245 protein-coding genes, 2 tRNA genes, 1 other RNA gene, 2 riboswitches and 1 other annotated feature (1 of these 251 only partly in view) are annotated in these 230,686 nt (G+C 44.9%); of the genes, 206 read left to right on the top strand and 42 right to left on the bottom strand.

What is annotated here, in order from left to right:
- The 33 genes from nuoF to mrdA form a co-directional block, all read left to right on the top strand.
- Positions 1-1,138, top strand: partial view of an NADH-quinone oxidoreductase subunit NuoF gene (gene nuoF, locus SATMO3_RS20330; protein WP_371371561.1) — the 3' portion only. It extends 653 nt beyond the left edge of the window; 1,138 of the gene's 1,791 nt are visible here — the last part of the coding sequence; the start codon falls outside the window, past its left edge; the stop codon is at positions 1,136-1,138.
- 61 nt (positions 1,139-1,199) lie between these two features.
- On the top strand, positions 1,200-2,927 hold the full coding sequence (locus SATMO3_RS20325) for an NADH-dependent [FeFe] hydrogenase, group A6 (protein WP_371371560.1): 1,728 nt from the start codon (positions 1,200-1,202) through the stop codon (positions 2,925-2,927).
- A 204-nt stretch (positions 2,928-3,131) separates the two neighbouring features.
- A complete protein-coding gene (locus SATMO3_RS20320) occupies positions 3,132-3,776 on the top strand; it encodes a redox-sensing transcriptional repressor Rex (RefSeq protein WP_371371559.1) in 645 nt (214 codons plus the stop codon).
- 471 nt (positions 3,777-4,247) lie between these two features.
- Complete coding sequence (locus tag SATMO3_RS20315; protein WP_371371558.1) at positions 4,248-5,756, top strand: acetyl-CoA hydrolase/transferase family protein; 1,509 nt, start codon at positions 4,248-4,250, stop codon at positions 5,754-5,756.
- 104 nt (positions 5,757-5,860) lie between these two features.
- Positions 5,861-7,480, top strand: a complete 1,620-nt coding sequence (locus SATMO3_RS20310; protein WP_371381762.1) for a methylmalonyl-CoA mutase — start codon at positions 5,861-5,863, stop codon at positions 7,478-7,480.
- A gap of 20 nt (positions 7,481-7,500) precedes the next feature.
- Positions 7,501-7,893: a cobalamin B12-binding domain-containing protein gene (locus SATMO3_RS20305; protein ID WP_371371556.1), complete on the top strand. Its 393-nt coding sequence runs from the start codon at positions 7,501-7,503 to the stop codon at positions 7,891-7,893.
- Positions 7,894-7,930: 37 nt separating this feature from the next.
- Positions 7,931-8,869, top strand: coding sequence for a methylmalonyl Co-A mutase-associated GTPase MeaB (gene meaB / locus SATMO3_RS20300; RefSeq protein WP_371371555.1), 939 nt, complete (start codon positions 7,931-7,933; stop codon positions 8,867-8,869).
- Between the two features lie 112 nt (positions 8,870-8,981).
- On the top strand, positions 8,982-9,404 hold the full coding sequence (gene mce / locus SATMO3_RS20295; RefSeq protein WP_371371554.1) for a methylmalonyl-CoA epimerase: 423 nt from the start codon (positions 8,982-8,984) through the stop codon (positions 9,402-9,404).
- 27 nt (positions 9,405-9,431) lie between these two features.
- Positions 9,432-10,961 carry a carboxyl transferase domain-containing protein gene (locus SATMO3_RS20290; RefSeq protein ID WP_371371553.1) on the top strand — a complete coding sequence of 510 codons (1,530 nt, stop codon included), beginning with the start codon at positions 9,432-9,434 and terminating at the stop codon, positions 10,959-10,961.
- Between the two features lie 47 nt (positions 10,962-11,008).
- The gene (locus SATMO3_RS20285) at positions 11,009-11,275 is read left to right on the top strand and encodes an OadG family transporter subunit (protein ID WP_371371552.1); all 267 of its coding nucleotides are present in this window, start codon (positions 11,009-11,011) and stop codon (positions 11,273-11,275) included.
- A gap of 38 nt (positions 11,276-11,313) precedes the next feature.
- Positions 11,314-11,709: a biotin/lipoyl-containing protein gene (locus SATMO3_RS20280; protein ID WP_371371551.1), complete on the top strand. Its 396-nt coding sequence runs from the start codon at positions 11,314-11,316 to the stop codon at positions 11,707-11,709.
- A 130-nt stretch (positions 11,710-11,839) separates the two neighbouring features.
- On the top strand, positions 11,840-12,997 hold the full coding sequence (locus tag SATMO3_RS20275) for a sodium ion-translocating decarboxylase subunit beta (RefSeq protein WP_371371550.1): 1,158 nt from the start codon (positions 11,840-11,842) through the stop codon (positions 12,995-12,997).
- Positions 12,998-13,010: 13 nt separating this feature from the next.
- A complete protein-coding gene (locus tag SATMO3_RS20270; protein WP_371371549.1) occupies positions 13,011-13,166 on the top strand; it encodes a hypothetical protein in 156 nt (51 codons plus the stop codon).
- 120 nt (positions 13,167-13,286) lie between these two features.
- On the top strand, positions 13,287-14,588 hold the full coding sequence (locus tag SATMO3_RS20265) for an SLC13 family permease (RefSeq protein ID WP_371371548.1): 1,302 nt from the start codon (positions 13,287-13,289) through the stop codon (positions 14,586-14,588).
- A 322-nt stretch (positions 14,589-14,910) separates the two neighbouring features.
- Positions 14,911-16,266 (top strand): SLC13 family permease, encoded by a 1,356-nt coding sequence (locus SATMO3_RS20260; RefSeq protein WP_371371547.1) that lies wholly within the window; start codon positions 14,911-14,913, stop codon positions 16,264-16,266.
- A 180-nt stretch (positions 16,267-16,446) separates the two neighbouring features.
- Positions 16,447-17,631 carry a CaiB/BaiF CoA transferase family protein gene (locus SATMO3_RS20255; RefSeq protein WP_371371546.1) on the top strand — a complete coding sequence of 395 codons (1,185 nt, stop codon included), beginning with the start codon at positions 16,447-16,449 and terminating at the stop codon, positions 17,629-17,631.
- Positions 17,632-17,661: 30 nt separating this feature from the next.
- Entirely contained in the window at positions 17,662-18,210 is a 549-nt protein-coding gene (locus tag SATMO3_RS20250) for a hypothetical protein (RefSeq protein ID WP_371371545.1), read from the top strand.
- Between the two features lie 381 nt (positions 18,211-18,591).
- Complete coding sequence (locus SATMO3_RS20245; RefSeq protein WP_371371544.1) at positions 18,592-19,011, top strand: SoxR reducing system RseC family protein; 420 nt, start codon at positions 18,592-18,594, stop codon at positions 19,009-19,011.
- 52 nt (positions 19,012-19,063) lie between these two features.
- A complete protein-coding gene (gene rsxC / locus SATMO3_RS20240; protein WP_371371543.1) occupies positions 19,064-20,389 on the top strand; it encodes an electron transport complex subunit RsxC in 1,326 nt (441 codons plus the stop codon).
- Between the two features lie 12 nt (positions 20,390-20,401).
- Entirely contained in the window at positions 20,402-21,376 is a 975-nt protein-coding gene (locus SATMO3_RS20235; RefSeq protein ID WP_371371542.1) for an RnfABCDGE type electron transport complex subunit D, read from the top strand.
- A 6-nt stretch (positions 21,377-21,382) separates the two neighbouring features.
- A complete protein-coding gene (locus tag SATMO3_RS20230; RefSeq protein WP_371371541.1) occupies positions 21,383-21,958 on the top strand; it encodes an RnfABCDGE type electron transport complex subunit G in 576 nt (191 codons plus the stop codon).
- Between the two features lie 11 nt (positions 21,959-21,969).
- Positions 21,970-22,641 carry an electron transport complex subunit RsxE gene (gene rsxE, locus SATMO3_RS20225; protein WP_371371540.1) on the top strand — a complete coding sequence of 224 codons (672 nt, stop codon included), beginning with the start codon at positions 21,970-21,972 and terminating at the stop codon, positions 22,639-22,641.
- Positions 22,641-23,219 (top strand): electron transport complex protein RnfA, encoded by a 579-nt coding sequence (locus SATMO3_RS20220; RefSeq protein ID WP_371371539.1) that lies wholly within the window; start codon positions 22,641-22,643, stop codon positions 23,217-23,219. Before rsxE ends, SATMO3_RS20220 begins: the two co-directional genes overlap by 1 nt.
- A gap of 28 nt (positions 23,220-23,247) precedes the next feature.
- Complete coding sequence (rnfB, locus tag SATMO3_RS20215) at positions 23,248-24,105, top strand: RnfABCDGE type electron transport complex subunit B (RefSeq protein ID WP_371371538.1); 858 nt, start codon at positions 23,248-23,250, stop codon at positions 24,103-24,105.
- 105 nt (positions 24,106-24,210) lie between these two features.
- Positions 24,211-24,594 (top strand): NusG domain II-containing protein, encoded by a 384-nt coding sequence (locus tag SATMO3_RS20210; RefSeq protein WP_371371537.1) that lies wholly within the window; start codon positions 24,211-24,213, stop codon positions 24,592-24,594.
- A 2-nt stretch (positions 24,595-24,596) separates the two neighbouring features.
- Entirely contained in the window at positions 24,597-25,127 is a 531-nt protein-coding gene (locus tag SATMO3_RS20205; RefSeq protein WP_371371536.1) for a Gx transporter family protein, read from the top strand.
- Positions 25,128-25,273: 146 nt separating this feature from the next.
- Positions 25,274-25,564 carry a DUF4321 domain-containing protein gene (locus SATMO3_RS20200; protein WP_371371535.1) on the top strand — a complete coding sequence of 97 codons (291 nt, stop codon included), beginning with the start codon at positions 25,274-25,276 and terminating at the stop codon, positions 25,562-25,564.
- An 11-nt stretch (positions 25,565-25,575) separates the two neighbouring features.
- Complete coding sequence (locus SATMO3_RS20195; RefSeq protein WP_371371534.1) at positions 25,576-26,145, top strand: nucleoside triphosphate pyrophosphatase; 570 nt, start codon at positions 25,576-25,578, stop codon at positions 26,143-26,145.
- A complete protein-coding gene (gene radC / locus SATMO3_RS20190) occupies positions 26,142-26,831 on the top strand; it encodes a DNA repair protein RadC (RefSeq protein WP_371371533.1) in 690 nt (229 codons plus the stop codon). Before SATMO3_RS20195 ends, radC begins: the two co-directional genes overlap by 4 nt.
- A gap of 36 nt (positions 26,832-26,867) precedes the next feature.
- Entirely contained in the window at positions 26,868-27,902 is a 1,035-nt protein-coding gene (locus SATMO3_RS20185; protein ID WP_371371532.1) for a rod shape-determining protein, read from the top strand.
- A 71-nt stretch (positions 27,903-27,973) separates the two neighbouring features.
- Complete coding sequence (gene mreC, locus SATMO3_RS20180; RefSeq protein WP_371371531.1) at positions 27,974-28,885, top strand: rod shape-determining protein MreC; 912 nt, start codon at positions 27,974-27,976, stop codon at positions 28,883-28,885.
- Complete coding sequence (mreD, locus tag SATMO3_RS20175) at positions 28,882-29,376, top strand: rod shape-determining protein MreD (protein WP_371371530.1); 495 nt, start codon at positions 28,882-28,884, stop codon at positions 29,374-29,376. Before mreC ends, mreD begins: the two co-directional genes overlap by 4 nt.
- Positions 29,377-29,405: 29 nt before the next feature.
- On the top strand, positions 29,406-31,238 hold the full coding sequence (mrdA, locus tag SATMO3_RS20170; RefSeq protein ID WP_371371529.1) for a penicillin-binding protein 2: 1,833 nt from the start codon (positions 29,406-29,408) through the stop codon (positions 31,236-31,238).
- An 86-nt stretch (positions 31,239-31,324) separates the two neighbouring features.
- On the opposite strand, the gene SATMO3_RS20165 is transcribed toward mrdA, so the two are convergent.
- A complete protein-coding gene (locus SATMO3_RS20165; protein ID WP_371371528.1) occupies positions 31,325-32,284 on the bottom strand; it encodes a bile acid:sodium symporter family protein in 960 nt (319 codons plus the stop codon).
- Between the two features lie 177 nt (positions 32,285-32,461).
- On the opposite strand from SATMO3_RS20165, the gene minC reads away from it, so the two are divergent.
- The 24 genes from minC to SATMO3_RS20045 all read left to right on the top strand — a co-directional run bounded on the left by minC (position 32,462) and on the right by SATMO3_RS20045 (position 51,781).
- Positions 32,462-33,124 (top strand): septum site-determining protein MinC, encoded by a 663-nt coding sequence (minC, locus tag SATMO3_RS20160; protein WP_371371527.1) that lies wholly within the window; start codon positions 32,462-32,464, stop codon positions 33,122-33,124.
- 21 nt (positions 33,125-33,145) lie between these two features.
- A complete protein-coding gene (minD, locus tag SATMO3_RS20155; protein WP_371371526.1) occupies positions 33,146-33,937 on the top strand; it encodes a septum site-determining protein MinD in 792 nt (263 codons plus the stop codon).
- 25 nt (positions 33,938-33,962) lie between these two features.
- Entirely contained in the window at positions 33,963-34,241 is a 279-nt protein-coding gene (minE, locus tag SATMO3_RS20150) for a cell division topological specificity factor MinE (protein ID WP_371371525.1), read from the top strand.
- Between the two features lie 114 nt (positions 34,242-34,355).
- Entirely contained in the window at positions 34,356-35,462 is a 1,107-nt protein-coding gene (gene rodA / locus SATMO3_RS20145; protein WP_371371524.1) for a rod shape-determining protein RodA, read from the top strand.
- A gap of 249 nt (positions 35,463-35,711) precedes the next feature.
- Entirely contained in the window at positions 35,712-36,461 is a 750-nt protein-coding gene (locus tag SATMO3_RS20140) for a M23 family metallopeptidase (RefSeq protein ID WP_371371523.1), read from the top strand.
- 11 nt (positions 36,462-36,472) lie between these two features.
- The gene (locus SATMO3_RS20135; RefSeq protein WP_371371522.1) at positions 36,473-37,345 is read left to right on the top strand and encodes a site-2 protease family protein; all 873 of its coding nucleotides are present in this window, start codon (positions 36,473-36,475) and stop codon (positions 37,343-37,345) included.
- Positions 37,346-37,469: 124 nt separating this feature from the next.
- A complete protein-coding gene (locus SATMO3_RS20130; RefSeq protein ID WP_371371521.1) occupies positions 37,470-39,341 on the top strand; it encodes a TIGR03960 family B12-binding radical SAM protein in 1,872 nt (623 codons plus the stop codon).
- On the top strand, positions 39,334-40,041 hold the full coding sequence (locus SATMO3_RS20125; protein WP_371371520.1) for a TIGR03936 family radical SAM-associated protein: 708 nt from the start codon (positions 39,334-39,336) through the stop codon (positions 40,039-40,041). Before SATMO3_RS20130 ends, SATMO3_RS20125 begins: the two co-directional genes overlap by 8 nt.
- A gap of 35 nt (positions 40,042-40,076) precedes the next feature.
- Positions 40,077-41,513: an Rne/Rng family ribonuclease gene (locus SATMO3_RS20120; RefSeq protein WP_371371519.1), complete on the top strand. Its 1,437-nt coding sequence runs from the start codon at positions 40,077-40,079 to the stop codon at positions 41,511-41,513.
- Positions 41,514-41,653: 140 nt separating this feature from the next.
- Positions 41,654-41,965, top strand: coding sequence for a 50S ribosomal protein L21 (rplU, locus tag SATMO3_RS20115; protein ID WP_371371518.1), 312 nt, complete (start codon positions 41,654-41,656; stop codon positions 41,963-41,965).
- An 11-nt stretch (positions 41,966-41,976) separates the two neighbouring features.
- Positions 41,977-42,297 carry a ribosomal-processing cysteine protease Prp gene (locus SATMO3_RS20110; protein ID WP_371371517.1) on the top strand — a complete coding sequence of 107 codons (321 nt, stop codon included), beginning with the start codon at positions 41,977-41,979 and terminating at the stop codon, positions 42,295-42,297.
- 7 nt (positions 42,298-42,304) lie between these two features.
- A complete protein-coding gene (rpmA, locus tag SATMO3_RS20105; RefSeq protein ID WP_371381761.1) occupies positions 42,305-42,613 on the top strand; it encodes a 50S ribosomal protein L27 in 309 nt (102 codons plus the stop codon).
- A 308-nt stretch (positions 42,614-42,921) separates the two neighbouring features.
- Positions 42,922-43,137, top strand: a complete 216-nt coding sequence (locus tag SATMO3_RS20100) for a Spo0B domain-containing protein (protein ID WP_371371516.1) — start codon at positions 42,922-42,924, stop codon at positions 43,135-43,137.
- Between the two features lie 92 nt (positions 43,138-43,229).
- Positions 43,230-44,501, top strand: a complete 1,272-nt coding sequence (obgE, locus tag SATMO3_RS20095; protein WP_371371515.1) for a GTPase ObgE — start codon at positions 43,230-43,232, stop codon at positions 44,499-44,501.
- A gap of 11 nt (positions 44,502-44,512) precedes the next feature.
- Complete coding sequence (gene yhbY, locus SATMO3_RS20090; protein WP_371371514.1) at positions 44,513-44,821, top strand: ribosome assembly RNA-binding protein YhbY; 309 nt, start codon at positions 44,513-44,515, stop codon at positions 44,819-44,821.
- A 21-nt stretch (positions 44,822-44,842) separates the two neighbouring features.
- Complete coding sequence (gene proB / locus SATMO3_RS20085) at positions 44,843-45,970, top strand: glutamate 5-kinase (protein WP_371371513.1); 1,128 nt, start codon at positions 44,843-44,845, stop codon at positions 45,968-45,970.
- A gap of 16 nt (positions 45,971-45,986) precedes the next feature.
- A complete protein-coding gene (locus SATMO3_RS20080) occupies positions 45,987-47,240 on the top strand; it encodes a glutamate-5-semialdehyde dehydrogenase (RefSeq protein ID WP_371371512.1) in 1,254 nt (417 codons plus the stop codon).
- Between the two features lie 178 nt (positions 47,241-47,418).
- Positions 47,419-47,580, top strand: coding sequence for a hypothetical protein (locus SATMO3_RS20075; protein ID WP_371371511.1), 162 nt, complete (start codon positions 47,419-47,421; stop codon positions 47,578-47,580).
- Positions 47,581-47,660: 80 nt separating this feature from the next.
- The gene (nadD, locus tag SATMO3_RS20070; protein WP_371371510.1) at positions 47,661-48,275 is read left to right on the top strand and encodes a nicotinate-nucleotide adenylyltransferase; all 615 of its coding nucleotides are present in this window, start codon (positions 47,661-47,663) and stop codon (positions 48,273-48,275) included.
- A 126-nt stretch (positions 48,276-48,401) separates the two neighbouring features.
- Positions 48,402-48,653, top strand: a complete 252-nt coding sequence (locus SATMO3_RS20065; RefSeq protein ID WP_371371509.1) for an RNA recognition motif domain-containing protein — start codon at positions 48,402-48,404, stop codon at positions 48,651-48,653.
- A gap of 140 nt (positions 48,654-48,793) precedes the next feature.
- Positions 48,794-49,366 carry a bis(5'-nucleosyl)-tetraphosphatase (symmetrical) YqeK gene (gene yqeK, locus SATMO3_RS20060; protein ID WP_371371508.1) on the top strand — a complete coding sequence of 191 codons (573 nt, stop codon included), beginning with the start codon at positions 48,794-48,796 and terminating at the stop codon, positions 49,364-49,366.
- 40 nt (positions 49,367-49,406) lie between these two features.
- Entirely contained in the window at positions 49,407-50,411 is a 1,005-nt protein-coding gene (locus tag SATMO3_RS20055; protein WP_371371507.1) for an LCP family protein, read from the top strand.
- 129 nt (positions 50,412-50,540) lie between these two features.
- The gene (gene rsfS, locus SATMO3_RS20050) at positions 50,541-50,891 is read left to right on the top strand and encodes a ribosome silencing factor (RefSeq protein ID WP_371371506.1); all 351 of its coding nucleotides are present in this window, start codon (positions 50,541-50,543) and stop codon (positions 50,889-50,891) included.
- 8 nt (positions 50,892-50,899) lie between these two features.
- Positions 50,900-51,781: a S1 RNA-binding domain-containing protein gene (locus tag SATMO3_RS20045; protein WP_371371505.1), complete on the top strand. Its 882-nt coding sequence runs from the start codon at positions 50,900-50,902 to the stop codon at positions 51,779-51,781.
- Positions 51,782-51,841: 60 nt separating this feature from the next.
- On the opposite strand, the gene SATMO3_RS20040 is transcribed toward SATMO3_RS20045, so the two are convergent.
- Positions 51,842-51,976 (bottom strand): hypothetical protein, encoded by a 135-nt coding sequence (locus SATMO3_RS20040; protein ID WP_371371504.1) that lies wholly within the window; start codon positions 51,974-51,976, stop codon positions 51,842-51,844.
- A gap of 460 nt (positions 51,977-52,436) precedes the next feature.
- On the opposite strand from SATMO3_RS20040, the gene SATMO3_RS20035 reads away from it, so the two are divergent.
- Positions 52,437-52,625, top strand: a complete 189-nt coding sequence (locus tag SATMO3_RS20035; RefSeq protein ID WP_371371503.1) for a hypothetical protein — start codon at positions 52,437-52,439, stop codon at positions 52,623-52,625.
- A 324-nt stretch (positions 52,626-52,949) separates the two neighbouring features.
- Here SATMO3_RS20035 and SATMO3_RS20030 read toward each other — a convergent pair whose 3' ends face one another.
- The 4 genes from SATMO3_RS20030 to SATMO3_RS20015 all read right to left on the bottom strand — a co-directional run bounded on the left by SATMO3_RS20030 (position 52,950) and on the right by SATMO3_RS20015 (position 55,580).
- Complete coding sequence (locus SATMO3_RS20030) at positions 52,950-54,287, bottom strand: hemolysin family protein (protein ID WP_371371502.1); 1,338 nt, start codon at positions 54,285-54,287, stop codon at positions 52,950-52,952.
- Between the two features lie 127 nt (positions 54,288-54,414).
- Positions 54,415-54,549 carry a hypothetical protein gene (locus SATMO3_RS20025; protein WP_371371501.1) on the bottom strand — a complete coding sequence of 45 codons (135 nt, stop codon included), beginning with the start codon at positions 54,547-54,549 and terminating at the stop codon, positions 54,415-54,417.
- 66 nt (positions 54,550-54,615) lie between these two features.
- Complete coding sequence (locus SATMO3_RS20020) at positions 54,616-55,206, bottom strand: YqaA family protein (protein WP_371371500.1); 591 nt, start codon at positions 55,204-55,206, stop codon at positions 54,616-54,618.
- Between the two features lie 298 nt (positions 55,207-55,504).
- Positions 55,505-55,580, bottom strand: a tRNA-Ala gene (locus SATMO3_RS20015).
- A 191-nt stretch (positions 55,581-55,771) separates the two neighbouring features.
- Between SATMO3_RS20015 and SATMO3_RS20010 the strand changes: the two genes are divergently transcribed.
- From SATMO3_RS20010 to SATMO3_RS19990, 5 genes are all read left to right on the top strand, one after another.
- Entirely contained in the window at positions 55,772-56,968 is a 1,197-nt protein-coding gene (locus SATMO3_RS20010; RefSeq protein ID WP_371371499.1) for an amidohydrolase family protein, read from the top strand.
- Positions 56,961-57,230 carry a SemiSWEET family sugar transporter gene (locus SATMO3_RS20005; RefSeq protein ID WP_371371498.1) on the top strand — a complete coding sequence of 90 codons (270 nt, stop codon included), beginning with the start codon at positions 56,961-56,963 and terminating at the stop codon, positions 57,228-57,230. The genes SATMO3_RS20010 and SATMO3_RS20005 overlap by 8 nt, the downstream gene beginning before the upstream one ends.
- 21 nt (positions 57,231-57,251) lie before the next feature.
- Entirely contained in the window at positions 57,252-58,115 is an 864-nt protein-coding gene (locus SATMO3_RS20000; protein ID WP_371371497.1) for an AAA family ATPase, read from the top strand.
- The gene (locus SATMO3_RS19995) at positions 58,112-59,479 is read left to right on the top strand and encodes a VWA domain-containing protein (protein ID WP_371371496.1); all 1,368 of its coding nucleotides are present in this window, start codon (positions 58,112-58,114) and stop codon (positions 59,477-59,479) included. Before SATMO3_RS20000 ends, SATMO3_RS19995 begins: the two co-directional genes overlap by 4 nt.
- Positions 59,480-59,566: 87 nt before the next feature.
- On the top strand, positions 59,567-60,238 hold the full coding sequence (locus SATMO3_RS19990; RefSeq protein ID WP_371371495.1) for a TerC family protein: 672 nt from the start codon (positions 59,567-59,569) through the stop codon (positions 60,236-60,238).
- Here SATMO3_RS19990 and SATMO3_RS19985 read toward each other — a convergent pair.
- The 3 genes from SATMO3_RS19985 to SATMO3_RS19975 all read right to left on the bottom strand — a co-directional run bounded on the left by SATMO3_RS19985 (position 60,235) and on the right by SATMO3_RS19975 (position 63,753).
- On the bottom strand, positions 60,235-61,134 hold the full coding sequence (locus SATMO3_RS19985; protein WP_371371494.1) for a hypothetical protein: 900 nt from the start codon (positions 61,132-61,134) through the stop codon (positions 60,235-60,237). The genes SATMO3_RS19990 and SATMO3_RS19985 overlap by 4 nt on opposite strands.
- A 153-nt stretch (positions 61,135-61,287) precedes the next feature.
- A complete protein-coding gene (locus SATMO3_RS19980) occupies positions 61,288-62,235 on the bottom strand; it encodes a metal-dependent hydrolase (protein ID WP_371371493.1) in 948 nt (315 codons plus the stop codon).
- Positions 62,236-62,331: 96 nt separating this feature from the next.
- Entirely contained in the window at positions 62,332-63,753 is a 1,422-nt protein-coding gene (locus tag SATMO3_RS19975) for an amino acid permease (protein WP_371371492.1), read from the bottom strand.
- A 430-nt stretch (positions 63,754-64,183) separates the two neighbouring features.
- Here SATMO3_RS19975 and SATMO3_RS19970 point away from each other — a divergent pair, with 430 nt between their 5' ends.
- The gene (locus SATMO3_RS19970) at positions 64,184-64,855 is read left to right on the top strand and encodes a TerC family protein (protein WP_371371491.1); all 672 of its coding nucleotides are present in this window, start codon (positions 64,184-64,186) and stop codon (positions 64,853-64,855) included.
- The gene (locus SATMO3_RS19965; protein ID WP_371371490.1) at positions 64,845-65,933 is read left to right on the top strand and encodes a sugar diacid recognition domain-containing protein; all 1,089 of its coding nucleotides are present in this window, start codon (positions 64,845-64,847) and stop codon (positions 65,931-65,933) included. The genes SATMO3_RS19970 and SATMO3_RS19965 overlap by 11 nt, the downstream gene beginning before the upstream one ends.
- Before the next feature lie 101 nt (positions 65,934-66,034).
- Here the strand turns inward: SATMO3_RS19965 and SATMO3_RS19960 are convergent, their stop codons facing one another.
- From SATMO3_RS19960 to SATMO3_RS19950, 3 genes are all read right to left on the bottom strand, one after another.
- The gene (locus SATMO3_RS19960; RefSeq protein WP_371371489.1) at positions 66,035-67,363 is read right to left on the bottom strand and encodes a (Fe-S)-binding protein; all 1,329 of its coding nucleotides are present in this window, start codon (positions 67,361-67,363) and stop codon (positions 66,035-66,037) included.
- Between the two features lies 1 nt (position 67,364).
- Positions 67,365-68,747, bottom strand: a complete 1,383-nt coding sequence (locus tag SATMO3_RS19955; RefSeq protein WP_371371488.1) for an FAD-binding oxidoreductase — start codon at positions 68,745-68,747, stop codon at positions 67,365-67,367.
- Between the two features lie 168 nt (positions 68,748-68,915).
- Positions 68,916-69,575, bottom strand: coding sequence for a response regulator (locus tag SATMO3_RS19950; RefSeq protein ID WP_371371487.1), 660 nt, complete (start codon positions 69,573-69,575; stop codon positions 68,916-68,918).
- Positions 69,576-69,823: 248 nt separating this feature from the next.
- Here SATMO3_RS19950 and sdaAB point away from each other — a divergent pair, with 248 nt between their 5' ends.
- The 3 genes from sdaAB (at position 69,824) to SATMO3_RS19935 (ending at position 71,839) form a co-directional block, all read left to right on the top strand.
- On the top strand, positions 69,824-70,486 hold the full coding sequence (gene sdaAB, locus SATMO3_RS19945) for an L-serine ammonia-lyase, iron-sulfur-dependent subunit beta (RefSeq protein ID WP_371371486.1): 663 nt from the start codon (positions 69,824-69,826) through the stop codon (positions 70,484-70,486).
- A gap of 24 nt (positions 70,487-70,510) precedes the next feature.
- Complete coding sequence (gene sdaAA, locus SATMO3_RS19940) at positions 70,511-71,398, top strand: L-serine ammonia-lyase, iron-sulfur-dependent, subunit alpha (RefSeq protein WP_371371485.1); 888 nt, start codon at positions 70,511-70,513, stop codon at positions 71,396-71,398.
- A 63-nt stretch (positions 71,399-71,461) separates the two neighbouring features.
- Positions 71,462-71,839, top strand: a complete 378-nt coding sequence (locus SATMO3_RS19935; RefSeq protein ID WP_371371484.1) for a RidA family protein — start codon at positions 71,462-71,464, stop codon at positions 71,837-71,839.
- Positions 71,840-71,879: 40 nt separating this feature from the next.
- On the opposite strand, the gene lgt (SATMO3_RS19930) is transcribed toward SATMO3_RS19935, so the two are convergent.
- The gene (gene lgt, locus SATMO3_RS19930; protein ID WP_371371483.1) at positions 71,880-72,671 is read right to left on the bottom strand and encodes a prolipoprotein diacylglyceryl transferase; all 792 of its coding nucleotides are present in this window, start codon (positions 72,669-72,671) and stop codon (positions 71,880-71,882) included.
- 74 nt (positions 72,672-72,745) lie between these two features.
- Here lgt (SATMO3_RS19930) and SATMO3_RS19925 point away from each other — a divergent pair, with 74 nt between their 5' ends.
- Entirely contained in the window at positions 72,746-73,282 is a 537-nt protein-coding gene (locus SATMO3_RS19925; RefSeq protein ID WP_371371482.1) for a TlpA family protein disulfide reductase, read from the top strand.
- Positions 73,272-73,973, top strand: a complete 702-nt coding sequence (locus SATMO3_RS19920; protein WP_371371481.1) for a cytochrome c biogenesis CcdA family protein — start codon at positions 73,272-73,274, stop codon at positions 73,971-73,973. Before SATMO3_RS19925 ends, SATMO3_RS19920 begins: the two co-directional genes overlap by 11 nt.
- A 33-nt stretch (positions 73,974-74,006) precedes the next feature.
- Here SATMO3_RS19920 and SATMO3_RS19915 read toward each other — a convergent pair whose 3' ends face one another.
- Together SATMO3_RS19915 and SATMO3_RS19910 are read right to left on the bottom strand one after the other, a co-directional pair.
- Positions 74,007-74,699, bottom strand: coding sequence for a metallophosphoesterase (locus tag SATMO3_RS19915; RefSeq protein ID WP_371371480.1), 693 nt, complete (start codon positions 74,697-74,699; stop codon positions 74,007-74,009).
- 177 nt (positions 74,700-74,876) lie between these two features.
- Positions 74,877-78,134: an SNF2 helicase associated domain-containing protein gene (locus SATMO3_RS19910; protein WP_371371479.1), complete on the bottom strand. Its 3,258-nt coding sequence runs from the start codon at positions 78,132-78,134 to the stop codon at positions 74,877-74,879.
- Between the two features lie 154 nt (positions 78,135-78,288).
- Here SATMO3_RS19910 and SATMO3_RS19905 point away from each other — a divergent pair, with 154 nt between their 5' ends.
- A complete protein-coding gene (locus tag SATMO3_RS19905) occupies positions 78,289-79,668 on the top strand; it encodes an aminotransferase class V-fold PLP-dependent enzyme (RefSeq protein ID WP_371371478.1) in 1,380 nt (459 codons plus the stop codon).
- Positions 79,669-79,747: 79 nt separating this feature from the next.
- On the opposite strand, the gene SATMO3_RS19900 is transcribed toward SATMO3_RS19905, so the two are convergent.
- On the bottom strand, positions 79,748-80,152 hold the full coding sequence (locus SATMO3_RS19900; RefSeq protein ID WP_371371477.1) for a hypothetical protein: 405 nt from the start codon (positions 80,150-80,152) through the stop codon (positions 79,748-79,750).
- A 108-nt stretch (positions 80,153-80,260) separates the two neighbouring features.
- Positions 80,261-80,465: a binding site (T-box leader), on the top strand.
- Positions 80,466-80,608: 143 nt separating this feature from the next.
- On the opposite strand from SATMO3_RS19900, the gene leuS reads away from it, so the two are divergent.
- The 23 genes from leuS to SATMO3_RS19785 all read left to right on the top strand — a co-directional run bounded on the left by leuS (position 80,609) and on the right by SATMO3_RS19785 (position 104,517).
- Positions 80,609-83,089: a leucine--tRNA ligase gene (gene leuS, locus SATMO3_RS19895; RefSeq protein WP_371371476.1), complete on the top strand. Its 2,481-nt coding sequence runs from the start codon at positions 80,609-80,611 to the stop codon at positions 83,087-83,089.
- Between the two features lie 34 nt (positions 83,090-83,123).
- A complete protein-coding gene (gene trxA / locus SATMO3_RS19890) occupies positions 83,124-83,447 on the top strand; it encodes a thioredoxin (RefSeq protein ID WP_371371475.1) in 324 nt (107 codons plus the stop codon).
- A gap of 198 nt (positions 83,448-83,645) precedes the next feature.
- A complete protein-coding gene (locus SATMO3_RS19885) occupies positions 83,646-85,217 on the top strand; it encodes a bifunctional UDP-sugar hydrolase/5'-nucleotidase (RefSeq protein ID WP_371371474.1) in 1,572 nt (523 codons plus the stop codon).
- A 105-nt stretch (positions 85,218-85,322) separates the two neighbouring features.
- The gene (locus SATMO3_RS19880; protein WP_371371473.1) at positions 85,323-86,495 is read left to right on the top strand and encodes a radical SAM protein; all 1,173 of its coding nucleotides are present in this window, start codon (positions 85,323-85,325) and stop codon (positions 86,493-86,495) included.
- Between the two features lie 4 nt (positions 86,496-86,499).
- A complete protein-coding gene (gene nirJ2, locus SATMO3_RS19875; protein ID WP_371371472.1) occupies positions 86,500-87,486 on the top strand; it encodes a putative heme d1 biosynthesis radical SAM protein NirJ2 in 987 nt (328 codons plus the stop codon).
- 211 nt (positions 87,487-87,697) lie between these two features.
- The gene (locus SATMO3_RS19870) at positions 87,698-88,171 is read left to right on the top strand and encodes a cytochrome c3 family protein (protein ID WP_371371471.1); all 474 of its coding nucleotides are present in this window, start codon (positions 87,698-87,700) and stop codon (positions 88,169-88,171) included.
- Positions 88,164-89,447, top strand: coding sequence for an ammonia-forming cytochrome c nitrite reductase subunit c552 (locus SATMO3_RS19865; RefSeq protein ID WP_371371470.1), 1,284 nt, complete (start codon positions 88,164-88,166; stop codon positions 89,445-89,447). The genes SATMO3_RS19870 and SATMO3_RS19865 overlap by 8 nt, the downstream gene beginning before the upstream one ends.
- 272 nt (positions 89,448-89,719) lie before the next feature.
- Positions 89,720-90,850, top strand: a complete 1,131-nt coding sequence (locus SATMO3_RS19860; RefSeq protein ID WP_371371469.1) for a hydrogenase small subunit — start codon at positions 89,720-89,722, stop codon at positions 90,848-90,850.
- A 21-nt stretch (positions 90,851-90,871) separates the two neighbouring features.
- Positions 90,872-92,761 carry a nickel-dependent hydrogenase large subunit gene (locus tag SATMO3_RS19855; RefSeq protein WP_371371468.1) on the top strand — a complete coding sequence of 630 codons (1,890 nt, stop codon included), beginning with the start codon at positions 90,872-90,874 and terminating at the stop codon, positions 92,759-92,761.
- 19 nt (positions 92,762-92,780) lie between these two features.
- A complete protein-coding gene (cybH, locus tag SATMO3_RS19850; protein ID WP_371371467.1) occupies positions 92,781-93,500 on the top strand; it encodes a Ni/Fe-hydrogenase, b-type cytochrome subunit in 720 nt (239 codons plus the stop codon).
- Between the two features lie 254 nt (positions 93,501-93,754).
- Positions 93,755-94,237: a HyaD/HybD family hydrogenase maturation endopeptidase gene (locus SATMO3_RS19845; RefSeq protein WP_371371466.1), complete on the top strand. Its 483-nt coding sequence runs from the start codon at positions 93,755-93,757 to the stop codon at positions 94,235-94,237.
- A 25-nt stretch (positions 94,238-94,262) separates the two neighbouring features.
- Positions 94,263-94,574: a hypothetical protein gene (locus tag SATMO3_RS19840; protein ID WP_371371465.1), complete on the top strand. Its 312-nt coding sequence runs from the start codon at positions 94,263-94,265 to the stop codon at positions 94,572-94,574.
- A 200-nt stretch (positions 94,575-94,774) separates the two neighbouring features.
- A complete protein-coding gene (gene aroH / locus SATMO3_RS19835) occupies positions 94,775-95,128 on the top strand; it encodes a chorismate mutase (protein ID WP_371371464.1) in 354 nt (117 codons plus the stop codon).
- Between the two features lie 207 nt (positions 95,129-95,335).
- Entirely contained in the window at positions 95,336-96,295 is a 960-nt protein-coding gene (locus SATMO3_RS19830) for a glycosyltransferase family 2 protein (protein WP_371371463.1), read from the top strand.
- Between the two features lie 90 nt (positions 96,296-96,385).
- A riboswitch (cyclic di-AMP (ydaO/yuaA leader) is annotated at positions 96,386-96,522 on the top strand.
- A 3-nt stretch (positions 96,523-96,525) separates the two neighbouring features.
- A complete protein-coding gene (locus SATMO3_RS19825) occupies positions 96,526-97,194 on the top strand; it encodes an NlpC/P60 family protein (RefSeq protein WP_371371462.1) in 669 nt (222 codons plus the stop codon).
- A 148-nt stretch (positions 97,195-97,342) separates the two neighbouring features.
- Positions 97,343-99,073 (top strand): ABC transporter ATP-binding protein, encoded by a 1,731-nt coding sequence (locus SATMO3_RS19820; protein ID WP_371371461.1) that lies wholly within the window; start codon positions 97,343-97,345, stop codon positions 99,071-99,073.
- Positions 99,074-99,226: 153 nt separating this feature from the next.
- Positions 99,227-100,210, top strand: a complete 984-nt coding sequence (locus tag SATMO3_RS19815; protein ID WP_371371460.1) for a metal ABC transporter solute-binding protein, Zn/Mn family — start codon at positions 99,227-99,229, stop codon at positions 100,208-100,210.
- 27 nt (positions 100,211-100,237) lie between these two features.
- On the top strand, positions 100,238-100,684 hold the full coding sequence (locus SATMO3_RS19810) for a Fur family transcriptional regulator (RefSeq protein ID WP_371371459.1): 447 nt from the start codon (positions 100,238-100,240) through the stop codon (positions 100,682-100,684).
- Positions 100,685-100,693: 9 nt separating this feature from the next.
- The gene (locus SATMO3_RS19805; protein ID WP_371371458.1) at positions 100,694-101,410 is read left to right on the top strand and encodes a metal ABC transporter ATP-binding protein; all 717 of its coding nucleotides are present in this window, start codon (positions 100,694-100,696) and stop codon (positions 101,408-101,410) included.
- 22 nt (positions 101,411-101,432) lie between these two features.
- On the top strand, positions 101,433-102,278 hold the full coding sequence (locus tag SATMO3_RS19800) for a metal ABC transporter permease (protein WP_371371457.1): 846 nt from the start codon (positions 101,433-101,435) through the stop codon (positions 102,276-102,278).
- A 67-nt stretch (positions 102,279-102,345) separates the two neighbouring features.
- The gene (locus SATMO3_RS19795; RefSeq protein WP_371371456.1) at positions 102,346-102,915 is read left to right on the top strand and encodes an HD domain-containing protein; all 570 of its coding nucleotides are present in this window, start codon (positions 102,346-102,348) and stop codon (positions 102,913-102,915) included.
- A gap of 71 nt (positions 102,916-102,986) precedes the next feature.
- Complete coding sequence (gene yyaC / locus SATMO3_RS19790) at positions 102,987-103,580, top strand: spore protease YyaC (protein ID WP_371371455.1); 594 nt, start codon at positions 102,987-102,989, stop codon at positions 103,578-103,580.
- A gap of 427 nt (positions 103,581-104,007) precedes the next feature.
- Positions 104,008-104,517, top strand: coding sequence for a sigma-70 family RNA polymerase sigma factor (locus SATMO3_RS19785; RefSeq protein WP_371371454.1), 510 nt, complete (start codon positions 104,008-104,010; stop codon positions 104,515-104,517).
- Here SATMO3_RS19785 and SATMO3_RS19780 read toward each other — a convergent pair.
- Positions 104,483-106,060 (bottom strand): recombinase family protein, encoded by a 1,578-nt coding sequence (locus tag SATMO3_RS19780; protein WP_371371453.1) that lies wholly within the window; start codon positions 106,058-106,060, stop codon positions 104,483-104,485. The two genes, SATMO3_RS19785 and SATMO3_RS19780, sit on opposite strands and share 35 nt — an antisense overlap.
- Positions 106,061-106,595: 535 nt before the next feature.
- On the opposite strand from SATMO3_RS19780, the gene SATMO3_RS19775 reads away from it, so the two are divergent.
- Entirely contained in the window at positions 106,596-106,919 is a 324-nt protein-coding gene (locus SATMO3_RS19775; RefSeq protein WP_371371452.1) for a hypothetical protein, read from the top strand.
- 405 nt (positions 106,920-107,324) lie between these two features.
- Here SATMO3_RS19775 and SATMO3_RS19770 read toward each other — a convergent pair whose 3' ends face one another.
- From SATMO3_RS19770 to SATMO3_RS19760, 3 genes are all read right to left on the bottom strand, one after another.
- Entirely contained in the window at positions 107,325-107,507 is a 183-nt protein-coding gene (locus SATMO3_RS19770) for a hypothetical protein (protein WP_371371451.1), read from the bottom strand.
- Positions 107,508-107,913: 406 nt separating this feature from the next.
- Complete coding sequence (locus SATMO3_RS19765) at positions 107,914-108,549, bottom strand: LysR family transcriptional regulator substrate-binding protein (RefSeq protein WP_371371450.1); 636 nt, start codon at positions 108,547-108,549, stop codon at positions 107,914-107,916.
- Positions 108,550-108,600: 51 nt separating this feature from the next.
- Positions 108,601-108,786, bottom strand: a complete 186-nt coding sequence (locus SATMO3_RS19760) for a LysR family transcriptional regulator (RefSeq protein WP_371371449.1) — start codon at positions 108,784-108,786, stop codon at positions 108,601-108,603.
- Between the two features lie 333 nt (positions 108,787-109,119).
- On the opposite strand from SATMO3_RS19760, the gene SATMO3_RS19755 reads away from it, so the two are divergent.
- Positions 109,120-110,010, top strand: a complete 891-nt coding sequence (locus SATMO3_RS19755; RefSeq protein WP_371371448.1) for a DMT family transporter — start codon at positions 109,120-109,122, stop codon at positions 110,008-110,010.
- 229 nt (positions 110,011-110,239) lie between these two features.
- Here the strand turns inward: SATMO3_RS19755 and SATMO3_RS19750 are convergent, their stop codons facing one another.
- From SATMO3_RS19750 to SATMO3_RS19740, 3 genes are all read right to left on the bottom strand, one after another.
- Positions 110,240-110,788, bottom strand: a complete 549-nt coding sequence (locus tag SATMO3_RS19750) for a flavodoxin family protein (RefSeq protein ID WP_371371447.1) — start codon at positions 110,786-110,788, stop codon at positions 110,240-110,242.
- A 271-nt stretch (positions 110,789-111,059) separates the two neighbouring features.
- Entirely contained in the window at positions 111,060-111,554 is a 495-nt protein-coding gene (locus SATMO3_RS19745; RefSeq protein WP_371371446.1) for a hypothetical protein, read from the bottom strand.
- A gap of 353 nt (positions 111,555-111,907) precedes the next feature.
- Positions 111,908-112,081 (bottom strand): ImmA/IrrE family metallo-endopeptidase, encoded by a 174-nt coding sequence (locus SATMO3_RS19740; RefSeq protein ID WP_371371445.1) that lies wholly within the window; start codon positions 112,079-112,081, stop codon positions 111,908-111,910.
- A 63-nt stretch (positions 112,082-112,144) separates the two neighbouring features.
- On the opposite strand from SATMO3_RS19740, the gene SATMO3_RS19735 reads away from it, so the two are divergent.
- The 5 genes from SATMO3_RS19735 (at position 112,145) to SATMO3_RS19715 (ending at position 116,303) form a co-directional block, all read left to right on the top strand.
- Positions 112,145-112,360, top strand: a complete 216-nt coding sequence (locus tag SATMO3_RS19735) for a hypothetical protein (RefSeq protein WP_371371444.1) — start codon at positions 112,145-112,147, stop codon at positions 112,358-112,360.
- 412 nt (positions 112,361-112,772) lie between these two features.
- Complete coding sequence (locus tag SATMO3_RS19730; RefSeq protein WP_371371443.1) at positions 112,773-112,994, top strand: hypothetical protein; 222 nt, start codon at positions 112,773-112,775, stop codon at positions 112,992-112,994.
- 941 nt (positions 112,995-113,935) lie between these two features.
- Positions 113,936-114,796: a lysophospholipid acyltransferase family protein gene (locus SATMO3_RS19725; protein WP_371371442.1), complete on the top strand. Its 861-nt coding sequence runs from the start codon at positions 113,936-113,938 to the stop codon at positions 114,794-114,796.
- A 789-nt stretch (positions 114,797-115,585) separates the two neighbouring features.
- The gene (locus SATMO3_RS19720; protein WP_371371441.1) at positions 115,586-115,912 is read left to right on the top strand and encodes a hypothetical protein; all 327 of its coding nucleotides are present in this window, start codon (positions 115,586-115,588) and stop codon (positions 115,910-115,912) included.
- On the top strand, positions 115,887-116,303 hold the full coding sequence (locus SATMO3_RS19715; protein WP_371371440.1) for a histidine kinase dimerization/phospho-acceptor domain-containing protein: 417 nt from the start codon (positions 115,887-115,889) through the stop codon (positions 116,301-116,303). Before SATMO3_RS19720 ends, SATMO3_RS19715 begins: the two co-directional genes overlap by 26 nt.
- 481 nt (positions 116,304-116,784) lie before the next feature.
- Here SATMO3_RS19715 and SATMO3_RS19710 read toward each other — a convergent pair whose 3' ends face one another.
- On the bottom strand, positions 116,785-116,991 hold the full coding sequence (locus tag SATMO3_RS19710; protein WP_371371439.1) for an IS3 family transposase: 207 nt from the start codon (positions 116,989-116,991) through the stop codon (positions 116,785-116,787).
- On the opposite strand from SATMO3_RS19710, the gene SATMO3_RS19705 reads away from it, so the two are divergent.
- Positions 116,990-117,274, top strand: coding sequence for a hypothetical protein (locus tag SATMO3_RS19705; RefSeq protein ID WP_371371438.1), 285 nt, complete (start codon positions 116,990-116,992; stop codon positions 117,272-117,274). The genes SATMO3_RS19710 and SATMO3_RS19705 overlap by 2 nt on opposite strands.
- 77 nt (positions 117,275-117,351) lie before the next feature.
- Here SATMO3_RS19705 and SATMO3_RS19700 read toward each other — a convergent pair whose 3' ends face one another.
- Both SATMO3_RS19700 and SATMO3_RS19695 read right to left on the bottom strand, forming a co-directional pair.
- A complete protein-coding gene (locus SATMO3_RS19700) occupies positions 117,352-117,726 on the bottom strand; it encodes a hypothetical protein (RefSeq protein WP_371371437.1) in 375 nt (124 codons plus the stop codon).
- A gap of 162 nt (positions 117,727-117,888) precedes the next feature.
- Complete coding sequence (locus tag SATMO3_RS19695; protein WP_371371436.1) at positions 117,889-118,161, bottom strand: hypothetical protein; 273 nt, start codon at positions 118,159-118,161, stop codon at positions 117,889-117,891.
- 197 nt (positions 118,162-118,358) lie between these two features.
- Between SATMO3_RS19695 and SATMO3_RS19690 the strand changes: the two genes are divergently transcribed.
- Complete coding sequence (locus SATMO3_RS19690) at positions 118,359-118,502, top strand: hypothetical protein (RefSeq protein ID WP_371371435.1); 144 nt, start codon at positions 118,359-118,361, stop codon at positions 118,500-118,502.
- 15 nt (positions 118,503-118,517) lie between these two features.
- Here the strand turns inward: SATMO3_RS19690 and SATMO3_RS19685 are convergent, their stop codons facing one another.
- Both SATMO3_RS19685 and SATMO3_RS19680 read right to left on the bottom strand, forming a co-directional pair.
- Positions 118,518-119,084 carry a hypothetical protein gene (locus SATMO3_RS19685; protein ID WP_371371434.1) on the bottom strand — a complete coding sequence of 189 codons (567 nt, stop codon included), beginning with the start codon at positions 119,082-119,084 and terminating at the stop codon, positions 118,518-118,520.
- Between the two features lie 154 nt (positions 119,085-119,238).
- Positions 119,239-119,859 (bottom strand): CBO0543 family protein, encoded by a 621-nt coding sequence (locus SATMO3_RS19680; RefSeq protein WP_371371433.1) that lies wholly within the window; start codon positions 119,857-119,859, stop codon positions 119,239-119,241.
- 1,454 nt (positions 119,860-121,313) lie between these two features.
- Between SATMO3_RS19680 and SATMO3_RS19675 the strand changes: the two genes are divergently transcribed.
- The 5 genes from SATMO3_RS19675 to SATMO3_RS19655 all read left to right on the top strand — a co-directional run bounded on the left by SATMO3_RS19675 (position 121,314) and on the right by SATMO3_RS19655 (position 123,709).
- Entirely contained in the window at positions 121,314-121,448 is a 135-nt protein-coding gene (locus tag SATMO3_RS19675; RefSeq protein WP_371371432.1) for a hypothetical protein, read from the top strand.
- The gene (locus tag SATMO3_RS19670; RefSeq protein WP_371371431.1) at positions 121,432-121,698 is read left to right on the top strand and encodes a hypothetical protein; all 267 of its coding nucleotides are present in this window, start codon (positions 121,432-121,434) and stop codon (positions 121,696-121,698) included. The genes SATMO3_RS19675 and SATMO3_RS19670 overlap by 17 nt, the downstream gene beginning before the upstream one ends.
- 182 nt (positions 121,699-121,880) lie before the next feature.
- A complete protein-coding gene (rpoZ, locus tag SATMO3_RS19665) occupies positions 121,881-122,072 on the top strand; it encodes a DNA-directed RNA polymerase subunit omega (RefSeq protein ID WP_371371430.1) in 192 nt (63 codons plus the stop codon).
- Positions 122,073-122,085: 13 nt separating this feature from the next.
- A tRNA-Met gene (locus SATMO3_RS19660) sits at positions 122,086-122,161 on the top strand.
- A 723-nt stretch (positions 122,162-122,884) separates the two neighbouring features.
- The gene (locus SATMO3_RS19655) at positions 122,885-123,709 is read left to right on the top strand and encodes a DUF2935 domain-containing protein (RefSeq protein WP_371371429.1); all 825 of its coding nucleotides are present in this window, start codon (positions 122,885-122,887) and stop codon (positions 123,707-123,709) included.
- A 511-nt stretch (positions 123,710-124,220) separates the two neighbouring features.
- Here the strand turns inward: SATMO3_RS19655 and SATMO3_RS19650 are convergent.
- Entirely contained in the window at positions 124,221-124,391 is a 171-nt protein-coding gene (locus tag SATMO3_RS19650) for a hypothetical protein (RefSeq protein ID WP_371371428.1), read from the bottom strand.
- Positions 124,392-125,286: 895 nt separating this feature from the next.
- On the opposite strand from SATMO3_RS19650, the gene SATMO3_RS19645 reads away from it, so the two are divergent.
- From SATMO3_RS19645 to SATMO3_RS19620, 6 genes are all read left to right on the top strand, one after another.
- A complete protein-coding gene (locus tag SATMO3_RS19645) occupies positions 125,287-125,523 on the top strand; it encodes a hypothetical protein (protein ID WP_371371427.1) in 237 nt (78 codons plus the stop codon).
- Positions 125,524-126,484: 961 nt separating this feature from the next.
- The gene (locus tag SATMO3_RS19640; RefSeq protein ID WP_371371426.1) at positions 126,485-126,781 is read left to right on the top strand and encodes a hypothetical protein; all 297 of its coding nucleotides are present in this window, start codon (positions 126,485-126,487) and stop codon (positions 126,779-126,781) included.
- 758 nt (positions 126,782-127,539) lie between these two features.
- Positions 127,540-127,947 carry a YkvA family protein gene (locus SATMO3_RS19635; protein WP_371371425.1) on the top strand — a complete coding sequence of 136 codons (408 nt, stop codon included), beginning with the start codon at positions 127,540-127,542 and terminating at the stop codon, positions 127,945-127,947.
- Between the two features lie 685 nt (positions 127,948-128,632).
- Positions 128,633-128,878, top strand: a complete 246-nt coding sequence (locus tag SATMO3_RS19630; protein ID WP_371371424.1) for a hypothetical protein — start codon at positions 128,633-128,635, stop codon at positions 128,876-128,878.
- A 186-nt stretch (positions 128,879-129,064) separates the two neighbouring features.
- Positions 129,065-129,751 (top strand): flavodoxin family protein, encoded by a 687-nt coding sequence (locus SATMO3_RS19625; protein WP_371371423.1) that lies wholly within the window; start codon positions 129,065-129,067, stop codon positions 129,749-129,751.
- 371 nt (positions 129,752-130,122) lie between these two features.
- Entirely contained in the window at positions 130,123-130,398 is a 276-nt protein-coding gene (locus tag SATMO3_RS19620) for a sigma factor-like helix-turn-helix DNA-binding protein (RefSeq protein WP_371371422.1), read from the top strand.
- A 291-nt stretch (positions 130,399-130,689) separates the two neighbouring features.
- Here SATMO3_RS19620 and SATMO3_RS19615 read toward each other — a convergent pair whose 3' ends face one another.
- The 3 genes from SATMO3_RS19615 to SATMO3_RS19605 form a co-directional block, all read right to left on the bottom strand.
- The gene (locus SATMO3_RS19615; protein WP_371371421.1) at positions 130,690-131,769 is read right to left on the bottom strand and encodes a DUF6765 family protein; all 1,080 of its coding nucleotides are present in this window, start codon (positions 131,767-131,769) and stop codon (positions 130,690-130,692) included.
- A gap of 433 nt (positions 131,770-132,202) precedes the next feature.
- Entirely contained in the window at positions 132,203-132,727 is a 525-nt protein-coding gene (locus tag SATMO3_RS19610; protein WP_371371420.1) for a hypothetical protein, read from the bottom strand.
- Between the two features lie 297 nt (positions 132,728-133,024).
- A complete protein-coding gene (locus SATMO3_RS19605) occupies positions 133,025-133,261 on the bottom strand; it encodes a DUF2164 family protein (protein WP_371371419.1) in 237 nt (78 codons plus the stop codon).
- A gap of 552 nt (positions 133,262-133,813) precedes the next feature.
- Here SATMO3_RS19605 and SATMO3_RS19600 point away from each other — a divergent pair.
- Positions 133,814-133,957 carry a hypothetical protein gene (locus tag SATMO3_RS19600; RefSeq protein ID WP_371371418.1) on the top strand — a complete coding sequence of 48 codons (144 nt, stop codon included), beginning with the start codon at positions 133,814-133,816 and terminating at the stop codon, positions 133,955-133,957.
- Between the two features lie 62 nt (positions 133,958-134,019).
- Positions 134,020-135,075: a hypothetical protein gene (locus tag SATMO3_RS19595; RefSeq protein ID WP_371371417.1), complete on the top strand. Its 1,056-nt coding sequence runs from the start codon at positions 134,020-134,022 to the stop codon at positions 135,073-135,075.
- Between the two features lie 1,189 nt (positions 135,076-136,264).
- Here SATMO3_RS19595 and SATMO3_RS19590 read toward each other — a convergent pair.
- Positions 136,265-136,603, bottom strand: a complete 339-nt coding sequence (locus tag SATMO3_RS19590; RefSeq protein ID WP_371371416.1) for a tRNA-binding protein — start codon at positions 136,601-136,603, stop codon at positions 136,265-136,267.
- A 318-nt stretch (positions 136,604-136,921) separates the two neighbouring features.
- Between SATMO3_RS19590 and SATMO3_RS19585 the strand changes: the two genes are divergently transcribed.
- The 3 genes from SATMO3_RS19585 to SATMO3_RS19575 all read left to right on the top strand — a co-directional run bounded on the left by SATMO3_RS19585 (position 136,922) and on the right by SATMO3_RS19575 (position 137,873).
- The gene (locus SATMO3_RS19585) at positions 136,922-137,122 is read left to right on the top strand and encodes a hypothetical protein (RefSeq protein WP_371371415.1); all 201 of its coding nucleotides are present in this window, start codon (positions 136,922-136,924) and stop codon (positions 137,120-137,122) included.
- 69 nt (positions 137,123-137,191) lie between these two features.
- On the top strand, positions 137,192-137,350 hold the full coding sequence (locus tag SATMO3_RS19580) for a hypothetical protein (protein ID WP_371371414.1): 159 nt from the start codon (positions 137,192-137,194) through the stop codon (positions 137,348-137,350).
- Between the two features lie 178 nt (positions 137,351-137,528).
- Positions 137,529-137,873: a L,D-transpeptidase gene (locus tag SATMO3_RS19575; RefSeq protein WP_371371413.1), complete on the top strand. Its 345-nt coding sequence runs from the start codon at positions 137,529-137,531 to the stop codon at positions 137,871-137,873.
- Between the two features lie 932 nt (positions 137,874-138,805).
- Here the strand turns inward: SATMO3_RS19575 and SATMO3_RS19570 are convergent.
- A complete protein-coding gene (locus SATMO3_RS19570) occupies positions 138,806-139,534 on the bottom strand; it encodes a polysaccharide deacetylase family protein (RefSeq protein WP_371371412.1) in 729 nt (242 codons plus the stop codon).
- 701 nt (positions 139,535-140,235) lie between these two features.
- Between SATMO3_RS19570 and SATMO3_RS19565 the strand changes: the two genes are divergently transcribed.
- The 3 genes from SATMO3_RS19565 to SATMO3_RS19555 all read left to right on the top strand — a co-directional run bounded on the left by SATMO3_RS19565 (position 140,236) and on the right by SATMO3_RS19555 (position 142,428).
- Positions 140,236-140,625, top strand: a complete 390-nt coding sequence (locus SATMO3_RS19565) for a hypothetical protein (RefSeq protein ID WP_371371411.1) — start codon at positions 140,236-140,238, stop codon at positions 140,623-140,625.
- A 61-nt stretch (positions 140,626-140,686) separates the two neighbouring features.
- Entirely contained in the window at positions 140,687-141,040 is a 354-nt protein-coding gene (locus SATMO3_RS19560; protein WP_371371410.1) for a hypothetical protein, read from the top strand.
- A gap of 1,211 nt (positions 141,041-142,251) precedes the next feature.
- Positions 142,252-142,428 carry a hypothetical protein gene (locus SATMO3_RS19555; RefSeq protein WP_371371409.1) on the top strand — a complete coding sequence of 59 codons (177 nt, stop codon included), beginning with the start codon at positions 142,252-142,254 and terminating at the stop codon, positions 142,426-142,428.
- A gap of 134 nt (positions 142,429-142,562) precedes the next feature.
- Here SATMO3_RS19555 and SATMO3_RS19550 read toward each other — a convergent pair whose 3' ends face one another.
- Genes SATMO3_RS19550 through SATMO3_RS19540 form a run of 3 tightly spaced genes read right to left on the bottom strand, consistent with a single transcriptional unit; the run spans position 142,563 to position 144,460 of the window.
- Positions 142,563-143,300 carry a PDZ domain-containing protein gene (locus tag SATMO3_RS19550; protein ID WP_371371408.1) on the bottom strand — a complete coding sequence of 246 codons (738 nt, stop codon included), beginning with the start codon at positions 143,298-143,300 and terminating at the stop codon, positions 142,563-142,565.
- A gap of 49 nt (positions 143,301-143,349) precedes the next feature.
- The gene (locus tag SATMO3_RS19545) at positions 143,350-143,982 is read right to left on the bottom strand and encodes a hypothetical protein (RefSeq protein ID WP_371371407.1); all 633 of its coding nucleotides are present in this window, start codon (positions 143,980-143,982) and stop codon (positions 143,350-143,352) included.
- Between the two features lie 58 nt (positions 143,983-144,040).
- Positions 144,041-144,460 (bottom strand): zinc ribbon domain-containing protein, encoded by a 420-nt coding sequence (locus tag SATMO3_RS19540; RefSeq protein WP_371371406.1) that lies wholly within the window; start codon positions 144,458-144,460, stop codon positions 144,041-144,043.
- Between the two features lie 497 nt (positions 144,461-144,957).
- Here SATMO3_RS19540 and SATMO3_RS19535 point away from each other — a divergent pair, with 497 nt between their 5' ends.
- The 23 genes from SATMO3_RS19535 (at position 144,958) to SATMO3_RS19425 (ending at position 166,792) form a co-directional block, all read left to right on the top strand.
- Positions 144,958-145,461, top strand: coding sequence for a YqeG family HAD IIIA-type phosphatase (locus tag SATMO3_RS19535; protein WP_371371405.1), 504 nt, complete (start codon positions 144,958-144,960; stop codon positions 145,459-145,461).
- Between the two features lie 14 nt (positions 145,462-145,475).
- On the top strand, positions 145,476-146,264 hold the full coding sequence (locus SATMO3_RS19530) for a carbon-nitrogen family hydrolase (protein WP_371371404.1): 789 nt from the start codon (positions 145,476-145,478) through the stop codon (positions 146,262-146,264).
- Entirely contained in the window at positions 146,261-147,115 is an 855-nt protein-coding gene (locus SATMO3_RS19525; protein WP_371371403.1) for a shikimate dehydrogenase, read from the top strand. The genes SATMO3_RS19530 and SATMO3_RS19525 overlap by 4 nt, the downstream gene beginning before the upstream one ends.
- A 271-nt stretch (positions 147,116-147,386) precedes the next feature.
- Positions 147,387-149,069, top strand: coding sequence for a GspE/PulE family protein (locus tag SATMO3_RS19520; protein ID WP_371371402.1), 1,683 nt, complete (start codon positions 147,387-147,389; stop codon positions 149,067-149,069).
- 11 nt (positions 149,070-149,080) lie between these two features.
- A complete protein-coding gene (locus SATMO3_RS19515) occupies positions 149,081-150,139 on the top strand; it encodes a type IV pilus twitching motility protein PilT (protein WP_371371401.1) in 1,059 nt (352 codons plus the stop codon).
- Between the two features lie 90 nt (positions 150,140-150,229).
- A complete protein-coding gene (locus SATMO3_RS19510) occupies positions 150,230-151,447 on the top strand; it encodes a type II secretion system F family protein (RefSeq protein ID WP_371371400.1) in 1,218 nt (405 codons plus the stop codon).
- Positions 151,448-151,477: 30 nt separating this feature from the next.
- Positions 151,478-151,855 carry a type II secretion system protein gene (locus tag SATMO3_RS19505; RefSeq protein WP_371371399.1) on the top strand — a complete coding sequence of 126 codons (378 nt, stop codon included), beginning with the start codon at positions 151,478-151,480 and terminating at the stop codon, positions 151,853-151,855.
- A gap of 110 nt (positions 151,856-151,965) precedes the next feature.
- Positions 151,966-152,694 carry an A24 family peptidase gene (locus SATMO3_RS19500; RefSeq protein ID WP_371381760.1) on the top strand — a complete coding sequence of 243 codons (729 nt, stop codon included), beginning with the start codon at positions 151,966-151,968 and terminating at the stop codon, positions 152,692-152,694.
- Positions 152,670-153,155, top strand: a complete 486-nt coding sequence (locus SATMO3_RS19495; RefSeq protein ID WP_371371398.1) for a Tfp pilus assembly protein FimT/FimU — start codon at positions 152,670-152,672, stop codon at positions 153,153-153,155. The genes SATMO3_RS19500 and SATMO3_RS19495 overlap by 25 nt, the downstream gene beginning before the upstream one ends.
- A gap of 24 nt (positions 153,156-153,179) precedes the next feature.
- Positions 153,180-153,593 carry a hypothetical protein gene (locus SATMO3_RS19490; protein ID WP_371371397.1) on the top strand — a complete coding sequence of 138 codons (414 nt, stop codon included), beginning with the start codon at positions 153,180-153,182 and terminating at the stop codon, positions 153,591-153,593.
- Between the two features lie 27 nt (positions 153,594-153,620).
- Positions 153,621-154,160 (top strand): PilW family protein, encoded by a 540-nt coding sequence (locus SATMO3_RS19485; protein WP_371371396.1) that lies wholly within the window; start codon positions 153,621-153,623, stop codon positions 154,158-154,160.
- 18 nt (positions 154,161-154,178) lie between these two features.
- Positions 154,179-155,201: a hypothetical protein gene (locus tag SATMO3_RS19480; protein WP_371371395.1), complete on the top strand. Its 1,023-nt coding sequence runs from the start codon at positions 154,179-154,181 to the stop codon at positions 155,199-155,201.
- Positions 155,201-155,473 (top strand): late competence development ComFB family protein, encoded by a 273-nt coding sequence (locus tag SATMO3_RS19475; protein ID WP_371371394.1) that lies wholly within the window; start codon positions 155,201-155,203, stop codon positions 155,471-155,473. Before SATMO3_RS19480 ends, SATMO3_RS19475 begins: the two co-directional genes overlap by 1 nt.
- Positions 155,460-156,572, top strand: a complete 1,113-nt coding sequence (pilM, locus tag SATMO3_RS19470; RefSeq protein ID WP_371371393.1) for a type IV pilus assembly protein PilM — start codon at positions 155,460-155,462, stop codon at positions 156,570-156,572. Before SATMO3_RS19475 ends, pilM begins: the two co-directional genes overlap by 14 nt.
- Positions 156,559-157,089 carry a PilN domain-containing protein gene (locus tag SATMO3_RS19465; RefSeq protein WP_371371392.1) on the top strand — a complete coding sequence of 177 codons (531 nt, stop codon included), beginning with the start codon at positions 156,559-156,561 and terminating at the stop codon, positions 157,087-157,089. Before pilM ends, SATMO3_RS19465 begins: the two co-directional genes overlap by 14 nt.
- Positions 157,090-157,091: 2 nt before the next feature.
- Positions 157,092-157,700, top strand: a complete 609-nt coding sequence (locus tag SATMO3_RS19460) for a type 4a pilus biogenesis protein PilO (protein ID WP_371371391.1) — start codon at positions 157,092-157,094, stop codon at positions 157,698-157,700.
- Between the two features lie 12 nt (positions 157,701-157,712).
- A complete protein-coding gene (locus tag SATMO3_RS19455; RefSeq protein ID WP_371371390.1) occupies positions 157,713-158,786 on the top strand; it encodes a chorismate synthase in 1,074 nt (357 codons plus the stop codon).
- A gap of 182 nt (positions 158,787-158,968) precedes the next feature.
- On the top strand, positions 158,969-159,343 hold the full coding sequence (locus SATMO3_RS19450) for a hypothetical protein (protein ID WP_371371389.1): 375 nt from the start codon (positions 158,969-158,971) through the stop codon (positions 159,341-159,343).
- Between the two features lie 3 nt (positions 159,344-159,346).
- Positions 159,347-160,687: a type II secretion system protein GspD gene (locus tag SATMO3_RS19445; RefSeq protein WP_371371388.1), complete on the top strand. Its 1,341-nt coding sequence runs from the start codon at positions 159,347-159,349 to the stop codon at positions 160,685-160,687.
- A 29-nt stretch (positions 160,688-160,716) separates the two neighbouring features.
- Positions 160,717-161,250, top strand: a complete 534-nt coding sequence (locus SATMO3_RS19440; protein ID WP_371371387.1) for a shikimate kinase — start codon at positions 160,717-160,719, stop codon at positions 161,248-161,250.
- Entirely contained in the window at positions 161,231-162,313 is a 1,083-nt protein-coding gene (aroB, locus tag SATMO3_RS19435; protein WP_371371386.1) for a 3-dehydroquinate synthase, read from the top strand. Before SATMO3_RS19440 ends, aroB begins: the two co-directional genes overlap by 20 nt.
- Positions 162,314-162,565: 252 nt before the next feature.
- On the top strand, positions 162,566-163,699 hold the full coding sequence (locus tag SATMO3_RS19430) for an efflux RND transporter periplasmic adaptor subunit (protein WP_371371385.1): 1,134 nt from the start codon (positions 162,566-162,568) through the stop codon (positions 163,697-163,699).
- The gene (locus tag SATMO3_RS19425) at positions 163,700-166,792 is read left to right on the top strand and encodes an efflux RND transporter permease subunit (protein WP_371371384.1); all 3,093 of its coding nucleotides are present in this window, start codon (positions 163,700-163,702) and stop codon (positions 166,790-166,792) included.
- 69 nt (positions 166,793-166,861) lie between these two features.
- On the opposite strand, the gene SATMO3_RS19420 is transcribed toward SATMO3_RS19425, so the two are convergent.
- Complete coding sequence (locus SATMO3_RS19420; RefSeq protein ID WP_371371383.1) at positions 166,862-167,044, bottom strand: CC/Se motif family (seleno)protein; 183 nt, start codon at positions 167,042-167,044, stop codon at positions 166,862-166,864.
- A 253-nt stretch (positions 167,045-167,297) separates the two neighbouring features.
- Between SATMO3_RS19420 and SATMO3_RS19415 the strand changes: the two genes are divergently transcribed.
- The 8 genes from SATMO3_RS19415 (at position 167,298) to folE2 (ending at position 174,939) form a co-directional block, all read left to right on the top strand.
- Entirely contained in the window at positions 167,298-168,272 is a 975-nt protein-coding gene (locus SATMO3_RS19415) for a 2-hydroxyacid dehydrogenase family protein (RefSeq protein WP_371371382.1), read from the top strand.
- Positions 168,273-168,408: 136 nt separating this feature from the next.
- Positions 168,409-168,867 (top strand): hypothetical protein, encoded by a 459-nt coding sequence (locus SATMO3_RS19410; protein WP_371371381.1) that lies wholly within the window; start codon positions 168,409-168,411, stop codon positions 168,865-168,867.
- A gap of 416 nt (positions 168,868-169,283) precedes the next feature.
- Positions 169,284-170,036 (top strand): nickel pincer cofactor biosynthesis protein LarB, encoded by a 753-nt coding sequence (gene larB, locus SATMO3_RS19405; protein WP_371371380.1) that lies wholly within the window; start codon positions 169,284-169,286, stop codon positions 170,034-170,036.
- A gap of 5 nt (positions 170,037-170,041) precedes the next feature.
- The gene (gene larC, locus SATMO3_RS19400; protein ID WP_371371379.1) at positions 170,042-171,247 is read left to right on the top strand and encodes a nickel pincer cofactor biosynthesis protein LarC; all 1,206 of its coding nucleotides are present in this window, start codon (positions 170,042-170,044) and stop codon (positions 171,245-171,247) included.
- Positions 171,248-171,256: 9 nt separating this feature from the next.
- Positions 171,257-172,201, top strand: a complete 945-nt coding sequence (rnhC, locus tag SATMO3_RS19395; protein ID WP_371371378.1) for a ribonuclease HIII — start codon at positions 171,257-171,259, stop codon at positions 172,199-172,201.
- 120 nt (positions 172,202-172,321) lie between these two features.
- The gene (locus SATMO3_RS19390) at positions 172,322-173,404 is read left to right on the top strand and encodes an HD-GYP domain-containing protein (RefSeq protein ID WP_371371377.1); all 1,083 of its coding nucleotides are present in this window, start codon (positions 172,322-172,324) and stop codon (positions 173,402-173,404) included.
- A 28-nt stretch (positions 173,405-173,432) separates the two neighbouring features.
- Positions 173,433-174,119 carry a 7-cyano-7-deazaguanine synthase QueC gene (gene queC, locus SATMO3_RS19385; protein WP_371371376.1) on the top strand — a complete coding sequence of 229 codons (687 nt, stop codon included), beginning with the start codon at positions 173,433-173,435 and terminating at the stop codon, positions 174,117-174,119.
- A gap of 31 nt (positions 174,120-174,150) precedes the next feature.
- Positions 174,151-174,939 (top strand): GTP cyclohydrolase FolE2, encoded by a 789-nt coding sequence (gene folE2 / locus SATMO3_RS19380; protein WP_371381759.1) that lies wholly within the window; start codon positions 174,151-174,153, stop codon positions 174,937-174,939.
- Positions 174,940-175,175: 236 nt separating this feature from the next.
- Here the strand turns inward: folE2 and SATMO3_RS19375 are convergent, their stop codons facing one another.
- On the bottom strand, positions 175,176-175,511 hold the full coding sequence (locus tag SATMO3_RS19375) for a hypothetical protein (protein ID WP_371371375.1): 336 nt from the start codon (positions 175,509-175,511) through the stop codon (positions 175,176-175,178).
- 115 nt (positions 175,512-175,626) lie between these two features.
- Between SATMO3_RS19375 and SATMO3_RS19370 the strand changes: the two genes are divergently transcribed.
- Genes SATMO3_RS19370 through SATMO3_RS19360 form a run of 3 tightly spaced genes read left to right on the top strand, consistent with a single transcriptional unit; the run spans position 175,627 to position 178,967 of the window.
- Positions 175,627-176,481, top strand: a complete 855-nt coding sequence (locus SATMO3_RS19370; RefSeq protein WP_371371374.1) for a ChbG/HpnK family deacetylase — start codon at positions 175,627-175,629, stop codon at positions 176,479-176,481.
- 13 nt (positions 176,482-176,494) lie between these two features.
- Positions 176,495-177,418 carry an NAD-dependent epimerase/dehydratase family protein gene (locus tag SATMO3_RS19365; protein ID WP_371371373.1) on the top strand — a complete coding sequence of 308 codons (924 nt, stop codon included), beginning with the start codon at positions 176,495-176,497 and terminating at the stop codon, positions 177,416-177,418.
- Positions 177,419-177,431: 13 nt separating this feature from the next.
- Positions 177,432-178,967 carry an ArnT family glycosyltransferase gene (locus SATMO3_RS19360; protein ID WP_371371372.1) on the top strand — a complete coding sequence of 512 codons (1,536 nt, stop codon included), beginning with the start codon at positions 177,432-177,434 and terminating at the stop codon, positions 178,965-178,967.
- A 188-nt stretch (positions 178,968-179,155) separates the two neighbouring features.
- On the opposite strand, the gene ldhH is transcribed toward SATMO3_RS19360, so the two are convergent.
- Positions 179,156-181,324: an L-lactate dehydrogenase (quinone) large subunit LdhH gene (gene ldhH, locus SATMO3_RS19355; RefSeq protein ID WP_371371371.1), complete on the bottom strand. Its 2,169-nt coding sequence runs from the start codon at positions 181,322-181,324 to the stop codon at positions 179,156-179,158.
- Positions 181,324-181,941, bottom strand: coding sequence for a lactate utilization protein C (locus tag SATMO3_RS19350; RefSeq protein ID WP_371371370.1), 618 nt, complete (start codon positions 181,939-181,941; stop codon positions 181,324-181,326). Before SATMO3_RS19350 ends, ldhH begins: the two co-directional genes overlap by 1 nt.
- A gap of 206 nt (positions 181,942-182,147) precedes the next feature.
- Positions 182,148-182,321: riboswitch (cobalamin riboswitch) on the top strand.
- 111 nt (positions 182,322-182,432) lie between these two features.
- Here SATMO3_RS19350 and cbiD point away from each other — a divergent pair.
- The 22 genes from cbiD to SATMO3_RS19240 all read left to right on the top strand — a co-directional run bounded on the left by cbiD (position 182,433) and on the right by SATMO3_RS19240 (position 201,230).
- Complete coding sequence (cbiD, locus tag SATMO3_RS19345; RefSeq protein WP_371381758.1) at positions 182,433-183,533, top strand: cobalt-precorrin-5B (C(1))-methyltransferase CbiD; 1,101 nt, start codon at positions 182,433-182,435, stop codon at positions 183,531-183,533.
- A complete protein-coding gene (gene cbiE / locus SATMO3_RS19340; protein ID WP_371371369.1) occupies positions 183,506-184,138 on the top strand; it encodes a precorrin-6y C5,15-methyltransferase (decarboxylating) subunit CbiE in 633 nt (210 codons plus the stop codon). Before cbiD ends, cbiE begins: the two co-directional genes overlap by 28 nt.
- Entirely contained in the window at positions 184,135-184,713 is a 579-nt protein-coding gene (gene cbiT / locus SATMO3_RS19335; RefSeq protein ID WP_371371368.1) for a precorrin-6Y C5,15-methyltransferase (decarboxylating) subunit CbiT, read from the top strand. Before cbiE ends, cbiT begins: the two co-directional genes overlap by 4 nt.
- 51 nt (positions 184,714-184,764) lie before the next feature.
- Positions 184,765-185,529, top strand: a complete 765-nt coding sequence (cobM, locus tag SATMO3_RS19330) for a precorrin-4 C(11)-methyltransferase (protein WP_371371367.1) — start codon at positions 184,765-184,767, stop codon at positions 185,527-185,529.
- 3 nt (positions 185,530-185,532) lie between these two features.
- Positions 185,533-186,606, top strand: coding sequence for a cobalt-precorrin 5A hydrolase (locus SATMO3_RS19325; RefSeq protein WP_371371366.1), 1,074 nt, complete (start codon positions 185,533-185,535; stop codon positions 186,604-186,606).
- A gap of 20 nt (positions 186,607-186,626) precedes the next feature.
- Positions 186,627-187,316, top strand: coding sequence for a precorrin-3B C(17)-methyltransferase (cobJ, locus tag SATMO3_RS19320; protein ID WP_371381757.1), 690 nt, complete (start codon positions 186,627-186,629; stop codon positions 187,314-187,316).
- On the top strand, positions 187,313-188,062 hold the full coding sequence (gene cobK / locus SATMO3_RS19315) for a precorrin-6A reductase (RefSeq protein ID WP_371371365.1): 750 nt from the start codon (positions 187,313-187,315) through the stop codon (positions 188,060-188,062). The genes cobJ and cobK overlap by 4 nt, the downstream gene beginning before the upstream one ends.
- Positions 188,063-188,089: 27 nt before the next feature.
- A complete protein-coding gene (locus SATMO3_RS19310) occupies positions 188,090-188,716 on the top strand; it encodes a precorrin-8X methylmutase (RefSeq protein WP_371371364.1) in 627 nt (208 codons plus the stop codon).
- 55 nt (positions 188,717-188,771) lie between these two features.
- Entirely contained in the window at positions 188,772-190,169 is a 1,398-nt protein-coding gene (locus SATMO3_RS19305; RefSeq protein ID WP_371371363.1) for a cobyrinate a,c-diamide synthase, read from the top strand.
- 1 nt (position 190,170) lies between these two features.
- Positions 190,171-190,752, top strand: coding sequence for a bifunctional adenosylcobinamide kinase/adenosylcobinamide-phosphate guanylyltransferase (cobU, locus tag SATMO3_RS19300; RefSeq protein ID WP_371371362.1), 582 nt, complete (start codon positions 190,171-190,173; stop codon positions 190,750-190,752).
- A complete protein-coding gene (locus SATMO3_RS19295) occupies positions 190,745-192,277 on the top strand; it encodes a cobyric acid synthase (RefSeq protein ID WP_371371361.1) in 1,533 nt (510 codons plus the stop codon). Before cobU ends, SATMO3_RS19295 begins: the two co-directional genes overlap by 8 nt.
- A gap of 1 nt (position 192,278) precedes the next feature.
- Positions 192,279-193,229 carry an adenosylcobinamide-phosphate synthase CbiB gene (gene cbiB, locus SATMO3_RS19290; RefSeq protein ID WP_371371360.1) on the top strand — a complete coding sequence of 317 codons (951 nt, stop codon included), beginning with the start codon at positions 192,279-192,281 and terminating at the stop codon, positions 193,227-193,229.
- 110 nt (positions 193,230-193,339) lie between these two features.
- On the top strand, positions 193,340-194,065 hold the full coding sequence (gene cobS, locus SATMO3_RS19285) for an adenosylcobinamide-GDP ribazoletransferase (RefSeq protein ID WP_371371359.1): 726 nt from the start codon (positions 193,340-193,342) through the stop codon (positions 194,063-194,065).
- A gap of 157 nt (positions 194,066-194,222) precedes the next feature.
- The gene (locus tag SATMO3_RS19280) at positions 194,223-195,104 is read left to right on the top strand and encodes a GHMP kinase (protein WP_371371358.1); all 882 of its coding nucleotides are present in this window, start codon (positions 194,223-194,225) and stop codon (positions 195,102-195,104) included.
- Positions 195,094-196,194, top strand: a complete 1,101-nt coding sequence (gene cobD, locus SATMO3_RS19275) for a threonine-phosphate decarboxylase CobD (protein WP_371371357.1) — start codon at positions 195,094-195,096, stop codon at positions 196,192-196,194. The genes SATMO3_RS19280 and cobD overlap by 11 nt, the downstream gene beginning before the upstream one ends.
- Positions 196,195-196,200: 6 nt before the next feature.
- Entirely contained in the window at positions 196,201-196,809 is a 609-nt protein-coding gene (gene cobC / locus SATMO3_RS19270) for an alpha-ribazole phosphatase (RefSeq protein ID WP_371371356.1), read from the top strand.
- 177 nt (positions 196,810-196,986) lie between these two features.
- Positions 196,987-197,163, top strand: a non-coding RNA gene (gene ssrS, locus SATMO3_RS19265) — 6S RNA.
- Between the two features lie 345 nt (positions 197,164-197,508).
- On the top strand, positions 197,509-197,940 hold the full coding sequence (locus tag SATMO3_RS19260; RefSeq protein ID WP_371371355.1) for a peptidylprolyl isomerase: 432 nt from the start codon (positions 197,509-197,511) through the stop codon (positions 197,938-197,940).
- 42 nt (positions 197,941-197,982) lie between these two features.
- The gene (locus SATMO3_RS19255) at positions 197,983-198,372 is read left to right on the top strand and encodes a CoA-binding protein (protein ID WP_371371354.1); all 390 of its coding nucleotides are present in this window, start codon (positions 197,983-197,985) and stop codon (positions 198,370-198,372) included.
- Positions 198,373-198,414: 42 nt separating this feature from the next.
- A complete protein-coding gene (trxA, locus tag SATMO3_RS19250; RefSeq protein WP_371371353.1) occupies positions 198,415-198,738 on the top strand; it encodes a thioredoxin in 324 nt (107 codons plus the stop codon).
- A gap of 292 nt (positions 198,739-199,030) precedes the next feature.
- On the top strand, positions 199,031-200,971 hold the full coding sequence (gene feoB / locus SATMO3_RS19245) for a ferrous iron transport protein B (protein ID WP_371371352.1): 1,941 nt from the start codon (positions 199,031-199,033) through the stop codon (positions 200,969-200,971).
- 13 nt (positions 200,972-200,984) lie between these two features.
- Positions 200,985-201,230, top strand: coding sequence for a FeoA family protein (locus tag SATMO3_RS19240; RefSeq protein ID WP_371371351.1), 246 nt, complete (start codon positions 200,985-200,987; stop codon positions 201,228-201,230).
- A gap of 30 nt (positions 201,231-201,260) precedes the next feature.
- Here SATMO3_RS19240 and SATMO3_RS19235 read toward each other — a convergent pair whose 3' ends face one another.
- Positions 201,261-201,458, bottom strand: a complete 198-nt coding sequence (locus tag SATMO3_RS19235; RefSeq protein ID WP_371371350.1) for a DUF1858 domain-containing protein — start codon at positions 201,456-201,458, stop codon at positions 201,261-201,263.
- Positions 201,459-201,648: 190 nt separating this feature from the next.
- Between SATMO3_RS19235 and lgt (SATMO3_RS19230) the strand changes: the two genes are divergently transcribed.
- The 28 genes from lgt (SATMO3_RS19230) (at position 201,649) to nrdG (ending at position 230,658) form a co-directional block, all read left to right on the top strand.
- Positions 201,649-202,431 carry a prolipoprotein diacylglyceryl transferase gene (gene lgt / locus SATMO3_RS19230; RefSeq protein WP_371371349.1) on the top strand — a complete coding sequence of 261 codons (783 nt, stop codon included), beginning with the start codon at positions 201,649-201,651 and terminating at the stop codon, positions 202,429-202,431.
- 38 nt (positions 202,432-202,469) lie between these two features.
- On the top strand, positions 202,470-203,300 hold the full coding sequence (locus tag SATMO3_RS19225) for a polysaccharide deacetylase family protein (RefSeq protein ID WP_371371348.1): 831 nt from the start codon (positions 202,470-202,472) through the stop codon (positions 203,298-203,300).
- A 155-nt stretch (positions 203,301-203,455) separates the two neighbouring features.
- The gene (gene mraZ / locus SATMO3_RS19220; RefSeq protein WP_371381756.1) at positions 203,456-203,887 is read left to right on the top strand and encodes a division/cell wall cluster transcriptional repressor MraZ; all 432 of its coding nucleotides are present in this window, start codon (positions 203,456-203,458) and stop codon (positions 203,885-203,887) included.
- 25 nt (positions 203,888-203,912) lie between these two features.
- Positions 203,913-204,854 (top strand): 16S rRNA (cytosine(1402)-N(4))-methyltransferase RsmH, encoded by a 942-nt coding sequence (gene rsmH, locus SATMO3_RS19215; RefSeq protein WP_371371347.1) that lies wholly within the window; start codon positions 203,913-203,915, stop codon positions 204,852-204,854.
- Between the two features lie 39 nt (positions 204,855-204,893).
- Positions 204,894-205,349 (top strand): cell division protein FtsL, encoded by a 456-nt coding sequence (ftsL, locus tag SATMO3_RS19210; protein ID WP_371371346.1) that lies wholly within the window; start codon positions 204,894-204,896, stop codon positions 205,347-205,349.
- Positions 205,350-205,373: 24 nt separating this feature from the next.
- Positions 205,374-207,461: a stage V sporulation protein D gene (locus SATMO3_RS19205; protein WP_371371345.1), complete on the top strand. Its 2,088-nt coding sequence runs from the start codon at positions 205,374-205,376 to the stop codon at positions 207,459-207,461.
- Between the two features lie 84 nt (positions 207,462-207,545).
- Positions 207,546-209,060: a UDP-N-acetylmuramoyl-L-alanyl-D-glutamate--2,6-diaminopimelate ligase gene (locus SATMO3_RS19200; protein WP_371371344.1), complete on the top strand. Its 1,515-nt coding sequence runs from the start codon at positions 207,546-207,548 to the stop codon at positions 209,058-209,060.
- A complete protein-coding gene (gene murF, locus SATMO3_RS19195) occupies positions 209,053-210,432 on the top strand; it encodes a UDP-N-acetylmuramoyl-tripeptide--D-alanyl-D-alanine ligase (protein ID WP_371371343.1) in 1,380 nt (459 codons plus the stop codon). The genes SATMO3_RS19200 and murF overlap by 8 nt, the downstream gene beginning before the upstream one ends.
- A gap of 28 nt (positions 210,433-210,460) precedes the next feature.
- Positions 210,461-211,435, top strand: a complete 975-nt coding sequence (gene mraY / locus SATMO3_RS19190) for a phospho-N-acetylmuramoyl-pentapeptide-transferase (RefSeq protein WP_371371342.1) — start codon at positions 210,461-210,463, stop codon at positions 211,433-211,435.
- Positions 211,436-212,806, top strand: coding sequence for a UDP-N-acetylmuramoyl-L-alanine--D-glutamate ligase (gene murD / locus SATMO3_RS19185; protein WP_371371341.1), 1,371 nt, complete (start codon positions 211,436-211,438; stop codon positions 212,804-212,806).
- 77 nt (positions 212,807-212,883) lie between these two features.
- Positions 212,884-213,987: a stage V sporulation protein E gene (gene spoVE / locus SATMO3_RS19180; RefSeq protein WP_371371340.1), complete on the top strand. Its 1,104-nt coding sequence runs from the start codon at positions 212,884-212,886 to the stop codon at positions 213,985-213,987.
- Between the two features lie 17 nt (positions 213,988-214,004).
- Entirely contained in the window at positions 214,005-215,123 is a 1,119-nt protein-coding gene (murG, locus tag SATMO3_RS19175) for an undecaprenyldiphospho-muramoylpentapeptide beta-N-acetylglucosaminyltransferase (protein ID WP_371371339.1), read from the top strand.
- A 140-nt stretch (positions 215,124-215,263) separates the two neighbouring features.
- Positions 215,264-216,649 (top strand): UDP-N-acetylmuramate--L-alanine ligase, encoded by a 1,386-nt coding sequence (gene murC / locus SATMO3_RS19170; RefSeq protein ID WP_371371338.1) that lies wholly within the window; start codon positions 215,264-215,266, stop codon positions 216,647-216,649.
- A 63-nt stretch (positions 216,650-216,712) separates the two neighbouring features.
- Complete coding sequence (murA, locus tag SATMO3_RS19165) at positions 216,713-217,960, top strand: UDP-N-acetylglucosamine 1-carboxyvinyltransferase (protein ID WP_371371337.1); 1,248 nt, start codon at positions 216,713-216,715, stop codon at positions 217,958-217,960.
- Positions 217,961-217,979: 19 nt separating this feature from the next.
- Complete coding sequence (locus SATMO3_RS19160; protein ID WP_371371336.1) at positions 217,980-218,912, top strand: D-alanine--D-alanine ligase; 933 nt, start codon at positions 217,980-217,982, stop codon at positions 218,910-218,912.
- A 100-nt stretch (positions 218,913-219,012) separates the two neighbouring features.
- The gene (locus SATMO3_RS19155; protein ID WP_371371335.1) at positions 219,013-219,759 is read left to right on the top strand and encodes a cell division protein FtsQ/DivIB; all 747 of its coding nucleotides are present in this window, start codon (positions 219,013-219,015) and stop codon (positions 219,757-219,759) included.
- A 27-nt stretch (positions 219,760-219,786) separates the two neighbouring features.
- Positions 219,787-220,479, top strand: a complete 693-nt coding sequence (locus SATMO3_RS19150; protein WP_371371334.1) for a DUF881 domain-containing protein — start codon at positions 219,787-219,789, stop codon at positions 220,477-220,479.
- Between the two features lies 1 nt (position 220,480).
- The gene (locus SATMO3_RS19145) at positions 220,481-220,810 is read left to right on the top strand and encodes a small basic family protein (RefSeq protein WP_371371333.1); all 330 of its coding nucleotides are present in this window, start codon (positions 220,481-220,483) and stop codon (positions 220,808-220,810) included.
- A 298-nt stretch (positions 220,811-221,108) separates the two neighbouring features.
- Entirely contained in the window at positions 221,109-222,299 is a 1,191-nt protein-coding gene (ftsA, locus tag SATMO3_RS19140) for a cell division protein FtsA (protein ID WP_371371332.1), read from the top strand.
- Positions 222,300-222,326: 27 nt separating this feature from the next.
- Positions 222,327-223,379 (top strand): cell division protein FtsZ, encoded by a 1,053-nt coding sequence (gene ftsZ, locus SATMO3_RS19135; RefSeq protein ID WP_371371331.1) that lies wholly within the window; start codon positions 222,327-222,329, stop codon positions 223,377-223,379.
- Positions 223,380-223,623: 244 nt separating this feature from the next.
- On the top strand, positions 223,624-224,556 hold the full coding sequence (locus tag SATMO3_RS19130; protein WP_371371330.1) for a sigma-E processing peptidase SpoIIGA: 933 nt from the start codon (positions 223,624-223,626) through the stop codon (positions 224,554-224,556).
- Positions 224,535-225,272, top strand: a complete 738-nt coding sequence (gene sigE / locus SATMO3_RS19125; RefSeq protein WP_371371329.1) for an RNA polymerase sporulation sigma factor SigE — start codon at positions 224,535-224,537, stop codon at positions 225,270-225,272. The genes SATMO3_RS19130 and sigE overlap by 22 nt, the downstream gene beginning before the upstream one ends.
- Positions 225,273-225,473: 201 nt before the next feature.
- Positions 225,474-226,247, top strand: a complete 774-nt coding sequence (sigG, locus tag SATMO3_RS19120) for an RNA polymerase sporulation sigma factor SigG (RefSeq protein ID WP_371371328.1) — start codon at positions 225,474-225,476, stop codon at positions 226,245-226,247.
- A 26-nt stretch (positions 226,248-226,273) separates the two neighbouring features.
- Positions 226,274-226,879, top strand: a complete 606-nt coding sequence (gene spoIIR, locus SATMO3_RS19115; protein WP_371371327.1) for a stage II sporulation protein R — start codon at positions 226,274-226,276, stop codon at positions 226,877-226,879.
- Positions 226,880-227,167: 288 nt separating this feature from the next.
- Positions 227,168-227,425 carry a YlmC/YmxH family sporulation protein gene (locus tag SATMO3_RS19110; protein WP_371371326.1) on the top strand — a complete coding sequence of 86 codons (258 nt, stop codon included), beginning with the start codon at positions 227,168-227,170 and terminating at the stop codon, positions 227,423-227,425.
- Between the two features lie 183 nt (positions 227,426-227,608).
- Positions 227,609-228,073, top strand: a complete 465-nt coding sequence (gene nrdR / locus SATMO3_RS19105) for a transcriptional regulator NrdR (protein WP_371371325.1) — start codon at positions 227,609-227,611, stop codon at positions 228,071-228,073.
- A 21-nt stretch (positions 228,074-228,094) separates the two neighbouring features.
- The gene (gene nrdD / locus SATMO3_RS19100) at positions 228,095-230,107 is read left to right on the top strand and encodes an anaerobic ribonucleoside-triphosphate reductase (protein WP_371371324.1); all 2,013 of its coding nucleotides are present in this window, start codon (positions 228,095-228,097) and stop codon (positions 230,105-230,107) included.
- A gap of 14 nt (positions 230,108-230,121) precedes the next feature.
- A complete protein-coding gene (gene nrdG, locus SATMO3_RS19095) occupies positions 230,122-230,658 on the top strand; it encodes an anaerobic ribonucleoside-triphosphate reductase activating protein (RefSeq protein WP_371371323.1) in 537 nt (178 codons plus the stop codon).
- Positions 230,659-230,686: the final 28 nt, after the last annotated feature.

The following is a 230,686-nucleotide window of genomic DNA, read 5'->3' as shown; positions in this document are numbered from 1 at the left end:
AGGTATGGCTACCTGCGGCTATGCTATCGGCGCTGACGAAGGCTATGTATATGTGCGGGCTGAATACCCGCTGGCTATAAAACGTCTGAGAATTGCTATTCAGCAGGCTGAAGAACTGGGACTCCTGGGTGAAAACATCTTAGGGACAGGTTTCAAATTCAAACTGAAAATTAAAGAAGGAGCTGGCGCCTTTGTATGCGGCGAAGAAACTGCGCTCTTAGCCTCAATTGAGGGAAAACGCGGTATGCCGCGTCCGCGGCCGCCGTTCCCGGCTATCTCCGGTCTATGGGGTAAGCCTACCAATATTAACAATGTCGAGACGTTTGCCAACGTTCCGCAAATCATCACCAAAGGTTCTGAATGGTATGCCTCCATTGGTACCGAACGCAGTAAAGGCACCAAGGTATTCGCCCTTACCGGTCGTATTAATAATACCGGTTTGGCCGAAGTACCCATGGGTATCCCCATGCGGGAAATTATTTTTGAAATTGGCGGCGGTATTCAAGGCGGCAAAAAATTTAAAGCCGTACAGATCGGCGGGCCGTCCGGTGGCTGTCTGCCGGAGCACTTGCTGGATTTGCCAGTAGATTATGATTCGCTGATTCAAGCAGGCGCTATGATGGGCTCGGGTGGTCTGGTTGTTATGGACGAGACCACTTGCATGGTTGACGTTGCTAAATTCTTCCTCAACTTTACCCAAGCCGAATCCTGCGGTAAATGTACGCCCTGCCGCGAAGGCACTAAGCGTATGCTGGAAATTCTTACCCGGATTACCGAGGGGCAAGGCCGTGAAGGCGATATTGCACTCTTGGAATCCATGGCTAAAAATATTAAGACTACGGCTCTGTGCGGCTTAGGGCAAACTGCTCCGAATCCGGTATTGTCTACACTGCATTATTTCCGGTCCGAATATGAGGCCCATATTAAAGAAAAACGTTGTCCGGCCGGAGCTTGCACCAATCTCTTGCAGTACAGCATCACCGAAACCTGCAAAGGCTGCGGTCTGTGTAAAAAGGCATGCCCGGTTGAGGCAATCAGCGGCCAGGTTAAAGCAATACATGAAATTGACGTCAATAAGTGTATCAAATGCGGCGCCTGCTTCGACAAGTGTCCGTTCAAATCGATTATTAAAGCGTAAGCTTGCCGTTCAACTGTTAAAAGTACTGAGAATGATTGGGTAAAGAGAGGGTGACACAACGATGGAAATGGTTAATATAACAATCGATGGGCAAAAAATAGCTGTGCCGAAAACATCGACTGTTTTGGAAGCGGCAACTTCGCTCGGAATACAAATTCCGACTTTGTGCTATCATCCTGAACTGCGTGTGGAAGGGGCTTGCCGCGTTTGTATGGTTGAGGTGGAAGGCGCCCGCAGTTTGGTAGCATCCTGTGTTTTTCCTGTTAACGAAGGCATGGTAGTCCGTACGAATACAGCCGCTGTACGCGAAGCGCGCAAAACGGTAGTTGAGCTGTTGCTGGCCAACCACCCGACCGATTGTCTGTCCTGCCAACGTAATCAAAACTGCGAGCTGCAGGATATTGCCGCCGACCTCGGCATAAGAGAAATTCGCTTTGACGGCGAAAAGAAAAACTATCCTCTGGATAATAATAACCCGTCACTTGTCCGTGACCAAAGCAAATGCATCTTATGCGGACGCTGTATCCGTGCCTGCAGTGAGCGCCAGGGCGTACATGTGTACAGCTTCGCCAACAGGGGCTTTAACACTACCGTAGTCCCCGCGTTTAACCTGGGTCTGGACCAAGTAGCCTGCACGTATTGCGGTCAGTGTGCCGCAGTATGTCCGACTGGCGCTATTGTTGAAAAGGATGATACCCAGGCAGTATGGAATGCCATCAGTGACCCGACAAAACATGTAATTGTGCAGACGGCGCCTGCCGTACGTGTTGCGCTGGGGGAAGCGCTTGGTTTGCCGCACGGCTCCATTGTTACCGGTAAAATGGTAACAGCTTTAAAACGGCTGGGTTTTGATAAAGTGTTTGATACAAACTTTACCGCCGACCTTACCATCTGGGAAGAAGGCTCGGAATTTATCGACCGTCTAACTACAGGCGGCAAACTGCCGATGATTACCTCATGCAGCCCGGGATGGGTTAATTTCATCGAACTGAAATATCCTGATCTTTTAGATCACCTGTCAACCGCCAAATCGCCGCAGCAAATGTTTGGCGCTGTTGCTAAGACTTATTATGCTGAAAAGGCGGGAATTGAGCCTAAAGATATTGTTTCTGTATCTATTATGCCATGTACGGCTAAAAAGGCCGAGGCTAAGCGGCCGGAAATGAATTCCAGTGGTTATCAGGATGTGGATTATGTTCTGACAACACGGGAATTGAGCCGTATGATCCGTGAAGCCGGTCTAGCCTTCAATGGCCTGCAGGAATCTGAATTCGACGCACCGCTCGGTGTAGGCTCGGGCGCCGGTATGATTTTCGGCGCGACCGGCGGTGTAATGGAAGCTGCACTCCGGACGGTTGTCAAAATGGTAACCGGGAATGAACTCGAAAATATTGAGTTTCAGGCTGTGCGCGGCATGTCGGGTATTAAAGAAGCTTCAGTACCTGTGAAAGAGGGCTTAACGGCTAAAGTTGCCGTAGCTCATACTTTGGCCAATGCCCGTGTGCTGCTGGATAAAATCCGCGCCGGTGAAGCCGATTATCACTTTATTGAAATCATGGCCTGCCCGGGAGGGTGTTCAGGCGGTGGCGGACAGCCAATTATCACCTCGGCAGAACATCGTCAAAACCGTATTGATTCAATCTACGAATGCGATAGAACTTGTGAACTGCGAAAATCACATGACAATCCGGCTGTTAAAGAACTCTATGATACATGGTTAGGAAAACCGCTGGGTGAAAAATCCCATCACCTTCTTCATACCCATTATCATCCACAGAAAAAATGCTAATAAAAAGAGATGTCCCAAAGGGACATCTCTTTTTATTAGCATTTTGCATAATCAGCGGGTATTTGAGAAACGATATTACAAATATAGGGGTTTTTTACAGTTTGAAGAAGGAATTTGCAGTGTGAGTGAGAATACAGTACATGAATATGAGAATGTAGGCTGCTTAATTGCGCGCTAATTATTGCTAGGGAGAGTTGCATGTTTATGAGGGAAAGCAAAGAAAATGCGGTAATATCGAAAGCGACGATTGACCGGTTACCGCTCTATTACCGTACTCTTAAACTCAGCCAGGAAGAAGGTATAGAGATAATCTCTTCCGACGAATTGGGACGGAAGATCGGGGTTACCCCCGAACAAATACGGAAGGATTTATCAGCTTTCGGAGAATTCGGGAAAAAAGGCGTCGGTTATTATGTGCGTGAACTAATGCGTAACATTGGTGAAATCCTGGGACTTAACCGAAAATGGAATATTGCCATAGTAGGGGTAGGACATTTGGGCTGGGCCCTGGCTAATTATGCCAATTTTTCGCCGCAGGGGTTTCATCTGCAAGCTATTTTTGATGTAGATCCTGATAAAATTGGCCGGTATATTAATGAAGTGGAAATTTATCATATCGACAGAATGCCGGAAATTATCCAGGCCCGGGAAATTAAAATCGGTATAATAACAGTGCCGGCCGAGTATGCTCAAAATACTGCAGGGTTGCTTGTGGCCGCCGGCATTAAAGGCATATGGAACTTTGCTCCCATTAAGCTGGATGTTCCCGCCAATATTCACGTAGTCAGCGAAGATTTGTCAGTAGGCTTAAGCAGCATGTCGTATTATCTTTCGCGGCAAAATGGATAATATTAAAATAATTTCAAAAAAAATTTACAACTTGCTAAAAAGTAGCAGGAATTCGGTTTGCTTTGGAGAATATACATAGTACAATACAATATCATCATAGTCAGTATTTATAATATGGACAAACGGCAGTATGGCCGCGTTGGAAATATCGTAGATATTACGCTCTTATGGTCTGCTGCCTTAATCGGTTAGTGGATAACTAGTAAGTGCGCACCTAGGCTTGTTTTGTTAAGGCAAAATAATCCCAAGGTGCTTTTTTATTGTGTAATAATTTGTAAGATTTTGCAAGAATTTGTCATTAATATGTAAGATTTTTACCAATCGTTTTTTGGTATGATAACTATAGGTGAGGCACAACTAGCTGTATTGTATTGTGAATGCCGTAGGGAATAATTTTTGCCGTTTTCCTAACAATAACAACGATTATACCTAAAAACTATATAAATTAGTGATTCGAAGGGAGAGTGCGCAATGATTGACATTAAGGACCGCGTAAGAAACAAAGCCTTGCAAGCGAAAATTGTGAGCGCAGAAGAGGCGGCAGCCAGTATTAAGCCGGGAATGAACATTGGAACCAGCGGTTTTACGCCAGCCGGTTATCCAAAAGCAGTGCCGATGGCACTGGCTGAAAGAATGAAACAGGAAAATTTCCAAATTAACTTATGGACAGGCGCATCGGTAGGCAAAGAGCTTGATGGTGCGTTGGCGGGTGTTAACGGTATCGCCAAACGTCTGCCTTATCAAACAAACGATACTATGCGGAAAGCGATCAATAGTGGCGCTGTCCAGTACACTGACCTGCATTTAAGTCATGTGGCGCAAATGTCCCGGTATGGATTTCTCGGGGGCAAAGTGGATGTAGCCATTGTCGAAGCCTGCGCCATTACCGAAGAAGGTCATATTGTACCCACAACTTCACTGGGCAATGCCGCTTCTTTTGTGCAAAGCGCCGATTTTGTCATTGTTGAAATTAACACCGCCCAGCCGCTTGAACTGGAAGGTATGCATGACGTCTATATTCCGTTGGACCCCCCGCATCGTCAGCCAATTCCGCTGGTGAAAGCCGATGACCGTATTGGCACGCCTTATATTCCTTGCAGTCCTGATAAAATCGCTTACATAGTTCCTTGTGACATAAAGGACGATGTTCGTCCGCTGGCTGCGATTGACGATGATGCCCGGGCTATGACCGGACATTTAATTGATTTCTTAAAGGAAGAAATCAAAGCTGGCCGTATGCCTGCTAATCTTTTGCCGCTGCAATCCGGCGTAGGCTCAGTAGCCAATGCCGTAGTCGCCGGTCTGGCTGATTCTGAATTTGAAAACCTGACCGTATATACCGAAGTTATTCAAGACGGTATGTTTGATCTTATTGACGCCGGTAAACTTACATTCGCCTCGGGTACATCCATTACCCCGTCGCCGGATGGATTGAAACGCCTGTATGCAAATATCGGTGAATACCGGAAGAAAATCCTGCTCCGGCCGCAAGAGGTCGCCAACAGCCCGGAGATTGCCCGTCGCATTGGTGTTATCGCCATGAATACCGCCATTGAATTCGATATCTATGGTCATGTTAACTCAACCCATATCATGGGTACCAAGATGATGAACGGTATCGGCGGCTCAGGCGATTTTGCCCGTAATGCCTACCTGACCTTCTTCTTCTCAAATTCAATTGCCAAAAACGGCGATATTTCATCTGTTGTGCCTATGTGCTCGCATTTTGACCATACCGAACATGATATTGATGTCTTTATCACCGAACGCGGTGTTGCCGATGTTCGCGGCTTGAGCCCGAAAGAGCGCGCCAGAGTTATTATTAAAAACTGCGCACATCCTGACTATCAGCCGATGCTTATGGATTACCTGGAGCGGGCTGAAAAGGCTACTGGCAACGCACATACCCCGCATATTTTAACTGAAGCTTTATCCTGGCATACTCGCTTCCTGGAAACAGGCAGTATGAAAATAAAATAGAAGGGCTAACCTGTAATTGGCCTTTCGAAACGCACTAAGAACTACATACTAAAGGAGGAGTTTAGAACATGTGCACAGCTAACACTGATAGCTTAAAACAAAAGATGGCTGAGTACACCGGCAAGGTGGAAAAATCACTGGCCAAATTCCCTGAGCGTAAGAACCTGCCTCATAACAGGCTTTATACGCCGCTTGATATCGAGGGTACCGACTACGAAAAAGATCTCGGTTTCCCCGGACAATATCCATTCACTCGCGGTGTACAGCCTACTATGTACCGTGGTCGTTTCTGGACCATGCGTATGTATGCCGGTTTCTCAACTGCTGAAGAATCCAACAAACGGTATCGTTACCTGTTAGAGTCGGGCGGTACTGGTTTATCCTGCGCCTTTGACCTGCCGACTCAAATTGGTTATGACTCCGATGATTCTATTTCTGAGGGTGAAGTGGGTAAAGTAGGCGTTGCCATCGACTCACTGGCCGACATGGAAATCCTGTTCGACAGCATTGATCTTGGCAAAGTATCTACTTCCATGACCATCAACGCTCCTGCTTCCGTACTTCTGGCCATGTACATCGCTGTTGCCGAGAAACAAGGTGTAAGCCCTGACAAGCTTAACGGCACTATCCAAAACGATATCCTGAAAGAATATGCTGCCCGCGGCACATATATCTTCCCGCCGAAGCCTTCCATGCGTCTTATTACTAATATTTTTGAATACTGCTCCAAAAATGTTCCTAACTGGAACACCATCTCCATTTCCGGTTATCATATCCGTGAAGCCGGCTCCACCGCTTCGCAGGAAATTGCCTTCACAATTGCCGACGGTATCGCCTATGTTGACGCCGCTATCAAAGCCGGCTTAAACGTTGACGATTTTGCCGGACGCTTATCCTTCTTCTGGAATGCTCACAATAACGTTCTTGAAGAAGTAGCTAAATTCCGTGCTTCACGTCGTGTATGGGCCAAAGTTATGAAAGAGCGTTTTGGCGCAACCAACCCCAAATCCTGGATGCTGCGTGTGCATACCCAAACTGCAGGTTCCATGCTTACTGCCCAGCAGCCTGACAACAACATTATCCGTGTTGCCCTGCAAACAGCAGCAGCAGTACTTGGCGGCACTCAATCACTCCACACCAACTCCAAAGACGAGGCATTGGCTTTGCCGACCGAGGACTCCGTACGTATTGCCCTTCGTACCCAGCAAATCGTTGCTTACGAAAGCGGTTTAGCCGATGTCGTTGACCCGCTGGCCGGTTCTTACTACATCGAGGCTCTTACTAACCAAATTGAGAAAGAAGCCTGGGAATACATTGCTAAGATTGATGATCTTGGCGGCGCTGTTGTGGCTATTGAAAAAGGCTACATTCAGCGTGAGATTCAGGAAAGTGCTTACAAATGGCAAATGGAAGTGGAAAACAAACAACGGGTTATCGTTGGTGTTAACCAGTTTCAAGTTGAAGAAAAACCAGTGGAAGGCTTGCTGCGCGTTGACGCTTCTGTTGGCGAACTGCAAAAGAAAAAGCTGGCTGATCTTCGCGCCCGCCGCGACAATGCCGCTGTTACAGCTGCACTTGCAAAACTGGAAGAAGGCTGCAAAGATGAGAACACCAATCTTATGCCGCTCATTCTTGAAGCAGTTAAAGCCTATGCAACCCTTGGTGAAATTTGTGGCGTAATGCGTAAAGTATTCGGTGAATACGAAGCGCATGTAAGCCTATAAGCTGAGTAGGAGGGACAACGATGGAAAAACGTATTAGAGTATTGGTAGCAAAGCCTGGCCTGGACGGTCATGACCGCGGCGCCAAAGTCGTAGCCCGCGCTCTCCGCGATGCCGGTTTTGAAGTAATTTATACTGGCCTGCGCCAGACTCCGGAACAAATTGTGGAAGCAGCTCTGCAGGAAGACGTGAATGTTGTAGCTTTAAGCCTGTTATCCGGCGCTCACAATCACCTTTTCCCGCGCGTGGTAGAACTGTCCAAACAAAAAGGTATTGGTGATGTACTTATCGTTGGCGGCGGTGTAATTCCTGATGCTGACATTCCTGGCCTTAAAGCTGCCGGCGTGGCAGAAGTATTTACTCCGGGAACACCGACTGGCAGTATTGTTGAATTTATCAAAGCTAACGTAAAATAATACAGTTTCTAACTATAGAACTGTGCAGGTGATATAGATGAATATCATAGAAGAGGTGCTGGCAGGGTCCAAACGGGCCCTGGCCCGCGCCATCACCGCTGTGGAAAACGAATACGATGAAGCAGCCGAAATCATGCAAAAGCTCTATCCGCATACCGGCAGAGCCCATGTAATCGGAATTACCGGTCCTCCTGGCGCAGGTAAAAGTACGCTTACCGACAAACTCGCTAAGGAATACCGCAGTCAGGGAAAAACGGTGGGAATCATTGCCGTTGATCCAACAAGTCCTTTTTCCGGGGGAGCCATTTTAGGCGACCGTATCCGTATGAATGAACTGACTTTGGATGAAGGTGTTTTCATTCGCAGTATGGGTACACGCGGCAGCCTTGGCGGTCTGTCCCGCAAAACAGCCGAAGCAGTCAAAATAATGGATGCTGCCGGCAAGGATGTTATCTTTATCGAAACTGTCGGGGTCGGGCAATCGGAAGTTGATGTAATCAAAGCGGCAGATACTACCCTGGTAGTTCTGGTACCGGGACTTGGGGATGATATTCAGGCCATCAAGGCAGGAATATTGGAAATTGCCGATGTTTTTGCCATAAATAAAGCCGACCGTGATGGTGTCGACCGGTTAAACACGGAAATCGAAATGATGCTTGATTTAAATCAGACGATGGTCGATTGGCGACCGCCGGTAAAACGGACGGTGGCCAGTAAAGGCGAAGGCATTAATGAGTTAATTGAAGTAATTGAAGAACATATCAGCCATTTGAAAGTTTCAGGTCAGCTGGCGGTAAGGCGGACAGAACGAACTAAGAACGAACTGCTGGCCTTGCTTGACGAACAGATCGGCCGTTATGTACTTAAACATATTACAACAGGTACAAGCTTTGACGCTTTAGTGGCCTCTGTTGAAAAACGGGAAAAAGATCCCTATACGGTAGTAAATGACTTATTGCGTCAGGTTTTACGTTAGATGCGGAAAAGTTAGAGTATCGGGTGGGAACTTATAGTACCTGATCTTAAAATATGGTATTATATACTAAGATTGGAAACCCAATCAAATTTCTTAATAGGAGGTAAGAACTATGGTTGATGCACGCAAATTTAAAGTCCTCAGAGTCGATCATATCGGTATTGCAGTAAAGGATATGGAACAAGCTAAAAAGTTTTATACTGATGTGCTTGGCATGACTGCTATGGGCGAAGAAGTGGTTGAGCAGCAAAAGGTTAAAGTTTGCTTTATCCCTTGCGGTGACAGCGAAGTTGAGCTTTTGGAGTCGACCTCTCCCGATGGTCCGGTGGCAAAATTCATTGAAAAGAACGGGGAAGGCATCCAACACGTCGCACTGCGCGTGGACAACATTGAAAATGCACTTGCCGATCTTAAAGAGCAGGGTGTTCGCCTGATTGACGAGACACCGCGCTATGGTGCCGGCGGCGCCAGCATTGCTTTCGTACATCCGAAAGCCACTGGCGGTATTTTACTCGAGCTTTCTGAAAGAAAGTAGTTCCAAGTAATGGAGGTGTTTTTCTAAATGGCTACAATCCAGGAAAAAATTGATGACCTGAAAAAACGCCAGGAAAAGGTAAAACAGGGCGGCGGCCAAAAGCGTATTGACAAACAACATGCCACTGGCAAGCTTACTGCCCGTGAGCGTATTGAAAAACTATTAGATCCAGGTACTTTTGTAGAACTGGATCAATTTGTCCGTCATCGTTGCACTAACTTCGGTATGGAGAAAGAAGAAGCTCCGGGCGAAGGCGTAGTTACCGGTTACGGCACAGTAGACGGCCGTTTGATTTATGTTTTTGCCCAGGACTTTACAGTAATTGGCGGTTCGCTTGGTGAAATGCATGCTGCCAAAATCGTAAAGGTACAAAAACTGGCTTTGAAAATGGGTGCCCCGCTTATCGGCATTAATGATTCCGGCGGTGCGCGTATTCAGGAAGCTGTTGATGCTTTGTCCGGATACGGGAAAATCTTCTATGAGAATACCCTGGCTTCCGGTGTAATTCCGCAAATATCGGTAATTATGGGACCATGCGCCGGTGGCGCTGTTTATTCCCCGGCTCTGACAGATTTCATTTACATGGTTAAAAATACCAGCCAGATGTTTATTACCGGTCCGCAGGTTATCAAATCAGTCACTGCTGAAGAAGTAACCGCTGAACAATTAGGCGGCGCTATGACCCACAACTCTACTTCGGGCGTGGCTCATTTTGCAACCGAAAATGATGACGACTGCATGCAGCAAGTTCGTTATCTCTTGAGCTTCCTGCCGAGCAACAACCTCGACGATGCTCCTATTGCTGATACCGGCGATGATGCCAACCGTATGGACGATGGCCTGAACACCCTCTTGCCGGATAACCCCAATCAGCCTTACAACATGAAAGATGTAATCAAATCTGTTGTTGATAATGGCGAGTTTTATGAAGTTTGTGCACATTTCGCCCAAAACATTATTACCTGCTTTGCCCGTTTTGACGGTCAGCCTGTAGGTATCATCGCCAACCAGCCTAATGTAATGGCTGGCTGCCTGGACATTAATGCTTCGGACAAATCTGCGCGCTTTATCCGTTTCTGCGATGCCTTCAACCTGCCATTAGTTAACCTTGTCGACGTTCCTGGCTTCCTGCCGGGCACCGACCAAGAGTATGGCGGCATTATTCGTCATGGCGCTAAAATGTTGTATGCTTACTCGGAAGCAACTGTTCCTAAAGTTACAGTTATTACCCGTAAAGCTTACGGCGGTTCCTATCTGGCTATGTGCTCCCAGGATTTGGGCGCCGATCAGGTTTTGGCCTGGCCGAGTGCAGAGATTGCGGTTATGGGACCTGCCGGTGCTGCGAACATTATCTTCCGCGGCGATGCTGAAGCTGAAGCCAAAACAGCTAAATATGTGGAAGACTTCGCCACCCCGTATAAGGCGGCAGAACGTGGTTTCGTTGATCAGGTTATCGAGCCGAAAGAAACCCGTCCGCGTATTATTACGGCGCTCAATATGCTGGCTAGCAAGCGCGAACAGCGTCCAGCTAAAAAGCACGGCAATATTCCGCTGTAATCTCTCTCACCTAAACTTTCGAAGCGGAAAGAAAGGGGATAGTTAACGTGGGTTTTTTTGACTCCTTATTCGGCAAACCTGAGCCGCCGAAGCCCAAGAAAAAGAAAAAATCAATGGCTGCAGCAACTGAAGCTTCGGCTGAGCCTGTAGCTGTTGAGGCTGAAGGCATCAGCCCCGAAGTTATTGCCGTAATTACCGCCAGTATCTGCGCGATGATGGGGACAGGTAATTTGGCTGTAAGGATTACTCGCACTGGCAATCAATGGGCAAATGTCGGCCGACAGAAAGTTATGGATAGCCGTCAGTTTGCTTAAACGAATAGAACACCATCAATGAATGGAGGTCCGTTACAATGAAAAAATTTAATGTTACCGTTAATGGCAGTACCTATGAGGTTGAAGTAGAAGAGGTAGGCGGTGCCGTTTCGGCTCAACCGCGTCCGGCAGCACCTGCTGCTCCTGCCGCAGCACCTGCTGCAGCTCCTGCTCCTAAGGCCGCAGCTCCTGCCGCAGCTCCTGCCCAAGTTTCTGCCGGCGATACTCCTGTAGCCGCACCAATGCCTGGTAAAGTGAGCAAAGTTCTAGCAAAAGCAGGACAAAAGGTGAAAAAAGGTGATATAATCCTCATTCTTGAAGCTATGAAAATGCAAAACGAAATCGGCGCACCGGCCGATGGTACTGTTAAGTCCATCAACGTAAACGCCGGCCAGAATGTAAAACCTGGCGAAGTTATGGCTGTACTTGGCTAATAATTGAATGCAGGGAAATAGTGCGGTAACGATCGCCGCACTATTTCCTAAAAAACTGTTGATATTATGCAAACTTTATATTATTAACATGATGTTTCTATTAAAACATATTAGGAGGTACAAAACACACATGGAAGCATTGATTCACCAGTATCCTTGGCTCGACGAACTGCTCATGGGCTTCATTGGACTTTCCTGGAAGCACGTAGTTATGTGGGCAATCGGCGCTCTGCTGATTTACCTGGCCGTAAAACATGACTATGAACCCTCGCTCCTTCTCCCAATTGGTTTTGGCGCAGTTTTGGCCAATATTCCTCACTCTTCCGCAATATCTAACGTACCCGGTGAAGAGGGGTTTCTAGTTGTACTCTATAACGCAGGTATTGCTAATGAGTTGTTCCCTGTACTTATCTTTATTGCGATTGGTGCGATGTGCGACTTTGCACCGCTAATTCGCCGCCCGTCAGTAATGCTTTTCGCCGCTGCCGCTCAGTTTGGCATATTTGCCACTGCTATTGGCGCAACCTTTGTTGGTTTCTCTTTTGAGCATGCTGCCTCTATCGGCATCATCGGCGCAGCCGACGGCCCGACAACTATTTATGTAGCTAGCCGGTTTGCTCAAGAACTCTTAGGACCTCTTTCTGTTGCCGCTTACTGCTACATGTCACTGGTTCCTGTTATTCAACCGCCTGTTATTAAAGCCATCACTACTGAAAGTGAACGCAAAATTAAAATGGGCTTTGAAGGTGAAGAACCAGTTTCTCAAACCACAAAATTCCTGTTCCCGATTATGATTGTAATTATCGCCGGTATCGTTGCGCCGATCTCAGTTGCTCTTATTGGCAGCTTGATGTTTGGTAATCTCTTAAGAGAAAGCGGTGTTGTTGAGAACCTCTCGAACTGCGCCCAAAACGAACTGGCTAACCTTGTTACCCTTGTTCTTGGTATCACCATCGGCGGCACAATGTCTGCTGACCGCTTCCTGACTTTCGACGTTCTCCTGATCATGTGCCTTGGCGCTGTTGCCTTCGTATTTGATACCGTTGGCGGCGTGCTTTTTGCAAAACTTTTAAATATGTTCAGCCCGACAAAGATCAATCCGATGATTGGCGCTTGCGGTATTTCGGCTTTCCCGATGTCAGGCCGTGTAATTGCCAAAATGGCTCTTAAAGAAGATCCCACTAACTTCATTATCCAGCACGCGATTGGGGTAAACGTTGCCGGTCAGGTTGCATCTGTTGTAGCCGGCGGTTTGGTACTTGCCCTGATTCCGGCACTGGCGAAATAGGGGAGGTAAATAAATGGAAAGTGCAACTTCAAAAGCTATAACCCTGATGGCAGTAGCCCTGCCGACAATGTTCGCCGTTATCGCTGTTTTCATTGGAGCTACCAAAGCCTTGCATGCTGCGTTCCCGGCGCCGGTAGAAGATGAAGACGAAGAAGACGACGAAGAATAATTAAATTATAGGTCCTAGCAAACATGCCGAAATTGCACCTGAATACGTAAGCTGATTCTCTTGCTAAAATAAATGACATAGTTTAGCTGGACTAGTTAAAGTAGTAGGGAGAGAAAAATTATGGAAATCAGTACCGCTGCTCTGGCGTCCATTATAGCGCTGGCCATTGTAGTTCTCATTTCCTGCTTTAAGGAAATGAATGTCGGTATCCTGGGTATTGCTTCAGCATTACTTGTTGGAATTTTGTTCTCCGGCATGAAAGTTGCAGCCATCTTTAAGGGCTGGCCGGTTGGACTGTTTATGATTTTGATTGGTGTTACCTTCATGTTTGCCTGCGCACAGGTTAACGGCACTATGGAAAAATTCAGTGCCTATGCCGTCCGTTTAGCAAAAGGCAATACCTCGTTAATTCCCATTATCCTGTTTGTGCTTATTACCATTGTGACAACAATCGGCCCTGGCAATATCGCCGCTACTGCCCTTATGGCGCCTGTAGCTATGGCAATTGCCGGTCGTATTGGCCTGCCGGCATTTGCCATGACTCTTCTGGTAGTGGGCGCTGCAAATGGAGCTGCATTCTCGCCGTTTGCACCGACAGGCATTATTTCAAATGGCATCATTGCCAAAATGGCTCCTGGTCTTGGGATTCCTGCTGATCAACTTAGCAGCTTAGCATGGAAAGTTCATTTTAACTCGGAAGTTGTGCAAGGTATTGTCAACTTTGGCGGTTTCTTTCTACTCGGCGGTTTAGCCTGGATGCGTAAACAACGTGGTTCATCGGCTCTTAATATTGATGAAATTGCACCAAAGCCTGAACCTTTTGATACCAAGCAGATTGCTACCTTGGTTGGTATTGCTGCATTAGTCCTGTCCGTAATTGTTCTTAAATGGGATGTTGGTGCAGTAGCGTTCGGTATCGGATCTATCTTCATGCTGTTCGGTATTGCTGATGATGCCAAAGCCGTTAAGGCAATGCCCTGGGGTGTAATCCTCATGGTATGCGGTATGTCGGTTCTCATCGATATCATGGATCAGGCCGGCGGCTTAAACGCTCTCGTCCAAATGATTGCTGTTATTTCTAACCCTACCACTGTTAATGGTGTACTGGGCTTTATTACCGGACTTATCTCGGCCTATTCGAGTTCTTCCGGTGTGGTAATGCCTATGTTCCTGCCGATGGTGCCTGGCATCATTCAACAAATTGGCGGTGGTAACCCAGTAGCGCTTATTTCTTCCATCAATATTGGGTCACATATTGTTGATACTTCACCGCTGTCTACGCTTGGCGCGCTGTGCATTGCCTGCGCAGCTGACCATGAAGACAAGGCTAAACTGTTTAGAAACCTCATGCTCTGGGGTTTATCCATGGCAGTTGTGGGCGCGGTTGTGTGCTATGTAGCTTTCGGGCTTCTCGGGTTATAAAGTAGAATAAAATCAGGCGGGGGAGGGGATCCTCCCTCTTCCGTCTCATTGGTTTATGTAGAAAAAAGGAAAAATTTATCGTAATGTGTCAGAATAAGAAGGATTATATCTTTTATTATCGAATTATGTGATTATGAAGATATAATTTTTTTTTACTCTAAATTTTTCAGACTAGTATGTTTTACCTAACAATTATGAAATGAGAATTTATTGCGAAAGGGGGTATGGACGGCAGGAAATAGTGGAATAGTATATTAAGTAAATTCCGGTTGTTGTTTTAACTACTTAAAAAACCAACTTACAGCGTGGGGAGGAATTGTTCATGGAGATCTCAACGGCAGCAATAATGTCAATGGTTGCTCTGGCAATTGTTGTAATTATTAGTTGTGTAAATGAAGATTTGAACGTAGGATTTTTGAGCATTGGATTTGCCATTATTGTCGGCGGTATCTGGGGTGGTTTGACAGGCGCTAAAGTTATGGGATCATTCCCGCTAAGCCTGTTTATGATTCTGGTTGGCGTAACCTTCATGTTCGGTATGGCGCAAACCAACGGGACAATGGAGAAGTTGACCTCATATGCTGTTCGTCTCTGTAAAGGTAATACAGCTCTTATTCCACTGATTGTGTACGCATTGACAACTTTTGTAACAACCATTGGACCTGGCAATATTGCCGGTTGCGCTCTGATGGCGCCTGTAGCCATGGCAATTGCGGCCCGTGTAGGCATGCCTGCATTCTTAATGACTCTGATCGTTGTCGGCGCTGCTAACGGCGCAGCTTTTTCTCCTTTCGCACCAACAGGAATTATTTCTAACGGCATTATTGCAAAAATGGCTCCTGGATTGGGCATTCCTGCAGAGCAGCTAAACAGTTTAGCCTGGAAGATTCATTTTAACTCAGAATTGGCCCAAGGCCTTGTAAATATCGGCGGCTTCTTCGTTCTCGGCGGCTGGGCCTGGATTCAAAAGCAACGCGGCGCCAGTCTTAATATTGATGAGCTGGCTCCAAAACCTGAGCCCTTTAATAAGCATCAATGGTTGACCCTCGCTATGGTATTTGTTCTGATTTTAATGGTTGTTCTTCCCGGTCTGCCAGCGTTCAAGGATTTCTTTAAAGCCAATGCATGGCTGGCGAATATGCTCTCCAACGTAGGTTCTGTAGCTTTCGTTCTGTCAGGCGTCTTGATGCTTGCTGGCTCAGGCGACAGTAAAGCGTCTGTTAAAGTAATGCCCTGGGGCGTTATCATGATGGTTTGCGGTGTTTCTGTATTAATTGACGTAATGGATCAAGCCGGCGGCTTAAATGCTATGGTTAAAATGATTGGCGCTATCTCCAATCCTACCAGCATTAACTTCTGGCTGGGTCTGATACCGGGTATTATCTCGGCATATTCCAGTTCTTCCGGTGTTGTAATGCCGATGTTCCTGCCGATGGTTCCCGGTCTTGTTAAAGAAATTGGCGGCGGCAATCCTGTTGCCATGATCTCTTCAATAAACATTGGTGCACATCTGGTAGATACTTCACCGCTTTCCACTCTTGGCGCACTGTGCATTGCTTGCGCCGGTGAGCATGAAGACAAAGCTAAATTGTTCCGTAACCTTCTAATTTGGGGTTTGGCAATGTCAGTTGTTGGCGCTATCGTGTGCTATGTTTTCTTCGGGCTGCTTGGCTTCTAACAAAAAGTGATCAATGGGTCGGGGTTAAACCCGGCCCATTGTTTTTTATTGCCTGTTTCGTGTTTTTTGTTTCAGTACATACTAAAATAAATGGTTTCGTACTCATTTACGTTCCCGGACGCATAGGAAGCAGCTTGGCTTTAACGAGAGCAAATTTTTATCAACTGGGAGGATGGTTATATGAAGCCGCTTCAGGATTTGGTTGTTTTGGATTTGACCAGAGTGCTGGCCGGTCCGTATGCTGGCATGATGTTAGCGGATTTTGGCGCTGATGTAATCAAGATTGAAGCACCGGAAGTTGGTGACGATTCACGGGCCTTCGGCCCGTTTGTCGGCAAAGAAAGCGCATATTTTATGAGCCTTAACCGCAATAAGAGATCTATGACTCTTAATTTAAAAAATCCGGCTGCGCGCGCCTTATTCCGGGAGATGGTGAAAAAAGCGGATATTGTTGTTGAGAATTACCGTCCGGGAACCATGGAAAAATTTGAGCTCGGCTATGATAAACTTGCAGAAATAAATCCCCGTATAATTTATGCCGCCTGCTCGGGTTTTGGCCAGACAGGCCCTTACCGGGATAAACCGGCCTATGATGTTATTGTTCAGGCCATGGGCGGCATTATGAGTATCACCGGGCCGGCAGGCGGACCGCCGGTTCGTGTCGGCGCCTCGATTGGTGATATTATTGCCGGTTTATTTACTGTAATCGGTATTGAGATGGCGCTCTTTCACCGGGAAAAAAGCGGCAAAGGACAAATGATTGATGTTGGCATGTTAGATTGTCAACTGGCTGTTCTGGAAAATGCTATTGCCCGCTACCTGGTATCAGGTACGGTTCCCGAACCATTGGGCAACCGTCATCCCTCTATTACACCGTTTGAGGCGTTTACGGCTAAGGATGGCTCTGTCATTGTCGGGGCCGGGAATGAAAAATTATTTGAAAAACTATGCAGTCTGATTGGTAAATCCGAGTTAAGTCAGGATCCACGCTTTGCTACGAATGCTCTGCGGACGCAAAATGTCGCCTCTTTAAAAGAAATACTGGATTCTGTATTTATAAAGAAATCAATTGACGAGTGGCTGGAACAGCTGGAAGCGGCCGGAATTCCCTGTGGACCAATTAATACTATTGATAAAGTAGTGGTTAATCCTCAGATTATTGCCCGTGATATGATAGTAAATACCAACCACCCGGAGGCCGGTAATATAAAAATGGCTGGCATTCCGATAAAATTATCAGCAACACCAGGTTCGATCGACAGGGCGGCTCCATTGTTAGGTCAGCATACCGAGGAAATTTTACAAGAACTTTTAGGTTTGAGCATACAGGAGATTGGCAAGCTAAAAGAGAATAAAGTTATATAAACTAGTTTTTTACGGAGGATTGGAGTTACATTGGAAAAAGTAGTAGTAAAGTCAGAGGCCAGCAGAAAGAACCTTATTGTTATGACAATAGCCGCTGCTGTTTTTGCGGCTCTTGTCATTTTTTCGCTTTACAAGTGGATTGCGCATTCGCTATTCCAGCCGGTGGAGTTAATGTCTGAAGCTATGGTTTTATTTGTTCTCATTGAGCGTATGACTGCCAAATACACTTACGAGTTGGATAAAAAAGCTCTCAGACTAACCAAGCATAGCTTGTTGGGGCAAGTGGTTCATGAAGTTCCGTACCGCGATATATTTGGTGTGTATCGTTATAAACCGCAACTTATCGGCGTCATTAAATTTCGCCGGACCTATCGCTTTAACTCGGCACTGGATAGCCGGGATGTCTGGACTTTGGCATATACCGTATCCGGGGTTAAGGGAAAAATGGAGAACAGGCGCTTTTATTTTAAGCCGGGCCAAGCCTTATTAACAGCTTTGCAGGCAAAATTACCTGACAAGGTAGTTCCGGAGGAACAAGTCATTAGAGATGTAATAACCAAAGACCAGGAGGCGAAATAAACGGATAATGGTAAAAACTATAAATACAAGCAATTTTTAAATTTTGAACTTTTTTTAAAAATATGTATAATTAGGATTAGTAAAAAGCCTTTCGAACATTACAATATTGTCCGAAAGGCTTTCTTTATAAAGAGACAATGTAATTATTAAGATTTTGTACAAAATTTCACAAAAAAACTATAGTAATTTTTTTCAAAATCTGGTATTGTAAATACAGTTGGAATTTTTAAAATATACGGACACATATTCGCGAAAAAAGAAGTGAAAAAAGTAATTTGTTTGAATTGAAAGGAAATTTTCTATTTTTGCGCGAATATATAACATGTTTTACGCAAAACAGGGATAATTGACATCCCTTGTCCTACCAGGGAGGAATCATAAATGACAAAGGAGCAGGAAGGCATTGTGCTGGAGACCGCCGGCGGGATGGCTAAGGTAAAGGCCAGCCGTCATAGCGACTGTGAAAACTGCGGCAGTTGCCCGGGAAATACCGCCATCGTAGTGGATGCACTTAACCCGGTGGGAGCCCAAAGAGGGCAGCGGGTGGCTCTTGAAGTTAAAGAAGTTAATATGCTCAAAGCTGCCTTTATTGTTTATATTCTGCCGCTCGTTATGATTTTAGCCGGAGCTTTTGCCGGCAGTTTTCTAGCCAATGAGCAACAGGCCATCAACCCGGTGTGGTATCAAATTGGCGGGGGATTTTTGGCATTTGTTTTATCTATCGTTTATATTAAGTATTTTGATCGCAATGCCAGGGCTAATGACAAAATGAGGCCGGTAATTACCCGGATATTGTCATAAGTCGGGTTTATGATAGGCGATTAAACTTGTACCAAGCAAAAGGAGTGAAAGTATGGCAAAAAGCTTTCGCGGCGGGGTTCATCCCGACGACCGCAAACGGTATACGGCTGCAAAAGCCATAGAAGTGGCGCCAATACCGCAAAAAGTCATCATTCCTACCAGACAACATCTTGGAGCGCCCTGCGCACCGGTAGTCAAGGTGGGCGATTTGGTCAAAAAAGGCCAGGTTGTAGCTGAGGCACAGGCCTTTGTCGCCAGCCCCATCCATGCCTCAACATCAGGTAAAGTGGTGGAAATTGCTGAGTATCCTCATCCTGTTTTTGGCACCTGCCAAGCTATTGTCATTGAAAGCGATGGTCAGGATGAATGGGCCCCAGGCTTGCCCTTAAACCGCGATTGGCAGTCGCTTGATGTTAAAGAATTAAAAGAGATTGTTCGTCTTGCCGGTCTTGTCGGCATGGGGGGCGCGACATTTCCTACCCATGTAAAAATGTCGCCGCCGCCGGAAAAACCAATTGATTCTTTTATTTTAAACGGAGCAGAGTGCGAGCCGTACCTGACAGCCGACCACAGAGTTATGCTTGAGCAGACCGAGCGTATTGTTACCGGCATGAAGATTGCTATGAAGATTCTCAGCGTAAATAAAGGGTATATAGGAATTGAAGAAAATAAACCTGATGCCATAGATACTATGCGCAAAGCCTGTGCTGGTACCGGCATCGAAGTAATACCGCTTAAGACCAAATATCCGCAGGGTGCGGAAAAAACCCTCATTAAAGTTATTTTGGACCGTGAGGTCCCTTCCGGCGGCCTGCCCATGGACGTAGGCACTGTCGTGCAAAACGTAGGCACTATGGTGGCTTTGGCCGATGCCGTAGAAAAGGGTATTCCTTTGATTGAACGTGTAGCCACAGTAACTGGCGGCGCGATACAGGAACCCAAAAATATTTTATTGAGGATTGGCGCAACTTTTGCGCAGGCAGTCGCTATCTGTGGCGGTTTCACGGAGCAGCCGGTGAAAGTTATTATGGGTGGCCCGATGATGGGAATGGCCCAACGAACACTCGATGTTCCTGTAATTAAAGGCACTTCGGGTATTTTGGCTTTAAGTTCAGCCGACGTAAATGTTGGTCCTGAACAGCCCTGTATTCGCTGCGGGCGCTGTGTTGACGCCTGTCCGATGGGGCTTGTACCCAGTATGCTGAGCATTCTGGGGGAACGGGGCGTTTTTGCTACTGCCAAAGAGGAATATAACTTGCTGGATTGTGTAGAATGTGGTTCCTGTGTATATGTTTGTCCGGCAAAACGCAATATTGTTCATTATATTAAATTATCCAAAGCGCAAAACGCGGCAGCAGCTGCTGCGCAGAAGAAATAGGAGGTGGGCGGTATGAGTGCAGAAATAAAACTTGACGCTGGGACTTTAACAGTTTCGGCATCACCGCACATCCGGTGCGATGAGTCGATAGCCAAAATTATGTGGGCCGTTAATATGGCATTAGCGCCTGCTGCTCTATTCTCAATATATCGTTTTGGTATGCCGGCTTTAACTACTATGATTATCTGTATAGTGTTTGCCGTGGCGACAGAATACCTTATTCAAAAGTGGCAAAATAAACCGGTTACTGTTAATGATGGCAGTGCTTTTCTGACCGGTTTGCTCCTGGCTATGAATATCCCGGCAACTCTACCCTGGTATATGCCGGCTTTTGGCATTATTGCCGCAATTGCAGTGGCTAAACACACCATGGGCGGTCTCGGATACAATATATTTAATCCGGCTTTAGTCGGCCGTGCCATTTTGTTGGCTTCCTGGCCTGTAGCAATGACTACATGGCCGGAAATGAGCAGCAAAATAGACGGTGTGACTTCGGCTACTCCTCTTGGCATTCTCAAGCTGCAGGGGTATGAGAAGCTTGTTGCAATATTTGGTGACAAGGTTGAAATGTACAAAGCTTTATTTATTGGATCCCGTAGCGGCAGTATGGGAGAGACATCTGCTATACTCCTGATTCTTGGTGGTCTGTTTTTAATATACCGCGGATATATTAAGTGGCAAATTCCGGTATTTATGATTGGTACTGTCGGTATTTTAACCGCTGCCTTCGGGCATGATCCCATTTTGCATATGATGTCTGGCGGACTTATTCTGGGTGCGTTTTATATGGCTACTGATATGGTAACTATTCCTATTACCGTTAAGGGCCAGATTATCTTTGCGGTGGGGGCAGGCGCTCTGACTGTTCTAATCCGTTTGTTAGGCGGTTATCCGGAAGGTGTTTGCTACGCAATACTGCTTATGAACTGTGTAACGCCGCTTATCGACCTTTTGGTTAAGCCTGCGAAATTTGGGGCAAGGGGGTAAACGACTATGGCACATGATGCACACGCACACGATGACAAAAATAACAGTGTATTGAAAATTGCGCTGAATCTTGCCATAACCTGTTTTTTTTCCGGGGTTATCATCGCCGGGGCATATGCCATCACTGAGCCGGCTGCGGCCGCGCAACGCGTTAAGGCGAAAAACGATGCGATGAAGGAATTAGTTAAAGATGCTGAGACATTTAAAGCCATAGATGGCAAAGAGGGCTGGTATCAAGCCATAAAAGGCGGCAACGTTGTAGCCTATATAGTGCCGGCCAGCGGCAAGGGGTATGCCGGTAAAATTGAAATGCTTGCTGCTGTAACCACAGATGGCAAGGCCATGGATTTTAAGGTGCTGAAGCATGCCGAGACTCCGGGGCTAGGTGATAAAATGGTGGAGCCGAAATTCCGTAAGCAGTTTACTGATAAAGAGCCCAAGGATATGGTTGTTGTCAAAGTGCCTACCGATAAAAATATCCAAGCGCTCACTGGCGCAACGATTACATCCCGGGCTGTTACTAACGGCATAAAGGAAGCTGTGGAAGCTGTTGCCGCATATTCAGCCAGTCAGAAGAAGTGAGGTGAGTGAATATGAATTACTGGGAAATATTTAAAAAAGGTATTTTTGAAATGAACCCGATATTCCGCCTTGCGTTAAGTCTCTGTCCGGCGCTGGCGGTTACTTCCACTGTTTTTAACGCCTTTGGCATGGGCATTTGTGTCACGGCAGTTATTACCGCCAATAATATTGTTGTTTCGTTAATCAAAAATCTTGTTAACCCTAAAGTGCGTGTGCCGGTGTTTATCACCAGCATTGCTACCATCGTAACGCTAACAATTCTGGTTCTGGAAGCATATGCTCCTTCCATATACAAAGAGTTGGGTCTGTACCTCGAACTAGTGGTGGTTTTTGCTATCATCCTGGCCCGGGCAGAAGTGTTTGCCATGAAAAATGGCGTAATACCGTCTGCCATTGACGGTCTCGGGATGGGCGCCGGTTTTGCGCTGGCAATGGTATTTATCGGTGCAGTGCGCGAGCTGTTTGGTACCGGGATGCTTTTAAGCGGAACCTCGATGGCCTTGCAGGTATTTCCTGAGACATATAACGGACCGATGATTATGATTCTTGCACCCGGAGCATTTTTGGTAATTGGGTTAATGATAGGAATGTTTAATGTTATCGGTGAATATCAGGATAAGCAAGCCGCGCTGAAGGCAAAAGCGGCATCACAGCTTACTGGGCAAAGGAGTGAGGCTGTATAATGGAATATTTTACTTTGTTTATGGGCGCGGTAATTGTTAATAACTTCGTGCTTACTCGCTTTCTGGGTCTCTGTATTTTCTTCGGAGTATCCAAAAGCCTTAGCGCCTCTGTCGGCATGGGCATGGCTGTCGCTTCTATTCTTACAGTAACCTCGGCTCTTGCCTGGCTTGTTTATCACTTTATACTTGTCCCCTATGACTTAATGTTCCTCAAAATTGTTGTGATTGTTCTCCTGATGGCCGGATGCGTGCAGTTTTTGGAAATTGCCATCAAGAAATATGCACCTGCCCTGTATGAGATGTGGGGTATATACTTGCTGTTAATAGCGACCAACTGTGTAATTTTAGGTGTTCCGCTTATTAACGCCACTGAAAACTACGGATTTATAAAAAGCGTTGTCAACGCCTTTGGGTCAGGGGTAGGCTTTGCATTGGCAATCATACTCATGGCCAGCCTGCGGGAAAAGCTTCAGTATGCTGATGTTCCCAAGACGTTACAGGGCTTAGGAATTGCCTTTGTGCTGGCCGGTATGCTGGCGTTATCCTTCCTTGGTTTTTCAGGCATGATTCCGTTATAAGCCTAACTGAAAGGAGAGTGAGAAATAAATGGAACATGGAGTACTTCAACACTCATTAATGGTAGTCGCAGTTTTGACAGGCTTAGGGATTCTGTTTGGACTTATCCTGGCCTTTGCCAATAAAAAGATGGCTATTGAGATTAATCCGCTGATACATGTTGTGGAAGACGTATTACCAAAAGGACAATGTGGCGCTTGTGGTTATGCTGGTTGCATGAATTATGCCGAAGCCGTTGTTAATAACCCCGATGTTCCGCCTAACCTTTGTACGCCCGGTAAGGAACCGGTGGCCAAACTGGTAGCGGAATTAACCGGTAAGGCGGCGGCGGCCATTGAGCCGCGAATTGCCCAGGTTAAATGCGCCGGCACACATGCCAAGGCAGTTAAAGCCAATGAGTACGATGGCATACAGGACTGTATGGCTGCGAATTTGCTGTTCGGTGGCCCCAAAAGCTGCAAATATGGCTGTTTGGGACTGGGGACCTGTGTCAAAGCATGTCCGTTCGGAGCCATGACGATGAGTGAAGACGGCTTGCCGATAATTGATCCCGAGAAGTGTACCGGCTGCGCTAAGTGCGAAACAGTCTGCCCGAAAAAAGTTATTGCCATGATGCCGATTGGCGCCCATGTGCGTGTTAACTGCAATTCCCATGATAAAGGTGCTGTTGCCAAAAAAGCTTGCAGTGCGGCATGCATTGGCTGTACCTTATGTGTGAAGGAATGCCCGCATGGCGCTATTAAGATGGATAGTAATCTGGCTGTCGTGGATGCCAAGGTATGTATGGAAAAATGTGATAATCCTGCCTGCCTGGCTAAATGCCCGACAAAAGCTATTCGGCAGGCCGTGCTGGGAATAGTTCCCGGGACGGAGAACATTGTAGCTTAATACCGAAATATAACTGGAAAGGGAGGGCGTCTGCCCTCCTCTTTTATTTGCATAAACGGGTATTTTAATGTAAAATATAATAGAATATGAGCAAGGTGACAACTTATGCTTACATACGCTGACAAAAAAATGGTTATTGCCCTGCTGCTAGCAGCTTTATTAGGGGTTGGCCTTAATATGTATTATCTATCGGCTAACAGGCAGGGACAGAGTTCAGCAGTTATTTCGGTTGACGGTAAGGTTGTTAAAACTATCCGGTTACAGCCAGGGTATTCCGGCGAATTCAAAATTGGCGACAACAGCGGGTTTAATATCATCGAATATAAGGACGGGCGCGTGCGAATTCGGGAAGCTGACTGTCATGACCAAATCTGCGTGCAGACAGGATGGATAAGCACTCCGCCGCAGCAAATTGTTTGTCTGCCATATAAGGTTGTCGTTAAAGTGATATCTGATCGTCCTGCCGAAGTTGACGATATTGTGAGGTAACCATGATGAAGACTAAACGCATGGTACTGTTGGCTTTGTTGGTTGCTATGGCAGCGACGTTACACATTGTCGAAAGCTGGTTGCCGCTACCGGTTCCGGTTCCAGGGGCAAAACTGGGTTTGGCAAATATCATTTCACTGCTGGCGATCCTTATGTTCGGCTGTAAAGAAGCTGTTTATATCGCTGTGGCCCGTGTTTTAGTCGGCTCATTATTCGGCGGTTCCTTATTGGGGCCGGCGTTTATTATGAGTATGGGCGGAGCGATAAGTAGTATTTTTGTTATGGGTTATTTCCGGCAGAACTACAGTCAAGCGTTTTCGCTTGTCGGTGTTAGTGTAGCAGGAGCAGTCACCCACAATACAGCGCAAATACTTCTCGCCGCCGCGTTAGTCGACAGTGCGGGATTATTATGGTATTTGCCTTATTTACTGTTGTTTGCCATACCAACCGGCTTGTTTACCGGTTTGGCCGCCAATTATCTGGTTGCCAAATCTCCGGCTATGTTTGGTTTTAAAATCCGAAATACTGATTAGGCAAATTAATAAGGTCCTTGTATAGGCGCAAGGATTTTTTTTCCTGATAGAAAGTACGCCTGGATAAGGATAACATCGGCTTCCAGCTTTAACAAATGCTCGACTGAGGCCGTGTTTCCTTATTGGAACTTGAGGAGGTCTGTTTGGTGAAAACCGGCACGAAAAGAAGCAGTTCATCTGGAAAAAGCATGGGAATGATGGCCTTGTTTTTAATTACCGGGGCTGTTGTCGGTGGCATTTTAGGCGAACTTGCCGCTAGTTCCAGCCTGCTCTCCGGTGTTGCGCCCTATCTCATAAAACCATTTCCGGTATTTGATGTGCCACCGGTAGCTATTAATTTATATGTTATCAAACTGGTAATTGGCTTTGCCTTATACCCCAATTTGATGAGTATATTGGGAATTATAGCGGCTGTCCTGCTCTTTCGCCGTTTTTAGGAGGTTGCAGCATGGAAATTATTTTGGCATCATCATCACCCCGGCGTCAGCAATTGTTGTCACTAATTGGACTTGTTTTCGAAGTTGTTGTCAGTGATTTTGAAGAGGATAATACAAAGGACATGCCGCCATGTGATTTGGCAGTGGCTCATGCGCGTGATAAAGCAATTGACGTAAGTAAACGTTGCTCGAAAAATGCCATTGTTATAGGTGCAGACACTATTGTTGTTTTAGAGGATAAGGTTTTCGGCAAACCTGTAGATAGAGAAGATGCCATCCGAATGCTGACTACTCTTTCCGGTAAAGAGCACACAGTTATTTCCGGGGTAGCGGTAGTTAAGGGGCAGCAGATTGTTACCGGTTTTTGCACGACAACTGTTAAAATTCGCCAGTTGTCATGTAAACAAATTGAACGCTATGTAGCCACCGGTGAACCTATGGACAAGGCAGGAGCTTATGCCATTCAAGGCAAGGGAACATTGCTTGTGGAGGGGATTCACGGCTGCTATAACAATGTGGTAGGTCTGCCGCTTGGCACATTGGCAGAATTATTGAGTCAGGTAGGAGTAGAACTACTATGACGGTGGACAAGCTGCTGATGATGAAAGAATTGCCTGAGACAGAAAGGCCGAGGGAAAAACTTCTGGCCAAAGGTACTCAAAACCTTAGTAATGCCGAGTTGTTAGCCATTCTCCTGCGTACCGGCAAGCAAAATATGCCGGTAAGTCGCCTTGCCGAACAAATTTTATCTAAGTACGAACTCAAGGGGCTTGCCAGTATAACGCCGCAGGAATTAAGCAAGACAGCTGGTGTGGGCTTGGCAAAGGCCGTTTCCGTAGTAGCCGGTATTGAACTGGGACGCAGAGTATGTCATCAGGAACCAGGTGAGCGTCCTGTCATTAAAAGCCCGCAGGATGCAGCTAATTTAGTAATGAGCGAGCTTAGGTATCAAGCTAAAGAACACTTTATGGCTCTGCTGTTATCGACCAAGAATCATGTCATTGCCCGGGTAATTGTATCTGTTGGCAGTTTAAGCGCTTCCATCGTACATCCGCGGGAATTGTTCCGGGAAGCTATTAGTTATAGTGCAGCGGCTGTAATTTTAATACACAATCACCCGAGCGGTGACCCAACTCCTAGCCAGGAGGATATTTTATTAACAAGGCAACTGGTGGAGGCGGGAAATCTGCTCCATATTTCTGTACTTGACCATGTAATAATCGGGGATGGCAAGTATGTTAGTTTTAAGGAAAAGGGAATAATATAATAGGTTTTAATCGAACGAAGGGAGCTAATAAAGCTTATGTTTAATTTGTTTGGTTCACTGTCACGTGACATGGGTATAGATCTCGGTACTGCCAATACGTTGGTACATGTTAAAGGCCGAGGAATTGTTCTCAGGGAGCCGTCGGTAGTCGCTATTCAGCGTGACACTGGCGAGGTATTGGCCGTTGGCGAAGAAGCCAAGCAGATGATCGGCCGCACACCTGGGAATATTGTTGCCATTCGGCCGCTAAAAGACGGCGTCATTGCCGACTTCGATGTTACGCAGGCTATGCTCAAGTATTTTATCAGGAAGTCCATGGATTCCAAGTCCTTTATCAGGCCGCGGGTCATAGTTGGTGTGCCTTCCGGAGTTACTGAGGTCGAAAAACGGGCAGTCATTGATGCCACCATCCAGGCGGGAGCGCGGGAAGCCTATTTGATTGAAGAGCCGATGGCGGCAGCTATTGGCGCAGGCTTGCCTGTTCATGAACCAACAGGGAATATGGTTGTCGACATCGGTGGCGGTACCACGGAAGTAGCAGTAATTTCGCTGGGAGGGATTGTTACCAGCCGTTCGATCCGTATCGGCGGTGATGAAATGGATGAAGCCATTGTTCAATATATAAAACGCACTTATAACCTGATGATTGGTGAACGTACTGCCGAAGAAGTAAAAATCAAGATTGGTTCGGCTATTATGCCGAAGGACGACGTCCAGCTGGATGTGCGTGGCCGTGATTTGGTGACAGGATTGCCCAAAACCTTGATAATTAAAGCAAGTGAAGTGCAGTTAGCATTAAGCGAACCGGTAGCCGGCATTATCGAAGCAGTCAAGGTAACGCTGGAGAAGACTCCGCCCGAACTGGCATCTGATATCATGGATCGCGGTATCGTCATGACAGGTGGCGGTTCGCTCTTAAAAGGACTCGATATATTGCTCAACAAGGAAACAGGCATGCCTGTACATATTTCAGAAGATGCGCTCTCCTGTGTTGCAGCAGGTACTGGCGGTGCTTTGGAAAGCATAGATTTGTTGAAACGGGTATTAATGACTCCCAAAAAACTTAATTAGATTGATTAACCAGGAGGCAGTTGGCTAGGTGAGCCAACTGCCAGAATTTGTGTAAGGAAGGAGCCCGGAAAGTGCGATTCATTCACAAAAAGGCGGTTATTCTTGCAGTGGCGGTACTTACCGTCTTTTTGCTGGCCAGTACAATTGCCCAGGGTAAATACCAGTTTGCTTTTGTAGAACGGATAGTTGTGACATTGTTAACGCCGGTTGAATATGTGTTAAGCAAAGTAGGTTATGGTATACGTCAGACAGGAACATTTACCGGCGGGATTATGACAGTATACCGGGATAACCAGACCCTTAAAGCCGAGATTGCCCAACTGCGCCAAAACGATGTAAATGTAACAGAAATTTTGGCGGAGAATGCACGGTTGAAGACTATGCTTGAATATAAGAAAGCGGCGCCGCAGTTCGATTTTGTTTCTGCGCAAGTAATCGCCCGTGACCCAGGAACATGGACCAGCATAATTATTATTAACCGCGGTGCCGCTGACGGTATCGCTAAGGATATGCCCGTAGTAACAGCCCAGGGACTTGTCGGCAGTGTGACGAATGTCTATAATAATGCTGCCAAGGTACAACTTATTTTGGACCCGCGGAGTGCCGTTGGCTGTTTGGTACAGCGTCCGGAGTCGCGGGTTGCAGGCATTGTGGAAGGGAGCGGTTCGAATCCGCTGACACCGCACATGGTTAATATTGCTCGGGATGCCGATATTATTAAGAGTGATAGAATTATTACCTCTGGTTTCGGCGGCATATACCCCAAAGGACTTCTGGTAGGTGAAGTTGTTGATGTGGTTAACGAAGAAGGTGGATTGCTAAAATATGCCGTCTTGAAGCCAGCGGTGGATTTTGATAGACTAGAGGAAGTATTGGTTATTGTCCGTTCGCGTGAACCAATTCCTGTACCGCAGCAGCCCGCTGCCCAGACTGCACCTGGGCAAACCCAGCAGCCAGTACAGCCGAAAGGGGCAGGACGATGAGAATGTTACTCGTCTGGGCTGGGTTGCTTATTATCACTATCGCCGTCCAGGCTGTTTTACTGCCGCTGATTTTTACTGGTGGCGGCAAACCTGACATACTCCTGACTCTTGTTGTGGCTTGCGGATTATTAGCCGGACGTGAGCAGGCAACCGGTATTGGTTTTTTTGCCGGGATTATCCAGGATTTTGCATCAGGTAATATTTTCGGCTTAAATACTTTATCGAAAATGGCTATTGGTTATCTTGCCGGCTTAGCTGAACGAAAAGTATTCAAAGAAAGTGTTGTTTTGCCGGTTTTAGCCATTATTATAGCTACGTTTTTAAACAGCGCAGTTACGCAGGCGCTGCTTTTGCTGTTGGGCTATAAAATTGAGTTTATTTCCATGTTGAGAAATCAGATGCTGCCGACATTGGGCTACAATATTTTATTCTGTATCCCTATCCATAGGCTTATATACCGGATTACTTTCGGTAACCGCAGTCAGTTTTAAACAGGTTATTCTCGAAAGGAGGTTGTCGGATGCTCGCTAAGCGGTTCAATGGCAGACTTGAAATTTTAAGTCTGATCATTATTTTTATTTTTATTGCGTTAATAAGCCGTCTGGGTTACTTGCAAATGGCTCAAGGTCAATATTACGGGCGGCTGGCCGACGGCAACCGAATCAGACTTATTCCCATCATGGCTCCCAGGGGAATTTTCTATGACCGGAACGGGGTAGCCATGGTGTCCAGCCGGCCGGGCTTTACAGTCTCTTTACTGCCGATAAGCGGACCGGTTCCAGATGAAGTCATTAATAAGCTGGCCGGTATTCTTAATGTAAATGTCATGGAGATTAAAACAAAATTATCCCAGCATACAGGTTCGTTTGAGCCTATACGGGTGAAGACCGATGTTGGTCCCGATATTGTTACTAAAATTGAGGAACGGCGCTCCGAACTGCCAGGGGTTGTTATCGAAATCCAACCACTTAGAAACTATGTTAACAACGAGCTGGCCGCCCATATTTTTGGCTATGTGAGTGAAATCAATGATGTCGAACTTGAGAAGCGCAAAACAGATGGATATAAAGCTGGCGACATTGTTGGCAAATTTGGTTTGGAAAAAGTTTACGACAAGGAGATACGTGGCGTCGACGGCGGCAATCAGGTCGAAGTCGATGTCAGCGGCCGGCCAGTGCAGGTAATTGGCAAGAAAGACCCGGTACCAGGACACAATCTCATTTTAACTATTGACCAGAGGATACAAAAAGCGGCCGAGGCGGCTATTGACGAGCAGCTTGCTTACTTGCAGAGCAAAACTGAGTTTACCAAAGCCAAAGCGGCTGCCGCCGTTGTCTTAAACCCGAAAACCGGGGAAGTGCTGGCTATGGTAAGCCGGCCTACCTTTAACCCCAACTTGTTTAATGGCGGAATTTCTGCCAAGGACTGGCAGGCGCTTAACGAAAATCCATACCACCCAATGGATAACAAAGCTATTTCGGGCGAATACCCGCCGGGCTCGACTTTTAAAATTATTACCGGTGCGGCGGCGTTAGAACTGGGTAAGGTTACGCCAGCGGAGAAAATCTTAGATACCGGCACACACTGGATTATTCCCAAGAGGAATGCAGGCGGTGAGGCTTTGGGCTGGATTAACTTTCGCGAAGCGCTGGCCAAGTCTGATAACGTCTACTTCTATGAAATGGGCAACCGTCTGGGGATTGACAACTTAGAAAAGTATGCCCGCATGTTTGGCCTGGGAACCGTTACCGGCATCAATCTGCAAGGGGAATCGGAAGGTCTGGTGGCTAACCGGCGTTACAAAGCAAAGGTATACGAGGAAGAATGGTATTTGTCAGAAACCTTCGATGCAGCTATCGGACAAGGGTTTCAATTAGCCACTCCCCTGCAAATGGCCGTAATAATTAGTGAAATTGCCAACGGCGGTCACCGCTACAAACCGAATCTTGTCAGCAAAATTACTGACCCGCATGGCCAAGTTATTAAAACATTTGCACCTGAAGAGGTCGGTCAGGTAAGCATTTCAGACAGTACGCTGAATCTTATCCGCGAATCACTAAGAGATGTTGCCCAGGAAGGCGGCACCGCTACTGAGGCATTTGGTGATTTTCCCGTTGCCATCGCCGGCAAGACAGGAACCGCGGAAAATTCCCATGGGCATGATCATGGCTGGTTTGTGGGGTATGGTCCTTATGAGGATCCGCGTATTGCCGTGGCCATTGTCGTGGAGCAAGGCGGTTTTGGCGCATCTTCAGCAGTACCCATTGCTAAAAAGGTTATGGAAGCCGCTTTTAATATCAACCAGACTCCGGCCGACTCAGCCATTATCCGTCGGCCGCAGACAGCGCTATAAATAGTCAGCCATACATAAAGGAGTCAGGACAAATGCCTGACTCCTTTATGATTTACAAAATGCGGCACGCTTTTAAAAGGGATGAGCTACGGAGAAACTTTAGCCGCATTGCGGAAGAAATATGGAATGATTGCGGCAAAAGGCTGCTGATACAGGATGGTCATTGTCACCGGAATGGCCACCGCGTGAGGGAAAAAAGTCAGGGCAAGCACTACGCCAAAGCTGGCATTACGTAGCCCGACACAATAAATCATGGCTAAGGCAATCTCTTTAGAACGGCTTTTAAAGAAAAGCGAGCCAAGATAGCCTGTGAAATAACCGGCAGCCACTAAAAGCATGGTTACAATAACAATTTTAAGAGTAGACAAATCCCAGGTTATATCCGGGCCGACCAAGGCAGAGTTGATGAAAATTACAACGAAGAAAGCCACTTTGGAAAAAAAGTTGCCGATTGCCTTGAGTGAGTCAGGCAGCATGTCTTTGCGTCCATAATCGTGAATGATCATGCCGGCAAGGCTTGGGAGAGTAATCATAATCAGCAATTGAAGCATCATTTGCATATAATCGATCTGCAAAGCCTGACCGATGACCATTTTAAAGAAAAAGGGCAGCATTACAGGGACAATAAGAGTGTCAAGCGTGACCGCAACTAAGGCAACAGAAACGTTCCCGCCTGTTATTGCAGTCCAAATAACAGAAGTTACACCAATGGGGGTTGCTGCAGCAACTAAATAGCCTAACTGAATGTTGTGATCGCCGGTAAACAAAAGAATTCCCGTCAGCCAGGCTATAAGCGGCGATATAATATGAATCAGGACAAGTATCCAAAGAGGAATGACCGGCTTTTTAAGTACGCGGAGGAATTCTTTTAAACTTGTTCCCAAAGCAGTTACAAACGTCATATACCCAAAGGAGCCAAGTACGATAGCACGTAAGGCGGGGGAATCGGGAATGGGTATTAAAAAACCCAGTAATAGGGCCGACAGCACAATATAAAACATATGTTGTCCCAGCCAAGCAGTAACTCTTGTTAAATAGGTAATCATGTGTAAGCCTCCAATAATATATAGCTAGCTCACTATATTCCGCATTCTTTTGCCAATCACCTTTTAATTCTATTAAAATATAGTGTTGGTGTCAGTATTTCTGCAGGAAATCTTGTAATTAAGGCGAATTTTAGTTGACATATAGATATTATTCCATGGTAAAATTTAGGAGTAGATATGCGGGAGGATGTAGTATTTAAGGGAAGTAAAAGCGGTCTTGAATTGGTGATAAACCAGTCAGCCGATTTTTCTGCAATCTTAGAGCAACTAAAAGAAAAACTGGAATCTGCTGCTCACTTTTTTGCCGGCGGCAGCGGTGTTAAAGTACTATCCTGGACAAGTGCGCTGACGGGTGAGGAACGAGGACAGATTGTTGATCTACTGGCTGACTATGGATTGGCTTTGCGCGAGCAGCCTGACTCTGAATTTGTGCCGCCAGAACAATTCTCTGCCGGGGCGGATACTCCTCTTGCTGATATTCCGGTCGAATACCGTCAGGAACCGGAAGGCGGGCAGACGTTAATCGTATCCAGAATGCTGCGAAGCGGTCAAAAGATCATATTTAATGGTTCCGTTATTATTATGGGCGATGTTAACCCTGGAGCAGAGGTTATTGCCAGCGGTAATATTACCGTGCAGGGAACTTGCCGGGGGGTGGCTCATGCCGGGGTTAAAGGCGACAGAAATGCTACTATAACGGCTGACAGGCTGGTTGCCGGCCAATTGAGAATTGCCGGGCTTATTGCCAGAGCTCCTGACAACCAGGTTGAACCTACCTGCCGGGAAACAGCCCGCATTTCCGGTGGTACTGTTATTATTGGACCGACGGAAAGTTTGTAAGTTAAACTAGGAGGTACATAGATGGGGGAAGTAATCGTCATTACGTCAGGCAAAGGTGGTGTTGGCAAAACGACAACCACTGCTAATCTAGGAACTGGTTTTGCTTTGCAAGGCAAAAAAGTGGTTTTGGTCGACGCTGATATTGGCCTGCGCAATCTTGATGTTGTTATGGGACTGGAAAATAGAATTGTATATGACCTGGTGGATGTCACTGAGGGCAACTGCCGGTTAAAGCAAGCTCTAATCAGAGACAAGCGTTATGATACACTTTATCTGTTGCCTGCCGCCCAAACGCGGGATAAAAATGCGGTTACACCTGACCAGATGCAGCAATTATGCAAAGAACTGGCCCAGGAATTTGATTATGTTATTATTGACTGTCCGGCAGGTATTGAGCAAGGCTTCAAAAATGCCATTGCGGGGGCGGACCGCGCAATTATTGTCACAACGCCTGAAGTCTCGGCTGTCCGGGATGCAGATCGCATTATCGGCCTCTTAGAATCAGAGGGAAAACATAATCCCAAGCTAATTGTCAACCGTATTCGTCCGCTCATGGTCAAGAAGGGCGATATGATGGATATTGATGATATTATTGAAATTTTGGCTGTCGATCTTTTAGGGATTATTCCTGAGGATGAATATATAGTTATTTCCACTAATCGCGGCGAACCGGCTGTTGTTAACACATCGGCCCTGGCCAGTACGGCTTATCGAAACATTGTACGCCGGCTAATGGGGGAAAATGTGCCACTCATGACACTTGAAATTAATGATAGCCTATGGGGCAAGTTTAAAAAGGTGCTGGGATTTTAATTTGGGTATTTGGGGAGGGAACAAGGTGTTTGAACTTATACAAAAGCTTTTTGGCAAAGAGGCACAAGGCTCTAAAGACGTCGCCAAAGAACGCCTTAGGTTTGTCCTGGTCCATGACCGTGTCAATGTATCGCCACAGTTTATGGAAGTTATAAAAGACGATATGATTAAGGTAATATCAAATTATATGGACATCAATGAGACCGAGATGGAAATTAACTTGACTAGGACTAACACACAGGTTGCCTTAGTAGCCAATATTCCTGTAAACCGTATGAAGCGCAATTCAATGCCAGGAGAATAATTCTTTGCAGAGTCAAGGTTATCTTGCTCTGCTTTTTATTTTCTCTATACTGGACGAAGGCGGGAAATACTATTATAATATATAAGACATTGTTAGAGAGAAGGTTATCCGGCTATGCTCAACCAGCGCCTTTTGCGGAACCTGGATTTTATACTTATTGGTGTTACCGCTCTTCTTATTATTGTAAGCCTGCTTATTATTGGCAGCGCCACTCATATTAATAACCCGAGTGAAGACCGGTATTGGTATGTGCAGCGACAAGGCTTATTTGCATTAGCGAACGTTGCTCTTATCTTCCTGATGCTGAATTTTGACTATAAGTCTCTGGAGCGTTTTGGCGGCTTTCTATATTTTTCCAACCTGACTATGCTGCTGGCGGTAATGTTTATCGGCCAGTCAGCTTTGGGGGCTCAGCGGTGGATACAGATCGGGCCGATTAGCCTGCAGCCTTCGGAATTTTCCAAGATTATCATGATTATATCATTGGCGCAGATTCTTGATAAACGCACTGGAAAACTTAATTCATTTAAAGACATTATTCCCGTGTTTATTTATGTGGGCATACCATTTCTCCTGGTGTTAAAACAGCCGGATCTTGGGACATCACTGGTATTTATGGCTATACTATTTGGTATGATTTTTATTGCCGGAATTAGTAGTCGTCATCTAATGACCATATTCGGCGCCGGTATGGCTTTTCTGCCAATTTTTTGGCACTTTTTAAAGGATTATCAAAAAAAGCGGCTGACGGTATTTATTGATCCTAATGTTGATCCGTTAGGTTCAGGCTATCACATCATACAATCGAAAATTGCTATTGGCTCGGGGATGCTGTTTGGCAAAGGCTTGTTCAATGGTACCCAGAGTCAACTGAATTTTTTGCCTGAGAACCATACCGATTTTATTTTTGCCGTGATTGGCGAAGAACTTGGATTTGTCGGTGCAACATTTGTTTTATTGCTGTATCTTATATTACTGTATCGCGGTGTTAAAATCGCCGGCGCAGCGCGCGATAATTTTGGAACATTGCTGGCGACCGGAATTACCTCCATGCTCGCCTTCCATGTATTGGTCAATGTCGGCATGACCGCCGGTATTATGCCTGTAACAGGTATTCCTCTGCCGCTTATGAGTTATGGGGTCAGCGCACTAACCACCAACCTTGTGAGTATCGGTATACTACTCAATATTTATATGCGACGACAAAAAATTCTGTTTTAATTTTTAGTGACAGTCGTAGGCAGATTGCTCTTACACAAAGAGCAGTCTGTCTTTTTTCTGACATCAATATTGCTAGTTGCTGACTAGGAGCGATAAGAACTGTCTTTATTGGTTAAAAAGGACGGACATGCCGGTTTTCCATTTGTCCCATTTTATTTGGGCAAGCGCCTGGATCACTAGTTATAATTCTATAGATTTGTCATATATATTCCATAAGACTACTTGAGGCGGTGTTATGGAGGTCTTGCTATGACAAAGCTTTGGAATCGCTTAAAGAACCGCTGGCTGTTTACTGGCCGCAATAATGAAAAAAGCTGGCAATCTTATTATGAAGACCCACCTGATTATGCCGGGCTAAAAAAAACAGTAGCCGCGCTGGCTCTATTTGCCCTGGTCTATGGCGCCCACGTGTCAGACACTCGGGTTGGACAGGAAGTTACCGGCGCTGTAAGGCAGATGCTTACGACTCAAACTGATTTTGCTTATTATACGGCTAGAACTATTGAGTATGTGACTATATATTGGCCGAATGCCGCCAATATTTCAGGCATTCCTGTTTTAAAACAAGTCCAGACAACTATTTCGCGGCCTGCAGACCCGTTACTGTATATGACAAAGCCTGCCGAGGGCCAGGTAATTGCCCAATTTGGCTGGCGGTTTGATCCGGCTATTAAGCAGGAGCGAATGTTTGAAGGCATAGACATTGCAGCCTCAACCGGGGCGAGTGTGCGAGTGGCGGCGCCCGGAACTGTAAAAGTTGTTACTGACACTACTAAGTTCGGCAAAATGCTGATTGTAGACCACGGGCAAGGCATAGAAACCATTTACGGACACTTGACAGATGTACTGGTAAAAGAGACTGATGCGGTAAGCCAGGGGCAAGTTATCGCCAGGGTTGGTAAAGCAAGTACCGAAGTACCGGTGCTATATTTTGAAGTGCGCGAAAATGGCAAAGCCATCGATCCGCTAGCCAGAATTAAGAGTGATACGACTAAATAAGGATGTGAACTATGCGGGCCGGAAAAATTGCAGGTGTGGAACTTATCTTAAACAATTGGTTTCTGATCCTGATTGCTATTTTTATGGCTGCCGGATTAGTTAGTAAAGTGTTATTGATATTTTCTGCTGTTTTATGGCATGAATCAGCGCACATGCTAATGGCTGTCGGCTTGGGTTACAGGGTCAAGCAGGTAGAACTATTGCCTTTTGGCGCTATAGCGCGCATTGATCGCCTGGCTGACGCCGGAGCGGCAAGTGAAATAATGATAGCAGCCGCCGGACCGCTGGCAAGTATGGGTCTGGCGGTTTTGTGTTATGCTCTAGGGGAGGGGGCCGGTAACTGGCAGGAGGTGTTACGGTTTTTTACCGATATAAATCTGATGTTAGCCGGTTTTAACCTTCTGCCGGCTTTGCCGCTTGATGGCGGGAGAATTTTACGGGCCCTTCTTTCCCGCAGGCGTGATTATCGTGATGCGACTGCCATAGTTGTAACCATCAGCCATATTACCGGCGGGCTGCTGTTAGCGTTTGCCGGGGTAACCTTCTGGCTGTACAATACTCTGAATTTGACCATGCTGATTGCCGCCGTTTTTTTATTTCTTACTGCGCAAACGGAAAACCGTCTGGCCGGATTTCGGGTAATGCGGATTTTAGCCAACAAAAAGGCCGAGCTTACCGGCAGCGGAATTATGCCTGCAAGTCATCTTACCGCGATGAAAACCGCCACTATCCGTGAGATCATCCGCTTGTTTGGTTCAGAAGAGTATTATATTGTGCATGTGGTTGACAAGGACTTTAAACTGTGCGGGGCTTTAACGGAAACCGAAATATGGGAAGGTCTCATTAAAAAAGGTGTTAAAGCCAGGATCAGCGAGTTTTTATAATGCTATATGTTTAACTTTATTGGCTGCCAGGTTTCAAATAGAAACCTGATGGAAAAAATAAGTCTTGATATTTCCACCAGAAAAATACATAATAATTTTTATAGCTATATTTTGGAGGTACCTAATGCATCCTTATCCCGTAGACCCAGTTAGTCCTGCGACCTTAAGCCGGGTAATGAAACCGGCCCGTTACACTGGCCACGAGTGGAACAGTGTATGTAAAAATCCCGGAGACTTTATCGTAAATTTCGTTCTGGCCATGCCTGATGTATATGAAGTGGGCATGTCCAACCTTGGTCTCAAAATATTGTACCAGATATTAAACAGCCGTACTGATACCTATGCTCAGCGTGTCTATGCACCGTGGGTAGATATGGAACAAGAAATGCGGGCCGGCGGTGTCAGGCTTTATACACTGGAAAGCAAACAGCCGGTTGCAGAGTGTGATATTATCGGCTTTTCCCTACAGTATGAGTTAAGTTACAGTAACGTGTTAAATATGCTTGACTTAGCAGGCATTCCTGTACTCGCTGCCGAGAGGGATGACAGTTATCCGCTTGTGGTTTGCGGCGGACCGTGCGCCTTTAATGCCGAGCCGATGGCTGATTTTGTCGACTTTTTTATCCTGGGCGAAGCCGAAGAAGTTATCGATGAGGTGGCAGCCGTTATTGCGGCTTGGAAACATTCCGGTAAGCCGGAAGGCAAAGCCGGTATCCTAAAACAGCTGGCCAAACTGCAAGGCATATATGTCCCTGCTTTTTATGAAGCTGACTATTTTGGCGATGGCCGGGTACGCGGCTATAAGCCTACAGTGACAGAGGCTAAACCTATTATTGTTAAGCGCGTTATTCAGGATCTTGATCAGGTTACTTTTGCTACGAAACCCATAGTGCCTTTTATCGAAATTGTTCACGATCGCATTATGCTCGAATTATTCCGTGGCTGTACCCGCGGCTGCCGGTTCTGCCAGGCCGGGGTACTTTACCGACCTGTACGGGAACGAAATTTGGAGACCCTGGTGAATTATGTTCAGGAACTGGTTGATCATACCGGTTATAATGAAATTTCCCTGGTGTCACTCAGTTCGGCTGATTATTCTTGTCTTAGCCACTTAATATCTGAGCTTATGTCCCGCTTTAAACAGCAAGGGGTAAGTGTATCATTGCCCTCACTCAGGATTGACAGTTTCTCGATTGATCTTGCCAAGCAAGTACAGCAAGTACGCAAAAGCGGGCTGACTTTTGCCCCCGAGGCCGGAACCCAGCGGTTAAGGGATGTAATTAACAAAGGCGTTACCGAGGAAAACCTTACGGAAGCTGTAAGTTCTGCTTTCAAAGCCGGCTGGTCTACAATTAAACTGTATTTTATGATTGGCTTGCCGACCGAGACCGATGAGGATGTGGCAGGTATTGCCGTCTTGGCGCAACGGGTAGCCGACCTTTACAAACAGATAAAGGGGCGTAAAGGGGCAAAAGTGACTGTAAGTGTATCTTCTTTTGTGCCCAAGCCACATACCGCTTTTCAATGGTTTGGTCAGAATCCGGTTGAAGAGATTGAACGCAAACAAAAGCTTCTCAGGTCGCTGATTAAAGACCGCAGTATTTCCTTAAGCTGGCATGATGCACGTACCAGTTTCCTGGAAGGTGTATTTTCGCGGGGGGACCGCCGTTTGGGCAAGGTCATTTTCCGGGCATGGCAGAATGGAGCTAAGTTTGACGGGTGGTCTGAACACTTTAAGTTTGATGTCTGGATGAATGCTTTTGCCGCCGAGGGAATCGAGCCTTCCTGTTATGCCAATCGCGGGCGGGAACTGGATGAATATCTGCCCTGGGAACATTTATCCTCCGGTGTGGACAAGTCTTTCCTGGTCAGGGAATGGCAGGCTGCTCAAAATGCAACTTTCACGCCTGACTGCCGCCGTGAATTGTGCGGCGCCTGTGGCGTCTGCCAGGAGCTTGACGTCAAAGTAGTCGATTGGGGGCAGGCAAATGGCTAAATTACGGTTTAAGATAACGAAAGATGATCAAATTCGCTATGTTTCGCATTTGGATTATGCCGGCACTATTGAACGGGCAGTCCGGCGCGCCCAACTGCCGGCGGCTTATTCCGAGGGCTTTAATCCGCATATGAAGCTTTCTTTTGCTTCTGCTTTGGCGGTTGGCGTGACCAGTGACGCAGAATATCTTGATCTGGAATTAACAGAAGAGGCCGATATAGGCAGTGTAAAAGCGCGCCTTAAACCTGAACTTCCCAGTGGTGTACGACTCGAAGCCGCCCGGTACATGGGGCCTCGCAGCCAGGCGCTTATGGCTGTCGTTAACTTGGCGACCTATGAGGTTCTTGTCTCTCTTAAGACAGGGGTTGACTGGGAACAGGCCGCAGCAAGCATAGACAGATTCAATCAGGAAGTTGCCGTAATTTATATAAAACAATCTCCCAAGGGACGTCGTGAAATTGATATCAAGGAATATTTGGCTGCCCCGGTAGCGGCGAGTCCGGTTTCTGGCACTAAGAACACAATTGCTATAAGCCTGGCCATAAAAATCACCCCTGGCGGCAGTGTTAAGCCGGTTGAAGTGCTAAACTTGCTGGCAGACAGCTTTGACATACCTGTTGACAAAGAAAATGCGCTTATTCACCGGAACGGCCTGTTTGTGACCGACGGCCGGGTAACACGCACTCCTCTTGAACTATAGAGTAAACAAGTGTATAACAGAAAAAGGAACAAAGTATGAGCAAAAGTATTATTGCCAGCGTTATGCCTGAGGAAACCAGAGTCGCTCTCTTAGAAGACAACGAACTTATGGAAATATCGGTTGAACGCAGCGAAAGCGGACATTTGGTTGGCAACATTTATAAAGGAAGAGTCAAAAATATTCTCCCCGGTATGCAGGCAGCATTTGTGGATATCGGGCGAGATAAAAATGCCTTTTTGTATACGGGGGATGCCGGCCGGCAGGCAGCCTGTCAGCATCTGACTGTGGGACAGGATGTACTTGTCCAGATTGCCAAAGACGCCATGGGCGATAAAGGACCTAGGGCGACGATTAGTCTCACGCTGCCCGGAAGATATATTGTACTTATGCCCAATGTTGATTATATCGGTATTTCCCGGCGTATCGAGGAGGAAAGCGAACGGGAACGCCTGCGCGGCCTTGCCGAGACCATCCGGCCGGCAGGCATGGGCGTAATTGTGAGAACAGTTGCGGCCGGTAAAAGCCAGGAAGAACTAACAAAGGATATGGCATATCTTGCCAACATGTGGTCTAATCTAAGCGCCCGGGCCAAACGAGCTAATGCACCGGCGCTTATCTACCGCGACGCCGATCTTGTCGTCAGGATTGTGCGGGATTATCTGACAAGCGATGTTACCGAGTTTGTTATTGACAGCCAGGAAGCCTACAACCGGGTTATTGATTTGCTTAAATTCATTTCGCCTGAGCTTATTGGCTGTGTGCAATTATTTCAGGCCGGCGGCCAGGACTACGATCTGTTCAGCCGCTTTCACCTGGATACCCAACTGGAGGAATTACGCAACCGCAGGGTTGAACTGGCCTGTGGCGGCTATCTCGTTATCGACCACACCGAGGCTCTGACCGTCATTGATGTAAATACCGGCAAGTTTGTTGGTAATACCAACTTGTCTGAGACTGTATTTCAGACCAATCTTGAAGCAGCCGCGCAGATTGCCAGACAGCTTAGACTGCGCGATATTGGCGGAATTATCATCATTGACTTCATTGACATGGATAAGCCTGAGCAGCGGGCCGCCGTCCTGGCCGTACTGGAAACAGAACTAAAAAGGGATCGCACTAAGTTTAATGTTTTTGGGATTACCAGTCTAGGGCTGGTGGAAATGACAAGAAAAAAAGCCAGGCAAAATCTAAATGGCATGCTTTACAGTCCCTGCCCGTGCTGTTTGGGAAAAGGCCGGATCAAATCTCCGGAGACGGTAGCTATTGATATTAAACGGGAATTGAGAAAATTAAACAATCGCTCCCGGCCGGGCGGACGGCTTTTACTTCAGGTTCACCCCCAGGTAGCGGAATTTTTGACAAGGCAGGGAGAGTTTAAGCGGCTTGAACAGGAAACAGCCCGAACCCTGAGTGTGGAAGCCACCCCCGGTATTAACCCCGAAGTATTTTCTCTGCTATGGAAACCTGATTGACAAAGTATTACCATTATGGTAAAATTTCATGATGTAGGCCTTAGTCTACACCACCGCACGGAGAGGTTCCTAAATCTTGCCGTCATTTGTGCGGCAAGTACCGAATCTGGCGAGTCCTAACACAGGGGAGGTGCAAATTAATGTACGCAATTATTGAAACAGGCGGTAAGCAATATCGTGTTACCGAAGGTGATGTGCTTACTATCGAAAAAATCGAAGTGGCCGAAGGTCAGACTGTTGACTTTGACCGTGTTTTAACAGTAGTAAAAGATGGCGAGGTCGTTATCGGCAAACCATTGGTGGCTAATGCCAAAGTAACTGCTGAAGTAGTTACTCATGGTAAAGGCAAGAAGATTCTGGTCTTCAAGTACAAAGCCAAATCCAACTATCGCCGTCGTCAAGGCCATCGTCAACCGTTCACTAAAGTCCGTATTGAAAAAATTCATGCATAAAGGCTTAAAACATGATAACGGTTGCAATGATTCGTGACAACAACAGGGCAATTGCCGGTTTTCAAGTCAGTGGACATGCGCAAGCTGCACCACATGGTCAGGATATTATATGTGCGGGAGTTTCTTCTTTGGTTCAGTCAGCGATTATGGGGATTGAACGCCATCTTGGGCGGGATATTGACCTTATGCAAGATGCTGGCGGACTTACAATGAAACTTAACGGACAGCCTGACAGTCTTACTGGTGCAATTCTTGAAACCATGCTACTTGGTTTAACCGAGATTGCCAAACTATATCCTAAAAGTGTTCGCATTATTGAGCACAGGAGGTGAAAGCATGATGGAAAAATTCAAACTGAATTCTTTTGACTTACAATTATTTGCTCATAAAAAAGGTGTGGGCAGTTCCCGTAACGGTCGTGACAGCGAGGCAAAACGCCTGGGTGTAAAACGCCACAACGGTGAAGTTGTAACCGCAGGCAGCATTCTGGTGCGCCAGCGTGGTACCCATTTCCATCCCGGTAATAATGTCGGTATCGGCAAAGATGATACCTTATTTGCCAAAGTTCCCGGCAAAGTCGCTTTCGAGCGCAAAGGCCGTTATGACCGGCAAATTAGTGTGTATCCTGCAGCAGAAGAAGCTATGTAAGAAACGCCCTGCGGCCAACTCAGCCGCAGGTTTTTTTTTCCTGATAGAAAGTATAACTTTCGCCTGGATAAGGGCAACATCGGCTTCCGCTTTCCAAAGGCTCGGCGCAAGCCGTGTTTTCTTTACTAATAAAGTAACTTTCCTTTGTAAGCTGCGGCTTGTTTTATGAATAGGGAAAATTTAAAAATTGGCATAAGTCAAGCTTTTTCTAATAAATTCTTGCTGGCGATTAGCGAAATCCGACAGGTATTTTGCTTAACGGGAGCGAAAGATACATCATTCATGCAGTATTTTGGAAGGATGATTGTATGACAACCACACCTTGTTCTGACGTTGCGTCATGTACTGATATTATAAAACTTCTCCGTATTCAACGTCATGATTTCTTAAACCATCTGCAGGTTATTCATGCCATGATTCAATTAGGCAGGAATGAACGAGCGCTTAAGTATATTGAAAAATTGGCGCATGATCCGGAAATGATATCAAATGTGCTTAAAGCCTACCCAAAAGAACATGATTGATATCTTTCACGCTGAAGGCGAAGTTTTATCAGCCGTTGGATAAATTTGGGCACGAAGGTGCATATTACATATAAAAATACAAGGGGATTTCTATGTTTATTGACAGAGCCAAAATAACGGTTAAAGCCGGTAGCGGCGGAAATGGCATGTCCAGTTTCCGCCGGGAAAAATACGTTCCCAAAGGCGGCCCCAGCGGTGGCGACGGAGGACGCGGTGCCAATGTTGTTTTAATTGGCGATGCCAATTTGAACACTCTCGTGGATTTCCGCTATAAACGCCAGTTTAAGGCTGATAGTGGCGCTAACGGCCAATCAAGCAATATGCACGGCCGTGGCGCTGAAGACTTGCTTGTCAAAGTGCCGCCAGGTACGATTGTCAAAGATGAAGCTACCGGTCAAATTCTAGGTGATATTACTGAACCGGGACAAAAGGTGGTTGTAGCTAAAGGCGGCAGGGGCGGGCGCGGCAATGCCCGTTTTGTCAATAGTGTACACCGGGCTCCTACCTTTGCCGAATTAGGTGAACCAGGGGAAGAGCAAACCTTATTGCTGGAACTTAAACTATTGGCCGATGTTGGCCTGCTCGGTTATCCGAGCGTGGGTAAGTCCAGTATTTTATCTATGGTATCGGCGGCTAAGCCGGAAATTGCCGCCTACCACTTCACTACTCTGTCTCCGGTATTGGGAGTCGTAAGTATTGCTGAGGGCCAGAACTTTGTCCTGGCCGATATCCCGGGATTAATCGAGGGGGCACACGAGGGCGTCGGTTTAGGACATGACTTTTTGCGTCATATTGAGCGCACCAAGGTACTTATTCATGTTCTTGACGTTTCCGGCCTCGAGGGCCGTGATCCTATCGATGATTTTCACAAGATCAATAATGAACTTAAACTATATAACGAAAAGCTCTTTAAGCGTCCGCAGATTGTTGCCGCAAACAAAATGGATTTACCCGAGGCTCAGGACAACTATCAGCGGGTAGCCGCCGTTATGCGGGAAATGGGTCATGAGGTGTATCCGATTTCGGCCGCGACCGGTGAAGGCCTCCAGGCGCTGATGCAGCGGGCGGCGCGGCTTTTGTCCGAATATGTGGAGGAGCCTGTGGAAATTGAAGAAGCTAAAGTATACGAGGCCAGGCCTGAAGATCAGTTTACAATCAAGCGTGATGATGACGGAGCCTTTGTTGTCGAAGGCCAGGCCATTGAAAAACTTGTGGCTATGACCCGCTTTGGTGATGAGGAAGGCTTGCGCCGTTTCCAGGCAATATGGCGAAGATTAAGCATTGATGAAGAACTCCGGAACCGTGGTATTCAGGAAGGGGATACTGTCCGCATACGCGATATGGAATTTGAGTTTAGACCATAGGAGGAACTATTTTGCAAGATAACGAATCTACACTTACGGGAAAGCAAAAACGATTTTTGCGGGCGCTTGGCAGTACGCTGGATCCTGTGGTGCAAATTGGCAAAAGCGGTGTAATGGCAACTGTTATTGAAAGTGCTGAGCAGGCTTTGGCTGCCAGGGAAATTATTAAGGTCCGGGTGCTGCAGAACAGTCCGGAGGAGCCGAAGTCGGCTATCACTGCCCTGGCCGGTGCAACCGGCGCCGTACTGGTGCAGGTGATCGGCCGCAATGGTCTGTTATATAAGAAGAATGAAGAAAAGTCCAAAATAGAATTGCCGTAATGTATGGGGGAGTAGCAGTATATGCTTACCAGAGAAAATTTAAGCGATGCCCAACGCATTGTTGTGAAGGTTGGTACCAGTACACTAACTCACGCAACCGGAAAACTCAATCTCCTCAGGATTGAAAAGCTGGCGCGCGAACTGTCCGATCTTGCCAATCAGGGCAAACAAATTATCCTGGTCAGTTCAGGTGCGGTCAGCGCCGGTATGGAACGCCTGGGCCTCAAAACAAAACCCAAGACCATCCCCGAAAAACAAGCTGCCGCTGCTGTCGGACAAGGAATCTTACTTCATATATATGAAAAGATATTTGGCGAATATGGTCAAATTGTCGCTCAGGTTTTATTAACCCGCGCCGATTCAGTTAACCGCAAGCGTTATACCAACTCCCGCAATACACTGATGGCGCTCTTAAACCAGGGCGTCATTCCCATTATTAATGAGAATGACGCTGTTTCTATTGATGAACTAAAAATTGGTGACAATGATACGCTTTCGGCTATGGTTGCCAGTATTATTGATGCCGACCTGCTCATCATATTATCTGATGTTGAAGGTGTGTTTACCGCCAATCCCCAATCTGACCCGGATGCTACCTTGCTAAGCGAGATTACTGATATAACGCCGGCTGTTGAGGCATTGGCCGGCGGACCGGGAACATTACAGGGGACAGGCGGCATGTATACCAAAATTCAGGCGGCTAAGATTGCGGTTAATTCAGGCGTAACCATGGTTATCGCCTCCGGTGCCCAGGACGGCATTGTGCGGGATGTGCTGGCGGGAAATAAATTAGGCACAATTTTTATTTCAAAGGAAAACCGTCTCCAGATCCGAAAACGCTGGCTGGCTTTTGGGGTAAGAGTAAGTGGTAAAATCACCGTGGATACAGGCTGCGAACAAGCTCTGCTCAAAGGTGGTTCCAGTCTGTTGGCCGCAGGGGTAGCTGCCGTTGACGGAGATTTTGAGTTAGGTAATACGGTCAGTATTGTAAGTGGCGGTGGCCGGGAGCTGGCGCGCGGCATTGCAAATTACTGCGCTGACGATATAAGAAAGATTATGGGCGCACACACCCATGAGATTTGTGATTTGCTTGGTTCTAAGCCTTTTGACGAAATCGTGCATCGCGACAATATGGTACTATTGGTATGAGGGGAGATCTGCGAATATGGACTATGTAACCGAACTTACGGAAAAAGGCCGCATTGCTAAACAAGCGGCCCGCAAATTGGCTGTTATGTCAACCGCTGTTAAGAACAAGGTGCTTATGGCCATGGCCAGTGCGCTGGAAGAAAACCAAGCAGTTATCTGTAATGCCAATACTGAAGATGTTGACAGGGCGGAGAAAGCCGGTATGCCCAAGCCGCTCATTGACCGCTTGTTGCTTAACCAGGGCAGAATACATGCAATGGCTGACGGTCTCAGACAAATTGCTGCCTTGCCTGATCCAATCGGCGAGGTCTTAACAGGCTGGAAACGGCCTAATGGGCTTACTATGGCAAAAGAGCGGGTGCCGCTGGGAGTTATCGGCATTATTTACGAGGCTCGTCCCAATGTTACGGTAGATGCCGCCGGCCTGTGCCTAAAGGCCGGGAATGCCGTTATTCTAAGAGGGGGGTCTGAAGCAATCCATTCCAATACTGCCATAACTGCAGCGATTGCCGACGCTGCTCATAAAGCGGGTGCACCGGCTGGCGCAATTCAGCTGGTGGAAACTACTGACCGCCAGGCAGTAATAGCCATGCTCAAACTAAATCAATACCTGGATGTAATCATACCCCGGGGAGGAGCCGGGCTTATACGGACCGTTGTAGAAAACAGCACTGTTCCGGTTATTGAGACAGGTACCGGTGTTTGTCACACTTTTGTGGATGCTTCAGCTGATCCGGCTATGGCTCAGGAGATTGCCTTCAATGCAAAAGTTTCGCGTCCCGGTGTGTGTAATGCCATGGAAACTCTGTTGGTTCATCAGGCGGTGGCGGCTGAATTCCTACCAGCCATGTTAGCGCGCTATCATGCGGCTGGTGTTGAATTACGGGGATGTGAACAAACCAGGCAGTATCATCCGGCTGTTAAACCGGCAACAGCGGAAGACTGGGCCACTGAATTTCTGGATCTGATTTTGGCGGTGAAAATAGTGACCGGCTTGGACGAGGCCCTTGAACATATCGCTGCCTACAGTACACGTCACTCAGAGGCTATTGTGACCAGGGACTATGGAAACGCCAAGCGTTTTCAGCAGGAAGTGGATGCTGCCGCTGTGTATGTTAATGCATCAACCCGCTTTACCGACGGTTTCGAATTTGGTTTTGGCGCCGAAATTGGCATAAGTACCCAAAAGCTTCATGCCAGAGGACCTATGGGTTTGCCTGAGCTTACCAGCATTAAATATGTTATCAATGGTACCGGACAAATTCGGTAATTTGAAGTTTTCTTAAGTTTGGCCGACAACTTCAGCAGGATATTATACAAAATGTCTGGAAATAGTTTCATAGCTGCATAGTGCAAGTACAAACGAATCTGGAGGAAAACTACCACCAAGAGCCGTAATCTTTGGGATGCTCAAGGATTACGGTTTTTTAACCAGTGTTAGAGTGAATATGAATAGATATAGACGGCTGGCAGGTTATTACTATGCCATAAAAAACTATCTCCATACTCCTAAGGGACGCTTTGACATGCTGGATTATGTCCGGGCGGCCGCTGTTATTGCCGGTGTCATTATAGTGAGTGGCTTTATTATGGCAGTACTCAGAGTGTGAGCTACTTTTCACACCGCCCGGGTATTTGTTATAATGATGACAAGCTTGGATTTTTTTGAATATTTTGAGAGGCAGATATTATGGTACATGCAAAAGCTAAAGTGGGTATCATGGGCGGGACCTTTGACCCGATACATGTGGGACATCTAGTAACGGCTGAAGCCGTCCGTATTGAATACAACCTGGATAAGGTTTTGTTTATCCCTGCCAGTAATCCGCCGCATAAACAGGAATCGCTTGTTACCCCGGCTATCCATCGTTATATCATGACAGTTATGGCAACCTATTCGAATCCGCATTTTTTTGTTTCGGGTATTGAACTGGAACGTTCCGGTCCATCTTACACCATTGATACTGTCAGGACTTTAATTGACTGTTACGGCCTAAATACGGAGTTTTATTTTATAACCGGCGCAGACGCTGTTAAAGATTTACCCACATGGCGGGAAATTGACCGTCTCCTGGATTTGTGCTTTTTTGTGGCGGCAACCCGCCCTGGCTGTATCAGTTATATTGATCAGGTAATAAGACAATTTGGCGCAAAAGGCCGCCGGAGTATTCAACGGCTGGCCACTCCAGAACTCGAAATATCCTCGACTGATATTCGTGAACGGATAAAAAAAGGCCGTTCGATAAAGTATATAGTGCCGGAAAGTGTTGAAGATTATATTTATAAAGAAGGTTTATACCGGTAAACTTACTGTTATGACGTACCAAATAAAGGCAGGTAATTACAGGCATAAATCCTGATTTTCTGCAGATAATGTTAACGTAAAACTTGTTTTGCTTTACGTATCCTGATGCAACGGAGGTGATTTTCTTTGGCAAAAACACTCTATGTAGGCAATCTGCCATGGAGCACAAACGACGTAGCTCTTGCCGATGCTTTCCGTCCTCATGGTTCTGTTATTTCCAGCAGAATTATAACTGACAAAGAAACAGGACGTTCTCGCGGATTTGGCTTTGTAGAAGTAGAGGATGCCGACGCTGAAAAAATGGTTGAGGCTATGAACGGCTCGCAAGTCGGGGGACGCCAGATTGTTGTTAACGAAGCTAAACCACGGCAAGGTTAAGAGAATGGTAGCTTTGTTGCTTATAAATTGAATGGCGACTTGGTATTCACCTCCTATTTTTAGGAGGTTTTTTATTTTATAAAAAGGAAATTTGCATATACTGACGAATTTTAGTAAAGGAGAATAGGTGGTGTCATATTGTGGAATATCGTCATGCGGTTGACAAGCTGTCCAAGATTTTATCAGCTAAAAGATTTCAGCATTCGCTGGGGGTAAGTCAAACTGCGGCAGACCTAGCCGTAAGGTTTGACGAGGATGAAGAAAAAGCCAGGCTGGCCGGGCTGTTACATGATTGTGCCCGTAACATATCCAGCAATAACCTCTTGCAAATGGCTAAAGTCTTTGCTATAGTGGTGAATGATGTCGAAAGATGCCAACCTGTGTTGCTACATGCGCCACTTGGCGCATGCCTGGCGAAAACAGAATACGGAATAGATGATCCGCAAATTCTTAGAGCTATCTCGCTGCATACCACTGGCGGGAAAGGCATGTCGAAGCTGGAAAAAATTATTTATCTAGCAGATTGTATAGAACCTGGCCGGGATTATCCCGGTGTTCATGTACTGCGCAATATCGCTATGAACAATTTGAATGCGGCTGTGCTTGCCGCCTTTGATCAGTCCCTTCACTTGGTTATTGAGCAGGGGTTGCTTATCCATCCGGCTACAATTGAAGGCCGCAATGAGTTAATACAACAAAGACATAACATTTAATGATGTGAAGGGTGTTGTCTTTAGGAGAGGAGATGATACCATGAGCGAATTGCAGAATAGACGCAGACGGCGTAAAATACGATGGGACCGCATTCTAATCCTGTTAGTAATGCTATTAGCGGCAGTTGTGGCATTAGCCGGGGCTACTGTTTATGCATATCTCAGCATGGCGCGGGTTCCGGCGACGGCTCAGGCGGTCAAAGCTACTGACCGGCCTCCCGAAACACTGAAGAACAAAGTTAATATACTGTTATTGGGAGTTGACGACAAGGATCATGAAAACCCCCAAAATACGGCCAGACGCTCTGATACGATGATGATAGCCAGTATCAATCCTGATGACGGGACTGTTAACTTGTTATCGTTACCGCGTGATACTAAGGTTAACATTCCCGGACATAAGGGCTATGACAAACTCAATCATTCTTACGCTTACGGCGGCGCTGAACTGTCACGTAATACGGTTGAACAGTTTTTGCATATCCCCATTAATTACTATATCGCGATCGACTGGCAGGCATTTATCAAAGTCATTGATACTTTAGGCGGTGTGGATCTTTACGTCGAACATGATATGAATTATTCAGATCCATATGCGGATCTTGATATTCATATTAACAAAGGATATCAGCACTTAGATGGCGAAAAAGCCGGCGAATATGTTCGTTTCCGCAGTGATGAACTTGGTGATATCGGACGGGTTCAGCGCCAGCAACGATTTTTGAAAGCGTTGGCCAAGCAGACCATGCAGGTAGGCACCATCTTAAAGGTGCCATCCTTGGTCAATACTCTTAATCAGTATGTAGATACAGATATGTCGGTTATAACTATGGCTAAAGTTGCAAATAGTCTTAAGAGCTTCAATTCCAGTAATCTGACCACAGAAATGCTGCCCGGCGACTTTGCAACAATTGACGGTCTAAGTTACTGGGTGCCGGACAAGGATCAGACCAAACAGTTGGTGGAAAGAATGTTTTTCTCTGGTCCGAAAGTAAGTGAAGTTTCAAAAGAGAATGCCGCTACGGCTAATACAAGAACAAACTAGATTCATTAAGTAAAGCTTATTTTTAAGCTTTATTTTTTTTTGCAGGAAACTTGCCTCTATAGTCCGAATAAAATAATTTTGGAAAGAAAAAGCTATAACGAAGAGTATCCAGGAGGTAATGTTTAACTAATGATGGATAATGACAGCAATTTAGCTGAATTGGTAGCTAAGGCTGCCAGTGACAAAAAGGCTTATGACATTATGATTATGAATCTGACCGGTATATCCCCGGTAACTGATTATTTTATTGTCTGCAGTGCGCCTTCGACTACGCAGGTGCAAGCTATAGCCGATCATATTATTGAGCAGCTTGAAGAGCAGGGAATTAAACCACTGCATAGGGAAGGCTACCGAGAGGCCAGATGGGTACTCTTGGATTATGGCAATTGTGTAGCTCATATTTTTGTTGAAGAAGACCGGCAGTTTTATAAGCTTGAGCGGCTATGGGGCGATGCCAAACAAGTATCATACCAAGGTTAGGTGGAGGCATGGATAAACGTAAGCACAACTTTAAGCCTGGTGATGTAGTTGAGCTAAAGGCTGTTCGCAAAAGCGATATGGGGGTTTTTCTTGATGCCGGCACCGGGAATACCAGTGATGACATTTTGTTGCATAATGCCCAGCAGACCGAGGCTGTTGTTATTGGACAAGCCGTTAAGGTGTACCTCTATGCAGATCCTAAAGGGCGTCTGACAGCCAGTATGCGTCTGCCGCAGATGCGGGAAGGACAGGTAGCCAGGGTCGAAGTTATCAATACAACCCGCGATGGGACGTTTGTCGATATTGGCGCAGAACGTGGGGTTTTTATGCCGCACGCTGGCAGGCGGGGCATGCCGCGCCGCGGTGAAAAAGTATGGGTCAAACTATACCGGGACAAATCCGGCCGTCCGGCAGTTACTATGGAGGTTGAAGACGAACTCAGAAAGGCCTCGCGGCCGGCTGAAGGCGTTAAGGTTGGCGATATTGTTACCGGCTCTGTGTATAATTACAGCGATCAAGGCGCCTTTCTCTTTACAAAAGACCGGTTTATTGCTTTTCTGTATAACGATGAGATGACCGAGCGTCCGCGGGTTGGCGCTGAGCTGGATACCCGGATTACTTTTGTAAGAGAGGATGGCCGGCTTAATGTTTCCATGCGATCGGCAAAAGAAACGGCGATTTACGAGGATGGCGAGAAGATTCTTACCGTACTAAGAAGCCGGGGCGGGCAGATGCCCTACAGTGATGCTTCCCCGCCGGAAGTAATCAAGGAAAAGTTTAATATCAGCAAGGCTGCTTTTAAGCGAGCAATTGGCCGTCTGCTCAAAGATAAGCTGATAGAGCAGAAGGAAGGCTGGACATATTTAATAAATAAGGAAGGTGGCGAGTAGCCACCTTCCTTATTTATTGCCGCCTTCGCCAAAGTCTCGGCGCAAGCCATATTTATTAAATTATGTGGGGAGAGAGTTTTTGCAGGGTTTATTTGTTTTCTGATGATCTTTATTTACCTGTTCCCCTAAATTCATATTAGCAGACGGTTTGCTATTTTTGGCCTGGTTTGAGTTGAGCAAGTCTTTTGCGGCCATGCAGAATCCCTCCTTCACAGTTTGGTTCGGCTGCGGTAACTACCGCTTATCTTATGGGAGATCAGCCATTTTTGTTACTAAGCTCCTGGGAAGACTCTACGGAAGGCTGGAGGTCTGAAGCAGAAATAGTATCAGAGCTAACCTGGTATTTGGACTGGGTTGGACTTGTACGCGGCCCCGCGCTGATTAAACCTTCGGCGCCCGCATGGGATTTACCAGCCAAATTTTTGCCATTCTCAAAACTGGTCTTTTCCGTTGTCAGAATTATCACCTCCAATGCTGCTATTAGTTTTCCCACATAAAGAATAAGCATGAGCGACAATGATTTCTAGTTTTCGCTACATACTTACATTTTTTTTTTTATACCGGAAAAACTATAGATGACGCATAAAAGCCGTGTATACCAACGCCTTTTATGCGGAAAATATAATTTTATAGCAGCACAAGGGAGGTTTATAAAGTGGACCAGCAATTGCAAACTATTTCTTTACAGGTAAAAGCTCTTAAGCAGCAACTTACTGAACTAATGCAGAATTCAAATTCGGCAGATGCCGAGATTATTACAGCCAGCAGCATATTGGCCACTCAGCTTGAAGATTACAGCCATACCATCAATGAGAAAAGAATGCCCTCTATGAGGACCTTTTAGGTCAATAGGACTGTCATTTGCGGCCGAAACTAAGATAAACACCGGCAATGATCAGGGCGGTTCCGCAAAAAAAATGATGCCGTAAGCTGTTCGTTTAACAGCAGCCAGCCGAGCAGACTGCCAACGACTGGCTAAAAGAAGAAAAAGGGGCCTGCCTGGTGGGACGATAATAGTGTAACGTACTATATCTTTAGAATTTCACAATCCTTTAATAGTGTGTACAGTAGACAAAAACCCTGCGATTCTCTGCGCAGGGTTTTTTGGACTACTTAAAAGAAGTATGATTTTTTTAGTATTAAGGGCAGCCGTATGTTCCTCTCTTTGCTAATCGGTTGAAGGATCACTGCTTTCCGGTATTGGCAGGCGGCGAGTGATTAACACTTTGTCCACCCGAGCCTTATCCATATCGACAATCTCAAAGTGATACCCGTTCCAGTCGAAATTCTCAGCGGCATTGGGAATCCGTCCCAGATAAGAAACGATAAAGCCGCCAAGCGTCTGAAAGTAACCTCTTTCTTCACCGGGAAAATGGTCAACGTCCAGCAGTTCTTTAAGCTCTTCTGAAGACAGCATGCCATCCACCAGCCATGAACCGTCATCACGGGAAACAATATCCGGATCTTCCTCTTCACCCAGGTAAGGCATATCGCCCACAATATGCTCTGCAATATCATACAGGCTGACCAAGCCCGAAATACCGCCGTATTCATCCACTACCAGCGCCACATGAATGCTTGTTTCACGGAATTTTTCCAATACTTTCATCGCAGGCGTATTTCTGGGGATATAAAGCGGCTGGCGGGTTGCGTCTTCCAGGTTTAAAGGCCGGCCAGGAAGATAGTTAGCTAAGACTTCGTTAGAATATATTACTCCCACAATATCATCCAGGCTACCGCGCGCGACCGGAAAAAACAAGTGATTGCCGGTACGGATAATACGGAGATTGTACTGATCGTTATCTTCCAAATCAAGCCATTTGATCTGAGTCCGTGGTGTCATCAGCGCGCCAACGCGCATATCACCTAAAATGAAAATTTTCTCCAGCATCTCATGCTCCGCTTTCTCAAAAACGCCGAGCTGTGTCCCCTGGCCGATCAGTACCCTGACTTCTTCCTCGGTTACCGGCGGCTCTTCAGGCGGTTTGGCATGGAGCAGCTTCATTACTGCAGCAGTGGAAATGCTTAGTAAATGAACAAGCGGGCGATTTATCCGCACAAAAGCCGACATAGGTCTGGCAATAGCAGCGGCAATTGGTTCCGGATTATTCAGGGCCAGTTTTTTAGGTACTAATTCGCCGACAATGAGAGACAAATAAGTAATTATTCCGACTACAACGGCAAGACTGATTGCGTCGCTATAGCTGCGAAGAAAAGGGACGTTATTTAATATCGCCGCAAGATAACTGGATAACTTAGCGCCGCCAAAAGCGCCTGTGAGTATGCCAATAAGGGTGATACCGATTTGAACTGCAGATAACAAAGGGGTAGGTTCTTCCGCCAGCTTAATAGCAGCCTTAGCCCCTTTACTGCCATTTGCGGCCATGCTCTCTAAACGGCTCTTCCTGGATGATACAATTGACATCTCTGTCATGGCAAATATGCCATTTGCGAAAATAAGAATGAGAATAATTAAGATTTCGGTACCAATCGAAGTGTTGTCCAAGATTTCAATAACACTCTCCCTGAAAAAAGAATATATACTCTACCATTATAGCATAACCGATTGCAAGCGGTATCAAACGCGCGGCCAGTACATGATGATCATGACGCCAATCAGCGAATAATACCTCCTAGGATCCAAAGCGATCAGGCGGCATTTTGTCCTTCCAGCCCCAGAGAATAGACAGAGCAATAAAAATACCGCCATAAGCAGCGTAAACCCGGCCAAAGTTGGCAGGCTGGAAAGTGGGGATAACTCCGTACATAAATTAAAAATCCTCCTGTCATACATAAAAAACTACCCGACTGTCCTGACGCAGCGGGTAGCTTTTCTATAATTTATCCGGCGCGATTTCCTGCGCTTTTTTACATCTTTTAATAACATAAGCAATTACTGATGCTACAGCTATTACTATGAGCGAAATAATCAGCAAATCGTCAGAATGCTGCGTAAACATCTCTATGGCTTGTGGACCAAAATAATAGATCAGCGCGCCTTCCAGTAAAAAGCGTTTGCCCCGCCCCAGGAGTGAGATGCAGAGAAACACAGGCATGTTTATTCTGAGAGCTCCGGCCGTAATACTAACAAACTTATACGGGATGGGCGATAAAGAAGCTAGAAAGATTGCCCAGAGAGCATTCTTTTTCACGGTAAGGTGAATTTTATCCATCATCTTGGCTGGGATATACTTGCGGGCTGCCGGCAGACCGATCTTTAGCCCGATTAGATAACCGATCAGCCCGCCGCCAACCGATACAAGGGTAGCTGCCAGACCATAAAATATAGCATTCTGCGGATTAGCGATCGCTAAGGGGATAAGCAGGAGATCAGGTAAAACAGGCGATATAAAAGATTCTGTGAAAGCGGCAATTAAGAGACCGGTGAGGCCCCATTCTAAAAGTATTTCTACCAGTGTATCCATAGAACGCCCCCTCTTCTCGAGCAGTTTTTTTAGATAAGTGAAAAAGCGAAACGCATAGCATGGTGATAATTCCATGCCAAGGTTTCGCTGATTGGCAATCACCAAATGGCAGAGTCACCTACAACGGCTGTGGCTCTGTCTGGGTAAGTTGTATACTTGCGGGCTACAGTTTTTAAAAGTAAAATGTAAGCTAAGTCTAGTTTATCTTACCTACCCGGTTCAGTCAAGGTAAGACTTTTTATAGAACTTAGGACAAATAATAAGAAGAATTAACTAATAAGTTAATTCTTCTTATACATGGTGGAGATAAGCGGGATCGAACCGCTGGCCTCTTGAATGCCATTCAAGCGCTCTCCCAGCTGAGCTATACCCCCATATTATTTATAATTATAGCCAGGCTGTGACATAATGTCAAGAATTCCCGTTATTTTGTGAAAAATTGGCGATGCGGCAGGTACTGAGCAGGAGTGCGCAGAATACCTTTTGGGATAAAATGTTATTACTGTTTATATATTTTATTTTTGTATAATGATTGGCAAGGGGATAGGGAAAGAAGGACAGAACAATGAACTTGTACAAAATTGGCTTGCTTATTGACGGGACAGGCAATTATCCTAAAGAGGCCTGTTATCTGGCGGTGGAAAAAGGGCGGATTGCCGGCATTGGCCGGGCCGGTGATTTCTCTCAAGAGCAGGTGGCAGAGGCTGCTGACTATTCGCGGTATACTGTCATGCCGGGACTCATTGATCCTCATGTGCACTTATTTCTGGAAGGTATCCCAGATGCCAAAGCCCGTTCGTTGCGTTGGAAAGAGGACAAGGAGACAACGTTGATCCGGGCAGTTAACAACCTTACTAAAACCATCCGGCAGGGAGTAACTACAGTCCGCGATCTGGGTGGTCCGCATGGCATTAATGTACTATTAAAAAAAGTAGTCAGCCAGGGAGTAACTGCCGGCCCTAGGATAGTAACCGCAGGGCAGGCTATTTCCATTACTGGCGGACATTTTCATTATGCAGGCGGGCGGGAAGCTGACGGAACGGATGAAATGGTAAAGGCGGTTCGTGAGCAGGCAAAAGGCGGCGCCGATTGTATCAAATTAATGATGACAGGCAGTGTTAATTTTGTTCGTCAAGATGCCGGCGTTGTGGAATTGTCGCTGTTGGAGGCGCAAACAGCGGCAAATGAGGCAAGGAGGCTGAATAAAACAGTTGCCGTGCATGCCAACGGCAATGACGGCGTTCGTCAGGCGCTCGCAATTGGTATTACCACACTCGAACACGGTGCGCTTATTGATCAGGCTACTCTGGATTTAATAGTTGCGAGTGGCGTATACTGGATACCTACCATAGTACCCTTTGAACGTATGCTTGACTATGGACGCAATCATCAAACAAAAATGTTGCCGGCGCACGGTATTGAAACTGTTCTCACTAATCATCAGGCGATGATCAGGCGGGCTTATCAGGCAGGGGCCAGGATCGTGGCAGGAACCGATGCCGGTGCATTAGGGGTAGGGCACGGGGATATGTGGCGGGAAATATGCTTGTTGTCAGAATGCGGTTTACCGGCCGGCGCGGCACTTTACGCCGCTACCGGTCTGGCTGCGCAAGCAATTGATATGGCTGGTGAAATTGGCACGGTGGAAGCAGGCAAACGTGCTGATTTACTGGTGTTGGCAGATAATCCGCTAGCAGATATCACCAACATAAAGAAAGTAGTTAAAATATTTAAGGACGGAAAGGAGTATGGGCATGATTGAGCTCATTGGCAGTCTGGCCGGAGTTCTGACGACGGTTTCCTTTTTTCCTCAGGTATTTAAAACAATTAAAACCAAATCAGCCGGCGACTTCTCACCGGTCTGGATTGTCATGATGACAACCGGTGTTTTTTTCTGGATGGTCTACGGTTACTATATTAACAGTATGCCGGTATTTATCGCCAACGTAGTTACGTTAGTCTGTATGTGTATGCTTACCTGGATTAAATTTTTTAGCGGCAAGCAGAATACATCAGTCGAATAATAGATTGACGGAGATGGTAAAGTGATTGAAGCAATCAGAGATCTAAAAGACGGACTGGCAGCACACGGCTATTTAACAGACGATAATCTGGCAGCTGCTGTATTTTTAGCGGAAAATCTGGAAAAGCCTTTGCTGCTCGAAGGACCGGCCGGTGTTGGTAAAACGGAATTGGCCAAGGCCTGGTCACGTCTTCGCGACCGGCAGCTTATCCGGCTGCAGTGCTATGAGGGTTTGGATGAAAGCAAGGCTCTTTATGAATGGAATTATCAAAAGCAATTGTTATATATTCAAATTGAGGCCTTGTCAGGGCAAGGCTGGGCAACCGGGCGCCAGCAAATATTTGATCAGGAATTTCTGCTTAAGCGGCCGCTCTTGACGGCGCTTACCAGTTCTGAGCCGGCAGTGCTCCTGATTGATGAGATTGACAAGAGTGACCAGGAGTTTGAAAGCTTTCTGCTGGAAGCTCTATCCGACTGGCAGGTAACTATCCCGGAACTGGGCACAATCCGCGCTGTTACCAAGCCGCATGTTGTACTGACTTCGAATAGCACCCGGGAACTGGGCGACGCTTTACGCCGCCGGTGCTTGCATTTTTATATTGATTATCCTGATTTTGATAGGGAATTGGCCATTGTCGAGCTAAATGCGCCGGATATTGACCGTAAATTTGCCAGTCAGCTGGTTGAATTTGTCCAGGATATTCGCAAACAGCCGCTCAAAAAGCCGCCCAGTGTTACAGAAAGTATTGATTGGGTGCTGGCTATGAATATGCTTGGCGGTGAACTAACGCTTGATACTGCCCGGGCGACACTTACCGCTTTACTGAAGTATACCAAAGACCGGGATTTGGTTACTGACAAGTTGCCGTATCTGATAAAGCCATGAAACAGTTGATCGTTGATTTTGTCAGACTGCTTAGAGAAGCCGGTCTTAGCGTAACAACAATGGAAGCGGCCGATGCTCTGAAATCAGCGGAATTAACCGGTTTTGACCCGGTATTGCTGCAGGGCATACTAAAGACCACCCTGGTCAAAAGCGCCTGGGAACGGCCTGTATTTACGGCTCTATTTGAACTGTATTTTGACCTTGCACCGGCTCCGACCAGAGCGCCGGCCACGGAACAACTCATTATTAAAGGTGCAACAGCTGACGGCAGTGGCCGCAGCTCAGCCGGAGCCGGTGGTGATGCTGAGGGATTGCTGGAAACAATCGATAGTCAGCCAGCTGTTGTTCTGGAAGAACTGGCCAGAAACCTTACGACAGACATCGATTTTAGCAGTCCCAGCCCGGAAGAAATATCAAAGCAGCTGCGTAATATCCAGGTCAAACTGCGCTGGTTTGAGGCAGTCAACAAGATTGAACGCAAATATTTGGCCGGTCATATGAAGGAAGGGGCCTTTCAGAACTGGCAAAAAATTTTTGATCAACTGCAAGCTTTTATCCGGCGTGAGCTTGAACGCAAAGCTGTAAGGAAGTTTGGCCGTCAGCATATTCTTAAGCTGGTTGAGTATGCCAATATCCGCAGGCGTGATTTCGACTGTTTGGCTGCGGCAGAAGTCATGAATGTCGAGCAGGAAATTACCAAGCTGGCCAAACGCCTGGCTGAACGGCCGGGTATCCGTCTTAAGCGGGCTACGCGCGGCAAAATTGATATTCGCCGTACTTTTCAGGAAGTGGTACGTACCGGTGGATGCCCGGTACGGCTAAAATACCGGGATAAAATAAAGAGTAAGGTTGACTTGTGGCTGTTGTGCGATGTCTCTAACTCGGTCGAAAGGTTTAGCCGGTTTATGCTGCAGTTGGTGCAGGCGGCACATAGGCGTTACGCCAATATCCGTTCCTTCGTTTTTGTCGACGAGGCTGTGGAAGTGACTGAATGGTTTAAAACTCAGGATGTCAACGCCTTTTTGCAGGCTAGGCACCTGCGGGACAGGTTTAACCGGCGGGTCGGGTTGTCCCGCTATGATTTGGTGTTTGAGCAGCTGGCACGTTATGAACTTCAAGCCATTAATAGCCGCACAAAGTTAATTATTTTAGGTGACGGGCGTAACAACTGGCATCCGGGCGGCGCTGATGAACTGGCGAAAATTTCGGAACGGACTGAGGCAATTTACTGGCTGAATCCCCTGCCGGCAAGCGAGTGGTTTGAAGGGGATTGCCTTATGCGCGAATATCAGCCTTATTGCCGGCAAGTATTTGAATGTCATAACTTAGAACAATTAACAGAAGTAGCCAACCGTATTTTATAATGACGGTTGGCTATTTTTGTTAGGTACGATTTATTGATAGAAGGTAATACTAATAATGCTACTATGGGGTAAAAATGGGGTGAAGCTATGGAGTGGGCTGGTTCGCTGATAAGTATCATTACTGTCAATTTGCTTTTAAGCGGTGACAATGCCTTGGTGATTGCTTTAGCCAGCCGTCAGTTGCCGTCTGAGCAGCAAAGGCAAGCTGTATTCTGGGGCGGAACCGGGGCCATTGTTTTAAGAATTATCCTAACACTGGCGGCGATTGTACTCCTCAAAATACCATATTTACAGTTGATAGGCGGATTTGCGTTGTTATGGATTGCCATCAGGCTGCTTACGGGTGATGAGGACAAGCACCAAGACCTGGAAGCCAAAAGCTGCTTATGGGGTGCTATCAAAACAATAATTGCTGCAGATGTGGTAATGAGTATTGATAATGTAATTGCCATTGCCGCTGTGGCTAAAGGTGATATTGCCTTATTGGTGGTTGGTCTGGGCATCAGCATCCCGATTATCATATGGGGGAGTAAGCTAATTCATAGACTAATGGAACGCTGGCCCGTTATTATTACCATTGGTGCGGCGTTTCTAGGCTGGACAGCCGGTGACATGGCGATTGGTGATCAAAAAATTGCGCCGCTGCTGGAGCTGTACCCGTGGACTGATTGGGGCATACCGTTGGCTTTTGCAGCGTGTGTTATAGTAATAGGTTCAGTATTGAGCCGGCGAAAGCATCCAGATAAAAACCTGTCTTAATTAAAGGCAAAATTCCCGCCCATATACCAGCCCTGCTGCAGTTTAGTCGCCTCGGTCCAAGTTATATCAGGACTGCTGCTTTCAGAACCGGTATAGAGAGTATACCGCTGATAGCGATAACCCAGGGTGATAGAATTATTTTGCCGGCCTGCCACCGTATACCGCAGGCCAATTTTTCCGTCCAGCATTTGGCCTGTGCCCAAGTGCTCAAATTCAAGATTGCGTAAATTCCACCAGCCATGCCCCTGTGCCAGGCTAAGCGGTGCATAAGAAATACTGCCGACAAGTGCCAGGCGGGGTGACAATTGCCTGCTTGCCGCCAAACCGACATGAGGACCGTGATATACAAGTGAGTAAGTAGAATTAAGGGCGGGAAGAGATGTTGCCACAGGAGTATAATCCATCATGGAATAATAGCCTTGTGTCATGTTATACCGGCTGTTGGCATAGCCATATCCGTAAAAAAACTCAGTAGAGTTTTTCAGCCTGCGTTTTATATCCACGTTCAGAAAAGTACTGCTGCCCCGTGTCTTAAATGTTCCAAAATACCAGAGTCCCGGTGCTTGCGAGTAATCCCAGTCCGAATCATTGCCGGTTGCCGGCATTATGTTACCCAGTAGGCCTGCTTCCAAACTAAGCGTTTGGGTAGGGGACAGCTCCTTTTCATAGTTAAGTGTGGTATACTGGCCGGATTGCGGATAATACAGTTCAGACGCGCCGCCTGCGGTTGCCGGTGAGTTTGGCAGGCCGCTGGCATAACCGGGAAAAGTGATACGCCACATTTGCGAGCCGCGGGCCTGCCAGTTACTGATTGACAAATTCGGTGCCGCCGCAGCCACGCTCTGCAACAGTTGCAGAGTTGCCAGCATTAGGATAACTCCCGGCAATTTGCGCACAATCCCACTCCTTGCTTTTATTTATAAAGTAGACTTAGCTTCAGGTGGATTTTAACTCCAGCTGAAGCTAAGTCGCCCTTATCCAGGGGCTTAGCCACCCGTAACTCTTTAGAGCGGATCAGTCGAAGGATAAATTAACGCTGACAACTATGCCTAACAAGGGATTTTTATTGTATGCCCTTGTGTATTAATGTAGGATTCCCGTGGCTGCTGATCAGTGCCAAAGATAATTGTGGCGCTGTGCAAAAAACTTTGATTGAAAAAGTAGCGTAAGTCATAAATCCGTACAAATTTATCTTGCTGGTCGGCAGCCTGATACTCGACAAAATAACTAAACGGGGTAAAGGCGGTAAAGAATTCTCCTAAAACCGTTTTCTGAGCGCCCTGGGCTACGGTTGACAAAGGCTGTTTCGCCAGTTCGGTATGGACGGTCAGCGCTTGATTCAGTGCGCCGATGTGACCAACATGATACGTATCCATTGTCTCTATCACAAAGTCCCAGCAGAATAAACTCTTAAGGGATGGCATAACCAGTATTCGACGCAGCATACTGCCAGAAAAATATTGCTTAAGCCAACCTGTGGCTCGTATTTTAAGCCGATATCGCATAAATACATAGAGGCTGGTTAAACCGAAAAAAAGGAGTGATGTTTCCCGGGCGGGCAATCCCAGGACCAATACTATAATCATTATGGTTAATAAGAAGGGGTCGAACACATTTAACAGGCTGAAACTTCGTCGTTCACGGCAAAGCGGCCATAAGACAGCTGCGCCATGAGCATTGAAAAAGTCGACAATGATATGTGATAACCCGCCGAGAAAAGACCAAATAAAAATCTCTTTCAGCATCACAGCGGGAACTGCGAGGGAAAAAGCCGCAGTAATTAAACTTGACCACAGGACCAGCCCGGGTAATGAGTGGGAAAAGGACCGGTGCTGCCTAAGTAATGCAAATTTGCCGCGTACAGAGGCGATAATATCCAAATCAGGAGCCTGAGCACCGAGAATACTGGCTAAGTAAATAGGGTCGCTGACAGTAAGTGGGTGACCCGATAAACCGGCAATGGCGATACCCACCAGGGCATGGGATAAAGTATCCATGGAAATTAAAACCTCCCCAACTAGGTGACATAACATATCGGCACTCGATAATTATATCATAGCTAGTGGGGAGGCGGTCTATTGGTAATTGGTGGACTAACGAGCGCTTGGCGTTGAGTGCTGATCCTTCTTTTTAGCCAGGAACAGCTGATAATAACCATAGATGGCAAGCAAAATGGGTATTCCCGTATAAATGACAATGCGCTGGGCATCATCGAAATATAAGCTGACAATTACGCCTAGGTTGAGAACAAAAGCCAAAATAGGGACAGCTGGATAAAACGGGGTTTTAAAGCCGAGCTCGGAAATTTTTCCGCCCAACCTGACAAATTCCCGGCGGAAGTTGATTTGACACCAGGCTATAATCATCCAAATCAAACAGCCGGTTAAGCCGGTGCTGGACATCAGCCAGAGATACACCGTATCAGCGGCATAGGATTCGGTCATGAGGGACATACATGCTAATACCAGGGTTACCAGGACACCGTTATACGGTACGCCGTTGGCATTGAGATTACTTAGCCAGGCCGGCGCCTGCTTATCCTTAGCCATTGACCAGAGGAGCCGGGAACAAGCGTATAAAGCAGAATTTCCTGCTGACAGGGCTGAGGTCAGGACGACAAAACTCATAATATCTTTGGCGTAAGGAATACCGGTTTGTCCAAAAACGTAAGCAAAAGGGCTTTCAAGAACACTGGCCTCAGAAGGCGGGATTGTGCCGGTAAGGATAATCATAGCCAGTACGTAGAACATAATAATCCGAACAGAAATTCCTTTTATGACCCGGGGAACAGTTTTGCCGGGTTCTTTGCATTCACCTGCCGCAATGCCAACAAGTTCTGCGCCCTGGAAAGAGTAAATAACTGCAATCATTGTGAGGAACACGGCACTGAAGCCATTGGGAAACAGGCCGCCGCCTGAGGTGAAATTGGAAAAACCAAGACTGGCATGGCCGCTGTTGAAGCCGAACATAAGTGCTGAGCCGGCGATAATGAAAGCGATTATGGCGGCTACCTTAATACTGGCAAACCAAAATTCCGTCTCGCCGTACGCCTTAACCGAGATCAGATTGAGACCGGCTAAGGCTATGGCAAAAATCGCGCACCAAATCCAAACGGCAACATCGGGAAACCAATTATGCATAATTATGCCAGCGGCGGTAAAATCGGCCGCAATGCAAATTGCCCAGTTAAGCCAGTACAGCCAGCCTGTGGTAAAGCCGGCGGCAGGAGAGATAAATTTTGTGGCATAACTTTGGAAAGAGCCCGATACCGGCATTGCGACAGCCAGTTCAGCCAGACACAATAAGACCAGATACATAATAAATCCGCCGACCAGGTACGCTAAAATGGCTCCAAATGAGCCAGCCTGATGAATGGTTTGCCCGGAACCCATAAACAGTCCTGTGCCAATTGTTCCGCCTATCGAGATCATAAGCAGGTGACGGGATTTCATGTCGCGCTTGAGGCCTTCTTTTTCCGGGCATAACTCGGCCAAATTAATAGGTTGGCTAGACATTGAAAAGTTTCCTCCTTCAGATGACATTTATATATATTGTCCTTTTCCATAATACTTCATTGACTGTTGGTTGGCAATAATTATTAAATAAACAAGAGCCATTTGCTATAGGTTATATTGACGCAAAGTTAAGTTTGTAATATCATAAAAATAGTTAATGTAAAGTGAATACCCTAAGGGGGAGTAACTAACAGATACAGTCAACAATCCTGTACTTTGTACATGGCTGTATCGTTGGCTGAGCCAATAGTGAGACCTTTAGTATGACATACTAGCAGGTCTTATCATTGATTATTGTGAGGACCTTACCCGCTCTGGCGGATAGGTCCTTTATTGTTAGTTATTAGGGAGGCGATAGCAGGCGCAAAGGTCCAGGAAATCATGAAAATGTGTGTTTTTACAGTTAAATATATTATAAGGGGGTATTTCGATGGAACTATTGGTGGCGTTAGGCAGTATTACTCTAATCAATCTGATACTGAGCGGTGATAACGCTGTCGTCATAGCTCTGGCGAGTAGAAATCTGCCTCTTGAACAGCGCAAGAAAGCTGTGCTATGGGGAAGTGCCGGGGCTGTTATTCTAAGAATTCTGCTTACCTTGGTGGCTGCTCTTTTGCTACAAATTCCCTATGTGCAATTCCTCGGTGGCTTGGCTTTAGTGTATATTGCCATAAATTTGCTTGCTGACGAGCATAGGGAAGTTTCCTGTGCAGGAGCAAGCAGTTTTTGGGAAGCCATTAAGGTTATAATTTTCGCTGATTTGATTATGAGTTTGGACAATGTTCTGGCGATTGCCGGTGTGGCTAACGGTCATCTTGGTTTATTGATTTTTGGCCTGGCTTTGAGTGTACCATTAGTGGTGTTTGGCAGTCAGCTGTTAATGAGCCTTATGGACAGATATCCAATCCTTATATATTTAGGATCAGCTATCCTGGCCTGGACGGCGGCAAAGATGATGCTGGCCGATGCCGTGCTCGGCATATGGCTGCAACCTTACGCATTACTACTGGAAATTGGCGTTACGTTGCTTGTTTTAGCTGTCGGCTATTTGCGCAAGAAGCGGGTAAAGTCCGGTTCCAATGAGGAAAGTCATGGAGCTTGATCCCCGGTTTGCCCAGTCACTTGTTGATATTGTTGCTGCCGAACTCAATCAGAATGTTAATATTACCGATAATCACGGTGTGATTATCGCCTCATTCAGCAAGGAACGAATTTCGCATATTCATGAAGCGGCCGCCCGCATGCTCATGAGTGGCCCGATCCGGGAGTTTTCAGTTACTGATGAGGAAGAACGGCGTTTAAAGGGCGTCAGACAGGGCTTTAATGTTCCCATAATTTTTGGTGATTGCTGCGTCGGCGTGATCGGCGTTTCCGGGGAGCCTGCCATAGCGGCGCCTTATGCCCGTTTAGCCGCCAGATTCGTTGAAGCAGCCCTGGAATCAAACGCCAGGCAGGAAAAGCTGGTGCGGGCGCTGCGGGAGAAAGAAGAACTTCAATCCACTCTTTTAAACAAAGTAATTAGTGTGCAGGAAGAAGAACGAAAGAAAATTTCACGTGAGTTGCACGATGAGACAAGCCAGGCCCTGACATCTATCATTGTTGGTTTGAGAGTGCTATCCGAACATGTTCATAGTGACGGTGAGCGGCAAAAAATTCTGGATATGCGTGATTTGGCGGTAAGAACATTGGAAGCGGTTCACCACCTGGCTGTACAGCTCAGACCCGCTTTGCTGGATGATCTGGGGCTGGTAGCGGCCGCGCAAAAGTATGTGGAGAACTACTCGCGGCAATATAACATCCAGGTTGAACTGAGTGTCGTTAACATATCTCGAGAAAGGTTTTTACCGGAGATTGAAATCACCCTGTATCGTATTTTACAGGAAGCGTTAACCAACATTGCCAAACATGCCAAAGCTGCTCAGGTGCAGGTAACATTAAGAAAATACCGGGGCAAGCTTTTACTGACGATAAAAGATAATGGTATTGGTTTTAACGCAGATATATTAAGCGGTGCTGCCAGTGATACCTGTCTTGGCATTCACGGCATGCATGAACGGGTTGCATTGCTTTCCGGCAACTTTTATATTGATTCTACGGAAGGGGAAGGGACAGGCATTACTGTCGAAATCCCCTTAAGAAGGCGTAAAAAAACAGAAAGCGGTTTGGGCCAGGCCCATTGACCGCTTTCTGTTTTTTTTCATTTAAACACAGAACTGCTCGAGAGAATCGGGGGTGAGTCAGACCATCCTGTTTCATCTGCGAACAGGTGTGAGGAAATGGCCTATCTCTTTTGCTTGGCTTTATAAGCCTTATCTAATAATTGAATAACATGTACTACATCTTGATTCATGTTATTCTGAACAAGGCCGTCGGTAATATGCATACGGCAGGTGCCGCAACTGGTGGCTACCATATCGGCTTTGACGGCTGCGATATTGGCGATTTTGCGGTCATTTATCTTACGGGAGATTTCATAGTTAGCCAAACTGAATGAGCCGCCTGAGCCGCAACAGCGGTCTGCTTCCTTCATTTCGACAAATGTCAGACCCGGGATCGATTTTAATAATTCACGCGGCTCGGCTGTCACCTTGATACCGCGTGCCATGTGACAGGGATCATGCATAGTAACTGTGGTGTTGACCGGTCCCAGTTTGCTTTTGTCGATTTTAACCACTTTTACTAAAAACTCACTGATCTCATAGGTTTTTTTGGCAAGTTTCTCCGCCCGGGCCTTCATGGACGGGTCATCATGAAATAGCTCGACAAATTCTATTCTCCAGGCTTCTGTACAGGAACCGCAGGCGGCGATAATATAATCAACATCATATTGTTCAAAAACTTCGATGTTATGTTTGGCTAAAAGTTTAGCGGATTCAACATCGCCGGACATATATATCGGTGTTCCGCAGCAATGCTGCAAGGCGGGAATAGTAATTTCAATATTGTTGGCTTTGAGTACATCAATGACGGCCTGACCGACATCTGTATAGATATAGTTAATGGTACAGCCGGTAAAGAAACCAACCTTGAGTTTCGGTTTGTCAGCCTTAATCACTTCTGGGTGCTGGCTGCGCAAAGGAGAAGCTGCAAACGGTGCGGTTACGCGTCGCTTATCAAGACCCGGCATAGGGAACCGGGCTACTGCAGCCATAGGGCGAGGCAGTTTTTTGAAGCTCAAGGGACCGAAGAGGCCGGCCATTCTCAGCGCCAAATCAAACATTGTCCGGTTTTTTAACAATTTAAATACCTGTTTTTTTACCGGGTGTAAGCCGCGGGCTTTGACGGCGGCTTGGCGGCCGCGAACGATTAGTTCATCAGCAGGTACTCCACAAGGACATTTTACACTGCAGGCTTTACAGGAGACACATTTGGCCATCCATTTGTCAAAGTTTTGACTAATGGGGATTTTACCGCTTAATACGGCTTCCATAAGTGCAAGTTTACCTCTGGCCACTGCGGTCTCGGTGCCCAGTTCTTTATAGATAGGGCATACCTCCATACAGTTGCCGCATTTCATACAGTTGGCAAGCGCATCCTGCAGGTCGGCTAATAACTCCTTGTCCTGCGCGTTTATGGCTTGCGCGCTAATTGGTTTGTTGGCATCACTCATTTTAACACTCTCCTACCAGTTTGCCGGGATTCAAAATGAGGTTGGGATCAAGGGCCCGTTTGATGTTACGCATAGCCTCCATGGCCACAGGACCGAACTGATCTTCCATATACTTGAGCTTACCAAGACCGATACCATGCTCACCCGAAAGTGTCCCGCCCAATTTAATGGCCGTGCCAAAAATTTCATCCATAGCTTTATATACCCGGCTCATTTCTTCTTCGTCCCGGATGTCACAGACAATCGTGGGATGCATGTTGCCATCGCCGGCATGACCGAAAGTACCAATAGTAACATTATATTTCTTGGCAATTTCGTTGACTGCGCGAATCATATCAGGTACTTTGTTCCGGGGGACAGTGGCATCTTCCACATACGTTGTCGGTCTGAGTTTGGCGAGAGCCGGGAGGGCGGCGCGGCGGGCAGCCCAGATTTTATCCCGTTCAGCTGCGTCTTTGGCCATTTTGATTTCGTCTGCTTTATTTGTCTTCAGTACTTCCAATACTTTAGCCGCTTCTTTTTCTACAACTTCGGGAATGCCATCCACTTCAATGAGAAGTACTGCTTCCGCGTCAACAGGCAAGCCGACTTTCGCATAGTCTTCTACTGTACGAATAGTAGGATTATCCATAATTTCCAGTGTAGCCGGAATAATTTTGGCGGCAATGATGGCGGCAATGGAATTACCGGCGTTATCGAGGTTTTTAAAGATAGCCATCATGCTTTTCTTGGCTTCAGGAGCAGGCACTAATTTGACAATGATTTTGGTGATTACGCCTAAAGTGCCTTCTGAGCCGGTGAATAATTTGGTCATATCATAGCCGGCCACATCTTTTACGTTTTTGCCGCCGACATTCATAACTTGTCCATTGGCCAGAACAACTTCAAGGCCCATGACATAATGCTTGGAAACACCGTATTTAAGACCACGCAAGCCGCCGGCATTTTCGGATACTGTACCGCCAAGGGTGGCCGTTGTTACTGTGCCAGGATCAGGGGGGTAGATAAGGCCGTGAGTTTCTATTGCTTTATTAAGGTCAGCAACAACAAGACCAGGTTCAGCAACCGCCACTAAATTTTCCAGATCAATTTCGATAAGTTGATTCATACGGGTCATAAGGAGTACGATGCCACCCTTGGTGGGAACAGTGCCGGCGCTCAGATTGGTGCCGGAGCCACGGGTATATACCGGGATTTTTTCGGCATTTGCCAGCGCCAGTACTTTGGATACTTCTTCGGTAGTGGCAGGTTTAACAACCGCGTTTGGCATATGGGAAAACCCAGGAGTTGCGTCATAAGAATAGCAGTGCAAATCCTCTACACTTGTAAGCACATGCTCATCGCCTACTATTTTTTTGAGCGCCTCAATATGTTGATTTTGCATTTACTCATACCCCTTCATTTTTTAAATTTTCAAATATTATAGCACATATAACGTTAACAATATTGTCGCCAAATTGTGTATAAAAGTAAATCAGGCACTTACAGTAAAGTTATGTAGGATACTGCTGTAAATGCCTGTGGGGAAAAAACCGACAATAAGTAACAAAATTCACATATTAATTAATTTATATTGCAGGGCATAATTTACCAGCTCGGATTTTTTCTGGACATTTAGTTTGGCCATAATGCGTGAACGGTATGTATCCACTGTTTTTGCGCTTAAGGACAACTGTTTGGCGATTTCGCTGTTAGTATGGCCCTGCGCCAGTAAACGGAGTACTTGGCGTTCACGTGAACTTAGCAGGGTGTAGGGATCACGCTGATCACTTTTTTCTTCCTGCAGTCTGAGCAAACTGTCCAAAAGATTCTGGGACATGGTCTCATTAAGATATTTTTTTCCGGAATATATTTTTAGAATACCTTCCACTAATTCGGTATCAGCCGATTTTTTCAATACGTAACCGTCTGCGCCGGCTCGCATGACTTCTTTAACATACTCGTCATCATCATACATTGTCAGGATAAGTATCCGGCAAGAATGTCCCCGCGATTTTAGTTCTTTGACACATTCCACACCGCTCATTACAGGCATGGATATATCAAGCAGCAGCACATCGGGACGAAGTTCTTCGACCAGTTGGATTGCCTGTTGGCCATCACCGGCTTCACCAATCACTTCAAATAGAGGAGAACAGTTTAACAACGCCTTGAGCCCCGAACGTAAGACGGCGTGGTCATCGGCGATAACTATACGAATCTTCTTGCTCATAAGTTTTATCCCCCAGGCTTAGCCTATAGGCAATCTAAAATTACATTTTTATCCCATATAATCTTAGTATTATGTTATACTAAGATTATATTAAATATCAACAACTATTTACTGCAAAAAAGTATGTTTAGGGTTGTTATCTATTGTCGGATAATGCGGATTAATAGCTGGGCCGCACATGGAATGGCCTTGTTGGCATGTAGGCTGCACTGTGTGCAGTTTTTATTTTGGAGGTGCTCACAAGTATTATGAACATTTTTGACATTATCGGTCCTGTTATGGTGGGACCTTCCAGCTCTCATACTGCCGGAGCAGTTCGTTTGGGTAATGCGGCCAGGGCTATTCTGGGCCAGGATATTGCTGAGGCGATAATTGGCCTGCATGGTTCATTTTCTCAGACCGGCCGGGGACATGGCACCGATCTTGCACTGGTGGCCGGACTGATGGGTTGGGCAACTGATGACTTACGGATTCCGCAATCCTTTGAATACGCACAGGCGGCAGGTCTGCAATTTTCTTTCCGGCATATCAATGCGGGTGACGCAGCTCACCCTAACTTTGTGAAATTTTGGCTTACCGGACTGAACGGAGCCGAGGGGCAGGTTGCGGGGGCGTCGATTGGCGGCGGGCGGGTAGTAATCAGTGAGGTGGATGGGTTTCCGCTGGAATTCACGGGTGATTTCCCGACAATCCTGACATTGCACGAGGACCGTCCCGGGGCGGTCGCCGAGGTAACCGGGATATTGTCCAAGCGCGGTGTAAATATTGCTCAGATGAGGGTGTTCAGAAGAAACAAAGGCGGTTTGGCCAGCATGGTGCTGGAAACCGATCAGCCGGTTGATGCAGCCGATATTTCAGCTGTAGCCGGCTTGGGGATGATTAAAACAGTACGGTGTATAAATACAATCTAGACAGCGGAAGGGGGACAGAGTCAAATGTCTTTTGCCAAATTGTCACTTGCGGAATGGATTAAAGCAGCTCAGGAGCAAGACACTGATTTTACCGATTTTTGTTTGCGTTTTCAGGCGGCGCAACTGGCAATGCCTGCTGATGATGTGATTGCCAGAATGGAAGAGATGCTTAAGGTTATGAAACTGTCAATTGAAGAAGGTCTTAAAGGAATTCGTTCAAAAGGCGGTTTGGTGGGAGGCGATGCCTGTAAGCTTAGGCAGTATCTTCAGCGCGCTGACAAGACTTTAATGGGCAAGTTTACCGGCAAAGCTATTGTCTATTCACTGGCTGTCGGCGAAGCCAACGCAGCTATGGGCCGGATAGTGGCAGCCCCTACAGCGGGTTCAAGCGGTGTATTGCCGGGAATATTGTTTGCCCTTAAAGAGGAATATGGTTTTCCTGAGCGTGAGCTGGCCAAAGGGCTCATAGTCGCCGGGGCCATTGGCATGGTTATTGCTTCACGGGCATCGCTTGCGGGAGCCGCCGGCGGCTGTCAGGCCGAATGCGGTTCGGCAGGCGCCATGGCTGCCGGGGCAATGGTGTCTCTATTGGGCGGTGATTCTGAGCAGGCGGGAAATGCCGTAGCTATTACCATTAAGAATATGCTGGGCTTAGTATGTGATCCGGTAGCCGGATTAGTGGAAGTGCCCTGCGTTAAACGTAATGCCGGTGCGGTATCACAGGCTATTATTGCCGCCGAAATGGCTTTGGCCGGCATTCGCAGCGCCATCCCGGTAGATGAAGTAATTGATGCAATGGACTCGGTAGGTCAATCCATGCACTGCTCGCTTAAAGAAACCGCACAGGGCGGTCTGGCGGTTACCCCGACAGGGCTGGCGCTGACAGAAAAAATATTTGGTACTGATGAGTAGCAGGTATTTTTCGAAGAATGTGGAAACACACATATAAAAAATATAATTTTGGAGGTCCACAGCATGAAAACAGTTATTAGTTCTGATCGTGCCCCGCAGGCTATCGGGCCTTATTCTCAGGCGATTAAGGCCAATGGATTTTTGTTTGCGTCCGGACAAATTCCTCTTGACCCTATTACCGGTCAAATCGTTTATGGCGGTATTGAGAATCAAACGCATCAGGTCTTTGCCAATTTGCGAGCCATTTTAGAGAAAGAGAATCTTACCTTTGCCAATGTTGTCAAGACGACAGTATTCTTGAAAGATATGGACGATTTTACGGCGATGAACAAAGTGTATAGTCAGTATCTTACTGACGAACCGCCGGCTCGCGCCTGTGTACAAGTTGCCAAGCTGCCGCGGGATGTTAGTGTGGAGATTGAACTGATAGCAGCTTATTGAGAAAAAACCGAACCTTCCAGGTTCGGTTTTTTTAAACATATTATTTTTTGCTGCTTAAGCCGATGCGTTCTGCACAGTACCCTTGCCGGATAAATAGGACCAGCCCAATGAGTATGACTGCCAGGCTGGTGAACTGGGCTGATTTTAATCCAAACAGCAATGTCCCGTAGTCACCCCTTAAGAACTCGAGGAAAAAGCGGGCTGAGGAATACAAAATAGCATAGAGGATAAAGACTTGACCTTTAGCATGGTTGGTAGTTCTGAACAATAGCAGCAACACAAAAATGACAATATCGAGCTGGCCTTCCCATACCTCGGCCGGCCATAGCGGCTTATCGCCGTAAACCTGATAGGCTAATGTCGTAGGCGGATAGATAATTCCATAATTGCCGCCGGTAGGATGACCAAAGGCATCCCCATTCATCAAATTGGCCATGCGGCCCAGAGCTTGTCCCATGATGACTGCCGGTGCGGCGACAATATCAGCGAAGGCCCAGGTATCTATTTTATGGATCCTGGTGTAAATAATGCCGACAATAGCGCCTAATATGACACCGCCCTGAATGGCCATACCGCCCTGCCAGACAAACGGAATTTCCAGCAGATGATGCTGGTAGTAATCCCAGTCAAAGAAGAAAACATCCCACAGGCGGGCGCCAACAATACCGGCCAGGCCGCAATAAATGCCTAAATCCGGTACATGCTGGTGCCAGCGGCCGTCCTGTCTGGCAAAAAAATAGGCTGTGCCGGTAGCAAGAATAATACTTAGACTTAAAATAAGCCCGTAAGCCCTGATGGGAAAGTCGCCGATAAAAAATAAGTATTGATGCATGGTGTGGCCTCCAATGATAATATTAATTTGTGATAAGCCATATAGTGTTATATGGCTGTGAGAGGGGATTGGTTATGCCGAAAAGACTTATCGTATTAGCTATTACTGTCATTGCCATGGCTGCTGCAATCGGCTTTATTGCCATGCGGCCAGATCAAATGACGGCGGAAGAAAACAGCCGTAAGCCGGTTGCCGAGGCGGGTGTGACTGTGGGGAAAACACTGCCGGGCTTCTCCCTTGCCGGGCTGGATGGAAAGCAAGTTAAGGTAGCTCCCGGTGGTGCAGCTATTGTCCTTAACTTTTGGGCAAATTGGTGTCCGCCTTGTCGTGAAGAGATGCCGGAACTTGAAAAGTTTTTCAGAAAATATACTGGAAAAGTACAGTTTTATGCCATTAATATTCAAGAGCCCACAGATAAAATAACTGAATTTATGACCAAAAATCAATATACGTTAACCACTCTAACAGATAAAGACGGCGAGGTGGCTAAGAATTTTCGCATTAATGCCATTCCCACAAGTATTGTGGTAGATCAACAAGGCGTTATTAGATTTCGCAAGTCGGGACCAGTGACACTGGCCGAACTGGAAGGAGTGCTGCATGGATTATAGCCTTACCCTCTTAACTGTCTTTGGGGCCGGATTTACATCCTTTTTATCGCCCTGTGTCTTGCCGATGCTGCCGACTTACACAGCATTACTGGCCGGAAGCGGGGGACAGACTAAGGTAGGTAATCGCTGGACATTTTTCTTTAATGCCATTAGCTTTCTCAGCGGTTTTACGCTAATTTTTGTGGTTATGGGAGCAACTGCATCCTATATTGGTGAATTATTTCTGGATCATCAGGAAGCCGTCCGTAAGCTGGGGGCCGTCTTTATGCTGGTTATGGGGATGCAGGTTCTCGGCATAATAAAATTACCCGGTCTGGGACGGGAATATCGCCCTTTTCTCGGCAATGCATTTTCCGGTCCTTTTGGCGCATTTCTCATGGGTCTGGCTGTTACTGCCGGCTGGACACCCTGCACCGGGCCAATTTTAGCCACTGTACTTATGTATGCAGGGGCAACGGCAACAGTCAGCCAGGGCGCTTTTCTCCTGTTTGTTTATGCCATGGGTTTTTGTGTACCGTTTTTGGGATTGGCGCTACTCATTAACCGCTATATGCATAAATTTCAAAGTATATATAGCTGGCTCCCTGTCATACACAAGGCCGCCGGCGTTGTATTAATTACGGTCGGCATTTTTATTTACTTTGATTTGCTGCATAAAGGGCTGGGATTATTCTGGGGCTTTTTCAAATAAGAGTTGTAGGGAGCTTCAGACGAATGCCTGCGGCTACAAAAGCCGCTTTACCTGAAAGTTCAAGGCGTCACAGGCCACCAAATGGTAATCTGTGCCGTTAATCATACCTGTCGCCACGTTGTTTATAGACTCCCCGTGGAGATGGCCATAAATACAAAGCTCGACGTTATACTTAGCGATCAAACTTGCAAAGCCTGCTTCCGTATGCTGGGCATAGAAGGGCGGAAAATGCAGCATAAGGATTGTATGGCTGAAACCAGCAGCCTGAGCCGCGTTAAGCGAGGCTTCTACGCGCAGCAGTTCCCTGGAGAATATTGGTTTATCGGCGGCTTTAAATAACGGATCTTCAGGGCAAATCCAGCCGCGGCTGCCGCAGATAGCCCACTCGCCGGCGCTGGCAAAGGTATTATTTAAAAACTCAATCTTACCGTCTACGGCTTTTGTCATTTTGCTTATTGTCTGCCACCAATAGTCATGATTGCCGCGAATCATGATTTTTCGTCCGGGAAGGCCGGCAATAGCATTTAGATCCACAAGCGCATCTGCAAGTTTCATTGCCCATGAAATGTCTCCGGCGATAAGAACGATATCCTCTTCTGACACTTGTTCCTGCCAGCTTGTTCTGATTTTGTCCCAGTGTCCTTCCCAGTGAGGACCGAAAATACTCATTGGCTTTGCCGGCGGGCTGCCTGACAAATGTGTGTCGGCTATAGCAAATATCTTCATAAAAAACATCCTTGCGTTAATGTATGGTAATGCCTGGAATCTATTTTATCCAATATTGGCGTGATTAGCAATGGATAAAGTAGACTTAGCCGCTCGCCTGTGCCCGTAGGGGTATAACTCCTACTTGTAGAAGTGTGAGTCTTAGAGCGGGTTAGTCGTCGGACAAACAAAAGTGTGTTACACGGAAAACAACTCGCGGATTTCAGCTTCGCTCATTCTGGTCAGGAAGTTTTCGCCCGGCTTAATAAGTGTATCAATCATTTCCTTCTTTTTTTGCTGCAGCAGATAAATTTTTTCTTCGATGGTATCTTTGGCAATTAATTTATACACCTGGACGGAGTTTTTTTGACCAAGCCGGTGGGCTCGGTCGGTAGCCTGGTCTTCGACCGCCGGATTCCACCACGGGTCGTAATGAATCACCATATCGGCGCCGGTAAGATTGAGCCCTGTACCGCCTGCTTTCAGGGAAATAAGAAAAACGTCATTTTGGCCGGAATTAAACGCGTTTACCAGTCGTATACGCTCTTGGGCTGTAGTGGAGCCATCTAGGTAGAAGCTGTTAATTTGCATTGCCGTCAGTTCCTGTTTTAGTATAGCCAGCATACTGGTAAATTGTGAAAATAATAATATCCGGTGACCGCTGCCGGTAGCGTCCCGTACTAATTCCTGCAGCATTTCCAGTTTGCCGCTGCCGCCATGGTAATTCTCGATAAATAGCGACGGATGACAACAAAGTTGCCTAAGTCTGGTTAACAAGGACAATATCTTGATTTGACTTTTCTCAAAGCCATTGGTGCTGACCTCGGACTCAAATTCAGCTTTGGCCTTAAGCAGCCAGGCCGCATACAGCCTGGTTTGCTCGTCAGTCATCTCACTAATCATCTTACTTTCGACTTTTTCCGGCAGTTCTTTAAGAACTGCTTTTTTCATGCGGCGCAGAATGAAGGGTTTGATATGCCGTCCTAAGTCCGCTAACGCCTGCTGATCCCCGTTGCGGATGATGGGAATTTCGTAAGTACTGGCAAAGGCTTTATGGGAACGTAAATAGCCTGGCAAAAGAAAGTCAAAAATAGACCATAACTCGGTTAGTGTATTCTCTATCGGTGTGCCTGTCAGGGCGAAATAACAGTTGGCCTTGATTTGTTTTACTGATTTGGCGTTAAGGGTATTCGGATTCTTGATATGCTGGGCTTCATCCAGAAAACAGTACTTAAACGTGATTTGTGTATATAATTCAATATCCCGTCGTATCAGGCCATAAGAAGTGATCACCAAGTCAGCCATGGCAATGTTTTTGAGCTGCTCCAGCCGCTCCACGGGCTGACCGGAGATAACCACCGCTTGCAGGCCCGGTGCGAATTTATTTATTTCTTCCTGCCAATTGTAGACCAGTGAAGTAGGTACAATAACTAAAGAAGGCATCTGCGGAAGGTTTTTTTCGGAAAGAACAAAGGTAATTACCTGTAATGTTTTTCCCAGCCCCATATCATCTGCTAAGATGCCTCCCAGTCCGTAGCTGGCAAGAGACTTCAGCCATTTAAAGCCGATTTTCTGGTAGTCCCTTAGTTTGCCCTGGATACCTTCAGGAATGCTGTATTCAACATCCTGCGGCTCGCGGATGTCCTGGATCATACGTTTAAAATTACTGCTGCGCTCTATGGAAAAATCGGGATTATCCCGTGCCAGCGCGTCGAGATAGAGTGCGCGATATTTTGGTAATTCTACCTTCTGCCTCTCAATATCTGCGGGGCGCAGCCTAAGCTCCCTGAAGAGCTTGGCTGTGGTTTGAAATTCTACGGAATCAAGCGGGATAAATGCGCCGCCGGGCAGGCGATGATAGCGTTTTTTTAGCTTATAGGCTGACAATAAGTCAATTAATTCTTTCGGTGTCATATCTTCCAGTTGCAGCGAGAATTCCAGCATGTCAGTCTGGTCGTTAATCCTTACACCTGCAGAAATCTTGCCGGCCGGCTGGATCCTGACCGGATTAAAATCGTCTGCATAAAACAGTTCGGCTATGTTTTGCAGCCTTGGCAGTCCTTGCTGCAAAAAAGTATAGGTGGCATCCTCATCTGCCAGAACAAGTTTACCCGATAACCATACAAAACCATAGTGCTGAAAAATATTCAGCAGTTCACGTTCCTGGCGAACTGACCGCAGAAGCCAGTTTCCTGCTGCGTCAGTCTGATCTCCTGCTGACAGAGACCCGGGATCAACCGTTATAGGACCATAGCCAAATTCAATTTTCGCGCTGATACCTTCGCCGCATTTGTCAAAGTATATTCGTTGCTCCAATTGCTCTTTGCGGAATTTGCTCAAAACAGTTTTCTCAGCTTTAACTTCGGCAATGGTTTCCAGTGCGGGCAGCGCATTAGCGACAAATTCAGACACGTTTGCTGGTGGTATATGGATTTGTGCTTTCCTGGTTTCATTAAAACACAGTAAAAGTGGTTTAATATAACTGGCAAAAACAGGATCAGTATGATAAATGATATTTTGATGATAAATATAGCGAAAATCTGTGTCAAGTCCGTAGAAAACATTATCTGCCAAAGACAAGTATAAGCCGCTATCGACAGGCCGCAAATCAAGGTTCACCGGTGGCCGGCCATCTTGAATAATCAGACTGGCGGATATCTGGTCATTTATTGCTGCGGTAAACGGTTGGGTGCGCATAATTTCAAAAAAACGCAGCAGGTTGTCATTGGTAAGTTTGAAATATTTTCCTTCGCTAAAAGCCGAATTGGCTTGTGAGGAGAATGAATGATAACTCCAGAAAGAACGCTGGTTTTCTTCAATGCAGGCATTCTCCAGCAACTGGACTAACGCTTGGGAGGTATCGTCAAATACAGCTTCGGCAGGTTTAAAAGTGAAGCTTTTACCAAAAACAACCTCCTGTTTATTATGTATTGCCGTAATGAACTGCGGAATATTTTTTAAAACATACATTCTGTCAGTGCCAATGGTGAAGTCTAGCTGATTAATCGTTTGGGAATTAAATAAAGAGAATTTATAGTTTGGCAAAAGCCTTACCGGTGAAATTGCCGGCAGGGTGGCCGGTCTCGGGCCGGAATTAAGATTTTGAAAAAAATCCAGCATGGCCCTGGCTTCACGGGTCATGGGAATCTGGGGAGCGGTGGTAAAATACTCGTTCCAGTCGCTTTGAATGGCCTTCAATACGGCAATGATATGTTTGCAGGCCCCGTGATAGCGAAAAAAGGCCGGGCAATCACATTGATAATGCTCAATTTTGTGTGCCGGAGTAAATGTTACTGTTACGATATATAAATCATGACCAAGCACTCGTGCTTCAAACGTATAATCTTGTGATGAGAAGTGCAGGTTTTTGACGCACTGATTGCGATAGTAGTGCAACCCTTTGGTAAAAGAGGCATCAATATCTGCTTCGTGCCGAATCTGTTCATCTGTTAGCATATAGACTCCTTCTTGCCTGTGTTGCTGACTAATTAGTAAATAGTTTATGCCAACGCAGACGAAAATCCTGCATTATTATTCCCCGTGACGCCTAAACTGCATAAATTATATCAACGGCGTATTCGTTAAACTATGATAAAAGCGGGGTTAAAGAATGAACTACCGGAGTATGGGGAGTTATTTTCGGTCGCATGTGGTCGGCACTGAAACCAAAGTCTCCTTGGCAAACGGCAAGCATGTACTGTCGATTAATTTTGATAATGCGGCTACCACACCGCCGTTATATTCGGTATTAAAGGCAATACTCTGTTTTGCACCCTGGTATGCCTCCGTTCACCGCGGCAAGGGCCATAAATCAATCTTCACGTCAGAGCTTTATGAACAAGGACGGGAGATTGTTCGCCGTTTTGTCAACGCGGATAATGATGATGTTATAATTTTTACCAAAAGTACAACTGAAGCTATCAATATACTGGCGTACGCCCTAGCCAGCGGTGATAAAGAGCAGGTCGTTTTATCAACCGATATGGAACACTTAGCCAATGATATGCCCTGGCGCGACAAGTTCACTATTGACTACATTGCTTTAACCAAGGCGGGCGGTTTATCCTTAACCGACCTGGAAACAAAGTTAAAGCGGTATGAAGGAAAAGTAAGGCTGGTTGCCGTAACCGGTGCCTCGAATGTTACCGGGTACATAAATCCAGTTCATAAAATTGCACGGCTGAGTCATAAATACGGAGCCAGAATTTTTGTAGACGGTGCGCAATGGGTTCCGCATGCTTCTGTCGATATGAAGCCCGCTCTATCAGTGGAGCACATTGATTATCTTGCATTTTCAGCGCATAAAATGTATGCGCCTTTTGGCGCCGGTGTGCTGATCGGTCCAAAGGATACTTTCGCTAAGGCGGCTCCCGCATATCAGGGCGGAGGGGCAGTCGGGCTGGTGTCGCAGCAAGCTGTTACCTGGGATGACCCGCCGGCAAAATACGAAGCCGGTACACCCAATATGATGGGGGTGCTGGCAATGACTACCGCTATTGAAACTTTGGGCAGACTGGATATCGCTGATATCCATCATTATGAGCGGGAACTTATTGATTATGCCATTGATGCTCTAAAATCCGTTCCCGGGATTACGTTATATAGCATCCAGGATGGGAGCGAAGAGAGGGTAAGCCTGCTGTCTTTTTCTATGGAAGGATTGCATCACAGCCAGGTTGCGGAAATATTAGCCCAGGAAGCCGGCATTGCTGTTCGCAACGGTTTATTTTGCGCCCACCCCTATGTCGAAAAGTTGCTGGGATTAAGTGATGATACTATCAAATACTATCAAACCCATGACGATACGAGTATACCCGGGCTGGTACGCATAAGTTTTGGTATGTATAACACTTTCCAGGAAATTGATGTGTTTCATCGATTGCTGCTGCGTGTTGCCAAGCATCAGACCTACTATAAGCGTAAATATGAGTATGTCCTTGACCCTGGACGTTGTAATGCATGCAGTCAGAGGGAAGATCCGTATTGCTGACTTAACTATCAAAACCACTCAGACGCTGGCGTTGCCAGTTCCGAGTGGTTTTGATCTGATGGCTAATCCCGTTTTCATTTTAGTTATTAGAACTGACAGATTTAATCCATTCCTCCAACTTGGCCAAAACTTCCGCCCGGGCAGTGTCCACTTCGACGCCTCGCCATTCCTGGCCTGTTTCACCGTCAAACCAAAGATCTTTTTGCGAGAAAGTTCCGGTAGGATAGAGTTTTTCTTTGGCAGCATCTAAGATACCGTCAAGCATACTCTGCTTAATGGTTTTCCTGATCATGCGGCAACCGGCTTTTTCAGTGCTGGCGACCTCTATGCCATCGGGGCCGGCACTAAGCTCGACGTGGGAGAGCAGTTTGCCTTGATGGTTGGCGGCAGCTATAGCCTGCTTGGCGTAAGCGGCGGCCTGCTCCCGTTTAATACTGTCATCATTTACGGTAACTCTGACATTGCCGATAATAAGCTTATACATGACGCACCTCCTTATGAACTATTGTATGACTATTAGACTGAGATAGAACAGTTTTCGTGGTCAGACCATACGTTGACTTTTGTATTTTATTGCTATATAATGGAACATACAAATCTTATGAGGCAGATTAGTAAGTTGTATAATGCAGTTCAGAAAGTTGGCGGTTGTTGCGAGCCAATCTGTGATATAGCCGAACTCACTGCTGAAGAGCGCTGTGAAGGAAATAGCAGTCGACGCAAGCCGGCGTTATGGGCAAGAGTGGATGGCACCTGCCATCAAACAGGGTGGTACCGCGAGAAGTCTCGTCCCTGGCGTCAGCCACGGGACTTTTTTTATCCTGATAGAAAGTATAACTTTAAGTCAGGATAGAACCTATACCGGCATTTCGCTTTTGCCACAGGCTCGGCGGAAGCCGTGTGTTCTTTACTATCTGTCCGAGGGGGATTGAATTACTCGATGAATGAAAAATATACGCCGCACGAGATTGAGGCCAAATGGCAAAAACTCTGGGCGGAAAATGATGCCTTCAGCACGACGATTAACCGGCAGCGACCAGAATACTATGTCCTGGAAATGTTTCCTTATCCGTCAGGTAATCTGCACATGGGACATGTGCGCAATTACTCGATCGGTGACGTTGTAGCCAGATTTAAAGTCATGCAGGGATATAACGTTTTGCACCCGATGGGCTGGGATGCTTTTGGCATGCCTGCTGAAAACGCTGCTATCAAAAATGGCATTCATCCTTCTTCCTGGACTTGGGATAATATTGCTAACATGCGGCGGCAGCAGCAGGAACTGGGACTATCTTATGACTGGGACCGGGAAGTAGCCACATGCCACCCGGATTATTATCACTGGACACAATGGTTGTTTTTACTGTTCTATGAACGTAATTTAGCATATAAAAAGAAAGCGGCAGTTAACTGGTGTAACGATTGCAATACCGTACTGGCTAATGAACAGGTTGTTGACGGCCGCTGCTGGCGGTGCGACTCGGTTGTTGTCAAAAAGGATCTTGAGCAATGGTTCCTGAAAATAACCGATTACGCTGATCGCCTGTTAACCGATTTGAATGAGCTTAAAGGCTGGCCTGAACGTGTTAAAACGATGCAGGAAAACTGGATCGGACGCAGTGAAGGTGCTGAATTCAGTTTTGCCGTACCAGAAATAGATGATAGAATTGCCGTATATACCACTCGCCATGACACGGTTTTTGGTGTCAGTTATATTGTCTTGGCGCCGGAGCATGTTTTAGTAGACAAGCTTATCGCCGGCAAAGCCGAGGAAAGTGCTGTCCGGTCATTTATCGACCGGGTCAGAGGGCAAAGTGAAATTGCCCGTACTTCCAATGAAACCGAAAAAGAAGGTATTTTCACAGGTGCTTATGCGATTCATCCGTTTACCGGTGAACAGGTGCCTATTTGGATTGCGAATTATGTCTTAGTTGAATACGGTACCGGCGCAGTAATGGGAGTACCAGCCCACGACCAGCGCGACTGGGACTTTGCCGGCAAGTATGGTTTGCCGAAGAAGATTGTAATTCAGCAGGTGGGCAAGGAGCTTGCGCTGAGCGATATGAACGGGGCCTACGACGATCAGGGGGTTATGGTTAACTCCGGTGAATTTGACGGCCTGGATAACGAAGCGGGCAAGGTCAAAATTGCTCAGTGGTTTGAACAGCAAGGTATCGGCAAAAGACGAATTAATTACCGTCTGCGGGACTGGCTTATTTCCCGGCAGCGTTATTGGGGAGCGCCTATTCCGATTATTTACTGCGCGGAATGCGGTACCGTACCGGTTCCGAAAGAGCAATTACCTGTATTACTTCCGAATAATGTTGATTTTGCCAGCGGGTCAGTGTCGCCATTAGCCAAAGCGGAAGAATTCATTAACTGTACATGTCCAAGATGCGGCGGCAAAGCACGGCGGGAAACAGATACCATGGACACCTTTATTTGTTCTTCCTGGTATTATTTCCGCTATACCAGCCCGCATAGCGCCGACGAACCGTTTGATCCGGACAAAGCAAACTATTGGATGCCTGTCGATCAGTATATCGGTGGTATTGAGCATGCCATACTCCATCTCTTGTATTCACGCTTTTTTACCAAAGTTTTAAAAGATGCCGGTCTGGTTAACGTCAACGAACCGTTTAAAAATCTTCTTACCCAGGGAATGGTTATCAAAGACGGAGCCAAAATGTCCAAATCAAAAGGCAATGTCGTTTCACCAGAGGAGATTATTGGTAAATACGGCGCCGATACGGCAAGATTGTTTATCTTATTTGCTGCGCCGCCGGAACGGGATCTGGAGTGGAGTGACCAGGGGGTAGAAGGAGCTTACCGGTTCTTAGGCCGCTTATGGCGTATTGTTGGCTATTATGAACCGCTTTTCCAGGCAGAGACTGCCGAATATGATCCGAAACAACTGAGCAAAGCCGAAAAGGATCTTCGCCGTGTTCTGCATGTGACTATTAAGCGGGTAACGGAAGATATCGGTCAGCGTTTCAATTTCAACACAGCCATCAGTGCCATCATGGAATTGGTCAATGCCATGTATGCTCTCAAAGAGCAGGGGGTAACACCAAACGCAGGACTGGCGCAGGAGGTTGTTGCCGGTCTCCTGAAAATGCTTGCTCCCTTTGCTCCGCATGTTGCTGAAGAATTGTGGCAGGAAACAATTGCTGACGGCAGTGTTCATAAGCAAACCTGGCCTGTATTCGATGCTGCTGCCCTGGAAGTCGAAGAGGTTGAAATTGTTCTGCAGATCAATGGCAAAGTACGTGATAAAGTTGTCGTTCCGGTTGGCCTGACCGGCAAAGAATTGGAAAAGACGGCTCTTGAACAGGAAAAAGTCCGTGAGCTTATTGCCGGCAAAACAGTTGTCAAAGTTATTTCTGTGCCGCAGAAATTGGTTAACATTGTTATTAAGTAGAAATACTAAAATGAATAGCTTAGGAGGCGAAACAATGAGTATCCTAAACATTGCTAATGTGACAGAATTCTATAACAGTGTGGTTAAGTCAGAACAAGCTGTATTGGTTGATTTTTGGGCACCGTGGTGTGGTCCCTGCAAAATGGTGGGACCCGAAGTTGAGGCTGTAGCCAAGAATTTTGAAGGGCGTGCCGTTGTCGCCAAGGTTAATATTGACGAACAGCAGGATTTAGCCAGCCAGTATAATGTTATGAGTATTCCTACCTTGATCGTTTTTAAAGGTGGCGATGAAGTTGGCCGGATTACCGGCTACCGTCCGCAAAAAGACATCGCAGCTATGTTGGAAAAAGCTCTTTAGTAGCGCTAATCTCCCGGAATGGCTTCCGGGAGATTTTTTTATTCCGATAGAAAGTATAGCTTTCGCCTGCATAAGGTCGACATCGGTTTTCCACTTTTGTCAAAGGATCGGCGCAAGCCTGGTTTCTATATTGTCTATTAACTTGTATTTATTTGTAAATTTTGCAATAATTAAACTGCAATAGAAAGGAGATGTAAAATGCGGTTTCGTTTAACGTATGCTAGTGTTTTGCTCATGATAGCATGTTTGGGACTATTCTGTTTTTCCCCAATTGCAGCGGCAGCAACTGATTCTGCGGGCACGATTACCCTGGATATAATTTCGGTAAACGATTTTCATGGCGCGTTAGCGGAAGCCGGAAAAAATCCGGGTATCGCGAAACTGGCAACTTTAATAAAGGCTGAAATGGCTAAAAATCAGAGCGGCACAATTATAGTCAGTGCCGGCGATATGTTTCAGGGAAATCCGGATTCCAATATGCTCTATGGGCAACCGGTGGTTGCCGCGATGAATAAGATCGGATTTTCCGCAATGACCACCGGCAATCATGAGTTTGACTGGGGCCAGGATGTTCTCAAGAAACTTATTCGTCAGGCCGGGTTCCCGGTAATCGCCGCTAACATTCTGGACAAAACTACAGGCAAACCTGTTGCACTTGTAAAACCCTACATAATAATTGAGAGAAACGGGCTGAAAATTGCTCTCATTGGCCTGGCAACTCCCGAAACGGTTTTTAAGACCAATCCCAAACATATCGCAAACTGCACTTTTTCCGATCCTGTACAGACCGTCCGGCAGCTTGTGCCTGTTCTGAAACATAAGGGAGCGGATGTTATTATCGTGCTGTCGCATCTGGGCAGCAGCGTTGATAGCACCACCGCCCAAATCACAGGAGAAGCCGCAGAACTGGCTTTAGGAATAACGGGCGTCAACGCGATTATCTCAGGACATAGTCATTTGCAGGTTGCCGGAAGTGTCAACTCTATACCCATTGTTCAGGCAGGGTATAACGGCCGGGCAATAGGAAAAATCACCTTAACTGTTGCCAAGAAAGATAAACGGGTGATAAACGCTAAGGCTGCCGTAATAGCGGTGGACTCAGACCGATTAGCGGCCGAACCGGAAATTGCAGCCATTGTTAACAAAGTTCAGAGTCAAGTCGCGCCTGTCAAGGATATTGTGCTTGGCCGGTCAGTAAATGAACTAAGTCATGACAGGAAGACGTTCTCGCTGCTGGGGCAGTGGGTGACTGACATAATGCGCCGTACGGCAAACGCCGATATTGCCTTTCAAAACGGCGGCGGTATCAGGACCGGTATCCCGCCGGGCAGTGTTACCATGGGGAAATTGTATGAAGTATTGCCGTTTGACAATACGCTTGTCACACTGGATCTGACAGGCGAACAGATTTTGCGGGTACTTGAATATGGCATTTACAATCAGCAAATCGGCATGCTGCAGTATTCCGGCTTGACAGTAAAATTTGATGCATCGTTACCTGCCGGGCATAAAATTACCGATGTAACCTTAAGTACTGGCGAAAGGCTAAACCTGGCTAAATTATACAGGGTGGTCACCAATGATTTTATGGTCCAGGGCGGCGACGGGTTTACCGTGTTCAGCCAGGGGGTACATATCACAGATACCGGAATTCCCCTGCGTGATTGCCTGATTGATGCTATAAAGGCAACGGAAAATATCTATGTTACGCCTGATAATCGTTTTAGTGAAAGTAACGGTTTAGGAGCCCCTGAGAAACCAGCTGCGTAATTTTGGCTTTTTAGGGGTGGGAGGAAAGTTTGTTCACTAGCAGGGAACCTCTTGCCATATGTCGAAATGACTATAAACTTGAATTCGAAGGAGACATAATTAAAGATGATAGGTTGTACCAAACTGCTTTGCGGCACGGCAACAGTGTCGGACATAGTAAAATATGGCCGCAGTTCCCGTAACTTACCGCCACAGATGCTTCAATTTTCCTCAGATGCAACTCCTATTGTTGTATGGAATTCGACCAACCGCTGTAATCTTAATTGTCGCCACTGCTATATTTGTGCTGAAGACCGTGAATATGCCGGGGAATTTACCACTGCCGAAGCAAAGGCTTTTATCGATGACCTGGCCAGTATGAAAGTGCCAGTTCTCTTGTTTTCCGGCGGTGAACCGCTAGTGCGGCCTGATTTATTTGAATTGGGAGCTTATGCTGTTGAAAAGGGAATCCGTCCTGTCATATCGACAAATGGTACGCTGATTACACCGCAAATGGCCAAACGCATCAAAGATACCGGATTTCAATATGTTGGTGTCAGTGTCGACGGCAATGAAGAAGTTCACGACTATTTTCGGGGCAAAAAGGGCGCATTTCAGGAGACAATTGCCGGTATTCGCAACTCGATTGCCGCCGGTAATAAAACAGGTATCCGCTTTACCGTAAATAAACTGAACTATCATACGTTACCCGATATTTTAGATATTGTCGAACAGGAAAAAATACCCCGTTTCTGTATGTATCATCTGGTGTATGCCGGACGCGGGCGGGAGATGGCTGAACTTGACACCACGCCGGAGCAAAAACGCCAGACTATTGAGCTTTTAATTGAGCGCACACTGGATTTTAATAAGCGTGGTGTTGAAGTAGAAATTCTGACAACAGATAATCACGCTGATGGAATTTATATTTTGCAACATATTGAACGTACGCAGCCGGAGCGGGTCCCGGAAATTAAAGAACTGCTAGCCATGCACGGCGGTTGCTCAGCCGGTCAGAAGATGGCAAATGTGGATCCCCAGGGAGAAGTTCATGCCTGTCAATTTTGGGGACATAAATCGCTGGGGAATGTTCGCAAGCAGCCATTTAGTGAAATCTGGCAGAATGGACAAGATGAATTTCTGTGCAAGCTGCGGGATAAAGCAAGTTTCATCACCGGCCGCTGTGGTGAGTGCCGTTATAAAAAGTATTGCGGTGGTTGCCGGATAAGGGCGGAGGCTGTTACCGGTGATTTGTGGAGCGAAGATCCGGCTTGCTATCTAACTGATTACAAGGAGTAGCTGCATGATAATTTCATGGAATACCACACAACAATGCAATATCAACTGTGTCCATTGTTACCGGGATGCAGGTGCAAAACAGGCGGATGAGTTAAGTACGGCAGAAGGCAAGAAACTGCTGGGCGAGATAGCAAAAGCCGGCTTTAAGATTATGATTTTAAGCGGCGGCGAGCCCCTCCTGCGGCCTGATATTTATGACCTTATTTCCCATGCCGCGTCTGTTGGCCTCAGGCCGGTTCTCGGCACCAACGGCATTTTGCTGACCGGGGAAGTGCCTGCTAAACTTAAGGCCGCAGGCCTGATGTGTGCTGGTATTAGCGTTGATAGTTGTGAGCCTGAGCGTCATGACACTTTCCGGGGATTGCCGGGTGCCTGGCAGCAAACTATGCAGGGGATCAAACATTGCCGGGAAGCCGGTCTGCCATTTCAGATCCATACAACGGTAACTAACTGGAATGAAAATGAGATTACCAGGATCACTGATTTAGCAGTTGAACTGGGTGCCGTTGCCCATCATATTTTTTTCCTTGTACCTGCCGGCCGGGGAAAAGATATCGAAGAAACAACGTTAAAAACAGCCGAATACGAAGCGCTGTTAACACGAATACTTGACAAGCAATTAACAACTTCCATTGAAATAAAGCCGACGTGCGCTCCGCAGTTTATGCGTATCGCCAAAGAGCGTGGCGTGCCAATGCGATATACTCGCGGCTGCCTGGCAGGTACTTCTTATTGTGTTATACTACCTAACGGGGACATTCAGCCTTGTCCCTATTTACCACTTAAAGTGGGAAATGTCAGGGAGAAAGCTTTTGATATTATTTGGCAGGAAAGTCCGGTATTTAACCAATTGAGGCATAAGCCGCTCAAAGGCGGCTGCGGTACCTGTGGCTTTGACAATTTATGCGGCGGCTGCCGCGCGCGGGCCTATTATTATTCTGAAGGTGATTATTTGGCAGAAGAACCCTGGTGTGACCGGGGAATACGATAATTAACCCAATAGTAGAAGGAACTGTCTCGCTCTGAGACAGTTCCTTCTTTGCTTTAGCGAAAGAAGTCATAAGTTTTTTTAATATAAGGCAACATCGGTTTATGCTTACTTCGGCGTAAGGCGTGTTTTCATAGCGAATAAACACTTCAAATAATGGGAATCTAATAAGGCAGTAGTATGTGATTCTGGATATCCAGGAGGTGTCAGCAGCTTGGAATGGAAGAAATATCTGGCAAGCAATACTCTAAAACTCATCCTGTTAGGCGCACTGGCGGCCGTTGTCGGTTTGGCCATAGCCGGCGGCGGTATTGCTTATGCGGATAAAGCATCATTTTGCAGTAGTTGTCACTCTATGCAGCACGTGGCAGCCACCTGGCAAGTTTCTAATCACCGGCAATTTACCTGTGGAGACTGCCATTTGCCACAGGAAAATATAGTAAATAAGATGATGGTAAAGGGGCAGACCGGGATGCATGATACCTATCATGAATTCCTCCGCGACTATTCTGATACAATCCCAATTAGTGCAAAAGGCAAAAGTATAGTTAACGGCAATTGTTTACGCTGTCATGCTTACACAGTGGGTAATACCTTTATGTCAACAGGCGGACAAGATTGTTTAAAATGTCACCGGGGCATGATTCATAATCAAATTGTGATTAAGGAGGGAGTTCCTGTTGAATAAAACGCAAAAAATACTGACGGCATTTCTGGTTCTTGCAATTGTGTTTGCCGGCGTAGTAATTAGTCGTGTATGGCTGTTCAAGCCCCAGTCAACCGTCAAGCTTGTGAAAATTCCGGCAGGGGAGTATGATACGGAAGTATGGGGAAAAAACTATCCGCTGCAGTATGCCGGCTATCAGAAGAGTATGGAGATGACCCCTTCACCCACTGGTTATGGCGGCGGTATGAAAGTGCAAAAAGCCGAGATGCAGCCAGAGCTATACATAAACTTTAAAGGCAATCCGTTTAGCAAAGATTATACAGAAGACCGGGGACATCCCTATGCTATGGAAGATTTGCGGGAATCCAAGCGGATTGGCCCGGCTGCCAAGGCCGCCTGTATTACCTGCAAAACGCCATACATAGAACAGTTATACAAGGAACAGGGATGGGGCTACGCCAATCAGCCGCTCCTGGAAACTATGGAAAAGGCTAAACACCCCATTAATTGTGCCAACTGCCATGATCCGGAAACCATGGGACTTAGGGTGATTAACCCGGCGTTTATAGAAGGCATGCAAAGAAGAGGCATTGATATAACCAAAGCCAGTCGGGAAGAGATGCGCAGTTATGTTTGCGCCCAATGCCATTCGGAATATTATTTTGAACCTGGTACTTTTAAGGTTATTTTTCCCTGGGACAAAGGTTTAACACCGCAGCAGATGTATGAGTACTATGCCACAAAGCCAAATGGTTTTGCGCAGGACTTCGTGCATCCTGATTCCGGCGTGCCGGTGTTAAAAGCCCAACACCCGGATTATGAGGAATGGCAGAACGGCGTTCATGGCCAATTTGGGGTTTCCTGTGCTGACTGCCATATGCCCTATATGCGAAAAAGCGGGCAAAAGTATTCGTCACATTGGATAACAAGCCCGCTCAAAAACATTGAGGAATCCTGCTCACCCTGTCATACCCAGGGAAAAGAACTGTTGTTTAGTCAAGTGAAAGCCTTTCAGGATAATGTCTGGCAACTGCAGCATACAGCCGGTCAGCAGATTGCCAAAGCGCATACGGCTATTCAAAAGGCGAGTACTGCCAGTGCCGTTAGCCAGACAGAGCTGGCTAACGCCCGGGAGCTTTTACGCCGTGCTCAGTGGTATTGGGACTATGTGGCAGCTTCCAATAGTATGGGCTTTCATAATCCTGTACAGGAACTGAATACGTTAGGACAGGCCATTGATTTGTCCCATCAGTCTGTTAATGCCGCTAACAGGGCGGCAGGGACAAATACTTTATAGAAAATGCCAAGGAAAACTTCAGCGTAATGTTTTTGTAAAAACTTATGGCGGAGTGAGATTGCTAGCTGAGCGCTCATGATGACCGAAAGGTTTGTCAGTGTGAACATAGTGATGCAATCTCATTTTTTTGCAGTTTAATGTGCGGATAATAATTTGTTGTGAAATTTGTGAAAATAGGTAGTGGATATGAAAAATTTATACAGGAAACTTAAAGTATAAGCCGAATAATTTTAGATAAGAATTCTATTCCAATTTTTTTAAGGGGGGCGACTATGGAAAAGCGGCATTCCCTTTGGGGATTATTTCAAAAGAAGAATCTTAGCAGGCGAGATTTCCTTAAAACCTGTGTGGCCTTGACCGGCATGATGGGCCTATCTGTCGACTTGATACCCCAGGTTATTGAGGCTGCGGAGAAAAAAACGTTACCGCCGGTTATTTGGCTGCATGGCCATGAGTGCACCGGTTGTGACGAATCTTTCATTCGTTCTCAGTCACCGCTGGCTTCCGACCTTATCCTTAATTTGATTGCACTTGAGTACATGGATGTGCTGGCTTCTGCTGCCGGCGAGCCGCTGGAACATCATCTGGAAGAAATAATTAAGGAATACGCCGGTCAATACCTTTTGATTTTTGAAGGGGCTGTACCTGTCGCAGACGACGGCATATACTGTATGGTTGGCGGTAAGCCCATACTTGAAACCTTAAAGCATGTGGCGCAAAACGCTGCCGCCGTAATTGAGAATGGATCATGCGCCGCCTGGGGCGGGATCCAGGCGGCCAGGCCTAATCCCACCAAGTCGGTGGCTGTAAGTGAAATCGTCCGTGGGAAGCCAATTATCAAAGTGCCGGGCTGTCCGCCGATTCCCGAAGTATTGACGGGAACGATAATGCATTATGTTCTGTTTGGCCAGCTGCCGCCTGTCGATAATCAAGGCCGGCCAAAGCAGTTCTTTGGCAATCGGATTCATGATACCTGCTACCGGCGGCCGTTTTTTGATTCTGGAATGTTTGTCGAGAAATTTGACGATATGGCCAGTAAGGCCGGTTGGTGTTTGTATAAAGTAGGCTGCCGCGGACCGGAAGCTTATAACTCCTGCGGGAATATGCGTTGGTGGAACGGCATGAGCTATCCTATCCAGTCAGGCGCACCCTGTGTGGCCTGTGCGGCCAATGATTTCTGGGATAATGACCCTTTCTACGAACGGTTGCCGAATATTCCTGTACCTAATACAATTGTTAATGCAGATAAAGTCGGCGCCATCCTGGCCGGTGTAACTACTGCCGGTGTTGTTACTCATGGTATAGCCTCCTATGTCCAGCATAAAATGCATGAGGCCAAAGCGGGCAAAGAACCGGCAGGGAATGGCGGCCATAAGGTGGAACAAGACCAGGATCAAGAATAGGGAAGAGGAGGAGCGGTTTAGATGAAACGCATAGTTGTTGATCCAATCAACCGGATTGAAGGCCACCTGCGGGTTGAGATAAAAGTAGATGAAACTACCGGCAAAGTCGAAGATGCGCTTTCAAGCGGCACTGCCTGGCGGGGGATCGAACTCGTGTTAAAAGGACGTGATCCGCGCGATGCCTGGCTGTTTGCGCAGCGTATATGCGGTGTATGCACCACCGTGCATGCGTTAGGCAGCTTGCGGGCTGTCGAAGATGCGTTAGGGATTCAGATACCTAAAAATGCCAATTATATACGCAATATTATTGCGGCTTCCCAAACGGTGCATGACCATATTGTACATTTTTATCACCTGCATGCTTTAGACTGGGTCAGCCCGGTGGCGGCGCTAAAAGCCGACCCGGCAGCCACAGCTGCTCTGCAGAACTCCGTTTTGGAGAAATACAGCTTGAAAATTGAGGGACCTATTGGCTTTGCCACCAATGCTTATGCCAAAGATTTTCCCAAAGCAACCACAGCTTATTTTAGAGAAATACAAAATAAAATAAAAGCCATTGTCGAAAGCGGGCAATTAGGGATATTTGCGGCTCATTACTGGGATCATCCCGACTATAATGTTTTGCCGCCGGAAGCTCACCTCATGGCGGTATCGCACTATCTTAACATGCTTGACCGCCAACGTGAACTGGTGTATTCCCATCTGGTTTTTGGCGGGAAGAATCCGCATCCGCACTATATTGTAGGCGGCATGCCCTGCTCAATTTCCATGAATGACATGAATGCACCGGTAAATACCGAGCGGCTGGCGCTGGTGGATACATCGGTCAATCTGGGCATTGATCTTGTTAATAATTTTTATATACCAGATTTATTAGTTATTGGCGATCTGTTTATCAAAGCCGGCTATGTGGATGGCGGCGGTTTGGCCGGCCAGCGGGTACTTTCTTTTGGTGAATATCCCGATGAACGCTACAGCGGTATTTCTAACGGCGATTATTTCAAAAATCTGCTGGTTCGCTCAAATGGCGTTGTGGAGAATTTTGGCCAAGGTGTAAGCCAGGCTGTATTCCACCCACTGGAGGGTAAGGACCTAAGTGATCCGAATGTATTGGCCGAAGGGATTGAACATGCCTGGTACAGTTATCCCGAGGCCGGTAAGGATCTTCACCCCTGGAGCGGCGTTACCTCTCCACAGTATACAGGGCCGAAGGAAGGCACTAAGACCAACTGGAAGTATCTTGACGAAGCCGGCAAATACTCCTGGATTAAGACGCCAAAATGGAACGGCAAGATGGTGGAAGTCGGGCCGCTGGCTAAATATATTATTGTATATACTAAAGTTAAGCAGGGTATTATTCAGCCAACGTGGGCTGAAAAGCTTATGGTCGATCAAATTGATGCCGTTTCAAAAACACTTAATTTGCCGCCGGAAAAATGGCTGCCTACTACGGTGGGACGTACGGCTGCCCGTGGTTTGGATGGTCAGCTAAATGCTTACATCAATAAATATTTCTTAGATAAACTCATCAATAGTGTTAAGGCCGGTGACACAACTGTAGCCAATACGGCTACCTGGGACCCAGCCAGCTGGCCCAAAGAAGCGAAGGGTGTCGGGCTGCATGAAGCCCCGCGTGGAGGACTTAGTCACTGGGTAACAATTAAAAACGGCAAAATTGATAATTATCAGGCTGTCGTTCCTTCTACGTGGAATGCTTGTCCCCGGGATGGTAAAGCTGGTTATGGCGCTTATGAAAGCAGTATGATTGATACGAAAGTAAAAGTTGCCGAGAAACCGCTGGAAATACTGCGGGTTGTTCATTCGTTTGATCCTTGCCTGGCCTGTGCCACCCATCTTTATGACAAAGCAGGCCAGGAACTTGCAGTTGTCCGCACCGACCCGTATTTGTAAATAAAGGAGGAATACGGTCATGCGTCAGGGAGCTATGAAGCCTTATTATGTATTTAGCCCATGGACCCGGATTTTTCATTGGGTTATGGTGCTATGCACCTTTATACTTTTTCTTACCGGCTTGTATATTGGCAATCCTTTTTTTCTGGGAACACAGGGGTTGGAGCCGACTTTTGCCGTAAACAGTGTTTTGTCAATGGAAATGGTAAGATATATTCATTTTATTGCCGGCTATATCCTTGTTATTTCCTTTATTCCCCGTATCTATGGTTTTATTATCAATCCTGGCGACCGGTTGTTGCCTAAGCCATGGACTAGACTGTACTGGACAGGGATTATGGACACCCAGTTGCATTATATGTTCCTGCGTGACAAGCACCGTCCCTATTTGAGAAATTCGCTGGCAAGGTCAGGCTATTTAGCCGTGTATTTCATGTTTTTAATTGAAGCTATAACTGGTTTCGCCATGTATTACATGGTTGAGCCCAACCGGTTTCTGGCAAAAACATTTGGTCCGTTTAACAATTGGTTTGTCAATGAGTATACAGTTCATTTGATTCACCATTTTGTAGCCTGGTTTATCATCCTGTTTGTCATTGTCCATGTGTATATGGCGGTCAGGGCTGATTTTACCGAAAAGGGCGGTGAAATATCGGCTATGTTCTCCGGCATCAAGTACATGGAGGAAGAGCCTGACGACGTAGGCGAACTACAGGTTTCAAAAAGCAAAGCAAAATAGAGTAGACTTAGCTTGAGGTGGGGCCTTAACCCCATCTGAAGCTAAGTCGCCCTTATCCAGGGATTTAGCCGCTCGTCTGTGCCCGTAGAGGTATAACTTCCACTTGTGAAATTGGGAGTGTTAGAGCGGGGTTAGTCATTGGATAAATTGTTGCTGTATGGTTACCCTTGGTGTTGTGTCTGACGCACACAGCCTGTTGAACTTAATGTTAGAAGGTTGAACTTTTAGAAGATTTCTTAGGGATGGAGTTTACTATGACAAAGATTGTGATTTTAGGCATCGGTAATATACTTATGCAAGATGAGGGGTTTGGCGTCCGGGTAGTTGAAGAGCTTACCCGGCGCTACACTTTCCCCGATAATGTACAGATTCTGGATGGCGGAACATTGGGTATGGAGTTGATGCGGTTTATCAAGGGGGCAGACTGCCTGCTTATTCTTGACGCCGTCAACGGCGGGGGATCGCCAGGCGACGTTTATCAGTTTGTTAATGAAGAAGTCAAGGCTTATTTTAAACATAAAGTATCCATGCATGAATTGGGGATTCAGGACGTATTGGCGGCGCTGGAATTATTGGAGCAGCCGGTAAAAGAACTTGCGGTCTTAGGTGTACAGCCGGCAGTTATTGATGTCGGTTTGGAATTGAGCGAGACGATAGGGCCTTGTGTTGAGCATGTAATAAATAAGACGCTTGCGGTGCTGGATTCATGGGGTATAAAGAGCCTGACACCTTCATAGTTATTAGAAAGCGGGAGGTGGGGTTGTGAACTACCATGTTTTATATGTCATTCTGACTTTGAACGAAGAGCCTGAAGTCTTTCCGGCTGAAGACTACAGGTATGACCGGGAGAAAGCGCGCCACGAGCTTTTGATAACCGTATTTGAGCAAAAACTATGGGTAGATACCCGGGCTGTTAAACTGCGGAAGGTGGCAGGCGCTGTTTTTTGTTGGAATGAATATGAACAAGGGCAATATGTTGAGCTGAGCCAGTCGAATACGGTTTGTCCCGAGTGTGGGTGGTGGCGATGCCATTTATGTGACTCCTGCCACTGTAATAAACCAGTCAATCGATAAAAAGAACAAACTTACACTGCTTGCAGGAAAAAAGATTTTTTTCGCGTATACTGTATACTATGAGGGCTCCAGTAAAGATTTTTCTCTAATCAGGGTGTAAAAGCATTCTGTCACGGGCGTTTATGCTAACACCAGCCAATAAATCTTGCTTGGATATCTTAATAGCGACTTTGCAAATTTCTGTCTAGGAGTGGTTAATTATGCTGCGTGGTGTTCGTGGTGCGACAACTGTAACAGCAAACAATCGTGAGGAAATCTATGAACGCGTCGCGGAACTTCTTGCGGCAATTATTCAGGAAAACAAAATGTCTATAGAAGACATTGGCGCAGCAATATTTAGTTCTACCCCTGATCTTACCGCGGCTTTTCCGGCTGCCGGTGCCAGAAGACTTGGCTGGACGGAAGTGCCGCTATTCGGCACGCAGGAGATAGAATGCCCTGATGCGCTACCGCTATGCATTCGGGTACTGATTCTCTGGAATACAGAGATAAGTCAAAAAAATATACGGCATATATATCTGCATGATGCCGTATGCCTCCGCCAGGATATTTAAATTACTACGAAGCGTGAGAAGCCTGCTTCGCCTTTGTGCAAAGCAGGCTATTAATTTTGCCGGCGGATGCAAATGCTAGGATTACAAAGTTCGCCGCCGGGTAGTTAACTATGGCAGACAAGTTTTTGTTTATTTATGCCGAATTGGTAATTGCAATCATAAAACGGCGATGTATAATAGAGTGGTGACAGGGAGGCTGAAAATGGTATGCAGTTACATAAACCGTTGATTTCTATTGTTGTTCCTGTATTTAACGAGCAGGATAACATTGAAAATTTTTACCGGGAAGTCATTAAATATATGGAGCCGGAGCCCTACGACTTTGAAATAGTTTTTGTTGACGATGGTTCAAAAGACGCGACCCCGCTTATTTTGGAGCGTCTGGCGTATGCTGATCCGCGGGTACGGGCGCTGATTATGGCCCGAAATTTTGGACATCAGATAGCCTTGACATGCGGACTGGACTGTGCAAACGGAGATGCTGTAATTACCATGGATGGCGATATGCAGCATCCGCCTGAGATGTTGCCGCAGCTGCTTGCCAAATGGCAGGAAGGGTTCCAGGTTGTGCAAACGGTGAGGATCAATACAGAGGGAGTATCCTGGTTTAAAAGCTTTACATCAGGTATGTTCTATAAACTGATGAACGCCGTATCCAATGTTCGGATTACAGAGGGAGGGTCCGATTTCCGGTTAATGGATAAACAGGTAGTTGCCAGCTTCCGCCGTTTCCGGGAACGGGCCAGATTTATCAGAGGCATGATCAGCGCCATTGGTTACCGGCAGACCTATATTGAATTTGTAGCACCTAAACGTTTTGCCGGACAATCAAAGTTTTCACTGAAAAAGATGCTTCACTTTGCGCTGGATGGTATTACCGCGTATTCTAAAACTCCGCTCAGGTTTGCTTTTTATATCGGGATTGCTTTAGGTTTTAGCAGTATTATCCTGACACTGCATGTTGTATATATCAAAATTTTTACGGAAGAAGCAGTTCCCGGCTGGGCGACTATTACTGCCAGCATTCTTCTCCTGGGTGGAGTGCAATTAGCGGGAATAGGCATTATCGGCGAGTATGTCGGGCGGATATTTGAGGAGGTAAAACAGCGGCCGCTCTACTGGCTGCGGGCTGAACTCGGTCAGCGGCGGGAAAAGGAGCATGAGTGAACTTTTTCCAAGATATTGGCCTAATAATTGTAAAAAAAACGCGACTTTGGGCAGGAATTTTAAACTTTTGACCGAATAGAATATATTGAGCGCTGTAGAAAGCCGAATCCAGCTCAGGTACGGGGGAACCAATCTATGGGGTGAAACTTGATTAGCTGGACTAATCAAGTAGGGTGCCTGCAACCCTAACCCGTCAGCTAACCTCGGAGGCAGGTGAGAGGAGAGTCCTGTTGCAAAAGTTTTTTGGGCTTGTTGTTGCTTTTTGTCTCTTTTTTGGGACCACTACTCTTGTCCACGCAGCCGGTACATTTGAAGTCGGTGATCAAGGACCTGAAGTTGCTGCCATTCAAACTCAGCTAAACAATCTTGGTTTTAATGCTGGTTCTGCAGATGGTGACTTTGGTAACTTAACGGTGAATGCGGTCAAGGCTTTCCAAAAGTCTCGGGGTCTTGAAGCGGATGGCGTAATCGGAGCACAGACGTACCTTGCGCTCATGGGACGGGATATTCCCGCCAGCCGTGATTCCTCCACTGCTTCAGTGCGCAGGGTCATTCAGACTTCGCTTCGGTACACAGGTGTACCCTATGTATTTGGCGGGACAAGTCCAAGTGGGTTCGACTGTTCTGGCTTTACTCGCTATGTTTTTGCCCAAAGTGGCATTTATTTACCGCGAACGGCCGACGAACAGTTTGAAGTCGGGCGGCCTGTATCTTACAGCCGTCTTCAGCCTGGCGATTTAGTGTTTTTCAGCACATATGCGTCAGGAGCATCACATAGCGGCATCTACATTGGTGATGATAAGTTTATCAGCGCTACGTCCAGCAGCGGTGTTGCTATTACCAGTATGAACAGCAGTTACTGGGGTCCGCGCTACGTCGGCGCCCGCCGGGTGATGTAAACAAACAAACGGGAAGGCGTTGTCGGCCTTCCCATTTTTATTTACCGAGATTGCGCGGTTTTGGAGTTTTTTGTTATCACAGGTGTTGCATAGAGAAATTTGACACATAATAAGTAGTCAAGCAAAGCATGTTTAGTGGAGATAATTTATGTTTACTTTTTACTGGCGCAAATTTATAGTGCCATATTGGCTGCTTGCTTTAACCGCGGTAGTTTGCTTTATAATCGCCAGTGCAGCCGGTTTGGCGGCCCCTCTTGTGGTAAAATTGTTGATTGACGATGCTCTGGCCGGTGGTAATATTGTCTTTTTGCACTTTATTACTGCTGGGATAGTCGTACTGTATCTTATCCGGGGATTGTTTTCTTATTTCTATGGATATACAATGGCTAAATCCGGCAATAAAATGCTGGCTAAACTCCGGCAAGAGATGTTTGGTAAGCTGCAGTCGTTAGATTATGCATATTTTATGAGAACTCCTTCCGGTGACCTTATTTCACTGTTTACTAATGATCTCTTGTTTATTCAGCAGGCTGTTACTGTGGGTATACCGGATGTTATTGTCGAGTCACTTAACCTCCTGGCGATTATGGCTATTATGATATATTTTGACTGGGAGTTGGCTATGGTTACTTTTGCTACACTGCCTTTTATTATTGTTGCTATCAGCTATTTCAATAGTAGAATCGGCAGGCTGGGGGCTCTGGTTGAACATACTTTAGCCAAGGTGACTTCGATTATACAGCAATCATTGGTTTCAGTCATGATTGTCCAGAGTTACGTACGGGAAGATTATGAATACCAAAAATTCAGTGATAAGAATCAACAGGCTGCCGATGACTTGATTAAGGTACAGCGGCTTGGCGCCATTCTGGTACCTTTAGTTGAGTTTCTCGCAGCTATCGGCCTCACAATTATTGTGTGGTACGGGGGAAGGGAAGTAATCAACGGCGATTTGAGCATTGGCGGAATGTTTGCTTTTCTTGTTTACATTATCAATGTTCCCATGCCTATCCGCAAAATAAGTCAGGCTTTAACCTATCTTAAGCTGGGCGGGGTAGCCTGGGAACGTATAAACCGGTTGCTTAATGAACAAACACCCACAGTTGTTGATGGTTACAGGGAAATTCCTGTTGCCCGGGGATTAGTAGAGTTTCAGAAGGTGTCATTTGCTTACAGGCAGGATAAGCCTGTCTTGCACGATGTTAACATTCTGGCGCAACCGGGAGAAATTATTGCTATTGTCGGGCCAAGCGGAGCTGGCAAGTCCTCTTTCGCAAATCTGCTGCTACGGTTTTATGACCCGGATCAAGGCAGTGTCTGTTTAGACGGCGTTAATATAAAAGAACTTAAGATTAGCGAACTTCGTAAACACATTGGTTTTATCCAGCAGGAGCCTATTTTGTTTAATACCTCTATATTGGAAAATATTCGTTATGGACGGCCCGGTGCAACTGTGAGTCAGATTGAACAGGCAGCCCGTTTGGCAAATGCTCATGATTTTATTATGGAATTGCCGCAGGGCTACAACACAATGGTCGGGGAAATGGGTGGTAATTTGTCCGGCGGCCAGCGGCAGAGAATTGCAATTGCACGGGCCATTATAACAGAACCTGCTATTTTACTATTGGATGAGCCAACAGCAGCGCTGGATGCTCATACTGAAAAACAGGTAATGTCCGCCATCCGGCAAGCTGGGGTCGGACGTACGACATTTATTATTACTCATCGCATGTCAACAATCGTTGCCTCTGACCGAGTACTTTATTTGGCGGCAGGACGGGTTGTGGAAACCGGTACTCATTTGGAACTTATGGATAAGGGCGGGGCTTATGCCAAGGCAGTCCAGTTAGGTGAGGTAACGCTGCGTATACAGGAATAAAAATAGGGGAATAATTTTTAGCGGCAGAAGCTGTCGCTTTATTTTTTTTTGGTTGATAAGAATATTCTTGTTTAAATTGCTATATGTTGACAACAGTGACAGCACCTGTTACTATTTTAATAGGAATATTCCTATTAAGCAGGAGGATTGACTATGAAAACGAAATTAATTTGTGTTATAGTAGTAATAATTAGTATTATTTTTGCAGGTGGTTGCGGCAAGAAATCAGCAACCCCCAGCGATAGCTTGTCTCAGCCTAAACTCAAAGTATTGGCAAGTGTCTACCCTGTATACGATTTTGTTCGGCAGGTCGGTGGAGAAAAAGTGGATGTATCTTTGCTGGTTCCAGCCGGAGCCGAACCACATGAATGGGAGCCCTCGGCCAAGGACTTGATTCAGGTTAAAAACGCCAAACTATTTTTCTATCATGGCGCTAATTTCGAGCATTGGCTTGACAAAGTAACGGCAAAAGACGTGCTTGGCAGTACAACTGCCATAGAAGTGAGCAAGAATATTCAATTGATAGAAGGTTCAGCTCATGAGCATGAACATGATGGTGAAGAAGCAAAACATGGGCATGCGAACAAACATAAAGAACAGCCTGAGAAGCAGGAGCTAGATCCGCATGTTTGGCTGGATCCTGTGCTTGCACAAAAAGAAGTGTTAAATATTGCTGAGGCATTGGCGGCGGCTGATGCAGCTAATGCTGACTATTATCGTGCTAATGCTGCCAAATATAACGGGGAATTGCAAAAGCTTCACGAAGAATATCAAGCTGGTTTACAAAATGTAAAGCAGCGGACAATTATTACCAGCCATGCAGCCTTTGGCTATCTGGCCGCCCGTTATCATCTGGAACAGGTAGCGATAATGGGGTTATCGCCTGATGCCGAGCCAACGCCGGAGAAGATGGCTGACATCATTAATTTGTGCAGGGAAAAGCAAGTGGGTTACATATTTTCTGAAACTATTGTCAGCCCGAAAGTTGCCGAGACACTTGCCAGAGAAGCCGGTGCAAAAGTGCTTGTGTTACATCCGATAGACGCTTTAACACCAACTGAGATACAGCAAGGCAAAAACTATCTTCTGCTGATGCGTGATAATCTGGTCAATTTAAAGCTGGCTCTTGGACAATGAGTTAATATCCAAGGAGGGAGAAGAAACGTGGCGGCTGACACTACTGCTATAAATGCCGACGGCGTATTAAGCCGTCTGAAAGATAAGGGCTACCGGATAACTGCTCAACGGCAGGCTATGGTTGAAAACCTGGTCGAGGCGAGTAAAGCCTTAACTGCCTTCGAAATATGGGAGAAACTAAAAGTACAATATAAAGATATAAGCTTAGACACGGTGTATCGCAATCTGCATGTACTCGTTGATCTGGGAGCGCTCATTCCGATTAACGCCCTGGGGAAAGAGAGTGTTCGCTATGAACTGGTTTATACCAGCCATCACCACCATATCGTATGTGTTAAATGCGGTCAAACCCAGTGTATTGACTATTGTCCGATAGATCCAGAGCTTGTTATTATGTTAAAAAAACATGGCTATGAATTAGTGCGACATAACCTGGAGTTATTCGGATTATGTCGCTGCTGTAATGCCTCCTGAGGAGAAAAAATGACAGAGATTTTATTGAATAATATTACGTTTGGCTATAATTTGGATATTGTTTTGCGTAATATCTCCCTGATTGTTGATAAGGGAGAATTTCTGGTTGTTGTAGGGCCAAACGGCGCGGGCAAAAGCACCCTGATTAAGATAATGGCCGGACTTATCGAGCCAGTCTCCGGACAAGTGCTTATTGGCAATCAAAAAGTACATATGGCCGCCAAGCAGGGAATTATTGGTTATGTGCCGCAGTATTATGCCCAGAATACCGCAGCGTTTCCGGCGACCGTAGAAGAAATTGTTGCCATGGGCCTTGCCAACAGGCCAAAATTGCCTAGCGATAAAGGTGCACGACATATCGTCAAACATATGCTGGAATTGGTGGATGCCGAGAAACTAAGGCACCGGCGCATCGGCGAATTGTCAGGCGGTCAGCAACAGCGGGTAATGGTAGCGCGCGCTTTGGCGGCAAACCCGTCATTATTGCTGTTGGATGAGCCTACCAGCGGGATAGACTATGCTGCCAGTGAAAGAATATATAAGCTGTTGAGCCAACTTAATAAAACCCTGGGAATTACTATAGTTATGATATCTCACGATATCGAAACCGCAACACAATATGCTACAAAGGTAGCATGCATTAACCGCAGTCTCTGTTTTTATGGCGATAATGAACAGTTTCGTTCCAGCCATGCTACTATGCGGCATTTATGGTATTTTTCCTAGTATTCGGATAGGAGGATGGCACATGCCAATTATGGAAGTATTCCAATATGATTTCATGCAGCGGGCATTTTTGGCGGGATTTATAACCGCAGTTATTTGCCCGCTATTAGGTTTGTTTGTGGTAGTACGCCGGCAATCGCTAATCGGCGACGGCCTGGGACACATTGCTTTTGCCGGGGTGACAGGAGGTTATCTGTCTGGTATATATCCGGCAGCAGGCGCTTTTATTTTGACTATTGCCGGTGCTATTGGCATCGAACGTGTTCGCCGCCGGCGTGCCCAAATGGCTGATACGGCACTGGCGATATTTTTCTATTCCGGAATCTCACTGGCTATTATATTTAGCACGATCACCCGGATACCGAGTGCCAGCTTGCTTGGCTTTCTATTTGGCAGCATTCTTACGGTGACCTGGCAGGATGTGCTGGTGATTGCCGGATGCAGCGCTGTTGTATTGATCTTTGTGCTCGGTAATTTTAATAAACTCGCGTTGGTCGCCTTTGATGAAGACGTGGCCAAAGTAGCTGGTATTCGTACAGATACAGTAAACATGACATTAAGTATACTTACTGCTGTCACTGTTGTTACCGGCATGATGGTAGTCGGCATATTGATGGTGAGTGCGTTAATGATTGTGCCGGTAGCAGCTGCCGAACAATTAGGCAAAGGCTTTAAAGCTACGGCGGGGTGGGCCGTGATGCTGGCTCTTTTTTCAGTTATATGCGGTTTAACAGCGGCTTTTTATTTGGATATAGCTCCCGGTGGTTCTATTATTCTCACGGCTATACTTTTGTATGTTCTAGCTGCCGCTTTTCGCCAAAGCCAATTATTAAAACGGCATGTCGGTCAGGTGAAAAATTGTGCTTAACTTGTCATACAAAAGGCTGCTTTGATATAATGAAGGTTATATACTATACACACCTAGGAGGCTGACCATGAACTACAACAGACAACAAGCTTGGCAGCTTTTACGCCAGCATGTACAAAGTGAAGTTTTGCTAAAACACTGCCAAGCAGTGGAGATTGCTATGCGAGCTTATGCCGCCAAATTTGGCGAGGATATTGAGTACTGGGGCGCTGTAGGCTTGCTCCACGATGTTGACTTTGAAAAGTATCCCGATGATCATCCTAATCATGCCAGGGATATTCTTACCGCAGCAGGTTATGACAGCCAGTTTGCCACAGATGTGGAAGCGCATGCCCGGGATTGGTCAAAAGAACGGACATTACTTCAAAAAACACTGTTGGCTGTTGATGAACTGACAGGCTTTATTATTGCCTGTGCATTAGTGCGTCCTGACAAGAGTTTAAATAATTTAGAATTAAAGTCGATTATGAAAAAAATGAAAGATAAAGCGTTTGCCCGGGCGGTAAACCGTGAAACAATAACTACCAGCGCTGCAGCTATGAATGTGGATCTAAAAGAACATATTGAATTTGTTACGCAAGCTCTAGCCCAGGCTGCTGACCGGCCCGAATATCAGGAATTACCGTTAGTCGGTTAAAATAATATTGAACATAAACCTGATAGAAAGTGCATACAGATTAGGTGAGGACAGCTAAGAGGAGAGAGAGAATGGTAAAAGATGTTCTGAATAAGCTAACCGTTAATCTGCATGACACCGATATCCGGGAGAAAATGTACGACCATCTGATGATGCTCCTAAAGCGTCAGGAGGGGGTAACCTTAAGACCGATAGTGGCTTTGTGCATTGGTTCGGACCGCTATACCGGCGATTCATTGGGCCCGTTAATCGGGACATACCTGGAGGAAAACACAGAATGCCATATTTATGGCACACTTGAGCATCCGGTACATGCCGGTAATTTTGTAGAAACCTTAAACATTATCAATCATCGTTATCACCACCCGCTCATTATTGCCATCGATGCCTGTCTGGGCAAGACCCATGAAATTGGTAACATTGAAGTCTGGCAGGGGGGATTGGCTGCGGGTATAGCAGTAGGCAACAGGTTGCCTACTGTCGGCGACATTTCCATTATTGGCGTAGTAAATGCCCAGAGCCAGATAGGCTACCTTGATCTACAAAGCACCCCGCTATCCAAAGTGATGAAGTTGAGTAAAGCAATCAGTGAAGTGCTTGCCGAGGCTATTAATACGATAATTGTTAAAGCCATGCTCGCCTGCACACAGTCAGTCGCTAAGTAACCAAAATAAAGAAAATACGGCGTCAACCGAGCCATTAGCGAAGGTGGAAGCCGATGTTGCCTACCATCCAGGCGGAAAGTTATACTTTCTAACAGCAAAAAAGGCGATATTACTGAGGAGTAAAGCTTAGAAAGCCAGATCCACAGTAATATCGCCTTTGCTTTTCAACGATGCCTACTCTTCAGGGAAGAGTCTGTCCCACATCATATACAATATTACCAGCGCACTGGCAAAAAAGATGCCTATATCGGCGATATAATGTTCCATATCTTTATGCCCCCTGCATTACCTTCCGTCTCTAACTGGATTATATGCTACATGCCTTACCTGTGCAAGGCATAAAAAATAAATATTTTTCTGCCAGGCACATTCAGTTTGTCTCCTCCATACAATTTAACCGACAGATTTTTTGGGGGTGAATGACTGAATGGCTCTTTCGTTTCTTGCGGTATTGGCAGCTTCAGTAATAAAAGGCATCACCCTGCTTGTTTCTTACATTGCGAATAATACGTTTCCTTTGCCTCTCTCGGAAAAAGATGAACACATTTATTTAGAGCGGTTAAAGGGCGGCGATGAAAATGCGCGCAATGTATTAATTGAACGTAATCTAAGATTGGTAGCACACATTGTTAAAAAGTTTGACAACACCGGCGAAGATGTGGATGATTTGATTTCTATCGGCACAATCGGTCTGATTAAAGCCATCAACACCTTCGATACTGCCAAAAAGATCCGATTGGCCACTTACGCTGCCAGGTGCATTGAAAATGAGATACTTATGCACTTGAGAAGTACACGGCGTATTCGCAGCGAGGTTAGTTTGTACGATCCTATTGGCGTTGATAAGGAGGGGAATGAATTAACGCTAAGTGCTTATCTGTTTTTGGCCATGAGTCCGCGAATCATCTGGGGGAAATGGGGTGTAATACGATTGTAAAATTATCGCCCTTTTGATGCTTTTCTTTCCGGTAGGTGGCGTATTCCAATACCGATTTTAATAATTGATTCTTCACGGCAGGGTCCTTGGTCTTACTATAGACGGCAAGGACCTTTTCTACTTTAGGGATAATATCCTTCCTGGCCTTTTCCCGTTTGGTTTCTTGTTTTATAGCAGTTTCGGCTTCAGCAATTGCTTTTTCCGTGTCTGCTAGCCTTTCAGAAAGTTTCTGCGATCGTTCTAAATAAGTGGTTTCATCATAGATGCGCCTTTCCAGAAAATCATGGAGGCGTTCTTTTTGTTGCCCAAGTTCCTTCAGTTCCTTATTTAGGTTCTGCAGTATTTTTCTCTTTAAACTGACAACATTATCCTTCTCTTCAACGGGCTTTGTTTTTCCCCACTCTGCCCGGTACTCGTCCAGCCAATATTCCAGGCCGTCAATTATTCTGCTTTCCACGTATTCAAAGCGGCTGCTCTTATTTGAACATTGCGGATTGTAACATATGATATGAGGGTATTGCTGATGCTTATAAGGCCGGTATACCATGGAACCGCCACATATATCACACTTAACCAGGCCGGCCAGCGGGTTGGTGATACCATTTACAATTTGATAGGGGACATGATATTTCCCCTTTAATATGGATTGCGCCTTGGCAAAAACATCTTTCGATACAAGTGGCTCATGCTTGCCTTCAACATCAATCCATTCGTCGCGAGGGCGCATTTTTGTATCTCTTCTTTTATCGGGATCCGCTGATTTCTTTTGCTCTTTCTTTTTCCATTGAAGGCGGCCAATATATACCTCATTCTTAAGGATATTCAAAACGGTAGATGCTTCCCACGGCTTCCCGGTATATGTAGGTTTGCCAAGACAATTCAGCTCTGCAGCAATCTTACCGGAGCCCATTCTGACATTGAGATCGGTATGCGTGTATAGCTGGAAAATTAGCTTTACTGTAGGAGCTTGTTCGGGGTGGGGGACCAATAGCCTATAGCGGCCTGTTTTCTCAATCTGATATCCATATGGCGGTCTTGTGCCAATATAATTGCCGTCTTCAACAGAACGTATTCTGCCGCTTTGCAAACGCCGGGTAATAATCTTCAATTCTTTCCGCGCCATAAAGGCTTCAAACTCGGTGTATTCTTCGTCGAATTCATCATTCAAGTCGTATATTTTCCGAGGGGTTACGATTAAAGTCTTAGCATTCTTAAATGTCTTTAGTATTAAACCCTGATCTTCCATGTCGCCACGACCTAGCCGGTCAACCTCGATGCAGAATACAGAACGCCATTTTCCTTCGGCCACTTCTTTGAGGAGCTGCATCATTTCCGGTCGGTGAATTACGCTTTCACCAGAAACAACTTCTTCAAAGACATGGGGAATATTTACATTGTATTCTTTGGCTAGCCGGAATAAATCTCTTTTATGTTTGGCCAGTGTTTCACCTTCACCGCGGGCTTCCGCCTCCCGGTCCTCACGGGATTTGCGCAGGTAGAAAGTGGCTGGTTCTAAATCCTGTCGTGTATGTCTCTGCCTCAATGGAAATCACCTCTATAGGTGTAGTATATAACAAAGCCAAGAACTAAAAAAGGCAGTATTTGATACCGAATTGGATTTGAGCTTCTATGGCCCTTCTGCTTGGTCGTCGATACTGACTTGGGGATAGAGGAGGGCTGACATATACGAATATTTCCTGATATTAGACTAATGCCAAACAACATTCTGGTCAAAGGTACATTATTTAATTACCAGATAAAGGATTACTGAGGGGGCAATAGAAAGTAATAGTAGAATATATTTTATAAAGGTGATTTTCTAAATGATTGAGTGGCTTGAGCAACATCATGAGTGGGTAATAATACTTATATTTGCTTTGGGTTATTGCTAGTCTTTATCAAAATAAGAAATAAGCGTAATCGATCGAAGAAATCATCGTTATTGAATTTTTTGGCAATACAATAATCGTGGCAGAGTAAATGGTATTAGTGAGTTTGTAGATTTGAATGTGTTTAATGGTAATGAGCTGGAATTTGATAAAATGATCTAAGAAAATAGTAGTGAACAGGAGAAGTTTATGGAAGAGTATAAACTTCAACCGCTAAGAATAAATAGCGGTTGGACAGTTGAACATAATAACTTTTTTCAGTGTGAACCTGATAGTTGTGTTTCTTTTGTGAGTTATTTTATTGAGGATTTATTACAACTTACCAATAATAAATACAATCTCATCATTGATTTGGGATGGTACGGAGATGAAAAAGGTTCATTTCAATTATTACTAATAAAGAACTATAATTGGGAAAAACCACTGGAATATTTTAAGGATAGAAACACTAAAGTAATTGTAGAAAAAATTGAGTATTGGACAAACTATTGCTTTTTTCAGAAATACATATGAATATAGGCGGTATTGCCGCCTAAGCTAAATGGCGGCCGCTAAGGCCTATAGAATTAAAACTAAGGTAAAAATGATAGCGGTAAGACGCTTGGTCATACTGAACCTCCATTTATTTAATACCCTGTAAGTGTTTTCCGCAATTGGGGCAAAATGTAGGTATGCCTTTATAATATTTTCCGCAGTATGGACATAGCTTAACTACTCGGGACTTTTTACTTGGACGCATAATGAAATATAAAGGCAGAAATATAATTAACAGTCCGAAAACCCCGATTGCCCAGAGCTTTGGTGACGAGCTGCCGCAGGATTTCGCGTCACTATAAACCCAGGCTGCAGCTAATATCGGAATGCTTAATGCCAGCCACTCCATATAAGCCCCCCTTAATATTGCTATATGATCAAGTCTCAGTGTTTACCGGTATTAAGTCTCTTCTTGCCCTCATAAACAATTCCGTTATTAGCAAACCAGATAAGCTCCAGTTCGTCTCTATACCGAATCATAGCGACATTTTCATCTTTATACAAGATTTCAATTACCAAATCAAAATCATGCGTAGGGTCATTGCAATATTGTGTAGTCCAATCCATCTATTATCGCTCCTTATGGAATTAAAAAACACAGCCTGTCTATACAGTGCTGTGTTTTTTGCTGCAATAAAGGTATGAGTACGAAAAGTGAACTTCTTCTTTATTATAACAGATATTAACTGGCGGCGGTACCCGCAAAATCAAACTTCACGATATATGCGGCACATAAATTTTGCATTGTTACCTAAGTTGGCGCTGCATGCCACCATAGGCCGCTGAGGATATTAACCCCCGTCTGTGCGGGGTTACCTTCTTTACTTGACTTTTGTTGCAAAAGAGAAGCTATTTCTCTAATGTCAGCAGTATTTTTAATGAATTCAAGCTCAACAAGCCGTATGGATTATTTCGTCAAGCACTGATTCTGGTTTTGAGCCTTTCATAATCTTGTTCTTAGATAAATTTTTTCTCAAACGTTTCTGTATTGCAGATAATCTAAAAATCGCTTGACTGCGAGCGATGCGGATTCCGTATCTTTCATTGCAAGGCCTATCTTGCGGTAGGCAGGTACTTCTAGTTCTCTCACAATAATTCGGTAAGGAATACGCTTCAAAATAAGCTCCGGTAAAATGCTGATACCCAAACCACTTTCCACCATCGACATGATGGCATAATCATCCCATGTCGTAAACTGTACCTTTGGTGTAATATTATATCGCTCCAATATTTCCGATATTTCAGCCTTGGCGCCTTTTTCCAAGAGCATAAATGGGTCTTCGCCCAATGCTTCGACGGGAAACTGATTACAATCGGCCAGTGGGTGATTTTCCGGCAGGACCACAAGCAGCTTGTCTTGCTCCAAAAAGATTGTTTCCAGTTTAAGGTGTGTGGGAAGCCTAAGAAAACCGCAATCCACGCGCCCTTCCAAAATCCAGTTTTCAATTTCCGTATAGTCGCCAAGCAAAAGTTCATAGTCGATGTTCGGATATTTTTTTTTGAATGCTTTGATTATATTTGGAAGCCAATGGGTAGCTACGCTTGAAAATGTTCCAACCCGAATTAACCCTGATTGGAGTCCGTGTAATTCATCAATTTGTGTTTGCAATTTCTGATATTCATTACATACACTTTTTGCATATGGAAGCAGTTTAAGACCTTAGGAACTCAGACGTACGCCGGAGCGTCCACGCTCAAGGAGAGAAATCTTCCAGTCTGCTTCTAAATCGTTAATCATACGGCTGACGCCCGATTGTGAATAGTTCAATGCTTCAGCAGCTTTTGTAAAGCTTCCGTACTCTACTGTTTTAACTAATGCTAAATATTTCTGGATATTCATATCCATGCCAATGTTCATCTCCAACTATCTGGTTTTGTCATTATTTCCATGAAAAATATTCGCTTTTGTAATGATAAATAGAATGATACACTATAACGCAGTAAAACTAATAAATTCCTTTGACTGCTTGGCTTGTGCTGTCCAAAATGAATTTATTAGTCTATGAAGGAGGGAAACAGATGTATAATTTTATTTCACCGCCAGTAGTACCACAACAGTAGAATCTACTGTCAAGGTAACTACATGAATTTTGCTGGTCCTTCCATAGATTCTACTGTATGTAAGGGCAGACTATCTCCTTAGTCTCACCATCATATTAGTAGAAAGCGGGAATAACGAGTGAAGGAAAAAATTTATTTTATCTTGTCGATGATCATCTTCGGCGCAGTTGGCGTGTTTGCTAAATATATCAACTTGTCTTCCAGTGAAATTGCGCTGTTCTTGAGCTTGATTGGTGGCCTGTTGCTGCTTGGCGTCTTCGTGTGGAGGAAGCAGAAAGTATCGTGGCGGAAGGTGAAAAAGAACGCCGCTGCTCTGTTCATCGCGAGCGCGGCGTTGAGTGGCAACTGGATCTTTCTGTTTCAGGCGTACAAAGAAACAACGATTGCAAATGCGGCATTGAGCTATTATTTTGCGCCTGTTCTGGTTATTATGCTCTCACCCTTCGTTTTGAAAGAAAAGCTGTCGCTCAAAAAGGCGGTATGTGTCGGCATTGCTTTGCTCGGCCTGGTCTTCATTTTGCAAAACGGCAGGATGGAAACAAACGGTCATCATCTGCTAGGCATTGGCTACGGACTCGTCGCAGCGGGTTTCTATGCCGTTTTGACGCTGGTCAACAAGTTTATTCGGGACCTGGACGGGTTGACAAATACTCTTTTGCAGCTTGGCTTGTCGGTGGCGATGCTGCTCCCATTTGTGCTGTTCATGGGTGGCTTCAATTTCTTATCTATCACCGGCGACACGGTTGTATTGATGTTCGTGCTAGGTATCCTTCATGGCGGGATTGGATTTTATCTATTCTTTTCCGGAATGAAAGGACTACAAGGCCAAAGCATCGCCGTATTGAGTTATATCGATCCCCTAACCTCATTATTGATTTCAGCTCTGGTCGTAGGAGAGAGGATGACATTGCAGCAACTGATCGGCGCGGTCTTGCTATTGGGCTCCACGTGGATAGGTGAAGCTGGCGGAGAGAGGAAGGGGCTTGATGGGAGTAAAAATTCTACTTGAAGTTTAATTGAAGAATTCAATTGTAGCATATCTTCCAAGATAAACTGGCGCCTGAAACTCATGGTCAGTTGCTGTTAGTTCTCCTTTGTAATAAATTTGACGTATACAGCAAAACACAGCTTGTCCGACAGAACTGTGTTTTGCTGTTAATAGAAAAATCACGATTGAAGCCTGCAAGGTTTTCACATAAACACAATATGATTAAGGTTTGTTGCTTATTATATATCAACTAAACGGCTTTTCCGGCCTCATACGCTCTTAATAAAAGATCTTTATTATTTGCTGCGGCTCTGGGGTCGTTGCCGGCCGTTACTAAAATGGTCTCAACAACATTTAGGCCAAGCATTTTAAGCACTGCCTCATTGCTTTGAAAGGATGCCTTAAAAGCATCCTGATTTGGGTTTCCCTGGGAATATACCATGATTGCACTTTTAGAGGCATACCTAAGCTTGAAATTTTCATCAAACAATCCGCAGAGTCTATCCCATAGCAGTTTCATTTGACCGGTAATCTGCCAAACGTATATAGGTGAGCCGAAAACCACAACATCAGCTTCGATAATATGTTTAAAGAGGTTTTGGAAATCGTCTTGCATGATACAGTGACCAGTTTTACGACAGACAAGGCATCCCTGGCAGGGTTTAATATTCATATCATACAGATTAAAAAGAGTTGTTTGCGTACCAGCATCTAGAGCTCCCCGAGTGACTTCGTCAACTAGGGTCGCTGTGTTGCCATTTTTTCTTGGACTTCCAATAAAAGCGACTAATTTCTTCATGATCGCAATTTCCTCCTAAAAATCAAATGTAAACATGGCAGATAAATTCTCTTTAGTTATATATTAGACAGTCTGCTTAGAGTAGGTCAGCAAGGTTTTTTACACCATATTTCTTTTCTGCATTTTCGGCTAACTCGAAGAGCTTAAATATTGGGGTATTTGTTGATTCCGCATAGAATAACATCCTTTCATCGTAATCCTCCAATCTTTATCTAGATTTATTTCCCATATACTAGGCTTACAAACTTTCTTTATAAAACGTACTTGAAAATTAGCTTCTAGAAAAGATTGTAGTAAAATTATTTATTATAAAATTACTAACAGATCGGTCAATCTCTTCTCCCGCACTTCCAGGAGTTATATCAAACCATTCAGGTGACCAACTTTTACTAGAAAGGACTTTGCCCTTATTGTCGTAATCTATGTATGCTAAAAGAGCTAACTTTTTTGATTTAGCATTAAGTAAAGAATGATTTATTGTAAAGCCAAGATTTTCATAGCCGACAGTAGACAGATTGGAATTTTTTCGTGATTCAATTTTGGTATATAAACCATCATCGGTATAGGTGATTTTTATCCAAAAATCAGCAATGTCTTTATTCACGTTATTGTTGAGTGAATCCCTTGAAAATTTTATTGTTTCAGTATCTAGCCAAAAATTATTTTCATCAGTTGATAGTATCCACTGGTAACGGTCTGAAGCAATGCAATTAATCTGCAATGACAAAAGTAATATAACAGCTAAAATTAGTATTCTTATTTTCATAGTGAGGCACTCCTTAAATGTATGTTTGTCGAGCTTTGCCCAAAAGACATAATTAAATAGAATTATTAATAAATTATTTGTATATCGACAATTGTATATTAGCGTTACATAAAATAATGTCGATTTAACGTAATATATAATGTTGAATTTTTATAGAATACGCACAATAAAAACGCGTTATATTATGTCTCTACTTTCGAAGCTTGCCGTTGCTTCAAATCCTTAATCCTGTACCGCAACGCTTCCGCCGATACTCCCATACAACGAGCAGTGCTTCTTATACTAAAACCCATTTTGGCATACCATCTAATTTCATCAATTGGCATTATCAGTTCAGCGGCAAATACATTTGCTTAGCGTTCCTTCTGGTCAACTTGTCCTTTTAAGCGGGTACAAAAGAATGTGGGCTGATAAAACCTGTGCATTAAAAAGTGTCCCAACTCGTGAGCAACAGTAAACAACCTTCGGGCTTTCGGAAGATCAGGATTAACAACAATTATAAAACGGCCATCATCATTCCATAGCATGCCGGCAAAATTTCAAGGGCCGTCCACACCAAGCGCCGGCATATACATAACCGAGGTGATGGTGTGGAGATGGTGAAGCTCAATCTTCCGGGAAGAGAAGGGGAAACATACATAGCTTTTAGGACCGAAGAGCAAAAAGCTGAGATACATAAGAGACTAACCATTGCAGCTTGGGTCGCCTGGAATTTACTTTCGGTAGAAGAACGACAAAAAATGAATTTAGGTGTTGACCTTACTAAGATTCTACAAAAACGGTTGTTTGCTCTTAAAGCCGAGTAATCGGCTAGTGAGTAGATGGACAAGCGAGATGATAAGCTAAAAAGTACAGCACAACTGCGGCTTAGGAGATGCTATTTTGAGTTTTTTGAACGGAAACAGACGACAAATACTGAGGGGCAGCCGAAAGTCTTGATTACTTCGGCAAAGATGTGTTTCCTGATGAAGAGATACTGTTTTAGCCCATCAATCGTCGCGTGATAGTTGGTAAAGAAATATCATAGTGATTGCAATAAAAATAGACACAAGCAAAGTAAAAATTACATAGATATCCATGGGATAACCTCCTAATAGTTGTCTATTAGATTAGTTATCCCCAATAGTTTACTTGGATAGTCTTAAGTATAAAGAACCTGCGGATTAGAGGGGGCTGAAACGAGCTAAGGTTGAGTTAGCGATTTGGGAGGGGTAGAAAATGATTGAGTATGGTAGGGCCCCGGTTAACTGCATTAAAGCTGCTCACGACATGGAGCCGGAAGATAAATATAAGGCCCATAACAGCGACATTATTGCTTGGACGGCTCCAGATGAGGATAAAGCCAGGGGCGAGGCTGAGATAGCGGCCTGGTTCACTCGCGCGGTCGGAACAGGTATTTCGGTCTATGTACTGAACAAAATGACGAGTAGCAAAGAGTAACTGGCCTATGACAAAATCATCAGCTTTGAAGTGATTCCGTAGCATAATCAGCTACCATGACTGCAGCCACCTGCCGGGTTCGTCCTGGTGGGCGGCTTTTTTATTTTGGAAAATTATAGTTTATTCTAATAAACACTATGTATGATAGTTTAAAAAATAATTGTAATGAGAATCTGATGTTCTGGATTACTTTTGGTATTGGCTTTTTATTTGGCGTAGCTACTTCTGTAATAGTATATGGACTGATAGTTTATCTCGTAAACATAGAAGTAATTTAGACTCAGATGGAATAACATAACATTAGTATTGCTCAGAAGGTAATTCAAGTCCGTCTCTCAGCCACTTATGGCCGAGGGAGGGGCGGCTTTTTAATTTATTTTACTATATATAACAAAAGCTTATATTTGGCTATTGCTTTTAGTTCCCAATGACTTACGTTAGTCCAAGGGTCGAAATATGTTATGGGATTGTTCGTTTTCAGTCCGGAGGAATTCTCTATGATCAATTTCATATTTCTTCCCTTCAGGACTATCGTTATAGTGATCAATTTATTGTTGACCAGCTTGTCTGCAAGCTGTTACCGCGTGGCTTTCTATGATTACTTAATTTGTCTGGATAGTATTCTAGATGAATTAAGTAATTTTATTTTATATTTCTTATATTAGGCCGCATCCTCCGGGGGGGCAGTTTCCGTTTTTAAAGGTAATTCTAACATTAGTAAATTATAATAAAGAAGTTCGAGAATCATGCCCGGCTACACAGATCGAGTGTTTCTTACGCCATTATTAGCACTTAACTAAGAAATCTTTATGTCACTATACACGAGTTTATGTTTTATTTAATTAATTTATAAAAATTAGGATATAAACTAATAAAGTCAGAAGAGTTTTCTCTCCTTACAACTCTGTTTGATACTCTTGACTGGAATCGAAGGCTATATCATGACTTATAAATTAGTAAAGTGCATCGGCTGGATTTTTCGCCAACTCTCTTATTCAACTCAGCGCTATATTTCTCACGCATTGGGAAATCTGTTTTGGATTTTTCTTTCCCGAAAAAGAAAGAACATTGCCACGAAAAACATTAGTGTAACGTTAAACATGTCTGAACAAGAAGCAAGGAAAGTTGCCCAAAAAAGTGTCTCCCGGTTCGGTAAAATGTTTACTGACATGTTACGCTATCCTCTGCTTTCCAAGCATAACATCAACCAATTTATGAGAATTCATGGTGCCGAGAATATAGATAACGCTCTTACTCTTGGTAATGGCGTTGTTATGGCTACCGGACATTACGGCAATTGGGAGCTGCTTGGAACTGGCTTAGCATTTTACGGCTATCCAATGGTTGCCGTAGCAAGAAAGCAACAGCAAAACAGTGGTTTTGAGCGCTTCTTATGTGAGTATCGTACCATGGCTGGCGGCGAAATACTTTATACGACAGAAGTTCGTGCCATAGTGAGGGCTTTAGGTAAAAATCAGATTCCACTCATTCTATTTGATCATGATGTGTTACCAAACGGGGTTTGGGTAGATTTCCTAGGGCGTAAGACCTCAACCCCTCCTGGCGCAGCTGTTTTGGCAAGAATAAATAACTCCCCTATTGTCCCAGCTTTTATTACAGAAGCATCTGACGGAACCTATGATTTATACATTTATCCACCACTAACTGTAGATAGAACTAAGGATAACCATATATGCATAGAAGAAACCATGCAAGGTCTTTCTCGCATCCTTGAAGGCCATATCCGCAAACAACCCCACGAATGGTTCTGGATTCATGACCGCTGGAGATCCTTAATATAGAAATGAGGTATTATGACAGCACATGCAGAGAATTCAAAGCAAGAACCCCAGTAGCAACTGGGGTAGTACCGCATCCGCCGGGGTGCGGTTTTTCATTACATAAATAAAGGGGAATAGTGTATTAAACTTGAATATTAAACCTTAAGAAATATTCGGAGGTTAATGATGATATTTAGGCATGAATGCGGTGGCCACGCCCATACCACTGGTACTGGAGTCGTGGCGGGATGGAATATGTGTGTTTGTAGTAGATGTGGAGAAATATTTTATAAGTGGATTACTGTTAAAATGCTAGGCAAATAATGATGATCTAACCGCTTACCCGAGCGGTTTTATTTTTTAAGGTAATTCTAACATCAGGTAAATATAATCAAATTGTTCTTCAGAATAAGTACACACTCCTCTCTTATACCCGGCCAGCGTGCCGGGTCCTTTTTTAGTTTCCAGCCGTATCCACTTGCAAACCACGAATATATGTTCTGTGGTCTGATTGGGGTGGTAAACATGGCAAAAACATTTGTAGCAATCACGGCTGAGCATGACATTGACCGGCACAATTACGCCGCTCGTGATCCATTGGCCAGACGGCAGAAATTTTGCAGTAGACCGACTGCTGGACGTTAGACCGGCTTCTACCGTTGGTAGCGGTTTAGGAAAGCGGTATGTATGCCGGATATGCAATAAAGAGGTCAATTTGGTTCGCGATAATTTAGACGGTAAGTGGTACATTGAACATTAATTATCACCTGACCAGAATTGTAAAAAATAGAATTGATCGGTACGGCCGATTTGGAAGTCAATCCGGATATAGAACTATCTGAAAAAGAATTGGGCATGGCCAAACTGCTGGTTGAATCACAAATTAGCAGATTCGATCCTTATAAATATAAAAGCGAATATTACAATGCTGTCTATAATTTGATTAAAACTAAGGCTGAGAAAGAACAGATTTCTTGTGCTACGGAAAACGAGTATGCTTCTGCCGGCAATGTTATCGATATAATGGCCGCTCTGGAGGCAAGTATCAAGGCGATTGAGGAAAAAGAAAAGCCAAAGAGGAGAAAGAAAACAGGAAAAACAGATACTTTACGTGTTATTCGATATTACTCAAATTAAGCAATATGAACAAGAAATGGCTCGCCTCGACTGCATTAATCTTGTTGGTGAAATGGCTGCAAGTATTGGGCATGAAGTACGAAATCCCATGACTACAGTGCGAGAATATTTACAACTCTTTGATAAACGGCCCGAATTCGTGAATTCTCATACACAAATATTAACTATGATTGAGGAATTGGATCGGGCTAATTCTATTATCGCTGAATTTTTGTCTCTAGCCAAAAACCAGACTTTAGAACAAACTCTTGGTAACATTAACAATGTTTTAGAGGCGATGTTACCACTTTTGCAGGCAGAAGTACTCCGTAGCGGGCATAGTATTCAGACTAATATTAGGAATATACCTGACATTATCATGGATGCAAGGAAATTCGTCAACTTCTTTTAAATCTCACTCGCAACGCCTTCCGAAGCGATGGAACCCGGAGGAGAGCTAACCACTATAACTCGTTCCGAACATGACCATGTGATGCTGGATATTAGCGATACCGGCAAGGGAATACCGCAGGAAGTTTGGACAAGTTGGGAACCCCCTTTCTAACGACTAAAGATAACGGGACCGGTCTGGGGTTGGCGGTCTGCTACCGCATCGCCGAGCATCATGGTCGAAAATTAATGTTAGGACTTCGAATGGCGGGACAACTTTCACAGTTCTCTTCAAGATTTAACCTTGACTAGTCTCGCTTGTTAAACGCACTATGTGAAATATCCATAACATGTCATTTGGGTATGATTGGATATTCGCACCAGCAGAGTGTTATATTTAATAAGCAGAGAGAAAAAAAGAATATATTAAGCCCCTGTCGTGTGTGAACCGAACCCTATCCAATAGACACAGATAAAAAGCCCTATCGTAGGATATTATGAAATTACGCAAACTGGCGTCGTATTTCAAACGGCGTCAGCTTTGTTTTTAGCTGAATCCGCTGATGATTGTAGAAGAAAATGTAGTTGTCTATGAGCAGACGTACTCGCTCAACCGTTTTTGGCTTATGCCGACGAATGCACTCTGTCTTTAGGATACTGAAAAAGTTTTCTGCTGGTGCGTTATCATAGCAGTTACCACACCTTGACATGGACGGTGTAATACCGTACTACTGGTTTGTCTGGCAGAAGAGTGCGCCGAGATCCAGCAGGCGATTGGCAAAGCGCTTCGGTTTGGGCTTAATGATGATTATAAAAATACAACACCCGCGGAGGAACATTGCCCGTGAGTGTTGTGATTTGATCGCCGTTATTGAGTTGCGGGAAGAGGCGGGGGTAATCCAAAAGACCGGGTCAATTGAGACGATTGAGAAGAAAAAGTCCAGGGTTCGGCACTATATGGAGTATGCTCGAGAGCATGGAACACTGGGGTGACATAATGTTATTAAGGCATAGGGGTTTGAAGGGTAAGCCTCTCGCGCATACGGGAAACCAACTCAAATAAGGACAATCTAAGCTAAAATATCAAGCACACTTGAGGAGCTTGATGTAGAAGAGGAATTGCTGTTAGAGGAAACAACATAGTTTAATGCACTAACTGAAAGATTATTGTAGTAGTCGTATAAGACAAGACTAGTAGTTGTTGAGTCCTGATAACCCTCAAAAATCTGTGTAGTATAGGTGTTTTTAAGAGCTGCTTTTATTAACGTGGGGGTAATTTCTAAAGAGTAAGCTGCAGTATCGGATGTATCTGTTGACGAAGTATCAGTTGAAGTAGAAGTCGTGGCAGAAGCTGTTGTGCTATCACTGCTTTCAGTAGCAGTTTCTGAACTAGATGTTATAAGTGAGGATAGAGTAGAAGTTGAAATACTCGACACAGTCGACATTTAAGTCACACCCCTTCATGAATATGTCTCTAACCATTTATCTGATGTAAATATTAAAATAATGTTTTTATGATGGTAGTTAGGGATTATTAAAACAAATCATGAGGATGAGAGTGATAGATCACGGGAAAATATCAAGATAAAATAGCCGAATATCTAGCGTTACTTGGTCGTTTCATTGTCAGTAGAAGTTTGATGTGCTAATGCTTCTACCGTGTTTTCTCTAACTAATTGGTTACTCTTCTGAACTTGTATTGCAGCTTTACTAATAATCACAGAACACGCTGGACCAATACGGCGGATTAAATCCTCATATTTTTGTTGGACGGCCTTAGCGCGGGCTTTTTCTACAGCAACGTCATTTAAAGTTTCGGTGGATCCCCGCTTGAACGATAACTCGTTGTTAGAGGTGGCAGTTATAGAATTTGTGGACATGATATCACCTCGCAATGTTTGATATTTTGTAATTACTATGATTCTATAAGTACTGAGTATTGTAAATAGTATTATGTAAACAATCAGAGGAAAATTAGATAACAACCGGACTATGGCAAGATATCAATTGTTGGTGATAAAGTTTATACTGCCAACATTGCCAAGTGCCGAACGTCAATAAGGAGGTAGGTATCTGTATGAAATCCATAACTATCATAGAACCCTGGGCCAGTCTCATTGCGGACAGGAAAAAGCAAATCGAACACTTTGTGGACTTTGCCCGTGGTAATATGATATTGGGTGAAAGAAAATTTGATTTTGCAAGGAGTAAGGCCGTTTAAATTTTCATTATGCTATCAATCTCTTGACGTTTCGTCGATGTTCTCTTCATTCCGGCTAGGGAGTTGTTTTGCTACAGCATTATAGAGAAATCTGCGTTGTTCGTGTTCCATTGGGTTTACACTCTCAAAGGCATCATCAATTTTGGTTAATTTTAAATAACCCCAGGTGGCTATGATATACCATGGTACAAATGGAATAATCGAGTCAAGTATTCCGTGCGCAAGAGATAATACCCCTAGTTTCGTAATTATTTGACAGAATAGCATACTATAGAAAATCCCCATGGTCGTGTATATATAAATATACATTTTTTTCGTAGGTAAGTGATAAAAATATATTATAAAGAACAGAGTCCATGCAACAGGAGCTAAAAAATGTATTCCCATTAAACCAAACGGCTCATAGTTTATATATCTAAATTCTCCAAAAAGGTTCGCTATACTAACAACTATAGAATCAAAAAGCCCTCCAAATATAATCCCGTAAATTGACAACCGACGTATTTCCTGTCTAGGTACAAGCGCTAAAACAATCCCTGCAAAAATAGCGGTGTAAATGAAAGGAATTAAGTTAACTGCCATGGGTCAGCCCTCCATTGTCTTTTATTTTCCTAAGTCACTATGCCTTATATAATCGAGAAACTATTTGCTTTTTTGAGAAATGTGACTAGGCGTGATGCGAAAGGTTTAAAAGAAATGGGTATGTACTCAATGGTACCTGAATCGCGATAAATGATTAATCGCTATTATCGTTTTCTCTATCTAAATCTAGATGTTTCATCGCTGGTTGTAATATAGTCCTTGCTTGGGGTGGCATTGACCCGTGTTGTTCCACTTTTAAAACCGTCAGGAGAATTGCTCGCATTACAGTTACAACAACAATCATAATAAAGAATGTGTAGTAGTATTGCCAATCATACAGTCTCAGAATATCTAAGTGTACAAGTAAAGGAAGAAGAAAAAAAGAATAGCCTGTTTCAGCAATAATGCTCCAAAACAAAAATTTCTTCCATGTAGGGCAATATTGATAAACTAACATAAATCCTAATGGCACAATTGTTAGATCATTCAAAAACAGTGCATGTCCAAGTGGCACTGGTTTAACGCTATAAACCCAAAGTGCCAATGAAGCTCCGGTATCATCCATAATAACTCTGAAAACAGCTATAAAAGAGCCAAATAGAAGTATTTGAGTTAGGCGGCTTTTGTCTACAAACTTCCACCAAAGTGTATATGAAATAGTTATTAAGGCAATAACGAACCACCACCGTGTAGTAAAAATATGCATACGCCACTCGGTTATTTGATAGCCCCATAAATCAAGTCTTGTTTGATGAATCATGCCAATAATATCCATTGTTATCCTCCTATACTATGGTCCAGTTTCTCCCTATAAACATACATTTATGCAGACAGAAAAGGCATTCGATTTATCATTTCAGTGCTAAAGCGGAGGCGACAATATACCCCAATGCAACCCAATTGACTGTCGCTTTTGCGACAAAGCTAAGCTGCTCCAGACCAGCAGTATTTGATTGGACGCTTGTGTTTAATGGGGCCAATCGTATGGGACCGGTACTATAAGTAAACTATGAATATATCTGAGTGATGTCTTTTTTAATACACTGCGAAATGAGCGGCGAGAGCCGATTGTGCACTGTACCGGGGTTGACGCTCCAATAATCTGGCGAAAGGCCGGGTAAGTATGTGAAGCCGCTAGCGTCTGTTCCAAGCGTTGACGGCGAAGGAAAAATGTTGCGTCCTTCGGGGCGCTTTTCTTCTTTTTTTACTTCACCTATGAACATTTTTTATCAAGTAAACATATTATGTATCAAAGGAGGCTTGATAAAAATATGAATGATTGTCATTGCCATAAGCATCATAAAGAGTGTCCAAAGTGTTGGCATAAATTCCCTCATAAATGCCCGAAATGTCATTGCGAATGTGAATCTCACTGTCACAAGTGCTCTAAATGTGATCACTGGTTTGAAGACGACTGCGATTGTCCTAAGTGCCACCATAAATTCAAGCATGACTGGTGCAAGTAAAATTAACGTCCTTCGGGACGTTTTTCTTATATGGTAACTACCGGGCAAACTAAAAAGGACGTTTAATAACGTCCGTAGTAGATTTATCAAAACATATAGAACCTATTCCGCCGATGCCATCCATCAAGAAATGTATACCCAAACTTGAGCGCAGCCGTCCAGGGAAAATTCAAAATTGATAAAGTTAACGCCTGCTGTTAGCCACCGAATAACCAAGGATGGCAAATATTGGGTGTGTCTGTAGGCTATGACTTTGAGCATGGCAAAGCGAAAGCCGGGATCAGATATTCGTTTTAAAACAATGTTTACAAATCTATAACACAATGGTTGAAATTCTGATGTAACATTAAATTAGCCTTTTTACAAAATCTCTTCCTTTGCAGCCGCCTGCTGGGTTAGTCCTGGTGGGCGGCTTTTTTGTTATTTTATACCTAAACATCTGATCATGCTGGTTCGGGCACAGGTCACGCTAGTGATAAAGTATGTGATGGTGTCGCGGGGCAAGCAGGTGGGGATGCATGGTGTCCTTACAATTTTGCAGATAAATTAAGCCCTTCAACTGTTATGATATCGCTTGATAAAGCTTATGATATAACTGCTTTTGCTGCAATGCCTCTATATTTCAGCTGGAATGGTTGCGGTGACGTGCAAGTTCAGGAGTTCTATATTCAATTTTCCAACGATCCAACCTGTGTATTATATACTGACCCGGTAGATTCTAATAAATGGTTTGGTGTTGATTTAACGGATAGAGATTACGCGGGTGACCGTAAGTGGTCCATATACTATTATCGCCAGCAATGTGACCGGTACCACCTACGCTGATTCAGCCGTAACAAACGGTACTACCTACTATTATGTAGTAACGGCCATTACGGCGGATGGTGAAAAGCGGTAATTCCAATGAAGTAGCGGCAGTACCGGCTGAGGAAGGGCATGGAATTTTAAGAGTTACGATGACCGACTTCAGCGAGCGAGAATATCAGTTGCCAATTGCTGAAATCAATGGTTTTGTCAATTGGCATGTTGCGCATGTAAATATCGATACCGCAAGCTATGCTCTTAATAAAAAGATTGGTTCGCAAAGTAGTAAAGACTACTTTGCTTTTGATAAGATCATCAGCTTTGAAGTGATTCCGGTAGCGTAATAGTTCAAAGCCCATCTCTCAGCCATTGGCCTGGGGCTGGGTTTTTTATTTTATAATAATTGGATATTTATCAGTGATGTGTGTTATAATAAATATGTATTAGATGTTGAAATAAAAAGTTAACAATAATTAAAGAGGTGAAAACTGGTTATATAGGTAATAATGAAAAGAGGCAAAGAAAAATGATTAATCCACCATTAGAGGTTTTGCTAGACAAAGTGGATGATAAATATACTCTTTGTGTTGTAGCGGCTAAACGAGCTCGTGAAATCATAAAGCGTGGCGAAATATTGCCTCAAAAACCAGTTAGCGTTGCCTTAGAGGAAATTGCTTCAGGGAAAACAGCTTACCAACGAACTACAGTGAAAATTTAGTGTAAAATTATATCGCGGGGTGGAGCAGTTGGTAGCTCGTCGGGCTCATAACCCGAAGGTCACAGGTTCAAGTCCTGTCCCCGCAACCATGAAAATTAGCCGTCTACCGGGTTCGTCCTGGTGGGCGGCTTTTGTTTTTTGGAAACTAACAACTTACAGTGTAATCTTTAATAGTCCATAATAAATAAGTAAATAACAAAGAAGGGTGTAATTGAAAATCTTTTTTCTTACGATCTTTGCAACTCTTGTTGCAACATTCACAATCGCAATATCTCCAAAACGATGGATCTTTGTATTGCAAATAAGCCATAAAACCACATGACAGTATATAAGAAGAACATTGATATTTTTTCGTCGAGCTCTGGTGGAGCACCAAATACTGCAACAGCTATATTGTCCGCACTTAAGCAGATGAAAGACTAACCCAAGCAATAAAGCTGGTACGCAGCATTAGCTGTTGTACTTGTTTTGCCTGACATCTGTGGTAAGGCTGATAACCCGAAAGTCGGTTCCCGCATTCTCCAGGATGCGGTTTTCATTTCTAAAGTAATTCTAAAATTAGCCAAATATAATAAAAGTAATCCTCTAAACATACAATTCCTCAACACCCGGCCACAGTGCCGGGCCTTTTTTTTATTTCCTATTGTTGTCGTTTGTAATTTTAGAATGTGTGTTCCGTGCTGCGACCAAACAAAAGTTTTGTATTGAGGGCTACATTCTATGAATCGCCGACTAATTTTCACACAGTAACAATCTAAATTTACTTTACATATTATATAGCAAGAAGATTATCTTAATAGGAGGGATTTCTCTTGGATATATTTTGTCGAGACGTAAAACCATATGAGTGTTTAAATATGAGACGTGTGCAGTTCTGGCTTAGAATAATGAAAGAACATTCCTTATTCATGAAGCTAGGATTTGCGTGTTCAGACACTGAGCTTATTTGTAAGGCGGAAGAATTCTATAATGTTTTTGAAGACTTTGAAAAACAATCATGCAAGATACAATGTGATGAAGAATTTATGGCTTTCGTTAGTAGGATTATAGTTGCGGTAAAAAAGATATTTGCCTTTAAGCGCCATGTTTTACATTTAATCATTGAATGTCAAATTGGGGGTTATAATTATCCTTTATTAATAGACCATATTTCCCGTGAAGCTATGTATTTTCTGAAACTTCTACAGAAGATACAAGAGGGTGATATGGAATATCCTGTTGATTCAATTGTCAGTGATAATGTTTTTTGGCTCAGGCACATGGCAGACCATGCCAGATTTATTGTGGGTTTACTTGATCCCTCAGAAAGAGGTTTCGTCGAGAAAGCAAATGCTTTTGCAGTTCAATTTGAGCAATTACAACTTCAAGCTCGTGACCTTGACAGTATGCTATGGCATTTCTGTCCAAACAATAATCTTATGCGATTTGAAAAAGATGTAACTGATGCAACAGTCCAAATTCGAGATTTTAAAAAGGCCGCAAGAGATTTAATCGCATCTTGCAGAGTAATATCCTTGATACCACCGTTGCTTGCAGACCATGTACTTCGCGAAGCGGAATACTTCTTGGAGGTTCTTGAACAAATACAGCATGACATTCCGAACATGGATGGCAAGATAGTTATGTGTGAGTATTAGTTTTTTTTTTGATAACTGATAGTATACTTTTAGATTTGGTATACGGCATGATGGCCGCTGGGCAGAGAGATGGATCAAGTTATGCAAGGTCGTTGCTACTTTTCAAGATACCACTTGCCCTCTTCACAGGAAAGCATAGTTAGTTCTTAAATTAGGTAAAGAAAACCACTACTGACAGGGCATTATGGTGAGGGATAGGTAAGAAAAAATCTCGTTGTAGCGGCCTCCGGAGCCGGGAGCGCAGGTTTGATTCCCGGGCGTACCATAGAAAGCACAGGCCTTCTTAGGTTTTCTGAGAATGGTTTTTTCTTTGCTTCGGGGGTTATTTAGTGTAAAAAAAGATATCACCTATTCGGCGGTAGAGATTGTGATAGGTATTGAGTACTTAGAAGCATGTTTGCATGTACGGATAAGGAGTAGGGGGCTGGTGTTTAATACATAGAGATCAAAAGGCATCACTTATTAGCGATGCCTTTTGATGGTTAAAATTCTTCTTCCTCTTCTTCCTCTTCTACAAATTCCGGGAAGAATCCGAATGGGAAAAATCGGCGTCTGCCAAATCCGCCAAATCGTCCAAAGCCCCCAAAACCTCTGCCAAAACCGCCAAATCGAGGTGGGTCACCCATTTGTATGCCGCAATGTGGACAACAGTGATGCCGGCGATAATCAAATTCACAGCCACAACTGGAACAAACTTTCACCACATCATAACAGCAAGTTTCATACACCCTGTATTGGGTAGTAAAAGTTCCTACACACCTTCTATTACAACATTTAGGCATACAGGCCGAACGATATTCGTGGCCACAACATCCCATATTTATTCCCTCCAAGTCAGATTTATTATAGCTTATGTTTGACAAAAGTAGACTGTTATGTATTATAGAAAATAAAAGTAGCCTGCCGAGAGAGGCTTTTCCCATTTACCCTCTATTATTTACACCATCAAGTCTTTGCGGCATCCTCTGGGGCGGTTATTCTTTTATTATTGAGATGGAATCAGCATCTTCTTCATATATAGTTCTTCGTTCAGCCCGGCCATTGTGCCGGAATTGCTTTTTACCGTAACCGATTTTCCTTGTGGATCATAAGATACTATATACATCACGTCACAACACACAACAAAGGAGGGATTTCTATGGGATTTGGATGCTTCGGGGGTCGTGGTGGAGGTAGTTTTATTTTTATAATAATCATTATAATCATCTTATTATTTTTCTGCGGTTTTGAGGATGATTTTAGCTCGACCTGCTAACCTAATTCACCACCCCAGATCATTTACTTAATTGAAAGGTTATCTCTAGCTGTGCCCGGCCCGTGTGGCCGGGCGTTTTTATATTACGCTGTATGGCTTTTTGTCGTAAAGGAATTTCGGAAAACTTAGAGAATTTCAGATTTTATATGTGCCATTTTTTCCGCAATTGATAAACTTTTAACAAAAGTTGGATGGAGGGAAACCGATTGGCGGCGTAATGATACTATCACAACAATATTCCTCTTATTATTACATTTATTTGTAAAGGGATATACATTACCGAAATAAAACCCCAGCTGTAGCCGGGGAGAGGGAGGGGAGTATGATGGATAATAATATCTTCAACGAAATTCAAGCTCTCATATTTGAGGCACGAAGAAAGCATGGCAGGGAACCGGATTATATTATTTTGGGTCGTGAAAACCTGATTAAAATGAAATCTCATGATGACTGTATCCGTAACATATCAGTTCACCCAAAAGATGGGTTAAAAGTTTTTGGCATTGAAATAGCAGAGACAAGCAAAGAATATGAATTAGACGTAGCCTATAAGGCATAGTATCGCCGCATCCTCCGGGGTGCGGTTTTATTCTTATCTTCTATGATATATGAAGGAGTTTCCTTCTAGGTATAGAAATAGGACTTTAAACCTATAATCAGGGAATTAAGTCCTATGTAAGTAATAGCGCTATTTGAATTAATTTGGGGTGTGAATTGTGATATTTAGGCACGAATGCGGCGGGCGTGCTCATGCCGCTGGGTATAAAACGGTGTACGGATGGAATACATGTATTTGTCTACGCTGCGGAGAGGTATTTTACAAATGGTTTACAAAAAAAATGCTGGGACTTAGTCCGAAATAGATTAGCCGCTCACCCGAGCGGTTTTAACTTTTAAGGAATTTTTAAAGTTAGCCATTTATAATAAAAACACTCCTCTTATTACATAAAACCATCATGTAGCCCGGCCTGCGTGCCGGGTCCTTTTTTATGAGAGGTTTTATTTGTCACAAATTTGTAAGAATGCCGTCAGGATTTAGTAACACAATTGCTTTATTATTAGTAATACGAGACCTCACACTCCTTTACTACCCCGGCTACTGCGCCGGGTCCTTTTTTTATTTCCGATTGTTCCCGCTTGCAATTTTCAAACAGATGTTCTGTATTATAACCGAGCAAATGCCCCGTATTGGGGGCAATAAATTTAAATCATACTATCCTGCACGTTGATCTTAACAACTTCTACGCAAGCGTAGAATGCCTGTATAATCCCGAAAGTCGTGACAAAACTAAACCATTGACGGAGAGCTACAAAGATAAAGATTACCAATAAAAGGCTAGCTTTGAAGTGATTCTGGTAGCATAATGCTACCATGACTGCAGTCGCTTGCCGGGTTCATTCTGGAGCGGCTTTTATTGCTTGGTGTAATTTACCTACACAATTTTAAAAAAAATTTAAACAAAAGACTGTATTATGTAAATTGTGCATCCAACATATACATATTTAAAGGAGGTTTCCAGATGAAAGGTATGTTGAAAAAGCTTGTGATTTATTCCGCGTTAGGACTGATGCAGGTCGGCTTATTTGCAACTGTAGTATCAGCAGCTCCCAGAGTCGAAGAGCCGCCAGTAGTAGAAGAGTGTTGTGGAGATCCCGTTTGCATGAAGGAGTGCGCCAATGGCGTAACGCCTGAATGCAGGGAAAAAAATCAGCATAAAAAAACAATTTCCCAAGCTGTACCTGAAGAAGAAAATGGTGATAATATTATAAATAGTTTATTCCAGGGAGAGTTCAGTCAAAGTACGTGTAACCAATAAATAATCGCTCGGCAGCTTCAACTGCCGGGCCTTTTATATTTTAGGAATAGGATAACTTTGTTTTTCTCTAGTTTCTGGCTTCAATTTTAAAGGTAGTCCTAATATTAACCCCGTATAATAAAAGTATCAATAATAAAGCCATATATTGCCTGGCTTTTGCCCGGCTGCCTAGTGCTTTTATGATATGTGATGTTGCAAATAATACATTCTGCCTGCCGGGTGGTCACTTTCTTGAAGGAACTTGGCAATATTTGTAGAAACAGTATTTAAAATGGCGAAAGTTGCTATTATAGGAAGTTTAGTAAATTAGTATTTTGTCCATCATTGTTCATCATCCATCATAGATATGGATTCAATCAACATCATTTACAATGTTAGGAAGGGTAAGACATGATTGAAATATTTGAATTTCTCGATGATATTCCTCTTGATTGGATGATGATGTTTTGGTTGGCCATATTTATTATTAATGTTGTTATATTAAGGTTTAATAACAGATATGTTGGGCTATGAAATAGTCTGAAGAGAAAATCCCAGTAGTAGCCGAGGAGAGGGAGGATTATAAAGCACTTCCTATAATGTCTTTTAAGCAGTTGGTTCCTGTTTACAAAACGATTCTTCACTTTGCCGGCCGGTGTGCCGGATCTTTTTTATTTTGGCTCTGTTCGCATTTGGTGTTGCTAGGAACTCAAAGATATTGAAACCGTCCGTATCTCATGTAACAATTATACTATAAGGAAATACGGAGGTTTCGGTTTATGGAGGAAGAGAAAATCAAGGAATCTCAACTGACACTAAATCAACGACTAAAACAATGGGCGCGAAAGCTCAAGAACGAAATAGTAACCATGTACTTTGTAATAAAGCACCCTGAAACACCACTATACGCAAAGGTCCTCGCCGCCATCATTGTTGGATACGCACTAAGCCCGATAGATTTAATTCCGGACTTTGTGCCGATCCTGGGCTGGGTAGATGATGTAATTCTTCTACCATTAGGTATCGCCCTCGTAATCAAGATGATACTGGCAAAAATACTTGAAGCATGCCGAGAAGAAGCAACAACTAATCCACCGACTATAAAACCAAAGATTTGGGTCGCGGCATATGTCGTAGTTATGTTATGGTTTATGATCTTATACTCACTGTACGAGTGGTTTAAATAGCTTTCAGATATTCTGACGCGCATGACGCTAGAGGACGAAGGTGCGAGCTAGCATATTTTGTTTCTTTTATCTCACGCTTTTGCCTTGGATCGAACCTTCCGAGGTACGGTTTCCCATTTTTAAAGCAATTCTAAAATTAGCCAATTATAACAAAAACAACTCCTTTAAAACATACATAATCCTCTATTACCCGGCCTGTGCGCCGGTTCCTTTTTTATTATCACCGTAACAAATTTTTCTTGTGTTCATAAAATATAAGGTACATTGCACTTCACAACCCAAAATCTAAGGAGGTTTGTCCTATGAGATGGGGTGGTTGTAACAATTTGTTTGTTATCGTCATATTTATTGTTTTTACTTTGGCTTTTCGTCTTATGGATACCTGTAGCTCAACCTGCAGTTCAACCTGGTAAATATCTCCACAGATCCATTGATGATTTTGTTTACACCTAGCAATTATTATTTGCTGGGTGTTCTTATTTTCTGGTGCTTATCAATCCGTCTTCCATTCATTTCTATTGTAATTTTAGAGCCCATGTTCTGTATTGATGCAAACAAATGTTCTATAATTGTAATGAGTAAGATTTTCATAAAAATCACAGCGGATCATGAATTAATGGTGTTATCATGCCCAAAATTCTACACTAGGCCAGATGACCACCAATAGGAAGTAGATAACGTTCGCATGGCAGCTGCCCTCAGAGCCGGTGGCCAGGGCATGCGGTATACTTACCGTATAGCTAATAAGCAAGTGTATCTATTTTGTGATGGGGGTAAATGGTTTATTGAAAAATTAATGCAGGGCATTGGAATGATTAAATTTTATCTCTTAGTGGCGGGGATGAGATTTTTTAATTTTTTTCTTATATTTAATAATAAATTTGAGAAAAATATAAAGGCACTTAAAAAACATGTACAAAGCCTTGTATAAGTAAAAAGTATTTTTCTACTCGATTGCATTGTTTATAAGAAGCTTCTAGTATACTCTACGGTTCGTTTATTGATAATGCTTGAATTATAATCTAAACTTAATTCTGGGGATGGTGAAAAATTTAGTTAGAGACTATCAAAAACACATTTCTTTTATTATTAGAAATGGTCTGAAAGGTGGATAAGATTGAAAATAACAGCATTTAATGGAAGTCCCCGAGCAGCTCAAAGCAACACGCATATTATTGTGCAAAAGTTTTTGGATGGTGCGAAATCTACCGGGGCTGAGGTAGATAATGTTTTTCTTATTGATAAAAATATTAGCCATTGCAGCGGGTGTTTTTCATGTTGGTTCAAAACACCTGGACAATGTATCTTTACTGATGATATGAAAGAACTAATAGAGAAATATGTGACCTCAGATATAATTTGTTTAGCAACGCCGGTATACACTTGGAATATGACAGCTTCTTTGAAAAATTTTGTGGATCGTCTTGTACCTTTGAGAAGCCCTATCATGAATCAATCAAATGGCAATTATGATATGCAGGAAAGAATAAAATTCCCTGATGTAGTTGTTATTTCAAACTGTGGATTTCCTGGTGAGAATAACTTTGAAACCATTAAACAGGTTTTTAAGTCAGCAAATCCGGTGTTAGAGATATACAGAAATAGCGGTAATTTACTTAAAACCGCCGACTCCAAAATAAAAATTATGGTAGATGAATATTTGAAATATGTAACGGAAGCGGGTTTCGAGATTGTTAAAGATAGTAAAGTATCCAGCAGTATAAAAACTAAACTTCAAATGGAACTAATTAGCCCCGAAGAATATATAGAAAAGATAAATACGAGGACTGGTAATTCCGGTTAAGAGATTTAAAAAGCTAGTACAACCAAAAGAGTTAGCAATTAATGTTTTGCTTAGAAGTTAAATTAAGACCTGAGAAATAATACCACCTGCCCAGTAGTAGTGACCAGCATGCTATAATAAACTAAAATAGCTGCCAGCAATGGCAGCTTTGTTTATATATCTAGAATGGTTCTATATCCGGTCACGAAAAAGAAAACTAGTATCAAGAGCTGATAAGCCAGAATTATAAACAGATGACTAGACGGGATTTAGGTGAGCTGAGGTCACTGATTGGGATAGTAGTATTGGGTGATTGATTGACTGGGGATTATATAAATTTAAGCAGGGAATTGTATGAATACAGATAAGACCTTAAGGTTAATGAGATTACCTTGATAGACGTTTTAGGAACAGCCCCTGACGTTGTAGGCGAAGCTGTTGAAAGTTTGTGTGAGCAAGAACGTCTAACAAGAGAAATTCGCCGGCTGACAGCCCGTGAAAAATGGGTGCTGGAAATGCGTTTTGGGATACCTGACGGCAGTCGGAAAACACAGCGCGATATTGCAAAAATTTTAGGTATTTCCCGTAGCTATGTAAGCAGGATCGAAAAACATGCCATCAATAAATTAGGGAAGACATTATCTGTAGACAATAGCCCGCCTAAATAAGGGTATTTAGTTTCTTTTTACCGACGTTTTGAGAGATATTTCTGTTGTTGATAGCAGCGCCTGGCAGCGGATAAGACATCTTTCCTTCCGACCGGTTTAGCGCGCAAGGGTAGCCATTCTGCGACACATAAGCAAAGCTGGCTTTAAGCCAGCTTTCGTCAGTTTTTTAGATAATTACTGAGGCTTTGTACCTTGTAACTGGTAATCTGGTCAGCTTTTGTTTCTTAAACGGGCTTTGTGATTGGCGCGTTATGAGTGATTCTTATTTCTCACAAAAAACGCTTATTGTCGTTAAAATATTACTCCGTGATCGGGTAATAATTTAAAGATCACAAAAGACCAATGATCTTTAATTGCATCATGGAGCTTTTTCCAATCGCTTAGAGGGAAGGTGTCTTTATATATATATAGATCATCTGCCGAATCAAACTCATTTTCCGTTCCTAAAGCATGGAATTTCCATGAACCGATTCCTTTCGAAACATAGGATATATCCTCAGCCCCAAAACCAAAATGGTTCTCTCGGATTTTATCTAACCATAAAAGATTTCTGGTTTGTCCGTCAGGATCTGTGAATTTTTCAAATAGAGCCTGTATTTTGTTGCGAATAGAAGTATCTAATGGTTCAACTTGCGCGATTGGATCGCCAAGGTAATATCGTTTCAGCACCATGTAGATATGATCAACCGCCCGCATAAAACGTTCGGTATTATCTACATATATTCTTGAGCCAAAATAATCAGTATAACTCCATTTTAGCCAAGGCTCATCAGGACAGGTCAATGCTGCTCCGTGGCCTAGAGCAAGATATTTATCTATAATTTCGCAACCAAATATATCTGTTAGATCATCAATCTTTGCTCGAATCAAGCACCCAAAGTCTCTAACACTTTCTTCATCGTAAAGGTTAGTTATATGATTAATATCGTGTTTTATACCAACAAAGCCTTGATGCGACCAAGTGTCAGCATAAACATGAAGAGTTACACCTAAGCGGTGAAGTCCATTTTCATCGCTCTTATACAGAAAAGCTTCTTTAACCATATCTTGTGCTACCAGGCTGTTTTCTCTGCAAATCAAGCGAGATACAAAACCAAGCCGATTATGATCAGCTGGTTGATTACCAGGTAAAAAATGAAAGGGCATCCACGAATGCTGATTTGCTAAGTCATCTAAATTGCTGATATCTCTCAGTGCATGGGCTGAATTAATTCGATAATACATCGGATGATTTGTAAACTTTATAAAGCCGCCATTGGTAGCGTCATCCACATATTGAGAACTGTACGATATTATTTTAGCATCTTCTTGAGAAAAGCCAGTTAATCGAGATAATACGTAAATAACAGCATAATGAAAGTCTGCCTGCATTCTTTTACCTCTTTTCATAAAATATAAAAACACAGCCTGTCTAAATACAGTACTGTGTTTTTTGCTGCAAATAAGCAAAGGATTAAATAGGTATACTTATTATATACCGACAATTGTAATACTAATCTTACATCAAAATATGTCAATTATGCATGTTGTTTAGTGAAGTTTTTTGTAAAATCAAGTAATATTACCTGATTGGTCGGTTAAGGGAATCAACTATATCAAAGTTGCAATCCACATTTCTGCGCTGGAGAATAATCGCTATTGTTTTTTTAATCCTGGCGAAGTTTGATATGTTTGAAGAGCGGTCTGAGCGTCAATGATCTCGGCAATGCATATAGCTCACGCCAACGGTGTTTAAGGAAATGAACCTAATATATTCCAGCAAGAACAGATCGGATGTAATAAAAATCACTTAGCGGGTTCAATTTTACTTTTTGTCAGATTTATTCGGCTGATCTTCATCAAGTGGTTTACCGGCTGCTGGCTGTACGCTCGGGTCGGTCTTAAATACTGCTGCGCCTTCCTGCCACATTTGGTACCCATAAATAAGGGCGGCGAGTGAAGTGGTTATAAGTAATACTTGAAAATAGGATATGTAAAATATCCAAACGCCTCGCTGAACAAACCAATCAACTATAAAAAATATTAAGATGAAATCGAGAACAATATTTGTTGTAATAAATATCCCAAACCGGCCGTAGGTGTACTTGAAAATCCAAATTGTACCAACAAGATAAGCGCCATAAACAAATATCGGTATATTTATAAGCGGAAAAGAGGGCTCTTTTACGGCCCACCAATGCAAGGAAATACCTGCTTCAATGATGAAAGTAAAAACAACCATGCAGAATAAAGCAACGGACATGTAACGTCTCATCTCTTCTTTTTTTAGAAAGAGGGTGGATGCCCACGCTAACACAACACTTGACCATAATAAAGTTTGATTGCTCAAATTTATCAACTCCAATAATCATGTTGATATAAGTGTTGCTATATTAGTGGAATTTAATGCGTAGAGGAAGAAGCCAGATGAAAGCCATACTATATGGAACAGCCTATTGCCGACGGAAAAAACATGCTGAAGCCGGCTATGGGGAATCGCTTACCGCAGTTCTAACGTCATACATGCACCAACAGAAAAAGCTGACTGAAGATCCTCGGAAGTAGTAAACACGCGCCGGAATTGTGGGTTTGGAGTTTTATTACGGTCATATTACCGAAGGGAGACGGTATGACTCGGTTATAAATGTTAATGAGTCGGTCCTGCTTTAATGTCAAGTAAATTAGCCATGTGTTGCATAACTTCACAACGGGTTTGAAATAATGCCTGCCCGTAAATAGTTTCTTTAACATCATTCAATATTGTATCGAGGAGATTTGATGCTTGGATTTCGCTGATTTCTACATGGATTTCTTTTAAAATAAAGTCTTGAATGCCTTTAGTTAATTCATTTTGTTTCTGATTGTCTAGTTTGATATTGTCCATTATATGCTCCTATGTTTTATAATACATGTCTATTATACCAAGACTCCATTATAAAAAGTTTGCCTATTAGAGATAATATGGACATTTTCTTTTGGACAGATGGTTGGCCGATCAATTTTTAATAATTGTGGGGTGGGTTGAATATGAAGTGTATCTGAGAAGCAGGCGCTGCCAGTGTGGATATAACCGGCATCTGAGCTGGTATATATTAGCCCCAATTTAAAGAGCCAATATGGCTCTTTTAGCATGCCAAAGACCAGGAACATAGCAAAGTACATTTCTAAAGAAATTCTAAAATTAGACAGTTACAATAAAAGTACTCCTCTAAAACATACATATTCCTCTCTTATACCCGGTCGGTGCTGCCGGGTTCTTTTTATTTCCAGCCTTATTTAGTGGTGAACGTTCTATATGAGCATAGGTTCTAGGGCGAAAAGATGAGCTGTATATTTGCTTTGTTATTACGGTAAGTGGCTTGTGAGAAATAATTGTATAATTATTTCATTGTAGCGAAACCTACTCTCTAATACGACAAAAAAGGGAGAAGGTATAATGGTGCAAAGCCCATTCTATAATGATAGTGAAAATGCAGATGGTATTATCGAGAATATCCTTAAGGTACTGTATATTGACAATACTGACGACGACAAAATTGTCTGGGATACTGAAGCAGATAGATCAAAGGTTGATCGGTAAATAATACCGCCTGACCGTTCTCTGTAATAATGATATAATGAAACTAAAATAGGCTGCCAGCAATGGCAGCTTTATTTCTATGGATTCCTCGTAAGAAAATACAGCAACAGGTAGCACAACAGAATATCAGCTTTTTACCGCCGGTATCGCCACAGGCTATAACAATTATTTTTGAGCTAGGAGGGCTAAAGAAAGTGAGACAGCTATTCATATTATTGATTATGGTACTATTTGTAGGATTCAGTATGCCTGCTGAAGTTATGGCTGAGACAATTTCAACCAATTTATCACCTGAGCAGTGGATTGGGCGCACCTTTTTGTTTCATGATTTGCCTAAGGATAAACAAAAAGAAGGTTATGAGATATTCAAACTAGATGATGCCGAGCAAGGGTGGAGGGGAGACCGCTCAGTGCGAATTCCTTACGATGCACACGTTTACAAACAAGTCGAGGTAACTGATGTTGTTAAGTTTCCGGCTGGAACAGGTCAGAATGAATATCTCGTGTATATGAAAGAAGTTAGTTCGGGAATGAAATTGGTAGGCCGTACGGTCCGAGATCAATTGGAAGGAATATTACTGGAAGATGATCTCTCTCAGGCCAAGGAACAGTTTATAGGAAAAAAGATATATCTTAAAAAGCGTTATATAGAAATTGAAGAAAAGGGTTCGGGCGATGTTATATTGAAGTCAGTACCGGTTAAAATTGGCAGTGAGGTGCAAGTTATCGACGTTATTACAGGAGTTCATACTGATGAGCCGCTTTGTTTGATTGTTTCACTCGAGGGGCAGAGGGCTATAATACCATTTGCTTATAGCTGGACCAATATACGTAGTACAGCTTGGCAGCAGACTCTGCCTTGGCAGGAGGAGTTTTTTTCGGAAAACCCGCGGATTAGTCTGGGATGGCCTAAAGAGGTATGGGATCAGATCGATGCTGGCTCAGTAGAAACAGGGATGAACAAAAAGCAGGTTGAGTTTAGTTGGGGAGCGCCTATTAGAATTTTGGAGAATTCTGATGGAACTTCAGTATGGCATTATGGAAAAAGTAAACTAACGTTTAGATTTGACTCTCTTATTTTAAGTGATATCGTAGAAGATGAAACAGTTACACCTTAGCAAGAGAAGTATCCTTACTTCACAGTACTATTGCGTTGTAGAGATCCTATGTTAATTTTTTAAAGATAGGAGCATTTGAAGTGCCCCCCTAAAGTAGATACGGTAAGAGAAAACCGTTGAAAGCTACTTAGGGGGGCGTATGATTACACGAAATAAACCTGTATAAAAGCAATTCGCATTTGAGATTTTCATATGTACTAAGTTGCCAGACCAGTTTTTTAGTGACAGGCTATGTCTTCGTTTTTATAAAAATAACAATTGCCAAATCAAAATCACGCTCAGGTCATTGCAATATATTGTGCAGTCCAATCCAGCTTTTTTCATAATGTCATGTATAAACAAAAAAACACAGCCTGTCCAATTTAGAGCTGTGTCTTTTTTGCTAAGAATATTCATGATGAGCAGCGTTGTGGTTATGTTCAATAGTATTTCTCAGATATATATTGGTTGCCAATCCGAGTTCCAAAAGACAAAGGGGTGGAGGAAGGAGAGCTAGATTAGTCTTCTCTTCAATGAAATTCGCTTGTCAACTGTTTATTATATTGGTTTTTTAACTTCTTATCGTTTGCCTGGACATATTTAAGGACTGATACATACCAATTCTCAACTTCTGTTTCCGGTATAATCTTAGTCCATAATGTCATGTCGTAAATATTAGATTTGTGATATGTTATATTACCTACCAAATTGTTATATTGAATTAGATCTAGAAGCATATATTCTCGCTCGTTAACCCTAAATAGGTAATGATTGAGACTATATCTTCCGCTATTCTCATCAGGCTTTGTTTTGATCCAGACGTTAACCACTAATTCATTTCTATAACTATCTCTCTCGTATTTTAATGTTTCTGTATCGAATTGGCCTACTGTCAGGCTGCCCTGGAGTATTTCCTTGAATCTTGGTGGAGGTTCATGGGGTTTGGATGCAGCAAATGCACATCCAGAATTTAGTAAAAGTACTACGGTAATAAGTAAGAGGATTCTTTTTGAAACCATGACATCACCTTTCATTCGAGAAGATAAATTAAGTATGCTACTTTTATATATCGAAATTTATTAAATAAAATTAAGTAGAATTATGTTAAATTAATTAATTGCCAGTCAATGCTGGCAGGGAAAGCAACTATAGATTTAGTGTTTTGATATAACGTTGTAATATATACTCTATTAGCCCGTACTTTATCTTTCTAACCTAACTTATCACCTTTATTAACAGGTTGTTGAGGTTGTATTAATACTACTCCTTGTGTAGAATGAACCCCTAATACCAAAACTTCTGACATAAAGTCGGCAATTTGTCTTGCTGGAAAATTCACTACCCCTAAAACTTGCCTACCTGCAAGTTCTTCTTTTTTATAGCACTCAGTAATCTGGGCACTTGACTTTTTTATTCCAATTTCACTACCAAAATCAACCCATAATTTATAAGCAGGCTTTTTTGCTTTTTCAAAAAACTCTACTTTAACGATTTCTCCAACTCTAATATCTATTTTCATAAAATCATCAAAGGTAGCTATAATAATCACCTTTAAAGTAGTCTTATTAACTGCAGACTCCTTAATTATTTACTAAACAAATCGCAGTTTACAATTATTTGCTTTTACGTACACGTCAAGAACGGCGTGGCCGTGGTAGCCAATGAGTAGGCCCTTCACCTGCGTTATGGTTTTTTTTAGCGAAGAAGGAGAGATAAATAATCTCTGCTACGCCGACAAGTTTTTTTATTGTACTTATCTTTATAGGTGCTTGGCCCGGTCATAATTATATATTTATCAGGATGCATGAAGGAAAAAAATACCAGACGGCGAATTTATGGTAAAAAAAGGTAAAGGGGGATGGCTGAAATGAGTGAAGTTAATTTAGAAGCTGGTGCAATCTTGTATCTGCAAACAAATCCTGATGAAGCGGTAATTCAAATCTTTGGTGATTACTACTATATGGAGAGTCAAAAAAAACCTGTTGGATTAGGCAGAAGTAAAGAAAAAGCAAAAGATAAATTAAAACAACTAAACAAGAATTATATCGTAGACAAGGTTGAGTGGTAAAATCTTTACTGGCGCAAACGTATGTTCCGTGCTATAATATAAATAAGTTTTATAAAGGCAGGGAGCAATGTGCAAGAGCAAAGAAAATTGTGGAAAGAAGTAGAGCGATTACAAGAAATACTTCACGAAACAGTTAGTAAGAAAGGCGTTAATTCACCTGAATCCAGACGCGCAATTGAAGCTTTCAGAAACAAAATGCAAGAATATAACGATTCAGTAAAACCTTAACGTCCTTAGGGGCGTTTTTTTTCATGCAGAAAAACCAGAGGTGATCATCATGCCCACTCAACCAAATAGATTGCCGTTTGTGACACCGCGCTGCTATGCAACCTTATCTTCAAATTCTTTTTAAGTTGCATACCGCAAGGCTTTGGCATAGGATAGACAAGAAAGAGAGGTAATGTGAGTGAAAAAACAAATAGTAGTGAACCTAACTACCATGCGATGTTCTTATTTTGAAGACGGCCAATTGGATAAAGAATATCCTGTAGGTATTGGTAAGCCATCAACTCCCACACCTCCAGGCAACTACCATGTTATTGAAAAATTAGTGTTTGAGAAAGAAGGTGATGTAGACCTCGGTTCTCGAAGATTGGTTTTATCATCAGACAAAACTTGTCTTCATGGTTCATGGAATGGTCCGGTAGAAGGCCCGGTATCAGGTGGTTGTGTCAGAATGTATAATAAAGACATTGAAGAATTGTTTCCTAAGGTAGAGATTGGCACACCTGTTGTTATGCTTAAAGAGTAAATTTTATTGACAGGAAATAACGCCTGTCGATGTTTATATTTGATGTCATAAATAAAGTGAACAAAGTCGTCTGCCTGGCTCGTCCTGGTGGGCCCTATTTTTTTCAAAGAATGGCATAATTACATAATATCATAGATGGAGGGGGACTCTGTCCTGGCGTGAATTTACATTACCACTGGCGTTTAGCGTTTTAGCCGGTGTAGTTGCTAGGAAAATCGCGGGAGGTGACTGGTGAATTAAAGTAAGACCGTGGTGATTTTTTTAGTCGTATCCTTCGGGTTGCGCTTTTATCTTACCACCAAACAAATGAACCCACCTAATAGGCGGGTTCATCCTTAGACTCATTTTTCCATTATGGAAAGCGTTAATATATAACAAACCAGTGTCGCAATGATAAAACAAATTCCCAAAATAACTGGAGCGGCGCGATATAAAAAATGTAAAGCATCTAGTGACTTTTCTATGGAATTAAGGAAAGAAGATCTCATTTCAATCCCTCCTAGATATATGCTTGTACATGTATTTTATCAAATTCTTGTTCATGTGAATAGTCTTTACCATTCATTTCCGTTTAGCGTGGTATGCGGAAACCTAAAAAGTATAAATACAACAGCCTCAAAGAGGCGGTTTTCATTAAAATTTCATAATCACCCTGGTATAATAGAGTTGTAAACAGGCCGTTATCTGTTTACAGACGTATCCCCACTTTGCCCAGTAAATGCTTACTGGGTGCTTTTTTACTTCCACTCGTTTCCGCCTGCGTCTTTTCGAGCGGATATCCTAAGCTAGGCAGAAGCAGTAGTGAAAGCATTAGGCATTAAAAGAAAGTTAGAGATCCTTAAAGTTATACTCGATATTTTCCCCTAACCTGGTAGCCGCAGCCTCTAGGTTGCGGCTATGCTATGCTAAACGGGAGAGGCATGATCCCATTCTTACAATTCAATGGATGTGAAACTTCTACCGGAAAGTATTTCTCTGTATTTTAGTAAATCACTGACGGTAACGAATTCATATCCTTGATCTCGAAGCTTATCAACTATAAGAGCGATAGCCTCTGCTGTCGGGAGCGGATATTGTCCGTCATGCATTAATATAATGCTCCCAGGTTTTACATTAGTTAAAACTCTGTTTACCACTTCGTCTACCGACGGTCTTGCCCAGTCATGGGGGTCAATATTCCACATAACAATAGAGTATCCTAAATTTTGTAGAATTATTGCCGTTTTCGCATTGTAAGCTCCTCCGGGCGGCCTAAAGAGAACCGGCTTTGTAGTTACAGCAGAAATTAAGTTTTCTGTTTTTTTCACTTCTTGCTCAATGTTCTCTTTAGTCATGCTGGTCAAGGGAGTATGGCTGTAGCCATGATTACCTATTTCGTGGCCGTCTGCTATTTCCTTACTCAATAATCCCGGTGATGTTTCGATGTTTACACCTAAGACAAAGAAGGTCGCTCGTACCTGTTTTTCTTTTAATGTTTGGAGTATCGTAGGCGTTGTTTTATAATGAGGGCCGTCATCTATCGTTAATGCAACTACTTTACGAGTTGTTTGGACGTTTTGAATTATGTGGGAATTAGCGTAGAGAGTGTCACTTATCTTTGTATTGAAAAGTATGCTTAATAATACAATAAAACTCCAAAGCAGCGGTTTGGGAAAAGCCATATGAAAACCTCCCTTTTGATGCTCTCATAAGAAATATATGCTTACAGGGATAGTACAATTCTAAATGCCGTAATGGTAAGGCAGTTTGGCATTCTACTACAAATATCTGAGATAATTTACAGAAAAGAGGCATCACTAATTAGTGATGCCTCTGAGGATGGTCGGGTGTTCTTTTTATTTATTACCGTAACAGATTTCTCTTTTGAATCATAAGATACACTACACAGCATACTTCACAACTCAAATCTAAGGAGGTTTGTTCTATGCGATGGGGAGGCTGCGGCGGTCACGGTGGTAGTTGGATAGTTATAATAATCGTTATAATTATTTTGTTACTATTTTGCGGTTTTGAGGATGAATGTAGCTCAATTTGCTAACCTAACCCACCAATCCAGATACATGACCGATTTGTGAGGTTACCGACTTTAGTTGTACCCGGCCTGTGGGGTCGGGTGCTTTTTTATTGCCCCTCATACCTGTTTATTGTTGCAGAACATTATTCGAAATGAGGCAATCCTTCTCTCCGCCCTTAGCCAGTGGGTGCTTTGTACGAAGGGGAGGTCGAATTAGGGCTGCGTCTTTTTTTATTTTATTTTTGGCACTAAATCAGCAAGATTGGCAAAAGTTTGTAACAAGATTGTAACATTTAAAAAGTAAAATGTAATCAGTAAGTATCTTACAAAAAAATGGGGGGTCATATTATGAGTATATCAGCTATTAGTTCAACATCTACCAGCACTTTGTATAGTTCATCAGAATCGTCTAGCTCATCCAATACAGACGCTTTAGAGGCCAAAGCGCAAGCCCTAAAAACGCAAATTGAGAAACTTGAAAAAGAAAACGCAAATAAAAATGCCCAGCAAATCAAGAGTTTACAAGCGCAACTAACGGAAATCGAGACGGAAATTTCAGAGGCTGAAAGTTCCAGTACCAGTAATAATACCGCCTCTGGTGGAGGCAGTATATCTAGTAGTGTTGCCAGCGGCAGTACCGTTGCTGCGTCGGCCAATGCCGCCGGCACGGCAAATACGGCCAGTACCTCTTTAAGTGATGCAGGGCCAGCATACACTGTTGAACTTAGTAGTAAATGATTTATGATAATATAAATAAAATACAGGGATCTAATATCAAATATCGGGAGTGAGTGTTCCTATGAATTTTATAGGTAAAAAAGTAATAGTATACTCAATGCTGGGTTTACTACAAGCAGGGATGTTTTCATCGATAGCCGCAGCGGCCCCAGCACCATTACATATCGACAGTTCACGAATAACATATCTTGATCGTGATGATCGACGTGATGATGACCGGCGGCGTGATCACGACGATCGGATGCGCAAAGAAAAAGAACGGCACGAAAGAGAAATGAAGCGTCGGCCGCATGAAAACGAGAGAGAATGGCGTGAGCGGCAAGAGCGGGAGAAAGAGCGTCATGATCAGTCATTACGCGAAATAGCAGCTCTTCTAATTGGGATTGCGATTGGATCTGGATCATCGAATAATTGATAAAAATTAAGCCGTCCTGGCGGGCGGCTTTTTGTTAATGAGCACTAAGAAAGTTCAAAGATCTTATCGGCATAATAAAGGCAGACCTTTATGTTGACTTCTGATGTCGCTGCGCGGTAAGTTGGCTTTAATACTATGTATTGAAATTGCTGATTCGAAAGCTGAAACTATCCACGCCGGAGTAAAACCGACAAAACCAAAAGGTAAGTCCATTGACCTTATAGTATTAAAGCTGGATAAATATACATGGCAGCTCTGTGCAGGATTTTACAAATTTCCGCCTAATATTCTAAATCAAGGGAGGCGGTATTTGTGGAATCTATCCGAAAATGGGCATATCAACAGATGATTAGTTTAGATACGGGAGAACAATGGACGCCGTTCACCTGGCTGATGTTTTTGATTATATTTTTAGGTGTAATAATTGATCTTATAAGTTAAGCCCTTGCGCGTGCGCTGAGGGCTTATTTGTTTGCAGGACTTTATATTAAGGAAAGAGTAATTCATTACTGTTATGGTAAAGAGGTTGTTACAGCTGATTTTAGAATAAGAGGGGATGGGGAACATAGCAGTGGAGTGGACGAACCTTTAAGTTTCATGAGTTGTCTAAGGCTAAACAGGACCTATGAAGTAGTATTTTAACGTTTAATGGCGATGTTCTTGTTACTATAGATAAATAGTACTAACTAATACTCTAATAGCTTAATCATATGAATAACCTCCTGGCATGTGCCGGGGCAGTATTTTCCGGGTTGCTTGCTAGTAGTCAGGTACCTCCAGATAACCCTTGAAGAATATATAACGCGAATGCTGAGCCGTCCGCAGGGCGGTTGTTTGTAGCACTATATGGTTATTCTAATTTCTGGGGGTGCTTCTATGAATTACACGTTTGTTGGAATACTGTTGGCAATCTACACTGTGCTTATATTACTTTGGTTTAAGGAAAAGCATTAAAGGAATATAGGGACAAACGCTCTTGCTAATTTTTATTGGATTCCTATGGAGATGCGGGTGCTAAGCTGAAAGGCGCAGGCGGTACGCAATGAAACAGGTACATTTGCATAATGAATTTGTGATCCAAAGCCCATCTCTCATATACGAGAGGTGGGCTTTGGATTATGTAGAGTTAACTCGTCATTTTTTTGTCACATTCTCATATTATGCTTTAAATAACAAATATTGCTATATTATTACCAAGGAGTGGGAAACATATGATTTTAAAAGTAATATCTGCACAACCTGTTTGCAATAATTACAAACAAAATTTTAGATATCAATCCAAGGAGGGATTAAATAAGAAGAGCTCAACTTCATTCGCAAATGTATTGGAAAGCACAATAAAAGCAAAATGTGCTGATTTAAAATTGCCAGGTACGCTTTCGTGGTAAATCCCCATATCTTTATCTGCAATTAAGGCTTATAGTCCCCGTGTAGTCAGGGTCATACATGAGACCCTGGCTATTTTAGTTTTTTGAGATAGATTTAGAAGAAATAGAGTGTAAATAAGCAGCAAGATCACGCTTTATTGCACTAATACCGTTTTAACAACTTCGATTACTCTCACGGGTGTATCATCTGTCTTAACATGAAATGTAAGTCGACTTCCTTCCGGGCCTGCAAGCATGGACGTAAAGGTATCAGCATCCTTGACCGGCATACCATTAACCTGCGTAATTCGGTCACCAAATCTAAGACCGGCTTGATAGGCGTTGCCTTTAGGATCAACAATGCTTACGAAAATACTGTTCCCGATTAAGCCGTCAGCATATTTAAAACCGTAAGTAGGCTTAAGTATTTCTACTTGCGTGGCAAGTTTGTCTATGTTCTTCTTTGCAAGGTAATTCAGGGCTAGTATGGTTGAGTCAGGGTTCCAGCCACCCATAATACTTTTGTTAACAATTGATTCAATATCAGGGTATTTTTCTTTTAATTCCAAGGAAGTCTGGGTAGGAACAACAATCAATAGATTGTCTATTTTCGCTTTCCATAAGGCATTGATATCATTGTATATTATATATACAGCATTCAAGTCAGTTGTGAAAGATTTGGGAGTTGCCTCTTGGTATGCCTTCACTTTTTCATTAATTCGCGAATGCTCTTTTTGAAACTGATAATAATCAGGATCTGTATAGAAACTAGTATTAAGGTTCTGGTAATCAGAAACAATCTGCAAAATATCTGTATGTCCTGGAGGATTAGTTGCAAAGCCCGGACTTGTAAAAAACATTAGCATTAGCAATAAGAATATAGTTTTTTTCATAAAGCATCACTCCTTTGGAACTTTATTAATTTAATTAAGTAATAAGTTTCTACTTAACCGGTAGAAGGCTGATTGCACAATTGGTATGCATATAGATAACACCCGGATCTGTGGTGATTTTGGATATTACCAGTAAATCGCCGATACCTTGGCCAACGCCGCTTTTGAACAGACTGGCGGCAAACGGTTTCAAGTCAATATCAACGGTATTGCCTTTTACTTTACTTTCAACATTTCCATCAAGCGGGTTTCCGTATATACTGGTAATAAGGCCTAAACTCATATTGTTTAAAAACCATGATTTAATAGAGTGACCGAGTAGTTCTTTTTTTTCAATATAAAGCTCCAGTGTGGCTCTGTCTTTATCAAAGTGAAATTCTTTAATTGCGCAGGTAAGGTGTAAAACACCGACACTGTCTGCTTTAACTTTTAACATAATTTTATTATTTCCCAGAATACTAATGGTTGCTTCTTTAATTTTGGGGTTGGATCCGGCAATGGTTGCAAAATATGTATTTAGTATTTTTTCCGGAATGGTATATACACCAACATTCATATTGCCAATTGTTTGCGATTGACACAGTTCTCTGGCCAACGCCGAATCATCTATAGATTCTGCCATGACAGGCAAAGTAGCAAAACAGAGTATTGCCAACATACACAATATTAGAATCTTCCTCATTGAAACATCTCCCTATGCTTTTATGCTTATATACAGTGAGTTAAAAAATGAAAAGACACTATGTCAGTTGCTTGGCGCAATATGCACAAAACCGCCAGTGCGTTTCGACTTTTTGACCGCAATGAGGGCAAGACGGATCTGGCTGGATTGCCAGGGGAGCTGTGCAGTGGGCACAGTATTTCCAGTCTTCTTGGCAGTTAGCGCCGCAGTTTTTGCAGAGCTTACCGGCCGGTAATACAATATTGCCTGTAGGCACAACCTGCGGTTTTGTAGCGCCGGCGATGAGAAAAACAATACCAAGTACCCCCAGCAGCAAAGCGGTAACAGAATGATTTTTTATTAATATAAAAGCAGCGGTCACTAGGAGAATAGAGCCCCAGACCATTAGTTTACTTAACGGATGGGCTATAACGTCAGGCTTGATTTCATGGATTTTAGGCGGACTGCTTCTTTTGAAAAAGGGAAATTTCCAATACATAATATACAATCCACATCCTTACCACTATTACATAATATTTAGGAGTACAGCGTACAGCTTCACTGCGGGTTTTACTGCCTAAACGGCGGAGATGCTTGCGTAGTGAAAATCCTACTGCCTGAACAGTAGGATTAGCGACAGAACATTCTTTTACATGTACCAGTAAAGCCCGGAAACACCAGTTAGACTGAGTAACGCTGCGCTGCTGGTTGCTGCAAAACAGATCTATAAGAATCCCTGTGAGTGTTTTATATTCAGGCCTGGAATATTGTTAGTAGTGACAAAGCTGTCGCTAGCTTGATTTCTATCTACTATTACTATGATACCAGGTAGGGGGAATGTCAAGACGGAATTGGACAAATACGGGTTATAGCAATAGCTTGGCCTGCATTTTGATCATAGACTCCTTCTAGTGTTATAGGTAACCATCTCTTTTGTTTTTATAAACGGCATGATATAATTTCTGGTAATTAGTACATTAGTAAAAGGAGGCAACTTTGCTTAAGCTACTTGTGCCCGGTCTGGCGGTAAATACATTATCCGACATTGATTTTGCCGAGCTTAAACAGCGCGGTATTCGTGGCATTATTCTTGACCTGGATAATACCATAATTCCCTGGAATAGTCCGGAGCTTTGCCCTGAAGTACTTGCATGGATCAAAGATCTGCCCGGTCAGGGCTTTAAAGTATGCCTGGTATCCAACAACGGCAAAAGACGGGTTAAGCACATAGCGCTGCAATGCGGTGCCCCTTTTATTGCGCGGGCCCTGAAACCGTCCCGGACCGGCTTTCGCCGGGCGGCCTCGGTCATGGAATTACATTCTGAAGCCATCGCCGTGATTGGTGATCAACTGTTTACCGACATATTGGGCGGCAACCGGCAGGGGATGTTGACAATCCGGGTAAAACCACTGGCTGCAAAAGAATTTATTGGCACAAAGATTACCAGACAGCTGGAAAAGGTTGCCCTGAGACTGTTGAAGGCTACCGGACATCTATAGGAGGATTGGCAAAAATGAAAATAGCAATGCTTCAGATGCAAGTTGTCGCCGGTGATGCTGAAGGTAATCAAGCGAAAGGATTTGCGTTTATCCAGGAGGCTGCCCGGCAAGCTGACACCGTTATTTTGCCTGAAATCTGGACAATTGGCTACGCACTTAAAAATGTGTCGCTGGTTGCTGAACCGATAAATGGACCGCTCGTAACCCGGCTGGCTGGTATTGCGCGGGATTACTGCGTCAATATTATCGCCGGATCTTTGCCGCTCAATATTGGCAATCAAATCTATAACAGTTCGCTGGTCTTTAATAAACAGGGCAGCGTTGTTGCTGCTTATAATAAAATACATTTATTCAGTATGTATGGGGAAGAAAGATTTTTCTCAGCCGGAAGTTCCCTGGAATTGTTTACATTAGAAACTATTCCTGCCGGACTGGGGATCTGCTATGATTTACGCTTCCCGGAATTGTTCCGGTCACTGGCGCTTAGCGGTGCCCAAATTACCTTTGTACCTGCCGAGTGGCCGGCCGTCCGGGGTGATCACTGGCGGACGCTGGTTCAGGCGAGAGCTATTGAGAATAGTATGTATCTGTGTGCCGTAAATTGTGTCGGTGAACATAAGGGTGCTGCTTTCTATGGTCATTCATTGCTTGTTGATCCTGAAGGCAGGATTATCGCCGAAGGAGGCAGTGAGGAAGCCGTTATTTACGGTGAGATTGATCCTGACAGAGTCAATCAAACGCGACAGGCCATGTCGGTTTTTCGAGATCGCCGACCGGATGTATATAAGGAGTCCAGTGTATGAATATATTTGCCAAAACAAAAAAAGTAGGATTGCTCGGCTGGCCGCTCGGCCATTCATTATCGCCAATTATGCACAATGCGGCTTTTGCCGCTTGCGGCTTAGATTACGTGTACCTGCCCCTCGCCACACCGCCGGAATTGCTGGGCGACGCGATTGCTGGTCTCAAAGCTTTAGGCTTTGCCGGCGTAAATATTACTATCCCTCATAAAGTAGCGATACTGAACTATCTTGATGCGATTGACGAAAGTGCGCAATTAGTTGGTGCGGTCAACACCATACAATTTAAAGACGGACGTTTAATCGGCCATAACACAGATGCCGGCGGTTATGTTGGGGCACTGAGACTGGCCGGTGTTGACGTAACGGGAAAACATGCTGTTATTTTGGGGGCAGGCGGTGCTGCGAGAGCTGTAATCGCCGGCCTTATCGGCGCGAATATAGCTTCTGTTACTGTTGGCGCGCGTGATTTAGAGAAGGCGGCTGCTATTGCCGCTTTGTTTTCAGTGGGAACGCCTGTAAGCGGAGTGAGATGGGACAGCCAGGCTTTTTCTGCCGCCCTGCTAAAAGCCAATATTATTATTAATACTACACCGCTGGGAATGTATCCGGATCTTCTCTCCCAACCGCCCATTCCCTGGGAAGTGGTACCACTGTCAGCTGTTATTTCTGATTTAGTATATAATCCGTCTATGACTCCGTTTATGACGGAAGGTGTACGCCGTGGGCATATGGTGGTGGGCGGCGAAGGTATGCTGCTTGAACAGGGCGCACTGGCATTTGAATTATGGACAGGTTGTGAAGCGCCAAGAGACGTTATGCGGCAGGCCTTACTTAGTTCACTAGGCAAATAATGATATCTCACCAATATTTAACAAAAAATATATATTTGCAAGCAGGATTTTACTAACATTGGCAGAATAGATATTTTCAATTAACCAGATTTTACAATTTGTTACTGAAATTTCATAATAAGAATAATGTATTAGGCACTAAGATGACGTTTAATGTCAATACTGGTAAAAGCAACCGATAACAAGGCAAAGTTTTAAATGTTTGCCGTAACGGTTGCTTTTTGTTTTCTTTTGGGCGTTTCTCTGCACAACGAATATTGAGGCGAAAAACATGGTGAGTAGTAATTGTGACAATTTGGGTTTTATGTTAATGGAAGCAAAGATTTTAACCTTAGAACAATTGGAGCAGGCGCTGACAATTCAAAAAGAGACAGGTGACTGGCTGGGCAAAGTAATATCTCAGCTGGGGTATATAACGGAAACAAGCTTGCTGGAATATCTGGAAGCTCATTTAGGTGTAGCCTATATTGAGATGGCAACTATGGATGTGTCCAGCAAGGTTGCAGAAGCCATACCTATGTCCTTAGCTGAACGGTACCAGGTCATTCCCATTAAAAAAAATGGACGCCAGCTGACATTAGCTATGGTTGACCCCACAAACTTTTATGCTATTGATGATGTGCGCATGGTGTCAGGGTGTGAAGTCAGGCCGGTAATTGCCTCACAACGTGAGATTATGCGGGCAATCAATCAGGCGTATGGTGTTCACGAACTGGTGGAAAAGGCAGTTGGCAAGTTGAAAACTGATGATCCGGATAACCGGGAAGCAGTACATATAGCTGAGGATGCGCCGGTAGTTAATATTGTTAATGCCATTATCAGCCGGGCCGTCAAAGAACGGGCAAGTGACGTTCATTTCGAGCAGCAGGAAACTGCTTTGCGAGTACGGTTCCGGGTCGATGGTTTTCTCCGGGAGGTCGTTTCTTTTCCACGACGTTTGCATGCAGCTATTGTTTCCCGGATAAAAATTATGAGCGATATGGACATAGCTGAAAAAAGAATACCGCAGGATGGCCGGATAAAGGTTCAGGAATATGGCCGGGATATTGACATTAGGGTATCTACTTTGCCAACAATAACTGGTGAAAAGATAGTTATGCGAATACTTGACAAAAAGGCAATTTCGCTCGCCATCAGCGAGTTAGGCCTAACTCCGGAAAACTTTAATCTTTATTATAGTTTGTATCGTCAGCCCTTTGGGATGATACTTATAACCGGCCCGACTAGCGCCGGTAAGACGACAACCTTGTACTCAACTTTGACCACATTAAATACCCCGGATAAAAATATAGTCACAATTGAAGACCCGGTAGAATACCAGTTAAACGGCATTAATCAGGTACAGGTAAATCTCCGGACCGGTTTAACTTTTGCTAAAGGGCTAAGGTCAATATTACGCCAAGATCCCAATGTTGTACTAGTGGGTGAAATAAGAGATACCGAAACGGCCGATATTGCGATCAGGGCTGCGCTTACCGGGCATTTGGTTTTTAGTACACTGCATACCAACGATGCACCGGGAGCTATCACCCGGCTGCTTGATATGGGGATAGAGCCATATTTACTGGCATCTTCCCTCTTGGGAATTGTGGCCCAGCGGCTAATACGGGTCATATGTCCTCAGTGTAAAGTAAGTTATACGCCTGATAACGAATGCGCCGAACGGCGGATTGCGGAAGACAAAATTAAAACTATAGGTGTATTATACCGGGGACTAGGCTGTCCGCATTGCAATCAGACCGGCTATTCCGGCCGAATGGCCATCCATGAGGTAATGACAGTAGGCCCGGTTTTGCGTGACGCCATAAATCAAAAAGTTTCCAGCGATGCTTTGAAAAAAATTGCTGTGGAGGCAGGCATGAAAACAATGCGTCTGGATGGTACTGACAAGGCAATAAACGGAATTACCACAATAAGTGAAGTCATACGGGTTTCCTGTGCGGAAACAAGATAGGAAAAAACCATATGTTTAAGTTAGAACGGTTATTACAGGAAGCTGTTGAGGCAAAGGCATCAGATATTCATCTGACCGCAGGGCTTGCTCCTATTTTTAGGATTGAAGGGAATTTAGCAACTACAGAATACCCGCTGCTGGAGAAGGAGGACAGCCAGGCAATACTTGCTATGCTGACAACGGCTGAACAGCTGGAAAAGTTTCGAAGTATTGGAGAATTAGATTTTTCCTATGCTATACCAGGCTTAAGCCGTTTTCGGGTAAATGCTTTCCGGCAGCGCGGTTCTATTGCCGTTGCTATCCGGGTAGTGCCGGAGCAGGTGCCCACATTAGCACAATTAGGTCTTCCTGAGATAGTATCAGCGCTGGCCCGTACGCCGCGCGGGCTGGTACTGATTACCGGCGCAACCGGCAGCGGCAAATCGACAACCTTGGCGGCTATGATTGATTTAATTAACACTGAACGTACTTGCCATATCATAACGATTGAAGATCCGGTTGAGTATCTGCACAGCCATAAAAAGAGTATCATCAGCCAGCGGGAAATTAATACCGATACTATATCCTTCCACAGTGCTCTACGGGCGTCACTCCGGGAGGATCCCGATGTCATCTTGGTTGGTGAGCTGCGTGATGCTGAGACAATTACCACCGCTATTACGGCTGCTGAAACCGGGCATCTGGTTTTGGCTACCTTGCATACCGGCGAAGCCGCACAGGCGGTTGACCGCATTATCGATGTGTTTCCACCGCATCAGCAGCAACAAGTTAGGGCGCAGCTGGCACTTACATTGCAGGGAGTTGTTGCACAACAGCTTTTAAGGCGACGGGATAGTCCTGGAAGGGTAGCCGCCTTGGAGATATTAATCGCTAATTTTGCCGTGCGTAATCTTATTCGGGAAGGAAAAACGCATCAACTGCCCTCTGTTATTCAGACCGGCGGCGGAAAGGGCATGCAGTCCATGGATACATCGTTACGTAATTTATATAGGCAAGGAATAGTATCTTACGAAGAAGCTTTATCCAGAGCCAGCGATGCCGAAAATTTTATTTATTTAACTAATAAGTAGAGAAGCATACCGGGCAGACAGGCCTCTTGCCGTTACCTATTAGGCCGGCAGGCAGTAAAGTTTATCGCAAACAATTTGAGGTGCATCCCTGTGGCAAAGTTTTATCGTTATAAAGCCCGGGACAGAAACGGGCAATTATTGTCAGGCGAGATTATCGCCGAAACCGAAGCGGGAGTGGCTGCCTATATTCGGGATAAGGGGTATTTTGTTACGCAGATAAAAGCGAAAAGTCACCTGGGTTCCATTCAATCGTGGTTATATGTTTTACAACCGGTAACCACCAGGGATTTGGCAGGATTTTGCCGGCAGTTTGCCGCTATGGTAGATGCCGGCTTAACATTATTGGTATGCTTGAATGTGCTTATTGAGCAAACACATAATGCAAAGCTTAAAGCTGCCTTGCGAACTGTTTTTAAAAAGGTCCAGGAGGGGGAGATGCTCTCGCAGGCTATGTGTCGACATGCCCGGATTTTCCCGGAAGTAATGATTAGTATGATCGCAGCCGGTGAAAAAGGCGGAGTGCTTGATAAAATACTAAATCGTTTGGCGATTCACTACGAAAAAGAGCACAAGCTTAAGGAGCGGGTTACCACTGCGACAATTTATCCCGGGTTTGTTGTCGCACTGGCGCTGCTGTGCGGGACTTTTATTTTGATCTATATATTGCCGGTTTTTGCAAAAATGTTTACAGATATGCAGCTTGAACTACCGCTAATAACGCGTATTATCCTGGGTGCCGGCAATTTTATCATTGAAGTTGGGGTATGGCTGGCAGTTGGCCTGTTTCTTACCGGTACTTGCGTGATGCTCGCAACGCATCATTTAAAATACCGGATTATCCTAGACCGGGTATTGCTTTGGCTGCCGGTGTCAGGCCAACTACTGCGTAAGCTGGCTATTGCCCGTTTCAGCCGGACGCTGGCCACGCTCGTACGGGGAGGAGTGCCGCTGATTGCCGCACTTGAAGTAGTAAAGAAGACAGTCGGCAATCTCATAATAGTTCAAGCGATAGACAGTGCCCAAAGCAGTGTTCGCCAAGGCTCCGGGATTGCATCAACTCTGGGTGCCAGTACGGTATTTCCGCCTATGGCGGTACAAATGATTGCTATAGGTGAAGAAACCGGCAATTTGGATAAAATGCTGGAAAAGGTTGCTGATTTTTACGAGAGTGATGTTGATGATCTGGTGAGCCGGTTAAGCAGTATTTTGGAACCTGTTTTGATAAGTATAGTTGGGGTAATGGTTGGCTTTATTGTAGTGTCAATCGTATTGCCTATGTTTGATATTGTTACCAGGATTCCCCAGTAGTCCTAAGGAATGAAAGGAGTGCAGGCTGCCATGTTGACAGGTATTAGCAAAAAGGTCCGGGGGCAGAGGGGCTTTACTTTAGTGGAACTAATGGTTGTAGTTTCTATTATCGGCATTTTAGCCGCAATTGCCGTTCCTAAATTCGCCAGTACAACAGATGCTGCAACTAAAGCCAGGATTCAGGCCGATCTCAGGTCGATAGACAGTGCGATTGCCCAATACTATACTCAAACCGGGTCAGTTCCTACCTCTATTAATTCCTTGGCCGCTTATTTCACCTCAACGCTAACCGAGGGCGACCAAAGTTTCAAATATCAGAACCAGGTCGTTAATTATGATATTTTAGATGGTCGGGCTATAGCTACGATTAATAGCAAAAAATATTATGCCGATTGGACTGAGAAGTAAGTGGCTTTATAACGAATTCGATGATTGGAAAAGGTATTTTTGTCTGTACTAGACAAATTTGGCCATAGAATTCACATAAGGTACAGGGGATTAAATTGGAAAGCATATGTATGGTATTATTTGGCTTTTGTATCGGGAGTTTTCTTAATGTCTGTATTTACCGCCTGCCGAGGAAACAATCCATTATATTACCGGCATCATACTGTCCACAGTGTAATACTTCTCTTAATTTTACCGAATTAATTCCGATAGTAAGTTACCTTTGGCAGGGCGGAAAATGCAGCTATTGTAAGGCTTCTATTTCATCTCGCTACATGGTTGTTGAAATTATAACGGGAATGCTGTTTTTAACGTGCTTTTATTATGCTGCAAGTAATAATTTTATAAAATTGCTTGTCTTCAATTCATTCCTTATGATAATTGCATTTATTGATTATGATCATAAGCTAATTCTGGATAATGTACTGATTTGGTTTTCGATAACAGGGCTTGTAATAAATTTCTATAGTGGCGATTTGCCTCTATTCGAGATGTTATCCGCAGGGATGGCCGGCGGGATTGCATTGCTGCTTATTGCTATACTGACAAAGGGCGGGATGGGGGATGGCGACATTAAGTTTATAGCGGCAGTCGGGCTGTGGTTGGGCTTAAAACTTACTATATTAACATTGTTTCTGGCTTTTATTACCGGCGGGACAGTCAGCTTGCTGTTGCTTGCTGCAAAACGAATAAGCCGTAAAGATTTTATACCCTTTGGGCCGTTTATTGCGATAGGCGCGTTTGTCAGCGCTTTGTGCGGGGAAGTGATCATTCAATGGTATCTACAAAGCTTCCGGTAAAACAGTCTGCCGGCGTCAGGTTACTGCAGCAGGACGGCTTTACGCTTATTGAAATAGTACTGCTTATTAGTATTCTTGGTGTAGCTGCCGCGCTGGCGATACCTAAATTGGGAACATCAATTGCCAGGTATGAGCTTGATAATACAGCCAGGCAATTAATGGCGGATTTGCGCTGGATGCAGCAATTGTCAATTAATACAGGCGAGGGTGTTATACCCCGTATGACATTTTCCTCGAGCGCTCCTTATAGTTATTCTGTTACGGTTAGTGCCCGCAGCCGCAAGACTGTGAAACTTCCAGCGTCAGTTTCAGTGGTTAATTCTTATATTTCCTTTAATACAGGCGGATTGCCGGAAGAACCCGAGCGATTCGGGACTACGGTTACGCTTCATAGTACAAAAATATCCGGTTTAAACCGGAAAATAATAATCGACTCGCGGGGGCGGGTACGAATGGAGTAGTGCATGCTTCAGAGGCTGAAAGCAATGGAAAAACTCAGTGTAAGGAATGGTTTTATTATGGCCGAAGTAGTATTGGCGGTCATGATTACGGGAATAGCCCTGCTGACCATCGCAGGAATTTTCGCTCAAGCCACCCTGGGCAATAAGAATGCTGCTGAGTACACGGCTGCAACAAATTTAGCCCAGAAACAGCTGGAACTATTGAAGCGTAAGCCTCCGAGTTATTGGGAGGACCCGAGTTTGCCGGCTAGACTTGAGTGGCAGGATGCTTCTGAAACATTACCTGTGAATATTAAAGGAGTAGCGTATTATGTAACAACTACCGCCAGCACAAGTGTGGAGGATAGTAATTTGATTGAAACAGTTGTTGTTGTGACGTGGTCTCACAGCGAAAAAATATATAAGGTTGCTTTAACAGCCTTTTATTCAAAAATATAATATATCAGTTTCCGGGAGAGACGCTGGATGAAGAGTATTTTGAACAGGCAAAGCGGTGTCAGTTTGGTGGAACTGGTGATTGCTCTCATGCTTATTGTGCTGTTGTTACCGGCAAGTTTGGGACTTTTAACAACGGCTCTTTCTGCCTGGAAGGCAGGCATAAGCCGGTCGGAAGTGCAACAAACCGCAAGATTTGCTCTTGATAGTATGGTTAGGAATTTACGCTATGGTGACACCTACATGCTGGAAAGTAATAAATCCATTACGTATCGAAATGTAAGACCGGGAAATCAGCAGGATTACATTTACAGGTATAATGTGGGCGCTGATCATAAGCTATATCATAGCGGCGTAACGCCATACTCTACGCCACAGCCGGTAACAGGGGACAATATCAAAGGCGGTAGCAGCATTATTATTAATGCTAACGGTGAACCGTTATTTACGCAGCCTAATGGCACAGACACCAATTATATAATTATTACGATCTATGCAGCCGATACTGCTACCGGGCAAACGTGGGAAACCGCTTCTGCGGTTGTCAGCTTGCCCCGGGTTCTTAGGTGAAGATGAGGTGCTTTAGCCATGCAAGGTTTGTGGAGAGTAAACCAGGAGCAAGGTTCAGCCGGGATATTGGCTCTTATTAATATGGCAGTATTGCTTGTCTTAGGCGGGACGTTTATTACATTAAGTGTAACTGAACTGGATATCAGCAGAGAATATCGTAACGGTATTGCTGCACAGTATTTAGCGGAAGCAGGAGTTCAGTGGGCAATTGTCAAATTAAAGGCTAAGCATGATTATGTGACTGCTTCGGGTGGCAGTTTTAAATCACAGCTTAAAAATGCAGGAACGCCTACAGCAGGTATTTTTGCTGTTGAGATAACCGGCTTATGGAACACGTATAAAATAAAATCGTCCGGCATTGTCGGTGATAGTGAGAAAACAGCGGCAAGACGCCTGGCTGTGTTAGCGGTTACTCCTTTAGGTGTGTATGCCTTTCCCGCGTATTCGGATTCTTCAGTGAATATAAACGATGGCAGCAGAGTATTGCAAGGTTTGGCTTGCAGCAGAGGCCCTGTTACTGCTAAAAATGAGTCTGTCCAAGGAGGGGTGCGTCCCAATCAGAAGAATTTCAACTTCCCGAACAGTACATATATTGACTACAGCGCTTCACCCTCACTGCCGAACCTTATCAGTAGCGGGGAAGCTGTTTCCGGTCTTGCAGGCATATATTATGTGAATGGAGATTTTACTGTTGGCGGTAGTTTAGTGACTGCAGCCAACAGTTTGGCTACCATTTATGCTAATGGCAAAGTTATAATAAATCGTGATGCCCATATTACCGGGAAACTGAGAATTATTTCAGCTAAAGAGATTGAAGTGAACGGTAATATTAATAGTGCTATTTTAATAGCTTGCGGAACCGGCAACTCTTTAATAACCCATTCGGCGAAAATATATGGCAGTATTATATCCAGAGGAAATCTGATTATAGATGGCAGTGTAACCTATGATCAGGAAGTTATCAAGGCATTTGCGCCCTATTTGGGACAACCATTTACCATAAGTGCGTATAACGACAATAATTTTTCGGAGGAAAATTAATGCAAGTTAAAAACTATATGGAAGACCTGGTTTGGGAACGCCTAGACGAAGTAATGGATAATCATAGAACCATATGCAATTGTGAAAAATGCCGTTTTGATGTTGTTGCTCTTGCCCTTAACTTTCTACCGCCGCGGTATACTGTGACGACGCAGGGGGAGACATTCACGAGAATTAAAGCGTTAGAGCAGCAGTTTAATATTGATATTTATACAGCCATTAGTCATGCTGTACAGATTGTTGCCAACCAGCCGCAACATGATGCTACCTGACCTGAGCAGGTATAGAATACGATTAAGTCAATGGCTGAAACAACCGCCCGCCAATATTGTTGGTATTGATATCGGGACAGGCTGTATTAAAGCAGTGGAAATAGCCCTCATCGCCGGTCAGCCTGTACTTAAAGCAGCAGGATTAACTGATTTACCGCCTGGTTTAATAGAAAACGGCTATGTAGCCAAGCCTGCCGAGCTCGCGGCCACAATCAGCAGCTTATTAACAAATAGCGGCATCGTATCCCGCAATGTTGTTGTGGCGGTATCCGGCAGCGCTGTATTTGTGCGGGAGGTAATACTTCCAGCAATGAGTATCAAGGAATTAAAAGAGGCTATAAAATGGGATATGGAAAAGTACATACCCTTTGCGCCCGACAGCTATTATCACGATTTTGCAATAGCCGGGCAAGGAGAAAATGAAACAGAACTGAGGGTTCTGTTGGTGGCTGCGCCACGTAGGCTTGTGGATTCCCTGACTGGCGTTTTAACAGAGGCTGCCTGCCAAACGATCGCAGTTGATATTGAAGCTTTGGCATTATCGAGGACATTATCTGGTTCTGAGGATGCAAATACGGTGATACTTGATATCGGCAAGACTGTATCCCGGGTTATTGTTTTTCAGGAATCAATTCCGGTGATTACCCGGTTTTTGCCTATTGGCGGGCAAAACTTTACCGAGATAATTATGCAGTCATTCACTCTTGAATATACGGAAGCTGAACGTGTAAAGCAGTATCCGGCAGGCCAGTTAAACTCTCCAATTTCTCAGGGAGAAGTTTCTGCTGTAGCCCGCCGCTTTGAAGAACTGGTGACTGAATTTGCCCGGGAAGTGCGGCGCACTCTCGAATATTTACAACTGCAAAACCGAAAAGCCTCAATTGAACGAGTGTATCTTACCGGTGGTGGCACAAAGCTGGAAATTTTACATCAGCATCTTTCAGAACACATTGGCGATATTGTACTCCTGAAGCATAAGCCGCTTGCCGGCATTAGTCTTAGCCAGTCGATAGACAAGCGTTTCTTGCACGACTTTGCACCACAGTTAGCGGTAGCGATTGGACTTGCTATGTACAGAGGCAGTTATGATTACAATTAATTTACTGCCAATATCGCAAAGACCTTGTGGATGGCTTGTGCGGCGAGCAGCAATGCTGCTCATGTTGCCGCTTATACTGCTGTTTTGTGGTCTGGTTATTTACAACAGTTGCAGAATATGGTCGTTAGAAAAGCAAGTTAATACTGTGCGGCAGCAATATGAGCTACTCATGCCAGCTCAGGAAAAAATGCAGTTGGCCGTTGCCAAGCAGAGTATTCTGCAGGAGAAACATACCAGATTAATTAAAATTACGGCAGAACGAAAGCCCTGGAGTGCGATATTGGCTCAGCTCGGAATAGTGACCCCGTCTCAGATATGGTTTACAGAGCTTAAGACAGGTGAGGGAAATGTTTTAATAATAAGAGGTAATACTCGCACATATCCAGACCTGGCAGCCTTTATCTCCATTCTTGAAAAGGATGAGCTGCTGGGCGAACCGATTCTGATAAAAACAGAACAGGATAATAAACAATCATTTACCCATTTTGAATTAACGGTTAAACTCAAGGAGATCTAACTGTGGTGGTATCGAATGCTCAATTAACTGGTAAGCATAAGGCTCTAGCCATCGTGGTAGCCTTCATCGTACTCACAGCCTTGCTCTTTTTGGGAATAATAATGTTGCAACGTGAGCGAATCGTGTTCTTAACCAATCTGTACCAAGCAGAACTTCGGCAGGTAAAAGTAATTGAGGAGTTTGTTCTGAAACATCCTGAGCCAGAACAACATTTGCAGAAGTTGGACCAACGATTAGGCTGGGCAGATGCAAAACTGCCTAATCAGCCGGAGATTGGGGAATTCCTAAAGGAAATGGAGCAACTGGCCAAACTAAGTGGCATAGAACTGACAGGCGTTAAGCCGTTAGGGCCTAAAAATAAAGCCGGGTATAGCGAGATTCCTATTGAGGTTCAATTAAGTGGTTCGTACACCAAGCTCCTTGAGTTTTTGCAGAAGCTTGAGAGCAGCCGGCGATTTAACTCGGTTCTCAATGCGCATATAGAGGCTAGGCAAGAAAAGCTGGAGATAAAACTCTTACTGGTAATATACAGTTATGGTGTCTCAAACGGAGCTGTTCCGCCGCCGTCATCACGCGAGGATTCGTTAAGCAATCATAATCTATTTTTTTAAGAGGTGTTACTAATGTTTAGATTTCTGACAGCCGGTGAATCGCATGGTCCGGCCCTGACTGCCATTATCGAAGGTGTTCCGGCTGGTCTGGTGTTGGATATAGACCAAATTAATGCCGACTTAGCCCGCAGGCAGCAAGGTTTTGGGCGGGGTGGCCGCATGAAGATTGAAAATGACAGAGTGGAGATAATGTCCGGAGTCCGGTTTGGCAATACGCTCGGAAGTCCGCTGACCATGGTAATCTCAAATCGTGACTGGACAAACTGGCAGGATAGAATGTCTGCTTTTGGCCAACCATACGGTGAAAAGGTGACGGCGCCACGACCCGGTCATGCCGATTTGCCGGGTATTTTGAAATATGAGCGGGAGGATATAAGGGATATTCTGGAGCGGGCAAGCGCCCGCGAAACTGCGGCCCGCGTGGCTGTTGGCAGTATCGCCAAACAGCTCTTGTCTGTAGCTGGCATAACGATAACCTCAAAAGTATTAAATATCGGTGGAGCACATACTGAACAAGCCATGATAGACGCCGTGGCCGAAGCAAAGGCGGCTGGAGATTCACTCGGCGGCATATTTGCGATAACAGCTACAGGTTTGGCTGCAGGCTTAGGCAGTCATGTTCAATGGGACAGACGCCTTGATACCTGTCTGGCAGCCGCAGTCATGTCTATTCAAGCAATCAAAGGTGTCGAATTCGGCGCAGGTTTTGCTTACGCCGGCTTACCCGGCAGTAAGGTTCATGACGAAATATACTATGATGACAGCCGGGGCTTTTATCGCCGGACCAATAATGCCGGTGGCATTGAAGGCGGTATAAGTAATGGTGAGGACATTGTACTAAAAGCTGTGATGAAAGCTATTCCGACACTTATGCAGCCGCTTGCTACTGTCAACATCGCTGATAAAGCGGCAGTTAAGGCCAATACCGAACGAAGTGATGTATGTGCCGTATCGGCTGCAGCCGTTGTTGCTGAAGCAATGGTAGCTATAGTATTGGCGCAAGCCTTGCTGGAAAAGTTCGGCGGTGACAGTATCGGCGATTTAAAAAATTCTTTGGAAAGCTACAAGGCACGAATTAATAAATAGCAAAGGATAAGTGTTTTGGAGGAGCTATGGCAGGACAAAGGCTGCAACGCCAACAGCACGGAATTTGGATTATTCCAGGTTGTTGTTTAATAATGCTAATTATATATTTTTTTAGCCTGTCTGGCGTTACTGCCATTTCCAGAAGTTCTCAGGGTAGACTCCCACAGGATAATTCTGCTATTGTGCGACCCTCATCTCAACCCATCCTGCCTCGAGGATACGGGATTCCCGCCACAGTACGGGACGTATTTGCTATTCCAACAGAATTTCGTCCGGTTTTTGCAGCATTGCCAGCTGCAGCACCTGAGAGAAAAAACACAGCAGATATTCTGTCTTCCGGGCAAGCTGCCGAACCACCGGCAATACCACTGGTCTTAGTTGGTATTATAAGCGGTGGCGGACAAAAGGTCGCCATTATTAAGTATGCCGGCGGCAGCCGTTCCTATAGAATTAACGACTTCATCGGACCCTATCAATTAATTGCGATAGAGTCCGCTGCCACTGTGCTTTTGGGGCCAAAAGGGCGAAGCACTTTGCTGTTGGAGTTGGAAAGGTAAAGTATGAGCTGTTTGTTTAAAGCCATGATATTAGCAGCAGGGCTTGTGTTTTTTTCAACGACAGGAGTAGCCGCCGCAAAACCTCAGGTAAACATGCAGGTAATTAACGGTGAAGTCCGCGACGTACTAACTGCTTTGGCCACAATTGGCAAAGTAAATATACTATTGGATGATACAGTAAACGGGACTATTACCATTCAGTTAGAAGATGTTGCCTATGAGTCTGCTGTGGATTTGGTCTGTAAAATGAAAGGACTTACCTATCACCAAGTCGATAATGTTCTTATTGTAGGCATTGCTGATCAAATTGGCAGAGGTTTCGGGTCTGTACATATATTTAAATTACGATTTATCAATCCTGATTCTGTCAAGGATACGATTCTCTCTATTCTCTTTGGTGAAAAGAAGGGGCAGAGAGAAACGACAGTTGAGGGGAGTTCGGGCATAAGAAGCATCAATTCTCAGAAAAACAGTGCTAAAAACAGTGTTACCACTACGCAAGAAGTAACATCTCGAGAGAAATCGACAGAGTTAGATCGTCTGACAATAGACTATGCAACGAATTCATTGATATTATTCGGCACTGTGGCGGAAGCTGAGAAGATTCAGGGACTTCTTAATGAACTCGACATACCCTATCAGCAAGTTTCTTTAGAAGCTGAGGTATTGGCGATAAGTAAAGAAAAAAACAGGGATTTGGGCATTGAATGGTCCTGGGATACAGCTCCGCAATATGCTGAACGAACAATTGACGAGGAGGGCAATGTTACTGTTGCCAGAGCGAAAAACAGCGGGATAATTCAATTTGGGCGTAATCCGGAGGGATACCCGTATGAATTCTATTATCAGGCTAAAATTAATGCTCTTGTGAGTAACGGCGATGCAAAAGTGCTTGCCAAGCCAAAGGTGACCACTATAGATGGGAAACGTGCGCAAATTTTAATTGGTGACCGGATTCCCGTGCTGGTCGATAAGATTCAGGACGGGGCAACAACTACAACCATTGAGTATGTAGACGCCGGGATAAAACTCACCTTTTTGCCGCGGATAAACTCGGCTGATTTTATTACGGTAGATGTGCGGACTGAGGTTAGCAGCGCAACTTTGGTATCTGATATGAAAGCTTACAAAATAACTACCCGTGAAGCGGAAACAACTGTACGGCTTAAAAACGGGCAGACCATGGTCATTGGTGGTTTAATCGGCACAACAGACAACGAGACAAAAAAAGCAGTTCCTTTTTTCAGCGAATTGCCGATGATTGGCGCGCTGTTTAAAAATTTTAGCAAATCCCGTAATGATACTGAAGTCGTTATCTTTCTTACCCCGCGTATTGTTAAGTAACCGGGTACGACTGCTTGCGGAGGAATGTCATGAAAAATATAGTCTTAATAGGTTTTATGGGTACAGGCAAAACCAGTACCGGACGGTTATTGGCGGGACGTCTGAACCGTCCCTTTATTGATGTAGATAAAAAGATTGAGCAGGAGACCGGTCTGGCGATTAGCGATATTTTTCAGCTTTACGGTGAGACGCACTTTCGTCAGTTGGAGCGTGATGCCATCTCGCGGTTAGCACGTTATACCAATACGATTATTGCCACCGGCGGGGGAGTTGTCTTAAAACAGGAAAACATGATCAGGCTAAAAAATACCGGTGTCATAGTTTCACTCACTGCCTCGCTGGACACCATTCTGGAAAGAACCTCCCGCCGTGGTGTAAGGCCGCTGCTTGACTGCGAGGATCGGGCCGAAAGAGTAGCCTGGTTATTTAAGGAGCGTGCCTGCTTATATATGAAAGCTGACTACATTATTGATACCAGTTGTATGTCGCCACATCAGGTGGCCGAAAAAATTATTGTTTTTTTACGGGAAGGGGGGCACTTGCGTGGGCGAAGTCAGTGTTGATTTAGCTCAACACCGTTATACCATCCATATTAATGCCGGCGGAATAAACCGGGCAGGCAGCTTGATGAACGCTCTGCCGCTAGGGAAGAAAGCGCTTATTGTTACAGATGAAAATGTCGGACCGCTTTATGCCGGTACATTAGCAGATAACCTTGTTGCAGCCGGTTATCAACCGGAAGTGCTAACGGTGGCTGCCGGTGAAGCATCCAAATCAATGGATACTGCTAATATTGTATTTACCCAGGCTATTCGTATGGGGCTTGACCGTAAGTCGGCGATTATTGCCTTAGGCGGCGGTGTTGTCGGCGATTTGGCCGGTTTTACAGCTGCTACTTATTTGCGGGGGGTGCCATTTATTCAAGTGCCGACTACCCTCCTGGCACAAGTGGATTCTAGCGTTGGCGGCAAGACGGCTGTTAATCATTCGCTGGGGAAAAATTTAATCGGCTGTTTTTACCAGCCGAGTTTGGTTGTTATTGATCCTGAGGTTTTAAATACATTGCCGGAACGCGAATTAAAAGCCGGTTTGGCGGAAGTTGTTAAATACGGTGTTATTGCGGACCGGAATTTTTTTGCTTACTTAGCCGCAAATGCAGAAGCGTTGCTGAAACGAAGTCCTGCCATTTTAGCCAATGTGATCGAAACATGCTGTCAACTGAAAGCGCAAGTTGTGGCCGAGGACGAGCGGGAAACTTCCCTCAGGATGATATTAAATCTTGGGCATACTATTGGCCATGCTGTTGAAGCTGCCGGTGGTTACTCGGAATACAGCCACGGGGAAGCGGTAGCCATAGGTATGCATGCCGCGGCAATTGTCAGTAGAAAGCTGGATATGTGCGCGCCGGAGGATATGGAAGGGCTGAAAACGCTGCTTGGCAGATTGGGTTTACCGCTAAAAGCGCCCGGGTATCAGCCGGAAGAACTAATGCGTTATCTGGCACGAGATAAGAAAGTTGTTAGCGGTGAGGTTAGCTGGATTCTAATGACCAGTATCGGACAAGTAAAAATAATCCGTGGCGTGCCGGGCGAGGCTGTCATGGCTGCGCTGGCGGAAATTACATAACTGTTATGAACGGAATTGAGTAAACATGGGATGAATCGATGGTAGGTCCGCGTGTCGAACCTGATGGGCAGCTGGGAGGTTGCTGCCCCGGAGGGGGTAAGCGGGCAGTACTATAGAGAATCTCATGTTTTTTGCGTTAATCCCATATGGGGCAGCCGCCACTAACCGTAATAAAAATAGCTAACCCAGGAGGAGAGAGTAATAGCTTGTCGAATAGGAACTGGGTATCAAAAAAATTGGAGGATTGATCAGGTGGCGAGCAAGCAAAAAAAAGCTATTATTCTTGTATCTGTTATTGTACTGGTATTAGTTGGGGTTGTCGGCTACCGAATCTATAGTAATCTGCAGTCCGGCAAAGAACGCGCCGGGCGCGTATCGCAGGGGCAGGTTGTTGCTGTTGAAGTAGCAACTGTAACCAGACGGGATGTTACTCCCCGCCTGATTTTTTCCTCTAGTCTTGAACCTGTATGGAGTGCGGAAATATCGAGTAAAGTTGATGCACGCGTAGATCATCTCACTGTTGATGAAGGAGATACTGTTTCGGCCGGGATGACAATTGCCGTGCTGGATATGGGAGAACTTGCGGCGCAGGTGATTCAGGCCGAAGGCAATCTGTTTCAGGCCAAGGCCAATCTCGAACAGGCCGAGCTTGACTACCGGCGTATGGAATCATTGGCTAAGCAGGGAGCCATATCGGCACAAACACTTGACTCGGCGAGAACGAAGCGGGATCTTGCGCAAGGTCAGGTGAGAGCCGCTGAAGGCGCTTTGGCTTTATACGATAATAAACTTACGGGTGCCACTATTGTATCACCGCGGAGCGGGGTGGTGGTTAAACGGCACCTGCAGGCCGGATTCTATACCAAGGCGGGTGCACCGATTGTTACTTTGGCTGATATTAATACACTGCTGGCTAAAGCTACGGTAGGCGAAGCAGAAATCGCCCAACTGGCAATGGGCGCCAGTGTTAAAATAAGAATTGATGCTCTTGGCAATAAGGAATTCACTGGGACAGTAACCCGCCTGTCACCCATGGCCACAATGCCTTCACGGACTTTTACCGCCGAAATCACAATTCCCAATGAGCAAAACATATTAAAAGCCGGTATGTTCGCAAAGGTTGAGATTCCGGTTCCGGTTCATCCCCAGGCGCTTGTTGTGCCGGAAACGGCGCTGGTTATGAAAGAAGACGTCAAGACAGTCTACGTACTGGCGGACGACAACCGTGTTCAACAAAGGCCACTTAAACTTGGCTATGTCGGTGATGGGTGGGCCGAGGTGCTTGATGGTCTTAAAGATGGTGACCAGATTGTCGTTGCCGGACAAAATAAACTGCGGGACGGTTCGGTAGTTAGACTGGGAGCGCCTGGGGAGGCAACTAAGTAAATGATAGATGTTTTTATAAAGCGGCCGGTATTTACCACCATGTTGGTTATGCTGCTGGTGGTATTCGGCCTCAACGCATATCCTGGCCTTGGTATTGACTTGTATCCTGACGTTGAGTATCCGCTGGTATTGGTAAATGTAAATTATACCGGGGCTTCGCCGGAAGAGATGGAAAGCCTGATCACTAAACCGATTGAAGATGCGGTTAGTTCGGTTGCAGGTATAAAAACACTATCATCCGTGTCACGGGAAGGGGTTTCCCAAACAACCATTGAGTTTGAATTGGGGACAAATCCCAAGATGGCTGCCAATGACGTGCGCGAAAAAGTTGCCGGCGTTCGCAGAAAACTGCCGGATGAAATTGATGAGCCCGTAGTTCAACGATACGATATAACTGCTCAGTCGATTCTAACCTTTAGTCTGGCATCGCCAACGAGATCCAGGGGGGAAATCAGAAAAATCGCTGAGGATGTTGTCAAGGATCAACTCCAGCAACTCGAAGGTGTGGCTGAGGTAAGCGTATACGGCGCCGCCCTAAGAGAAATACAGATATTGGCCGATCCGAGCAAACTTGAGGCCTATGGCCTTGCTTTGCAACAGTTGCTGGACGCTGTTGATGACAATAATGTTAATACGCCGGGCGGCAGAGTTGCCGAACAGGGCATCGAGCTAACAGTCAGAACAATTGGCAAATATAAAAGTGTCGATGATATCAAGAAAATTATTGTATTAAACCAGCAGGGACGTCTGGTCCGGCTGCAGGATGTGGCCAGTGTTAAAGATACCTGGGGCGAGGAGCGCACCTATGCTGCAACCAATGGCGTGCCTAGCGTAATAGTGTCTATTCAGAAACAATCGGGTACCAATACGGTGGGGGTTGCTGAAAAAGTAAAGCAGGCAATGCAGCAAATGGAAAATAATACCTTGCCGCCAGATATTAAAATTACTAAAGTACGGGACAACTCGGCCTATATCAGGGATAGTGTCGAAGATGTAATGGTCTCTATGATTTTTGGCGGATTACTGGCAGTCGCCATTACATTTTTGTTTTTACGCAATACCAGGGCTACCTTAATTGGTGCCATTGCCATTCCGACTTCAGTTATCTCTACCTTCTTTTTGATGAAAGTCATGAATTTTACCCTCAATAATATGTCGCTAATGGGGCTGAGTCTGGCGGTAGGTATTTTAATCGACGATGCTATTGTAATTGTGGAGAATATTTTCCGTCATATGGAACAAGGGAAAAGCCCAATGGATGCGGCGCGCGAAGGTACCAAAGAAATATCCCTGGCAGTTTTGGCTACAACCTTTTCTATTCTTGCCGTATTTGTGCCTGTCGGCAATATGGGCGAGATCATCGGTCAGTTTTTTAAGCAGTTTGGTTTAACGGTTGCATTTGCGGTGGCATTCTCGCTATTTGTAGCCTTTACCCTAACGCCAATGCTGTCAGCTTACTGGCTAAAATCCGGACATGATAAAACTGAACGCCGGTTACGCTTACTGGAGGCTATGCTGGACAAATGGGAGCAAGGTTTTGAGATTCTCCGGCAAACTTACCGTGAGGTGCTTGTCTGGGCGCTTAAACGGCCCAAAAAACTGGTGGCGCTGGCGGTTGTATCTCTGTTTCTTAATGCCCTGCTAATGCCTTTCCTGGGTTCAGAATTTCAGCCAACATACGACTCCGGGGAATTTAACATCAACATGATGGCTCCGGCAGGAACTTCGCTAGAACGAAATAAAGAACTAGTCGCTCAAATTGAAAAGGAAATAATGGCTATACCGGAACTGGAATCTGCGTATTTAGTTGTGGGTACAAACCGCCAGGTATATCGTTCCATGATCGGGGTAAGGCTGGTGGATTCAGGCCAGCGTTCCCGCTCTATGATGCAGATCATGGATTCGCTCAGGATTAAGTTCCGCACTGTTAAAGGTCTCAAGGTATCGGTCTCCAGTGGGCAAAGCCAGGGACGCGGTGATTCCCGGCCTGTCCAGGTTGCATTTCGCGGACCGGAATTAGACGCTCTTAATATGTATGCAAGCACATTGGCTGAGAAAATTAAACAAATCCCCGGAACTACCGACGTGGACATTTCGAGCGAACAGTCAGAACCCGAAGTTCAGGTTAAGTTCGATCCGGCCCGTATGGGCGATGTCGGGCTTGACGCAACCACAGCCGGCAAAGCTATTCAAACTGCATTTTTAGGCTCAACTGCCAAAAACCAGTATAATGTTGCCGACAGCGACTACGATATCCGTGTCCAGCTTAAACAAGAGAACCGTTTGAGCCTGGAAGATGTGGCCAACCTTCGTATCAGCGGCAAAAATGGTTTTGTCCGCATTGGCGATATTGCCGAGGTCAAATTGTCATCCGGACCTACCCAGATCGACCGGGAGGACCGCCAGCGCCAGGTTATTGTATACGCTAACGCAGTGGGCACATCCTCGGGGGAAGTGATTGCCAAGGTCAAAGAGTTAATCCCCGGCCTTAATTTACCTTTGGGGTATACTCATAAGCTGGTCGGTCAGGCCCAAATGATGGAAAACTCATTTAAAGAGATTGCCAAAGCGCTGGTGTTGGCAATCATCCTCATCTATATGGTTTTGGCGGCAGAGTTTGAGAGTTTCATACATCCGCTGACAATCATGCTCTCGTTGCCTTTTTCACTGGTAGGAGCCATTCTCGGTTTACTAATATCCGGCAATACCATTAACATTATGTCACTAATCGGCGTTATCATGCTAATGGGCCTGGTTACCAAGAATGCAATCCTGCTTGTTGATTATACGAATCAACTGCGGGCGCAGGGTATGACTATTATTGAGGCGTTGGTCGAAGCCGGATCAGTTAGACTGCGTCCCATACTGATGACGACCATGGCCATGATTTTCGGCATGTTGCCAATTGCTTTAGGAATTGGCGCAGGGGCGGAACTGCGTGCATCCATGGGGGTAGCGCTTATTGGCGGTTTGATAACCTCTACCTTCCTGACTCTGGTGATCATTCCACTGGTCTATCTTCTTATTGATAAGTTACAAAACTATTTCCGGACAGGCGGCGCCGAGATAGAGGAAAAAAGTCCTGGCATGTAAATGCCAGGACTCTTTTCAATACTGACAAGCATCTGGTCTCGGCAGCATCTTGCTACCAGTTCTGCTTTTCTAAGCCAGTTGCCAGCCCTCAATAACCAAGCGTTTGAACCATAAAAATCGGCTAAAGGTAATAGTCAGGGGGATTTCGGGAAGCTCGCGCGGTACATAAACCATAATGCCTTGTATTTCTTCCAAGGAGTAATTTTGCGGGTCATGCGGTTGTCCCAGGCGTACAGCCGGGCTTTCTCTCAAATCAATTCAGCAGGAGATAACCTGAAAAAGTTCGAGGTATACAGGCTTGCTGCGCGATTTGATATATTCCAGAGCCTCATCAGCTATTGTCAGTAATGCCAAAATAAGACCTCCTTATTAATACTTTTCCCAATTTATTCGGTATATAAAAGGAATATCCTGCCGGTTAAGCCTACCGTAATTACTTGAATTTTGGTAAAATATATTATAATTGAGCCGAGCATTGAGGTCATAAAAAAGGAGCTGTTAGACAGTGAAGCCAAAAGTGTTTGTTTCGGGACTCATTCCCCGGATTGCGGCCGAAATGTTGTCTGAACATTTCGAAGTAACAATGCATAATGAACTTCGCCTCCTTAGCAAGCAGGAAATTATTGACGGCCTGGCAGGAAAAGAGGCATTGCTTTGCCTGCTCTCAGATAATATTGATGCGGATGTCATTCAATCCAACCCCAATTTAAAAATTATCGCCAACTATGGTGCTGGTTTTAACAATATTGACGTAGCTGCCGCTTCTGCCCGCAAAATTCCGGTAACCAATACGCCGAAAGTTTCAACAGACGCTACTGCTGATTTGACCTGGGGGCTTATTCTGGCAATTGCCCGTCGTATTGTGGAAGGAGATAAGACAACCAGGTCCGGGGAATTTACCGGCTGGGCGCCGCTTTATCATCTCGGGGTGGAAGTAACGGGCAAGACTCTGGGGATTGTTGGGATGGGTAATATTGGTAAGGCAGTGGCCAAACGGGCAAAAGGCTTTGACATGAAGATTATATATTATACCCGTACCCGTTTGCAGCCTGAAGCAGAACAAGAAATGGGACTTACTTATATGCCGCTTGAAGAGGTAATCAAACAGGCCGATTTCCTAACCTTCCACCAGAGTTACACACCGGCTATGAAGCATATGATCGGCCCCAAGGAACTGGCCAGTATGAAACCCACGGCGTTCTTGATTAATGCTGCCCGTGGCCCGCTGATTGATGAAGCGGCTCTTTTTGCTGCGCTTAAAAACAGGACAATTGCCGGTGCCGCCTTAGATGTATACGAATATGAGCCTAAAGTAACAACCGGTCTGGAGATGCTCGATAACGTAATTTTAGCACCGCACCTTGGCAATGCGACAGTAGAAACCAGAAACGCTATGGCTGAGATCGCCGCTGATAATATCATTGCCGTTCTCACCGGCAATAAGCCATTGGCCTGTGTAAATCCCCATATTTACGGGTAATAGTTCAATTGCTGCGGTGACCGCCGCAGACTTATTTTATGTCTGTGGCGGTTTGGCTTTTGTTTGTGACATAATGTCAAAGAAGCGAATATTATACAATGTAATGCTTTAGACGTGTTGCCATAGGGGGAATGCCATGTTTAACCAGACTGAAGAAATGAACAGCCTCCTGGACTTAATGAGGGTGCAAAATCGTTATATTCATGAACTGAGCAAATTAATATACTCTGCCGCTTCGGATATGTCTTTGGCTAATAACCGCGAATTTACCGAATTTGTTACCCATTTTGCCGAGTTTACCCGTTATCATTATAATAGTGAAGGGTACAGTCAAGCCACGCAATTGATACAGGCGTATAACTATATATTATTAGAACAATTGCTCGACAGTCAGGTTTTGGCAGCGGCTGAGCAAATGGAACTATCAATCGGGCATCTGGAGATGACTGTACGTGAGACACAATTCAGGCTTCACCCGCAGATGATATTATTAAACCACGGTATTTTACTCATGGAAGAAACACAATTGAAAATCATTGAAAAGCTGGAAACACTATTAGCGAATTCTCATCCCGCGCCCCAATTGCAGAACTAAAAAATAATGGATATACAGACAGGAATTTTGCTAATTATATGGAATTTATATAAAGACATAATGCCCGGAGGGGACATTATGTCTTTATATTGTAGCAATTCCGCCGTAGTTCGGCGGGATGACCGGATCCGCACAGTTAACGCGTATTTATAAGCTTATTTGTTTGCCAATACGCTGTAGAGATGCTATTATGCAAAAAGGAGCTTTTGGGGGATAAAAGTTTCGCACAGGGAATGACATTTAGTCAAAAAGCAGGATATACATAGGCTGGTTGACGAAACCTAAGTTGTTAGCGCTTGTTCTCTTAAGCTGTGGCTTCAAAACAGGTATAGAGAAGCTAGCCTTTACATATGTTGCGGGTGATTTTTTTGCGGAAAACCTTCAAATACTGAAGGAGAACTGAACGAGGTGCAAAAGTGGATATTAATTATGTTAGTAAACTACTGACAGACTTTAAAACCGGCAACTTAACTCTTGACGAAGCCGTGGACAAGCTGAAAATATTGCCATACGAGGAATTGGAATTCGCTAAGCTGGATCATCACCGTTTGCTCCGGCAGGGATTCGCCGAGGTCGTTTTCTGTCAGGGGAAAACGGTTGAGCAGGTGCTGGCTATTGTAAATAAACTGGCTGAATACAACCGCAGCATTCTGGCAACCAGAGCGACTAAAGAGATGTATGAAGCTGTCAAAGCAGTTGTTCCTGATGCCATCTACCATGAACTGCCCAAATTAATTGTGGTTGAACGTCAAAAACCGGCTATTGATCCCAAACGGTTTATTTTGATTCTCAGCGCCGGTACCAGCGATATTCCTGTAGCTGAGGAAGCTGCTATTACTGCTGAAATTATGGGTAATGAAGTAAGAAGGGTATATGATGTCGGCGTGGCCGGCATCCACCGTTTGCTTGACCAACACCAGTTGATTGAGCAGGCTAACGTGCTTGTTGTTGCGGCCGGCATGGAAGGTGCTTTGGCCAGTGTTGTCGGCGGCATGGTGGCAAAACCGGTTATTGCTGTGCCAACAAGTATTGGTTACGGGGCGAACTTTGGCGGGCTGGCTGCTCTGCTCAGTATGTTAAACAGTTGTGCGGCAGGTGTCGCTGTAGTAAATATAGATAACGGTTTTGGCGCCGGCCGGCTGGCCAGCATCATAAATCATATGAGGTGATTGTTATGAAATATAACGCAATTTATCTTGATTGTTTTGCCGGAATTAGCGGAAATATGTTACTGGGTGCTTTGCTTGACGCGGGCGCGCCAGCGGAGTTTTTAAGAGCCGAGCTGGCAAAACTACCGGTAACAGACTATGAGGTTAATATAAAAAGAGTGGAGAAGGGCGGAATAAGCGCCTGTTACCTTGATGTTGCGGTTGATGAGGCTGCTCACTCTCACCGGACTCTGGCTGATATCATTTCAATTATTGACAACTCTGAATTGAAGGCAGCTGTCAAAACGACCGCCAAAGAGATATTTACTCGCTTGGCTGCGGCTGAAGCCAAAGTTCATGGTGTAGAACCTGAAACCGTACATTTTCATGAAGTCGGCGCCGTTGACTCTATTGTGGATATTGTCGGTATAGCCTGGGCCCTTGACTATTTGGGAATTGAACATATATATGCATCGCGGCTCCATGTCGGGAATGGTTTTGTGGAATGTTGTCACGGCCTTATGCCTGTGCCGGCGCCAGCAACTGCCGAACTCTTACATGGCATCCCGCACTATCAGGGAGATATCAAAAAAGAGCTGGTAACCCCAACCGGAGCCGCTGTTTTGGCTACACTCGCTAAAGGCTTCGGTCTGATGCCTGACCAGTTTGTGAGTTCTCAAATAGCTTATGGGGCCGGAACCTGGGATCTGGATATCCCCAATGTTGTACGGCTGTATCTGGGAATTATGCATGTGCCGCCTGTTACGGAACAACCAGGCGAAAGTGATGAGGCGACGCAGTGTCTGGTTGTTGAAACAAATATTGATGATCAAAGTCCTGAGCTCTACGGATATGTTATGGATAAATTGTTTGCCGCCGGTGCACTTGATGTTTGGGTAACACCAATTCAGATGAAGAAAAACCGGCCTGCAGCAAAACTATCTGTGCTAATTACGGAGGATTGCCGGGAAAAAATCGCAGCTATAATTTTAAACGAAACAACTGCTATTGGTATGCGTTTCTATCCGGTGACGCGAACCACAGCTAGCCGGGAATTCATTATTATTGGTTTGCCCTGGGGTGATGTTAAAGTAAAAATCAGTTCTTACCAGGGAAAAATATGCAATGTAGCGCCTGAATATGAAGATTGCCGCAGAATTGCCGAGGAAGCAGGGGTACCGTTAAAGGTAGTCCAGCATGTTGCCTTAAAAGAAGCCATGTCGTTTTGTTAGAGGGTGTTTATGGATAAATTAGGTGAGCGGGTAGCTGGCTTAGCTGGGCAATTTGCCCAGGCAGGTTTGAAGATCGAAGCAGATAAGCCTATCAATTATGGTCGGCAGCTAAAAGTGGCTGACAGTCTCTCAACTGTCACTGTCAATATATACAGTGGCAAAAAGGGCATTAGTATTGTGGTGGGCGGCTCACAGTCGCCCTTAAAAACATCTGTGGAAGCTATTATTCACGGTCAAGCGCCGTCAGTTCCTCAATCAGGCAATGTAAAGACAACTGACAAAAGACCGCCAGGCTTTGAGTCAGTGCCTGACTTTGATAATAAGTGGATTGGACTTGATGAGTCGGGTAAAGGGGACTTTTTTGGTCCTTTGGTAGTGGCAGCTGTCATGGTGGATGAACAGACAGCCGACCTGCTGGCAGCGATCGGTGTGAAAGACAGCAAAGCATTGTCAGATGAAAAAAACCGGGCGCTGGCAGAGCGTATCCGGGAGGAGTGTCCGGGGCGGTATGTTGAGCTAACATGGCTGCCGGCTGATTATAATGCAATGTACAGCAAGTATAACAATGCCGGCAGAAATCTTAATCATTTACTGGCACAGTCTCATGCCCGGGCGCTGGAAAAACTGCTTGCGCAAGAACCGGCCAGCTTCGCCATTGCCGACCAATTTGCGCATGAAAGTCTTATTGAAGCAGAACTTATGGAAAGAGGTCAAAAAATTACGTTGGTACAAATGCATCGGGCTGAACGCAATGTTGCAGTAGCAGCTGCCTCTATCCTGGCGCGTGACGGATTTTTGACCGGTATGACTGAACTTTCCCGACAGTTTGCTATGGAGTTTCCTAAAGGGGCGGCTCATGTAATCGGTGTTGCCAGGGAATTTGCCGCTCAATATGGAAAAGACGCGTTAAGGCATGTTTGTAAGCTTCATTTTAGGACTTTTGAACAGATATAACTAATTTGGTAGTTATTTAGCAGGAAAAAAGGAAAACATGTAAAATAATATTGTTAATATTGTAACTTTTTCCGCTGATCGCATAAATCATATAATGAAGTCTTTACAGGAGGGAATATATTGACTGCAAGGTATCGTATCATACCGTATTCTATTAGCGAGGTAAAGCCTGGGATGGAAATAGGGAGAATGGTACTAACGCAGGATGATAAGGTAATTTTAAGCGAAGGTACAATTCTCACGGAAAGTATGATAGAAGGCTTAAGGTTTTGGGAGATTCACAGCGTTTTTATCAAGGAACTGTCACCGTCAGCGGAGCCGGCCCTCGATTTTTCTATACCTGAGACTCCCCTGCAGAAAAAGTTTTATGCAGAATATGATAAAACGGTAAGTAATCTTAAAGCATACTTTGATAAAATGAGGTTTTTTAAAGACGTCCCGCTGGCAATGCTGCGAGAATTGGCAAATAGTTCGGTTGAACCCTTAATTAATGCCAACGGCGTGCTTAATCATATCCATATGGTACGGCGGCAGGACGATTATACCTTTCATCATTCAGTCAATGTTGCCATTATTAGCGGGGTGCTTGGTAAATGGCTTGGCTACACCGGGACGAAATTAAGAGATTTAATACTGGCAGGCTTACTGCATGACATTGGCAAGACGCAAATTCCACTGGATATTTTGAATAAACCCGGTAAACTAACTGAAGATGAGATGGAAGTTATGCGCCTGCACACAACCCGGGGATATCAATTGATTCGTGATGTACCAGGTATTCCCCGCGGGGTTGTCTACGGTGTTTTCCAGCACCATGAACGTTTTGACGGCAGCGGGTATCCACTGGGCGTACAAGGTGATAAAATTCATGAATATGCAAAAATCATTGCTGTTGCCGATATTTATGATGCCATGACATCGGATCGGGTTTATCACCGCAAAGTTTCGCCCTTTACTGTAGTTGAGATGCTTGTTGAAGAAATGTTTAACAAGCTTGACCCGGAGATTGGCAGCGTGTTTTTGAATAATGTACGTGACTATTTTGTTGGCAATATTGTGGAATTAAGTGACGGCCGGCAGGCAGAAGTAATTTACTTAGGCCAGTTTATGGCTTCAAGACCGATTATTGTCACGGAGAACAACGAATATATTGATTTGGAGCGTCGTAAGAGCCTGAGCATCACTAAAATTGTAAAGGCCTAAATATAAGATTAGATAAAGGGGAGCGCCTATGAGTAAAAAGGCAGTTGTGTTGTTGTCCGGTGGCCTGGACTCTACTGTGTGTATGGCTATAGCCAAGAGCGAGGGATATGAACTGCTGCCGATCAGCTTTAATTACCACCAGCGGCATAGCAGAGAACTGGCTGCTGCTGCCGGCGTAGCTAAGCACTACAATGTCGGCCATCATCTGATTATTGAGACAAACATGGAAGCTATCGGCGGCAGTGCTCTGACCGATCCGCAACTGGCTGTGCCGGCGGGACAAGCTGATGCTGCTAACATTCCCATCACGTATGTGCCGGCCCGGAACTTAATTTTTTTAAGTTATGCCCTCGGGTATGCTGAGGTGAGCGGAGCCGATAAGGTTTATATTGGCGTTAATGCCCTGGATTACTCCGGCTATCCCGACTGCCGCCCGGAGTTTATTGCCCTGTTTCAGCAACTGGCTAATTACGCAACCAAAGCGACCGCTGCGGATGGACGTAAGATTTGTATTGAAACGCCCCTGATCAGTTTAACCAAAAAAGATATCGTGTTATTAGGCGCTAAACTTGCTGCGCCGCTTCAGCTGACGACAAGCTGTTATCAAGGCCGGGATGCAGCTTGCGGACAATGTGACAGCTGTCTTTTGCGTCTTAAGGGATTTGCTGAGGCAGGACTGACTGATCCGATTTTGTATCATACTAGGAGTGAATAATATGACGCAAATGACTCAAAGACGCAATAATATTAAAGATGTTCAAAGCAGCTGTGACGAACGCGGGATTGCTATTCAAAAAGTTGGCGTAAGTGACGTGCACCTGCCGTTTTTAATAAAAACGAAAAGCGGTTCGTTTCAATCCGTTTTGGCTAAAATTAAGCTGACTGTTGATTTGCCCCAGGAGTTCAAAGGAACGCATATGAGCCGGTTTATCGAAATTCTTAGTGACTGGAGCCAAAAACCGGTATCATATCGGGAAATTGAAAATATGTTAACAGACACAATAGACCGGCTGCAGGCAAAACGGGCGCATATTGATATTCATTTTAAGTATTTTATAGAAAAGACAGCGCCTGTAAGCGGTTTAACCAGTATGCTTGATTATGACTGTGTATTCTCGGCCCGGCTTGTTCGGGGAGAACACCTGGATTTCATGTTTGGCATCACCGTACCATTTACTTCCCTGTGTCCATGCAGCAAAGAGATATCCCAGTACGGCGCGCACAATCAGCGAGGCATCATGCGGGCAAAGATTAGGCAACAGCCGGGAAGATTTATTTGGATTGAAGATTTGGCCGAGATGATGGAGCGGCAGGGAAGCTGTCAGGTTTATCCCTTGCTAAAACGTGAGGATGAAAAATACGTTACTGAGCATGCATATGAGAATCCTAAATTTGTTGAGGATGTGCTGCGGGATTTGGTATTAGTTTTACGCAAAATAGATGGTGTGCAGTGGTTTGAAGTTGAATGCGAGAATTACGAATCCATCCATAATCACAGTGCATATGCCGCACATGTTGAAACCGTGGAACGATAAAGAAGACGCGGTTTGCTCTCGGCCTTTGGCTGAAAGCCAAAGCTGATGCTATTCTTATCCAGCGAAAGTCATACTTTCTGTCAGGATAAAGAAAACATGGTTTGCACAAGGCCTGTGGGCGCAAGCAAAAGCCGATGTTGCCCTTATCCTAGCAGAAAGTTGTACTTTCCAGCACAGGAAAATATAAACGGCGCCGGATTACTCTGCTGAGTCCGGCGCCGCCCATGTTTTAGTTGTTATTCGGCGCTATAGTCGCCATTAGCGTCATATTTGGCGGTTAAAGTTTGATTGGCCATTCCGGTTTTGGAGCTGGTCGCAGCAGAAGTGCTGCCGGCTTGCGACTGCTTGGCCAGCTTGCTTAATTCGCTCATATTAGCCGATGCGCCGGAGGTAGCCGACGAAGTGGCTGAGGTGCCGGAAGTAGCGGCAGTTCCGGAAGTCCCGGAAGTCCCGGAAGTAGCCGATGTTCCGGTGGTTTGGCTGGAATAATCGTTATTAGCATCCAGCTTAGCAGTCAGGGTACCGTATTCATTTTTGCTTTCTGCTTGTTTGCTTTGTTTGGATTGTGTCATAGCAATTACCTCCCTGATTTTTATTTGACCATATGGCCAATATTAGTATCAGAAATCACCTATCAAGTCATACCAGGGATTTTTTGCCCCCATATAAAAAAATTTTGAGGTAATTATGAAATACCTAATCATTAATGCCGACGATTTTGGGTTGCACGAAAATATTAACATTGGAATTATTGCCGGACATACTAAGGGGTGCATAACAAGCACGTCGATAATGCCTGGTGCGCCTGCTTTTGAGCATGCGGCAGCTCTGGCAGCGAACCACCCCCGGCTAGGCGTAGGGGTTCACCTTACACTGGTTGGCGGAGTACCGGTTTCTGAGCCTGAGAAGGTTTCCTCATTGCTTAACCGGGACGGGCTATTGTGTGCCAGTTATCCGGCTTTTTTAAAGAAATATTGTCTGGCTGGAATTCGTCTTACCGAAGTTCGTCAGGAACTCGCCGCGCAGGTGAAAAGGGTGGTGTCCGCTGGGATCCGGATTACTCATCTGGACAGTCACCAGCATATGCATATTGTACCGGGAGTACTTGAGGCTGTGCTCGACATTGCCAAAGAATTTGACATACCAGCAATGAGAATTCCGGCCGAGCCGCTACTGTTTTTTGGCGGTTTCCGGCCAACGGCTGACAGAGTAATCGGCCGCTCCGGCCTTAGCCTTTTAGCTCGTTTGGCGCGAAATAAAGCTAAGCAGGCTGGTTTACTGGCGCCTGAACATTTTTTCGGCATGTTGGCCGGCGGCAACATGGCAGAAGGGCTGCTGCTTAAAATAATTGATAATCTGCCAGAAGGGCTATCCGAAATAATGGTTCATCCTGGAATGAATGATGTTGTTTTAAATACTGCATTTTCCTGGGGTTATCATTGGCAGCAGGAATTGGCAGCATTAACAAGTCCCTTAGTGGCTGAGCGGCTGAAACAACATCAGATTAAGCTTGTATCGTTTGCCAATATACACAAGAAGTAAAGGAATGGTTGCGGTGAAAGTATTAGTGACCGGCGGTGCTGGTTTTATCGGATCGCACACGGTTGACAAAATGGTGGCAAGAGGGTGGACTGTAGTAGTCCTGGATAACCTCAGCACGGGTTTGCGTGCAAATGTCAGTGACAAAGCCCGTTTGATAGAAATGGATATAGTAGACAGTCAATTGTCGGAGCTGTTTCAGCAGGAACAGTTTGATTATGTTCTACATTTAGCCGCTCAGACGGCGGTACCCTATTCAATCGATCATCCTGATATTGATTGTCAGGTAAATTTACTTGGCTTGGTTAATGTACTGGAGGCATGTCGGAAAACCGGCGTAAAGCGGGTTGTTTTTTCGTCCAGCGCAGCCGTGTACGGGGATGCGGATGAACTTCCCATTGCAGAACATTCACGGCTTCAGCCCGGGTCCTTTTACGGACTTACTAAGTGTACCGGTGAAAAGTATCTTGCGCTGTACAGTCAAATTCACGGGTTGGATTACATTGTTTTGCGGTATGCCAATGTATACGGTGAACGGCAGGGGAACAGCGGGGAGGGCGGAGTAGTTAGTATCTTTACCCGTAAAATTGCACAGCAACTGCCTATTAGCATTTTTGGCGACGGAGGTCAAACACGGGATTTTATTTATGTTGGTGATGTAGCCGAGGCAAATTGCTTAGCAGTTCTTGCGCCAGAGGCGGCGGTAAACAACGTATATAACATCAGCACACAAACACAGACTAGTGTTAATGATTTGGTTGCCGTATTAGCCGCCGCCGCCGGTAGGCAAGTCACGGCAAATAACTTGCCGGCCAGGGAAGGGGATATTTATCACTCCATGTTATCAAACCGGGCGGCGGCAAGCTTAAATTGGACTCCGCTGATGCCATTGCAGGCAGGATTACAGCGAACTTATCGCTCTTTAAACACAACAACATAATTGGAGGTTAGTTATGCTAAAGCGGCTAGACGGCAGGTTTTGGCTTGTGGCAATTATTGCTGCAATAATTTTGTTTATAAATTTGGGCACCATTCCTTTACTTGATCCGGATGAGCCGGTCTATGCCGAAACTCCCAAAGAAATGATACACTTCAATGAGTTTTTGTCTCCCCGTATATATGGTGAGTATTGGTACGACAAGCCCCCGATGTATTACTGGCTGGTAACCGCTGCATTTAAAGTTTTTGGCGTAAATGAATTTTCGGCCCGGTTTCCTTCCGCTTTCCTGGGACTAGCCGGCGTCACGGCACTGTACCTGCATGGTTGCCGATTATTCAGTAAACGTGCGGCCATGGCAGCCGCATTAGTTCTGGCAACAAGCATTGAGTATTTTTATCTTGGTAAGGCGGCAGTAACCGATATCACACTGACTTTTTGCCTGACGCTTGCTTTACTGGGGTTTATCAACAGACAATACTACCTAATGTACATTTTTACAGGCTTGGCTACTGTAACCAAGGGGCCGGTAGGGTTTCTCTTTCCGGGGGCCATAATCTTTTTATACTTAGCTTTTACCAATCGCTGGTATTTGCTGAGAGAAATGAAGCTGCCCACCGGTTTGCCGTTATTTGCAATTGTTGCTTTACCGTGGTATTTGTATATGTACATGGTTCATGGCAATGCCTTTATAGAAACGTTTCTTGGTTTTCACAACATAACTCGGTTTACATCGCCGGAGCATCCTGAACTGGTTGTTTGGTACTATTTTATTCCGGTGCTGGTACTAGGCTTTTTTCCGTGGACGGCGATACTTATTCAGTCGGTATGGGCTTCACTTTTTAAAAGCCAGCAAAAAGACAGCAGCAATCTGCTATATTTGAATATCTGGGCCGCTTTTATTTTTGTATTTTTTTCCATATCGCAGACTAAGCTGGTATCTTATATCTTGCCGATGTACCCGCCGTTAGCGCTCATTGCCGGCTGGTATATCGACCGGATTTGGGCTTCCGGCAAACAGAACAAAGCGTGGGCTGTAATTTTTGCTGTTTTATCAGGTGCGCTTCTCGCCGGTATGTATACCGGCGCAAAGACTATGCCTGCGTTAACTGACGGAATCGTCTTATTGGCTGGCTTGGTCGGTATTATGGTTATATGCACGCTGGTGTTTTTGTGGCGGCGACAAGTTGGCAGCGTGTTCTGGAGCCAGGTACTTGGTATGGCGCTCTTTTCCGTGGTCCTTGTCAGTCAGCTATTTCCAGCGGCAGCGCCTTATTTTACTGCAAAATATATCGCGCAGGAATTTACCAAAAACTACGATGGCGCATCACCTGTTTTTATTATTAAATTTCTTCATCCCGGATTTACTTACTATACTGATATTTACGGGATTGAGGTGAAGCCTGAGGATTTGAATTCAGCAGTTAAGGTGTCGGGTAAAGCCTATTTCATTATTCAGCAGGCGGATTACCAGCTGCTTGCTGAAACCGATAAAAACAAATTCAGGGTGGTGGCTGAGTCTGCCGATAAATTGATTTTAATAAAAGACTAGAGTTGTATAAGCCATTCCTAAACATAAATGGGGTGTATTTCTAGCACTGGGTATTCAATCGCAAAAAAAATGAGCCGGCGTATAACCGGACTTTTACAAAAGAAAAGCGAGACTGCTTACCGGACATTCGCGAAACGCTGTTTACGTGCGCATCGCCAAGAATGATTGCAGTCTCGCTTGTTTATTTTTTAGCAGATGTTCTCAGCCAGAATATCTGCCACATGCTTGATTTTTACCTTTGGCAGTTGCTTATCAAGGCCGCCCTGAATCTGCATCATGCAGGCCGGGCAGGCAACCGCGACGACTTCAGCATCACTGTCTTTGATATTAGTAATTTTTTGTTTGAGAATTGGCATCGACAGTTCGGAATATTTAACGCCGAAAGCGCCAGCCATGCCACAGCATTTGTCGCAATCTTTCATTTCCACCAGCTCATAGCCTTTGGCAGCCTCCAGCAGCTGACGCGGTTCAGTGTAAATGCCAAGCCCGCGTTTCATATGGCAGGAGTCGTGGTAAGTAACTTTGGTTGTTCCGGTTGTTTTTGCTAAACGGCCGGCTTTTTGATACTCTTTGGCAACAAAGCTCGTAAACTCGCAGACTTTATGACCGAGTTTTTCCGCACGGACTTTCCAGTCCGGTTCGTCGGCAAACAATTCCACATATGTTTGGTGCCAGGTCTCGGCACAGGTAGGACAGGCTGAGAGAATGGCATCCGCCTGGGCAGCTTCAAACACTTCGATATTTTTCTTGGCGATACGCTTGGCTGTTTCCCGGTCACCCATTCCCAGCACCGGTTTGCCGCAGCAGCTTTGCTCTTCAGGAAAAACAACTTCCATATTGAGATCGTGCAGTACTTTATAAACGGATTCGCCGGTTTCCGGGAAAATAAAGTCAATGTTGCAGCCGCTGAAGAAAGCAATCCTTTTGGCAGGGTTGCCTATTTTTTTGGTGACTTTGGCTACACGGTCCCGGAAGGGCACATCTGCCACCGCCGGCAGGCTGCGGTCTTTAGCCATTCCTGCCAGAAACAGGGGCAGGTGCCGGATTACGCGGCCGGACTGAAAGGGCTTCTGACCAATGGCGGCCAAACGCAGCAGGGTATGAAACACTTTTCGGTTTGCCAGCACAGTTTCAAATACAGCCTTGACGCCAAAGGGGAGACCATGTTCTTTCACAGCTCTGGCCCGGAGTTCTTCGATAAGATGTGGAATATCAATTTTTCCCGGACAGATCTCCACACATTTGCGACAGCCAATACACAATTCATTAATTTTTTCAAAATCGCCCATACTATTTAAGAATGCCGTTAAGATAGCCCCGATCCCGCCGGCGTAAATATGACCGTATACATGGCCGCCAACTATGGTATATACCGGACATACGTTCAGGCATGATGCACAGCGGACACACTGGTATATTTCTTTAAATTTATCGTCATGTGCGGCTTTGAGGCGTCCGTTATCAAATAGAATGATATGCAGTTCTTTATCTTGCTCAACCCATTTGCCATCTTGCTTCACCATAACCGGAGTTGCTCCTGAGGTCATGGTCATGTAACTGGTCATAAGCTGGCCGGTTGCATTTCGCGGCAAAGTGCGCAGGATGGGAGCAGCGTCTTTTATTGTAGGAATAAGCTTCTCATAGCCAATAATGACAACATGGACGCGCGGCAGGGTAGTGACCAAACGGGCATTGCCTTCGTTGGTTACTAAGCCAATGGCTCCGTTTTCCGCTATGCCGAAATTTGCACCGGATATACCCATATCGGCCTGCAGAAATTCGGTTCGGAGTGCTTTACGGGCTGCCTGGACCATGAAAGGTATATCGGTGGGAATGTCCTGTTTAAGCTCCTTGGAAAAGTAATCTGCAATTTGCTCACGGTTAAGATGAATAGCCGGCATTACCATATGGGACGGCTTATGGCCGGCCAGAGAGATAATCCATTCTCCCAGGTCTGTTTCTTTAACGTGCAGACCGGCTGCCTCCAAATCATGGTTGAGATGAATCTCTTCTGACGCCATGGATTTGGATTTAACAATTCGCTGCACGCCTTTTTCTTTGCAGAGATTGATGAGGTATTCTTTGAGCGCCTTGCCGTCTTTGGCGCGGAATACTTTTGCACCTCGTTTTGCGGCTTCAGACTCAAATTTGTCGGCAAGGCTTTCAATATCGGCGACTGCGCTTATTTTCATTTGTCGGACTTGTTCCCGCAAGGCATCGATATCCGGAACATTTTCGTAAGCTTTGGCTCTGGCTACAGGATAGGCTTCGGCAAAACGGCCTAATGCTCCGCGTAGTATTTCGTCATTTAACTTTTCTTGAATTTCGTTTTTGATATTGCGATTATTAGCCTCCATTATTTGCCACCTCCGTTAACTTCTTCATCAACGGCAATAATGATAAGCCGGCTGGGGCCATGTACGCCGATTGTTAAGACTCGTTCGATATCAGCAGTACGGCTGGGACCGGTTATAAAGCTGATATAACCATGATCATACACCTGGGAGATAACTTCCATGGCTTCTGACACACCCTGCACAACATTACTGCTGCTCATAAACGCAACATGGACAGGCGGCAGCATGGAAACAAGGCGGCTTTCAAAAGCCAAAGCGTCCTGACAGATGCTGCCTGATTCGGCAATGCCAAATTCGACAGCCGAGATGCCAATGTCGGCACTTTCGGCGTGTTCGGCAATATCGGCCTGCTCAGTATACAGGGTAACTCCCAGCTCGGTTAAAGCTGCGTTAATACCTGCGGCCCGCTGCAAGGGGCTGTCGGCAGCGACCACTTTGCGGGCGTTGGTATATTTAACAAGATTAGTGATTACTTCTTTGGCTTCAGCGGCTGTTTTGACACGGAACACTTCGGCTGCAGCGTTTTTAGCTCTGGTTTCGAAGTCAGAGAAAAAATCGGCGCTGCAGGAACAGGCCGCCAATGCCGGCTGCCAGTTCTCACTTACTTTTTTCAACATCGTCACTCCCCTTAATGCAGATGAAATTTAAACGGTATGATGGTCTGACCAGTATATCCTTCGGCAATAAATTCCTAATTCCTCTCGGAATATAACAAAAAACGCAAAATTTACTGAAAAAATTTTGAATTATATAATTTTGATAATCGATGCCGGCTTTGCAGGAATTAGGTTAACTGTATGGAATATTAATACTATTGTAATTGGATAAGTGCAAGGGAATAGGTGCTTCATGCTTAATAGGGAAGCCGGTGTAACACCGGCACGGTCCCGCCACTGTAATGGGGATGCTGCCTAATACGTGCCACTGGGGAATCCGGGAAGGCTTAGGCGGGTGATGATCCAGAGTCAGGAGACCTGCCTGTTCTAACACATACCGTTAGGACCTACGGAAGATAGGCAGGTGTGGGTACAATAATCAGGCAAGTGACATTTTTTGTTTGGTATTATACCCCCTGCTAAAGGGGGTTTTTCTATTGTCTGACAGGCAAATGCGAAAAGGTATCACTACCGGAACTTGTGCGGCTGCCGCTGCTAAGGCGGCCGTTTTAGCCTGGCAGGGTAAAACGGCAACCAAGGTTGAAGTTATTTCGCCACAGGGGACGGTTCTGGTGGCGCCGGTGGCGGAAAGCCGGGCAATTGCCGGTGGCGGTATTGCCTGGATTATTAAAGACGCCGGTGATGATCCGGATATTACCAATGGGGTTAAAATTACTGCTGAGGTTACTATTACCGACGAGCCAGGTGTTGTTATAAAAGCCGGCAGCGGCGTGGGAACTGTAACAAAACCCGGCTTGGCTGTACCGGTAGGTGAGCCGGCGGTCAACCCGGGGCCTCGCCAAATGATAACCAGGGCCGTGTCTGAGTGTCTGCCGGCTGGTAAAGGAGCTATTGTGACTGTTTCTATTCCTGACGGTGAAAAACTGGCCGCCAGAACACTCAATCCCATTCTGGGTATTTCCGGCGGCCTATCCATAATAGGTACAACCGGCATTGTTGAACCTATGTCAGAAGAGGCTTTCAAAAATTCGCTGGTACCGCAGATCAGTGTAGTACAGGCACTTGGGTATCAAGATATTGTATTTGCTCCGGGTAAAATCGGTCAGGATATAGCCATTAACCGTTATGGGTTGCCGGCTGCAGCCGTGGTTCAGACCAGTAATTTTATCGGTCATATGTTAGAGCATGCTGTTAAATATGGTATGCACAGGGTGCTTTTATTTGGACATCTTGGCAAGATCGTCAAAGTATCGGCCGGAATATTTCATACTCATAACCGCATGGCCGATGCCCGTTTAGAAACACTGGCCGCCTATATGGCAGCCTGCGGCGCACCGCAGGCTGCTGTTGCAGAGGTGTTGGGATCAACTACTACTGAGGCGGCCATGCCGATAATTGCCCGTTACAATCTGACAGGTGTGTATAATTTGCTGGCGGAGCGGGCAAGTGAAAGAGCAAAACGCTACGTGTTCGGCGATCTGACTGTAGGAACAGTTATTGTGACTTTGCAGGGAGACATACTGGGGCTTGACCAAACGGCCCGGGAAATTGGAGGCCATTTAGGATGGAATCTAGACATCGAATCGTTATAGTTGGCATTGGTCCCGGTTCGCCGGATTATGTACTGCCTATTGCTAGCCGGACGATTACCGCAGCTAATGTTTTGGTAGGCAGCAAAAGGGCGCTGGACACATTTGCCGCAGAAAGCCAGATTACCAAAATTATTGATAAAGATATTGAAGGTGTGTTGGCTTTTATCAAATGTCAGCTGGCCAGTCAGGATGTAGTAGTCATGGTATCGGGGGATCCGGGATTCTACAGTATGCTGGCGGCTATCAGAAAACAATTTTCTGCAGAATGTATTAGCGTGATTCCGGGAATTAGCTCGGCGCAACTGGCGTTTGCCCGGCTGGCAGAGATTTGGCAGGATGCAGACTTAATCAGCATGCATGGCCGCCAGGCGGACGACGGACTGCTTGATTATCAACCTAACCGCAAGCTGGGGATTCTTACGGATACCCAGCATAATCCTGCCTATATCGCCTGTGCGTTGCGGGAACACGGCTGGCCGGACAATGCTCAGGTCTGGCTGTGTGCCAATTTGTCTTATGACAATGAAAAAGTGATTGCCATGACGCTGGCTGAAGCGGCCGGCATACCCGGCTTTGAACATAGTGTAATGGTGGTGAAAGCATGAGCCATAGATTAGGCATTCCGGACGATCAATTCATCAGGGGCGATATCCCGATGACTAAACAGGAAGTCAGGATATTGACACTGGCAAAAGCCAATATCGGTATTGCTGACACTGTTATTGATATTGGCGCCGGTACTGGTTCTCTTTCGGTAGAAGCCGCTTTACTGGCAAAAGAGGGCAGGGTTATTGCCATTGAACGTGAGCCGGAGGGTGTGGATTTAATAAAAGCCAATGCGGCTAAATTTGCCGCTGACAATCTTACGGCCATTCTGGGAGCAGCGCCAAAGGTGATGGACGGATTACCTCAGGCCGATGTTGTTTTAGTTGGCGGCAGCGGCGGAAAACTCGTGGATATTCTGGCCTGTGCCAATAAGCTGCTGAAAGCAGGCGGCCGTCTGATTGTGACTGCCGTTACGGTTGAAACGTTGTCTGCAACATTAAGCCATATGCAGCAAGTGTCTGAGTTCAGTGTTGAAGCCTGCTGCATACAAGTCACCCGGATTCATCCGGCAGGTTCCAGTCATATGTTTAAAGCACTTAATCCTATATATATTATTGCGTGTACCAAGAGGTAGGCAGGCTGATGAGCAGAGCAGTTCACAGCCTTTAAGGAAGGGAGAAATTTTATGAACGTATATTTTGTAGGAGCCGGTCCTGGCGACCCTGAGCTGATTACTGTTAAAGGCCAGCGCCTGTTAGGGCAAGCCGATATTATCATTTATGCCGGCTCACTGGTAAATCCGGCCCTCTTGTCACTGGCTAAAAACGGTGCTGCCATTTATAACAGTGCCTCCATGACGCTGGATGAAGTGATTGCTGTTATGGAACAAGGCGTTAAGGAAAATAAGCTCGTAGTCCGTTTACATACGGGTGATCCTAGTATCTACGGGGCTATTCAGGAACAAATGGATGCCCTGGCCCCCAAAAATATTACTTTTGAAGTGGTTCCGGGAGTTAGCTCCTTTTTGGCTACCGCTGCGGCGTTAAAACAGGAATATACACTGCCTGATGTATCCCAGACGGTTATTATTACCCGGCTTGAGGGTCGCACGCCTGTCCCCGAGAAGGAAAAGCTGGTTAAACTGGCCAGTCATGAGGCTACCATGTGTATCTTTTTAAGTGTACACATGCTCGATAATGTGGTCAAAGAGCTTGTCGACGGCGGTTATGCTTACGATACACCGGTGGCCATTGTCCAGAAGGCCTCCTGGCCAGATCAAAAAATATTCCGCGGTACTTTGGCTACCATTGCCCAGCTTGCCCGGGAAAACAAAATCGATCGCACGGCCATGATCGTGGTCGGAAGAGTCTTACATACCGATTATGCCTTGTCGCGACTGTATGCCCCTGAGTTCGGACATATGTTCAGAGAAGCGCAGGAGGCTAAGTAAGTTGTGAAGCTGGCAGTCGTTTCTGTTACCCATAAAGGGGCCGAACTGGCTGAGCGGATAGCGCCGCTCTTAGGCCCGGAAGTGGATGTATATGCCAAGATAGGACGCAATCCAGTTAGTTCACAGTTTAGTTACAGCAGCTTAAGCGATCTGGTGGATGAAATATTTACAGGCTACGCCGGTTTGGTTTTTATTATGGCGACAGGCATTGTCGTACGAGTCATTGCGGCCCATGTCAAGGACAAGCGATTTGATCCGGCCGTAGTTGTCATGGATGACGGCGGTCATTATGCCATTAGTCTGTTATCAGGTCATATCGGCGGTGCTAACGATCTGACCCGTTTGGTGAGCGCAGCCGCCGGCGCTACGCCGGTTGTTACCACTGCCACCGATGTTGCCAATTTGCCGGCGGCTGATGTATTGGCAGTTAAGCTTAACCTGACAATTGAGCCGTTCAGTTCCCTGAAGACTATCAATGCGGCTATTGTGAACGGTGACAGAGTAGTGTTTTTTATTGATGGTAATCTGCCGAGGCAGGATCATTATCGCGCTTTGGCAGCCCAGCAGGATATTGTGCTGACAGATATCAGTAAACTTGCCCAAGTGGATCAATACGATGCGGCCGTAGTAATTACTGACAGACAGCTGGATATTCACAAGCCGCATTTATATTTGCGTCCGGATAGTCTGGCGATTGGCCTGGGCTGTCGCCGAGGCACTACGAGCGCTGAGATTCTGTCTGCTATCAGCCAGGCATGCCAGCAAGTCGGTCGCAGTTTTAAAAGTGTTGCCGTTATTGGCAGCACGGTGGTTAAAGAAGACGAAATCGGTTTACTGGCTGCGGCTCAGCAATTAGATGTGCCTGTTGAGTTTTTTAGCAATGAACAGTTGAAACAATGTATTGAAGAGCACGAATTAGGCTTATCCGAGTTTGTTAATGAAAAGATAGGAGTGGGAAATGTATGCGAACCAGCAGCAATTCTGGCGGGTCAGAACAGCAATCTGATATTGCCAAAAACCAAATACCCCAAAGTGACTGTGGCTATCACGCCGGTACAATATCGGTGGTGGGAATAGGTCCGGGCAGTGCCAGTGATATGACCCCGCGGGCCCGAAAAGCCATTGAATGTGCCGAGATAGTTGTAGGTTACGACACCTATTTGGACTTAATCCAGGACTTGCTGTCAGGCAAAGCGACGATCGGCACAGGCATGATGCAGGAGATTGACCGCTGTCAGGCAGCGGTGGAGCAGGCAATGGACGGCAAGCAGGTGGCGGTTATCTCCAGCGGCGATCCCGGAGTGTATGGTATGGCCGGCCTGGTACTTGAACTTGTTTCTAAATATCCGGCAACTGTTCAGCCTAAAGTCAATGTAATTCCCGGTATTAGTGCCGTCAGTGCCGCCGCTGCCATTTTGGGAGCGCCTCTGATGCATGATTTTGCTGTTATCAGCCTGAGCGATTTATTAACTCCCTGGGAAGTTATTGAGAAAAGGATCGAGATGGCCGCTGCCGGGGATTTCGTAATAGCAATTTATAATCCTAAAAGTATCCGCCGGACAAGTCAGATTGAGACGGTGCGCGAAATTACACTGAAACACAGAGGCGCGGATACTCCTGTCGGTATCGTACATCATGCTTCCCGCACCAGGGAGCATATGGCGCTGTCCACTCTTGAGAATTTCACCAACGAACATATTGATATGTTTTCACTGGTCATCATTGGCAACAGTCAAACATACATCGCCGATGGAAAAATGGTAACTCCTCGAGGCTATCGATTATGATTCTAGTGTTGGCCGGAACGCTGGATGGCCGCGAATTAGCTGCCAGTTTAGCCCAAAGCGGTCATCAGGTATTAGTGTCTGTGATCAGCAGTTATGGACGTAGCTTGGCTGAATTGCCGGGAATTACAGTTCACACCGGTGAACTGACCCTGGACGGGATGAAAGACTTGATAACAAACCAACAAATTAACACTGTTGTTGATGCCAGCCATCCGTATGCTGTCAATGTTTCGGCAAACGCTATGGCAGCCTGTGAGGCTAGCCCTATTAAATATATACGCTATGAGCGATCTGAAGTGAAAGTCCCTGAATACGAGCGTTTGTATTTGGCCGGCGATGCCAAAGAAGCGGCAAGAGTTGCTGCCTCATTGGGCAAAGTAGTTTTTCTGACAACAGGCAGCCGTACACTGAAAATATTTAAAAGTGAACCCTTATTGACCCAGTGCCGTCTTATTGCGCGTGTGTTGCCCCAGCCGGATGTCGTGACTGAATGCATTAATCTCGGCTTTTGTCCCGGTGATATTGTCGCCATCCAGGGACCTTTTTCTCATGAACTCAATGTTGCGCTTTTCAAAGAGTTTGGCGCAGAGGTCATAGTAACAAAGAACAGCGGAATGATTGGCGGCGCCGACACTAAAATATCAGCTGCTATGGAAATGGAGCTGCCAATCGTTGTTATTGGCCGTCCGTCTATTGAGTATAAGAATTTGTGCCAAACACAGGCTGAAGTGTTGGCTATGCTGTAGTAAGAAGAATACATCTGGAGGTGCAAAATGGAGTATATAAAAGACCCGATGGCTATTGAGACGCGCAGCATGGAGATTATAGCACCGCACTTAGCCAAATTTAATCTGGATGAACAGGAAGTTAAGGTCTATTCCCGCATAATTCATGCCGCCGGCGACCCTGATTATGCAAATATAATAAAAATTCATCCGGAGGCAATAGCTGCCGGTCTGAATGCGTTCAAACAAGGCTGTAATATTTTCTGTGATGTGGAAATGGTGCGAACCGGCATTAATAAACGCCGTCTGGCGGAATTCGGCGGTCAGGCCTATTGTTTGGTTGCCGATGAAACTGTGGCTCAGGAAGCCAAGGCAGCCGGTATAACCCGCTCTATGGCGGCTATGCGGAAATTCGGCGAGCAGCTTACTGGCGCTATTGTGGCCATTGGCAATGCGCCTACCGCTTTGTTTGAAGTCTTACATATGATTAAAGAAGAAAGAATCAAACCGGCTTTAATTATTGGCGTACCTGTCGGTTTTGTCGGCGCTGCCGAGTCGAAGGATTTACTTCACGCGACCTCGCCGGTACCCTATATTACTGTACTGGGGAACAAGGGCGGCAGTCCTATTGCTGCGGCGTCAGTCAATGCCATTATGTATATGTTAGGCCGCTAATAACGGATTTTGGCTGATAACAGACGCGGTATTAATACTGGGAGGGTTACTTACTATGGGGCAAGTGAATACACCACGGGTAATAATAGCCGGAGTGAGCAGCGGTGCTGGCAAAACAACTATTGTCACCGGCCTAATTGCTGCCTTGGCAGGGCGTGGTCTAAAAGTGCAATCCTATAAAGTTGGCCCTGACTACATTGACCCTGGTTTTCACCGGCTGGCCAGCGGCAAAAACGCGCATAACCTGGATACCTGGCTGGTGCCGCCGGCAGTATTGACGGAAATTTTTGCCGTCACGGCTGACGGTAATGATATTGCCATTATTGAAGGTGTTATGGGGCTGTATGATGGCGGGCGTTCGGGGGTTAGCAGTACGGCTGCTGTGGCCAAAATGCTGAAAGCGCCGGTTGTGCTTGTTATTGACGCCAAATCGATGGGGGAAAGTGCGGCGGCCATTGCCCTGGGCTTTAAAATGTATGATCCGGAAGTGAACCTAGCGGGTGTCCTTATTAACAGACTCGGTTCGGAAAGCCACCGGCTGATGGTCTGTGAGGCTATGGCGAAAGTCGGTATACCAGTTGTCGGTACGGTTTTTCGCAATAACGAGCTGGTTATGCCGGAACGGCATCTGGGCCTGACACCGGTAACTGAGCAGGATGCAGCAGCCACTGTGGCTGAAATAGGGCGTCAAGTGAGCCGGCAAGTTTCTATTGATCAGCTGCTGTCACTGGCCAGAACGGCCGAGCCGCTAACCAGGCCTTGTAGTGGCGGTACACAGAACTGTCAGGGCAAGGTCCGGATTGGGGTAGCGCAGGATGACGTGTTTACTTTTTATTATCCATCCAGTCTGGAGGTTCTGGGAGAGTTTGGTGCTGAGCTGATTCCTTTCAGTCCGCTCAAAGACAGCCATTTGCCTGCGGTGGATGGAATTGTGCTTGGTGGCGGTTTTCCGGAAATGTTTGTTAAGGAACTATCTGATAATGTCTCGATGCGCAACAGCGTATTACGGGCCGCAGGGAGCGGCATGCCTGTTTACGCAGAATGCGGCGGTTTGATGTACCTTTCGCGGCAAATTATAGACTTTGACGGTCAGGCCTACGACATGGCCGGAGCTATCCCTGCTGTGTGCCAAATGCAGTCCAAGCTTGAAACCGTAGGTTATGTCGAAACAACCGCACTCTATGACAATGTATTATGTGCAGGCGGCGAAACACTCCGTGGGCATGAATTCCATTTTTCCCGTATGTTTCCTGACGCAAATGAAGCTGAGTTTCCCTGGGCTTTTATGTTCAAGAAAATGCGGACTGGCGCCGAGTACAGGGGCGGGTATGCAGCCGGTAATGTATTGGCTTCTTATCTCCATATGCATTTTGCCGGCAACAGGCAGGCGGCAGGACGTTTTGTAGAACATTGTTTGCAATATAAACGTTCGCTGAGTCAGGGAGGAAAATAATATGGCGGGTAAGATTGTTCTTGTTACCGGCGGCGCGCGCAGTGGCAAAAGTACATTTGCCGAACGCTATGCAGCCCAGGGAGGCCGCAAAGTGGCCTATATTGCCACTGCTCAAATCTATGATGCCGAAATGCGGGAACGGGTGAATATTCATCAAGGCCGCCGCCCGGCAAGCTGGCCGACTTTTGAGGCTCCCTATATGGCCGAAGAGGCTATGGTGCAGGCTGTTAAGGGAGCGGACGCCGTATTATTTGACTGCCTGACTCTTTACACCAGTAATCTAATGCTGGCGCCGGCTGCGCCAACTGACCGGGAAGAACGCCGACAAGCTGTGCTGGCAGTAATTGATAGGCTGCTGATAAGCGCCAGGCAGGAAAAAAGCGATGTCATCTTTGTTACCAATGAAGTTGGTTTAGGTATTGTGCCTGATAACGCACTGGCACGGGAATACCGTGACGTAGCGGGCCTTGTCAACCAGAAAGTTGCCGGTTGCGCCGATGAAGTATACTTAGTGGTTTGTGGTCTGGCTGTCGAATTAAAAAAAATAGCTGTCAGTCTGGGGAAGGGTGATCTTAATGGCTAAGGCAATTATGCTACAGGGAACAAGCTCCCATGTAGGCAAAAGTATTTTAACCACGGCCTTGTGCCGGATCTTTAAACAGGACGGAATGAAGGTTACACCCTTCAAAGCGCAAAATATGGCCTTGAATTCTTATGTAACCAAAACAGGCGGGGAAATGGGACGGGCCCAGGTTGCTCAAGCTGAAGCAGCCGGTTTGGACCCGGCTGTGGAAATGAATCCGGTCTTATTAAAGCCTACCGGCAATTCCTGCTCGCAAGTCATTGTCATGGGCAAAGCGGTTGGCAATATGTCGGCCAAAGAATATCATGCCGGCTACAGTCTTAAGGCGTTAGGCGTTGTTACTGAATGTATCCAAAAGCTGCATAAGGATTTTGACGTGATCGTAATTGAAGGCGCTGGCAGTCCGGCTGAAGTGAATCTCAAAGATAACGACATTGTAAATATGCGAATTGCAAAATTGACGCCATCGCCGGTGCTCTTAATCGCCGATATTGACAGAGGGGGAGCGCTGGCCTCTGTAGTCGGCACCTTAGAACTTCTGGAACCGGCAGAGCGTGACCTGGTAAAAGGTATTATCATAAATAAATTCCGGGGCGATATAAGCTTGTTACAGCCTGCGCTTGAGTTCCTTGAGAAAAAAACCGGTAAGCCGGTCGTAGGTGTTATTCCCCATCTTGACCGGCTGGGTATCGACGATGAGGATTCGGTATCGCTGGAAGATAAGCAGCACTTGGCCAAGGCGGGTGAACTCGATATTGTTGTCCTGCGTCTTCCGAAGATATCTAATTTTACCGACTTTGATGCCTTAGCTAACGAAAGTGACGTCCGGGTCAGATATGTGCGTCAGGGAGAGGCTATTGGCAAGCCTGACTTGATCATCTTACCGGGCAGCAAGAATACTACTGAGGATTTGTTATATCTTAGGCAGAACGGGTATGAGGCCGAACTCATTAAGTTGGCTAAAAGCGGTACACCGGTTGTAGGCATCTGTGGCGGTTATCAGATGCTGGGACGGGAGGTACAAGATCCTGATCATACTGAATCCGATCTGGACAAAGTGATGGGCTTGGGACTTATTGACAGTATCACAATTTTTGAGGCGGATAAAGTTACCCATCAAGTTAAAGCCATGGCCAATAACCATAACTTTTTAAGCATTAACTATAGCGGTGAAAACCTGACCGGTTATGAAATTCATATGGGCCGTACTCAGTTTTTATCTTCTGTTGATCCGGCTTTTACCATTACCACCCGTTCAGGCCAACAGATGCATATGCCTGATGGCGCTGTTTCGGCAGACGGTCTGGTAATGGGGACATATATGCACGGCATCTTTGACAATGATGTTTATCGCCGGAAAGTGCTTGATGCGTTGCGTGTACGTAAGGGCTTAGCCCCGCTTGGCGCTGTTTCTGACACGCAGGCGCTAAAAGACGCTGCGTATAACCGTTTGGCTGATGTGGTTAGAAAAAGTATGGATATGGACTTAGTGTACCGGATTATGAATGAATCTGTGGGTAAGTAGTATGGAACACTATCTGGCTTTAGGCGCGGTGATTATTGACCGCCTGGTGGGCGATCCGCGTACAGCGTTGCATCCGGTAGTGATGATCGGGAATTGTATTGCCTGGCTGGAGCGGCATTTACTTAATACTGGTCATACGCCCGGCCGGAAAAAATTGGCCGGTGCAGTGCTGGTAGCCGGAGTTCTGGCAACTGTGTACGGAGTGACCTGGCTAATAATGGCTGCACTGAATAATATTCATTCCTGGGCAGGTTATATTGGCGGCGCCGTATTATTATCCTTTGCCATATCTCCGCGCAGTCTGGCCGAAGCCGGCCGGGAGATAGCAGGTTTTCTTGCGGCAGGCGACATGAACCAGGCTAGATATAAGGTGGGCTGGATAGTAGGGCGGGATACTGCCAGCCTGGATACGGCGGAGGTTACCAGGGCTACTGTCGAAACTATCGCTGAAAACATTGTTGACGGTATTATTTCACCGTTATTTTATGCTATAATCGGTGGTATACCGCTGGCTTGTCTCTACCGGGCAGTAAATACCCTGGATTCGATGGTCGGCTATAAAAACGAGAAATACCGGGATTTCGGTATGGTTGCCGCCCGGGTTGACGACATATTCAATTTCATTCCGGCGCGGATTACCGGCTTATTAATTATTTTGGCTGCAGTATTGCTGCAAAAAGATGCTGTCGGGGCCTGGCAAGCTATTAAACGGGATGCAGCTAAACATCCCAGTCCTAATAGTGGTTTTTCTGAGGCAGGAGTTGCCGGCGCTTTAGGTATTAGGCTGGGCGGCCTGAACTATTATGGTGGCGTAGCTTCCCTGCGAGCTTATATGGGAGAAGCCAAGTACATACTTCAACCTGTGCATATAGAGCAAACCATTCAAATCATGTATATAGCAACCATACTGTTCATTGCGGCGGCTTTTGCATGCAAATGGCTGCTTTCTTAATCCTGATAGCAAGCGCCCGGATAAGGGCTTAAACTTTCGCCCAAGGCTTGGCGGCTGAGGCCGTATTTGCTTTATAATTGACGGTAGTATAAGTTGGAGGCATTGAAGTTTTGAAAGATTTTTTTACTGGATTGCAATTTCTTACCCGTATCCGCGTCGTACGGCAAACAGATTGGTCGCCGGATAGCTTTGGCCGCAGTGTAAAGTATTTTACCCTGATAGGTGGCATTATCGGCTTGGTGTTGGCCGGACTTAATTATTTGTTGAGTCAGTTTTTACCGACCCATGTACTGGCGGCCATTCTCATTTTAGCTGAGATTTTACTTACCGGCGGCCTGCACTGCGATGGCTTTATGGATACGGCAGATGGTGTTTTTTCCGGTAGGTCGCGGGAACGGATGCTGGAGATCATGAAGGACAGCCGGGTGGGAGCAAACGGAGTAGTGGCATTTGGTATGCTAATTCTTTTGAAATACTCCCTGATCATTGATATGACCCCCACGCTTTTGACTACCGCTCTCTTGATTATGCCAGTAGCTGGCCGGATGGCTATGGTAGCCAGCATCACTTTGTTTCCTTATGCACGGCCTGACGGTATGGGTAAGGCTTTTGCCCAATATGCCGGTAAAGCTACTTTGTTTATTACTGCACTAATGGCACTCTTAATTATCGTTCCTTTTGGCCTGCAGGCATCGGTTTGCGCCGGTGTGGCCGTTCTGGCCGGAGTTGTGTCCGCCCGTTATTTCGCCAGTGTTCTGGGGGGATTGACCGGTGATACATATGGTGCTGTAACCGAGCTAACCGAATTGATGGCTTTGCTCGTTTTTGTCGTTTAGGCGGAATATAGGAAATCCAATGAAGATTTTCTCAATGACAGGCAGTGAGTAATGCTCCGCCGTTAGCGCTTAGCCAACGCTCTTGCTGACTGTCGGCCTGTAAATCTTTATTGGATACTTTTATATAGATTCATTTACTGAAAGGCAGACATATCCTATGACGATTAAAGTGAAAGCGCCAGGCTCATGCGGCGAATTGGTTCAGGGTACAATAAACGGAGTAAACTTTCTGATTACCTGCCCGGTGGATTGGTATTCGGAAGTTTCGGTTGTGGCCGGCGGCAGTATGGACAATGCTGAACCCAAGACTGCCGCAGCGGTTGCCAGAACTTTTGCCTACCTTAATACCATGGGAACTTTTGGCTTAACTGTAGACTCGGATTTGCCTGTGGGCAAAGGAATGGCATCCAGCAGTGCGGACATTAGCGCCGCCTGTCAAGCTGCAGCTTTGGCAATGACAGGTAAAGAATTATCCTGTGATGAAATTGCTGATATTGCATTAAGCATTGAACCAACAGATGGGATATTTTATCCTGGTATCATTATGTTTGACCATGTACAGGGTAAAATCCGCCGGATAATGGGAACTCCTCCGCCTATTCGTATTGCCGTGTTTGATGCCGGGGGCGAGGTGGATACGCTGGTCTTTAATGGCCGGGCTGATCTGGCAAGCTTAAATGAGGCCAAGGAACAGCAGGTCGGGGTGGCTGTCGAATTAGTCGCTCAAGGTCTTAAAAACGGTGATGCTAGGCTTATTGGCCAAGGTGCGACCATCAGTGCTGTCGCTAATCAAGCAATATTATATAAGCCATGTCTCGAACATATAATAAACATCAGCCGGGATTTTGGGGCCGTCGGCGTTTGCGCGGCGCATAGCGGCACCGTGTTGGGCGTTATGTTTGATGACGCAGATCTAACCGGACTTGAGGCTTGTATTAAAGAAGTCAACCGGGCTTGTCCGGAAGTTATCTATTTAAGAACATGCCGTTTAATCGCCGGCGGACTTATCATTACAGGAGATGATGGCAGTGGGCGCTGATTACCAGGCCGTTAGCTTTGTTCATGGCGGCAATGTGCATGCCTGGGCACGTGAACGCGGCGGCGCGCTTAGCGATTTACTTGATTATAGTGCCAATATCAACCCGCTAGGGTTGGCTGACAGTGTGCGGGCAGCGATCAATCAAACAGTCGATCAAGTAATTCACTATCCCGACGTTGAAGCAACTATGCTCAAAGCCGCAATTAGCAGTTACTATCAAGTGGAACCTGATCAGATTACCGCCGGGAATGGTGCCGTCGAGTTACTTTATGTATTGACTCATATAATAAAGCCCAAACGGGTGCTGATCCCTGCGCCTGCCTTTAGTGAATATGAGCGGGCGGCACGGGCGGGCGGCGCCGCGGTTGAATACTTTTATCTGGCACCGGACGAGAATTTTATAGTTGATGTAAATTTACTATGTAATTTCCTGCCTGGGATAGACATGGTATTTATCGGCAATCCCAATAATCCGACTGGTACCTTGTTGAAAGCCGGGCAGCTTGAATATCTGCTGCAAGCAGCCAAGCAGGCGAAAGTCTGGGTTGTAGTTGATGAATCCTTTATGGATTTTTTAACCGAAGACAGTGAGTATACTTGCAGGCCTTTACTTAAAAACTATGATAATCTGATAATAATTCATTCACTGACCAAGTTTTATGCGATTCCCGGCCTTAGACTTGGATTTGCTCTAACCCATCCCGCTTTAGCAGTTAGACTTCATGCTGCAAAAGATCCCTGGAATGTTAACTCTTTAGCGCAAGCCGCCGGGGTAGCTGCCCTGGCGGATAGCGAGTACCAATTAAAGAGCCGCCAAGTCGTACGGCAGGAAAAAGAACAACTTTACGCAGAATTGAAAAAATTATCTGGACTAAAGCCACTACAGCCTTCTGTCAATTATATTTTAATCGATGTAAGTCTTTGGGGGCGCACGGCGACAGAGTTACGCAATGAAATGGCTAAAAAAGATGTTTTAATCCGTGATTGTGGTAATTATCCAGGTTTGTCTCCCTATTTTATCCGTGTAGCTGTTAAACTGGCTGAACAAAATATAATTCTGCTTGACCGTCTAAAGCAGGTACTGAGGTGAATATCCATGACCAGACTAATCATAGTACGACACGGCCAGACGCTGTGGAACTTAGAACGAAAGTATCAGGGGCATAGTGATATTGCTTTGACTGAAAAGGGTCTTCAGCAGGCTGAGGCGGTAGCAGCACGCTTAGCCGCAGAATCTATCGAGGCTGTTTATGCAAGCGATTTATCGCGTGCTTATAAGACCGCCGAGTGTATAGCCGTAAAACATAATCTTAAGGTAAATGTTGTTCCTGAATTAAGGGAAATACGATTTGGCGAGTGGGAAGGCCTTACCTACGAAGAAATTACTGTCCGGTGGCCGGGGCTTTTGGGCAAGCTATGGTCAACACCGGACGAGATCGAAATACCAGGCGGCGAAACGTTTCGCCAGCTCAAAGAGCGGGCCTATGACGCTGTCAACAGGATTGTAGCGGCTCATCCGGAACAAACAGTTGCAGTGGTGGCTCACGGTGGTACGATCGGTACAATTATTTGCGCCATGCTTAATATTCATCTTAACCATGTGTGGAGTATCAGGCAGGATAACACGGCGGTAAATATTGTTGATTATTATGAGGGACGTCCGACAATTTGTCTTTTGAACTGCATTCGCCATTTACCGCAATAGGCTATATCCCAATAGCTTTGTTTAAGTCAACCCACTTATGGCTTTACATTGTCAAGATTCTCACTGTATTACTGCGAAGAAGCGGCTTATTAGCCAAAAAACCCATCTTTTTGACAAATTTTCAGCCTTGAGGAAAATGACAGCCGCATGATATGATACATATTGTTGATAGGGAAATGATGCCTGAGGTGCTCGACACCCTCTTATATGTTCAACCGACTCATTTACCTGGGGAGTTTGATGGTATGCGGCTGCCAGGCCTCCGTGGAGTGGAAGGCAAAAGCATAAATACAAAACGCCCACCTGCTGAGAAGCGGGTATGAACATACAAGAGAACGGTACCATGGGCTTACATAGTGCTTTCTGTTCAATACTCTTCTGTTTAGAAGAGTATTTTTTACTGGATAACCCGGTATAATACACAGGATAAGAATAAAGTGATTGCAAATTTTTACTGTCAGTTTCATATCCTGAGTTCTTCACAAGAAAAAAAGCCCTAGGTATGTAGGGCTGAAAAGAAGAATATCCGTTAATAAAATTATACTCTGAATATTATAAATTTTTCAATATTTATTTAATAAGGCAACTTAGAAAGATAAAAATCATATAGATTACATTTTATTTGTTAATTACCAATTTTGCCAAAGTATATCAGCTATGTTATAATTAAAATAATTCTATTTAAGAGAGGGATACACCTTGAAAAAAGCGGTTATTGAGATGGATAAAGGTAAAGTGGTAATTGAGTTATTCGAAAAAGATGCACCTAAGACGGTGGCGAATTTTGAAAAGCTGATTTCTGAAGGCTTCTATGACGGATTGTCATTTCACCGGGTAATTAAAGGCTTTGTTGCACAGGGAGGCTGCCCCCAGGGAAACGGAACCGGCGGCCCGGGATATACTATCCCCTGTGAGACCAAAGGCAATCCGAATAAACATGAGCGTGGATCATTATCTATGGCTCACCGTGGTCCTAATACCGGCGGCAGTCAATTCTTTATTGTATATGAGCCCCAGCCTCATTTGGACGGTGTACATACTGTATTCGGCAAAGTTATCGAGGGTATGGATGTTGTTGACCAAATTGGTCAAGGCGACATTATGAATAAAGTCACAACAACTGAGGAATGATTTAAGGGTTGATACCGTAAAATAACGGTAAGGGGGATGCTCATGGATCCTGTCGAAACTATGCTCGCATTGAAAAACTGGGCTGTTGTCGGGGCTACTGATAATACGGAAAAGTTTGGTTATAAGATATTTAAGGCGTTAAAGGCAGCCGGCTATAATGTTTATCCGATAAATCCGGGTATTAATGAAATAATTGGTGAAAAGTGCTATCCTTCGCTTAAAGATTTACCAATGGTGCCAGAGGTGGTCAATGTGGTTGTGCCGCCTAAGGTGGGTGAACAAATCATGAATAATTGTGCAGAAATTGGCATAAAAAATGTCTGGCTGCAGCCGGGGGCTAATGCCAGCAGTGTGGTCGAGCTTGCCAAAAATCTTGGTCTTAGTGTGGTTGATCAGCACTGTGTATTAGTCGAACTGCGCAACCACAAATAGGATAGGTATTTGCTCATTTTAGTTAAGAAGGGGGACTGTCTGATGGCAACTGTAGTCAATGCTAACGAAAATAATTTCCAGGAGGAAGTGCTTGATGCTGCTACGCCGGTGCTTGTAGACTTTTGGGCGCCGTGGTGCGGTTACTGCACTAGGTTGGCGCCGATCATGGATGAATTGGCACAGGAAATGGGAGATAAGATTAAGGTTGCAAAACTCAACGTAGACGAAAACCGTTCGCTAGCGCAAAAGTATGGAGTCATGAGTTTGCCAACGATGATTGTCTTCAAAGACGGTGAGCAGCAAGAAAAACTAACAGGTTATATGCCTAAGGCAAACATTGCAGCGAAACTTGAAAGAGTGTTTTAATTTTATCCCGGCCCAATGGGTCGGGATTTTTTATCCTGATAGAAAGTATAACTTTCGCCTGGATAAGGGCAACATCGGCTTTTGCTTTCGCCAAAGGCTCGGCGCAAGCCGTGTTTTCTTTATACTGAAAAAAGTATAATTTAATTCGATATAAGGGCAATCATGGTCTTCACTTTCGTCAGAGGTTAAGCGCAAACCGTGGTTTCTTTATTTTTGTCTGTAAGCGCATATCCACGCTTGCCCTGGCATAGGAAATACAGTAGTATTTCTGAAACAAGCGAGGTTTGCGGCAATGAAAGAAAGACCGATTAAAGTAGTATTAGTGGGTTCGCCTAATGTCGGTAAGAGCGCAATATTTAACTATCTGACAGGCAGTTATGTAGCTGTATCAAATTATCCGGGAACTACGGTTGACATCTCGACCGGTTTTTTTGGAAACGGTAATCGCCGCTTTGAAATCATAGATACACCAGGAATATATTCATTAATTCCGCTGACCGAGGAAGAAAAAGTCACCCGAATGTTTTTGACCTCTGCGGTTCCGGATGTGGTTGTTCATGTTGTAGATACAAAGAATATCCGGCGTATGCTAATAGTGACCCTGCAACTGCTAGAAGCCGGACTGCCCGTGATTCTCACTCTGAATATTATGGATGAGGCCCGTGATATGGGTATGCTGATTGATATAGAACTTTTGGAAAAACTGCTGGCAATTCCGGTTGTTGCGACTTCGATTTTCCACAAGAGCAGTCTGGCGAGCCTGAAAAGATCAATTTGTAATTATCGGCCGGGAAGACCAATCGTACTTCAATATGACGAGAAGCTAGAGCAGGCAATTGACCTAATAGCGGGTAATTTTTCTCTTGACTATGGCCTGAGTAAGCGTATGGCAGTCTTATTATTATTACAAGGGGATCCTATAACGGTATTTGCGGCTCAACAGGAAAAAAACTGGCCAGCCATCGCGGACAGTCTTAAGCAGCTTTCCGATAAGACACAAAGAAATTTGGAAGCTGCGGTTGCGCTAAATCGCCAGGTTATAGTCGATAGAATACTTTCTAAGGTAATACGGTATGCAAACTGTAAGCCCCATTCCAAACAGAAACTGGCGGAATGGTTGGGGAAACTTACAAGACAGGCAATAACCGGAATTCCGATTTTATGTTTAGTACTGTATTTTGGTTTATACCAATTTGTAGGAAGATTCGGTGCAGGCTACCTTGTCGATTATCTTAACAACAGTGTGTTTGTACCCGTAATCAATCCAGTGGTGGAACAGCTTGTCAACACTTCTGTTCCCTGGGAGTGGGCGAAATCGCTCTTAGTAGGTGAATATGGCGTTTTCACAATGGGATTTCGTTATGCCATGGCTATTGTTTTACCTATTGTCGGGACTTTCTTTCTGGCTTTCGCTGTACTGGAGGATAGTGGTTATCTGCCGCGCCTGGCCATGCTTGTGGATAATGTGTTCCGCTATTTTGGACTAAACGGCCGGGCTGTTATTCCAATTACACTTGGCTTGGGGTGTGGTACCATGGCGGTAATGGTAACCCGTACCCTCGAAAGTAAACGTGAGAGATTATTAGCTACATTCTTGCTAGCGTTAACAATTCCGTGCTCAGCTCAGTTGGGAGTGGTACTGGCACTTTTGTCGCAGCATCCAATTGCCGTTATTGTTTGGAGTATCTATATGCTGATAATATTCGTTAGTGTTGGGTGGTTAAGCGCAAAATTAGTACCAGGGAGCCGGAGCTCATTTTATATGGAAATACCACCGCTTAGAGTACCGCTTATTAGTAATGTTATTAAAAAGGCATATACGAGGATGTCGTGGTATTTTATGGAGATTTTACCCGTTTTTATTGTAACGAGTCTTGTTCTATGGGCCGGACAGTTAAGCGGCGCGCTGACGACAATGATTTCATGGCTTGAGCCGGCTATGCTGTTGATCGGATTGCCGCCGGAAATGGCTCAGGTTTTTTTATTGGGTTTTTTTCGCCGGGATTATGGTGCAGCCGGGCTTTATGATCTAGTAGCAGCCGGGAAATTAACAGAGATTCAACTAATTGTGGCGGCGGTAGCCATCACCTTGTTTGTTCCCTGTGTAGCTCAATTCGCAGTGATGATTAAAGAACGGGGAATATATATTACCACTGCAATGATTGGGCTGATAATTGGCATTGCTTTTGCTTCAGCCGGGTTAGTGCATCAAATCTTAATGTTATTTTTATAATTTAGGAGGGACCATGAGAGAACAGCCTGTCACTGTCCTCAAAGCAGGTGATAAAGCAAGAGTTGTTGCCATAGCCGGGCAAGACGCCGGTTATATACGGAAATTAACGGTATTTGGCCTGTTGCCTGGGGCCGATATTGAGGTCATGCAGACCTTTCCGGCATATGTACTCAGTATTGGCAATACTCAATTGGCACTTGACAGGGAAATCGCAACCGGTATTATTGTTGTAAAGTGCCAGCAAGACAAAAAAAAATAAAACAGGGCTATGTGGCCCTGTTTTCTGTAATTATGCACTTACTGCTTTGTTCAGGTCGGCCACCAGAGCGGCTATGTCAATACCGTGAGCGGCAGCGCCTTGCTCGATATTCTCAAAGCGGGCAGCAGCGCAACCCAGGCAACCCATGCCATAGTTGCGGAATACTTGAACTGTCTGGGGATATTGTTGGACAACATCAACGATGCTCATTTCCTTAGTGATAGTCATTTAATTCAGCCTCCTTTAGTTCAATATTGGAATATGCTGGTAAGCTAATTAATTATATCATACTTGACTAATACTTGCCATGACTTTATTATGAAATTAGAGAATGCCATGCAATGCTAATATTATCGCCTGCTTTCCACTTTTTATGTGCTCTCTATTAATGCAAATTTAAGCAGCATCAGGAGATTATATGGGAAAAATTGCTTTTTCGGTTGGGACAGTTTGTTTTAGTTGGTTTGGTTTGATTTTGGCAAGTTCCATTCTTGTAGCCTGTATCGTAAACTGGTATCATGTGCGTAGATATGATGAAAAAATAGATACGCTATTAAATCTAACATTGTTGAGCATCCCTATGGGTATTTTTTTTGCAAGAGTTTACTACGTTGCAGTAAACTGGAATCTTTATACTGACAACCCAAGTGAGATTTTACAAATATGGCATGGCGGATTAGCTATTCATGGCGCGTTTATCGGCATTATCATGACAATATGGATTTATTCACGGATTAATAAAATTTCTTTTTGGCGATGGGCTGATATTGTTACGCCGGGACTTGTATTAGGTCAGGCAATTGGTCAGTGGGGGAATTTTATTAACCAGGATGCCTTCGGTTATCCGACCGAAGCTCCCTGGGGAATATATATTGATTATTGGTACCGGCCCCCGGGTTATGAGCAGTTTGATTTTTTTCACCCAACCTTTTTATATGAATCAGGCTGGAGCTTGCTGATATTTTTTATAATTATTATGACAAGCTGGATCATAGGGAAAAGAAAGAACAAGCCGGTATCAGGCGGTTTGTTTTTACTATATATAATTTTATATTCAGCCGGACGTCTGGTCATTGAAGGACTCAGGCTGGATAGCGAGATGCTAGGCATTTGGCGGCTGGCACAGGTTGTTAGTACGATAACCATTTTTTTGAGTGCAATGATTTGGTGCTGGCGTATTAAAAGCTTGCAGAAATTATAAAAACTGGCCGTAGGGCCGGAGATACTGGGGGAGATGCAGTGGTTCGCCTAAGTCGGCGCCAGGGATATCTTATTGTTCTTGGTCTTATTTTTTTGTTTTTATTAGCTTCCTCGACGGTCAGTACAACCGCCGTAATTGCTGGACACAACAGCAACCGGCCGGCAAGTGTATCCCTTGCCGACGTTCCTGTATTAAATTATCATAAAGTGGATGCGCTGCATCATGCATTGTCAATACCGTCCGAGGAATTTGAAGAGCAAATGGCATATCTGTCCAGAAACGGTTTTACGACCATAACCCCGGACGCGCTTATGGCTTATTTGAATCATGGCAAAGCACTGCCTGAGAAACCTATTCTAATTACGTTTGACGATGGATATCTCGATAATTTTACCAATGCGTACCCTATCATGAAAAAATACGGCTTTACTGCTACAATATTTCTTGTAACAAGCCTGGTTGGACATGATGAACGGTTTATGACCTGGGATCAGGTACGGATGATGCAGCAGGACGGTTTTGTTTTTGGATCGCACACGGTTTCTCATACTCCGCTAACTAAGCTTTCCCGTGAACAGGCAATGGATGAGCTGGTAAACTCCCGCAAGGAAATTGAGCAGCAGTTGGGGAGCAAACCGAAATATTTCGCCTATCCTACGGGTGCCTATAACCTGCCGGTGGAAGAGCTGGTGAAACAAGCCGGCTACCGGGCGGCATTTACCATCCGTTACGGTCAGGCAGGAACAGAAAGCAATCCGTATGCCTTGGAGCGTATTCCCATATTTAAGGGGCAGCAAACCTTCCGGAGTTTTTTTGTCAGACTTAATGCTGCCCCGGTATTAGAACGGTTTGGCCTTATTAGGAACTAGTCTAAAAATGTAGGACTAAAGTCTCCATTTATTGGATTTTTTTATAATCTTGCTGATTTCAGGCAGGATTTTTTTTTTTTGCCCAGAATAGACTAAAAAGTGGTATAAAGTGGTGTAAAGTGGTTTAAATTTTCCTGGCGGTGGTGATGACAGCCGTGTTCATGGGTGAATATCTGCATTCCATTGATAATAAAGGACGGCTGATTCTGCCAGCAAAATTTCGTGAAGAGCTGGGAGAACGATTTATTGCCACAAAAGGACTGGATAATTGTTTGTTTGTATATACCTGTGCTGAGTGGGCTATCCTAGAAGAAAAATTGAAAAAGCTGCCGCTGGCAAAGCCGGAGGCAAGGGCTTTTGTCAGGTTCTTTTTTTCCGGGGCAGCAGAACTTGAGTGCGACAAACAAGGCAGGGTACTATTACCTCCTAACCTCAGGGAACACGCCCGCCTGGACAAGGATGTAGTCGTTATTGGCGTATCAACCCGTATTGAAATTTGGGATAAAACAGCCTGGGAGGATTACAACTGTCAAATAAGCCCTACAGTTGCTGAAATCGCTGAAACTCTGGCGGATTTAGGCATTTAAATATAATTGAAGCGAGTGGTCATAAGTGGTAGAACTTAAATTTGAACATGCCAGTGTGCTGTTGGAAAAAAGTGTGGCAGGAGTGCTGTCTAACCAGGAAGGTATCTATGTAGACTGTACTCTGGGCGGCGGTGGTCATTCAGCCTGTTTAGCCGAGCGGTTAGCGCCGGCTGGTTGGATAATTGGCATTGATCAGGACCCCGCGGCTATAGCGGCGGGGAAACAACGGTTGTCAGCCGCCTCTTGCCGGGTCAGTATAGTTCAGGATAATTTCCGCAACCTGGGAGCGGTGCTGGATAGTTTAGGCCTAGAGTTGGTTGATGGAGTTTTGTTTGACTTAGGAGTATCTTCGCATCAGCTTGATGTTACTGATAGAGGCTTTTCTTATATGCAGGATGCACCGCTCGATATGCGCATGAATCCAGATGAAGCATTCTCGGCTTATGATGTTGTCAATACCTACAGTGAAAGACGGCTGGCAGACATTATTGCTGATTATGGTGAAGAACGCTGGGCCAAACGGATAGCGAAATTTATTGTTGAGCAAAGAGCCGGTAGTCCGGTTAAAACTACCAGCCAACTAGTGCAGATTATAAAGAAAGCCATTCCGGCGGGAGCGCGGCGGGATGGTCCTCATCCAGCCAAACGAACCTTTCAGGCCATTAGAATTGAAGTAAATAACGAACTGGGAATTTTACGTGATACTTTTACCACCGCAATAGACAGGCTGAAACCGGGAGGGCGTATTGGTATAATAACCTTTCATTCGCTCGAGGATCGAATTGCCAAACAAACCTTTCAAGAGCTGGCAAAAGCCTGTGTATGTCCACCACAGTTGCCGGTATGTGTTTGCAATACCAAGCCCAAAGTTAAGGTACTGGGAAAACCGATATTGCCGTCTGCTGAAGAACTTGAACAGAATCCGCGAGCACGTAGTGCCAAGCTGAGGCTAGCAGAAAAGTTGTAAGTGCCAAATTGTTCTAAATAGTGGGGAGGAACAATAAAAATGTTAGTACATAAAAAACAAGAAATGCTTGTTTATGAACAAGAAGCCGCTTCGCCTGCGCCTAAGATTGTGCGAAAAGCAGACAAACGTTTGCGTATTAAGTGTCTGATATTAGTGGTGATTGCTGCTGCAATGGCTATTGTTACCACAATTCAAAGTGCTGCCATTGTTCAAGCTGGTTATGATTTGGTTACAATTAAAAGTAAAGTTGCCAAAGTCGAAAAAGAGAATGAACTATTGCGACTGGATATTGCCAAACTCAAATCTCCCCAGCGTATTGAAGAATATGCAACCAAAGAATTAGGAATGATCGTTCCTAAAAATGCTTACTACGCATCATCAGCAACAACTGCAAGCACTCAGCCACAACCGGTAGCTGCCGGTATTACTGGTATTGCCGATAAAATGTTAAGCGCACTTCAGCTTAATAAGGCGGAGGCGAGTAAAGGGCGGTAATCTAGAAAATGGGGGAGTAGATAAGTGGCATCTGTTTCGCATGTTACCATCAGGAAGAGGGTAGCCTTCCTTTTTCTTGTCATCTCGGTAATAATGATGGGGTTGATTGGTCGCTTACTTTATCTCCAGTTTTATAAGAGTGCCTGGTTATCAGAAAATGCTGTTGATCAACGCATACGCGAAATTCCCGTTGAGGCTAAACGGGGGATTATTTACGACCGTAATGGCCGCGAACTAGCGGTTAGTGTCAGTACAGAATCAGTCTATGCAATACCTGCAGAAATACGGGATATAGAAGAAACAGCAGCCAAACTGGCTGCTATTTTGACATTGGACGAAAATAGTCTTAAAAATAAATTAAAAAAGCGGCAGGCTTTTACTTGGGTCAAGCGGAAAATTGATACTGAAACGGCCCGTCAGGTTAAAGTGCTGAATCTTCCCGGAATTGGACTGACGCAGGAAAGTCAGCGTTATTACCCCAATGACAATTTGGCCGCCCATGTTCTTGGATTTAATGGAATTGACAGTCAGGGACTAGATGGTGTCGAGATGACATTTGACAGTTATCTGAAAGGAAGATCCGGCAGTATTGTTATTGAATATGATGCAAGAGGCAGGGAAATTCCCCAGGCTTCGCACCGGTTCATACCACCGGTTGAGGGGCATAATATTTACCTTACTATCGATATAGTAATCCAGCAAATTGTCGAGCGTGAGCTTGAGCGGGTAATGAAGGAAACTCAGGCCAAAGCGGCTACCATTATTGCCATTGACCCGCGTGACGGCGGTATTTTAGCGTTAGCCAACAAACCTGATTACAATCCAAATAAATTTAGCGATTTTTCGCCTAAATTGTGGCGGAATATTGCTGTTTCTAATGCCTATGAGCCTGGATCCACCTTTAAAATTATCACCACATCGGCGGTAATGTCCGAGCATATTGTTAAACTTGATGAAAAGTTTTTTGATCCGGGTGAAGTCGAAGTACAGGGGCGTAACATTCACTGCTGGAAGCATGGCGGCCATGGCAGCCAGACTTTTACCGAAGTAGTACAGAATTCCTGTAATGTGGGCTTTGTTAATGTGGGGTTGCGTCTGGGACGGGATTCGTTTTATCAGTATATTGACGCTTTCGGTTTTGGCAAACACACCAATATTGACTTACCGGGCGAGGCCAAAGGTATAATGATTGACCGTAGCAAGGCGACGCCGATAAATATAGCCACGATGTCTATCGGGCAGAGTATAGCTGTCACACCTATTCAATTGGTTACTGCCGCTGCTGCGGTAGCCAATGACGGGAGACTCTTGAGGCCGCAAATCGTAAGAGAAGTTAAGGACAAATCAGGTCAGGTTATTAGAGGTTTTCAGCCAGATGTCGTCAGGCAAGTGCTAGATACCTCGATAACAAAACAGGTTAAGGAAATTTTGGAATCTGTTGTGTCAGAGGGTACAGGCAAAAATGCATATATCGAAGGGTTCAAAATTGCCGGTAAAACCGGCACAGCGCAAAAAGTCGGCGGCGGTGGCTATCTGCCTGACAAATATGTAGCTTCTTTTGTCGGTTTTGCTCCTGCCGATAATCCGCAGGTAGCACTGCTGGTTATCATCGATGAGCCTGTCGGCTTATACTATGGCGGGCAAATTGCCGCGCCGGTATTCGGTGCGGTAATGAAAGATGTGTTACAATATCTTAAGGTTAATCCGCAGCCTGCTGGCGCTACCAAGCCGGGAAGCGCAGAAACGCATATTCAAGTGCCCAGTGTGATCAATCTTAGTATTTCGGAAGCTACCAGGGAACTGGAAAAAATCGGTTTGATAGCCCGCATCGAAGAATTGGGCGACAGAGTGGCCGATCAAATTCCCAAACCCGGTAGTCGAATGCCGGTTGGCGGTGGTGTACTCTTATATACTGTAACGCCAAGATATGCTGCGGGAGAAATTACTGTTCCAGACGTTACCGGAACAACGCTTCGGGAAGCATCCGCTGTTCTCGCTGAGCTGGGGCTCGCCATTAATCCGGTTGGAACAGACGGCAAAGCAGTGAAGCAGGACCCATTACCCGGCACTAAGGTTATGGTGGGAACAAGTGTTGTCACCTATTTTGAATAACGGCGTAAAATTAAATATTATTGGTAAAAATAAAGAAGAATGGTTAATTAACGATTTTTTTCAAATTGGGCAGGAGGAACCGTAATGACAAAGAATTTAGAACAATTAATGGCATTAATACCGCATTCTGTAATACAGGGGCGGATTGATCGTAAAATTGCCGCAGTAACTCACGATTCCCGCAAAGTATCTCCGGGGACATTATTTTTTTGTGTGGCAGGTGTTCATGTCGATGGCCATGATTTTATTGCTGAAGCTGCGCGCAGTGGTGCCGACGCTGTAATCGTGGAAAAAGATATGCCGGCGCTGGCTGATACGGATATTACCATTATTAAAGTAGAAAACACACGAACCGCGATGCAGGCGATAGTACCTTATTTTTTTGATTATCCTGGACGCAAACTTAGAATGATTGGTGTGACAGGTACCAATGGCAAAACAACAACCACTTATCTGATTCGTAGTATTTTACGGGCTGCCGGCCGCAAAGTCGGCTTAATCGGCACCATTCAAACTTTGATTGATGAGAAGGCGCTACCGATAAAAAATACCACCCCTGATGTGATCGAATTGCAAAGCATCTTGGCAGAGATGGTGGCAAGCGGTATGGAGTATGCCGTTATGGAGGTTTCGTCGCATGCTTTGGCGCTAAACCGGGTGGCGGGTTGTGAATTTGATATCGGTGTCTTTACCAATATGACGCAGGATCATTTGGATTTTCACTTGACATTTGATAACTATATGGAAGCAAAAGCTGAACTGTTCCGGCATTTAAGCCAGACTAACAGCACTAAGACCGGCAAAACGGCCGTGATTAATTTTGACGACAGTGCGGGTATCGTTATGGCAAAGCACTCAGCCTGCCCTGTCATCAGTTACTCTGTAAATAATGAAGCTGTTTTGACTGCCGGCAATGTTGAGGTAAAATCGGCAGGTACCAGTTTTACTATTACCGGGCCGTTTGGCTCTATGGATCTAACGCTTAGCATCACAGGCATGTTTAATGTGTACAATGTATTGGCCGCCGTAGGCGCCGCCTTAGCAGAAGGCGTAAGCCCGTGTCTTGTTAAACAAGCGCTTGAAGGTTTTCAGAGCGTGCCGGGCAGATTTGAACTTGTGCAGGCAGGTCAGTCCTTTACGGTTATTGTCGATTATGCTCATACACCGGACGGTCTGGAAAATGTACTTAAAACCGCCAAGCAGTTTGCAGCAGGCCGGATCATTGTAGTATTTGGCTGTGGCGGCGACCGTGACCGTACCAAACGTCCTATTATGGGGAACCTTGCTGCTCAATATGGGGATGTTGTAATTGCTACCTCGGATAATCCGCGCAGTGAAGACCCTGTACAAATACTGGCGGATATAGAAGTCGGGATTAAGGCTGCGTTAACTGGAACCAGTGCGGCTAAACAATATGAGGTAATCGCCGACCGCCGCCAAGCCATTACGCAAGCCATTCGGCTGGCAAAGCCGCAGGATGTTGTATTAATTGCCGGCAAGGGACATGAAACTTATCAGATTTTAAAAGATAAAACCATTGATTTTGACGACCGTCAAGTAGCCCGCGAAGTTATCGGGGAGATGAGAAAGAATGGCTGAATTTAGTTTAACCGAAGTAATAAAAGCTACCGGGGGACGACTGGCTAATGCCTGCGGCGGCAAAATGTTTTCTGGTATTTCAACCGACACCAGGGCCATTGAGGCAGGCAGTTTATTTATTGCTTTGGCTGGTGAGAAGTTTGACGCCCATGAATTTGTTAATCAGGCTGCAGCAAAAGGAGCGGCCGGGGTGGTTGTCAGCAGACCAGTCCGTGTGCCTGACAATGTTGCGGTAGTAGAAGTACAGAATACCCGCACGGCATTGCAAGACTTAGCAAGATTTCACCGGCAAAGGTTTAATATTCCGGTTATCGCTGTTACCGGGTCCAACGGCAAAACAACCACCAAAGATATGGTGGCCGCTGTACTGTCCAGCCGGTTTAATGTATTGAAAACAGAAGCTAACTTTAATAATGAGATTGGTTTGCCGCTTACCCTGTTAAAACTGGAGTCACGGCATGATGTAGCCGTTGTAGAGATGGGTATGCGTGCCCGTGGTGAGATTCAAGAATTGGCTGCAATCGCTTTGCCCACTGTTGGCATCGTTACCAATGTGGGCGAAACGCATATGGAGATTCTCGGCTCTATTGAAAATATTGCCGCCGCTAAGGGGGAGCTTGTTGAGGCCATTGCCCATGACGATCTTGTTGTCCTTAACGCCGACGATCCGCGGGTGTCGGCCATGCAGGAGAAAGCACAGGGGCGGGTAGTTCTCTATGGGTTAAAGGAAGAGGCCTTTGTTCGGGCCAATAATATCGTAAGTGGTCAAGGCTCCGAACTAACAACAGAGTTCGATTGCTGCAGCCCGCGGGGATCTTTTCACGTGGTGTTGCCGACCATTGGCATTCATAATGTGTATAATGCTCTGGCCGCCATAACCGTAGGCTGGGAATTAGGTCTTAAACCGAGCGAGATTAAAAGCGGTATTGGCAGTTATGTTCCGGGCGCTATGCGGCTTGAAGTTAAAAAGTATAAGGACTATACCGTTATCAATGATGTATACAATGCCAGTCCGTTATCAATGGCTGCTGCGCTTACTACCTTGTCAGCGCTGGCAACCGGGCGCAAGATTGTTGTTTTAGGTGACATGCTGGAGCTAGGCGATGCCGCGGCTGAGGCACATCGCCGGATTGGCCGGCAAGCAGCCGAACTACGCATTGACATCGTACTGACAGTTGGCGAATTGGCCAAATACATTGCAGATTCTGCCCGGGAACATGGTGTGAAAAATGCATTTGCTTACGCAGAGCATAAGTCCGCCATCGAAGCCTTACGAAGCCTGATGCAGCCGGGAGATTTTATTTTGCTAAAAGGATCCCGTGGTATGAAGATGGAAAATATGCTAGAAGCATTCAAAGATACAGCGCTGTAACCGCAGCGGGTCCATACAGGAGGTTATCATGCAGGAGTTATTGTACACAGCTGCTATGGCGTTTGCAATTGCCATCATTGCGGGGCCACTCATTATTCCAATGCTCAGGCGGCTGAAATTCGGGCAAAGTATCAGGGAAGAGGGACCGGAGCGGCACTACGCAAAAGCCGGCACGCCTACTATGGGTGGAATCATAATTATACTGGCGCTCATTGTGCCAAGTCTTATGTTTGCAGGCGCAAACCCGGAAGTGTTACTGGCATTGTTTGTAACTTTAGGGCATGGCCTAATCGGTTTTCTTGATGACTTTATTAAAGTTGTGCTCAAGCGTTCGCTTGGGCTTAAGGCCCGGCAAAAGCTATTGGGGCAAATTATTATGGCGCTTGCTTTGTCCTATATTGCCGGAATTTATTTTGGACGCGGCACAGATTTGTGGCTGCCGGTTTTTGGATTCAACATAGATTTAGGGGCCTTATATTATTTATTGATTTTCCTTGTACTTGTCGGTACGACCAATGCAGTCAACCTTACCGACGGGCTCGACGGTTTGGCTGCAGGTACAACAACTGTCGCCGCACTGGCATATGCTGTAATCTCTCTTTATTTCGGCAAGCCGCATCTAGCCATCTTCTGTGTAGCTCTGGCAGGGGCTTGTCTGGGATTTTTACGGTATAATGCGTATCCGGCTAAAATCTTTATGGGTGACACTGGTTCATTGGCCCTGGGCGGGGCCTTGGCGGCCGTTGCGGTAATGACTAAAACCGAGTTCTTGCTGATTATCGTTGGTGGCGTATTCGTTATTGAGGCACTGTCAGTCATCATCCAGGTAATTTCTTTTAAATCAACAGGCCGGCGCGTTTTTAAAATGAGTCCGATTCATCACCATTTTGAGCTGTCCGGATGGACAGAAACCAAAGTAGTTACAGTATTCTGGCTGACAGGTCTGCTGTTTGCCGTCGTTGCTTTGGGCATTTTAGCGGTTAGCCGGGCGGGAGGAATTTAAGTGGTCAAACACACGGAATTTATCAATAAAAAGATCTTAGTGCTGGGGGCCGGTATCAGTGGCATCTCGGTAGCTTATATTTTGAGGCAGTTGGGAGCGGAAGTTACGTTAAGTGATGCTAAGTCAGCCGATCATTTTACAAACGACTTTACTCAGCTGCTGTCAGCCGGTGTTGTTTTATCACTGGGTAATCAGTCTGAAGAACTTTTAGCCGATATGAATTATCTGGTGCTGTCACCGGGAATATCTATCTATATCCCGCTAGTAGCCAAAGCCCGGGAACGGGGAATTACCGTTATGAGTGAGGTTGAGGTGGCATACCGCTTGAGTGATGCGCCTGTTGTAGCGATAACCGGTACAAACGGCAAGACAACAACAACAACACTTGTTGGCGAAATCTTAAGGACAACCGGGCGTAAGGTTGCAGTTGGCGGAAATATCGGGGCTGCGCTGTCTGAACAGGCGCTTGTGGCTGATACTGACGGTTTTTTGGTGGCGGAAATATCAAGTTTTCAACTGGAAGGCGTCATTCAGTTCCGGCCGAGAATTGCCGCAATTTTAAATATAACTCCGGATCATCTGGATAGGCATCGAACAATGCAAATTTATCAGCAAATGAAGGAACAAGTTTTCGTAAATCAACAGGCTGGCGATTATTTAATATTAAATTATGATGATAGTATTGTGAGGGAAATGGCAGCTCGAGCTCCCGGCAAAGTCGTGTATTTTAGCCGTCAGCAGGCGTTGGAATCCGGAATTTATGTTGAAGAAGAAACAATAAGATTGAAGTGGGAAGGGAAAATTATTGATATTTGCAAAGTCAGTGATATAAAAATTAAGGGTGGCCATAATGTGGAAAATGCATTAGCTGCTTGTGCAGTTGGATATTTTGCCGGAGCCAAGCCGGAGAAAATGGCAGATGTGCTTAAAAGCTTCCCCGGTGTCGAACATCGTATTGAACCTGTTGCCGAGCTTGCCGGCGTTCCCTATTTTAATGATTCCAAGGCCACCAACCCGGAATCGTCCATTAAGGCGCTGGAAGCCTTTCCCGGACATATTATTTTAATTGCCGGCGGTAGAGATAAAAACACAGATTTGACGGATTTTATGAAACTGGCTAAAGAACAGGTTGACCATTTAATTTTGCTGGGAGAGGCGCAGTTGCGTTTTGCCGAGGCGGCTGCCGCTCGGGGCATCACAGCCATTCATAAAGTAAATTCGTTTCAAGAGGCCGTAATGCTGGCGCACAGGCTGGCTAAGCCGCCTCAGGTAGTATTGCTGTCGCCGGCGTGTGCCAGTTATGACATGTTTAATAACTATGAAGAACGGGGGAGAACTTTTAAAGAATTGGTTCACCGGCTGGTGCCGTGACAACTCTGAAGCTGTCTCGTCAATATCCACTGGATTAGGGTTGGCACGGTACTGGGCTAAAGAGGAGGGGAGCGGAATTGGCGGTCAGACCTAAGTCGCCCGATTATGTCATCTTTTTTGCCATTATCGGCTTGTTGGGGTTTGGAATAGTAATGGTATATAGTTCGAGTGCCGTCTCAGCATATGTTAATTATAACGACAGCTACTTTTTTTTGAAACGCCAGATAATCTGGGCTACCTTAGGCGTAATGGCTATGCTGCTGACAATGAACGTGGATTACCATGCCTGGCGCAATTTGGCTAAACCGGTCATGATAATTACGCTTATACTATTAGTACTTGTTCTAATTCCAGGACTGGGAAAAGTGGTTAACGGTGCGCGGCGCTGGTTAGGCTTTGGTTCCTATTATCTGCAACCTTCAGAAATTGCTAAATTGTCTATGGTACTTTTTACGTCCAACAGTTTGGCCAATTCACAAAGCAAGATCAGCAGCTTTATCAAAGGCGTTGTGCCGCAGTTATTAATGCTCATCTTAGTTTTTGGTTTAATACTGAAAGAACCGGACTTAGGAACTGCACTTGTTATTGGCGGCACAGTCTTTATTTTGCTATTTGCCGCCGGGGCTAAACTCTCGCATCTCGGGTCACTCGGCGCAGCCGGTGTGGCCGGTATCATTGGCGCTATTATCGCTGAGCCGTATCGCTTAAAGCGATTACTGGCTTTTAGTGATCCATGGGCTGATCCTTTAAATAGCGGCTACCACATAATACAGTCATTATACGCAATCGGATCTGGCGGGTTATTTGGTGTAGGGCTTGGCCGCAGCCGAGAGAAATTCTTATATTTGCCGGAGCCGCATACCGATTTTATTTTTGCCATTCTGGGCGAAGAGCTTGGTTTTATCGGTACAGTTACGGTAATTATCTTATTTTTCCTATTTGCCTGGCGTGGTTTTAAAGTCGCAATTTCAGCGCCGGATATTTATGGCAGTCTGCTGGCCGGAGGTATAACCAGTATGATTGTCCTGCAGGCACTCATGAATATAGCAGTTGTTACTGCTTCCATGCCGGTAACGGGTATACCGTTGCCATTTATCAGTTTCGGCGGCTCCGCCCTGATTTTTACAATGGCAGGTGTGGGTATTCTGCTTAATGTTTCCCGGTATGTCAGCCTTAAATGAACTTAGGGGGCAATCTTATGCGAATGATTATTTCCGGCGGGGGAACAGGTGGCCACATCTACCCCGCCATTACTATTGCGAGAGAGGTAGCCAAGCTTTCCCATAAATGTGAGATCTTATTTGTGGGGACAAAACAAGGGCTCGAAGCCGATATCATTCCTAAAGAAGGCTTTAACTTTGCAACAATTGAAGTAAGGGGCCTGGAGCGTAAGCTGTCCTGGCGAAATGTAACTACTCTGGCTGGAACGGTTGGCAGTGTTTGGAAGTCGGCTCAAATTATTAAGAAATTTAAGCCTGATGTTGTGATTGGCACCGGGGGTTATGTATGCGGTCCGGTATTGCTGGCGGCCAGTCTCCTGAAAGTACCAACCATGATTCAGGAGCAGAATGTGATACCGGGAATTACCAACAAGATATTGGCGCGTTTTGTTGATAAAATTGCTCTGGGATATAAAGAGGCCGAGCAATATTTTAGAAAAAGTAAGCCTGAGCAGATAGTTTTTACAGGCAATCCTATCAGACCGGAAGTTATGTCGGCTACCAGAGCCGAAGGTCAGGCAGCTTTGAAACTGGCTTTGGACAGGGTTACCGTACTGGTGGTAGGCGGCAGCCGAGGCGCCCGCAGCATCAATAACGCTATGTTGCCTGTTTATAAACATTTTAGCAACAATCCTCGGCTTCAAATATTGCATGTGACAGGTCAAAGCGAGTATAATAGCATAGTTGGCAATATTAAACAATCAGGTATAGAGCTTTCCAGTGATGGAAATATTATCATCAAACCGTATTTGTACAATATGCCAATGGCTTTAGCGGCAACCGATCTGGCTATTTTCCGGGCGGGGGCGGTAGGGTTGGCTGAGTTGACGGCCAGAGGCATTCCTGCTATACTTGTTCCTTACCCGTACGCTGCTGAAAATCATCAGGAATTTAACGCCAGAGCGCTTGAAAAACAAGGAGCGGCAATTGTTATTGCCGATAAGGAATTAACTGGTTCTAAGTTAATAGATACAATCGAAATGTTTTTAAATAGCCCGGATAGGCTCTCTTGTATGGCTATGAAAAGCAGAGAGCTGGGGCGTCCTAATGCGGCGGAATCCATTGCCAGACTGGCGCTTACTCTAAAAAGGCCTTAAGATCAATCTATGGTAACACTGGCTATGTGCAGCGCATACACTATGATATGCCAAGATGGCAGCCAGCTAGGCTGAGAGTAACTCTTTCTGCAGCTGCGGACGTCGACCGGCGGGGTGCGCAAGAAAGGGGAGAAAGACTATTGTTAAATGATATTAAGAAATTTCACTTTATAGGTATCGGCGGTTCGGGAATGAGTCCCATTGCCAAAGTACTGCTTGACATGGGGTATTCGGTTTCTGGTTCTGACGCCCAAAGATCGGCCGTTACAGCCAAACTTGAACAGGCTGGTGCGACAGTATTTCTCGGCCACAATTATGAGAATATTGGTAACGCGCAAGTTGTCGTTGTTTCCACAGCCATTCCGGATACCAACCCGGAAGTCAAAGCTGCACGGGACAAACAGATTCCAATATATCACCGGGCTGATGTCTTGTCGTTTTTGATGTCCAAACGCCAGGGAATAGCCGTAGCCGGTGCTCACGGCAAGACGACGACAACGTCAATGATCGCCCTTATGCTGGAAAAATCAGGTTTGGATCCGACGATCATTATTGGCGGCGAGCTGGAATCCATCGGCGGCAGTGCAAAGCTAGGCAATGGCCGGTATCTGGTGGCAGAAGCAGATGAAAGTGACGGTTCCTTTTTGAAACTTTCACCGCAGATTGCCGTTGTCACAAACATCGAAAACGATCACATGGATTATTACAAGACTATGGAAAACATTTTACGGACGTTCAACGAGTTTTTACATAGGCTTGAGGCGGAAAATGGGCTGGCTGTTCTGTGCTTTGACAATGCCTATATTCGTGATATGGCTGCTAATCTTGGACGGCGATATGTGTCCTATGCCTTAAATCATGAGGCCGATTACATTGCACGCAATATAAAGTCCGATGGGCCGGTTACAGTTTTTGATGTTTATTTTCATGAGGAACATTTGGGTACCGCCCGTATTTGTGTGCCAGGTATGCATAATGTTGCCAATGCTTTAGCAGCGGTAGCTGTAGGCATTGAGGCCGGGTTAACTTTTTCGCAGATCGCCGATGGGCTTGGTATGTTTCGGGGGGCTAAACGGCGTTTCCAGTCCAAAGGCCGGGTAGGCGGCGTCTGGGTAGTGGATGACTATGCCCATCATCCGACAGAAATCACCACTACGTTGCTAGGAGCGCGCCAAACAGAACCGAAACGGTTAATTTGCGTTTTTCAGCCACACCGGTATACCCGTACCAAATTTTTATGCCTGGAATTTGGCAACGCATTCGCGCCAGCGGATCTTTTAATCCTTACCGATGTTTACTCAGCCGGGGAAGAGCCTATCCCGGGAATAAGCGGCGAAACAATAAAAGCAGAAGTTGAACGTCAAACTAATCAACGGGTTACCTATATTCAGGATAAGGATAAAATTGCTCGGTATCTTGCCGAAATTGTCGAGCCCGGAGATTTAGTAATGACTATGGGGGCAGGCAATATTTACCAATCTGGCGAGGAACTAGTAGAAAAACTTATGCTCAAGCAAGATTTGTAGTGTATTAGAGAGATTATATGATTTTTTGATTTGGGTGATTGTACTTTTCTGGGAGGGAAGACGATGGAGAAATTTGTCGTCAAAGGAGAAGTACAACTACGAGGCAATGTTCGGGTAAGCGGGGCGAAAAACGCTACCTTGCCAATCATGGCAGCTACGCTACTGTGTTCTGGTATTAGTGTTCTTCATGACGTTCCCTATCTACGGGACATTCAGGCCATGCAGGATATACTGACGCTTTTAGGTGCAAAAATATCCCGCCAAGGCAGGTCTATGTTGATTGATACTACCAATGTGAGCAAGGCTGAAATTCCGGAACATCTTATGCGGGAAATGCGGGCCTCAGTTTTTTTGATGGGGCCGCTGCTGGGCAGATTCCGCAAGGTTCGAGTATCCTATCCAGGCGGTTGCGCTATTGGTCCCAGGCCTATTAATCTACATATCAAAGCATTGGAGAAAATTGGCGCAAAAGTTGATGAAAGCTTTGGTTATATTGATGCCGAGGCAGCAGAACTTACCGGCGGTGAAATCAATTTTGATTTTCCCAGTGTTGGTGCTACTGAAAATGCTATGATGGCTGCTGTCCTGGCCAAGGATACTACCATCATCCGTAATGCGGCGCGAGAACCCGAAATTGTAGACCTGCAGACTATTTTAAATAAAATGGGCGCAAAAATTAATGGTGCAGGTACTGACACAATTCGCATTGACGGTGTCAAGAGTCTGGTTCCTGCAGAGCACACTATCATGTGTGACAGAATTGAGGCCGGCACCTTTTTACTAGCCGGTGTTATGACTCGCGGCGATATTGTGGTCGAAAATATTGTGCCGGAATACCTGTTTTCAGTTACAGATAAACTGCAGGAAATCGGGGCACAAATAACTCCCGGACAAAATTATATCAGAGTCAAAGCGGGCGAGCTCCGGGGCGTTGATATTAAAACACTGCCCTATCCGGGGTTTCCGACAGACCTGCAGGCGCCGATGCTATCATTGGTTACTATTGCCAAAGGTACCAGCATCATTACAGAAACGATTTTTGAAAACCGTTTTAAGCATGTTGATGAACTGACGCGGATGGGTGCAAAAATCAAGGTTGAGGGACGTACGGCTATTATCCGGGGCGTTCCAAAACTAACTGGTGCCATAGTGGCTGCACCTGACTTAAGGGCTGGCAGTGCGTTAGTATTGGCTGCTTTGGCGGCAGAAGGAACTTCCGAGATTGAACAAGTATACCATATCGAACGCGGCTACGAAAATTTCGATAAAAAACTGCAGGCTTTAGGGGCAAATGTCGTGCGGCTAAGGTAAGCTGAATGGGGGGGTTTTTATGAAAAATAAAAAGATTGCAGTTGTAATGGGAGGACCGTCTGCGGAACGGGAAGTTTCTTTAAATACCGGGCGGGCTATTCTAACGGCACTGCAGGAAAAAGGTTTTAATGCTGTGGGCATTGACCTTGACCCCCGCCATTTTGTCGAACAATTACGCCAGGAACAAATTGATATAGTTTTTAATGCTATTCATGGACTTTATGGTGAAGATGGTTTACTGCAAGGCACACTTGAGATGTTGGGAATTCCCTATACTGGTTCCGGTGTGCTGGCAAGTGCAATTGCTATGGATAAGGCAGTGACTAAACGCTTATTTATAGCTGAGGGAATACCGACGCCCCGTTCACAGTTCTATAGTAAGCAGGACGGAGACTACCCGGCAATCGCAGCTGAGATTCTCAGTACATTTGGTGTACCGGTGGTTGTAAAAGCGGCTGCGCAAGGATCAAGTATCGGTGTTGTTATTGTTGACGATGCCGCCGATATTGAAGCTGCCATACGGGAAGCGTTTAAATACAGTGATCATATTATTATCGAAGAGTTTATTAAGGGGAAAGAATTAACAGTATCTATACTGGGAACGGATAACCCGGAAGCATTGCCAATAATTGAAATTGTGCCGCAATCAGGCCGTTATGACTATACTTCAAAATATACCAAAGGGGCTACCGAATATATAGTACCTGCCAGGTTGAGAGCCGAAGTGACTGACAATGTGCAGCAAATTGCTGTAAAAGCTTATAAGTTGCTAGGATGCCGGGGAATTGGCAGAGTCGATGTAATGCTGAATACGGAAAATCAGCCGTATATTTTGGAGATAAATACAATACCGGGTATGACGGCTACTAGTCTTGTACCTAAGGCTGCTGCTGCAGTAGGTATAAGTTTTGCCGAGTTATGTGAACGCATCCTTTTAATGGTAGCCGAATAACATGGGCTATCTGAGCAGTATAACTGCTCATTTTTTTATTTATTTAGTGGACAATCCGTTGTATAATTACTTGGAGAAGATATCTCACAGGAGTGATTAGATGCAGACGGCAGAACGCTTAAGAGCAGCCCGTCAGCGGCGAGCTTCCCTGCTAGCCATGTGGCTAGGTGTTTTGGCAGTGCTGATAGCTTTTTTTTTGTTTATCAACTCTTCCTATTTCGCCGTAGGAGCTGTTTTTGTCGAAGGTAATAAATATGTAACAGTTGAAGAAGTTTTGAGAATCGCAGGCGTTCCTGAACGCGTAAATATTTTCCGGTTAAAAACTCCGGAAATAAAAGACAGGCTAATGAATGATCTTCGTATCGCTGAAGTGCAGGTAGAGAGGAGTTTTCCTGCCAGCATTACCATAAGTATTAAGGAGCGGCAGCCCTTGGCATTTGTGACCAGCCAATATGGTTTTGTGGAGATCGACAGACAGGGAATAGTCATGGCGGCTTTCAAAAATCTAAAACAAGTAAAAGTTCCTGTTATTACTGGTGTGCGGCTAGGCAATGTTTATGTTGGCGATCAGGTCAATAACCCCGGTCTGTCTAATGTTTTGGCCTATTTAGCCGCATTGGACGAGGAGGCTTTAAATCAGCTTTCAGAAGTTAATATTAAGTCTTCAAATGAACTTATAGCCTATACGATAAACTCAGTTCAGATACGGGTTGGTGATAGTCAGCGCCTTACTGAGAAGGCTAAATTGACAGGCGAGATATTGCAGGAGATTTCTAATAAGCGTATGAATGTCGAGTATATAGACTTGAATTATACTTCGCCGATCATTAAGTTACACGACAAATAAGGTATTTTTTGAAAGGAGACGATAGATTTGTTACCTATTAAGCAAGGGCAGTTTGCCATTGCCTTGGTTTGCGTTGTCTTGGGTATCATGCTTGCTGTACAGTTCCGTACTACCCAGGATATTAAGTCCAGTATTCCTTACCAAAGGGTAGAGGACTTATCCCAACGATTGAATCAAACTGAAAAAGAAAGAGATGCACTCGTAAAACAGGTACAGGATTTAAAGCGTACTTCAGGAGCGGAGGCGGCCTCCAAGGAATACGATCTGGTGAGAATGGGCGCAGGGGTTGTTGCTGTGGAAGGACCCGGAATTATTGTTACTATCGATGACAGCAAGCGACCGTCGAAGCCGGGGGAAAACCCGAATTTATATCTTATTCATGATGATGATATTCTTAAAGTAATTAACGAACTATGGGCAGCTGGCGCTGAGGCTATATCTATTAATGAACAGCGGCTGATTGCCAGCTCGGAGGTACGGTGTGCCGGGCCTACACTATCTGTGAATAATTCCCGCTATTCACCTCCTTATGAGGTAAGAGTTATTGGTGAGCCGACAACGCTGGAGAACGCATTGAAGATGCGTGGGGGAGTTATTGAGACGCTGCAATTTTGGGGAATTCAGGTAACGATGAAAAAGCAGGATATTGTTACGGTTCCGGCTTATAAAGGGGCTTTTCGGTTTGAGTTTGCTAAACCTGTTAAGGAAGGTGGTCATTAGTATGGTATTGCCGATGACCGGACTTATTATTGGTTTGCTTATTGGTATTTCATTTCCTATTACTGTACCGTTGGAATATGCTAAATTTATGTCGGTGGCTCTTCTGGCATCGCTGGATTCCGTTTTTGGCGGTCTTAGAGCCGGTATTGAAGAAAAGTTTGATAACACTGTTTTTATCACCGGCTTTTTTACCAATGCACTCTTAGCCGCCGGTTTAGTATATATTGGGGACCGGCTGGGCATAGATTTATATTACGTATCTTTATTGGCGTTCGGGTTACGGATTTTTCAAAATCTGGCTATTATCCGGCGTTATTTTCTCAAAAAATAAAGTAGATTTAGCTTCAGGTGGGATTGTAACCCCATCTGAAGCTAAATCGTCGGATAAAGCGAAGCTTCAAAGTCGTCTTTTATTGTTTCGACTTTGAAGTTTTTTTCATCCTGACAGAAAGTATTGCTTTTTCCTGAAGAAGGACAGCAGTGGCTTCCGCTTTCGCCAAAGGCTCGGAGCAAGCGGTGTTTTCTTATTAAGCGAAAAAAACCGTTGATTTTCCCAGAAAAAAAAAGGGAAAATGCCACTTTTGTTGAAACTATTGGGAAGAAACATAATACTGTGCTGCGAGGGATTTATGAACAAAAAAACTATTTTAGCTATTGATGTTGGCACAGGTATGATCAAAGCATTTGCCGGCCGGCTGGAAGCTGACGGTACAATCGTAGTCATTGGTAGCGGAGCTGCCCCGACAGATGGATATAATAAAGGGGATATTACAGATATCAATGCTTTGGCTCATTCGATCAGGCAAGCCATCGATTGTGTTATTATGGCCGCTGACAACCAGCCTGTAGGGGCTGCGTACTTAGGGATAGGCGGCACGGCGCTGGTTACGGATAATTGCGTTGGCAGCATTGCACCGGCAATACCCGGGACAGTGTCGCAACAGGATGTCGCCCGGGCCTGCAAGGCTGCCGAATTTATGATCAACAGCGATAATGAAGTGTTACATGTCTTTCCTGTGAAGGAGTCTCCAGGTTTACCGGGCGAAGCCCTTGAAGTAGATGCTCATATTGTATCGGCGTCAAAATCAACGCTGAAAGCGCTTACTGCCGCCCTTGCCGGAAACGGCCTGCATGTAAACGGTATTGTCTCAAGCAGTGTTATGGCCGCCGAAGCAATAAAGAATGAATTGCCGGTTCAGGCAGACAATTTTGTTTTTATTGATATTGGCGCGGGAACTACTGATTTTGTTGTGTATGTTGGAGGACGGCTTTGTTTCTCAGCTTCACTGCCGCTAGGTGGCGACTATATTACAAATGACCTAATGCAGGGGCTGACTGTAAACCGCGCTCATGCCGAAGAGATTAAGCGATATTATTCACGCTTGTCACCAGATTTGCGTAAGCAGGGTGTTGTACTTGACTGCAATGATTATGGTACTACCGATAAGCATATTTCTTTTGACTTTTTATATGATATTATTGAAAGCAGAGTAGATGAAATTTGCGCATTGGTGTACGATTATCTTAGGCCGAGGTTAGACAAGCAGCTGGCAGATTCCGGACAAGCGATTGAGCGTATATATTTAACCGGTGGTTGTGGGACTATGCCAAGTATGGTCGCCTGTATGGCGAAATATTTTCAAATTCAGGCGGAACCAGTAAAACCGAAATATTTGGCAGAAGAATATGCGCATCCGGTCAATACGGTCTGTTATGGTATTATACATTATGGTGCCGGTGCTATAGTAAGAGAGCCGGTGACTAATACTACCCCCTGGAATTTATTCATTCATAAAGCAAAAAGACTATTGAGAATTTGATAGATATTAAGGGAGGAAAACTTTGTAATGTTGGAATTTGACATGGACTTAGACCAATTTGCATCGATAAAAGTTATTGGCGTTGGCGGCGGTGGCAATAACGCTGTAAATCGCATGATTGGTGCCGGCCTGCAGGGTGTTGAATTTATTACTGTTAATACTGATGCACAGGCATTAATCGGTTCTGAAGCTGCGTACCGAATTCAAATCGGCGAAAAACTGACCAAAGGTTTGGGAGCGGGTGCAAATCCTGATATTGGCGAAAAAGCGGCTCAGGAAAGCCGTGAGGATATTATTAAAGTTCTCAAAGGTTCGGACATGGTATTTATTACAGCCGGAATGGGCGGGGGAACGGGCACCGGCGCAGCGCCCGTAGTAGCGGAATGTGCCAGAGAGGTAGGCGCTTTGACTGTCGGTGTTGTAACTAAACCTTTTACATTTGAAGGCCGCAAACGCCAGCTCCAGGCGGAACGGGGCATTGCCAAACTCAAAGAAAAAGTTGATACGCTAATTACTATTCCTAATGACCGCTTACTACAAGTTGTTGATAAACGCACATCAATTATGGATGCCTTTAAAATCGTAGATGATGTGCTGCGGCAGGGTGTACAGGGCATCTCCGACCTTATTGCTGTACCGGCACTCATTAACCTGGACTTCGCCGATGTGAAGACCATTATGAGTGATGCAGGTTCTGCGCTTATGGGTATTGGTTTCGGTACAGGCGATAACCGGGCAATATCTGCTGTTGAAGCTGCAATCAGGAGCCCTTTGCTCGAAATGTCGATTGATGGAGCTAAAGGTGTGTTACTTAACTTTACCGGTGGTCCTAACACCACTTTGTTTGAAGTTAACGAAGCTGCAGATATTATTGCCAAGGCGGCGGACCCTGAGGCAACAATCATTTTTGGGGCTACAATAGACGAACGCTTTGAAGATCAGGTACGGGTTACTGTTATTGCCACTGGCTTTGATCCAAAACCAATACTCAAACCAGGTGACGGCGGTAAAATGGAAACCACGGTTATAGAACCATTTAGAGGGCGGGACTTGGATATCCCGGCTTGGATGCGCCGATAACTTAATTTGTGTGTGAAAACCCCGGCTTATTTATAAGCCGGGGTTTTCATGTCTGTTTTTGAATTTCTTCTTTGGCAAAAAATTACATTATTTTGGTTGAATGCTTGCTATAATTGGCATAGCGGCTTGTGTTAGTGCATATATAGTTATGGATGGTATAAAGTAGACTTAGCTTCAATTGGGGTTTTAACCCATCTGAAGCTAAGTCGTCGGATAAAAACCCCGTGCGGGGAAGGTATGTGCAGTGTACGTTTATGCTGATGTGGTACTCCTTATTAATTTTATAATGAATAGTATTGTACTTTTCTTAACAGCTCACGCTACCTGTACTGGTTTTCGCTGGCAGCGCCTATTGCTGGCGGCATTTTGCGGCGGGCTTTATGCGTTGGGGGAAATCATACCTAAGATTGCATTGGTTTACAGCGCCCCCGGCAAGCTGGCCGCATCTGTAATTATAATTTTTGTAGCCTTTGGCTATCGGTCTGTGAAAACTATGTTAATGCTAGTTGGTACTTTTTATGTTGTATCTTTTGTCTTGGGTGGAGCCGCAATAGGCTGGCTGTATTTTATTCAGAATGAGGCGTCATACCGTCCGGGAAGTATTCTTGCATCATCGTGGAGCAGTCTGGCAATCAGCAGTGCTATAGCGGTAATTCTTATAATATTTATTGCCAGACGGCTAATACATAAACTAAGTCGACGACAGACCTTTTACCAGACGAAAATCGAATACGATGGACGTTGGGTGACTATTACAGGTATGCTTGATACAGGTAACAGTCTTTATTCAATGATAGGCAAAAAACCTGTGGTCCTGTTGGCATGGCAAGCGGCGTTGCCGCTGGTCGGGCCGGCGGTTAGTGAATATTTAACCCGTTACAAACCGGAGGGGTGGCTGGCCAATCTTGATAACTGCCGGGATACTTCATGGTTAGCCAGAGTTGAGGTTATACCCTGCCAGTCTGTTGGTGGACGAAATATGCTGCTTGGCTTTAGGCCGGACAGTATCGTTCTGATAACTCCGGCAGGGGCTATCCATACTACAGAGGTGCTTATAGGTCTTTACAGTGATATTTTTAATTGTGATACCGACTATCAAGCACTCCTGCATCCTGCACTTACAGCTAGGGCAAATTCTACAGAGGGGGCAAATATATGCGCATTACCTGGCCAATAATAAAACTGTATATCAAACTTAAAATAATAGCATTTCTCCAGACAATCGGCTGGCTAAAATCGGATGAGGTATTTTATGTAGGCAGCGCTGAAATTTTACCACCGCCTTTATCCAGTGATGAAGAGGTATTTTTGCTTAATCGCCTGCAAAAAGGTGATAAATCCGTTAAAAGCGTTTTTATTGAGCGCAATTTGCGGTTGGTTGTTTATATCGCCCGTAAGTTTGAGAACACCGGAGTTAGTGTTGAAGATTTAGTCAGCATCGGGACGATCGGGTTAATCAAAGCGGTAAATACATTCGATCCTATAAAAAAAATTAAGCTGGCTACTTATGCATCACGCTGCATTGAAAACGAGATACTCATGTATCTTAGGCGTAATAGTAAAACCCGGGCGGAAGTATCTTTTGATGAGCCGCTTAACATTGATTGGGACGGCAACGAGCTTTTGCTCTCTGATGTGCTGGGGACTGATAATGATATAATTTATAAGTCGGTGGAAGAAGAAGTTGATAAAACGCTGTTATATACCGCAATGAATAAGTTATCCGGGCGGGAACGGCGTATCATGGAACTGCGGTTCGGCTTAAATGATGACGGCAATGAGCGTACGCAAAAAGAAGTAGCCGATATGCTGGGAATATCCCAATCTTATATCTCGCGTCTTGAGAAAAGGATTATAAAACGATTACGCAAGGAAATTAGCCGCATGGAATAAACGAGCGGCTAATTTTTAGTTTTCGTACCAGAAGCATTGGGTTGTCAATTATATTAGGAACTTGAGATCCGGCGTAGCCGGGTCTTTTTTTTTGAAGGCACGGCAGCTTGGCGGCAATATAAGTATAAAACCTTTCAGCCATGGCAATAATGCTTGTGTAAGTATGATTTTAGTAGCTTAGAAAACTGGGGAGGTAACAACATGATAGTAAATAAAGTCGAGATATGTGGTGTAAATACTGCGAAGCTCCCGGTGCTTTCAGCCACTAAAATGCGTGAGCTGTTTGAGGTAATGCAAGGTGGTGAAAGAGCCGCACGGGAACAACTTATTTATAGTAATCTGCGGCTGGTGCTCAGCGTTATTCAGCGGTTTAACAATCGAGGGGAGTATGTTGACGATTTGTTTCAGGTTGGTTGCATTGGTTTAATGAAAGCCATCGACAATTTTGATTTGTCGCAGAACGTTAAATTCTCTACTTACGCAGTGCCTATGATTATTGGAGAAATTCGGCGATACTTACGTGATAATAACCCGATCCGGGTAAGTCGCTCTATGCGCGATGTCGCCTATAAGGCATTACAGGTACGTGATTCGTTGGTCAGCAGGTTTTCTCGGGAGCCGTCCATCAATGAAATTGCCGATGAGCTCAAAGTCCCGCGGGAAGAGATAATTTTTGCATTAGATGCTATCCAGGAGCCAATTTCGCTGTTTGAGCCTATTTATCATGATGGTGGTGATCCAATTTTTGTAATGGATCAGATCAGTGATGATAAGAACCTCGACTTAAGCTGGTTAGAAGGAGTGGCTATCAAGGAAGCCCTGCGTAAGCTGAGTGACCGTGAAAAACACATACTTACCCTAAGGTTCTTTGAGGGTAAAACACAAATGGAAGTGGCTGAAGAAATCGGTATATCCCAGGCGCAGGTATCTCGACTAGAGAAAGCGGCTCTGGGCCATATGCGGAAATATATCTAAAGGTTTTTTATTTGGGAGGCAGTACCATGATGAGGAGAAAACAGTATAAAAAAACGAAAGTATGGTTAGCAGCATTAGCTTGTATTGTATTGTGCGGGTGGGGTATGCTGCTTTATCAGCAAGCGCGCGGCTCGGCAATACCTAACCGTGGCGATTATGTAAGACTGCATATTCTGGCTAACAGCGACAGTGTGGAAGACCAGCGGGTTAAGCTAAAAGTTCGCGATGCGGTTGTAGCCTATATAACTCCTTACGTTACAAATGTTGGCAGTGCTCAGGAGGCGGAAGGAATTATTGTCAATCTGCAACAGGATATTGTTAAGGTAGCACAAGCAACTTTGGTGGAGAATGGGGCACATTACCCTGTTGCCATACAACTAGGGACATTTGATTTCCCTGTCCGCTCATACGGGAATCTGGTATTGCCAGCAGGTGAGTATCATGCCGTTCGCCTGTTGCTGGGTGAAGCAAGCGGACAAAACTGGTGGTGTGTACTTTTCCCGCCGCTTTGTTTTATTGACGGTGCAAATACGGCATTGGCACCATTGTCGTCAGTCCGGGAATCCAGTCAGGAGCTCAAGCCAATTCCTGAAGTTCGTTGGAAAATTGCCGAGTTTTTTAATAATTATTAAAGATACGATATAATTTTCGCCGATACTATTATAGAGCAAAATTGAACTCTGGAAACCTGCATTATTAGTTAGCTAAGATGCAGGTTTCTTGCGTTATAGAGGGGATAAATTTTTCAGTTATATTATACTCTCAAGTTTCTGTTAACCAGCAGAAAAAATCCAGATAAGCCAGGCGCTAACCGATAAAAAATATTATAAATATACTAGTCACGCTTATCCCTTGTCCTTCATATACTTATTGTAGAAAATGATGTTACATACTTAGGGGTGCGCAGAGGAGGGGGACATATGCTGAAAACCAGTGATCTGAAGCTAAAAGAAGTCATAAATGTAGCGGATGGTAAACGCATGGGTACTATAACCGATATAGAGATTGATGTTGAGACCGGCAGACTTACAGCCATCGTAGTGCCAGGGATGGGTAGATTTCTGGGATTATTCGGGCGAAATGAAGATGTGGTTATTCCCTGGGACAAAATTAATAAAATCGGAATGGATGTAATTTTAGTCGAAGCCGGTAATTTTGGAGAACTTAAACATGACTAATAAAAAATCTCTAACCTATTGGATAAGGTTAGAGATTTTTTTTTGCATAAATTTCCCCGCCAGGCAGGAAATGTACAATATGTGGCGTATATTTAAGAATTGGAATACAATATATAGTATGACGCTCTGCCGTGTTACAATTATTATAACACATCCAGCAGAGTATTCAAGGAGTGGTTTATATTGCGCTGCCCGTTTTGTGGCGTGGTTGACAGCAAAGTTGTCGATTCAAGAGCAGCCGACGAAGGAAATTCTATTCGACGCAGGAGAGAATGTTCTGCTTGTGCTCGACGGTTTACTACTTATGAAGTGGTTGAGGAAATACCGCTTATGGTTATTAAGAAAGATGGCCGCCGGGAAATGTTCGACAGAGGTAAACTATTAGGCGGGATATTAAAGTCATGTGAAAAACGGCCAGTACCTGTAAAAGTGATTGAAATAGCGGTCAGCAAAATAGAAAAGGATATTCATGGTTGTGGGGAACGGGAAGTGTCTACCCGGCAGATCGGCGAATCTGTAATGCAGCATCTTAAAGAGATAGATCAGGTTGCCTATGTGCGATTTGCCTCAGTATACCGCCAATTTGCTGATATCAATAATTTTATGCAAGAACTTGAACTCCTTATGAAAACGCAGCATAGAGATTGAATAGAATATGGGGGAAAAATAATGTTTAATAAAATAAGGAAACGCGATGGACGCGAAGCTGATTTTGAAGAAAGCAAAATAACCGAGGCTATTTACAAAGCCGCTAAAGCTGTGGGGGGAGCCGACCGTCAACTGGCTTTGGAGTTAACGCTTGAGGTATTAAAGTTTTTGAAACAGAAACATAGCGGCGGCTTGTTTGGCGTTGAAGATGTCCAGGACGCAGTTGAAAAAGTATTGATTGAAACAGGCCATGCAAAAACCGCTAAAGCATATATCCTGCACCGGGACAAGCGGACCCGGATGCGGGACGCGAAATCAGACTTAATGGATGCTGTTGGGGAAATTTTAGTAGAAACCAGCCGTGAGAATGCCAATGTCTCCAACTCTCCCTCGGCAAAGATGCTGCAAATTGCCAGTGCTGCCAGCAAGGCATTCTATTTAAATCGCCTTATCCCTGAGAAGTTTGCTCAAGCTCATGTTAAAGGCGACTATCACATTCATGATCTGGACTTTTATGGAAAAACGCTAACGTGTGTACAGATACCCTTAGGGCAGTTATTACAGCGTGGCTTCAATAACGGGCATGGTCACATCCGTTCCCCAAAACGCCCTGCATCCGCTACCGCGCTGGCTGCTATTATATTGCAGAGTTCACAAAATGATATGCACGGGGGACAGTCTTTCGCCTTCTTTGACCGTGATATGGCCCCCTTTATGGAAAAGGCCAGCTCGGAAGAAGTATACCAGGCTATGGAGGCGCTGATCTATAATTTAAATAGCATGCATTCCCGGGCGGGTGCGCAAGTGCCTTTTTCCAGTCTTAATGTAGGCACCGACACTTCTCCTGCCGGTCGGGCTGTCACCAAGAACTTGCTTTTAGCTTATGAAAAAGGATTAGGACGGGGCGAGAACCCAATTTTCCCCAATATTATCTTCCGTTTACAGGAAGGGGTAAACTTTAACCCCGGTGACCCCAATTATGATTTATTCAAACTGGCTATTCGTGTGGCGGCGCAACGTCTTAATCCTACTTTCAGTTTTATGGATTCCTCATTTAATAAAGCGTACGGTGATCAGGTCGGCTACATGGGCTGCCGTACCCGGGTAATGTCCAACCGCTGCGGTCCGGAAGTAACTGACGGCCGGGGTAACTTGAGTTTTACCACGATTAATTTGCCGCGTTTGGCTATCAAAGCAGAACGTAACTTTATGAAGTTTTATGAAAGTCTGGCCGAATTTATCGATTTGACCTGTGAACAGCTATACCATCGTTTTCAGGTTCAGGCCAAACTAAAGGTGCGGGACATGCCTTTCTTGATGGGGCAGGGTCTGTACATTGATTCGGACAAGCTGAATCCCAATGATTATATTGACGATGTTATTAAAAATGGCACGCTGTCCGTTGGTTTTATCGGTTTGGCTGAGACACTGACAGCATTGACCGGCTATCATCACGGTGAAAATGAAGAAGCCCAAATTATGGGGGAAGAGATTGTCGCTTTTATGCGGGACAAAATAGATAGGGCCGCCGAGCATTATGATCTGAATTACACCTTGTTAGCCACGCCGGCGGAAGGCTTATCCGGGCGGTTTGTGAAAATGGACCGCCGCGAATACGGTCTTATTCCAGGGGTAACTGATAAAGAATATTATACAAATTCCTTTCATGTCCCTGTTAACTATCCTATTAGTGTGTTTGATAAAATCCGTATTGAAGGTGTATATCACAAGTATGCCAACGCAGGGCATATCAGTTATGTTGAATTCTCGGCACCGCCGGTCAATAACCTGGGAGCATTAGAAGAAATCATCCGCCATATGCGAAAATGTGATTTTGGTTACGCCGGTTTTAACTATCCGGTTGATTTTTGTGAAGGCTGCGGTCATATTGGTGTTATCGACACGGAAGAATGCCCTTCATGCGGTACTTCGAGTGTCCGCCGCGTTCGCCGCATTACCGGTTATCTCAGCACAGTTGATCGGTTCAATGATGCCAAACTTAATGAACTAAACCAGCGAGTACGCCATATTTAGGAAGGGAAAGCGATATGGAGATTAGAATTGCCGGGATAACAGAGGAGAGTATTGTTGATGGGCCCGGACTAAGAATGGTAATATTTGCCCAGGGATGTCCGCACAACTGCGAGGGTTGCCACAATCCTGACACTCATGATATAAAAGCCGGTTATACTGTTGATACTGAAAGTCTTTTCAGCCATATCAAAAAAACGGTTACCCGGAATAAGTTGCTACGCGGAGTAACTCTCTCGGGCGGCGAACCCTTTCTTCAGCCTGGCCCTCTGTCTATCCTGGCCAAGCAGGTGAAACTGCTTGGACTCGATATTGTTACATATAGCGGTTTTACTTTTGAGCAACTGACCGCTATGTCTATAAAAAATAGGCATATTGGGCAACTCATCAGATGCACTGATATTTTGGTTGATGGCTTATACCGTGAAAATGAGCGTGATTTAGGTTTAGCATTCCGCGGCTCGCGTAATCAACGGGTAATTGATGTCAAGGCAACCTTATCCGCCGACAAGGTCATACTATGGGAAGAGGTAGCCCAAAGATTGTGGGCATAGCGTTGGAGCAATAATTTTAGCAAACAGT

Origin of the sequence: Sporomusa aerivorans, assembly GCF_041428895.1 — a bacterium.
Taxonomy (GTDB): domain Bacteria; phylum Bacillota; class Negativicutes; order Sporomusales; family Sporomusaceae; genus Sporomusa; species Sporomusa aerivorans.
The sequence above is the reverse complement of the archived record's forward strand: the minus strand, read 5'-3'. Positions and strand labels throughout refer to the sequence as shown.

Excerpts from the sequence above, each read along its gene's own strand:
- SATMO3_RS19440 (WP_371371387.1), top strand. The coding sequence starts at position 160,717 with ATGAAAAATATAGTCTTAATAGGTTTTATGGGTACAGGCAAAACCAGT.
- SATMO3_RS19855 (WP_371371468.1), top strand. The coding sequence starts at position 90,872 with ATGAAACGCATAGTTGTTGATCCAATCAACCGGATTGAAGGCCACCTG.
- murF (WP_371371343.1), top strand. The coding sequence starts at position 209,053 with ATGGCTGAATTTAGTTTAACCGAAGTAATAAAAGCTACCGGGGGACGA.
- SATMO3_RS19685 (WP_371371434.1), bottom strand. The coding sequence starts at position 119,084 with ATGGCAGTTAACTTAATTCCTTTCATTTACACCGCTATTTTTGCAGGG.
- SATMO3_RS20255 (WP_371371546.1), top strand. The coding sequence starts at position 16,447 with ATGAAGCCGCTTCAGGATTTGGTTGTTTTGGATTTGACCAGAGTGCTG.
- SATMO3_RS19805 (WP_371371458.1), top strand. The coding sequence starts at position 100,694 with ATGACAGAGATTTTATTGAATAATATTACGTTTGGCTATAATTTGGAT.
- SATMO3_RS19995 (WP_371371496.1), top strand. The coding sequence starts at position 58,112 with ATGAAACAGTTGATCGTTGATTTTGTCAGACTGCTTAGAGAAGCCGGT.
- SATMO3_RS20040 (WP_371371504.1), bottom strand. The coding sequence starts at position 51,976 with ATGGCCGCAAAAGACTTGCTCAACTCAAACCAGGCCAAAAATAGCAAA.
- SATMO3_RS19770 (WP_371371451.1), bottom strand. The coding sequence starts at position 107,507 with ATGGATTGGACTACACAATATTGCAATGACCCTACGCATGATTTTGAT.
- SATMO3_RS20245 (WP_371371544.1), top strand. The coding sequence starts at position 18,592 with ATGACAAAGGAGCAGGAAGGCATTGTGCTGGAGACCGCCGGCGGGATG.
- sdaAB (WP_371371486.1), top strand. The coding sequence starts at position 69,824 with ATGAACATTTTTGACATTATCGGTCCTGTTATGGTGGGACCTTCCAGC.
- SATMO3_RS19465 (WP_371371392.1), top strand. The coding sequence starts at position 156,559 with ATGATTACAATTAATTTACTGCCAATATCGCAAAGACCTTGTGGATGG.
- SATMO3_RS19515 (WP_371371401.1), top strand. The coding sequence starts at position 149,081 with ATGTTTAAGTTAGAACGGTTATTACAGGAAGCTGTTGAGGCAAAGGCA.
- SATMO3_RS19305 (WP_371371363.1), top strand. The coding sequence starts at position 188,772 with ATGGGGCAAGTGAATACACCACGGGTAATAATAGCCGGAGTGAGCAGC.
- SATMO3_RS19830 (WP_371371463.1), top strand. The coding sequence starts at position 95,336 with ATGCAGTTACATAAACCGTTGATTTCTATTGTTGTTCCTGTATTTAAC.
- SATMO3_RS19820 (WP_371371461.1), top strand. The coding sequence starts at position 97,343 with ATGTTTACTTTTTACTGGCGCAAATTTATAGTGCCATATTGGCTGCTT.
- SATMO3_RS19370 (WP_371371374.1), top strand. The coding sequence starts at position 175,627 with ATGAAATACCTAATCATTAATGCCGACGATTTTGGGTTGCACGAAAAT.
- SATMO3_RS19975 (WP_371371492.1), bottom strand. The coding sequence starts at position 63,753 with ATGTCTAGCCAACCTATTAATTTGGCCGAGTTATGCCCGGAAAAAGAA.
- SATMO3_RS19910 (WP_371371479.1), bottom strand. The coding sequence starts at position 78,134 with ATGCTAACAGATGAACAGATTCGGCACGAAGCAGATATTGATGCCTCT.
- SATMO3_RS20195 (WP_371371534.1), top strand. The coding sequence starts at position 25,576 with ATGGAAATTATTTTGGCATCATCATCACCCCGGCGTCAGCAATTGTTG.
- SATMO3_RS19595 (WP_371371417.1), top strand. The coding sequence starts at position 134,020 with ATGGCAGCTTTATTTCTATGGATTCCTCGTAAGAAAATACAGCAACAG.
- SATMO3_RS19670 (WP_371371431.1), top strand. The coding sequence starts at position 121,432 with ATGGTGAAAAGCGGTAATTCCAATGAAGTAGCGGCAGTACCGGCTGAG.
- SATMO3_RS20165 (WP_371371528.1), bottom strand. The coding sequence starts at position 32,284 with ATGATTACCTATTTAACAAGAGTTACTGCTTGGCTGGGACAACATATG.
- SATMO3_RS19630 (WP_371371424.1), top strand. The coding sequence starts at position 128,633 with ATGGCAGCTGCCCTCAGAGCCGGTGGCCAGGGCATGCGGTATACTTAC.
- SATMO3_RS20140 (WP_371371523.1), top strand. The coding sequence starts at position 35,712 with ATGACAAAGCTTTGGAATCGCTTAAAGAACCGCTGGCTGTTTACTGGC.
- SATMO3_RS20125 (WP_371371520.1), top strand. The coding sequence starts at position 39,334 with ATGGCTAAATTACGGTTTAAGATAACGAAAGATGATCAAATTCGCTAT.
- SATMO3_RS19235 (WP_371371350.1), bottom strand. The coding sequence starts at position 201,458 with ATGACTATCACTAAGGAAATGAGCATCGTTGATGTTGTCCAACAATAT.
- rplU (WP_371371518.1), top strand. The coding sequence starts at position 41,654 with ATGTACGCAATTATTGAAACAGGCGGTAAGCAATATCGTGTTACCGAA.
- lgt (WP_371371349.1), top strand. The coding sequence starts at position 201,649 with ATGGGAAAAATTGCTTTTTCGGTTGGGACAGTTTGTTTTAGTTGGTTT.
- SATMO3_RS20005 (WP_371371498.1), top strand. The coding sequence starts at position 56,961 with ATGATTGAGCTCATTGGCAGTCTGGCCGGAGTTCTGACGACGGTTTCC.
- cobK (WP_371371365.1), top strand. The coding sequence starts at position 187,313 with ATGATTCTAGTGTTGGCCGGAACGCTGGATGGCCGCGAATTAGCTGCC.
- SATMO3_RS19350 (WP_371371370.1), bottom strand. The coding sequence starts at position 181,941 with ATGTTGAAAAAAGTAAGTGAGAACTGGCAGCCGGCATTGGCGGCCTGT.
- spoIIR (WP_371371327.1), top strand. The coding sequence starts at position 226,274 with ATGATGAGGAGAAAACAGTATAAAAAAACGAAAGTATGGTTAGCAGCA.
- trxA (WP_371371475.1), top strand. The coding sequence starts at position 83,124 with ATGAGTATCCTAAACATTGCTAATGTGACAGAATTCTATAACAGTGTG.
- leuS (WP_371371476.1), top strand. The coding sequence starts at position 80,609 with ATGAATGAAAAATATACGCCGCACGAGATTGAGGCCAAATGGCAAAAA.
- SATMO3_RS19295 (WP_371371361.1), top strand. The coding sequence starts at position 190,745 with ATGGCTAAGGCAATTATGCTACAGGGAACAAGCTCCCATGTAGGCAAA.
- SATMO3_RS19560 (WP_371371410.1), top strand. The coding sequence starts at position 140,687 with ATGAATTTTATAGGTAAAAAAGTAATAGTATACTCAATGCTGGGTTTA.
- SATMO3_RS20055 (WP_371371507.1), top strand. The coding sequence starts at position 49,407 with ATGAGCGAATTGCAGAATAGACGCAGACGGCGTAAAATACGATGGGAC.
- SATMO3_RS20075 (WP_371371511.1), top strand. The coding sequence starts at position 47,419 with ATGAATAGATATAGACGGCTGGCAGGTTATTACTATGCCATAAAAAAC.
- SATMO3_RS19705 (WP_371371438.1), top strand. The coding sequence starts at position 116,990 with ATGGACGGTGTAATACCGTACTACTGGTTTGTCTGGCAGAAGAGTGCG.
- SATMO3_RS19695 (WP_371371436.1), bottom strand. The coding sequence starts at position 118,161 with ATGTCCACAAATTCTATAACTGCCACCTCTAACAACGAGTTATCGTTC.
- SATMO3_RS19255 (WP_371371354.1), top strand. The coding sequence starts at position 197,983 with ATGGATCCTGTCGAAACTATGCTCGCATTGAAAAACTGGGCTGTTGTC.
- SATMO3_RS19200 (WP_371371344.1), top strand. The coding sequence starts at position 207,546 with ATGACAAAGAATTTAGAACAATTAATGGCATTAATACCGCATTCTGTA.
- SATMO3_RS19635 (WP_371371425.1), top strand. The coding sequence starts at position 127,540 with ATGGAGGAAGAGAAAATCAAGGAATCTCAACTGACACTAAATCAACGA.
- SATMO3_RS19500 (WP_371381760.1), top strand. The coding sequence starts at position 151,966 with ATGGTATTATTTGGCTTTTGTATCGGGAGTTTTCTTAATGTCTGTATT.
- yyaC (WP_371371455.1), top strand. The coding sequence starts at position 102,987 with ATGGTAAAAGATGTTCTGAATAAGCTAACCGTTAATCTGCATGACACC.
- SATMO3_RS19775 (WP_371371452.1), top strand. The coding sequence starts at position 106,596 with ATGGAAGAGTATAAACTTCAACCGCTAAGAATAAATAGCGGTTGGACA.
- SATMO3_RS19725 (WP_371371442.1), top strand. The coding sequence starts at position 113,936 with ATGACTTATAAATTAGTAAAGTGCATCGGCTGGATTTTTCGCCAACTC.
- meaB (WP_371371555.1), top strand. The coding sequence starts at position 7,931 with ATGAATATCATAGAAGAGGTGCTGGCAGGGTCCAAACGGGCCCTGGCC.
- SATMO3_RS19915 (WP_371371480.1), bottom strand. The coding sequence starts at position 74,699 with ATGAAGATATTTGCTATAGCCGACACACATTTGTCAGGCAGCCCGCCG.
- SATMO3_RS19750 (WP_371371447.1), bottom strand. The coding sequence starts at position 110,788 with ATGAAGAAATTAGTCGCTTTTATTGGAAGTCCAAGAAAAAATGGCAAC.
- SATMO3_RS19505 (WP_371371399.1), top strand. The coding sequence starts at position 151,478 with ATGTTGACAGGTATTAGCAAAAAGGTCCGGGGGCAGAGGGGCTTTACT.
- SATMO3_RS19760 (WP_371371449.1), bottom strand. The coding sequence starts at position 108,786 with ATGGATATGAATATCCAGAAATATTTAGCATTAGTTAAAACAGTAGAG.
- SATMO3_RS19145 (WP_371371333.1), top strand. The coding sequence starts at position 220,481 with ATGGTATTGCCGATGACCGGACTTATTATTGGTTTGCTTATTGGTATT.
- queC (WP_371371376.1), top strand. The coding sequence starts at position 173,433 with ATGAGTAAAAAGGCAGTTGTGTTGTTGTCCGGTGGCCTGGACTCTACT.
- SATMO3_RS19800 (WP_371371457.1), top strand. The coding sequence starts at position 101,433 with ATGCCAATTATGGAAGTATTCCAATATGATTTCATGCAGCGGGCATTT.
- SATMO3_RS20270 (WP_371371549.1), top strand. The coding sequence starts at position 13,011 with ATGGAAAGTGCAACTTCAAAAGCTATAACCCTGATGGCAGTAGCCCTG.
- SATMO3_RS19280 (WP_371371358.1), top strand. The coding sequence starts at position 194,223 with ATGACGATTAAAGTGAAAGCGCCAGGCTCATGCGGCGAATTGGTTCAG.
- SATMO3_RS19310 (WP_371371364.1), top strand. The coding sequence starts at position 188,090 with ATGGAGTATATAAAAGACCCGATGGCTATTGAGACGCGCAGCATGGAG.
- cbiD (WP_371381758.1), top strand. The coding sequence starts at position 182,433 with ATGCGAAAAGGTATCACTACCGGAACTTGTGCGGCTGCCGCTGCTAAG.
- SATMO3_RS19495 (WP_371371398.1), top strand. The coding sequence starts at position 152,670 with ATGGTATCTACAAAGCTTCCGGTAAAACAGTCTGCCGGCGTCAGGTTA.
- SATMO3_RS19475 (WP_371371394.1), top strand. The coding sequence starts at position 155,201 with ATGCAAGTTAAAAACTATATGGAAGACCTGGTTTGGGAACGCCTAGAC.
- SATMO3_RS19745 (WP_371371446.1), bottom strand. The coding sequence starts at position 111,554 with ATGAAAATAAGAATACTAATTTTAGCTGTTATATTACTTTTGTCATTG.
- SATMO3_RS19540 (WP_371371406.1), bottom strand. The coding sequence starts at position 144,460 with ATGTATTGGAAATTTCCCTTTTTCAAAAGAAGCAGTCCGCCTAAAATC.
- rsxE (WP_371371540.1), top strand. The coding sequence starts at position 21,970 with ATGAATTACTGGGAAATATTTAAAAAAGGTATTTTTGAAATGAACCCG.
- SATMO3_RS19700 (WP_371371437.1), bottom strand. The coding sequence starts at position 117,726 with ATGTCGACTGTGTCGAGTATTTCAACTTCTACTCTATCCTCACTTATA.
- murA (WP_371371337.1), top strand. The coding sequence starts at position 216,713 with ATGGAGAAATTTGTCGTCAAAGGAGAAGTACAACTACGAGGCAATGTT.
- cybH (WP_371371467.1), top strand. The coding sequence starts at position 92,781 with ATGCGTCAGGGAGCTATGAAGCCTTATTATGTATTTAGCCCATGGACC.
- mrdA (WP_371371529.1), top strand. The coding sequence starts at position 29,406 with ATGCTCGCTAAGCGGTTCAATGGCAGACTTGAAATTTTAAGTCTGATC.
- rpoZ (WP_371371430.1), top strand. The coding sequence starts at position 121,881 with ATGATTAATCCACCATTAGAGGTTTTGCTAGACAAAGTGGATGATAAA.
- SATMO3_RS19155 (WP_371371335.1), top strand. The coding sequence starts at position 219,013 with ATGCAGACGGCAGAACGCTTAAGAGCAGCCCGTCAGCGGCGAGCTTCC.
- pilM (WP_371371393.1), top strand. The coding sequence starts at position 155,460 with ATGATGCTACCTGACCTGAGCAGGTATAGAATACGATTAAGTCAATGG.
- SATMO3_RS19860 (WP_371371469.1), top strand. The coding sequence starts at position 89,720 with ATGGAAAAGCGGCATTCCCTTTGGGGATTATTTCAAAAGAAGAATCTT.
- SATMO3_RS19710 (WP_371371439.1), bottom strand. The coding sequence starts at position 116,991 with ATGTCAAGGTGTGGTAACTGCTATGATAACGCACCAGCAGAAAACTTT.
- SATMO3_RS19445 (WP_371371388.1), top strand. The coding sequence starts at position 159,347 with ATGAGCTGTTTGTTTAAAGCCATGATATTAGCAGCAGGGCTTGTGTTT.
- nrdG (WP_371371323.1), top strand. The coding sequence starts at position 230,122 with ATGGAGATTAGAATTGCCGGGATAACAGAGGAGAGTATTGTTGATGGG.
- nrdD (WP_371371324.1), top strand. The coding sequence starts at position 228,095 with ATGTTTAATAAAATAAGGAAACGCGATGGACGCGAAGCTGATTTTGAA.
- SATMO3_RS19990 (WP_371371495.1), top strand. The coding sequence starts at position 59,567 with ATGGAGTGGGCTGGTTCGCTGATAAGTATCATTACTGTCAATTTGCTT.
- SATMO3_RS20045 (WP_371371505.1), top strand. The coding sequence starts at position 50,900 with ATGGATAAACGTAAGCACAACTTTAAGCCTGGTGATGTAGTTGAGCTA.
- SATMO3_RS19530 (WP_371371404.1), top strand. The coding sequence starts at position 145,476 with ATGAAAATAGCAATGCTTCAGATGCAAGTTGTCGCCGGTGATGCTGAA.
- SATMO3_RS20185 (WP_371371532.1), top strand. The coding sequence starts at position 26,868 with ATGTTTAATTTGTTTGGTTCACTGTCACGTGACATGGGTATAGATCTC.
- nadD (WP_371371510.1), top strand. The coding sequence starts at position 47,661 with ATGGTACATGCAAAAGCTAAAGTGGGTATCATGGGCGGGACCTTTGAC.
- SATMO3_RS20020 (WP_371371500.1), bottom strand. The coding sequence starts at position 55,206 with ATGGATACACTGGTAGAAATACTTTTAGAATGGGGCCTCACCGGTCTC.
- radC (WP_371371533.1), top strand. The coding sequence starts at position 26,142 with ATGACGGTGGACAAGCTGCTGATGATGAAAGAATTGCCTGAGACAGAA.
- SATMO3_RS19520 (WP_371371402.1), top strand. The coding sequence starts at position 147,387 with ATGGTGAGTAGTAATTGTGACAATTTGGGTTTTATGTTAATGGAAGCA.
- rnfB (WP_371371538.1), top strand. The coding sequence starts at position 23,248 with ATGGAACATGGAGTACTTCAACACTCATTAATGGTAGTCGCAGTTTTG.
- SATMO3_RS19880 (WP_371371473.1), top strand. The coding sequence starts at position 85,323 with ATGATAGGTTGTACCAAACTGCTTTGCGGCACGGCAACAGTGTCGGAC.
- SATMO3_RS19600 (WP_371371418.1), top strand. The coding sequence starts at position 133,814 with ATGGTGCAAAGCCCATTCTATAATGATAGTGAAAATGCAGATGGTATT.
- larC (WP_371371379.1), top strand. The coding sequence starts at position 170,042 with ATGAAATATAACGCAATTTATCTTGATTGTTTTGCCGGAATTAGCGGA.
- ftsL (WP_371371346.1), top strand. The coding sequence starts at position 204,894 with ATGTTAGTACATAAAAAACAAGAAATGCTTGTTTATGAACAAGAAGCC.
- cbiT (WP_371371368.1), top strand. The coding sequence starts at position 184,135 with ATGAGCCATAGATTAGGCATTCCGGACGATCAATTCATCAGGGGCGAT.
- SATMO3_RS19240 (WP_371371351.1), top strand. The coding sequence starts at position 200,985 with ATGAGAGAACAGCCTGTCACTGTCCTCAAAGCAGGTGATAAAGCAAGA.
- SATMO3_RS19955 (WP_371371488.1), bottom strand. The coding sequence starts at position 68,747 with ATGCAAAATCAACATATTGAGGCGCTCAAAAAAATAGTAGGCGATGAG.
- minD (WP_371371526.1), top strand. The coding sequence starts at position 33,146 with ATGGGGGAAGTAATCGTCATTACGTCAGGCAAAGGTGGTGTTGGCAAA.
- SATMO3_RS20230 (WP_371371541.1), top strand. The coding sequence starts at position 21,383 with ATGGCACATGATGCACACGCACACGATGACAAAAATAACAGTGTATTG.
- SATMO3_RS19410 (WP_371371381.1), top strand. The coding sequence starts at position 168,409 with ATGTTTAACCAGACTGAAGAAATGAACAGCCTCCTGGACTTAATGAGG.
- SATMO3_RS19925 (WP_371371482.1), top strand. The coding sequence starts at position 72,746 with ATGCCGAAAAGACTTATCGTATTAGCTATTACTGTCATTGCCATGGCT.
- SATMO3_RS19900 (WP_371371477.1), bottom strand. The coding sequence starts at position 80,152 with ATGTATAAGCTTATTATCGGCAATGTCAGAGTTACCGTAAATGATGAC.
- rsxC (WP_371371543.1), top strand. The coding sequence starts at position 19,064 with ATGGCAAAAAGCTTTCGCGGCGGGGTTCATCCCGACGACCGCAAACGG.
- rodA (WP_371371524.1), top strand. The coding sequence starts at position 34,356 with ATGCTCAACCAGCGCCTTTTGCGGAACCTGGATTTTATACTTATTGGT.
- SATMO3_RS19605 (WP_371371419.1), bottom strand. The coding sequence starts at position 133,261 with ATGGACAATATCAAACTAGACAATCAGAAACAAAATGAATTAACTAAA.
- SATMO3_RS20280 (WP_371371551.1), top strand. The coding sequence starts at position 11,314 with ATGAAAAAATTTAATGTTACCGTTAATGGCAGTACCTATGAGGTTGAA.
- SATMO3_RS19565 (WP_371371411.1), top strand. The coding sequence starts at position 140,236 with ATGAGTATATCAGCTATTAGTTCAACATCTACCAGCACTTTGTATAGT.
- rsfS (WP_371371506.1), top strand. The coding sequence starts at position 50,541 with ATGATGGATAATGACAGCAATTTAGCTGAATTGGTAGCTAAGGCTGCC.
- proB (WP_371371513.1), top strand. The coding sequence starts at position 44,843 with ATGCTTACCAGAGAAAATTTAAGCGATGCCCAACGCATTGTTGTGAAG.
- SATMO3_RS19645 (WP_371371427.1), top strand. The coding sequence starts at position 125,287 with ATGATGGATAATAATATCTTCAACGAAATTCAAGCTCTCATATTTGAG.
- sigE (WP_371371329.1), top strand. The coding sequence starts at position 224,535 with ATGCGCATTACCTGGCCAATAATAAAACTGTATATCAAACTTAAAATA.
- SATMO3_RS19960 (WP_371371489.1), bottom strand. The coding sequence starts at position 67,363 with ATGAGTGATGCCAACAAACCAATTAGCGCGCAAGCCATAAACGCGCAG.
- SATMO3_RS19160 (WP_371371336.1), top strand. The coding sequence starts at position 217,980 with ATGAAAAATAAAAAGATTGCAGTTGTAATGGGAGGACCGTCTGCGGAA.
- SATMO3_RS19965 (WP_371371490.1), top strand. The coding sequence starts at position 64,845 with ATGGAGCTTGATCCCCGGTTTGCCCAGTCACTTGTTGATATTGTTGCT.
- SATMO3_RS19485 (WP_371371396.1), top strand. The coding sequence starts at position 153,621 with ATGAAGAGTATTTTGAACAGGCAAAGCGGTGTCAGTTTGGTGGAACTG.
- SATMO3_RS20205 (WP_371371536.1), top strand. The coding sequence starts at position 24,597 with ATGATGAAGACTAAACGCATGGTACTGTTGGCTTTGTTGGTTGCTATG.
- SATMO3_RS19815 (WP_371371460.1), top strand. The coding sequence starts at position 99,227 with ATGAAAACGAAATTAATTTGTGTTATAGTAGTAATAATTAGTATTATT.
- SATMO3_RS20025 (WP_371371501.1), bottom strand. The coding sequence starts at position 54,549 with ATGTACGGAGTTATCCCCACTTTCCAGCCTGCCAACTTTGGCCGGGTT.
- SATMO3_RS19425 (WP_371371384.1), top strand. The coding sequence starts at position 163,700 with ATGATAGATGTTTTTATAAAGCGGCCGGTATTTACCACCATGTTGGTT.
- SATMO3_RS19375 (WP_371371375.1), bottom strand. The coding sequence starts at position 175,511 with ATGACACAATCCAAACAAAGCAAACAAGCAGAAAGCAAAAATGAATAC.
- SATMO3_RS20315 (WP_371371558.1), top strand. The coding sequence starts at position 4,248 with ATGATTGACATTAAGGACCGCGTAAGAAACAAAGCCTTGCAAGCGAAA.
- nirJ2 (WP_371371472.1), top strand. The coding sequence starts at position 86,500 with ATGATAATTTCATGGAATACCACACAACAATGCAATATCAACTGTGTC.
- lgt (WP_371371483.1), bottom strand. The coding sequence starts at position 72,671 with ATGCATCAATACTTATTTTTTATCGGCGACTTTCCCATCAGGGCTTAC.
- SATMO3_RS19885 (WP_371371474.1), top strand. The coding sequence starts at position 83,646 with ATGCGGTTTCGTTTAACGTATGCTAGTGTTTTGCTCATGATAGCATGT.
- mraY (WP_371371342.1), top strand. The coding sequence starts at position 210,461 with ATGCAGGAGTTATTGTACACAGCTGCTATGGCGTTTGCAATTGCCATC.
- SATMO3_RS20120 (WP_371371519.1), top strand. The coding sequence starts at position 40,077 with ATGAGCAAAAGTATTATTGCCAGCGTTATGCCTGAGGAAACCAGAGTC.
- sdaAA (WP_371371485.1), top strand. The coding sequence starts at position 70,511 with ATGTCTTTTGCCAAATTGTCACTTGCGGAATGGATTAAAGCAGCTCAG.
- SATMO3_RS19970 (WP_371371491.1), top strand. The coding sequence starts at position 64,184 with ATGGAACTATTGGTGGCGTTAGGCAGTATTACTCTAATCAATCTGATA.
- SATMO3_RS20265 (WP_371371548.1), top strand. The coding sequence starts at position 13,287 with ATGGAAATCAGTACCGCTGCTCTGGCGTCCATTATAGCGCTGGCCATT.
- SATMO3_RS20235 (WP_371371542.1), top strand. The coding sequence starts at position 20,402 with ATGAGTGCAGAAATAAAACTTGACGCTGGGACTTTAACAGTTTCGGCA.
- trxA (WP_371371353.1), top strand. The coding sequence starts at position 198,415 with ATGGCAACTGTAGTCAATGCTAACGAAAATAATTTCCAGGAGGAAGTG.
- rnhC (WP_371371378.1), top strand. The coding sequence starts at position 171,257 with ATGGATAAATTAGGTGAGCGGGTAGCTGGCTTAGCTGGGCAATTTGCC.
- SATMO3_RS20305 (WP_371371556.1), top strand. The coding sequence starts at position 7,501 with ATGGAAAAACGTATTAGAGTATTGGTAGCAAAGCCTGGCCTGGACGGT.
- SATMO3_RS19950 (WP_371371487.1), bottom strand. The coding sequence starts at position 69,575 with ATGAGCAAGAAGATTCGTATAGTTATCGCCGATGACCACGCCGTCTTA.
- SATMO3_RS19550 (WP_371371408.1), bottom strand. The coding sequence starts at position 143,300 with ATGAAAAAAACTATATTCTTATTGCTAATGCTAATGTTTTTTACAAGT.
- SATMO3_RS19555 (WP_371371409.1), top strand. The coding sequence starts at position 142,252 with ATGATTTTAAAAGTAATATCTGCACAACCTGTTTGCAATAATTACAAA.
- cobM (WP_371371367.1), top strand. The coding sequence starts at position 184,765 with ATGAACGTATATTTTGTAGGAGCCGGTCCTGGCGACCCTGAGCTGATT.
- cobU (WP_371371362.1), top strand. The coding sequence starts at position 190,171 with ATGGCGGGTAAGATTGTTCTTGTTACCGGCGGCGCGCGCAGTGGCAAA.
- ftsA (WP_371371332.1), top strand. The coding sequence starts at position 221,109 with ATGAACAAAAAAACTATTTTAGCTATTGATGTTGGCACAGGTATGATC.
- SATMO3_RS20325 (WP_371371560.1), top strand. The coding sequence starts at position 1,200 with ATGGAAATGGTTAATATAACAATCGATGGGCAAAAAATAGCTGTGCCG.
- SATMO3_RS20320 (WP_371371559.1), top strand. The coding sequence starts at position 3,132 with ATGAGGGAAAGCAAAGAAAATGCGGTAATATCGAAAGCGACGATTGAC.
- feoB (WP_371371352.1), top strand. The coding sequence starts at position 199,031 with ATGAAAGAAAGACCGATTAAAGTAGTATTAGTGGGTTCGCCTAATGTC.
- mreD (WP_371371530.1), top strand. The coding sequence starts at position 28,882 with ATGAGAATGTTACTCGTCTGGGCTGGGTTGCTTATTATCACTATCGCC.
- SATMO3_RS19740 (WP_371371445.1), bottom strand. The coding sequence starts at position 112,081 with ATGCTATGGAATGATGATGGCCGTTTTATAATTGTTGTTAATCCTGAT.
- SATMO3_RS19585 (WP_371371415.1), top strand. The coding sequence starts at position 136,922 with ATGAGTGAAGTTAATTTAGAAGCTGGTGCAATCTTGTATCTGCAAACA.
- SATMO3_RS19920 (WP_371371481.1), top strand. The coding sequence starts at position 73,272 with ATGGATTATAGCCTTACCCTCTTAACTGTCTTTGGGGCCGGATTTACA.
- murG (WP_371371339.1), top strand. The coding sequence starts at position 214,005 with ATGCGAATGATTATTTCCGGCGGGGGAACAGGTGGCCACATCTACCCC.
- SATMO3_RS20010 (WP_371371499.1), top strand. The coding sequence starts at position 55,772 with ATGAACTTGTACAAAATTGGCTTGCTTATTGACGGGACAGGCAATTAT.
- sigG (WP_371371328.1), top strand. The coding sequence starts at position 225,474 with ATGATAGTAAATAAAGTCGAGATATGTGGTGTAAATACTGCGAAGCTC.
- SATMO3_RS19980 (WP_371371493.1), bottom strand. The coding sequence starts at position 62,235 with ATGGATACTTTATCCCATGCCCTGGTGGGTATCGCCATTGCCGGTTTA.
- SATMO3_RS19795 (WP_371371456.1), top strand. The coding sequence starts at position 102,346 with ATGAACTACAACAGACAACAAGCTTGGCAGCTTTTACGCCAGCATGTA.
- ldhH (WP_371371371.1), bottom strand. The coding sequence starts at position 181,324 with ATGGAGGCTAATAATCGCAATATCAAAAACGAAATTCAAGAAAAGTTA.
- SATMO3_RS19480 (WP_371371395.1), top strand. The coding sequence starts at position 154,179 with ATGCAAGGTTTGTGGAGAGTAAACCAGGAGCAAGGTTCAGCCGGGATA.
- SATMO3_RS19730 (WP_371371443.1), top strand. The coding sequence starts at position 112,773 with ATGATTGAGTATGGTAGGGCCCCGGTTAACTGCATTAAAGCTGCTCAC.
- SATMO3_RS19360 (WP_371371372.1), top strand. The coding sequence starts at position 177,432 with ATGCTAAAGCGGCTAGACGGCAGGTTTTGGCTTGTGGCAATTATTGCT.
- SATMO3_RS19690 (WP_371371435.1), top strand. The coding sequence starts at position 118,359 with ATGAAATCCATAACTATCATAGAACCCTGGGCCAGTCTCATTGCGGAC.
- SATMO3_RS19545 (WP_371371407.1), bottom strand. The coding sequence starts at position 143,982 with ATGAGGAAGATTCTAATATTGTGTATGTTGGCAATACTCTGTTTTGCT.
- SATMO3_RS19640 (WP_371371426.1), top strand. The coding sequence starts at position 126,485 with ATGAAAGGTATGTTGAAAAAGCTTGTGATTTATTCCGCGTTAGGACTG.
- SATMO3_RS20135 (WP_371371522.1), top strand. The coding sequence starts at position 36,473 with ATGCGGGCCGGAAAAATTGCAGGTGTGGAACTTATCTTAAACAATTGG.
- aroH (WP_371371464.1), top strand. The coding sequence starts at position 94,775 with ATGCTGCGTGGTGTTCGTGGTGCGACAACTGTAACAGCAAACAATCGT.
- rpmA (WP_371381761.1), top strand. The coding sequence starts at position 42,305 with ATGGAAAAATTCAAACTGAATTCTTTTGACTTACAATTATTTGCTCAT.
- cbiE (WP_371371369.1), top strand. The coding sequence starts at position 183,506 with ATGGAATCTAGACATCGAATCGTTATAGTTGGCATTGGTCCCGGTTCG.
- obgE (WP_371371515.1), top strand. The coding sequence starts at position 43,230 with ATGTTTATTGACAGAGCCAAAATAACGGTTAAAGCCGGTAGCGGCGGA.
- SATMO3_RS20130 (WP_371371521.1), top strand. The coding sequence starts at position 37,470 with ATGCATCCTTATCCCGTAGACCCAGTTAGTCCTGCGACCTTAAGCCGG.
- SATMO3_RS20310 (WP_371381762.1), top strand. The coding sequence starts at position 5,861 with ATGGCTGAGTACACCGGCAAGGTGGAAAAATCACTGGCCAAATTCCCT.
- SATMO3_RS20260 (WP_371371547.1), top strand. The coding sequence starts at position 14,911 with ATGGAGATCTCAACGGCAGCAATAATGTCAATGGTTGCTCTGGCAATT.
- SATMO3_RS19680 (WP_371371433.1), bottom strand. The coding sequence starts at position 119,859 with ATGGATATTATTGGCATGATTCATCAAACAAGACTTGATTTATGGGGC.
- SATMO3_RS20275 (WP_371371550.1), top strand. The coding sequence starts at position 11,840 with ATGGAAGCATTGATTCACCAGTATCCTTGGCTCGACGAACTGCTCATG.
- SATMO3_RS19490 (WP_371371397.1), top strand. The coding sequence starts at position 153,180 with ATGGAAAAACTCAGTGTAAGGAATGGTTTTATTATGGCCGAAGTAGTA.
- SATMO3_RS19905 (WP_371371478.1), top strand. The coding sequence starts at position 78,289 with ATGAACTACCGGAGTATGGGGAGTTATTTTCGGTCGCATGTGGTCGGC.
- SATMO3_RS19110 (WP_371371326.1), top strand. The coding sequence starts at position 227,168 with ATGCTGAAAACCAGTGATCTGAAGCTAAAAGAAGTCATAAATGTAGCG.
- cobJ (WP_371381757.1), top strand. The coding sequence starts at position 186,627 with ATGACCCCGCGGGCCCGAAAAGCCATTGAATGTGCCGAGATAGTTGTA.
- SATMO3_RS19785 (WP_371371454.1), top strand. The coding sequence starts at position 104,008 with ATGGCTCTTTCGTTTCTTGCGGTATTGGCAGCTTCAGTAATAAAAGGC.
- SATMO3_RS19455 (WP_371371390.1), top strand. The coding sequence starts at position 157,713 with ATGTTTAGATTTCTGACAGCCGGTGAATCGCATGGTCCGGCCCTGACT.
- SATMO3_RS19570 (WP_371371412.1), bottom strand. The coding sequence starts at position 139,534 with ATGGCTTTTCCCAAACCGCTGCTTTGGAGTTTTATTGTATTATTAAGC.
- cobC (WP_371371356.1), top strand. The coding sequence starts at position 196,201 with ATGACCAGACTAATCATAGTACGACACGGCCAGACGCTGTGGAACTTA.
- mce (WP_371371554.1), top strand. The coding sequence starts at position 8,982 with ATGGTTGATGCACGCAAATTTAAAGTCCTCAGAGTCGATCATATCGGT.
- SATMO3_RS20220 (WP_371371539.1), top strand. The coding sequence starts at position 22,641 with ATGGAATATTTTACTTTGTTTATGGGCGCGGTAATTGTTAATAACTTC.
- SATMO3_RS20110 (WP_371371517.1), top strand. The coding sequence starts at position 41,977 with ATGATAACGGTTGCAATGATTCGTGACAACAACAGGGCAATTGCCGGT.
- ftsZ (WP_371371331.1), top strand. The coding sequence starts at position 222,327 with ATGTTGGAATTTGACATGGACTTAGACCAATTTGCATCGATAAAAGTT.
- cbiB (WP_371371360.1), top strand. The coding sequence starts at position 192,279 with ATGGAACACTATCTGGCTTTAGGCGCGGTGATTATTGACCGCCTGGTG.
- SATMO3_RS20100 (WP_371371516.1), top strand. The coding sequence starts at position 42,922 with ATGACAACCACACCTTGTTCTGACGTTGCGTCATGTACTGATATTATA.
- SATMO3_RS20290 (WP_371371553.1), top strand. The coding sequence starts at position 9,432 with ATGGCTACAATCCAGGAAAAAATTGATGACCTGAAAAAACGCCAGGAA.
- SATMO3_RS19525 (WP_371371403.1), top strand. The coding sequence starts at position 146,261 with ATGAATATATTTGCCAAAACAAAAAAAGTAGGATTGCTCGGCTGGCCG.
- minC (WP_371371527.1), top strand. The coding sequence starts at position 32,462 with ATGCGGGAGGATGTAGTATTTAAGGGAAGTAAAAGCGGTCTTGAATTG.
- SATMO3_RS20080 (WP_371371512.1), top strand. The coding sequence starts at position 45,987 with ATGGACTATGTAACCGAACTTACGGAAAAAGGCCGCATTGCTAAACAA.
- SATMO3_RS19845 (WP_371371466.1), top strand. The coding sequence starts at position 93,755 with ATGACAAAGATTGTGATTTTAGGCATCGGTAATATACTTATGCAAGAT.
- SATMO3_RS19615 (WP_371371421.1), bottom strand. The coding sequence starts at position 131,769 with ATGCAGGCAGACTTTCATTATGCTGTTATTTACGTATTATCTCGATTA.
- SATMO3_RS19935 (WP_371371484.1), top strand. The coding sequence starts at position 71,462 with ATGAAAACAGTTATTAGTTCTGATCGTGCCCCGCAGGCTATCGGGCCT.
- SATMO3_RS20210 (WP_371371537.1), top strand. The coding sequence starts at position 24,211 with ATGCTTACATACGCTGACAAAAAAATGGTTATTGCCCTGCTGCTAGCA.